General features: G+C 74.4%; 195 protein-coding genes, 1 tRNA gene and 5 pseudogenes (1 of these 201 cut by a window edge). 80 read left to right on the top strand and 121 right to left on the bottom strand.

Annotation, left to right across the window (positions count from 1 at the left end; translation table 11 throughout):
- Both ACHZ99_RS26145 and ACHZ99_RS26140 read left to right on the top strand, forming a co-directional pair.
- Positions 1-377: the end of an acetyl-CoA C-acetyltransferase gene (locus ACHZ99_RS26145; protein ID WP_420307199.1), read on the top strand. The gene continues 973 nt to the left of window position 1, outside the view; 377 of the gene's 1350 nt are visible here — the last part of the coding sequence; its start codon lies off the left edge, out of view; its stop codon occupies positions 375-377.
- Between the two features lie 27 nt (positions 378-404).
- Positions 405-2312, top strand: coding sequence for an AMP-dependent synthetase/ligase (locus ACHZ99_RS26140; RefSeq protein ID WP_420307198.1), 1908 nt, complete (start codon positions 405-407; stop codon positions 2310-2312).
- A gap of 360 nt (positions 2313-2672) precedes the next feature.
- Here the strand turns inward: ACHZ99_RS26140 and ACHZ99_RS26135 are convergent, their stop codons facing one another.
- Positions 2673-3815: a DUF2510 domain-containing protein gene (locus ACHZ99_RS26135; protein ID WP_420307197.1), complete on the bottom strand. Its 1143-nt coding sequence runs from the start codon at positions 3813-3815 to the stop codon at positions 2673-2675.
- A 165-nt stretch (positions 3816-3980) separates the two neighbouring features.
- Between ACHZ99_RS26135 and ACHZ99_RS26130 the strand changes: the two genes are divergently transcribed.
- Entirely contained in the window at positions 3981-6182 is a 2202-nt protein-coding gene (locus ACHZ99_RS26130; protein WP_420307196.1) for an ATP-binding SpoIIE family protein phosphatase, read from the top strand.
- Positions 6183-6219: 37 nt separating this feature from the next.
- Here the strand turns inward: ACHZ99_RS26130 and ACHZ99_RS26125 are convergent, their stop codons facing one another.
- Complete coding sequence (locus ACHZ99_RS26125; protein WP_420307195.1) at positions 6220-6405, bottom strand: hypothetical protein; 186 nt, start codon at positions 6403-6405, stop codon at positions 6220-6222.
- Entirely contained in the window at positions 6402-7046 is a 645-nt protein-coding gene (locus ACHZ99_RS26120) for a hypothetical protein (RefSeq protein WP_420307194.1), read from the bottom strand. Before ACHZ99_RS26120 ends, ACHZ99_RS26125 begins: the two co-directional genes overlap by 4 nt.
- A gap of 460 nt (positions 7047-7506) precedes the next feature.
- Here ACHZ99_RS26120 and ACHZ99_RS26115 point away from each other — a divergent pair, with 460 nt between their 5' ends.
- From ACHZ99_RS26115 to ACHZ99_RS26105, 3 genes are all read left to right on the top strand, one after another.
- A complete protein-coding gene (locus ACHZ99_RS26115) occupies positions 7507-9117 on the top strand; it encodes a prenyltransferase/squalene oxidase repeat-containing protein (protein ID WP_420307193.1) in 1611 nt (536 codons plus the stop codon).
- A 166-nt stretch (positions 9118-9283) separates the two neighbouring features.
- Positions 9284-9748: a hypothetical protein gene (locus ACHZ99_RS26110; protein WP_420307192.1), complete on the top strand. Its 465-nt coding sequence runs from the start codon at positions 9284-9286 to the stop codon at positions 9746-9748.
- Positions 9749-10014: 266 nt separating this feature from the next.
- Positions 10015-10881, top strand: coding sequence for an aromatic prenyltransferase (locus ACHZ99_RS26105; RefSeq protein WP_420307191.1), 867 nt, complete (start codon positions 10015-10017; stop codon positions 10879-10881).
- A 16-nt stretch (positions 10882-10897) separates the two neighbouring features.
- On the opposite strand, the gene ACHZ99_RS26100 is transcribed toward ACHZ99_RS26105, so the two are convergent.
- Positions 10898-11272, bottom strand: coding sequence for a winged helix-turn-helix transcriptional regulator (locus tag ACHZ99_RS26100; protein ID WP_420307190.1), 375 nt, complete (start codon positions 11270-11272; stop codon positions 10898-10900).
- A gap of 79 nt (positions 11273-11351) precedes the next feature.
- On the opposite strand from ACHZ99_RS26100, the gene ACHZ99_RS26095 reads away from it, so the two are divergent.
- Entirely contained in the window at positions 11352-11762 is a 411-nt protein-coding gene (locus ACHZ99_RS26095) for a RidA family protein (protein ID WP_420307188.1), read from the top strand.
- 67 nt (positions 11763-11829) lie between these two features.
- Positions 11830-11902 (top strand) — tRNA-Arg (locus ACHZ99_RS26090).
- A 50-nt stretch (positions 11903-11952) separates the two neighbouring features.
- Here the strand turns inward: ACHZ99_RS26090 and ACHZ99_RS26085 are convergent.
- The 10 genes from ACHZ99_RS26085 to ACHZ99_RS26040 all read right to left on the bottom strand — a co-directional run bounded on the left by ACHZ99_RS26085 (position 11953) and on the right by ACHZ99_RS26040 (position 21147).
- A complete protein-coding gene (locus tag ACHZ99_RS26085; protein ID WP_420307187.1) occupies positions 11953-13329 on the bottom strand; it encodes a dihydroorotase in 1377 nt (458 codons plus the stop codon).
- Positions 13326-14204: a dihydroorotate oxidase electron transfer subunit gene (locus tag ACHZ99_RS26080; protein WP_420307186.1), complete on the bottom strand. Its 879-nt coding sequence runs from the start codon at positions 14202-14204 to the stop codon at positions 13326-13328. Before ACHZ99_RS26080 ends, ACHZ99_RS26085 begins: the two co-directional genes overlap by 4 nt.
- Positions 14201-15499, bottom strand: coding sequence for a Zn-dependent hydrolase (locus tag ACHZ99_RS26075; protein ID WP_420307185.1), 1299 nt, complete (start codon positions 15497-15499; stop codon positions 14201-14203). The genes ACHZ99_RS26080 and ACHZ99_RS26075 overlap by 4 nt, the downstream gene beginning before the upstream one ends.
- Positions 15499-15978, bottom strand: a complete 480-nt coding sequence (locus ACHZ99_RS26070) for a hypothetical protein (RefSeq protein ID WP_420307184.1) — start codon at positions 15976-15978, stop codon at positions 15499-15501. The genes ACHZ99_RS26075 and ACHZ99_RS26070 overlap by 1 nt, the downstream gene beginning before the upstream one ends.
- On the bottom strand, positions 15975-16559 hold the full coding sequence (locus ACHZ99_RS26065) for a hypothetical protein (protein ID WP_420307183.1): 585 nt from the start codon (positions 16557-16559) through the stop codon (positions 15975-15977). The genes ACHZ99_RS26070 and ACHZ99_RS26065 overlap by 4 nt, the downstream gene beginning before the upstream one ends.
- A gap of 81 nt (positions 16560-16640) precedes the next feature.
- Positions 16641-17618, bottom strand: coding sequence for a dihydroorotate dehydrogenase (locus ACHZ99_RS26060; RefSeq protein WP_420307182.1), 978 nt, complete (start codon positions 17616-17618; stop codon positions 16641-16643).
- Positions 17619-17718: 100 nt separating this feature from the next.
- Complete coding sequence (locus tag ACHZ99_RS26055; RefSeq protein ID WP_420307181.1) at positions 17719-18513, bottom strand: ABC transporter permease; 795 nt, start codon at positions 18511-18513, stop codon at positions 17719-17721.
- Positions 18500-19528: an ABC transporter substrate-binding protein gene (locus ACHZ99_RS26050; protein WP_420307180.1), complete on the bottom strand. Its 1029-nt coding sequence runs from the start codon at positions 19526-19528 to the stop codon at positions 18500-18502. Before ACHZ99_RS26050 ends, ACHZ99_RS26055 begins: the two co-directional genes overlap by 14 nt.
- A gap of 33 nt (positions 19529-19561) precedes the next feature.
- Positions 19562-20401 carry an ABC transporter permease gene (locus ACHZ99_RS26045; protein ID WP_420307179.1) on the bottom strand — a complete coding sequence of 280 codons (840 nt, stop codon included), beginning with the start codon at positions 20399-20401 and terminating at the stop codon, positions 19562-19564.
- Entirely contained in the window at positions 20398-21147 is a 750-nt protein-coding gene (locus tag ACHZ99_RS26040; RefSeq protein ID WP_420307178.1) for an ABC transporter ATP-binding protein, read from the bottom strand. The genes ACHZ99_RS26045 and ACHZ99_RS26040 overlap by 4 nt, the downstream gene beginning before the upstream one ends.
- A gap of 414 nt (positions 21148-21561) precedes the next feature.
- On the opposite strand from ACHZ99_RS26040, the gene ACHZ99_RS26035 reads away from it, so the two are divergent.
- Both ACHZ99_RS26035 and ACHZ99_RS26030 read left to right on the top strand, forming a co-directional pair.
- Positions 21562-22371 (top strand): phosphorylase, encoded by an 810-nt coding sequence (locus ACHZ99_RS26035; protein WP_420307177.1) that lies wholly within the window; start codon positions 21562-21564, stop codon positions 22369-22371.
- Between the two features lie 142 nt (positions 22372-22513).
- A complete protein-coding gene (locus ACHZ99_RS26030; protein WP_420307176.1) occupies positions 22514-23251 on the top strand; it encodes an IclR family transcriptional regulator in 738 nt (245 codons plus the stop codon).
- Between the two features lie 215 nt (positions 23252-23466).
- Here the strand turns inward: ACHZ99_RS26030 and ACHZ99_RS26025 are convergent, their stop codons facing one another.
- Entirely contained in the window at positions 23467-23862 is a 396-nt protein-coding gene (locus ACHZ99_RS26025) for a VOC family protein (protein ID WP_420307175.1), read from the bottom strand.
- 129 nt (positions 23863-23991) lie between these two features.
- Here ACHZ99_RS26025 and ACHZ99_RS26020 point away from each other — a divergent pair, with 129 nt between their 5' ends.
- A complete protein-coding gene (locus tag ACHZ99_RS26020) occupies positions 23992-24966 on the top strand; it encodes a sigma-70 family RNA polymerase sigma factor (protein WP_420307174.1) in 975 nt (324 codons plus the stop codon).
- Positions 24967-24999: 33 nt separating this feature from the next.
- On the opposite strand, the gene ACHZ99_RS26015 is transcribed toward ACHZ99_RS26020, so the two are convergent.
- The 4 genes from ACHZ99_RS26015 to ACHZ99_RS26000 all read right to left on the bottom strand — a co-directional run bounded on the left by ACHZ99_RS26015 (position 25000) and on the right by ACHZ99_RS26000 (position 29329).
- Complete coding sequence (locus ACHZ99_RS26015; RefSeq protein ID WP_420307173.1) at positions 25000-25767, bottom strand: SDR family oxidoreductase; 768 nt, start codon at positions 25765-25767, stop codon at positions 25000-25002.
- Positions 25768-25822: 55 nt separating this feature from the next.
- Complete coding sequence (locus ACHZ99_RS26010) at positions 25823-27997, bottom strand: MMPL family transporter (RefSeq protein WP_420307172.1); 2175 nt, start codon at positions 27995-27997, stop codon at positions 25823-25825.
- Between the two features lie 208 nt (positions 27998-28205).
- Positions 28206-28574, bottom strand: a complete 369-nt coding sequence (locus ACHZ99_RS26005) for a VOC family protein (RefSeq protein ID WP_420307171.1) — start codon at positions 28572-28574, stop codon at positions 28206-28208.
- A gap of 173 nt (positions 28575-28747) precedes the next feature.
- Positions 28748-29329, bottom strand: coding sequence for a TetR/AcrR family transcriptional regulator (locus ACHZ99_RS26000; protein ID WP_420307170.1), 582 nt, complete (start codon positions 29327-29329; stop codon positions 28748-28750).
- Positions 29330-29605: 276 nt separating this feature from the next.
- Between ACHZ99_RS26000 and ACHZ99_RS25995 the strand changes: the two genes are divergently transcribed.
- Both ACHZ99_RS25995 and ACHZ99_RS25990 read left to right on the top strand, forming a co-directional pair.
- Positions 29606-30625: a helix-turn-helix domain-containing protein gene (locus ACHZ99_RS25995; protein WP_420307169.1), complete on the top strand. Its 1020-nt coding sequence runs from the start codon at positions 29606-29608 to the stop codon at positions 30623-30625.
- 29 nt (positions 30626-30654) lie between these two features.
- Positions 30655-31659 (top strand): oxidoreductase, encoded by a 1005-nt coding sequence (locus ACHZ99_RS25990; RefSeq protein WP_420307168.1) that lies wholly within the window; start codon positions 30655-30657, stop codon positions 31657-31659.
- Positions 31660-31788: 129 nt separating this feature from the next.
- Here the strand turns inward: ACHZ99_RS25990 and ACHZ99_RS25985 are convergent, their stop codons facing one another.
- The 5 genes from ACHZ99_RS25985 to ACHZ99_RS25965 form a co-directional block, all read right to left on the bottom strand.
- Positions 31789-32325, bottom strand: a complete 537-nt coding sequence (locus ACHZ99_RS25985; protein WP_420307167.1) for a hypothetical protein — start codon at positions 32323-32325, stop codon at positions 31789-31791.
- Between the two features lie 345 nt (positions 32326-32670).
- Positions 32671-33729 (bottom strand): hypothetical protein, encoded by a 1059-nt coding sequence (locus ACHZ99_RS25980; protein WP_420307166.1) that lies wholly within the window; start codon positions 33727-33729, stop codon positions 32671-32673.
- Positions 33726-35768, bottom strand: coding sequence for an ABC transporter substrate-binding protein (locus tag ACHZ99_RS25975; RefSeq protein ID WP_420307165.1), 2043 nt, complete (start codon positions 35766-35768; stop codon positions 33726-33728). Before ACHZ99_RS25975 ends, ACHZ99_RS25980 begins: the two co-directional genes overlap by 4 nt.
- Positions 35765-36553 (bottom strand): toll/interleukin-1 receptor domain-containing protein, encoded by a 789-nt coding sequence (locus ACHZ99_RS25970; RefSeq protein ID WP_420307164.1) that lies wholly within the window; start codon positions 36551-36553, stop codon positions 35765-35767. The genes ACHZ99_RS25975 and ACHZ99_RS25970 overlap by 4 nt, the downstream gene beginning before the upstream one ends.
- 51 nt (positions 36554-36604) lie before the next feature.
- The gene (locus ACHZ99_RS25965) at positions 36605-37990 is read right to left on the bottom strand and encodes a helix-turn-helix domain-containing protein (RefSeq protein ID WP_420307163.1); all 1386 of its coding nucleotides are present in this window, start codon (positions 37988-37990) and stop codon (positions 36605-36607) included.
- Between the two features lie 212 nt (positions 37991-38202).
- Here ACHZ99_RS25965 and ACHZ99_RS25960 point away from each other — a divergent pair, with 212 nt between their 5' ends.
- A complete protein-coding gene (locus tag ACHZ99_RS25960; RefSeq protein ID WP_420307162.1) occupies positions 38203-39753 on the top strand; it encodes an MFS transporter in 1551 nt (516 codons plus the stop codon).
- Positions 39754-39861: 108 nt separating this feature from the next.
- Positions 39862-40500 carry a TetR/AcrR family transcriptional regulator gene (locus tag ACHZ99_RS25955; RefSeq protein WP_420307161.1) on the top strand — a complete coding sequence of 213 codons (639 nt, stop codon included), beginning with the start codon at positions 39862-39864 and terminating at the stop codon, positions 40498-40500.
- A gap of 10 nt (positions 40501-40510) precedes the next feature.
- On the opposite strand, the gene ACHZ99_RS25950 is transcribed toward ACHZ99_RS25955, so the two are convergent.
- The 5 genes from ACHZ99_RS25950 to ACHZ99_RS25930 form a co-directional block, all read right to left on the bottom strand.
- The gene (locus ACHZ99_RS25950) at positions 40511-40924 is read right to left on the bottom strand and encodes a RidA family protein (RefSeq protein ID WP_420307160.1); all 414 of its coding nucleotides are present in this window, start codon (positions 40922-40924) and stop codon (positions 40511-40513) included.
- A 106-nt stretch (positions 40925-41030) separates the two neighbouring features.
- Positions 41031-41372, bottom strand: a complete 342-nt coding sequence (locus ACHZ99_RS25945; RefSeq protein ID WP_420307159.1) for a thioredoxin family protein — start codon at positions 41370-41372, stop codon at positions 41031-41033.
- The gene (locus ACHZ99_RS25940) at positions 41369-41797 is read right to left on the bottom strand and encodes a MerR family transcriptional regulator (protein WP_420307158.1); all 429 of its coding nucleotides are present in this window, start codon (positions 41795-41797) and stop codon (positions 41369-41371) included. Before ACHZ99_RS25940 ends, ACHZ99_RS25945 begins: the two co-directional genes overlap by 4 nt.
- Positions 41798-41846: 49 nt before the next feature.
- On the bottom strand, positions 41847-42506 hold the full coding sequence (locus tag ACHZ99_RS25935; protein WP_420307157.1) for a class I SAM-dependent methyltransferase: 660 nt from the start codon (positions 42504-42506) through the stop codon (positions 41847-41849).
- Between the two features lie 58 nt (positions 42507-42564).
- Positions 42565-43968: a radical SAM protein gene (locus tag ACHZ99_RS25930; protein ID WP_420307156.1), complete on the bottom strand. Its 1404-nt coding sequence runs from the start codon at positions 43966-43968 to the stop codon at positions 42565-42567.
- Between the two features lie 517 nt (positions 43969-44485).
- Between ACHZ99_RS25930 and ACHZ99_RS25925 the strand changes: the two genes are divergently transcribed.
- A complete protein-coding gene (locus tag ACHZ99_RS25925) occupies positions 44486-44758 on the top strand; it encodes a hypothetical protein (RefSeq protein ID WP_420307155.1) in 273 nt (90 codons plus the stop codon).
- 419 nt (positions 44759-45177) lie between these two features.
- Here the strand turns inward: ACHZ99_RS25925 and ACHZ99_RS25920 are convergent, their stop codons facing one another.
- The 4 genes and pseudogenes from ACHZ99_RS25920 to ACHZ99_RS25905 form a co-directional block, all read right to left on the bottom strand.
- Positions 45178-46485, bottom strand: a complete 1308-nt coding sequence (locus ACHZ99_RS25920; RefSeq protein ID WP_420307154.1) for a winged helix DNA-binding domain-containing protein — start codon at positions 46483-46485, stop codon at positions 45178-45180.
- A 393-nt stretch (positions 46486-46878) separates the two neighbouring features.
- Positions 46879-47016: pseudogene (locus ACHZ99_RS25915) on the bottom strand (RidA family protein); the annotation flags it as partial.
- 226 nt (positions 47017-47242) lie between these two features.
- The gene (locus ACHZ99_RS25910; protein ID WP_420307153.1) at positions 47243-49228 is read right to left on the bottom strand and encodes an MFS transporter; all 1986 of its coding nucleotides are present in this window, start codon (positions 49226-49228) and stop codon (positions 47243-47245) included.
- Positions 49229-49535: 307 nt separating this feature from the next.
- Positions 49536-53219 (bottom strand): D-alanyl-D-alanine carboxypeptidase, encoded by a 3684-nt coding sequence (locus ACHZ99_RS25905; protein WP_420307152.1) that lies wholly within the window; start codon positions 53217-53219, stop codon positions 49536-49538.
- A 203-nt stretch (positions 53220-53422) separates the two neighbouring features.
- Here ACHZ99_RS25905 and ACHZ99_RS25900 point away from each other — a divergent pair, with 203 nt between their 5' ends.
- The 3 genes from ACHZ99_RS25900 (at position 53423) to ACHZ99_RS25890 (ending at position 55804) form a co-directional block, all read left to right on the top strand.
- A complete protein-coding gene (locus ACHZ99_RS25900) occupies positions 53423-54172 on the top strand; it encodes a GOLPH3/VPS74 family protein (protein ID WP_420307151.1) in 750 nt (249 codons plus the stop codon).
- 341 nt (positions 54173-54513) lie between these two features.
- Positions 54514-55371, top strand: a complete 858-nt coding sequence (locus ACHZ99_RS25895; RefSeq protein WP_420307150.1) for a helix-turn-helix domain-containing protein — start codon at positions 54514-54516, stop codon at positions 55369-55371.
- Positions 55372-55594: 223 nt separating this feature from the next.
- Positions 55595-55804, top strand: a complete 210-nt coding sequence (locus tag ACHZ99_RS25890; RefSeq protein WP_420307149.1) for a DUF397 domain-containing protein — start codon at positions 55595-55597, stop codon at positions 55802-55804.
- A gap of 179 nt (positions 55805-55983) precedes the next feature.
- On the opposite strand, the gene ACHZ99_RS25885 is transcribed toward ACHZ99_RS25890, so the two are convergent.
- The 3 genes from ACHZ99_RS25885 to ACHZ99_RS25875 all read right to left on the bottom strand — a co-directional run bounded on the left by ACHZ99_RS25885 (position 55984) and on the right by ACHZ99_RS25875 (position 63508).
- Positions 55984-57045 (bottom strand): ADP-ribosylglycohydrolase family protein, encoded by a 1062-nt coding sequence (locus ACHZ99_RS25885; RefSeq protein WP_420307148.1) that lies wholly within the window; start codon positions 57043-57045, stop codon positions 55984-55986.
- A gap of 113 nt (positions 57046-57158) precedes the next feature.
- A complete protein-coding gene (locus ACHZ99_RS25880; protein WP_420307147.1) occupies positions 57159-60581 on the bottom strand; it encodes a tetratricopeptide repeat protein in 3423 nt (1140 codons plus the stop codon).
- 242 nt (positions 60582-60823) lie between these two features.
- Positions 60824-63508: a bifunctional FO biosynthesis protein CofGH gene (locus tag ACHZ99_RS25875; protein ID WP_420307146.1), complete on the bottom strand. Its 2685-nt coding sequence runs from the start codon at positions 63506-63508 to the stop codon at positions 60824-60826.
- 252 nt (positions 63509-63760) lie between these two features.
- On the opposite strand from ACHZ99_RS25875, the gene ACHZ99_RS25870 reads away from it, so the two are divergent.
- From ACHZ99_RS25870 to ACHZ99_RS25845, 6 genes are all read left to right on the top strand, one after another.
- Positions 63761-64243, top strand: a complete 483-nt coding sequence (locus ACHZ99_RS25870; RefSeq protein WP_420307145.1) for a hypothetical protein — start codon at positions 63761-63763, stop codon at positions 64241-64243.
- A gap of 180 nt (positions 64244-64423) precedes the next feature.
- Positions 64424-65923, top strand: coding sequence for a CehA/McbA family metallohydrolase (locus ACHZ99_RS25865; protein WP_420307312.1), 1500 nt, complete (start codon positions 64424-64426; stop codon positions 65921-65923).
- A 696-nt stretch (positions 65924-66619) separates the two neighbouring features.
- A complete protein-coding gene (locus ACHZ99_RS25860) occupies positions 66620-69535 on the top strand; it encodes an AfsR/SARP family transcriptional regulator (RefSeq protein ID WP_420307144.1) in 2916 nt (971 codons plus the stop codon).
- Between the two features lie 213 nt (positions 69536-69748).
- Entirely contained in the window at positions 69749-69916 is a 168-nt protein-coding gene (locus tag ACHZ99_RS25855) for a hypothetical protein (RefSeq protein WP_420307143.1), read from the top strand.
- 273 nt (positions 69917-70189) lie between these two features.
- A complete protein-coding gene (locus tag ACHZ99_RS25850) occupies positions 70190-73135 on the top strand; it encodes a BTAD domain-containing putative transcriptional regulator (protein WP_420307142.1) in 2946 nt (981 codons plus the stop codon).
- 93 nt (positions 73136-73228) lie between these two features.
- The gene (locus ACHZ99_RS25845) at positions 73229-76189 is read left to right on the top strand and encodes a BTAD domain-containing putative transcriptional regulator (RefSeq protein ID WP_420307141.1); all 2961 of its coding nucleotides are present in this window, start codon (positions 73229-73231) and stop codon (positions 76187-76189) included.
- A gap of 229 nt (positions 76190-76418) precedes the next feature.
- Here the strand turns inward: ACHZ99_RS25845 and ACHZ99_RS25840 are convergent, their stop codons facing one another.
- Positions 76419-79292 (bottom strand): BTAD domain-containing putative transcriptional regulator, encoded by a 2874-nt coding sequence (locus ACHZ99_RS25840; RefSeq protein WP_420307140.1) that lies wholly within the window; start codon positions 79290-79292, stop codon positions 76419-76421.
- A gap of 141 nt (positions 79293-79433) precedes the next feature.
- Between ACHZ99_RS25840 and ACHZ99_RS25835 the strand changes: the two genes are divergently transcribed.
- Positions 79434-79778, top strand: coding sequence for a hypothetical protein (locus tag ACHZ99_RS25835; protein ID WP_420307139.1), 345 nt, complete (start codon positions 79434-79436; stop codon positions 79776-79778).
- Between the two features lie 192 nt (positions 79779-79970).
- Here ACHZ99_RS25835 and ACHZ99_RS25830 read toward each other — a convergent pair whose 3' ends face one another.
- From ACHZ99_RS25830 to ACHZ99_RS25815, 4 genes are all read right to left on the bottom strand, one after another.
- Positions 79971-80183: a hypothetical protein gene (locus ACHZ99_RS25830; RefSeq protein ID WP_420307138.1), complete on the bottom strand. Its 213-nt coding sequence runs from the start codon at positions 80181-80183 to the stop codon at positions 79971-79973.
- 37 nt (positions 80184-80220) lie between these two features.
- Positions 80221-80541: a response regulator transcription factor gene (locus ACHZ99_RS25825; RefSeq protein ID WP_420307137.1), complete on the bottom strand. Its 321-nt coding sequence runs from the start codon at positions 80539-80541 to the stop codon at positions 80221-80223.
- Positions 80542-80934: 393 nt separating this feature from the next.
- Positions 80935-82107, bottom strand: coding sequence for a flavin-containing monooxygenase (locus ACHZ99_RS25820; RefSeq protein ID WP_420307136.1), 1173 nt, complete (start codon positions 82105-82107; stop codon positions 80935-80937).
- A gap of 90 nt (positions 82108-82197) precedes the next feature.
- Positions 82198-82851, bottom strand: a complete 654-nt coding sequence (locus tag ACHZ99_RS25815; RefSeq protein ID WP_420307135.1) for a TetR family transcriptional regulator — start codon at positions 82849-82851, stop codon at positions 82198-82200.
- Between the two features lie 223 nt (positions 82852-83074).
- Here ACHZ99_RS25815 and ACHZ99_RS25810 point away from each other — a divergent pair, with 223 nt between their 5' ends.
- Both ACHZ99_RS25810 and ACHZ99_RS25805 read left to right on the top strand, forming a co-directional pair.
- Entirely contained in the window at positions 83075-84094 is a 1020-nt protein-coding gene (locus tag ACHZ99_RS25810) for a VOC family protein (RefSeq protein ID WP_420307134.1), read from the top strand.
- A gap of 238 nt (positions 84095-84332) precedes the next feature.
- Positions 84333-87117: pseudogene (locus ACHZ99_RS25805) on the top strand (serine/threonine-protein kinase).
- Positions 87118-87936: 819 nt separating this feature from the next.
- On the opposite strand, the gene ACHZ99_RS25800 reads toward ACHZ99_RS25805, so the two are convergent.
- From ACHZ99_RS25800 to ACHZ99_RS25790, 3 genes are all read right to left on the bottom strand, one after another.
- Positions 87937-88359 (bottom strand): GntR family transcriptional regulator, encoded by a 423-nt coding sequence (locus tag ACHZ99_RS25800; RefSeq protein ID WP_420307133.1) that lies wholly within the window; start codon positions 88357-88359, stop codon positions 87937-87939.
- A 1-nt stretch (position 88360) separates the two neighbouring features.
- Positions 88361-89305: a DUF1648 domain-containing protein gene (locus tag ACHZ99_RS25795; protein WP_420307132.1), complete on the bottom strand. Its 945-nt coding sequence runs from the start codon at positions 89303-89305 to the stop codon at positions 88361-88363.
- 83 nt (positions 89306-89388) lie between these two features.
- On the bottom strand, positions 89389-90285 hold the full coding sequence (locus ACHZ99_RS25790; RefSeq protein ID WP_420307131.1) for an NAD(P)-binding domain-containing protein: 897 nt from the start codon (positions 90283-90285) through the stop codon (positions 89389-89391).
- A gap of 94 nt (positions 90286-90379) precedes the next feature.
- Between ACHZ99_RS25790 and ACHZ99_RS25785 the strand changes: the two genes are divergently transcribed.
- Complete coding sequence (locus ACHZ99_RS25785) at positions 90380-90799, top strand: winged helix-turn-helix transcriptional regulator (RefSeq protein ID WP_420307130.1); 420 nt, start codon at positions 90380-90382, stop codon at positions 90797-90799.
- Here the strand turns inward: ACHZ99_RS25785 and ACHZ99_RS25780 are convergent.
- Complete coding sequence (locus ACHZ99_RS25780; RefSeq protein ID WP_420307129.1) at positions 90729-91193, bottom strand: hypothetical protein; 465 nt, start codon at positions 91191-91193, stop codon at positions 90729-90731. The genes ACHZ99_RS25785 and ACHZ99_RS25780 overlap by 71 nt on opposite strands.
- Before the next feature lie 179 nt (positions 91194-91372).
- Between ACHZ99_RS25780 and ACHZ99_RS25775 the strand changes: the two genes are divergently transcribed.
- Positions 91373-92320, top strand: coding sequence for an RNA polymerase sigma-70 factor (locus tag ACHZ99_RS25775; protein ID WP_420307128.1), 948 nt, complete (start codon positions 91373-91375; stop codon positions 92318-92320).
- 229 nt (positions 92321-92549) lie between these two features.
- Here ACHZ99_RS25775 and ACHZ99_RS25770 read toward each other — a convergent pair whose 3' ends face one another.
- The gene (locus ACHZ99_RS25770) at positions 92550-93587 is read right to left on the bottom strand and encodes a helix-turn-helix transcriptional regulator (protein WP_420307127.1); all 1038 of its coding nucleotides are present in this window, start codon (positions 93585-93587) and stop codon (positions 92550-92552) included.
- Between the two features lie 61 nt (positions 93588-93648).
- Here ACHZ99_RS25770 and ACHZ99_RS25765 point away from each other — a divergent pair, with 61 nt between their 5' ends.
- Positions 93649-94044 (top strand): RidA family protein, encoded by a 396-nt coding sequence (locus tag ACHZ99_RS25765; protein WP_420307126.1) that lies wholly within the window; start codon positions 93649-93651, stop codon positions 94042-94044.
- Positions 94045-94146: 102 nt separating this feature from the next.
- Here ACHZ99_RS25765 and ACHZ99_RS25760 read toward each other — a convergent pair whose 3' ends face one another.
- Complete coding sequence (locus tag ACHZ99_RS25760; protein ID WP_420307125.1) at positions 94147-94677, bottom strand: DUF1062 domain-containing protein; 531 nt, start codon at positions 94675-94677, stop codon at positions 94147-94149.
- A gap of 291 nt (positions 94678-94968) precedes the next feature.
- On the opposite strand from ACHZ99_RS25760, the gene ACHZ99_RS25755 reads away from it, so the two are divergent.
- The gene (locus tag ACHZ99_RS25755) at positions 94969-95616 is read left to right on the top strand and encodes a GNAT family N-acetyltransferase (RefSeq protein ID WP_420307124.1); all 648 of its coding nucleotides are present in this window, start codon (positions 94969-94971) and stop codon (positions 95614-95616) included.
- 43 nt (positions 95617-95659) lie between these two features.
- Here the strand turns inward: ACHZ99_RS25755 and ACHZ99_RS25750 are convergent, their stop codons facing one another.
- The 3 genes and pseudogenes from ACHZ99_RS25750 to ACHZ99_RS25740 all read right to left on the bottom strand — a co-directional run bounded on the left by ACHZ99_RS25750 (position 95660) and on the right by ACHZ99_RS25740 (position 97371).
- A complete protein-coding gene (locus tag ACHZ99_RS25750; protein ID WP_420307123.1) occupies positions 95660-96247 on the bottom strand; it encodes a hypothetical protein in 588 nt (195 codons plus the stop codon).
- Between the two features lie 108 nt (positions 96248-96355).
- Positions 96356-96793: pseudogene (locus tag ACHZ99_RS25745) on the bottom strand (metal-dependent transcriptional regulator); the annotation flags it as partial.
- An 8-nt stretch (positions 96794-96801) separates the two neighbouring features.
- Entirely contained in the window at positions 96802-97371 is a 570-nt protein-coding gene (locus ACHZ99_RS25740; protein ID WP_420307122.1) for a YbhB/YbcL family Raf kinase inhibitor-like protein, read from the bottom strand.
- A 106-nt stretch (positions 97372-97477) separates the two neighbouring features.
- Between ACHZ99_RS25740 and ACHZ99_RS25735 the strand changes: the two genes are divergently transcribed.
- A complete protein-coding gene (locus ACHZ99_RS25735; RefSeq protein WP_420307311.1) occupies positions 97478-98140 on the top strand; it encodes a GntR family transcriptional regulator in 663 nt (220 codons plus the stop codon).
- Between the two features lie 158 nt (positions 98141-98298).
- Positions 98299-99594, top strand: a complete 1296-nt coding sequence (locus ACHZ99_RS25730; protein ID WP_420307121.1) for a glycosyltransferase family 4 protein — start codon at positions 98299-98301, stop codon at positions 99592-99594.
- On the opposite strand, the gene ACHZ99_RS25725 is transcribed toward ACHZ99_RS25730, so the two are convergent.
- A complete protein-coding gene (locus ACHZ99_RS25725; RefSeq protein ID WP_420307120.1) occupies positions 99575-99823 on the bottom strand; it encodes a DUF397 domain-containing protein in 249 nt (82 codons plus the stop codon). The genes ACHZ99_RS25730 and ACHZ99_RS25725 overlap by 20 nt on opposite strands.
- On the bottom strand, positions 99820-100656 hold the full coding sequence (locus tag ACHZ99_RS25720) for a helix-turn-helix domain-containing protein (RefSeq protein ID WP_420307119.1): 837 nt from the start codon (positions 100654-100656) through the stop codon (positions 99820-99822). Before ACHZ99_RS25720 ends, ACHZ99_RS25725 begins: the two co-directional genes overlap by 4 nt.
- A gap of 180 nt (positions 100657-100836) precedes the next feature.
- On the opposite strand from ACHZ99_RS25720, the gene ACHZ99_RS25715 reads away from it, so the two are divergent.
- Together ACHZ99_RS25715 and ACHZ99_RS25710 are read left to right on the top strand one after the other, a co-directional pair.
- Positions 100837-101241 (top strand): ATP-binding protein, encoded by a 405-nt coding sequence (locus ACHZ99_RS25715; protein WP_420307118.1) that lies wholly within the window; start codon positions 100837-100839, stop codon positions 101239-101241.
- 36 nt (positions 101242-101277) lie between these two features.
- Positions 101278-101586 (top strand): NIPSNAP family protein, encoded by a 309-nt coding sequence (locus ACHZ99_RS25710; protein WP_420307117.1) that lies wholly within the window; start codon positions 101278-101280, stop codon positions 101584-101586.
- A 539-nt stretch (positions 101587-102125) separates the two neighbouring features.
- Here ACHZ99_RS25710 and ACHZ99_RS25705 read toward each other — a convergent pair.
- The gene (locus ACHZ99_RS25705; protein ID WP_420307116.1) at positions 102126-103007 is read right to left on the bottom strand and encodes a LysR family transcriptional regulator; all 882 of its coding nucleotides are present in this window, start codon (positions 103005-103007) and stop codon (positions 102126-102128) included.
- A gap of 127 nt (positions 103008-103134) precedes the next feature.
- On the opposite strand from ACHZ99_RS25705, the gene ACHZ99_RS25700 reads away from it, so the two are divergent.
- Positions 103135-104553, top strand: coding sequence for an MFS transporter (locus ACHZ99_RS25700; protein WP_420307115.1), 1419 nt, complete (start codon positions 103135-103137; stop codon positions 104551-104553).
- A 24-nt stretch (positions 104554-104577) separates the two neighbouring features.
- Here the strand turns inward: ACHZ99_RS25700 and ACHZ99_RS25695 are convergent, their stop codons facing one another.
- The 4 genes from ACHZ99_RS25695 to ACHZ99_RS25680 form a co-directional block, all read right to left on the bottom strand.
- Complete coding sequence (locus ACHZ99_RS25695; protein WP_420307310.1) at positions 104578-105828, bottom strand: MFS transporter; 1251 nt, start codon at positions 105826-105828, stop codon at positions 104578-104580.
- A gap of 244 nt (positions 105829-106072) precedes the next feature.
- Positions 106073-107248 carry a methyltransferase domain-containing protein gene (locus tag ACHZ99_RS25690; protein ID WP_420307114.1) on the bottom strand — a complete coding sequence of 392 codons (1176 nt, stop codon included), beginning with the start codon at positions 107246-107248 and terminating at the stop codon, positions 106073-106075.
- The gene (gene tgmB / locus ACHZ99_RS25685; RefSeq protein WP_420307113.1) at positions 107248-108222 is read right to left on the bottom strand and encodes an ATP-grasp ribosomal peptide maturase; all 975 of its coding nucleotides are present in this window, start codon (positions 108220-108222) and stop codon (positions 107248-107250) included. Before tgmB ends, ACHZ99_RS25690 begins: the two co-directional genes overlap by 1 nt.
- On the bottom strand, positions 108222-108560 hold the full coding sequence (locus tag ACHZ99_RS25680) for a hypothetical protein (protein ID WP_420307112.1): 339 nt from the start codon (positions 108558-108560) through the stop codon (positions 108222-108224). Before ACHZ99_RS25680 ends, tgmB begins: the two co-directional genes overlap by 1 nt.
- Positions 108561-108692: 132 nt before the next feature.
- On the opposite strand from ACHZ99_RS25680, the gene ACHZ99_RS25675 reads away from it, so the two are divergent.
- Entirely contained in the window at positions 108693-109745 is a 1053-nt protein-coding gene (locus ACHZ99_RS25675; RefSeq protein WP_420307111.1) for a GlxA family transcriptional regulator, read from the top strand.
- An 89-nt stretch (positions 109746-109834) separates the two neighbouring features.
- On the opposite strand, the gene ACHZ99_RS25670 is transcribed toward ACHZ99_RS25675, so the two are convergent.
- From ACHZ99_RS25670 to ACHZ99_RS25660, 3 genes are all read right to left on the bottom strand, one after another.
- Positions 109835-110617, bottom strand: a complete 783-nt coding sequence (locus tag ACHZ99_RS25670; RefSeq protein ID WP_420307110.1) for an NAD(P)H-dependent oxidoreductase — start codon at positions 110615-110617, stop codon at positions 109835-109837.
- Between the two features lie 355 nt (positions 110618-110972).
- Positions 110973-111491 (bottom strand): ATP-binding protein, encoded by a 519-nt coding sequence (locus ACHZ99_RS25665; protein WP_420307109.1) that lies wholly within the window; start codon positions 111489-111491, stop codon positions 110973-110975.
- 417 nt (positions 111492-111908) lie between these two features.
- The gene (locus ACHZ99_RS25660; RefSeq protein WP_420307309.1) at positions 111909-112316 is read right to left on the bottom strand and encodes an STAS domain-containing protein; all 408 of its coding nucleotides are present in this window, start codon (positions 112314-112316) and stop codon (positions 111909-111911) included.
- Between the two features lie 334 nt (positions 112317-112650).
- Here ACHZ99_RS25660 and ACHZ99_RS25655 point away from each other — a divergent pair, with 334 nt between their 5' ends.
- Both ACHZ99_RS25655 and ACHZ99_RS25650 read left to right on the top strand, forming a co-directional pair.
- Positions 112651-113241, top strand: a complete 591-nt coding sequence (locus ACHZ99_RS25655; RefSeq protein ID WP_420307108.1) for a sigma-70 family RNA polymerase sigma factor — start codon at positions 112651-112653, stop codon at positions 113239-113241.
- Positions 113238-114419 carry a hypothetical protein gene (locus ACHZ99_RS25650; protein WP_420307107.1) on the top strand — a complete coding sequence of 394 codons (1182 nt, stop codon included), beginning with the start codon at positions 113238-113240 and terminating at the stop codon, positions 114417-114419. The genes ACHZ99_RS25655 and ACHZ99_RS25650 overlap by 4 nt, the downstream gene beginning before the upstream one ends.
- Positions 114420-114451: 32 nt before the next feature.
- On the opposite strand, the gene purU is transcribed toward ACHZ99_RS25650, so the two are convergent.
- The 4 genes from purU to ACHZ99_RS25630 are packed head-to-tail and all read right to left on the bottom strand — an operon-like array spanning position 114452 to position 118927.
- On the bottom strand, positions 114452-115300 hold the full coding sequence (purU, locus tag ACHZ99_RS25645; protein WP_420307106.1) for a formyltetrahydrofolate deformylase: 849 nt from the start codon (positions 115298-115300) through the stop codon (positions 114452-114454).
- Between the two features lie 22 nt (positions 115301-115322).
- A complete protein-coding gene (locus ACHZ99_RS25640; RefSeq protein ID WP_420307308.1) occupies positions 115323-115769 on the bottom strand; it encodes an SCO4402 family protein in 447 nt (148 codons plus the stop codon).
- Positions 115770-115807: 38 nt separating this feature from the next.
- A complete protein-coding gene (locus tag ACHZ99_RS25635) occupies positions 115808-117301 on the bottom strand; it encodes a hypothetical protein (RefSeq protein WP_420307105.1) in 1494 nt (497 codons plus the stop codon).
- Positions 117302-117340: 39 nt separating this feature from the next.
- A complete protein-coding gene (locus ACHZ99_RS25630; protein ID WP_420307104.1) occupies positions 117341-118927 on the bottom strand; it encodes a transcriptional regulator in 1587 nt (528 codons plus the stop codon).
- A 192-nt stretch (positions 118928-119119) separates the two neighbouring features.
- On the opposite strand from ACHZ99_RS25630, the gene ACHZ99_RS25625 reads away from it, so the two are divergent.
- A complete protein-coding gene (locus tag ACHZ99_RS25625) occupies positions 119120-119815 on the top strand; it encodes a bifunctional DNA primase/polymerase (RefSeq protein ID WP_420307103.1) in 696 nt (231 codons plus the stop codon).
- 36 nt (positions 119816-119851) lie between these two features.
- Here ACHZ99_RS25625 and ACHZ99_RS25620 read toward each other — a convergent pair whose 3' ends face one another.
- From ACHZ99_RS25620 to ACHZ99_RS25565, 12 genes are all read right to left on the bottom strand, one after another.
- Positions 119852-122890 carry a LysM peptidoglycan-binding domain-containing protein gene (locus ACHZ99_RS25620; protein ID WP_420307102.1) on the bottom strand — a complete coding sequence of 1013 codons (3039 nt, stop codon included), beginning with the start codon at positions 122888-122890 and terminating at the stop codon, positions 119852-119854.
- A 205-nt stretch (positions 122891-123095) separates the two neighbouring features.
- Positions 123096-123464 (bottom strand): SH3 domain-containing protein, encoded by a 369-nt coding sequence (locus ACHZ99_RS25615; RefSeq protein WP_420307101.1) that lies wholly within the window; start codon positions 123462-123464, stop codon positions 123096-123098.
- A gap of 153 nt (positions 123465-123617) precedes the next feature.
- A complete protein-coding gene (locus ACHZ99_RS25610) occupies positions 123618-123956 on the bottom strand; it encodes a hypothetical protein (protein WP_420307100.1) in 339 nt (112 codons plus the stop codon).
- 47 nt (positions 123957-124003) lie between these two features.
- On the bottom strand, positions 124004-124501 hold the full coding sequence (locus ACHZ99_RS25605; RefSeq protein ID WP_420307099.1) for a TadE/TadG family type IV pilus assembly protein: 498 nt from the start codon (positions 124499-124501) through the stop codon (positions 124004-124006).
- Positions 124498-124893, bottom strand: coding sequence for a TadE family protein (locus ACHZ99_RS25600; protein ID WP_420307307.1), 396 nt, complete (start codon positions 124891-124893; stop codon positions 124498-124500). The genes ACHZ99_RS25605 and ACHZ99_RS25600 overlap by 4 nt, the downstream gene beginning before the upstream one ends.
- Positions 124894-124991: 98 nt before the next feature.
- A complete protein-coding gene (locus ACHZ99_RS25595) occupies positions 124992-125507 on the bottom strand; it encodes a TadE family protein (RefSeq protein WP_420307098.1) in 516 nt (171 codons plus the stop codon).
- A 24-nt stretch (positions 125508-125531) separates the two neighbouring features.
- Positions 125532-125780 (bottom strand): hypothetical protein, encoded by a 249-nt coding sequence (locus ACHZ99_RS25590; RefSeq protein ID WP_420307097.1) that lies wholly within the window; start codon positions 125778-125780, stop codon positions 125532-125534.
- A 37-nt stretch (positions 125781-125817) separates the two neighbouring features.
- Positions 125818-126762 (bottom strand): type II secretion system F family protein, encoded by a 945-nt coding sequence (locus ACHZ99_RS25585; RefSeq protein WP_420307096.1) that lies wholly within the window; start codon positions 126760-126762, stop codon positions 125818-125820.
- Positions 126762-127685: a type II secretion system F family protein gene (locus ACHZ99_RS25580; protein ID WP_420307095.1), complete on the bottom strand. Its 924-nt coding sequence runs from the start codon at positions 127683-127685 to the stop codon at positions 126762-126764. Before ACHZ99_RS25580 ends, ACHZ99_RS25585 begins: the two co-directional genes overlap by 1 nt.
- Before the next feature lie 6 nt (positions 127686-127691).
- On the bottom strand, positions 127692-129008 hold the full coding sequence (locus ACHZ99_RS25575) for a CpaF family protein (RefSeq protein ID WP_420307094.1): 1317 nt from the start codon (positions 129006-129008) through the stop codon (positions 127692-127694).
- Positions 129005-130114 (bottom strand): hypothetical protein, encoded by a 1110-nt coding sequence (locus ACHZ99_RS25570; RefSeq protein ID WP_420307093.1) that lies wholly within the window; start codon positions 130112-130114, stop codon positions 129005-129007. Before ACHZ99_RS25570 ends, ACHZ99_RS25575 begins: the two co-directional genes overlap by 4 nt.
- Positions 130115-130166: 52 nt before the next feature.
- Positions 130167-130883 (bottom strand): hypothetical protein, encoded by a 717-nt coding sequence (locus tag ACHZ99_RS25565; protein WP_420307092.1) that lies wholly within the window; start codon positions 130881-130883, stop codon positions 130167-130169.
- Between the two features lie 561 nt (positions 130884-131444).
- Here ACHZ99_RS25565 and ACHZ99_RS25560 point away from each other — a divergent pair.
- Both ACHZ99_RS25560 and ACHZ99_RS25555 read left to right on the top strand, forming a co-directional pair.
- Positions 131445-133496, top strand: coding sequence for a hypothetical protein (locus ACHZ99_RS25560; RefSeq protein ID WP_420307091.1), 2052 nt, complete (start codon positions 131445-131447; stop codon positions 133494-133496).
- Positions 133483-134832: a hypothetical protein gene (locus ACHZ99_RS25555; RefSeq protein WP_420307090.1), complete on the top strand. Its 1350-nt coding sequence runs from the start codon at positions 133483-133485 to the stop codon at positions 134830-134832. Before ACHZ99_RS25560 ends, ACHZ99_RS25555 begins: the two co-directional genes overlap by 14 nt.
- 61 nt (positions 134833-134893) lie before the next feature.
- On the opposite strand, the gene ACHZ99_RS25550 is transcribed toward ACHZ99_RS25555, so the two are convergent.
- From ACHZ99_RS25550 to ACHZ99_RS25535, 4 genes are all read right to left on the bottom strand, one after another.
- Positions 134894-135523 (bottom strand): hypothetical protein, encoded by a 630-nt coding sequence (locus ACHZ99_RS25550; protein ID WP_420307089.1) that lies wholly within the window; start codon positions 135521-135523, stop codon positions 134894-134896.
- Positions 135524-135589: 66 nt separating this feature from the next.
- The gene (locus ACHZ99_RS25545; protein ID WP_420307088.1) at positions 135590-135922 is read right to left on the bottom strand and encodes a hypothetical protein; all 333 of its coding nucleotides are present in this window, start codon (positions 135920-135922) and stop codon (positions 135590-135592) included.
- A gap of 103 nt (positions 135923-136025) precedes the next feature.
- Positions 136026-136328 (bottom strand): WXG100 family type VII secretion target, encoded by a 303-nt coding sequence (locus ACHZ99_RS25540; RefSeq protein WP_420307087.1) that lies wholly within the window; start codon positions 136326-136328, stop codon positions 136026-136028.
- 184 nt (positions 136329-136512) lie between these two features.
- The gene (locus tag ACHZ99_RS25535) at positions 136513-140994 is read right to left on the bottom strand and encodes an FtsK/SpoIIIE domain-containing protein (RefSeq protein ID WP_420307086.1); all 4482 of its coding nucleotides are present in this window, start codon (positions 140992-140994) and stop codon (positions 136513-136515) included.
- Between the two features lie 662 nt (positions 140995-141656).
- Between ACHZ99_RS25535 and ACHZ99_RS25530 the strand changes: the two genes are divergently transcribed.
- Complete coding sequence (locus tag ACHZ99_RS25530; protein ID WP_420307085.1) at positions 141657-142301, top strand: hypothetical protein; 645 nt, start codon at positions 141657-141659, stop codon at positions 142299-142301.
- Between the two features lie 50 nt (positions 142302-142351).
- Here ACHZ99_RS25530 and ACHZ99_RS25525 read toward each other — a convergent pair whose 3' ends face one another.
- The 4 genes from ACHZ99_RS25525 to pdxH all read right to left on the bottom strand — a co-directional run bounded on the left by ACHZ99_RS25525 (position 142352) and on the right by pdxH (position 147379).
- A complete protein-coding gene (locus ACHZ99_RS25525; protein WP_420307084.1) occupies positions 142352-143302 on the bottom strand; it encodes an alpha/beta fold hydrolase in 951 nt (316 codons plus the stop codon).
- A gap of 447 nt (positions 143303-143749) precedes the next feature.
- Entirely contained in the window at positions 143750-144436 is a 687-nt protein-coding gene (locus tag ACHZ99_RS25520) for an iron dependent repressor, metal binding and dimerization domain protein (protein ID WP_420307083.1), read from the bottom strand.
- 191 nt (positions 144437-144627) lie between these two features.
- Positions 144628-146247 (bottom strand): PAS domain-containing protein, encoded by a 1620-nt coding sequence (locus ACHZ99_RS25515; protein WP_420307082.1) that lies wholly within the window; start codon positions 146245-146247, stop codon positions 144628-144630.
- A gap of 442 nt (positions 146248-146689) precedes the next feature.
- Positions 146690-147379 carry a pyridoxamine 5'-phosphate oxidase gene (gene pdxH, locus ACHZ99_RS25510; protein WP_420307081.1) on the bottom strand — a complete coding sequence of 230 codons (690 nt, stop codon included), beginning with the start codon at positions 147377-147379 and terminating at the stop codon, positions 146690-146692.
- Between the two features lie 338 nt (positions 147380-147717).
- Between pdxH and ACHZ99_RS25505 the strand changes: the two genes are divergently transcribed.
- On the top strand, positions 147718-148824 hold the full coding sequence (locus ACHZ99_RS25505) for a citrate synthase 2 (protein WP_420307080.1): 1107 nt from the start codon (positions 147718-147720) through the stop codon (positions 148822-148824).
- A gap of 195 nt (positions 148825-149019) precedes the next feature.
- On the opposite strand, the gene ACHZ99_RS25500 is transcribed toward ACHZ99_RS25505, so the two are convergent.
- Genes ACHZ99_RS25500 through ACHZ99_RS25470 form a run of 7 tightly spaced genes read right to left on the bottom strand, consistent with a single transcriptional unit; the run spans position 149020 to position 158038 of the window.
- Positions 149020-149763, bottom strand: coding sequence for a TetR/AcrR family transcriptional regulator (locus ACHZ99_RS25500; RefSeq protein WP_420307079.1), 744 nt, complete (start codon positions 149761-149763; stop codon positions 149020-149022).
- A complete protein-coding gene (locus ACHZ99_RS25495; protein ID WP_420307078.1) occupies positions 149751-150548 on the bottom strand; it encodes an enoyl-CoA hydratase family protein in 798 nt (265 codons plus the stop codon). Before ACHZ99_RS25495 ends, ACHZ99_RS25500 begins: the two co-directional genes overlap by 13 nt.
- A 42-nt stretch (positions 150549-150590) precedes the next feature.
- The gene (locus tag ACHZ99_RS25490) at positions 150591-151769 is read right to left on the bottom strand and encodes an acyl-CoA dehydrogenase family protein (protein WP_420307077.1); all 1179 of its coding nucleotides are present in this window, start codon (positions 151767-151769) and stop codon (positions 150591-150593) included.
- A complete protein-coding gene (locus ACHZ99_RS25485; protein WP_420307076.1) occupies positions 151766-153901 on the bottom strand; it encodes a biotin carboxylase N-terminal domain-containing protein in 2136 nt (711 codons plus the stop codon). Before ACHZ99_RS25485 ends, ACHZ99_RS25490 begins: the two co-directional genes overlap by 4 nt.
- A gap of 35 nt (positions 153902-153936) precedes the next feature.
- Positions 153937-155535 carry an acyl-CoA carboxylase subunit beta gene (locus ACHZ99_RS25480; RefSeq protein WP_420307075.1) on the bottom strand — a complete coding sequence of 533 codons (1599 nt, stop codon included), beginning with the start codon at positions 155533-155535 and terminating at the stop codon, positions 153937-153939.
- Entirely contained in the window at positions 155532-157211 is a 1680-nt protein-coding gene (locus tag ACHZ99_RS25475; RefSeq protein WP_420307074.1) for an acyclic terpene utilization AtuA family protein, read from the bottom strand. The genes ACHZ99_RS25480 and ACHZ99_RS25475 overlap by 4 nt, the downstream gene beginning before the upstream one ends.
- Positions 157208-158038 carry a TIGR03084 family metal-binding protein gene (locus tag ACHZ99_RS25470; protein ID WP_420307073.1) on the bottom strand — a complete coding sequence of 277 codons (831 nt, stop codon included), beginning with the start codon at positions 158036-158038 and terminating at the stop codon, positions 157208-157210. The genes ACHZ99_RS25475 and ACHZ99_RS25470 overlap by 4 nt, the downstream gene beginning before the upstream one ends.
- A gap of 169 nt (positions 158039-158207) precedes the next feature.
- On the opposite strand from ACHZ99_RS25470, the gene ACHZ99_RS25465 reads away from it, so the two are divergent.
- The gene (locus ACHZ99_RS25465) at positions 158208-158798 is read left to right on the top strand and encodes a Uma2 family endonuclease (protein WP_420307072.1); all 591 of its coding nucleotides are present in this window, start codon (positions 158208-158210) and stop codon (positions 158796-158798) included.
- Here ACHZ99_RS25465 and ACHZ99_RS25460 read toward each other — a convergent pair whose 3' ends face one another.
- The gene (locus ACHZ99_RS25460) at positions 158799-161741 is read right to left on the bottom strand and encodes an FAD-binding and (Fe-S)-binding domain-containing protein (protein WP_420307071.1); all 2943 of its coding nucleotides are present in this window, start codon (positions 161739-161741) and stop codon (positions 158799-158801) included.
- Between the two features lie 182 nt (positions 161742-161923).
- Between ACHZ99_RS25460 and ACHZ99_RS25455 the strand changes: the two genes are divergently transcribed.
- Positions 161924-163285: an endo-1,4-beta-xylanase gene (locus ACHZ99_RS25455; protein WP_420307070.1), complete on the top strand. Its 1362-nt coding sequence runs from the start codon at positions 161924-161926 to the stop codon at positions 163283-163285.
- Positions 163286-163865: 580 nt separating this feature from the next.
- On the top strand, positions 163866-164984 hold the full coding sequence (serC, locus tag ACHZ99_RS25450; protein WP_420307069.1) for a phosphoserine transaminase: 1119 nt from the start codon (positions 163866-163868) through the stop codon (positions 164982-164984).
- Positions 164985-165053: 69 nt separating this feature from the next.
- Here serC and ACHZ99_RS25445 read toward each other — a convergent pair whose 3' ends face one another.
- Complete coding sequence (locus ACHZ99_RS25445; protein WP_420307068.1) at positions 165054-165965, bottom strand: ABC transporter permease; 912 nt, start codon at positions 165963-165965, stop codon at positions 165054-165056.
- A complete protein-coding gene (locus tag ACHZ99_RS25440; protein WP_420307067.1) occupies positions 165962-166969 on the bottom strand; it encodes an ATP-binding cassette domain-containing protein in 1008 nt (335 codons plus the stop codon). Before ACHZ99_RS25440 ends, ACHZ99_RS25445 begins: the two co-directional genes overlap by 4 nt.
- A gap of 89 nt (positions 166970-167058) precedes the next feature.
- Here ACHZ99_RS25440 and ACHZ99_RS25435 point away from each other — a divergent pair, with 89 nt between their 5' ends.
- Positions 167059-167916, top strand: coding sequence for a TetR/AcrR family transcriptional regulator (locus tag ACHZ99_RS25435; RefSeq protein WP_420307066.1), 858 nt, complete (start codon positions 167059-167061; stop codon positions 167914-167916).
- 158 nt (positions 167917-168074) lie between these two features.
- Here the strand turns inward: ACHZ99_RS25435 and ACHZ99_RS25430 are convergent, their stop codons facing one another.
- On the bottom strand, positions 168075-169073 hold the full coding sequence (locus tag ACHZ99_RS25430) for a WD40 repeat domain-containing protein (protein WP_420307065.1): 999 nt from the start codon (positions 169071-169073) through the stop codon (positions 168075-168077).
- 96 nt (positions 169074-169169) lie between these two features.
- Here ACHZ99_RS25430 and ACHZ99_RS25425 point away from each other — a divergent pair, with 96 nt between their 5' ends.
- Both ACHZ99_RS25425 and ACHZ99_RS25420 read left to right on the top strand, forming a co-directional pair.
- The gene (locus ACHZ99_RS25425; RefSeq protein WP_420307064.1) at positions 169170-170153 is read left to right on the top strand and encodes an aldo/keto reductase; all 984 of its coding nucleotides are present in this window, start codon (positions 169170-169172) and stop codon (positions 170151-170153) included.
- Between the two features lie 248 nt (positions 170154-170401).
- Positions 170402-170962 carry a Uma2 family endonuclease gene (locus ACHZ99_RS25420; protein ID WP_420307063.1) on the top strand — a complete coding sequence of 187 codons (561 nt, stop codon included), beginning with the start codon at positions 170402-170404 and terminating at the stop codon, positions 170960-170962.
- 7 nt (positions 170963-170969) lie between these two features.
- Here the strand turns inward: ACHZ99_RS25420 and ACHZ99_RS25415 are convergent, their stop codons facing one another.
- Genes ACHZ99_RS25415 through ACHZ99_RS25405 form a run of 3 tightly spaced genes read right to left on the bottom strand, consistent with a single transcriptional unit; the run spans position 170970 to position 174376 of the window.
- Positions 170970-171581: a 2'-5' RNA ligase family protein gene (locus ACHZ99_RS25415; RefSeq protein WP_420307062.1), complete on the bottom strand. Its 612-nt coding sequence runs from the start codon at positions 171579-171581 to the stop codon at positions 170970-170972.
- A 10-nt stretch (positions 171582-171591) separates the two neighbouring features.
- Entirely contained in the window at positions 171592-174099 is a 2508-nt protein-coding gene (locus ACHZ99_RS25410) for an HAD-IC family P-type ATPase (RefSeq protein ID WP_420307061.1), read from the bottom strand.
- Between the two features lie 10 nt (positions 174100-174109).
- Positions 174110-174376 carry a DUF2530 domain-containing protein gene (locus ACHZ99_RS25405; protein WP_420307060.1) on the bottom strand — a complete coding sequence of 89 codons (267 nt, stop codon included), beginning with the start codon at positions 174374-174376 and terminating at the stop codon, positions 174110-174112.
- 112 nt (positions 174377-174488) lie between these two features.
- Between ACHZ99_RS25405 and ACHZ99_RS25400 the strand changes: the two genes are divergently transcribed.
- The gene (locus ACHZ99_RS25400) at positions 174489-175925 is read left to right on the top strand and encodes an NCS2 family permease (protein WP_420307059.1); all 1437 of its coding nucleotides are present in this window, start codon (positions 174489-174491) and stop codon (positions 175923-175925) included.
- A gap of 67 nt (positions 175926-175992) precedes the next feature.
- On the opposite strand, the gene ACHZ99_RS25395 is transcribed toward ACHZ99_RS25400, so the two are convergent.
- Entirely contained in the window at positions 175993-176226 is a 234-nt protein-coding gene (locus ACHZ99_RS25395) for a ribbon-helix-helix protein, CopG family (protein WP_420307058.1), read from the bottom strand.
- A 148-nt stretch (positions 176227-176374) separates the two neighbouring features.
- Here ACHZ99_RS25395 and ACHZ99_RS25390 point away from each other — a divergent pair, with 148 nt between their 5' ends.
- On the top strand, positions 176375-176866 hold the full coding sequence (locus ACHZ99_RS25390) for a MarR family winged helix-turn-helix transcriptional regulator (RefSeq protein ID WP_420307057.1): 492 nt from the start codon (positions 176375-176377) through the stop codon (positions 176864-176866).
- A gap of 15 nt (positions 176867-176881) precedes the next feature.
- Positions 176882-178213 (top strand): MFS transporter, encoded by a 1332-nt coding sequence (locus ACHZ99_RS25385; RefSeq protein ID WP_420307056.1) that lies wholly within the window; start codon positions 176882-176884, stop codon positions 178211-178213.
- Between the two features lie 153 nt (positions 178214-178366).
- Here the strand turns inward: ACHZ99_RS25385 and ACHZ99_RS25380 are convergent, their stop codons facing one another.
- Positions 178367-181663, bottom strand: a complete 3297-nt coding sequence (locus ACHZ99_RS25380) for a sacsin N-terminal ATP-binding-like domain-containing protein (RefSeq protein WP_420307055.1) — start codon at positions 181661-181663, stop codon at positions 178367-178369.
- A 170-nt stretch (positions 181664-181833) separates the two neighbouring features.
- Between ACHZ99_RS25380 and ACHZ99_RS25375 the strand changes: the two genes are divergently transcribed.
- The 3 genes from ACHZ99_RS25375 (at position 181834) to ACHZ99_RS25365 (ending at position 184895) form a co-directional block, all read left to right on the top strand.
- Entirely contained in the window at positions 181834-183099 is a 1266-nt protein-coding gene (locus ACHZ99_RS25375) for a hypothetical protein (RefSeq protein ID WP_420307054.1), read from the top strand.
- Positions 183100-183245: 146 nt separating this feature from the next.
- Positions 183246-184181, top strand: a complete 936-nt coding sequence (locus ACHZ99_RS25370; RefSeq protein WP_420307053.1) for a 2-oxoglutarate and iron-dependent oxygenase domain-containing protein — start codon at positions 183246-183248, stop codon at positions 184179-184181.
- Positions 184182-184211: 30 nt separating this feature from the next.
- On the top strand, positions 184212-184895 hold the full coding sequence (locus ACHZ99_RS25365) for an HAD family hydrolase (RefSeq protein WP_420307052.1): 684 nt from the start codon (positions 184212-184214) through the stop codon (positions 184893-184895).
- A gap of 55 nt (positions 184896-184950) precedes the next feature.
- On the opposite strand, the gene ACHZ99_RS25360 is transcribed toward ACHZ99_RS25365, so the two are convergent.
- Positions 184951-185196, bottom strand: coding sequence for a hypothetical protein (locus ACHZ99_RS25360; RefSeq protein WP_420307051.1), 246 nt, complete (start codon positions 185194-185196; stop codon positions 184951-184953).
- Positions 185197-185378: 182 nt separating this feature from the next.
- Between ACHZ99_RS25360 and ACHZ99_RS25355 the strand changes: the two genes are divergently transcribed.
- Positions 185379-185762 (top strand): cold-shock protein, encoded by a 384-nt coding sequence (locus ACHZ99_RS25355; protein ID WP_027755166.1) that lies wholly within the window; start codon positions 185379-185381, stop codon positions 185760-185762.
- 123 nt (positions 185763-185885) lie between these two features.
- Here the strand turns inward: ACHZ99_RS25355 and ACHZ99_RS25350 are convergent, their stop codons facing one another.
- The 4 genes and pseudogenes from ACHZ99_RS25350 to ACHZ99_RS25335 form a co-directional block, all read right to left on the bottom strand.
- The gene (locus tag ACHZ99_RS25350) at positions 185886-186761 is read right to left on the bottom strand and encodes a 1,4-dihydroxy-6-naphthoate synthase (protein ID WP_420307050.1); all 876 of its coding nucleotides are present in this window, start codon (positions 186759-186761) and stop codon (positions 185886-185888) included.
- 410 nt (positions 186762-187171) lie between these two features.
- A pseudogene (locus ACHZ99_RS25345) lies at positions 187172-187801 on the bottom strand (futalosine hydrolase); the annotation flags it as partial.
- A gap of 292 nt (positions 187802-188093) precedes the next feature.
- Positions 188094-188627, bottom strand: coding sequence for a hypothetical protein (locus ACHZ99_RS25340; protein ID WP_420307049.1), 534 nt, complete (start codon positions 188625-188627; stop codon positions 188094-188096).
- A gap of 26 nt (positions 188628-188653) precedes the next feature.
- Positions 188654-190018 carry an MFS transporter gene (locus ACHZ99_RS25335; protein WP_420307048.1) on the bottom strand — a complete coding sequence of 455 codons (1365 nt, stop codon included), beginning with the start codon at positions 190016-190018 and terminating at the stop codon, positions 188654-188656.
- A 351-nt stretch (positions 190019-190369) separates the two neighbouring features.
- Here ACHZ99_RS25335 and ACHZ99_RS25330 point away from each other — a divergent pair, with 351 nt between their 5' ends.
- A complete protein-coding gene (locus ACHZ99_RS25330) occupies positions 190370-191323 on the top strand; it encodes a DUF3027 domain-containing protein (protein WP_420307047.1) in 954 nt (317 codons plus the stop codon).
- A gap of 146 nt (positions 191324-191469) precedes the next feature.
- Positions 191470-194301, top strand: coding sequence for a helicase-associated domain-containing protein (locus ACHZ99_RS25325; protein ID WP_420307046.1), 2832 nt, complete (start codon positions 191470-191472; stop codon positions 194299-194301).
- Between the two features lie 92 nt (positions 194302-194393).
- Here the strand turns inward: ACHZ99_RS25325 and ACHZ99_RS25320 are convergent, their stop codons facing one another.
- Complete coding sequence (locus tag ACHZ99_RS25320) at positions 194394-194873, bottom strand: SRPBCC family protein (protein ID WP_420307045.1); 480 nt, start codon at positions 194871-194873, stop codon at positions 194394-194396.
- Between the two features lie 94 nt (positions 194874-194967).
- On the opposite strand from ACHZ99_RS25320, the gene ACHZ99_RS25315 reads away from it, so the two are divergent.
- Positions 194968-195444, top strand: coding sequence for an iron chaperone (locus ACHZ99_RS25315; RefSeq protein ID WP_420307044.1), 477 nt, complete (start codon positions 194968-194970; stop codon positions 195442-195444).
- Between the two features lie 123 nt (positions 195445-195567).
- Complete coding sequence (locus ACHZ99_RS25310) at positions 195568-197214, top strand: DNA repair helicase XPB (protein WP_420307043.1); 1647 nt, start codon at positions 195568-195570, stop codon at positions 197212-197214.
- A gap of 52 nt (positions 197215-197266) precedes the next feature.
- Here ACHZ99_RS25310 and ACHZ99_RS25305 read toward each other — a convergent pair whose 3' ends face one another.
- The 12 genes from ACHZ99_RS25305 to ACHZ99_RS25250 all read right to left on the bottom strand — a co-directional run bounded on the left by ACHZ99_RS25305 (position 197267) and on the right by ACHZ99_RS25250 (position 210807).
- On the bottom strand, positions 197267-197647 hold the full coding sequence (locus ACHZ99_RS25305; RefSeq protein WP_420307042.1) for a hypothetical protein: 381 nt from the start codon (positions 197645-197647) through the stop codon (positions 197267-197269).
- 162 nt (positions 197648-197809) lie between these two features.
- Positions 197810-198817, bottom strand: coding sequence for a Gfo/Idh/MocA family protein (locus ACHZ99_RS25300; protein ID WP_420307041.1), 1008 nt, complete (start codon positions 198815-198817; stop codon positions 197810-197812).
- A 39-nt stretch (positions 198818-198856) separates the two neighbouring features.
- Positions 198857-199810 carry a TIM barrel protein gene (locus ACHZ99_RS25295; protein ID WP_420307040.1) on the bottom strand — a complete coding sequence of 318 codons (954 nt, stop codon included), beginning with the start codon at positions 199808-199810 and terminating at the stop codon, positions 198857-198859.
- Positions 199811-199878: 68 nt separating this feature from the next.
- Complete coding sequence (locus tag ACHZ99_RS25290) at positions 199879-201381, bottom strand: CoA-acylating methylmalonate-semialdehyde dehydrogenase (RefSeq protein WP_420307039.1); 1503 nt, start codon at positions 201379-201381, stop codon at positions 199879-199881.
- Between the two features lie 47 nt (positions 201382-201428).
- The gene (gene iolD / locus ACHZ99_RS25285; RefSeq protein WP_420307038.1) at positions 201429-203330 is read right to left on the bottom strand and encodes a 3D-(3,5/4)-trihydroxycyclohexane-1,2-dione acylhydrolase (decyclizing); all 1902 of its coding nucleotides are present in this window, start codon (positions 203328-203330) and stop codon (positions 201429-201431) included.
- Positions 203327-204202: a 5-deoxy-glucuronate isomerase gene (iolB, locus tag ACHZ99_RS25280; RefSeq protein ID WP_420307037.1), complete on the bottom strand. Its 876-nt coding sequence runs from the start codon at positions 204200-204202 to the stop codon at positions 203327-203329. Before iolB ends, iolD begins: the two co-directional genes overlap by 4 nt.
- Entirely contained in the window at positions 204199-205101 is a 903-nt protein-coding gene (locus ACHZ99_RS25275; protein ID WP_420307036.1) for a Cgl0159 family (beta/alpha)8-fold protein, read from the bottom strand. The genes iolB and ACHZ99_RS25275 overlap by 4 nt, the downstream gene beginning before the upstream one ends.
- A gap of 400 nt (positions 205102-205501) precedes the next feature.
- Positions 205502-206491: a 5-dehydro-2-deoxygluconokinase gene (gene iolC, locus ACHZ99_RS25270; RefSeq protein ID WP_420307306.1), complete on the bottom strand. Its 990-nt coding sequence runs from the start codon at positions 206489-206491 to the stop codon at positions 205502-205504.
- Positions 206492-206505: 14 nt separating this feature from the next.
- On the bottom strand, positions 206506-207330 hold the full coding sequence (locus tag ACHZ99_RS25265; RefSeq protein ID WP_420307035.1) for a carbohydrate ABC transporter permease: 825 nt from the start codon (positions 207328-207330) through the stop codon (positions 206506-206508).
- Positions 207327-208229: a carbohydrate ABC transporter permease gene (locus tag ACHZ99_RS25260; RefSeq protein ID WP_420307034.1), complete on the bottom strand. Its 903-nt coding sequence runs from the start codon at positions 208227-208229 to the stop codon at positions 207327-207329. Before ACHZ99_RS25260 ends, ACHZ99_RS25265 begins: the two co-directional genes overlap by 4 nt.
- Positions 208229-209695, bottom strand: coding sequence for an ABC transporter substrate-binding protein (locus ACHZ99_RS25255; protein WP_420307033.1), 1467 nt, complete (start codon positions 209693-209695; stop codon positions 208229-208231). The genes ACHZ99_RS25260 and ACHZ99_RS25255 overlap by 1 nt, the downstream gene beginning before the upstream one ends.
- Before the next feature lie 11 nt (positions 209696-209706).
- Entirely contained in the window at positions 209707-210807 is a 1101-nt protein-coding gene (locus ACHZ99_RS25250) for a PfkB family carbohydrate kinase (protein ID WP_420307032.1), read from the bottom strand.
- A gap of 118 nt (positions 210808-210925) precedes the next feature.
- Between ACHZ99_RS25250 and ACHZ99_RS25245 the strand changes: the two genes are divergently transcribed.
- From ACHZ99_RS25245 to ACHZ99_RS25200, 10 genes are all read left to right on the top strand, one after another.
- On the top strand, positions 210926-211684 hold the full coding sequence (locus ACHZ99_RS25245; protein ID WP_420307031.1) for a DeoR/GlpR family DNA-binding transcription regulator: 759 nt from the start codon (positions 210926-210928) through the stop codon (positions 211682-211684).
- On the top strand, positions 211681-213012 hold the full coding sequence (locus tag ACHZ99_RS25240) for a 6-phospho-beta-glucosidase (RefSeq protein WP_420307030.1): 1332 nt from the start codon (positions 211681-211683) through the stop codon (positions 213010-213012). Before ACHZ99_RS25245 ends, ACHZ99_RS25240 begins: the two co-directional genes overlap by 4 nt.
- Before the next feature lie 138 nt (positions 213013-213150).
- Positions 213151-213372: a hypothetical protein gene (locus ACHZ99_RS25235; protein ID WP_420307029.1), complete on the top strand. Its 222-nt coding sequence runs from the start codon at positions 213151-213153 to the stop codon at positions 213370-213372.
- 124 nt (positions 213373-213496) lie between these two features.
- Positions 213497-214087, top strand: coding sequence for a Uma2 family endonuclease (locus ACHZ99_RS25230; RefSeq protein WP_420307028.1), 591 nt, complete (start codon positions 213497-213499; stop codon positions 214085-214087).
- Positions 214088-214169: 82 nt separating this feature from the next.
- Positions 214170-214556, top strand: coding sequence for a TIGR03618 family F420-dependent PPOX class oxidoreductase (locus ACHZ99_RS25225; RefSeq protein ID WP_420307027.1), 387 nt, complete (start codon positions 214170-214172; stop codon positions 214554-214556).
- Positions 214557-214952: 396 nt separating this feature from the next.
- The gene (locus ACHZ99_RS25220; RefSeq protein WP_420307026.1) at positions 214953-215063 is read left to right on the top strand and encodes a keywimysin-related RiPP; all 111 of its coding nucleotides are present in this window, start codon (positions 214953-214955) and stop codon (positions 215061-215063) included.
- A 26-nt stretch (positions 215064-215089) separates the two neighbouring features.
- The gene (locus ACHZ99_RS25215; RefSeq protein WP_420307025.1) at positions 215090-216946 is read left to right on the top strand and encodes a lasso peptide isopeptide bond-forming cyclase; all 1857 of its coding nucleotides are present in this window, start codon (positions 215090-215092) and stop codon (positions 216944-216946) included.
- A 44-nt stretch (positions 216947-216990) separates the two neighbouring features.
- Positions 216991-217245, top strand: coding sequence for a lasso peptide biosynthesis PqqD family chaperone (locus tag ACHZ99_RS25210; protein ID WP_420307024.1), 255 nt, complete (start codon positions 216991-216993; stop codon positions 217243-217245).
- The gene (locus ACHZ99_RS25205) at positions 217242-217676 is read left to right on the top strand and encodes a lasso peptide biosynthesis B2 protein (protein ID WP_420307023.1); all 435 of its coding nucleotides are present in this window, start codon (positions 217242-217244) and stop codon (positions 217674-217676) included. Before ACHZ99_RS25210 ends, ACHZ99_RS25205 begins: the two co-directional genes overlap by 4 nt.
- Positions 217673-219538, top strand: a complete 1866-nt coding sequence (locus tag ACHZ99_RS25200; RefSeq protein WP_420307022.1) for an ABC transporter ATP-binding protein — start codon at positions 217673-217675, stop codon at positions 219536-219538. The genes ACHZ99_RS25205 and ACHZ99_RS25200 overlap by 4 nt, the downstream gene beginning before the upstream one ends.
- Positions 219539-219579: 41 nt before the next feature.
- Here ACHZ99_RS25200 and ACHZ99_RS25195 read toward each other — a convergent pair whose 3' ends face one another.
- Positions 219580-220242 carry a TetR/AcrR family transcriptional regulator gene (locus ACHZ99_RS25195; RefSeq protein WP_420307021.1) on the bottom strand — a complete coding sequence of 221 codons (663 nt, stop codon included), beginning with the start codon at positions 220240-220242 and terminating at the stop codon, positions 219580-219582.
- Between the two features lie 125 nt (positions 220243-220367).
- Between ACHZ99_RS25195 and ACHZ99_RS25190 the strand changes: the two genes are divergently transcribed.
- The 8 genes and pseudogenes from ACHZ99_RS25190 (at position 220368) to ACHZ99_RS25155 (ending at position 226254) form a co-directional block, all read left to right on the top strand.
- A complete protein-coding gene (locus ACHZ99_RS25190; protein ID WP_420307305.1) occupies positions 220368-221012 on the top strand; it encodes an FMN-dependent NADH-azoreductase in 645 nt (214 codons plus the stop codon).
- A 187-nt stretch (positions 221013-221199) separates the two neighbouring features.
- Complete coding sequence (locus tag ACHZ99_RS25185) at positions 221200-222279, top strand: amidohydrolase family protein (RefSeq protein WP_420307020.1); 1080 nt, start codon at positions 221200-221202, stop codon at positions 222277-222279.
- Between the two features lie 48 nt (positions 222280-222327).
- A complete protein-coding gene (locus ACHZ99_RS25180; protein WP_420307019.1) occupies positions 222328-222771 on the top strand; it encodes a hypothetical protein in 444 nt (147 codons plus the stop codon).
- Positions 222772-222774: 3 nt separating this feature from the next.
- Positions 222775-223626, top strand: coding sequence for a hypothetical protein (locus ACHZ99_RS25175; RefSeq protein ID WP_420307018.1), 852 nt, complete (start codon positions 222775-222777; stop codon positions 223624-223626).
- A 337-nt stretch (positions 223627-223963) separates the two neighbouring features.
- Positions 223964-224392 (top strand): annotated as a pseudogene (locus ACHZ99_RS25170) (transposase); the annotation flags it as partial.
- A 352-nt stretch (positions 224393-224744) separates the two neighbouring features.
- The gene (locus ACHZ99_RS25165; protein WP_420307017.1) at positions 224745-225176 is read left to right on the top strand and encodes a hypothetical protein; all 432 of its coding nucleotides are present in this window, start codon (positions 224745-224747) and stop codon (positions 225174-225176) included.
- A 164-nt stretch (positions 225177-225340) separates the two neighbouring features.
- Positions 225341-225772: a DUF5959 family protein gene (locus ACHZ99_RS25160; RefSeq protein ID WP_420307016.1), complete on the top strand. Its 432-nt coding sequence runs from the start codon at positions 225341-225343 to the stop codon at positions 225770-225772.
- 32 nt (positions 225773-225804) lie between these two features.
- On the top strand, positions 225805-226254 hold the full coding sequence (locus ACHZ99_RS25155; protein ID WP_420307015.1) for an NUDIX hydrolase: 450 nt from the start codon (positions 225805-225807) through the stop codon (positions 226252-226254).
- 87 nt (positions 226255-226341) lie between these two features.
- On the opposite strand, the gene ACHZ99_RS25150 is transcribed toward ACHZ99_RS25155, so the two are convergent.
- Positions 226342-226545 carry a hypothetical protein gene (locus ACHZ99_RS25150; RefSeq protein WP_420307014.1) on the bottom strand — a complete coding sequence of 68 codons (204 nt, stop codon included), beginning with the start codon at positions 226543-226545 and terminating at the stop codon, positions 226342-226344.
- A gap of 93 nt (positions 226546-226638) precedes the next feature.
- Positions 226639-226966: ATP-binding protein (locus ACHZ99_RS25145; protein WP_420307013.1), on the bottom strand; the 328-nt coding region annotated here is incomplete at its 5' end.

Below are 226966 nucleotides of genomic sequence, written 5' to 3'. Positions count from 1 at the left end.
CGTACGTCGTGCCGCGGCTGCTGGCCGACGCCGGTCTCGGCCTGGCGGACCTCGACCTGTACGAGATCCACGAGGCGTTCGCCTCGCAGGTGCTCGCCACGCTGGCGGCCTGGGAGGACCCGGAGTTCGGCAAGGAGCGCCTGGGCCTGGCCGGGCCGCTGGGCACGGTCGACCGGGAGCGGCTCAACGTCGCCGGCTCCTCGCTCGCCGCCGGGCACCCCTTCGCCGCCACCGGCGGCCGGATCGTCGCGACGCTGGCGAAGCTGCTGCACGAGCGGGCGGCGGCGCGTACGGACGGCGCCCACGGGCCCGTACGCGGGCTGATCTCGGTCTGCGCCGCCGGCGGCCAGGGCGTCACGGCCCTGCTCGAAGCCTGACCCTCCGCATATCCAGAAGGAGCGAAAGTGGGCGTACGAAAGGACCTGAAGACCGCGAAGAAGCGCTCGGACCTCGCCGGGCGCGCCCCCGTGGAGGTGACGGCGGAGAACGGCGTCGTACGCCAGGCCGCCGCCCCGCGGCTCGCCGGGCCGCCGCCCGCCGGCGGCGGCGTCGCCGGCATCCCGTACACCAACGCCGCCGAGGACCCCGGCGCCCCGGTGATCCGCCGCAAGACCGGCGGCCGGTGGGTGCCGGTCACCGCCGCCGCATTCGCCGCCGAGGTCACGGCCGTCGCCAAGGGCCTCGTCGGCGCCGGGCTCGAACCCGGCGGCCGGGTCGCGATCATGTCCCGCACCCGCTACGAGTGGTGCGTGCTGGACTTCGCCGTGTGGGCCGCCGGCGGCCAGTCCGTGCCCGTCTACGCCACCTCCTCCGCCGACCAGGTCGAGTGGATCCTGCGCGACTCCGGCACCCGCTACGTCGTCGCCGAGACCGCCGCGAACGAGGAGACCGTCCGCGCCGCGTCCGCAGACGCGCGCGTGTGGCAGCTCGACGCCGGCGGGCTCGACGAGCTGAAGGCGCTCGGCCGGGACGTACCCGACGACGAGGTCGAGGCGCGGCGCGCCGCCCTCACCCCCGCGACCGTCGCCACCGTCTGCTACACCTCCGGCACCACCGGCCGCCCCAAGGGCTGCGTCCTCACCCACGGCAACCTGTACGCCGAGGCCGCCAACAGCGTCGAGCTGCTGCACCCGATCTTCCAGGAGGTCACCGGCAAGACCGCCTCCACGCTCCTCTTCCTGCCGCTGGCGCACATCCTCGGCCGGACGATCCAGATCGCCTGCCTGTCCGCGCGCATCGAGATCGGCCACTGGCCGTCGATCAAACCCGACGAGCTGCGCCCGGAGTTCAAGGTCTTCAAGCCGACGTTCCTCGTCGGCGTGCCCTATCTGTTCGAGAAGATCCACGACACCGGGCGGGAGATGGCCGAGAAACTCGGCCGCGGCTCGTCCTTCGACCGCGCCGACCGGATAGGGGTGCGCTTCGGCGAGGCGTCCCTGCAGAAGTTCCTCGGCACCGGCCGGGGCCCCGGCCTCGGCCTTTCACTGGCCTGGGGCCTGTACGAGCTGCTGGTCTACCGGCGCATCCGCCGAGAGCTGGGCGGACGGCTCAACTACGCCATCAGCGGCGGCTCCCCGCTGGACCGCAACCTCAACCTCTTCTTCTACGCCGCGGGCGTCGTCATCTACGAGGGCTACGGCCTCACCGAGACCACCGCCGCCGCCACCATCACCCCGCCGCTGCGGCCCCGCCCCGGCACGGTGGGCCGGCCGCTGCCGGGGACGGCGATCCGTATCGCCGCGGACGGGGAGGTGCTGATCAGGGGCGGCATCGTCTTCGACGGGTACTGGCGGAACCCGGAGGCGACCGGCGAGGTGCTGGCAGACGAGTGGTTCGCGACCGGCGACCTGGGCGCGCTGGACGAGGACGGCTACCTCACCATCACCGGGCGGAAGAAGGACCTCCTCATCACCACCGGCGGCAAGAACGTCTCGCCCGCGGTGCTGGAGGACCGGCTGCGCAGCCGGCCGCCGGTGGGGCAGGTGCTGGTGGTCGGCGACCGGCGGCCGTACGTGGCGGCGCTGGTGACGCTGGAGCGGGAGGCGCTGGCGCACTGGCTGGCGGTGCGCAAGCGGCCGAAGGACACGCCGGTCGCGGAGCTGCGCGACGACCCGGAGCTGCGGGCGGACGTGCAGCGGGCGGTGGACTACGCGAACGAGGCGGTGTCGCGGGCGGAGTCGATCCGGGGGTTCACGATCGTGGCCGGGGAGTTCACGGAGGAGAACGGGATGCTGACGCCGTCGCTGAAGGTGAAGCGGCAGGCGGTGGCGGAGGCGTACAAGGCGGAGATCGAGGAGCTGTACGGGGGGTGAGCGGCGGGGCGCCCGCGGCGGGGCGGCGGGGGTCGCTTCGGGGTGGGGCGGGCGGCGGGCACGGCACGGGGTCGGCGGGGGGGGTGCCTCTATGTCCTTCGTCAAGTGAGTCGGGGGCTTCTCGGCTCGTAGGGCGGACCGGCGCGGTGCCCGAGGGCGTACGCGTACCGTGCCGGGCGCGCGCCTCACGGCGGCGCGAGGGCGTCCGCCCTGCTTCGGCCGTCCGGGGACGCCGCCGGGGCGGCGGGGGGCGCTGCCGGGCGGCGTTGTCGGTACGGCGGCCTACCCTGGGGCGGGGGTGCGGGGTAGCCGCGGTGGGTCGACCGCGGCTCCCGCGGCGCCGTGCCGCGCCGCTGCCCGTCACCGCCGTGCGAAGCTCACCGGCTGGCCGCCGCCGCCCGGGAAGCCCGCGCCGCCCTCGGCCTCCTCGATGCCCTCGGTGATCTCCTCCAGCTCGCCGAGACCCGGCGCCTCGTCGCCGATGTCGAAGCCGGCGCGTACGAGGACCATCGTCTCGGAGTTCGCGGGGGACGGGAACGCGAGCGACTGCACGTAGCCGTCGTCACCCTCCTCCGTCACGACCTTCCAGCGCACCAGGTAGCCCTCCTCCCCCGCGACCGTGACCTCGCCGGACTCCACCTCGTCGTGCGAGGTGATGCCGCCGTACGCCTCGTCGCCGTAGGACGCCTCCGCGTTGGGCCCGATGTCCTTCTCCGCGACGGTCTTCGGGCTGGTCGCGTCCAGGCCGAGCGCGAGGGCGGGCGCGGAGTTGACCCCGCCGCGTACGCAGGTGTCCTCCGGGGAGGTGGGGCACTTGTACTCGCCGACCGACACCGAGGCGCCTATCTGCCCGGACTGCCCCTTCCAGCCGTCCGGCACGGGGATCTTGATGCCGCTGGCCAGGTCGGTGGCGAAGCCGTCCTCGGTGGGGATCTCCGTCGGCGGCTCGTCGCCTTCGTCCGGCAGGTCCGGGCCGCCGCCCGAGCCGCCGTCGGTCCCGCCGCCCCCGCCGGGGCCGTCGCCGGAGTCCGGTTCCCCGTCCTCGCCGTCCGGCCCGGCGGCCACCGGGCCGTTGTCGCCGGTCCCGTCGCCGTCGTCGCCGCCCCACAGCGCGTACCCGCCGGCGATGCCGCCGCCGACGAGCGCCGCGGCGGCCACGGCGGCGGCGATCCCCACGGCGAGCGGGCGGCGGCCCCGCCAGCCCCCCTTGCCGGGTGGGCCGGGCGGCGCGCCCGGCGGGCCGGGCGGCGGGCCGAAACCGAGCGGTGCGGCCCCGCCGGATATGACTTCCGTGGGGGCGTCGTCCAGGCCGCCGGGCGGGCCGCCGGGCGGCGCGTCCTGCGGGGCGGGCCCGGCGGGGCCCGCCGCCGGGGCGTCCGGGGCGACGGCGGCGGGCCTGACCTCGTCCGTCCAGGCCGAGCCGTCCCACCTCCGCTCCCTCGGCGACTCGTCGTCGCTGCGGTCCGGGTCGGGGTACCACCCTGCTGGCGCCATTCCAGTCATGTATGCAGGCTATCCATGCTCCCTGAAAACGGGATGAGAGCGGTCCGAGCCTTCTTGCCGTCCGGCCGCCGACAGGCGGACTCCGCCCGTGGTCCTTAGCATCGAGAGGGCCTGGGCTGGTCGGCAGCGCCTTCCGCGGCGCCGTATCCGGGAGAACCGCGAGTCGTGGACATCTCACAGGGAACCTCACCCGACGGGCCGGCGGGCCGGGACGACGAGCTGTCGGCCGCGCTGGTCGCCGTGCTGGCCGGGGAGTCGCTGGTGGGGCTGCACATGGTGGACAGCGAGCTGCGCGGCGTCAGCTTCCGGGCGGGCCGCGCCACCGGCCCGGGGCGGGAGTCCGCCCGGCGCCTGTGGCTCGCGCGGGGGCTGTCGGATCCGCGGGTGGAGCGCGTCCTGCGGGGCGTCGTGGCGTCGGGGCAGCCCGCGTACGACGTACGGTGCCCGCTGCATACGGACCCGGAGAACCCGGAGGACGAGGGGGAAGCGGAGAGCGCGGCGAACGACGGGAACGCCGACGGCCGGGCGGTGCCCTTCGGGCTGTCCGCGGCGCCGCTGCGGACCGGGACCGGGGGTGTGGCCGGGGTCGCGGTGGCCGTGGCGGACCGTACGGCCGACGAGCGGGCCGGCCGGCGGCTCCTGCTGGACCGGGCGCGGGCCGGGCTCGGCGACTCGCTCGACATCTTCCAGTCCGCGCAGGCCCTCGCCGAGGCCGCCGTGCCGGCGCTGGCGGACGCCGTCGCCGTGGACGTCCTGGACCCCGTCCTGCACGGTGACGCGCCCGCGCCGGGACCGCTCACGGAGCCCGCCACGGTCCGCCGGGCGGGGTTCGCCTTCGTGGACGGCCCCGGCACGGTGCCGCTGCCCCACGAGGTCGGCAGCGTCCGGTTGATGCACCACGGCACGCCGTACGCGTACGCCCTCGCCGACCTGACGCCGCGCGTCCTGCCCGTCGTCAGGGACGACGCCGGGTGGGTGGCGCGGACCCCGGAGCGCGCGGAGGTCTTCCGGCGGTTCGGGGTGCACTCCATGGTCGTCGTGCCGCTCACCGCCCGGGGGGTGGTGCTGGGGCTCGCGGCGTTCTACCGGAGGCGCGGCTCCGAGCCGTTCACCCCGCAGGACGCCGGGCTGGCCGCCGAGCTGGCGGCGCACGGGGCGCTCTGCCTGGACAACGCCCGCCTCTACACCCGGGAGCGCACGGTGGCCAGGATCGCCCAGCGGGAGCTGGTGCCCCTGCGGCTGCCGTCCTCCGTCGCGGTCGAGGCGGCCCACACCTATCTGCCCGCCGCGGCGGGCGGCTCCTGGTACGACGTCATCCGCCTGTCGGGCGCGCGGGCCGCCCTGGTCGCCGGGGAGGTACGGGACTCGGGGCTGCGGGCCGTCACCGCCATGGGGCAGCTCCGTACCGCCGTACACGCCTTCGCCGCCCTGGACCTCGACCCCGCGGAGCTGCTCGGCCGGCTCAACGAGCTGGCCGCCCGGCTGGCGGTCGAGCGGACCGGGCCCGACCCCGCTCCCGAGGCCACCGGGCCCCTCTCCGCCACCTGCCTGTACGTGGTCTACGACGCCGTGCACGGGCGCTGCGAGGCCGCCTCCGCCGCCCACCCCCCGCCCGTGCTGGCCCCGCCCGGAGCCGCGCCGCGCGTGCTGGACGTCGAGGCAGGCCCCGAACTGGGGCGGGGGGCGGGACCGTACCGGGTGGCGAAGCACGAGCTTCCGGCGGGCAGCCTGCTGGCCCTCTACAGCCAGGGCCTGCTCGGCGGCGGCGACAGCGACGGCCGTGACGGCGGCCGGGACGGCAGCCGAAACGGCGGCGGGGACGGCGGCCGGGAGCGGCTCGCCCGGCTGCTGGCCGGGCAGCACGGGCAGCCCCTGCGGGCGGCGTGCGACGACGTGGCCGGCGGGCTGCTGCCGCCGAGCCCGGCCGACGACGCCCTGCTGCTGCTCGCCCGCACCCGCGTCCTGACCCCCGGCCGGGAGGTCGTGGCCTGGTCCCTGCCCGACGATCCGCACAGCGTCGGGCTGGCCCGCCGCCTTGCGGTTGCGGCGCTGGACCGCTGGGGTCTCGGCGAACAGGCCCCGCCGGTGGAGCTGATCGTCAGCGAGCTGGTCACCAACGCGGTGCGGTACGGCTCCGGCGACATCACGCTGCGGCTGCTCCGCGCCGGCACGCTGATCTGCGAGGTGTCCGACGGCAACACCGCCGCGCCCCACCTGCGGATCGCCGAGGACACCGACGAGGGCGGCCGCGGCCTGTGCATCGTCGGGCTGACGGCACGCACCTGGGGCACGCGGCAGACCGGCCACGGCAAGACGATCTGGGCGGACGTGCCGCTGCCCGGCGGCCCGCCGGCACCGGAGGGGTGACGTTCCGTACGGCCCCTCTGCGCCGCCCGCGGCCGCCTCAGGGCTGCCGTTGCACGGCGAGCGCCGTCAGCTCCTCGATGTCGTACTGCGAGCGGCGGTTCGGCGCCCCGTACCGGGTCAGCTTCCCGCGGCTCACCCACTTGCGGATCGTCGCCTCCGACACCCCCATCGCCAGCGCGGCGACCTTCGTGGGAACGAGCCGGTGGCTCGGCGGTCTGCTCATGCCTCGCTCCCTCCGCCCTGCCGTGCCCGCACGGCCATCAGGTGCCGGAGCCGCAGCCACTCGTGCGCCTCCCACGCGTGCCCCGCCGAGCACGCGACGCTGCGCCCCGGCACGCTCTCGCCGGGGCGGAGCGCGGCGGTGATCGTCCCGCCGCAGCCGTCCTGGACGCACGCGTGGACGAACGTGAAGTGCTCGCCCCGGTCGGGGTCGATGATCTGCCGAAGCTCCCGGACCAGGGCCTCGATCTCGTCGGCGAACTCCGCCGCCGGAGGCTGCGCGGTCAGCCACCCCAGGTGCGCGGCGAGGAACCGCGCCAGGTCCGGAACCCGCCGCCGGGGCGCGGCGGCGCCCCGCTTCTCGACGACCACCTCGGACCACGACTCCAGCAGCGACAGGATGTGCAGCCGCGTGTCCAGCACCGAGATGTCCAGCGGGTCGAGGCTGCGGCTCGCCGAGACCTTCGTCGGGTTGGTCGGCCTGGCGGCCGTCGTCGGCGCCGCCTGGTGCAGGCACTCCCGGTGGAGGCCGGGCAGCTCCCGCAACTGGCGCTCCGCGCTTGTCAGGCAGCGCTCGCACAGCAGCGAGCCGGCAGCGGCGCTGCTCTCGTGCGCGTGGGCCCGCACGCAGGGACGAGACCCCATCGAAGCCCCCTCCCTCCGCCTTCAGTCCGGGGTCCGGCGTCCGGGGCCCGGGGTCCCGTGACGGTCGTGTCCAAGAGTGGCCTGCCTGTCTTGCCTGTGACTTGACGCTGGCTTGTCGCGGCGGCCTCCCGGGGGCCGCCGGCGGGTGCCGGGAGGCCGCCCGGGGCGGTATGTGCCCAGGTCGTCATCGACTCGCTGGCACGGAGCGCCGGAGCGTGTCACACTTTCCGGACGTCAGCCATGCCCAGTTTCGGCCATGCGGCCCCGCGGAGGGTGAGGTCTCCCCTCCTGTCCGGTACGCGCCCGGGCGCACATCCCGGCTGATCACAGCTCGCTGACCACCCCACGCCGAAGCCGGCGTCGTCCGGCGCAGGCCCGGTCCCTGAGGACCCGGGCCCCTTCGGCATGTCCGCGACCGCCTGTGGCGTCTCTCCGGCAACTCCGAAAGGAAAGAGAACTCATGAGTGATCGTCTGATCGGCCCCGCGGCCGACTCCGTTGCGCAGTCGGTGGCGGCGGGCGCGGACGGGCAGCGGCCCGGGGTGGCCGAGGTGCGGCGCCGGGTCGCGCGCCACCTCGCCGTACAGGTGGACGGCGAGGGTGCCCTGCGCGACCGGTGTGCCGGCCGGATCATCGAGTCCGCGCTGCTGCTGCTCCTGCTGCGCAAGGAGCGGGCACTGCCGCGGGTACAGAAGGAGTTGCAGGAGTACCTCCAGCGGGCCCGGCCGAAGGGCACGCTGGAGCGGGTCGTCGTGGACGCGCTGTCCGGCCGGCCCTGCGACGCCGACGGCCTGCTCGCCGGCCTGAACCGGGCCCGGCACGGGTCCGGGGCGCGCAAGCGGCTGCTGCTGGACACCATCCTCGGCCTGTGCGGGGTGCTGCCGGACGGCGCACGGCCGGACCCGCGGGAGATCGCGCCGCGGCCGCAGGCGGTGTGGACGGAGCTGACGCTGTGCGCGGCGACGATCCTGCACTCCCACGCCCACGCGGGCGCGGGCACGGCCGGGCAGCCGGGCCCGGCCGGGGACCCGGCGTCCGGGCAGGAGCTGCTGGACTACCAGGATCTGCTCGTACGGCGACTGTCCGCCTTCCCCGTCCGCCGGGTGTGGGAGGGCAACGCGCTGGCCCACCTGGTCGCGCTGCACGCGCTGCACACGTACCGGCCCGGCAGCGAGCTCATGCGGGACGGCATCGAGGCGCTGGCCCGGCTGCGCGGCCCGGACGGCGGCGTGCCGTTCATCGACGGGCAGGAGGTCTTCGTGACCTCCCTGGCCGCGCTGGCGCTCGCGCCCGCCCCGGGGCACGAGCCGCTCGCGGCGCGGATGGGCCAGTACCTCGCCTCCCGCCAGCACGCCGACGGCGGCTGGGGCTACAACGAGACCACCACCCAGACCGACGTCGACGACACCGCCCGCTGCGTGGAGCTGCTGCGGACGCTGGACGCCCACCGGTTCCGCCACGGCATCGCGGCCGGGGAGGAGTACCTGCGCGCCCGCGCCAACGACGCCGGCGGCTTCCCCACGTACCTGCGCGGCCACACCTCGGACCTGGACATGACGGCCGGCGCGGTCATCGCCCTGCCCTGGAGCCGCTACGGGGACCTGCTCGGCCCCGCGGTCGGCGTACTCCTCGACGCCCAGCAGCAGGACGGCAGCTTCGAACCCAGCTGGACGCTGAGCATGTCCAGCGCCATCCAGCGCATCCTGGACGCCCTCGCCTGCGTGCCCGCCACCGAGACCACCCTGCGGCGGCGCGCCGACCAGGCCGTGGCCAGGGCCGTGGCGTTCCTGGACGAGTCCCGGGGCACGGACGGCGGCTGGGGGCACGTACCGGGCCGGGACAGCGACGTGCTGTCCACCGCGCAGGCGCTGAGCGCGCTGGCCCGGCACGCGCCGCGGGTCGACCTCGGCAAGCCGCTGGCCTATCTGACGGACCAGCAGCACGAGGACGGCGGGTTCAGCTCGATCGCCGACCAGGCGGGCCCGCGGCCGCTGCCCTTCGACTTCCCCGTCCTGGCCGACGTGCACGTCCTCACGGCGCTCAACCGGCTGATCGGCCACGGCACCGCCTGACGGTCGGCACCGACCGACCGGCACCGGCCAACAAACCGGTGTCATAAGGCCGTTGGGACTGGATCAGGCAACGGTACGGAACTCCGCCGGTAGGCTCCGGACCGCCGGAGCTCCGTACCCGGATCTCCTCTCCCAAGCCGAGCAGCAGAGAGAAATGGGGACTTCGATGCACGAAACCTCTTCCGACGGCGCCGCGGCCGCCAGCCAGGGGGCGGGCAAGGCGGTCATTCCGGTACAGGTCGTGGCGGGCCGCGGGCCGCTCACGTTCCTGCGCGCCACGGCGGCTCTCTGTTTACTGCAGACCCTGATGCAGGGCCTGCTCGCCGGCATGTACATGGGCCGCGACGTCGACTCGATCGACGCACACGCCGCCAACGCCTTCGTCTACACGGCCCTGGTGATCGTCCAGCTCGTAGCCGCCGTGCTGGTGTGGCGGCAGAACCGCTGGCTGAAGTGGCCGCTCGCGGCGGGCGTCGGCATCCTGCTGACCACCTTCATCCAGGTCTTCCTGGGCGAGGAGGGCTCCACCGCCGCACACGTCACCATCGGCGTGCTGATGTGCGCGATGCAGACGACCCTCCTCCTGCGGTCCCTGATGCTCCGCGTGCAGGACGCGCCCGCGGCCGCCTGACGGACCCGACCGGCTCCCGGGGCTGGGCCTGCCGACCGGCGGGTCCAGCCCTCGCACGCGTCAGAACCGCCCCAACCGGGGCACACCGCTCCGCCTTGCAGCGGCAAGAGACACGATCTTGTCCCCCGCCGGGGGCCGGGGGTGCCGCGGTCGGCCGTCTATCTTCTACCTCCGAGGCTCTGCTGAAGCACAAGCAGAGAACAGGCCATTCCGCATCGCCTCATGGGGGAGTGATGACCGTAAATCCCGGAATCGAACGTTTGTGTGTGGCTGCGGAGGAAGCGGCGGCCCTGGTGGGCCTGGACTGCCCGCGCGAGAAGATGACGGCGTTGCTCACGGCGTTCCCGAACATCGTCACCGACTCCACGGTCGTGTTCAACATCGTGAACAAGGGCGGCCGGGTCGGGGACATGTCCTTCGACTTCACGGTGCCGCTGGCCGAGGGCGACCCGTACGAGCGCGCCCTGGAGCACGGCCTCGCCAAGGAGACGGACCACCCGGTCCGCGGCATGTTCGCGGACCTGCGGGCCACGCTCCCCGTCGACTGCTACGGCGTCGACTACGGCGTCAACGGCGGCTTCAACAAGGCGTACGCGGTCTTCCCCATGGGGCAGCTGCAAGAGCTGGGCCCCCTCGCCGCCGTGCCCGCGATGGCCGACACGCTGTCCAAGTGGATGGGCACCCTCGTCGACTACGGCCTGGACGGCAAGGTGTCGACGGTGGCGATCGACCACGCGAACCGCACCTGGAACGTGTACTTCAACGGCCTGTCCCCGCAGCACTTCGAACGCGCCACCGTCGAGGCGATGCTGCGCGACTTCGGCCTGCCGAAGCCGAGCGGGCAGCTGCTGGACTTCGCCGAGACCTCCTCGGCGCTGTACCCCACCTTCAGCTGGGACTCCCCCGAGATCGAACGGGTCAGCTTCTCCACCCGCACCACCGACCCGGCCGCGCTCCCGGCGCACATCGAGCCGAAGCTCGGCGTCCTCGCCGCCCGCGCCCCGTACACGTACGAGGGCGACCGCAAGCTGGTCTTCGCCGGCGCGCTGACGACGGGCGGGGAGTACTACAAGCTGGCGACCTACTACCAGATGGCCACGGCCGCCCACGACCGCGTACGCCGCGGCAGCTGACGAGCACGCACCACCGTCACCCGTCGCCGTCGTAGGCCGCGCGGGCGCGCCGGACGTCGGGCAGGGTGACGGTGGTCCAGCTCCACAGGGCGTCGATGAGGCCCTGGAGCGTCTTCCCCAGCGGCGCGACGCGGTACTCGACGGCCACGGGCCGGGTGCTCACCACAGCGCGCTCGACCATCCCGTTGCGCTCCAGCCGCCGCAGCGTCGCCGTCAGCGACTTCTGCGTCACGGCCGGGATGGCCCGGCGCAGCTCGTTGAAGCGCCGGGGCCGCTCGCACAGCTTGTCGAGCACGTGCAGCGACCACTTGTCCAGCACTTGGTCGAGCAGCTCGCGGTGCTCCTCCGTGAGCTGCGGCGGTTCGGGCGTGGGCTGAGAGGTCTCCGGCACGAAACCTAGTCTCGTTGAAGTTCCCTTCAGATACAAGGTAGACATGGGATACCTACCCGGACCAGCGAAGGGACCCCCCGTGGCCGTGCAGTACCTCACCCCCGACGGAATGTTCCAGCCCGTCCCGTACCACCACGTCTCGATCAGCACCGGCACCCGCCACGTCCACGTGGCCGGCCAGATCGCCCGCGACCCCGCCGGCAACCCGGTCGCCCCCGGCGACCTCACCGCCCAGGTCGCCCACACCCTGCGCAACACCGCCCGCGGCCTCTCCGGCGCCGGCGCCACCTTCGCCGACGTGGCCCGCCTCCGCTTCTACGTCACCGGCTGGACCCCCGACCAGTACGACACCTTCATGGCCGGCATCGACCAGGTCACCGAAGAACTCGCCATCCCCCGCCCCCTGCCCCCGCTCTCGGTCATCGGCGTCGACTACCTCTTCGAGCCCGACGTCCTGGTAGAGCTCGAAGCCTTCGCCCTCCTCGACTGACAACCGCCGACCCCCCGCCAGCCGCTACACTGTCGCAGGTGGATCAGGCGCCGAGCCCGACCACCACGCCTCCGTAGCTCAGGGGATAGAGCACCGCTCTCCTAAAGCGGGTGTCGCAGGTTCGAATCCTGCCGGGGGCACCCAGAACATGGGAGCGGAATCGGGTGCCAGCGCCCGATTGGGGCCCCGCTCAACCGGTGGGCCCCGGCAGCGGTGGGCTGTCGTTCGCGGCCGTGGGGACGGCCAGTCTGCGGTCGATGTCGGCGGTGACGTGGCCCTCGACCATGGTGGCGGCGACGCGATGGCGAAACGTCATGCCGTGGAACGGGGTGTTGTCCGACGCGCTGACCGACTCGGTCCGGTCCACCCGCCAGTCGGCCCGGGGGTCCACCAGGGTGAACGTCGCGGGCTCCCCCTCGGCCAACGGGCGGCCCGCCACGTCGGCGAGCCCCGCGATACGGGCGGGGCGTGTGGACATCACCGCGGCCACGAGGCCCCAGTCCGGGGCGCCCCCGGCGCCCAGGGCCTCCGCGACCACGGGGAGCGCGGTCTCCAGACCCAGCATGCCGAAGGGCGCCTCGCACCAGTGGTTGTCCTTGCTCGACGCGGTGTGCGGAGCGTGGTCGGTGGCGACGGCGTCGATGGTTCCGTCACGCAGGGCGGCGCGCAGCGCCGCCACGTCCTCGGCGCCGCGCAGGGGCGGGTTCACCTTGTGCAGGGGGTTGGCTTCGCGGGTCATGAGATCGGTGAGCAGCAGATGGTGGGGAGTCACTTCGGCTGTGACGGGCCAGCCGCGCGACTTGGCCCACCTGACGATGTCGACGGTCCCCGCTGTGGAGACGTGACAGATGTGCAAGCGTCCGCCGGTGGCCCCGGCGAGTACCACGTCACGCGCGACGATCGTTTCCTCGCCCGTCGCCGGCCACGGCGGCAGGGCTGTGGCCTGTGCCGCCGCGCCCGCGTTGATCTGGCCTCGCTGCACGAGACGGGGGCACTGGGCGTGTTGGGCGACGAGGGTCCCCGTGCGGCGGGCCGCCTCCAGCGCCCGCAGCAGGAGCCCGGGGTCGTCGACGCATACGCCGTCGTCGGAGAACATCAGGGCGCCGGCCGCCGCCATCGCGTCGAGGGGTGCGAGCCGGCGGCCGGCGAGCCCGTCGGTGACGGCTCCCACCGGGTGCACCCGGCAGGAGGCCGTTCGCGCCGCCCGCTCGATGATGTGCCGTATCCGCTCGGGGGTATCGGTCACGGGCACGCAGTTGGCCATGGCGAGCACGTCGGAGTACCCGCCGTGCGCTGCCGCCCTGGTGCCGCTGGCGATGGTCTCAGAGGCGGTGTCACCGGGCTCGCGCAGGTGGGTATGGAGGTCCACCAAGGCCGGCAGCATGATCAGCCCGTCGCAGTCGGCTGTCGTTACGTGCGCGGCGCCGGTGCCGTCCCCGTTCCCAGGGGGCGTCACGGCGGCGATCCGGCCGCCCCGTACGGTCACGTCCCGGGGTGCGCCGCCGAGGGGGCGGACCCCGCGCAGGACCGTCGTGCCCGCGGAGCCGGCGGGCCGGGGGCCGTTCACCTGTCCGTGTCCGGGTGGACGAGGCGGAAGACCGGTCCGTCCGCGCAGATCAGCGGGGACTCCTCGGGGCCGCTCCTGGTGCCGGTGGCGCAGCCGTGGCAGTAGCCGAGGCCGCAGGCCATGTGGGCTTCCAGCGATACCTGGACGTCGGCCGCCCAGCGTCGGCCGAGTTCCTCGCAGAGCCGGGCCAGCCGCTCAGAGCCGCACGTCATGATCTGCTGTGGAGGGGCCTGATCGAGGTCTGCGGTGAGCATGTCCCGGAGCCGGGTCACTTCGCTGCTGCCGGTGTCGTCGGTGACTTCGTGCAGCCGTGTCACACCGGCGGCCCGGTAGACGTCCGCTCCTACGACTCTGTCCGCGCTTCTGCCGCTGGCCACGGCGACGATCTCGACCTCGGTGCCCGCGCATTCCTGGGCGACGGTGGTCAGCGAACAGGTGCCGATGCCCCGTCCGACCAGAAGGACGCGCCGCGTGCCCCGGGTGATCCGGAATCCCTGGCCCAGCGGTCCTACCACCAGCATGCGCTCGCCCGGTCGGAAGGAGGCCAGGCGGCGGGTGCCGTCACCGACCACTCCGAGAAGGATGTCGAGGGTGCCGGCCCGCGGATTCCGGGCGTATACGGCCATGGGGCGGGGCAGGACGGGACCCGTGTCCTCGTCCCGGGCGGCGGTCAGCATCACGAACTGTCCTGCCTGGCACGTCCGGGCGATACTCGGTGCTTCCAGGCGCAGGAAGTGGTGGCCGCGTCCGTGCGGCTGGGAGGCGAGGACCTGGGCGCGGTGCCAGGTCGCGGCGGGCCGGCCGGCCCCGGAACCGGGCAGCGGTGTCACGCGGTCCGTGACCGGTATGTCGGCGTCCGTGTCGAGGGTGTTCATGCGGCTGGGGCCTCCTGTGCGGACAGCCGGGCATCGAGCCGCAGGAGGCCCGAAGCCAGGATGTCGGTGCCGACCGCGAGTTCGGCCGGGAAGGTCAGCTCCTCGGGACTGTGGCTGACCCCGCCGTTGTGACTGGGGACGAAGATCATGCCGGTGGGCACCACACGGTTGATCATTTGTGCGTCGTGGCTGGCCCCGCTGGGCATCACCCGGTGCGTGACCCCGGCCTCCGTCGCGGCCTCGGCGACGGTGTCGCGGAGCCATCTGGGGAGGATGACGGGAGAGGCGTCGGCCAGCAGCCGGGATTCGCACCCGATCCCACGCCGGGAGCAGATGTGCTGCGCGCTGTCGACGATCTCCGCCGCGGTCAGCCGCTGGCGGTCGTTGTCGACGTCCCGGACATCGACGTATACCTCGGTGCTCCCGGCGATCGTGGTGAGGGACCCGGGGGAGACGTCCATGCGTCCGACGGTCGCACGGGTGCCGTGATGACGGCTGTCGTTGGCAAGGGTCTCGATCATCAGGATGATCTCCGCCGCCGCGGCCATCGCGTCGGCCCTCATCCGCATCGGGGTTCCCCCGGTGTGCGAGGCCCGTCCGGTGAGATCGAGGCGCAGCCGGGTGCTGCCCGAGATCAGGTCGACGAGCCCGACGGGAACGGACTCGGACTCCAGCAGGGAGCCCTGCTCGATGTGCAGTTCCAGGAAGGCGGCCCAGTCCTCGCCGCGCCAGCGGGCCGTCTCGGTGGCCTCCGGGTCGAGGCCGACGGCCGTCATGGCCTGCGCCAGCGATACGCCCTCGGCGTCCCGCTTGGTCTTCAGGTCGGCCGGGCCGGTCAGTCCCGCGGCGATCCGGCTGCCCGTGCAGGCCTGTCCGAAGCGGGCTCCCTCCTCGGCGGCGAACGCCACGAAGCGGACGGGCCGGGTGAGCCGGATCCCGGCCGAGACGAACAGCCGTGCCACCTCCATCGCCGCGACCACACCGGCTATGCCGTCGTACGCGCCGGCGCCCGGCACGCTGTCGAGATGGGAGCCGGTGCCCAGACCCGGCAGTCCGGGGGTGGTTCCGGGCAGTTCGGCGAGCGTGTTGCCGGCCGTGTCCGTACGTACGTGCAGGCCGAGCGCACGCATGTGCGCCGCGAACACGTCGTGGGCCTGGCGCTCCAGCGGGGTGTAGGCCAGCCGGGTGATGCCCGGGCCCCCGCCGGGCTCCGACATTCCGGCGAAGGTGTCCAGGTGCGTGTGGAGCCGGTCCGCGTCGGCGTGACGGAGAGCGGCGGTCGTCGGTGCGGCCATCAGAGCCCGGCCGACGAGGCTTCCGCCTCGGAGAGCAGCGACACCACGGGTGGGGAATCCACGTCCGCGAGGGCCGGCGTGTGCAGGACGGCGGCCACCGCGGTCACGTCGGCGGCGGCGCCGCGCAGCAGGCCGAGCATCACCTGGAGGGGTTGCGGCTCCCAGGCCGTCGCCAGCGGTACGACCCGGTCGCCGGGGGTGATCGCCGGGGAGGCGGAGGTGATTCCGGACTCGTCGGTGACCCGCAGGACGGTCGCGTCCGTCGCCAGGGCCACGATGTGGGCGAGTACGGCTTCGTCGCTGCTCTCCCACACCGAGATGCGGTCCGGCTCCAGGTGCCGCACGGCGTCGGCGAGGGCGCGGCCGATGAGGTCGGTCGCGGCCGGGGACACCTGGGTGTTCAGGGTGAGCCCGTAGGCGTCGGTGGCCGCGCCGAGTTCACGGACACCGGAAAGGATCGCGGAGGTGCTTTCGGTCATCGGGGACCCTCCTCTTTCGTGTCGGTCGCGGACCTGGGCGGGGCCGGCGACGGGGTGGCGGGGAAGAGCGCATGGAACCGTACTCCGTAGCGCTCCAGGAGCGTGTCCACCACGCTGCTGTCACCGGGATCGAGCACGCTCAGTACGCAGGAGACCCGCATCCCTGCTTGCAGGGCGGCGTGCACCGGCAGCGCGGCGTCCCGCGCCGTGCCCGTCAGCGGCACGACGACGACGGTGTGTTCGCCCGCGTGGGCCTCGCCGGTCAGACGGGCCTCGTCCCCGGTACCGGTCACCGTCGCGAACGGCAGCCCTGTGTGCAGGGCCAGGGCGGTGGTGACGGCGATGCCCTGGGGGGTGGTGCACACCAAGCGGTCGGTCCCGTGCGGAAGCACCTCGGCCAGCAGCGCCGCGGTGCGGCGCAGGATGGACGGCCGGCACTGGACGGCTTCGATGTCGGCCCGGCCGTCGCGGAGGGGCGCCACCGCGAGGATGTCGGCGTACAGTTCGGCGCTTCGTTGCCGGGCGCTCTGGAAGGCGCGGGGGGTGTCAGGTGCGGTGTGGAGGACGTGCTCAAGGTTCATGTGGGCTCCGTGGATGGGACGGTCTGGGTGACCGTGCGAGGCCAGCGGTCGCCGGGGGTGTGGTCCGGCCGTGCGGGAGAGTCAGGTCCGCACCGTGCCGCGTTCGTCGGCGAGACGGGTGATGCCGAGTTCCCGGCACAGGGCCTCAAGGTCCCGCAGGACCTGGGTCATGGCGTACGGGCGGGTGAACGTCGCGGTACCCATCTGTACGGCGGTGGCTCCGGCCAGGACGAACTCCAGGACATCCCGCGCGGTGCTGATGCCGCCGCACCCGACGACGGGTATGGCGACGGCCGCGGCGGCCTGCCACACCAGGCGCAGCACCATGGGCCGGACCGCGGGTCCGGACAGTCCTCCCACCCCGTTGCCCAGCACCGCGCTCCGCCCGTTCAGGTCGATGGCCATGCCGGGGAAGGTGTTGGCGACCGTCACGGCGGTGGCACCCGCCTGTTCCGAGGCGCGCGCGATGTCCCCGATCGATGTCACGTTCGGGGTGAGTTTGACGATGACGGGCAGCGAGGTACGCGCCACGACGCCGGAGACGACACGTTCCACGGTCGACGCGTCCGTTCCGATGGTGAGCCCGCCGTGCTCAAGGTTCGGGCAGGAGACGTTCACCTCCAGTGCCTCGCAGGGAGCGTCGGCGAGTTCCTCGGTGATCCGCAGGTACTCCTCCGGGGCGAGGCCACCGACACTCACCACGACGGGTACCCCGAACGACCGGTAGCGGGGCAGCACCGTGCGGATGAACTCCGTCGAGCCGGGGCTGGGGATTCCCACGCTGTTCAGCATGCCCTGCGCGCTCTCGGTGAGCCGGTGCGAGGGGTTACCGGAACGCCGTTGCGAGAAGAGGGTCTTGGTGACCACGGCGCCCAGCTCGTGTACGGGCAGGAGAGCGGCGAGTTCGGGGCCGAAGCAACCCGACGCGGGCATCACGGGGTTGGCCAGACGCAGGGGGCCGAGCGAGACAGCGAGGTCGGTCCGGAACGCTGCGTGGTCCACGAAATGCCGGTCGCGGTCGTCGAACGTCGCGGGATCGTGGTCTTGGACCTCCGTCATGGTGCCTGCCTTCTGCGTCAGGGGATCGGGGGAGAGAGGGCGGAAGGGCGCCGCGCCGGCCGGCGTGCGGAACGGCGGAGCTGGGGCCGCGGGCCGGGTGTCAGCCGCCGAATCGCTCGGTGAGCACGCGCTCGACCCAGCCGATGAGGGCGTACATGGCCCATGCCATGAGGCAGAGCAGCCCGAGACAGATGATCACCAGCTTGATGTCGTCGTTGTCCTGGGCCTGCTTCTCCAGGTAGCCGAGCCCTGACTGTGCTCCGATGAACTCGCCGATGACCGCTGCTGTCACCGCCTGCAGCACCCCCAGGCGCAGGCCCACGGCGATGGCCGGCAGGCTGTACGGCAGGTCGATCTTGAGGGCTCGGGCGACCGGCCCGATGCGCAGCAGACGGGCCAGGTCGTCGACCCCCTTGGGTACGGACCGCAGCCGCGTCACCATGTTGATCATGACGGGGTAGAACGACACCAGGGCCACAAGGGCGATCTTGGAGCCGACACCGAGCCCCAGCCAGAGCACGATCAAGGGGGCGATCGAGATCTTCGGGGTCACCTGCGCCACGATGACGAGGGGCATCAGCAGTCGTTCGGCAAGCGGCAGGCGGGTGAAGAGGATCGCCAGGACGATCCCTGTGACCGCGCCGATCAGTACACCCTGTACCACCTCGGCCAGCGTCTGCTGGATGTGCACCGTGAGCACGTCGTCCCCGGCCAGTTGCCAGGCGTGACCGGCCACCGCGCCAGGGGTCGGCAGCTTGTAGGCCGGTATACCGAAAGCTGCCGTGACCAGCCACCAGAGCGCGACGCCGGCCAGCAGGGACAGCGTGCCGATCAGCACCGGCCGGACGGCGTCGGCCGTCCGGCCGGGGCGAGCGGCCGTCTCAGCCGAGGTCATTCGGCTTCACCACCAGATCACCCGCGTCGAAGGACTCGTCGAGGAGTTCGAACTGCTCCTGGGAGTCGATGGCCTGCTGCCAGCGCACGACGTCCGGGGAGCCCAGGCCGTTCTTCTCGGTGTTGTCCGACTGCCACAGGCTCTTGGCGAAGAGGTCCTCGACGATGGTGGTGATCTCGTCCTCCTGGCCCTTGAAGGACGAGGCGTACTTCTGCACCGACATGTCCACCGCGGCGCGGGGGTTCTTGACGGTGTACTCGATGCCGCTGTTCAGCGCCTTGTCGAACGCCTTGACCGTGTCCGGGTCGTTCTTCACCTTGTCCTCGCCGGCGATGACCACGTTGCCGAAGGAGGGCAGGTACTTGTCGCTCAGGATCTGGTTCACCTCGACCCCGGCGGACTGGAGCGCGTAGTAGCGCAGGCGCGAGAAGACGATCGCGTCGACCTGACCGTTCTTCAGCGCGTCCACGATGACGCCGGTGCCCAGGGTGCGGACCTTCACGTCGGACAGCTCCAGTCCGGCGTCCTCCAGCATCGCCTGGAGCTGGATGTAGTTCGGGCTGCCGAGGTCGGTGACGGCGACGGTCTTGCCCTTCAGGTCGGCCGGGGACTTGATGTTCGCCGAAGGCTGCGACAGCAGGGCGCCGATGCCCTCCTGGTACGTGGTGTGCACGACCTTGGTCTTGATGCCCTTGCCGTACGCGGTGACGACCGAGTCGCCGTTCGGGAAGCCGAAGTCGACGTTGCCCGATGCCACGTTCTTCACGATGTCGGAGCCCTGGCCGTAGGTGAACTCGACGTCCAGGCCCTCGTCGGCGAAGTAGCCCTGCTCTTTGGCCGCGTACAGCGGGGCGTAGTACGGCACGGCGGCGCCGTCGATCTGGATGGTGACCTTCTTGCTGCCGTCGGGCGACGTCTCCGACGCATCGGAGGAGCCGGGGCTACAGGCGGCGAGAAGAGATGCGGCGGCCACGACGGCGGGGATACCGGCCAGCTTCAGGGGCCTTCTGTTCATGATCTTTTCCTTAGGGCGAAGTGGGAGTGAAACTCAGCGGCGTCCGCGCAGGAGCCTGCGTTCGGCCAGGGAGACGAGGCCGAAACCGAGGAGTCCGACCGCTACCGTGATGAGGACCGCGGCGATCAGCAGGGGGGTGTCACTGGACGTGTTGCCGAGCACCATGAGGTAGCCCAGGCCGCGTTCGGAGGCGAGGTACTCCGCCAGGAACGCGCCGGTCATCGCGTCGATGATGGCGATCTTGGCACCGGCCAGCAGTGCGGGCAGCGCCGCGGGGAGCTGGATCTTCCGCAGGTACTGCCACCGGGACAGGTGCAGCAGCCGGCCCAGCGAGCTGATGTCCGCGGGCACATCCTTCAGCCCGAGCATCGTGGCCATGGCCATCGGGAAGAAGACCAGCAGCAGGATGAGCCCGTACTGCGACGTCGCGCTGAGCCCGAACCACAGCACCAGCAGCGGTGCGACGGCGATCTTGGGAGCCGCCTGGAGCAGCACCATGTAGGGCGCGAGGATCTCCCGGACGGTGCGGGAGGCCCACAGGACCCAGCCCAGGGCGATCCCGATCAGTGACCCGCCGGCAAAGCCCAGCACGATGTTGCGCAGGGTGTACGTGAGGTTGGGCCACAGCGTGCCGTCCCGTACCAGGTTCAGCCCCCCGTCCAGCACCTCGCCGGGAGCGGGCAGCAGATAGGACGGTACGTCGGCCAGCGTGACATAGGCGCTCCAGGCGGCCAGCACGGCTGCCACGTAGGCGAGCGGCGTCAGGACGCGTACGACCCTGTGGAGGGCGGCGCTGTCACGGAGGCCGGACGCGGCGGGACGCTTCACCGCTCGCTCGGGGCGGTCCCTACGGGTGAGTGTGTCCTTGCTCACACCAGCTCCCGACGGAGCATGCCGGCGAACTGCGCGAATTCGGGTAGCTGCCTCGTCTCGGGGCTGCGCTCACGCCCCAGAGGCACGGTGTGCACGGCCTTGATACGCCCCGGCCGCGCCGACATCACGGCCACGCGGTCGGCGAGGTAGGTGGCCTCCTCGACACTGTGGGTGACCAGGACGATGGTCTTGTAGGTCGATTCCCAGATACGCAGCAGGTCGTCGTGGAGCCGGTCCCTGGTGATCGCGTCCAGCGCCCCGAAGGGTTCGTCCATGAGGAGGATCCGGGGGTTGTAGGCCAATGCCCGGGCGATGGCGGTGCGCTGGCGCATGCCGCCGGACAGTTCCTTGGGGAACGACTCGGCGAAGTCGGTGAGACCGACCAGGTCGAGCAGCTCCGACACCCGATCGCGCCCCTGCTGCGAGGTGTCGCGCTGTGCCTCCAGCCCCAGGGAGACGTTGCGCCTCACGGTGCGCCATGGGAGCAGCGCGGGCTCCTGGAAGACGAAGCCGATGTCCTTGCCCGGACGCGGCTGAACGCTCCAGGACAGGTCTCCTTCGAAGTCCGTGTCCAGGCCGGCCATCATCCTGAGCAGTGTCGACTTGCCGCACCCTGAGGGGCCGATGAGCGCGACGATCTCGCCCTCGCCCACCTCCAGGTCGACATCCTCCAGAGCCACCACCTTCGAGCGCTTGGCAGCGGCGTAGGCCTTGTGGACGCCTTGCACCGACAGCAGGGGGTTCATGCGGACCTCACTCCCGAAGTCGCGCGTCCCGGGCCCGGGGCGCGCGCGCCACGGTGACGCCCGTGATCGGCGTGTATGGAGCGGTGTGGCATGAAGATCTCCTCAATAGTCACGGCGGCTCGGTGTCCGTACGGAGCTCAGCGGGGTCGTTCCGGACCACCGGCACGGCATCGCGCCCCAACTTCCGTATCTGGAAAATATGCCTCCAAGAATGTTGTTCAGAGGTTGGACTCTTTCTCGGCCACAGTCAAGCCCTGGATCCGGTCGGCAATTCGGTGTATACCGTGACGTGGACTCGATCTCTCGCGGCACGGACGGCCGCGCGAGCCGCAACCCGGACGGCGAAAAGTTACGCACTCGCCACTCGCTGCTTCCATATATGGAAACTTAGGACTCATACGGAGGTTGTCGCCGATGGCGAGAAGCGCGCAGGATCCCTGGCACAGGGGGGCGCCGCCCCATCTCCCGGTCAGCGCCGCGGAAGCCCTCCCACCGGTCTGTCTGCTCCCGGGAGACCCCGCGCGCGTTGACCTGGCCGCCGAGGTGCTCGACGACTTCCACGTCCTCGGCCAGAACCGGGAGTTCAGGATCGGTACCGGCCGCGCACCCGGCGGCCGGCGCATCGCGGTCTGCTCGACCGGCATCGGAGGCCCTTCCACCGAGATCGCCGTCGTCGAACTCGCCCGGCTCGGCGTCAGGAGCGTGCTGCGCACCGGCGGCATGGGCGCCCTGACCAGCCGTATAGCCCCCGGCACCGTCTGCTCGGCCACCCGGGCGGTGCCGGGCAGCGGCGCCGCCTCGTACTATCCCGCCGACGCGGCCGGGCCGGCGGCCCATCCGGCCGTCCTGGCCGCCCTCCGGCGCGCGGCACGTGACCTGGACGAGCCGCTCACCGAGATCACCCTCGCCACGGTCGACTCGTACTACCTCGGGCAGGGACGGCCGCTTCCCGGACACGAAGAACGCGCGGCCGCGAGGATGGACGTCCTGCGCGGACTGGGCGTCGACGGACTGGAGATGGAGACCGAGACGGTGCTGGCTGTGGCCGGGGCACTCGGCGTACGAGCAGGCGCCGTTCTGGTCGCGCACGCCAACCGCGCCACCGACGGCTGGCTGGAGGACTACCGTCCCGCCCAACTCGCCATGCTGCGGGTGGGGGTGCGCGCCGCGGCGCTGCTCTCGGACGACGGCCCTCCCCAGGCGGGCACCGCGGTCACGACGTGAACAGGTGGGCAGTGCATCAGTACGATCCCACTGTTCCCGCCCGGCAGTCCTTTGGCCTCAACGAACGGACAGACCGCTGAGTACCGACAGTTACACCAGAGCGCTGCGCGTCCTGCGAGTCGTCGCGGCCCACGTGCGCGGTATGTCGTTGCAACAGCTGCACGAAGAGCTGGGCATCCCGATAGGGAGCCTGCACCGGGTGATGGCCGCGCTCGTCGAAGAACGCTACGTCACCCGCTCCCCCAGCAACCGCCGCTACTTCCTCGGACCGGCCTTCACCGAGCTGTCCACGATGGCCATCGCCTCCCAGGGCATGGCGGTCAGCCCGCCGCGCCCCATGCAAGACGCCGCCAGGGAATGCGGCGAGACCGTGTTCCTCACCGAACTGACCGGCACCCGCCTGCTCTGCGTGGCCCTGGTCGAGGGCGTGCACCCGCTCCGCCTGTTCGTCCGGGTGGGTCAGGTCATGCCACCGCACGCGGCAGCCTCGGCACGCAGCATCCTCGCGTACCAGACACCCGAGACCGTGGCCATGGTGCTGCGCGCACAGGAGCTGACGGCCTACACCGCAGACACCCCGCACACGGAGGAGCAGGTGACCGCCCATCTCGCCCAGGTTCGGCTGCAGGGTTTCGACGTGTGCGAGAACGAACTGGACGACGACGTCTGGGCGGTGTCCGCCCCCGTGTTCAGGTCCACCGGCCAGGCCACGTCCAGCATCACCCTCGCTGCCGCGGGCCAGCGGATGCGGGACCCACTGGCCCGCACCCGCGCCACCGAGACCGCCCTGCGGGCCGCCCGCGCACTCTCGATGGAACAGGGCTACGCCGGCGCTGCCCTTCCCGCCCGAAGGCGCTCCTCACCCGAACCCGCCGAATAACACCGGCAACCACCCTTCCCGGCGGGGGCGGACCGTCCCCGGCAACCAACGGCTGCGTCCCCCAGCGGTATGACCGTGCCCATCTGCGTCGTGCCCTGCCGGGGGCACCACGCGGGTGGGCGTGCGGTCTGGGGGGCGTAGCCACCTGGTGTGTGGCTCGGGGGGCTGGCGGTCGGTTGGCTCGGGCGGTTGTTCCCGTGAGCGGGGTCGGGTGGTCAGGTGGCGGTGGTGGCCTTCCAGAGGTGGCCGTCGGGGTCGCTGAAATAGCCGTAGTATCCGCCCCAATCGGTGACGGTCGCCTCCTTGACCACGGTGCCGCCGGCGGCTGCCGCGGCGCGCAGGGCCTCGTCCACCGCCTCTCTGGAGTCGGTGATGAAGTGGAACGAGGCGCCGCGGAAGCCGGATCCTTCCGGGGAGACGCCGGCGTCCTGTGCCGCCGCGTCCCATTCGTAGAGCGCCAGCGGCGAGGATCCCTCGCCCAGGCTGAACCTGACGAAGCCGCCGAAGTCCTGGTCGATCTCGCAGCCCAGGCCGTCCGCGTAGAACCTCTTGGCGCGCGCCATGTCCGCGACGCCCAGCATGATGGTGCTCACCTGCAGTTTTGTGTCCATGGTGGTCACACTAGGCACGGACGGCCCTCGGCGCTTCTCGGATCCTGACCGGTCCGGTGGCCGGCCGTCACAACGGCCGCCTCCCGTACGTCAGCGTGATGACGACGTGCGACGGAGAGAGGACGCCCGATGAACGAGCAGGAGTTCCTGGCCCGGCGGTTCGAGGAGCATCGCCGGCACCTGCGTGCGGTCGCGTTCCGGGTGCTCGGTTCGGCGAGCGAGGCGGAGGACGCCGTGCAGGAGGCGTGGCTCCGGGCGAGCCGTGCGGGGGCGGGCGGTGTGGAGAACGTCGCCGGGTGGCTGACGACGATCGTCGGGCGCGTCTCGCTGAACATGCTCCGTGCGCGGGCGACGCGGAGCGAGGAGCCGCTGGGGCCGGTGGCCTCGGGTGGTACGAAGCGCGGGGTGGGCGGGCCGGACGGTTCCGGGCCCGAGGAGGAGGCGCTTCTGCAGGACTCGGTGGGGCTCGCGCTGCTCGTGGTGCTGGACACGCTTGCGCCGGCCGAGCGGCTGGCGTTCGTGCTGCACGACATGTTCGACGTCCCGTTCCCCGAGATCGCGCCGATCGTGGAGCGGTCGCCGACCGCGACCCGGCAGCTCGCCAGCCGTGCCCGGCGGCGCGTGCGCGACGCCGCGGAGGCGGACGGGGCGGGTGGGGGTGCCTGGGCGGGCGCCGTGGCCGGTGTGCACTCCGACGCCACGGGCGCGGGGGCCGCGGCGGGGGCTTCCGCGGCCGCGGGTGACAGCGCGCGCAGGTGGGAGATCGTCGACGCGTTCCTCGCCGCCTCGCGCGACGGGGACTTCGAGGCGCTGCTCGCCCTGCTCGACCCCGACGTGGTGCTCCGGGCCGACGCCGCCGCGGTGGCGACGGGTGCGGCGGGCGAGGTGCGCGGCGCGGCGGGGGTCGCCGGGACCTTCGCCGGCCGCGCCCGGGCGGCGCGGCCGGCGCTCGTGGACGGGACGCCCGCGCTGGTGTGGATGCGGCACGGGCAGCCGAAGATCGTCATCGGCTTCACGATCACGGGCGGGGTCATCGTCGGCATCGACCTGATCGGCGAGCCGGAGCGGCTCGGCGAGGTGGAGCTGACGCCGATGGACGGCTGAGGCGCCGCGCCGGGAGGCCGGCGCGGCCGGCGTTCAGTGCAGCTTCTCGGTCAGGAACTCCTCCCAGGTCTTGCGGCCGGTGACGGGGCCGGCGGGCAGCAGGTGGCCGGCTCTGACCTTGGCGAGCCCCGGCAGCCGTACCGGCAGCACCGGCTTCCGGCGGCGGCCGGCCCGCAGGTAGGCGCGGACCATGTCGGCCCAGGTGGACTCCTGCGGACCGCCCAGGTCCGCGACTCGGCCGGCCGGGTCGCCGAGGGCCAGTTCGACGAGCCGGGCCGCGACCTCGTCGGGGTCGATCGGCTGCACCCGGAAGCCCGCCGGGACCGGAACCACCGGCATCTTCGCCATGGACCGGGCGCCGGAGAATATGTAGTCGTAGAACTGGGTGAAACGCGCGATCGTCCAGGGCAGCTCGGAGTCGGTTACGGCCTGCTCGGAGCGGAGTTTGGCGCGGAAGTAGCCGAGCGACAGGGCCTCGACGCCCACGACCGACGGGTACACCAGGTGCGGTCGCGCCGCCTGGCGTGCGGCCACCTCCACGAGGTTGCCGGTCGCCGCCTCGTCGCCCTTCTTGCCGCTCGCGCAGTGCAGGACGACCGACACGCCCTTGACCGCGGCGTTGATTCCCTCGCCGGTCAGCAGGTCGCCCCGGACGAACTCGACGTCCCGCCCGTGCTCCTTCCCGTGGTCGTGGCCGCTCCGGCTGAGTACGCGGACGTCGCGGCCGGCGTCCCGCAGGCGCGGGACGAGGAAGCGTCCCAGTGTTCCGGTGCCCCCCGTGACCAGAATCGGTGATGTCATCGTTCTCTCTTCTCGTACGTACGTGGATCGGCGGGACGGCGGCGTCGTGGAGCGCTCAGCTTCCGACGGCCGTGAGGTGTGCGGACTTCTCCTCCGCCGGGGCGGGGGTGGCCTCGGGTCGGCCGGGGCGCCAGATGCCCGGGCCGATCTCCAGGGACAGCGCGGGAATCAGCAGGGTGCGGACCAGGAAGGTGTCCAGGAGCACGCCGATCGCGACGAGCAGGCCCTGCTGGAGGGACTGGACGGTCGGGATCGCCGCGAGCACGCAGAAGGTGGCCGCGAGCACGAGACCCGCGGAGGTGATGACCCCGCCGGTGACCGTCAGCCCGGTGAGGGTGCCCCGGCGGTGGCCGTACCGCTGGACCTCCTCCCTGATGCGCGTCATCAGGAAGATCGTGTAGTCGACGCCGAGCGCGACCAGGAACAGGAAGCCGAACAGCAGCAGTCCGCGGTCGATGCGGGGGTGGTCGACCGCGTGGAAGAGCAGGGACGCGGCTCCGACGGCGGACGCGTAGGAGAGCACCACCGACGCCAGCAGGACGAGCGGGGCGACGCGCGCCCGCAGCAGCAGGATCAGCATGACCAGCACGACGCCGAGGATGAGCGGGATGAGGAGCTTCTCCTCCTCGCTCTGGGCGTCGGAGGTGTCGAGCGCGACGGCGCTCTGACCGCCGACGACCGCCGACGCGCTCTCCCCCGGGCCCGCTTCGAGGGCCGTCCGGATGTCCGCGACGGTCTCCCTGGCGGCCGCGGTGTCCGGTGCGTCGCTGAGGACCGCGGTCAGGTGCGTCCAGCCTTCCTCGGAGGCCGCGGTGGACGCCGACTGCACGCCGGGAACGTCCTCGACCGCGCGCAGCGCGTCGGCCGCGCCGCCGTCCGGGACGTAGATGTCGGCGGGCGCGGCGGAGCCGGCAGGGAAGTGCGTGGCGAGCAGCTCCTGGCCGGCGACGGAGTCGACCTCGTTGGTGAACTGCTCCGCCTGGGTCTGCCCGGTCTCCACGGTGGTGGCGCCGAAGGCGAGAGCCGCCAGCACGGCGGCGGTGCCGATCCAGACGGTACGGGGCTTGCCCGCCACGGCCGACGCGATGCGCACCCAGACGCCGTGCTCCTTCTCGGCGCCGGCCTCGTACCCGGGCGTGTGGCGGGGGATGAACGGCCAGAACGGCCACCGGCCGAGGACGACCAGCAGCGCGGGGAGCAGGGAGGTCATGGCCAGGTAGACGACGGCGACCCCGATGGCCACGACGGGGCCGAGGCCGCGGGTGGAGTTCATGCTGCCGAACACCAGGCACAGGGTGGCGATGCCCACGGTGGCGGCGGAGGCGGTGATCGCCGGCAGCGAGCGGCGTACGGCGACGGCCATCGCCTCGTGGCGGTCCTCGTGGCGGTGCAGCTCCTCGCGGTAGCGGGCGATCAGCAGCAGGGCGTAGTCGGTGCCGACGCCGATCGCCAGGACGGTCAGGATGAAGGCGCTCTGCCCGTTGACCACGAGGCCCGCGTGCTTGGCGAGCAGATACACCACCGCGCCGGCCACCTGGCCGGCCAGGAACACCGTCAGCAGCGGCACCAGCCACAGGACGGGGCTGCGGTAGGTGAGCAGCAGGAGCACGGCGACGACGCCGAGTGCGGCCCCGAGCAGCGCGGCGTCCAGGCCGGAGTAGACGTCGATGTAGTCGGCGATGTTGCCGGCCTCACCGGCGATCCTGACCTCCAGGCCCTCCGGCACGCCGTCCCCGGTGAGCTCGTCGACCCGGTCCACCCCGTCGCCGAGCACGCTGTTGTCGCTCGGCGACGTCCGCAGGGGGACGCTGACGAACGCGGCCTTCCCGTCCTCGGACACGGCGGCTTCCGGAACGTCGCCCACGGCCACGCCCGACGCCAGGGCGTCGCGGTCGCCGCCGACCTTGTCCAGGTCGGCGGCGGTGAGTCCGCTGCCGCGGGCGTAGACGACCACGGCCGTGCTGCTGTCCTTGTCCGCGAAGTGCTCCTCGGCCAGCTCGACCGCCTGCGTCGACTGCGCGCTCGCGGGCAGCCAGGTCTCCGGGTCGTTGTCCTGTACGGAGCCGAGCTTGGCGGCCAGCGAGCCGCCGACGGCGATGAGAAGGATCCAGATCGCGCACACGGCCCACTTCGAGCGCCGGCCGGAGACCAGCCGGCTGTAGCGGTCGGCGGCCCCGGCCGCGGGAGACGGCTGCGCGGTGTCCGTACCGGCTGCGGGTGCGGTCCTCATGAGTGCTCCCGCGCGATCCGGAGCCTGTCCTCGACCATCCGTGTGTGCATGACCGCCGTCCTCCCGGGGGTTCGGGCGCAGGCGTCGCGCATGGCCGGTCGGTGGTGCCATGGCGCTCCGCTTGCGCGAGTGCCCCCCTGACACGGCCCGGCGCGGGAGTGTGACCGGCGGCCGGGAGGGAGTTTCCGCGGCCGGCGCGGTCAGTGCGCTATTTCGTGAAGAACGCGAGCCTGTTGCCGTCCGGGTCGAGAAGGAGAAACTCCCGGCGGCCGGTGGGTCCCTTGCCCGGCTCGGTGGACGGGCTGAAGCCGTGGGCGAGCACGGCGCCGTAGAAGTCGTCGAGGTCGTCGACCTTGAGGTACAGCGTGGGCCCCGGCTCGGCCCCGGCGCCCCCGTCCCCGTTCCCGCCGTCCGCGCCGTCATCGGCAAGGAAGGTCACCCAGAACCAATTGACGTAGCACGTAGCCGTGCGCTCGTCCCTCTTGCCCATGCGGAAGCCCAGCGTCTCGTAGAACTCCGTGGTTCTGTCGAGGTCCCGCACCCGGTAGACAACTCCGGAAATACTGCTGATCTTCATGTCCGGCCCCATTCTCGGTTCGGCGTTCGCGTTCCTGCGCTGACCGGCCACCGGCGTCCGGCGACCCGCCCAGCTGACACGCCGGGCGGGTCACGTGTGACGCGGGGCCGGGTACGGGGCGAAATGCGCGCGCCGAAGCGCGCGGCGGTGCCGGGCCCGGGCGCCGGTTCCGGTCACGTACGCGCGGGGTCCGGGGGGAGGAGCACCGCCGCGGCCTCGCGCGCGTACCGCGCCGGGGCGGTGCTGCGGGAGATGGCGGCGGCGGTGAGGGAGCCGGCGTAGAGGACGAGGAAGCGGTTGGCGACGGCGTCCGGGTCGCCGGTGCCCGTGGCCGCGACCAGGCCGTGGAGGTACGCCCCGACGGCACGCTGGTGGTCGTGGACCGCGGCGGCGGCGCGGGCGCTCTCCGCGCCGATCTCGTTGAAGGCGTTCGTGAACGGGCAGCCGCGGAAGCCCGGCTCGCCGGACCACCAGTGCAGCCAGTCGAAGACCGCCAGCGCGCGCTCCCGCGGGTCGCCGGTGGCCTCCTTCTCGACGAAGTCCGCCAGCGCCGCGCGCAGGCGGCGGTCGCGGTGGCGCAGGTAGGTCTCGACCAGCTCGTCCTTGGAGGCGTAGCAGCGGTAGAGGCGTTTGAGGGAGACGCCGGAGGCGTCGCGGATGCGGTCCATGCCGACGGCGCGGATGCCGTGGGCGTAGAAGAGCCGGTCGGCCGCTTCCAGCACGCGCTGCCCGGCGGCCTCGTTGTCCGCGTCCATGTCCTGCGCTCCCGTCGTCGCCCGCCGCTCACAACGTACCGGCGCTGTCCCGATCGGGTCCCGGCGGTGTCCGGCCGCTTGAGAACGGTCGTTCTCCACACTACTCTCCGTTGAGAACGGTCGTTCCCGGGCCGTTCCGCACCGCCGGCACCGGCGGGTCCGGCACGGGGGTCCGGGCCCGTCGGCGCCGGCGGCGAGGCCCCGGGACCGCGGAGCCGCGGGACCCGGGGACCGGGGGTCGTGCCCGGCGGACGGGGCACGGAACGGGGAGGGCTTGTGCTGCGCGTACATTTCACCGCGGCCGACCTGGCGCGTACGCGGGTCGCCGACGGACCGGATCCGCTCTGGGAGACCGTGCTCAGCGTCCACCAGCTCAGCGAGCAGGGCGGCGGCCCCGACCCCGCGCTGCGCGCCTGGCGTACGCGGGACTGCGCGGCCGGCCGCTCCGCGCTGCGGCTACTGCGCCCGGTGATGCCGCCGCGGGGCTACTTCCCCGACTTCCTCACCCCCGCCGCCTCCGCGGGCGGCGCCCTGGAGTCCGGCATCGACGCCGTACGGTCCACGCCCCGGCCGCGGCTCCGCGCCGAACTGGCCCGGCTCGCGGCCCGCCCCGCGCCGCCCGCGTGGCTGCGGCCGCTGGCGGACGGCGAGCCGGAGAGCCTGCGGCGCCTGGGGCGGGCGCTGCGCGCGTACCACGGGTCGGTGCTGCGGCCGGCGTGGCCGTGGATCAGCGCGCGTACGGAGCAGGACCGGCTGTGGCGGGCGCAGACGCAGACGGTCGCGGGTACGGACGCGATGCTGCGCACCTTCGGCCCGGCGCTGCGGTGGCTGCCGCCGGTGCTCACCGTCGACTACCCGGCCGACCGCGACCTCCACCTCGGCGGGCGCGGGCTGCTGCTCGTCCCGTCGTACTTCTGCCGGCGGCTGCCGGTCGCGCTGGCGGACTCCTCGCTGCCGCCGGTCCTCGTCTACCCGGCGCAGGCGCCCGCCGGGGCGGACACGGCCGGCGGTGCCGGGGATACGGGCCGTACCCCCGGGTCCCAGAGCCTCGCGCACCTCCTCGGGCACACCCGCGCCGCCGTCCTGCAGAGCCTCGGCGGCCCCTGCACCACCTCCGAACTCGCCCGCCGGGCCGGGGTGTCCGCCTCCTCCGCCAGCGAGCACGCCGCGGTGCTCCGCCGCGCCGGGCTGATCACCAGCACCCGCCTCCGCAACCGCGTCCACCACTCCCTCACCCCCCTCGGCACCGCCCTCCTCACCGGCGGCGCGACGGCCGCCGCGCCGGGTTTGCGCTAGAGAGTCCTCCAAGTCGTAGCGTCCGGGACATGACGCACACGACCACACCGCAGCAGCCCACCGGCTCCGGCTTCCACGCCCGGAGCACCACCGCCGACGTCCTGCGCGGCGTCGACCTCGGCGGCCGGCTCGCCGTCGTCACCGGCGGCTACGTCGGCCTCGGGCTGGAGACGACCCGCGCGTTCGTACGGGCCGGGGCCCGCGTCGTCGTACCGGCGCGGCGGCGCGACGTCGCCGAGAAGGCGCTGGCCGGGCTCGGCGGCGAGGGCGACGAGGGCGGCGGCGTCGAGGTCGAGGAGCTGGACCTCGCCGACCTCGGCAGCGTCCGCCGCTTCGCCGACCGCCTCCTCGGCTCGGACCGCTCCGTCGACCTCCTCGTCGCCAACGCCGGCGTCATGGCCAGCCCCGAGACCCGCGTCGGACCCGGCGGCTGGGAGGGGCAGTTCGCCGTCAACCACCTCGGCCACTACGCCCTCGCGGCCCACCTCCGGCCCGCGCTCGTACGGGACGGCGGCGCCCGCGTCGTCGCCCTGTCGTCCCGCGGCCACCACCTCTCCCCTATCCGCTGGGACGACCCGCACTTCCGCGCCGAGCCGTACGACAAGTGGGCGGCGTACGGCCAGTCGAAGACCGCGAACGCGCTCTTCGCCCGCCACCTCGACGCCCTCGGCCGGGACTCCGGCGTACGGGCCTTCAGCGTCCACCCCGGGATGATCCTCACCGACCTCGCGCGGCACGTACCGCACGAGGAGCAGGTGGCGCAGGGCTGGTTCGACGCGGACGGCAACCTCGTCGACGGCTTCAAGACCCCCGAGCAGGGCGCGGCCACCCAGGTGTGGGCGGCGACCGCGCCGCGGCTGACCGGCCTGGGCGGGGTGTACTGCGAGGACTGCGAGGTCGCCGAGCCCGCCGACGCGGGCGGCGGGCGGGAGATGCGGCCGGGCGTCGCGGCCCACGCCACCGACCCGGACGAGGCCGCGCGGCTGTGGGCGCTGTCGGCGGAGCTGACCGGCGTCGACGCCTTCGCCGCCTGAACGGCGCGCCTGCGCGGTGCCTGCGCGTGCTTCACCGGCACGTCGGCAGCGACCGCGCAGGGGGCGGCCGGTCCCGCCGGCGGGCCCGCGGCGCGGACGCGGACCCGCCTGCGTACGGGAGGAGCGCCGTCAGCAGCGCTTCTCGGACGCCGCCTGGGCCGGCAGCGGCACGCCCTCGGGGCGCAGCGTCCCGACGGCGGCCGTGCACTCGGCCGCCGTGTCGGTGCCCGTCGTCCAGAGCTCCTGGAGCTTGGTGTCGGAGATGGTGATCTCACCGAGCACCATGTCCCGGTCGTAGCTGAACACGCCGAGGTTCAGGTCGTACGGCTCCGCGCCGTTGCGGAAGCTGTCCCACACCCACAGGTAGCCGTAGTTCTCGTTGCACTCCTTCGAATAGAACTGCTTGACGGAGGCGATGGTCGCGCCGCCGCGCTTGATGTAGCCGGTGGCGCCGATCTGGTACGCGTCGTCGCAGACCCCGGCGGCGCGGGCGCGCTTGCTCTCGGGGTTGCCCTGGGCGGTCGGCGCGGTGGTCGCGGCCCGGTCGCTCTTGCCGGCGGGCTCGGGCGCCGGGCCGCTGCCCGCGTAGGCGGCTCCGGCGGGGGTGAGGACGAGCACGGTGGCGGCGGCGGCGAGGGCGAACTTCCTGAGTCGGGTGGAACGCATAGCTGTACTCCCTTTTCTGGACACAGAGGGATTTCAGAAGCATACGGTTCATGCCCCGGATACCCGGTAAGACCCGTGACGCGCCACGGGGGTTGTAGGAGCCTCCGGCGTGAATTCGGATGCGTTCGGGGACGGGGCGCGCGCCACCCGCGGACGCGCGCCGGTGCCGCGCGCCGTGTCACGCCGGCGCCGGATCCGCCGCGCCCCGGCGTCGGTTGACGAAGTCCGTGGGGACGAAGAAGTCGCCGCGGCCCTGGTTCCGGAGCCGCGGCGTGCCGAGTGCGCGGATGCCGGCGGGGATGCGCCCGTTGGCCGCCGGTGTCCCCCGGGCGGACGAGTTCCTTCTCAGCTCGCGGGCACGTGCGGGCCGTCCTCGCCGGGCGGAGGTCCGGGGTCGGCGAAGAGGCGGAGGAACTTGTCGGCTTCGTCCTTCCTGCCCGCGATCCGCACGCCCTCGGCCAGGCGCGCGGCGAGGAGGACCATCTCGGGGTCGTCGTTGAACCCGAGCCAGCGCATCATTTGTTCGGCCACCCACTCTTCGGGGGCCACGGCCGGGCCTTCGGACGCGTACTCCGGCCCGTACGCGGCCTCCGGCTCCGGGGGCGCGTCCGGCTCCGGCTCGTACACCAGGTCGCGGAACGGCGGCGCGACCTCGCTGTTGTTCGCCGCGGCCGACAGCCGCGCCAGCAGCCCGATGCGCTCGACCGCCTCTTCCACGTGCTCGTCGTTGCGCGCGAGCCACCAGACGACCGCGCTGCCGGGGTCCTTGAGCACGTCGTCGGAGAGGTACATGCGCTTGTTCCGCTCGTAGTTGCGCTCGTGCTCCCAGACGTCCTCGCCCTTGCGTACGTTCGACAGTGTGCTCAGCCGCTCCCGGTCGGAGTCGGAGAGGGTGAGGACGACGTCCTTCGCCATGGCGAGGACGCGGCCGGAGGAGTCCGGCTCCATGACGCTCAGGACGCCGTTCAGCTGGTGCTGGGCCATGGCGGGCGAGCGCGGCGACTGCCGGGCGGCGAACTCGCGGGCGCGCAGCAGGACGGCGTGCACGGCGAGGCCGCAGGGGTCGAAGTGCGGGCTCTCGCACTCCTGTGGGATCCAGCGGACGGTGGCGGAGAAGAGGAAGTCGTAGTCGGGCACGGCGCTGGGGAGCGCGATCCTCGTGACCCGGTGCTCCTGGCGCGGCGGGGGCGGGATGGGGAGGTCGGGCTCCAGGGTGTGTTCCACCGGGATCTGGGCGCCGCGCCGCCCGCCGGCCCGGAGGGCGGCGACGGCGCCGGCCAGCGCCACGGCGCCGAAGGCGGGCCAGAGGTGGCGGGGCCAGCCGGTGGCAAGGGCGGCGATCGTCAGGACGAGGAGGCAGATGACGGTGAGGAACACCGTGAGGGTGCGGTGGCCGGAACTCATCGGGGGGCCTCCGGTGGGTTGGGGGGCGGGGTGCCGGGGTGTGGGCCGTCCGGGGGCGGGGTCGGGGGCGGGCCGGGCTGGGCGCCGATGCCCTGGGCGGCGTCGAGTTCGCGGCGGTAGCGGTCCGCCGTCTCGCGGCGCCGCGCGCGGTCGTCGCCGGGCGCCCCTGCCCACGCCTGCGCGGCCATGAACGTCCGGCCGGCGGCCGCGGGGTACGGGGCCGCGGCGGCGGCCAGCGTCTTCAGCAGCACGTCGCGGTGGCCGCGGACGCCGTCCGCCCCGGCGGCGTCCAGCCAGGTGCGGACGTACGGCGTCCATTCCTCGTACGAGCCGTGCGCGAACACGGCGGCCCAGCAGTCGGCCAGCCGACCGCGGGCGGCGTGGCGGGTGCACAGGTCCGGCCGCCGGGCGACGGCGTCGGCGAGGGCGAGGAAGACGCGGGCCTCGGCCGGGCGGAAGCCGGTGGGGCCGATGCCGTGGGAGGTGAGGCGGGAGAGCAGCAGGGCGCAGAGGCGGGGTTCGCTCACGGCGAGGTCGAGGAGGGCGGCGAGCGCGGGGCGGCGTTCGCGGTCGTCTTCGAGGCGGGCGAGGTGGTGCAGGCGGACGAGGGCCTGGTCCGGGTGGCCGACGGCCATCACCCGGGAGCAGACCACCGTCAGCGCCAGCCGGTACACCCGCGGCAGGCCGCCTTTCTCCGCACGCAGTTCGGTGAGGATCTGCTGCCGTACGGTGCGGCCGTGCACGTCGTGGCGCAGCCCGGCCGCCAACGCCTGGGCGGCCTCCGGCACGAGCCCCTGCCTCCCGGCGACCGTCCAGTCGCGGGCGAGCTGCAGAAGCTCCTCGGGGTGGCCGGTGCGTAACGCCTGCTCTGCGAAGCGCTCGATGAGCCGGTCCCTCTCGGCGCGGTCCAGCCGCAGGTCCCGTACGCAGTACGCCGCCCACGTGCGGAACGACTTCCGCAGATCGGGGAAGTAGGACCAGAAGTGCGCGAGCACGGTCCGTTCCCGGCGAGCCTCCGTGAAGCGCACGTGGCCGCCCGGGCCCGGCGCGCACCCGAGGGTGCTCAGCTCGGTGTTGAGGTCGGCCCGGTCCAGCCGGGGACGTTCGTCCTCGGGGTGCTTCAGCTCCGCCAGCAGGGCCGTCACGGCGTGGTAGAGGGTGTCCGGCGTGGCGCCGTGGAGCATCGCGACGGTCAGGGCCAGGGCCCGTTGCCGGCCGTCGGTCATCGTGCTGACGAACGTGACTCCCTCCGGGTCGTCCTCCCTGAGCTGTGCCAGCTCCTCCGGCCACCAGTCGTCGAACGACCCGGTGGGCGCGGCGTCCCGGGCGCGGCGGATGCCGTCGGCGAGGCGGGCGACGTCGCGCATGGGGGCGTCGGCGAGGAAACCGGCCAGGGCGGGGGCCGCGAGCGCGGCCGGGGGCGGGGTGATCTGCGCGCGGCGCAGGTAGCGCATCAGGACGTCGTTCGCGCGCGGGCGCTCCAGGTGCACGGTCAGCCGGTGCAGCTCCGGGGTCAGGTAGGCGTCGAGGTGCGGCGACAGCACGAGAACCAGCCGGGCTCCGCGCTCCTCGACCACCGACCGGAAGGCGGACAGCTCCCCCTGGAGCCCGGACAGGCGGGTCGCCTCCCGGTCGGACAGGTCGAGCAGCAGGCTGTCGCCTTCGGCGACGGCCCGCCGGTCCAGCGTCACGCCTCCGTCCTCGCCGATCTCCGGGTCCACCTCATGAATGCCGGTGGCGGCGGTCGGTTCGTACAGAAGCATCTGCGCGGCGGTGTGCCGGCCGGAGCCGGGACTGCCGGAGATGACGGCGGTGCGGTGCTCGCTCAGCAGGCGGCGGGCCTCGCCGAGGCGGCGGGGCGGGACGAAGCGCTGGTACACGAAGGTGAGTTGCTCCTGGGCGAGGGTACGGGGGTCCTTGCCCCGGTTGCCGAGGCGCTGCGACGCCTCGGTCATCGCCGCGATGTAGATGTGCTGGTCGCCCGGGCCGGTGTGGACCGGCCCGTGGGCCCGGGAGACGAAGGTGCCGAGATCCGTCACCGGTCGTCCTCCCGGCGGCGGCGGCGCGCGGGGCCGAAGTTCTGGTTGATGCCGCCGTGGCCGCTGCCGCCGACGACGTTGCCGTCGCCGTTGACCTGGGTGCCGTCGATGTGGTCCCCGGAGCCGGTGTGGAACGGGGCGTTCGCCTCGCCGACGACGGTGCCGATGCGGCCGCTGATGTTCCCGATGCCGCCGTGCTGGCCGCTGCTGTGCATGCCGGGGCCGGGGTCGCGGGGCGTGCCGTCGTCGGGTGCCGGCCCGGCGGGCGGGTCGTCCGGGGCGGCGGGCTGGGAGCCGCGGTCGGCGGCGGCGAGTCCGGGGACCTGCTTGGCGAGCTGGTCACCGATGAGCGCGAGGTCGTGGCGCGCGGTTCGTAACGTGAAGCGCATGTACTGGCAGTCGGCCAGCCGGGCGATGCTGTCGGGGAGCCGGCGGGGGTCGAGCTGCTCGGTGTTGCGGCCGATGAGGACGGGGACCACCGCAACGCCGTGGGCGAACGCCTCCTCGATCTCGCGGCGCACCCAGTCGTCCTCGTGGTCGAGCGCCCGGATGCCCGGGCGCTCGGGGTGGACGGCGTCGGCCCAGCGGTGGCCGATCAGCGCCAGCAGCACGCTGCTGCGGCGTACCCCCTTGGTCAGGGCGTTGCTGTAGTCCTCGCCGGCGGGGATGGACTGGGCGGCGAGGAAGACCATGTGGTCGCCGAAGCGGCGGGTCAGCTCGTGATGGAGCGCGTAGGCGGCGTCCTTGCCGTCGCTCGTGCGGTAGTTGATGAAGATTTCGGGCATGGCGGGATGTCCTCTCGTGCGGTTACGGGTGGTCGGCCGGTTGCCGTGCGGTCAGTGGGCGCCGCGTGGAGCGGCGGTGGTCAGGGCGGCGGTGAGGTCGGGGCTCAGCTCCCGTACGGCGGCGTTGCGCGGGTGGCGGCCCAGGATGCGGGCCGTACGGGCGAGGTCGGCGCGGATGGTGGCGGAACGGACCAGGTCCACCTGGCCGAGGAGGGGGCGGAGGAGGTCGCAGGCGTGCTCCAGCTGGCCGGACGCGGCGTGCGCGAGAGCGAGCCGGACGCCGGCGCGGGTACGGGTGCGGAAGGCGTGGGGCGGTATCCGGGCGGTCTCCCGGGCGAGGTGGTCGGCGGCGCGCTGGGGGCGGCCGAGGTGGTGGAGGCACCAGCCGGTGTAGAGCGACACCACGTCCGGGACGTGGGAGGCGCCGATGACCGGCTCGGCGGGGTCCGGCCGGTCGAGGGCGAGGAGTTCGCGGGCCCGGTCGAGGCTGTGCATGCACGCGCTGTAGTTGCCGTCGAGCGCGTGGCCCTGGGCCTCGTGCTGTGCGGCCAGGCCGCGGATACGGGGTGGCGCGTCGCCGTCGCGGGCGTGCTCGGCGAGGTCGACGGCGCGCGCGACGTCGCCGCTGAGCAGGCTGACCAGGGCGCGCCGGACGAGGCCGTACGTCGCCAGGTGCCGGTCGCCGCCGGCCGCCGCCAGCTCCACGGCCCGGTCGGTCCACCACAGGGCGGCCTCGTCGTTGCCGGCTTCCTGGGCCATCCAGCCGGTGTACTCGGCGAACCGGGCCGCCAGCAGCAGCAGTTCGCGCCGCGTGCGGGGGCCGGAACGCAGCGCCAGCTGCTCCGTGGTGTGCGTCTGGGCGATCAGCGAGGGCAGGAGGAGTCCGGGGCCGGCGGTCTGGCCGAGCCGCCGGAACTGGGCGAACACGGCCCGGGACGCCTCCACGAGTGTCGTTCCGCCGGCGTCGGCGGCCGAGCGCAGGCCACCGGAGTCGAGCGCGAGGACGGCCCCGGTATCGGCCGCGGCGCGGGCGGCGGAGTCGGCGGCGGGGCCGGGGTGTGCGGCCGTCGCCTCGAACCGGCTCGATCCGTCCTTGTGCATGCGCAACGACCACACCTCACCGTCATGGCTCGCCGGAGAGCGCCGGGCGGACACGGCGCGCTCCGGCACGAGGGCGGCGAGCGCGCCGCCCGCGCCGAGCGCGGTGTCGCACCACCGGGCCAGCTCCGGCGTGGGGCTCTTCTGCCCGGTCTCGACCTTGCTCAGGTGGCTCTTGCTGTAGTGGACCAGCGCGGCGAGGTTGTCGAGCGTGAGCCCGGCTGCCAGCCGCCGCCTGCGGAGTTCGGGCCCGAAGGGCCCTCGGTCACCGTCTCCAGCCAGCGTGCGGTACCGGGCCGGGGCGGAACAAGGCGAAGGTGGTTGTTTCCCGTTTCCCATACGCAGAGTGAACGAACCGGTCGCCGGGGGTGTCGAGGGCGCCCCTGCGCCAATCGGCAGGGGGCGCGGTGATCACCGTCGACGGCCTCCCCGCCGGGGCCGTCCGCCCCGCCTGACCCCACCCTCTCCGTTCTCCCTCCGCAACAATTTGAACTAACCAACAATTAGAACTATCGTTCAAGAAAGGTCGCCGAACGCCGAGGGAGCCCCGCATGACCACGTCCGTCGCCCGCCGCGCCGGCCCCCGCGAGTGGGCGGGGCTCGCCGTCCTCGCCGTCCCCACCGCGCTGCTCGGCCTCGACGTCACCGTCCTCTACCTCGCGCTCCCCGCGCTCGCCGCCGAACTGCGCCCCAGCGGCACCCAATCCCTGTGGATCATGGACGCGTACGGCTTCCTCATCGCCGGCTTCCTCGTCACCATGGGCACCCTCGGCGACCGCCTCGGCCGCCGCCGGCTCCTGCTCGCCGGCGCCGCCGCCTTCGGCGTCGCCTCCGTGGCCGCCGCGTACGCGCCGAGCGCCGAGGCGCTGATCGCCGCGCGGGCCGCGCTCGGCGTCGCCGGGGCGACCCTCATGCCGTCGACGCTGGCGCTGATCAGCAACATGTTCGCCGACGCCCGGCAGCGGGCGCTCGCCATCGGCGTGTGGGCGACCATGTTCGCGCTGGGCATGGCCGCCGGGCCGCTCGTCGGCGGGGCGCTGCTGGAGCGCTTCTGGTGGGGCTCGGCGTTCCTCGTCGCGGTGCCGATGGTCGCGGTGGTGCTGGTCGCGGGGCCGCTGCTGCTGCCCGAGTACCGGGCGCGCCCGGACGGGCCGTTCGACCTCGCGAGCGTCGCGCTGTCCCTCGGCGCGATCCTGCCGGTGGTCTACGCGGTCAAGCACGTCGCCGCGGAGGGCGCCGGGGGCCTGGGCGGTGCCACGGCGGGGGCGCTGGCGGCGGGCGCGGCCTGCGGTGTGTGGTTCGTACGACGGCAGCGCACGCTCGCCGCGCCGCTCGTGGACCTGCGGCTGTTCGCCGAGCGGACGTTCGCGGTGGCGCTGGGGCTGCTGCTGGTCGGGCTGGTGGGCGTCGGCGGCGTGATGTATCTGGTCACGCAGCACCTCCAGCTGGTGACGGGCCTGTCGCCGGCGGCCGCGGGGGCGTGGATGGGGCCGCCGGCGCTGCTGATGTTCGTCGCGGCCATCGGCGCGCCGCTGCTGGCGCGCAGGTTCCGGCCGGGGTACGTCGTCGGGGCGACGCTCGGCGTGTCCACCCTCGGGTACGGGCTCCTCGCCACCGTCGACCGCACCGACGGCCCCGGCCCGGTCGTCACCGGCTTCGCGCTCGTCTACCTCGGGCTCGGCGCCCTCGCCGCGCTGGGCACGGACCTCGTCGTCGGGTCGGCGCCCCCGGCGCGGGCGGGGTCGGCGTCGGCGCTGTCGGAGACGGTGCAGGAGCTGGGCCTCGCGGTGGGGGTCGCGGTGCTGGGGAGCGTGGCGACGGTGGTGTACCGGGCGCGGATGGAGGGGTGGATTCCGGCCGGGCTGCCGGACGGGGCGCGGGCGGCGGCCGAAGACGGGCTCCCGGCCGCGGCGGGTGCGGCGGGGGAGTTGCCGGCGGGGGTGCTGCGGCGGTCGGAGGAGGCGTTCGTCGCGGGGCTGAACGTGGCCACGGGGGTCGCGGGGGCGGCGGTGGCGGTGCTCGCGGTGGTGGCGGCGGTCGCGCTGCGCGGGATCGGGCCGACGGCGGCGGAGGCAGCGAAGCCGGAGACGGCGGAGACGTAGACGGCGGGGGCCCGCCCCGCGCCGTCCCGGCGCCGGGCCGCGGGCCCCGCCCCGTACGGCCCCCTGGCTACTCTGGTCCCCACCGACCACCCCACCGGAGGCCGCATCGTGGAGCAGGGCGCGCCCCGCCGCCGGGCCGAAGCCGTCACCGACGGCCGCCGCGCCCGCGGCCTGCGCCGCCGCGCGGAGATCATCGAGGCCACGCTCCGCGTCGTCCAGCGCGACGGCGCCGGCGGCGTCACGCACCGCACCGTGGCGCGCGAGGCGGACGTACCCACCAGCCTCACCGCGTACTACTTCGCCACCCTCGACGACCTGCTGGTCGCGGCGCTGTCCACGGTGGCCGACGAGTACACCCGCCGGCTCCACGAGATCGTCGAGAGCGACGGCGACGACCTCGACGGCCTCGCCGCCCTCGTCGCCTCCGCGGGCGGCGACGGCCGCGGGCGCGCGCTCGCCGAGCGCGAGCTGTCCACCCTGGCCGCCCGCCGGCCCGCCCTCCGTCCGGTCGCCCGCCGCTGGCGGGACGCCGTGGCGCGGATCGGCGAGCGGCACACCTCCGACCCGCGCGCGGTCGACGCGCTCGTCGCCGCGACGGACGGCCTGTGCGCGGACATCCTGCTGACCGACGCCGGTCCGGACGTGCGCCGGATCCGCGCGGTGCTCGCCCACAGCCTGCGCCCGGTCGACGGGGATCGGCGGCCCGCGCGTCCCCGGGCCGGGGGGACCCGCCGACCGCCGGCGTGACCGCGGCCGTTCACTCCTCTTCCAGCACGGCGGCGACCGCCTCGATCTCTACCAGCTGGTCGTAGTAGCCGAGGACGGTGACGCCCATCAGCGTGCTGGGCACGTCGTGTGCGCCGAAGGCGTCCCGTACCACCTGCCACGCGGTCACCAGGTCCTCCTGGCGGGAGGAGGCGACGAGGACGCGGGTGCTGATCACGTCCGTGAGGGCGGCGCCGGCGTCGGCGAGGGCGGTCTTCAGGTTCTCGACGGACTTGGCCGCCTGGCCGGCGTAGTCCCCGACGGCGGCGGTGGAGCCGTCCTCGTTGAGCGGGCAGGCGCCGGCCAGGTGGACCATCCGGGCCCCGGCGGGGGCCGTGGCGGCGTAGGCGTATTCGGCGACGTCCGACAGGGACGCGGAACGGATCAGCGTGACGGCGGAAGGCACAGGCGCACTCCTTCTGAGCTGGGGTCGAACCGGTCGTACGCCCCCGAGCCTCGCAAGGATCAGCCCCGCTTCGCCAACGCGTTTCCCGCCCGCGGGCGGCGAGGCGTCAGAGGACGCCGTCGAGGTCCCGCAGCAGCCGGGTCCTGGAGCGGGCGCCGACGACCGAGCGCACGGGCTCGCCGTCCCGGAAGACGAGCAGCGTCGGCACCGCGAGGACGCCGTGGGCCACGGTCGTCCGCGGGTTGTGGTCGACGTCGAGGCGTACGGCCTTGATCCGGTCGCCCAGCTCGGCGGCGAGCGCGCCGAGGACGGGGGTGAGCTGCTTGCACGACGGGCACCAGGCGGCGGTGAACTGCACCAGCACCGGTACGCCGGCGCGCAGCACCTCCTCGGTGAACGTCTCGTCCGTGACGTACGGAACGTCCTGCGTCGTCTGTGGCGTCGTCATCTCGGCACTCCCTCCCGGCCGCCGCAAAGCGGCACGTCTCCCTCGGCTCCGCCGGCGCCGCACGGCGACGGCGTCGCCTCCGCGCGCGCCAGCTGCGCGGTCAGGTGGTCGCGCGCCGCCCGCAGGTCGGCCATCAGCCCGTCCAGCTCGGCGATCTTCCTGCGGTACACCGCGCGCGAATCGGGGCAGGCGTCGCCCGCCGGGTGGCCGGCGCGCAGGCACTCCACGAACGGCCGGGTGTCCTCCAGCTCGAAGCCGAAGTCCTGGAGCGTACGGATCTGCGCCACGAGCCGCAGGGCGTCGTCGCCGTACACGCGGTGGCCGTTGGCGCCGCGGTCGGCTGCGGGCAGCAGCCCGCGCGACTCGTAGTAGCGCAGGGTCCGCGTGCTGACCCCGGCTCTCTCGGCGAGTTCCCCGATGCGCATGCCGCCGACGTTAGACGTTGACGCCGACGTCAGGACAAGCGCGGCTCCGCTACGCCTCCGGGCGGCGGGCGAGGACGTACGCGCGCGTGGTCTGCGCCTCCTGGGGGTAGTGGGCGCGCTCCAGGGTCGCCTCCACGTCGAACCCGGCGCCCCGGAGCAGTTCGGCGACCGGCACCGGCTCCAGGAAGCGGAAGTCCACGTCCACCGGGTGCCCCCACCAGTCGTCCAGGTGCCGCACCTCGGTGCCGGCGTGGAACGCGACCAGCAGCCGCCCGCCCGGCCGCAGCACCCGCCACGCCTCGGCGAACGCGGGCGCCAGCTCGGCCGGTTCGAGGTGGATCACCGAGTACAGCGCGACCGCCGCGCCGAACTCGCCGTCCGCCGCCGGCAGCCGCAGCAGGTCGCCCTCGCGGAACTCCGCCTCCGGGTGGTCCCGCCGGGCCAGCGCGACCATGCCGGGCGACAGGTCGATGCCGACCGCGCGCGCCGCCCCGTGCGCCGCGAGCCACCCGGTGACGTGCCCGGGCCCGCAGCCGAGATCCGCGACGGGCGCGCCGGTCGCGGTCTGCTCCAGCAGCGCCACGAGCAGCGCCCGGTCCAGCGGCTTGTGCGTCAGCTCGCCGCCGATGGTGTCGAGGTACGCCTCCGCCACGGCGTCGTAGCTGTTCCTTACCGCCGCGCGCCGCCCGTGGTTCCCCGGATCCGTCATGGGGCTCAGGATCCCACGCGCGGCCCGCGGCGGGCGGCCGGGGCGGCGGCCCGGACGGTCAGCCGCGGGTGGCCGGGACGGCCGCCTCCGTCGCGTCGTCCGGCAGCGGCATCGAGTCCATGAAGGAACTCACCGAGAACACCGCGCGCCCCGCCCCCGGCGGCCCGTATCCGGGCGGGGACGACAGCCCGTGGGTGTCCAGCGCGTCCTGGTACGTCTCCAGCAGCCGGATGTGGTACTCCAGCGGCGCGCCCTCGGGGTTGGCCTTGCCCAGCGGCGTCGTCGGCTCCGGGCACCAGGTGGTGAACCGCGGCACGACCCCGTGCGACATGAAGAAGTCCAGCCCCTCGCGGGTGGACGCGATGGCCTCGTCGACCGTCGTGAAGCCGAACGGCTCGGCCATCTCCACGCCGGCGACGAAGTTGGGGATGACGTTCGCCGGGCCGAAGACGTCGGCGGAGTCGAGGATGCGGCGGTGCCACTCGTCGCGGCCGACGTAGCGCTCCTTGCCGGGGCAGTACAGCTCGAAGAGGCGGCGGTCCCACACCTCGAAGTTGGGGTGGTAGATCTGCGCGCCGTAGTCGCGGAAGCGCTGCACGTCGGCCTTCGGCAGTGCCTGGGCGACGACCTTGCCGATCCAGCGGCCGGGGAAGCGCTCCTCGATGGCCCGGGCGTACTGGCCGTAGAAGTCGGCCTCGTCCTTGCCGCCGATGTGGCGGGTGACGGCGCCGCCGGTGAGGGTGTACGCGGTGGAGGTCTTCGCGGTGTCGTACCGGTCGATGATCTCCAGCGCCTCCAGCACCTCCTCCACCGGTTTGACGCCCGTGTACGGGCGGCCGGCGGCCTTGTGCTGGCGCCAGTTGTGGTTGATGTCGCAGTACTGGCACTCCTCCTTGGCGCCGAAGTACTGGCAGACGCGGAAGACCGTGAGGTAGATGAGGTAGCCCCACTGGATCGTGGGCGCGACCTCCATGACGGACTTCCCGTTGGCGAGCGTGTGCCGGTAGTAGTCCGGCATCGGCGGCAGGCCGACGTCGGCGATGCGGACGCCGTCGAGGTAGAGGCCGAGGGCGCCGTCGTCGCCGGGCTTGACGCGGTACGGGGAGGAGGGGTTGACCCGTACGGAGACGACGGTGCGGCGCAGCCCGTACGGGCCGCCGGTGAGGACGACCTCCTCCGGCGGGCGGTTGAGGGCGGCGGCGCCGAGCTCGGGGAGCGTGCCGTGGTCGAAGGAGAAGATGAAGTACGACTTCGGCTTCACCTCGCCGGAGCCGTCCTCGCCCGCGCCGCTGAGCGCGGAGTCGTCGAAGGCCATCCCGCCCCGCAGCAGGTCCTCCTTGATCACGGCTTCCCGGGGCACGTGCGGGAATCGGGCCATCAGGCCCTCGACCAGGTCGGTCCGGCTGCCGCTCGCGGCGGTGCCTGGGGCGGCTGCGGTGGCTGCGCTGGCTGCGGTGTCCATGTGGTGCTGCTCCTTCCCGGCGCCCGTCGCGGAGCGACGCCGCACCCACCATTGAACACGTGCGGCCGTCCGCGGCGGGCGGCGGGGGCGCGGGGGGCCGGATTTTCCTTTCGGGTGAATTCGGACGCGGGTGTCCGAGGCGGCGGGGGCGCGGCCGGGGCCCACGGGGGGCTCACCGGAGCGCGGGGGCTCACGGGCGCGGTACGGGGCCGGTACGGGCGCGGCGCGGAGGCGTCGCCGGTACGGGGCGCGCGGGGCCGGGCGGGGGGCGGCGCCCGTCAGCCGTTCGGCGGAGCCGTGGATACGTACAGCAGACCGTCGGACATCGCGACTAAACACGCAAGTCGGTCGCTTGTCAGCACAGCTGACTTTAGCGGCACACACTCAAATGGCGGAGCAAATCCGGATACTCCGGCTACTGTTCTCCTCAAGTCGCAAGAGCTAGAGGGGAGTAGTGCGCATGGGGCCGTTGAGGAAAATCCCGGGACAGCGCAGTCCTGTGGAGTGTGCGCGCGCCTTGGACCAGGCACTTGAGGCCCAGCGGGCGCGGACCGCGCTCGTCCGGGCGATCAGGAGCGGGGAGGTGGACTGCGTGGAGGCGCTGGAGCGGGCGGCGCGGGACGCCCTGGCCGGGGACATGCTGGCCAAGGACTTCCTCCTGGCGCTGCCGGGGGTGGGACCGGCGCAGACGGCGAAGCTGATGGCCCGGCTGGGGCTGTCGGACGGCCGCCGGCTGCGCAGCCTCGCGCCGGGCCAGCGGGAGCTGATCGGCGCGGCGGTACGGAGCTGAGCCCGCCGGGGCGGGGCGGCCGTGCGGCCGCGCGTACGAGGGTGAGGGCGGGGGGCCGTGCGGCGCGAGGGCGCGGGCGTGGGTGAGGACGGGGGCGGCGCGGGGCGCGGAGAGTCGGGGCCGGCGGTGGCGCCCGGCCCGGGCCGAGCGCAGCGGCCGGGACGAGGGCGGGGGCGGGGGCGGGGCGTCGAGCGTCGGGGGGCCGGGCGCCGGGGGGCCGGGCGCCGGGTTGAGCGTCGGGGGCCGGGCGCCGGGGGGCCGGGGCATCGGGGGGCGGGCCGTCGGGGGCGAGCGGCCGGGGCTGACGGCTGACGCAAGCACCGTTCCCCGCACTCCCGCCCCAGGGTAGGCCGCCGCTCTGACAATCGCCGTGCCGCGGCTGTCGGGAGGCCCACGAAGCGGCCCGCCCCGAGCCGCCGTCACGCGTGCGGGCCCACCGTCACCGGGCCCACCGTCAGCTCCGCACGGCCCTCCATGATCTCGCCCAGTCGCGCCACCTCCCCCGCCAGCTCCCGCCCGCGCGCCGCCGGCAGCCGGTCGAGCGGCTCGACCGTCACGGCGATCCGGCGGCCCGAGCGGCGCTGGTGCCAGACGCCGGCGGCCTCGCCGTCGACCAGCAGCACCGGGAAGTTGCCTGCCTGGCCGCCGGCCAGGGCGCGCTCGTAGGCGCGCCCGGGGAAGAGCAGTTCGCGGGGGCGGCAGGCGATCGCGTACGCGTCGAAGTACGGCAGCAGCCGCACCCCGCGCGCCAGCTCGGCCGGCGCCTCCGGCACCCCGGTGTCCCCCGCCACCACCCACGACGCCACCCCCGCCAGCTCCACCGGCTCGATCTCGCCGGCCCGGGCCCGCGCGGCGAACAGGTCCCGGGCCCAGCCGGCGGGGGCCGCCAGCCAGCGGGCGAAGTCCTGCGGGGTGGCCGGGCCGTAGGCGTGCAGGTAGCGGCGTACGAGCACGGCGAGCGCCGCGTGCGGGGGCGCGGGGGCGAAGCCCGGCAGCCAGCGCTGCGGGCTCGTGTACGTGACCTTCCGGCCCCGGTTGGGGCCGAAGCACAGGGCGCCGCGGTGCGCGGCCAGCGCGGTGGCCGCCCGCCAGCGCGGCCACGTCGACTGGAACGCCTCCATCACCGGGTCCGCCGCCCACGGCCCGGCGCGCTCGGCGACGGCGTCGGTCAGCTCGTCGACCGTCAGCTCCGCGTCGGCGAGGGCGTCGGCCGCGGCGGCGACGACGGCGTCGGCCTGGTCGGGGGTGAGCAGGCCGAGGGTGCCGCCGCCGTTGCCGGAGCCGGCCGGGAGCGCGCCGAGGGCGCCGGTCCAGAGGGGGAGGTCGGCGGCGGGGAGGAGGTGGATGGTGCCGCGGGGGCCGAAGGTCTTGACGACGGTGCGGTCGTCCCACAGCGCCCGGCGGACGTCGGCGCGGGTGGCGCCGGGGATGCGCATGCCGACGGAGAGTTCGGCGGCGGAGAGCACCTGGGCCTGGGCGCCGCAGAGGGTGCGCAGGACGGCGGCGGGGGTGCCGGCGGGCAGGTCGCGGTCGACGGCGTGAGCGCCGGGCGCGGGTCCGGCGGCGGGCGCGGCGCCGGTGGCGGGCGCGGGGCCGGTGGCGGGCGCGGGGCCGGTGGCGGGCGCGGGGTCGGTGGCGGGGCCCGTACGCGCCTCCGGGGCCGCCAGCCCGCTGCGCGCCAGCCGTCGCGCGCTGGCCTGCCCCCACGTCATCGTCCGCGCGCCCATCCGCCGTCTCCCCTCACTCGCCAGCCGCCGGTCGGCCCGGTCGTCCGACCGTAGAGCCACTTCCGGTCAGAAGCGGTCCGCAAGGCACCCGCCCGCCGCCCTATACCACCGCCCCCACCCCCGCAACGCCATTTCCCACGGAATCGCCCCGGCCGCCCCCTCCCCGCACCACACTGGACCCACGGTCGGCGCACGGGCAGGGCGCGGGCCGAGGAGGTGTTCGCCGATGGCATGTGGCTGGTGGAACTCTCGCCGGTGTCGGACGCGCCGCTGCTGGCGCCCGCCGCCGCGCCGCGGCACGCCGACCCGCCCGGCCCGCCCTCCCGTACGCAACCGGAGGTGCCCGGCGACCCGCGGCCGGACCACCGGCTGCCCCTGAGCCGCGGCCCGGCGCTACTCCAGCACCGCCGTCGCCTCGACCTCCACCAGCAGGTCCGGCTCCCCCAGGGCCGCGACGCCCAGCAGGGTGGTCGGCTTGACCGGGTCGACGCCGAGGCGGGCCGCCGCCCGGTTCACGCCCTCGCCCAGCAGCGCTCCCGGCTGGTGTTCCTCGCGGGTCAGGTCGCCCGCGACGCCGACGGCCGGTACCTGGTCACCGCGGGACCGCTGCCGCATACGGCACCGGCCCACGGCGTACCCCTGCTGACGGCCCTGTTCACGGCCGCGGGCGACGAGCCGGGGCGGGTGCCGCGCCTCGGTCGCGCGCGGCTGGGCGGAGCCGGCCGGCGACGGCGCCGCCGCGCCGTAGGAGCCGCCGCTAGTCCGGGCAGTGCGTTCCGCGCGGCAGCTGGTACGGGGCCGAAATGCGGTACGTGCCGGCGCGCGGCGCGTGCAGCCGGGTCCACTCGCCGGCCTTCGTCACGCAGCCCTCCGGGTTCACGTACAGCTGCCCGCTCTCCGACCACTCCCGGACCCCGTCGACGTCCGTCTCCGAGCCGTCGTCCTCCAGCACCTGCGGCGGCTCGACGCCCTCGCCCTCCTCGTCGACCAGCCCGAGCCACGGCGAGAACGGCACCCGCACCAGCACGGGACCCGCGTACTTCACGTCGATGACCAGCTCGCCCTCGTCCGCCCGCCGTACCTCCGCGGGCGCCTCGACCAGCGGCGTGGGGTCGTTCACCCGGAACAGCCGCCAGTTGGAGTCCGCCCAGATCTCCGTCAGGTACGGCTGCCCCTTGGCGACGATCTTCGCCTCCTCGTGCGCCCCGGTGTCCGGCCGGTCCTCCACCGGGAGCACCACGTACCGCACCGCCCAGTGCTTCAGCCAGCCGTGGTACTTCTTCGGCGTCAGGCTGCCGTCGTAGAAGAGCGCGTGCCGCTCCAGGTCCGCCTGCCGGTTCCAGCCGCGGGCCAGGCTCACGTACGGCGACAGCGCGGACGCCTCCCGGTGGCTGCGCACCGGCACCACCTCGACCCGGCCCGCCTCCGCGTCCACCTGCTTCAGCTGGTCCACCAGCGGCGCCAGCTCGCGCGTCCAGGCCGCGTCCGGGCTGGTCAGCACCAGGTCGACGACCGGCTTGACGACCACCCACACGGTGACGGACAGGAACGCCAGATACACCGCCAGGACCGAGCGCAGCACCTTCGGCGCAGCCGGCCGCGGCCCCGACTGGGCGATGGCCAGCAGCACCGTGCCGCCGAAGATCAGCGCCAGCCGCTCGACGTTGCTGCCGATCGGCGAGGGGATGACCCAGCAGGCGAGTGTCCCGAAGAAGTAGACCGCGGCGCCGATACGGACCGTGCGCCACGACTCCGGCGCCATCAGCCAGATCAGCGCGGCGGTGATCATCGGCGCCACCGCGGAGATCCACGGCATCGGCTGCGTCCCCTGGAACGGGAACAGCCAGGTGGACAGCGCCACGACCACCGGCGGCGCCAGCCCGAGCAGATACGCCTCGGTGCGCCGCTTCTGGAGGAAGAGCACGCCGGCGACCAGCCCGACGAACAGCCCGGCCACCGGGCTGGCCGCGGTCGACAGCATGGTGGACATGACGATCGCCGTGCCCCGCCAGCCGCCGATGCGCCGCCGGCCCTTCCCGCCGCCCGCGGCGGCGCCGTCCTCGGCGTCGTCGCCATCCCCCGGGAACACCAGCGCGATCGCGACCAGCCCGAAGAGCAGTCCGAGCCCGAAGGTGACGCGGCCGGAGGCCGCGTTGCCCAGGAGCGCCAGGGTGCCCCACAGGGACGGCACCAGCGGGCGCGGCACCTGGCGGCAGCGGGCGAGGATCAGCGCGAGCACGCCGGCGGACAGCGTGCCGGCGAGGACCATCGTCGTACGGACGCCGAGGACGGCCATCAGGTACGGCGAGATGACGCTGTACGAGACGGGGTGCAGGCCGCCGTACCAGGCGAAGTTGTACGCCGTCGACGGGTGGCGGCCGGCGAACTCGGCCCAGGCGTCCTGCGCGGCCAGGTCGCCGCCCTCGTTGGCGAGGAACAGCAGCCACAGGATGTGCAGGACGCCGGCGAAGACGAGGGTGGTGAGCACGGGCCGCTGGGCGAGCCAGCGGAGCCGGTCGGACAGCCAGTCGGGCCGGCGGGAGCGCAGCCGGCCGGCGAGGGAGAGGCGGGGGGCGGCGGTGCCCGCGGCGGCCGTACGCACCGCCCCGCCGGCCGCGTCACCGTCGCCGCGCGCGCGGCCGGTGACGGCGACACCGCCACCGCCACCGGCGCCGTCACCTGCGCCGGCAGCGGCGTCCTCGCCGTCGAGCGTGGCGCCCGCGCCGTCGTCGTCCCGTCCCACGTCCGTATTGTCGCCGCCATCGGCGCCGGTGGCGCCTCCGCCCGCCGCGCGTTCCGCATCCGGTTCGCGGTCGGGGCCGAGGCTCTCCGCGGGGTCCGCGGACGCCGGAGCGGGCACGGCAGCGGCGGCTTCCGCGGCTCCGGCGGCGGCTGCCGATCGTGATCGGCTGCCGGCCGCCGCTTCACGGTCCGGCTGCACGGTGGTCACTGCGACGACTCTCCGTCTTCCCTCGGCTCCCCGTGTTCCCTACGACGTCCCCGGGGGCGGTGACAGCGACGCTAGCACGGGCGTACGACACCCCCCGGCGCTATCCGAGCCTGCTGAGCTTCGCCCCCGCCCCGGGCTCCGACAGGTCCTCCGCCAGCGCCACCGGCACCCGCACTTCCCCCTGGCCGGAGCCCATCGTCAACTCTCCGACCACGTCACCCTTCGCACCCTCGTGCGGCACCTCGCCGGAGCGGCCCGTGCCGAGTTCCAGCCCGACCTTCAGCCCGCCCCAGCCCGGTGCCACGACGTCCTTCGTCGCCACGACCGGCGTCGTGCCGCCGAGGCCGTCGTCGATCTCGCCGACGACGTCGCCCTTCTTCACGACGGTCATGTCGGTGAGCGCGTCCTCACCGGCCGCCATCAGCTGCCGGCCGAACTCCATGGCGGTCGGCAGCTGCGGCACCGCGTACTGCCCGAGGACCGCGCCGACGATCAGCTGCACCTCCCCCGCGACCTTCTTCTCGGTGGCGAAGAGAAAGTTGCCGCCGGCCTTGGTGGTCGAGCCGACCTTGATGCCGATGCCGTGCACCGGGACCATCTTGTTGCTGTTGGCGTGTTCGTCGCCCCGGCTGTCGGTGTAGGCGGGCATGGCGACGATCTGCTTGAACAGCGGGTCCTTCATGGCCGCCTTGCCCAGGATCACCTGGTCCTCGGCGGTGGAGACGGTGGTGTCCTTCAGACCGCTGGGGTCGGTGTACGTGGTGCCGTCCATGCCCAGCTCTTCGGCGGTCCGGTTCATCTCGTCCACGAACGCCTGCGCGTCGCCGTCCGAGTGCCAACGGGCGAGAAGGCGGGCGACGTTGTTGGCGGAGGCGATGAGGAGAGCCTGGAGGGCCTCCCGCTGACTGAGCCGGGAGCCCGGGTCCAGCTCGACGGTCGTCTCGCCCTCGGAGCTGAGACCGGCCTCCTCGACGGCGGTGTCGTCGACGGGGATGCTCGCGCCCTTGGCGTCGGGCTTCATCGGGTGGTCGCGCAGGATGACGTAGGCGGTCATGACCTTGGCGACGCTGCCGATCGGCACGGGCTTCTGCTTCCCGTACGAACCGAGGCTGCCGAGCCCGGCCACGTCTATGGACGCCTGGCCCTCGGTGGGCCAGGGCATCTCGGGGGCGCCGCCCTCGAACGTGTAGCCGGGGGCGGCGGTGAGGGTCAGGGTGGGGGCGGGCAGCGGGCGGAGCATCTGCACCGTGCCGAGGACGATCGCGAGCAGGATGACCAGCGGCGTCCAGATCTTCACGCGCCGCACGAGGGTACGGGCGAGGGTCTCGGGCGGCGGCGGGGTGTTGGTCAGCTCGGCGAGCAGGTCGAGCGGGCGCTTCTCCTCGTACGGGGGAAGCGGCTGCTGCTGGGTCCGCTCCCACCCGGGCGGCGCGGCGGGCCCGCCGCCGGGCGCGGCGGGCGCGGCTGGCGCGGCTGGCGCCGGGGGCGTGGCGGGGGGCGCCGGGGGTGCGGCGGGGGATGCCGGGGGCGCGGCGGGGGATGCCGGGGGCGCGGCGGGCTTGGCGGGCAGGTCGGAGTCGGGCTTGAGCGGCACGAAGGTGCTGCCGGCCGGTCCGGACAGCCGCCCGGCGGCGGGCGCGCCGGCGGAGGTCCCGTCGCGGCCGTCGCGGCCCTGGCGGTCGTCGTGGTCGTGGCGGTCGTCGCGCTTCTCGTCCTCCACGTCGGCGCTGTCCGGCACGGCGTCGGCGGGTTCGTCCTCGACGCCGCCGGGCGCGGCGGTGGCCGGCACGGCGTCGCTGGGTTCGTCGTCGACGGTACGGGCCGTGGAGCCGGAGCCGGTCACCCACGCGGCGACGGCGGCACGGAGCCGGTCGTCGCCGCCGGCCTTGGCGGCGTCGGCGTCGGCGACGAGGCGGAAGGAGGCGGTGGCGGAGTCCTTGGCGCCGGAGGCCGAGCCGCCGGAGCCGGAGCCGACAGCGGAGCCGTCAACGCCGGAGACGGAGCCACCGGCGGAGCCGCCGGATGTACGGGAACCGGGGTCGTCGGCCCCGTCCGAGGCACGGTCGCTCTCCTTGCCCGCCTCAGCAGCCTCAGAGACCCCGGCCCCACCCGGAGCCCCCCGGCCCCCACGAGCGGCGCCCTGAGCCCCTCCAGCGCCCTCCTGGCCCCTCGCACCGGCTGCCGCACCAGGCCGCGCCGGAGGCGCGTCCGTGGCCTCCGGCCGGAGCGCCGGCACGGCTGCCCCGCCGGTGTCCGGGGCGCCGGGCCTGGGGACGACCAGCGACGTGGTGTTCTCGTCGGTGGTGACGCCCGGCTCGGGCGCCGACCGGGCCTCCGGCCGTGGTGCGGGCGCGGGCGTGTCCGCGGTCTGCTCCCCGGGGGCCGCGCCCGTTCCGGCCGAACCACCCGCCTCCGGCCGGGACGAGGGCGCCGCCGCCCCACCGGTACCGGGGACGTCGGACGCGGGAACGGGCGCGTTGTCCGCGGCGGCTCGCGGCTTCCCCTCAGGCCGGGACGAGGGCGCCGCCGCCCCACCGGTACCGGGGACGTCGGACGCGAGAACGGGGGCGTCGTCCGCGGCGGCTCGCGGCTTCGCCTTCGGCCGCTGCGTCGGCTTCCCGCCGGAGCCCGCCGCCGGCGGGTCGGCCGCGGCCGACCCGTCCGCCTCGCTGCGCTCGCCGGCTGCTGCTGCTGCTGCCGGACCGTCGGCCTTCGGCCCTGGTGCGGTGTCCGGCCCGGGCGGCGCCGTCGTCGCGTCGTCGCCCTCGGCTTCGGCGCCCGCCTTCTCCGGGCCGCTCCGTGCCGCCTTGGGGGCGTCGTCGGCGGGCTTCTGCGCGGCCTTGGCCTTCGGCTCGGCTTCGGCCTTGGGCTTGGGCTCGGTCTTGGCCTTCGGCGCGGCCGTGGGCTTCGGCGCGGCCGTGGGCTTCGGCTCGGTCTCGGCCTTCGGCTCGGGCGACGCCTTCGCGCCGGGCCCGCCGCCGTCCGCCGCCGATCCGGCGGTCGTCTTCGCCGTGGCCGCGGGCGCCTTCTTCGAACCGGATGTCTTCTTCGCCCCGGAGCCGCCGCCGCGGGACGCCTCGCCCGCACCCGCGGGGTTCGGCCGGGAGCCGGTCCGCGCACCGGTGCCACCGGCCTCCGCCGGCTCACCCGCGTCCGCCGACCCGGGCCCACCCGCGTCCGCCGACCGGGACTGCTTGCCGCCGCCGGTCGCACCAGCTCCGCCCCCACCGGCGGTCCCGACGCCCGCTCGCGTGGGCTTGGCCTTCGGCCGGGACGCCTTCTGCGCCCCGTCCTTCGTCCCGGAGCCGCCCTTGGCCTTCGTCCTCGGCGTCTCAGGCGCGGCCGCCCCCTCAGGCCCGTCCGCGTCGGCGCCCGCTTCCGTACCGGCCGCCTCCGGGCCCTCCTCCGCAGCCGCCTTGCCGTCGCTCCCGCGCTCCGGCGCCTTCCCGGCTTTCGGGCGGGCCGCCGGCCGCTCCCCGGGCTCGCCGGCGCCCGCCGCCGGCGCACCGGCCTCGGCCGGGTCCGCCTCGGCCGGACCCGCCGCCGTCGGCTTGCGGTCTCCGCCCGCGTCGGCCGCGCTCTGCTCCGGCTTCTCCCGTTCTCCGCCCGCCGGTTCGGCCGCCTGCGGGGGAACCTCCGCCGGGGCGGAGGCGTTGTCGGTGGGGGACGCGAACGCCAGGCGTGGGTCGCGTTCGCCGCGCGAGTCACGCGGCTCGCGTTCGTCCACGGTCGCCGACCCCGACGGTTGCTGCTCCTCGGGCCTCCCGGGGGACTCGACCGCCACCGACTTCCTCCTCCTGCGTCACAACCGCACAACCGCGTCAACCAGGCGTGGCCACCCACCCTACGGGGGCGCGGCCGTCTCCCGCCCGCATCTGGGAGACGAGAACGACATACCTACAGGTTCCCGATCAAAGCGCCCACGCACTCTCGACAGACAGATGTGAGAGGCGTCACCCTGTCATTCATCCACGCGGGGAGGCATGGATGGGCAGGAGCCGCAGAACACTTCCGGAGGAGCTTCTGCTGCTGGCACTGGACCCGGCCACGGGTACCACGGCACAGCCGCAGTCGCTCGACCTCGGCCTGGCGGGAGCACAGCTCGTCGAGCTCGCTCTGGCCGGGCGAATAGCCCCGGACGGGGATCGTATCGCCGTGATACTTCCGCGTCCGACCGGGGACCCCACTTTGGACACGGCGCTGGAGTTGCTGCGCCGCCGGGGCAGTCCCGTGCGCGCAGTCAACTGGATAGGCGGGCCACGTCTGGGGTTGCGCCAGACGTATCTCGCCCATCTGGAGCGCTGCGGCATGGTGCATGCCGTGGAGAGCCAAATGTGCGGGGTACTCCCCACCACTCGATATCAGGCGACGGACAACGCCATCAGCCGGGAGATCCGTGCCCGGCTGGACAGCGCGATCCGCACCGGCGTCCCGCCGGATCCGCGGACCGCGGCGCTCGCCGCGCTGGCCCATGCGGTCGGTCTCGGCAAGCACCTCTACCCCGGGAACGAGGGGCGCTCCGCGCGCTCCCGGCTCCGGGATCTGATCAGGCACGACCCGATGGGCGGTCTGGTGGCGCACGCCGTGCTGGACGTGCAGAACGGCGTCACCGCTCAGCCGCGGCGCAGCCCCGGAGGGGGCCGTCCCGCGGCCCGTCCGCCGGCGGTCGCGCAGCCGGCCGGTGTTCCCGCGGGGTCCCGCCGCGCGGGGATGATCCGGACGGCCGCGGTGCGCTGAGCCCGCCCGGCGGCCGCGGGCGACACCCCGCCCGTACCGCACCTGTGCGCGTACGGGCGAGGAGTCGCGCCGCGGCGCGCCGGGACGGACCGGGAGCCGCAGTGCAGGGCCCTGTCCGGTCGAGTGGCCTCGACCGGCGGGGTCCTGCCGTGCGTTCCCGCGCGGCCACGGCCGGCCCCGGGTCACGCCCGGGTCACGCGCGGCGCACATTGTGGGCCAAATCCTTGCCCTCTGCGGCGAATTCGCGATGATCGCAGCGACGCACGCTCTGTCGGTGGCAGGCTGCACCCAGTAATGAGATACGTCCGTACGCGGATTACGCACCCGGAGGTGCAACTCCCTTGGCGTCCAACGTCAACCCCACCGTCCGGCGCCGCCGACTCGGCCAGGAACTGCGCAGACTGCGCGAGCAGAAGAACATGACCGCGGAACAGGTCGCCGACCGGCTGCTCGTGTCGCAGTCGAAGATCAGCCGGCTGGAGAACGGCCGGCGCAGCATCAGCCAGCGGGACGTACGCGATCTGTGCGGGGTGTACGAGGTGGAGGACGAGCGCATCGTCAACTCGCTGATGCAGATGGCGAAGGAATCGCGTCAGCAGGGCTGGTGGAACGCGTTCGGCGACGTCCCGTACAGCGTCTACATCGGCCTGGAGACCGCCGCCGCCTCGCTGCGGATCTACCAGTCGCTCATCGTTCCGGGGCTGCTTCAGACGCGCGCGTACGCGGCGGCCGTCATCGCCGGCAGTTCGCCGGAGGTGACCGCGGCGGACATCGAGAAACGGGTCAGCATCCGGATGCGGCGGCAGGACCGGATACGGGAGACGGAGCAGCCGCTGCGCCTGTGGGCCGTGTTCGACGAGGCCGCGCTGCGGCGCGTGGTGGGCGACAAGCAGATCATGCGGGAGCAGTTGGAGCACCTGCTGGAGGTGTCGGAGCTGCCGCACGTCACCGTGCAGGTGCTGCCGTTCGAGACGGGCGCGCACCCGGGGGTGACGGGGCAGTACGCGGTCCTGGAGTTCCCCGAGGAGTCCGACTCCAGCGTGATCTATCTGGAGGGCGTCACCAGCGATCTCTACCTGGAGAAGAGCGAGGACGTCCACAACTACAGCATGATGTACGAGCATCTGCGGGCACAGGCCCTCAATCCCGAGCAGACCCGGAAATTCATCGCAGACGCGGCGAAGACGTACGCCCGCTGATAATCGTGCGCTCCGCCGGGTATCCCGAAACGGGGGCACAGTACACCCGTACCGGGGCGCCCAGGAAGAGCAGCCGCCCTCTCACCATCCGGTTGAGTGAATGCCCCCTTACCGGTGCGCGGGCGGGCGGTAGCGTCTCGGCGTCGGGCCGGGGCGTCGGCACTCCCTCCGGCCTGGAACGGGGCAGGGAAGAAGTTGAGTCCTCCAGAAAACCGGAGAGAACATGGCAATTGAAATCGGCGCCACCGGCGCCTGGACCAAATCGTCGTACTCCGCCGGCAACGGCGAGTGCATCGAGGTGCGCTCGACCGCTCCCGGACAGGTATCGGTGCGGGACTCCAAGGTCCCCGACGGGCCTGTGCTGGACTTCGGCCCCGACTCGTGGGCCGCGTTCGTGGCCGGGGTGGCGGGCGGCGCCTTCCGCGCGGACTGAGTGAACGGGTGGCTGACCGGGTGACGTAACAGGGCACGAACCGCTCAGGCACCACCGCAAGCCCTCTCGACTGGCTCGCCGTCCCGGCCGAGAGGGCCCGGCCTTTTTCGGCGCGGGTTCCGGCACCGGCTTCGGCGCAGGCTCCGGCTTCGGCACAGGCACAGGCTCGGGCTCGGGCTTCAGCGCGGATAGCGCAGCAGCCACGCCTCATTGGGTGCCGCGTCGCCGTGGAGCGCGGGGCCGAGGGTCATCTCCAGCGCGAAGTCGTCCGCGAGTTGCAGGAGCGTGCCGCGCCCCTCGACCTCCGCCACCCACGCCGGCGGCAGCGCCGTCTCGCCGTGCTGTGCGCCGAGGAGGCCGCCGCAGAGGGAGCCGGTGACGTGCGGGTCGCCGTCGCCGCCGCCGGAGGCGTCGTCGCCGACGGCGAGCAGCAGGCCGTGGCGTACGTCGGTGGCCGCCAGCGCGCAGTGCAGGGCCACGGAGACCGCCCCCGCGGCCGTCTCCGGCGGGCCCCCCGGCCGGCGGGCGTCGAGCGTGGCGCGTACGGCCGCCGTCGTCTCCTCGTGGCCCGGGCGGCCGGCGAGGATCTCCAGCGCCCGCCCGGCGGCCGCCTCCGGGGCGTCCCCGCGGGCGAGGCCGTGGACCACGACCGCGTACGCGCCCGCCGCCAGATAGCCGGTGGGGTGGCCGTGCGTCTGCGTGGCGCACTCGGCGGCGAGCTGGAAGACCAGTTGCGGCTCCCAGCCGACCAGCAGCCCGAACGGCGCGGAACGCACCACGGCCCCCGGGTCCTTCGCCTCCGGGTTGCGGGGCTTCTGCAGCGTCCCCATGCGGTCGTCGGCCAGGCCGCGCAGGCAGGAGCGCGGCGCGCCGCGCGGCGCGTACAGCCACTCCTCGCGGGCGAGCCAGCCGTCCTCGGCCTTGCGCTCGTCGGGGCCCCAGTCCTTCTGGGTGGCGTACCAGCGGCGGTGCGCGGCGTGCACGTCGGTCGGCGGGTGCCACCGGCCGCCGTCGCGGCGCACCTGGGCGCGGATCAGGCCGTCGACGGTGAAGAGGGCCATCTGGGTGCCGGCGGTGACCGCGCCGCGGCGGCCGTAGGCGGGGGCGAAGTCGGCGTCGCCGCCCGCGCCCGCGCCGGCGCCGAGGGCGTCGCCTATCGCGCCGCCGAGCAGGCAGCCGCGCACCCGGCTGCGGAAGTCCTGCTGCTCGGCGCGGCCCCAGGTGCGGTGTGCGGTCGTCACTCGGCCACCTCAGTCCGGACGGGGTCGGTCGGGTCGTCGGTCGGGTCTCGCGTCACGTGTTCCGGCTCAGCACTGTAATCGGGGAAACCAAGAGGCCGGAGGGCGTATCCGCGTCAAGCGCGGGGCGGTTCGCGGAGCAGATCACCGATTACCCGCCGATATCCGTCGATACGGGCCCGGTCGGCCGCCGCCGTGTCCGGGGCGGCGGCGGCCAGCAGGCCCAGCGTGCCGTGTACCTCCGTGAGCAGCAGCCAGTACGTCTCCCCGGCCGCCAGCTCCGCGAGCGCCGCCTCGGCGGCGGCCCAGTCCCCGGCGCCGGTACGGCACAACAGCCGGGCCACCGCCCGGTCCACGCCGGTGACGCTGTCCGCCAGCATCGCCGCCTCCGTCGCCGCCCAGCGCTCGGCGGGCTGCGGGCCGCGGGTGAGCCGCGCCAGCAGGACGTCGTCGAGCTGGTTGAAGCCGTCGTCCGGGTCGGCGGCGAGGGCCGCCGCGACGTGCGGTGCCGCCTCCTCGTACCGGCCGAGGAGCATGAGCGTCGCGCTCCGGTGGTTGTGTGCCGACTCGTGGCCGGGATCGGACGCGAGCGCCCGGGCGAAGACCGCGAGCGCCTCCTCCCGCCGCTCCTCCAGGAAGAGCAGCTGGCCGCGCACGTCCAGCGCCTCGGCGTCGTCGGGGCTCTCGGCGAGGCACACGTCCACCTCGGCGTGGGCCTCCGCGATCCGCCCGGTCTGGCTGAGCGTGCGGGCCCGGCCGAGCCGCAGCCAGATGAGCGTGCCGTCGGTCTCCAGGGCGCGGTCGTAGTCCGCGAGCGAGTCGTCGAAGCGGTCGGCGATCCGGTACAGCCGGGCGCGCATCGACCGTACCCACAGCATCCGCGGGTCGATCTCCAGCGCCCGGGTGAAGGCGGCCAGCGCCTCGTCGACCCGCCGCTGCTCCACCAGGCACTGCCCCCGGCTGGCGATCGCCCAGGCGTAGTCGTCCTGGAGCTCCACCGCCCGGTCGAAGTCCGCGAGCGCCTGCCCGGTCCGGTCGGCGAGGCGGTGCAGCTCCCCGCGCTCCGCCCAGTACCACGCCCACCGCGGGTCGATCTCCAGCGCCCGCTCCAGATCCGCCAGCGCCTCCTCTGGCCGCCCCAGGAGCCGGTGGCAGTAGCCGCGGGCGGCGTACACCCAGTCCTCGGCCGGCGCCAGCGCCAGCGCGCGGTCGTAGTCCGCGACGGCCGCCGCGTACCGCTCGGCCTCCTGGTGCATCCGGCCGCGTTCGCCCCAGCACCACGCCCACTGCGGATCGATCTCCAGCGCCCGGTCCAGATCCGCCAGCGCCTCCTCGGGCCGGCCGAGCTTCGCGTGGCACTGGCCGCGGCTGGCCACGGCGTACGCGTAGTCGCCGTCCGTCATCTCGACGGCCCGGTCGAAGTCGGCGAGCGCCCGTTCCGGGGCCCCGGTGAGCCGGTACGCCTCGCCGCGCATGGCCCAGGTCAGCGGGGAGGGGTCCAGCTCGATCGCCTCGTTCAGGTCGGCCTTCGCGTCGTCGAAGCGCTCCAGGTTGAGCCGGGCCCGGCCGCGGTGGGTCAGCGACCAGGCGCGGTCGGGGTCGTGCTCGACGCAGTGCGTGAAGTCCGCCTCCGCCTCCTGGAGCCGGTTGAGATGGACGTACGCCTGGCCGCGGCCCGCGTACGCGCGCGTGAACCCCGGGTCGAGCGCCAGCGCCCGGTCGAAGTCCGCCACGCTCCGGTCGAACTCGTCGCGCTTGCGAAGCTCCCGGCCGCGCAGGGTGTACGCGAGGACCTGCTCCGGCTCCGTCAGCTCCGCCTCTCGCAGCAGGAACGTGCAGACCTCGGCCACGCCCCGCGCCCGCCCCCCGGGCGCCTCCTCCCCCAGCGCCCCCAGCAGCCGCCGGCCCCAGTCCCGTACCGCCTCGCTGTCCGCGTCCGCGCCCGCCTGCTCCAGCGTCCGGCCCCACCGCCGGACCTCCGCCGGGCCGACGTCGGCGGCCTGGAGGGCGTCGCGGCGGGCCCGCGGGAGAGCGCCCTGAGGGTCGGCGCACAGCAGGTGGTACGTCTCGTTGCGGCGGTGGCCGAACCAGCGCTCGTCCAGCCAGCGGTCCTCCGGATCGCTCCCGGGCGGCAGGCTCTCCGCCAGCTCCGCGCACCAGCCGGCGTGCGCCGCGGCCAGCGCGCGGTGCTGCTCGCGCCACCGCTGCGGCGACCGGGCGCGCTGCACCCGGAGCATCGCCGAACGCACCACGCCGTGATACTGCACCCGGCCGGCCTCGTCGCTGACGAACGGCAGCCCGCACAGCCACCCGTACAGCCCGGCGGCCGCCGGCCCCGCCGCCACCCGGAACACGTCCTCGTCCAGCGCCGGCGGCAGCGCGGCGGCCAGCGCCGCGGACCGCTGCACCGGGTCCGCCACCCACTTCAGGAACCGCTCCACGGCCGTGCCGCTGGGGTCGCCGCCGCCCGGGCCCGCGGCGGGCGGGGTCTCGGCGAGCATGGAGGTCAGCACCGGCAGCCGCCCGGACAGGTGCAGGATCTCGTCGACGACACCGGCGTCCGCGACCCCCTTGGCGGCGATGAGGGCGCGCGCCTCCTCCTCGGTGAAGAGCTCCAGCTCCAGCTCGGCGGCGAAGCCGCCGGCCGGCCAGCGGGCGGGGTCGAGGCGCTGCTGCCCGGCGCGGGTGACGACGACGTTGGCGGGGAGCGCACCGTAGCGGTCGCTGGTCATGACGTCGTACAGCCAGGCGTCGAGGACCGGGCCGGTGCGCTCGTACGTGTCGAAGAACAGCGCGATCCACGGCGCGGCGGTGGCGACGCCGCGCAGGTCGTCGAGGAAGGCGGGGGTGAGGGCCTGGAGGGGCGACAGGACGAGCTGGACGTCGTCGTGGCTGCGCAGCCGGGTGGAGAGCGCGGCGCGCCAGCGGTCGAGGCTCTGCGCGACCTGCTGCGGGTCCATGGCGCCGGCGACGGCGCCCAGTCCGGGGACGAGGCCGAGGCCGGCCAGGCCCGCCTGGGCGGCGATGCCGGCGGCGGGCGAGGGGGCGGGGGCCGCGGGCGCGGGGGTGGCGAGGGCGGGCGCGTCCGCCGGGGCGGCCGGGTGCGGCACGCCGGGCGGGGCGGCGGCGTGCGGGGCGGCCGGGTGCTGGGCCTGCGCCTGCTGGGCCTGCGCGCCGTCGAAGGCGGCGACGACGGAGTCCGCCTCGTGGCGCCGCTGACGGTAGCGCTGGAGCAGCCGGTCGAAGCTCTTCAGCGGGTGCCCCTGGCGGGCGAGTTGGGCGCTGACGGCCTCCATCGCCTCGGGCACGCTGCCCGCCGCCTCGTCCACCTGCGCCGTCAGCGCCCCCTCCTCCCCCGCGAGCGGCAGCAGGCGGCGCAGCAGCGACGTCTTGCCGACGCCGGCGACACCGTGGATGTGGAAGAGGAAGCGGTGCGCCGGATCCTCCGGAGGACAGCGGAAGTTGTCCCGGAACGCCGCGATCTCGCGCTGCCGGCCGACGAAGCCGGAGCGGCGGCGATCGCGGATCAAGTCCTGCATGGACGGACGCACTTCGGGCACGGTGCCACCTCCCCCGGGGCGAGCTTAGAGCGTGGGACGCGGCGCCGGGACGCGGGTGGGCGGGGCCCGAACGCTTCCGGCCGCGCCCCGGCCCGTACCGCCGGCACCGCCCGCACCACCGGCGCGTCCCGTACCACCGGCGCGTCCCGTACCACCGGCGCGTCCCGTACCACCGGCGCGTCCCGTACCACCGGCATCGCCGGCGCCGCCCGTAGCGCCCGCTACCGCCCCAGCACCGGCAGCAGCTCCGGCAGCCGCCCGTCCGCCGCCTCCGCCGCCCGCCGCCGCTCCTCCGGCACGTCCCCGTACGTCGTCGTCCGCGGCCGCGCCGGGCGGCCCGCGGCGGCGGCGATGGCGACGAGGTCCTTCACCGAGCGGTACGACCCGTACGACGAGCCGGCCATCCGCGAGATGGTCTCCTCCATCAGCGTGCCGCCCAGGTCGTTGGCGCCGGAGCGGAGCATCTGCGCCGCGCCCTCGGTGCCGAGCTTGACCCAGCTGGTCTGGATGTTGGTGAGGTGCGGGTGGAGCAGCAGCCGGGCCATGGCGGTGACCGCGCGGTTGTCGCGCATCGTCGGGCCCGGGCGGGCGATGCCCGCCAGGTAGACGGGCGCGTTGGTGTGGATGAACGGCAGCGTGACGAACTCCGTGAAGCCGCCGGTGCGCTGCTGGAGCTCCGCGAGCAGCCGCAGGTGGCCGAGCCAGTGCCGGGGCTGGTCCACGTGCCCGTACATCATCGTGGAGGAGGACTTCAGGCCCAGCTCGTGCGCCGTGGTGACGACCTCGATCCAGTCGGCCGCGGGCAGCTTGCCCTTCGTGAGGATCCAGCGCACCTCGTCGTCGAGGATCTCGGCGGCCGTGCCCGGGATGGAGCCGAGCCCGGCCTCCTTGGCGGCGGTCAGCCAGTCCCGTACGGACATGCCGGTGCGGGCGGCGCCGTTCATGACCTCCATCGGCGAGAAGGCGTGCACGTGGATGCCGGGCACGCGCGCGTGTACAGCGCGGGCGATGTCGAAGTACGCCGTGCCGGGGAGGTCGGGGTGGATGCCGCCCTGCATGCACACCTCGACGGCGCCGACGTCCCACGCCTGGGCGGCGCGGTCGGCGACCTGGTCGAGGGAGAGGGTGTAGGCGTCGGCGTCGGTGCGGCGCTGGGCGAAGGCGCAGAAGCGGCAGCCGGTGTAGCAGACGTTGGTGAAGTTGATGTTGCGGGTGACGATGTACGTGACGTCGTCGCCGACGGTGTCGCGGCGGAGGTCGTCGGCGATGCGGCAGAGGGCGTCGAGGGCGGGGCCGTCGGCGTTGAGGAGGGCGAGGGCCTGGGGGTCGGTGAGGCGGGTGGGGTCGTCGGCGGCGCGGGCGAGGGCGGCGCGGAGGTCGGGGTCGAGGCGGCCGGGGGCGGTGGCAGCGTCGGGGGCGGTGGCGTCGGGGGCGGCTGCGGGGGCGTCGGTTCCTTCGGCCTCGCCCCCGTCTTCTCCCCCGCCTCCGCCGTCTCCGGCCAGCTCCCGCGCCGTCTCCCGCAGCGCCTCCCAGTCGCCGTACACCGCGTCGAAGTCGGCGCGCCGGTCCCCCGTACGCCCCTCGGTGTCGATGGTGCGGTGCAGGTCCGTACGGCCGCTCGCGGCGAAGCCGCCGTCCGGCTCCTGCCAGGGCAGCCCCCGCGGGCGTACGTCCCGGGCGAGGCCGGTCTCCGGGTCGGCCAGCGCGGCGACGTGCGGCCGCACCCGCGGGTCCAGCCACGGCTCGCCGCGCAGCACGAACTCCGGGTAGACCGCGAGCCGTTCGCGCAGCTCGAACCCGGCCGCCGCCGACCGCTCCGCCAGCTCGTCCAGCCGCGGCCACGGCCGCTCCGGGTTGACGTGGTCCGGCGTCAGCGGCGACACCCCGCCCCAGTCGTCGATGCCGGCCGCGATGAGCTTCCCGTACTCCTCGTCCACGAGGTTCGGCGGCGCCTGCACCCCGATCGCCGGCCCCAGGATGAGGCGGGTGACGGCGACGGTGGCGGCGAGGTCGTCCAGCTCGGCGTCCGGCATGCCGCGCATCGCCGTGTCCGGCTTGGCGCGGAAGTTCTGCACGATGACCTCCTGGAGGCCCTGGTACGCGCGCTGCACGCGGCGCAGCGCGAACAGCGACTCGGCGCGCTCGGCCGGCGTCTCGCCGATGCCGATGAGCAGCCCGCTGGTGAACGGCACGGAGGAGCGCCCGGCGTCCTCCAGCACCCGCAGCCGTACCGCCGGCTCCTTGTCGGGCGAGCCGTGGTGCGGCCCGCCCGGCTCGCTCCACAGCCGCTCGGCGGTGGTCTCCAGCATCATCCCCATGGACGCGGACACCGGCTTGAGCCGCTGGAAGCCGGCCCAGGTCACGACGCCCGGGTTGAGGTGGGGCAGCAGCCCGGTCTCCTCCAGCACGCGGACGGCCATGGCGCGGACGTACGCCTGCGTGTCGTCGTACCCGTGCGCCTCCAGCCACTCCCGCGCCTCCGGCCACCGGTCCTCGGGCCGGTCGCCGAGGGTGAACAGGGCCTCCTTGCAGCCGAGGGCGGCACCGCGGCGGGCGACGTCCAGCACCTCGTCGGGGGACATGAAGAGGCCGTGCCCGTCGCGCCGGAGCTTGCCGGGGACGGTGACGAACGTGCAGTAGTGGCAGCGGTCGCGGCACAGCCGGGTCAGCGGGAGGAAGACGCTGCGGGAGTACGTGATGATGCCGGGCCGGCCGGCCGCCGCCAGCCCGGCGTCGCGCACGCGGGCGGCGGAGGCGGAGAGGTCGGTCAGGTCGTCGCCGCGGGCCCGGAGGAGGACGGCGGCCTCGGAGACGTCGAGGGCGACGCCGTCGCGGGCGCGCTTCAGGGCGCGGCGCATGGCGTTGGCGGTGGGGGCGGGCGGCGGAGTCGTCATCCTTCCGAGCATACGAGGCAGGTCGGACACGGGGACCGGTCGCCGTGCCGGGGCGCGGCGGGCGTACGACCCCGCGCGCGTGCCGGGCGAAACGGACGCGGGCGTCGGGTCCGCGGGGCCCGCGTCCCGCCGCGGGCGGAAGCCCGGACGGCGGCCCGTGCCGTGGCCGGAGGGCCTCGTCGCCCCGGTCGGCGTTCGAGTGGCCGCCGTACGCTGGAAGTGACCGCCGGTGGCGATTTCCCGCCCCGACCCGGGAGGTTCGTGATGCTCGTCCGCCGGCATCCGCTCGGGATGCCGCTGTTATGGCTGTCGTGCGCCGTCGCGTTGTGCGTGCTCCTGCTGCCGGGGGCCGCGGCGGCGCGGTCGTCCGGCGGCACCGTCGGCGGCGCGAGCAGCGCCGCCGGGCGCTACGTCGACCCGGGCATGAACGCGGGCTCGACGATGGGGGCGACGGCGGGGACGACGCTGGGGACGGGGACGACGACGTTCTCCGGATCCGGCAGCACGGGAACCACGGGCGGGGACGGCGACGGCGACATCGGCTGGGGGCCGCCGCTGCTGGTCGTCGGCGGCCTGTTCCTCGTCTGGATGCTGGGGATCCTGGCCGAAGAGCTGACCGGCACCGCCGCGGCCGCCGCGCGCCGCGTGCGCCGCCGCGGGCGCGATCGCGGGCGCGGCGGGCGTGGGCCTGGCGGGCGTGGGCGCGGCCGTGGCGGCGGGAAGCGCGGTGGCGGGCCCGGCCGCTGACGGCGGGCCCCGGCCGCACCGTCCACCGCTCTGACGACCCGCGCGTTCCGCACTGTTCCCTTCCGCGTCACCCGCCTATAGGACCCGTGTAGCACCGTCTCAGCGATGAACCCACGCGAAGGGACCCCACCCGTGGACAGACGCGACCTGCTGAAGCTCTCGGCGGCCACCGCCGGGGCCGTGACCCTCGCCCCCGTCAGCTTCGCGCACGCGGCGGACGGCGGAGCCGGCGACGAGACCGCCGACGGCGGCCGCGGCGAGGCCACCCGTACCGTCACCGGGCACCTGGAGCCGGGCGCGCCGGACTACGTCTACCTGCCCGTCGACGTCCCGCGCGGAGTGCGCGAGATCCACGTCTCGTACACCTACGACCGCCCCGACGTCCCCGCCGGCACGACGGGCAACGCCCTCGACATCGGCATCTTCGACGAGCGCGGCACGGGCGCCGGGGGCCGGGGCTTCCGCGGCTGGTCGGGCGGCTTCCGTACGGAGTTCGCGATCAGCGCGGACCGGGCGGCGACGACGCCCGCGTACCTGCCCGGGCCGGTGCGGGCGGGCCGCTGGCACGTGGTGCTCGGCCCGTACACCGTCGCCCCGCAGGGACTCGACTACGAGGTGACGATCACCCTGCGCTACGGCCCGGCGGGCGAGACCGCCCCGCCCCGCTTCCCGCCGGAGCGGGCGCGTGGGCGCGGCCGGGCGTGGTACCGCGGGGACTGCCACCTGCACACCGTCCACTCGGACGGCGCCCGTACGCCCGCGGAGGTCGCTGCGGCGGCCCGGGCGAGGAAGCTGGACTTCCTCACGACGACCGAGCACAACACCTCCTCCGGCCATGCCGCGTGGGAGGGGCTGTGGGGCGACGACCTGCTCATCCTGTGCGGCGAGGAGGTCACCACGCGCAACGGGCACTACCTGGCCGTCGGCACCGACCCGGGCATGTTCGTCGACTGGCGCTACCGGGCCCGGGACGACGCGTACGCGCGCTATGCGCGACGGATCCACGCGGCCGGAGGGCTGGTCGTACCGGCGCACCCCAACTGCCCCTTCGTCGGCTGCCAGTGGAAGTTCGGCTACGAGGGCGCGGACGCGGTCGAAGTGTGGAACGGGCCGTGGACGACGGACGACGAGCTGGCGGTGGCGGCGTGGGACAACGCGCTGCCGGCAGGCCGCGAAGGCGGGGGCCGCGGCGGATGGACCGACTGGCTGCCGGCGGTGGGCAACAGCGACGCCCACCGGGACGGCCAGGTCGTCGGCCTGCCGCAGACCGTGGTACTGGCCGACGACCTGTCCCGGCACGCGGTGCTGGCGGGCCTGCGGGCGGGCCGGAGCTGGCTGGCGGAGTCGGCGGACGTGGACGTCGACTTCACGGCGACGGGCCCGCGGGGCGAGCACGCGGGAATAGGCGAGCGGCTGCGGACGGCGCCGGACGCGCGGGTCACGGTACGGCTGAAGGTGACCGGCGGCCCGGCGAAGGCGCAGGTCCGCTTCATGACGGACGAGGGCCAGCTGTACGCGACGACGCTGGCGGACGGAGCGGGGACGGTGGAGTGGCGTACGACGCCGTCGTACGCGGCGTTCGTGCGCGCGGAGGTCCGGCATCCGGCGGCGGACGGCGGGGCGGGAGGGCTGCCGGGGGCGATGGCGGCGATGACGAACCCGATCTGGCTGGGCCACTGACGCAGCCCGCCGGGCACCGGTGTCGCCGCGTGCCCGGCGCGGCCGTGTGGCCGGCGTAGCCGCGTGGCCGGCGTAGCCGCGTGGCCGGTGTCGCTGGTGTCGCCGTGTCCGGGGGTCGCCACGTGCCCCGTGCCCCGTGCCCGCGTCCCCGCATGCCCGGTGTCGCCGTGTGCTCGTGTCCCCCGCACTCCCGCCCAAGGGTAGGCCGCCCCTCTGACAAGCCGCGTGGCCTGCGGTTTGTCAGAGGGGCGGGGAGTACGTCCCGGAGCGGGCGGCGAACCCCGGTGACCCCACTACACGACCCCCGGCCCCCCACACCCCCGTTTCGGACACCCCCGCCGCGGCCCCGCCCGAACAGGCAGTACAGCCAACGGACATACAAAATTCAGCCGATCTGCCGATGACGACATGTTTGGCCTCTATGGTCGGCCCCCGTGATCGTCTTCGCCAAGGTGTTCTGCGCGGGCTCACCACCGCCCCGTCCTGACACCGCGTCAGCTCACCCGGGGTGCGTATCCGGGGGCGCACAGCAAGGTTCACACACCGCGCCCCTGCGCTGGGTGTGCTCTCGAAGGCCGAAAAACGTCCACTTGCTGGGCCATTGGCCCGGCCAGAGCGCTTTCGCTGCTGACTAAAACACCCCCGGCAGGGCAGACTTGGCTATCTGGAATCACCGGGACCGGGGAGGGGGCGGCCATGGCCCACGAAGACGAGACGAGTGCGCTGCGCTTCGCCGTGCTCGGCCCCGTCCGCGCGTGGCGCGGCGAAGAGTCCCTTCCGGTCGGTACGCCCCAGCAGCGCGCGATGCTCGCGGCGCTGCTCCTGCGCGGCGGCCGTACCGCCACGGCCCAGGAGCTGGTCGACGGCATCTGGGGCGAGGACCCGCCCCCGCGTGCCCTGTCCGCGCTGCGGACGTACGCCTCCCGGCTCCGTAAGACCCTCGGCGCCGACGCCCTGGTCAGCGAGGCCGGCGGCTACGCGATCCGGGCCCACGGCACCGAGGTCGACATCGCGACGGCCGAGGAGCTGACACGCTCCGCCGAGGCCGCCGCCGCGGCGGGCGACTTCGCCCAGGCCCGCGAGTGCTACACGAACGCGGTGGCCCAGTTCACCGGCGAGCCGCTCGCCGGCGTGCCTGGCCCGTACGCGGACTGGCACCGCGACCGCCTCGAAGAGCTGCGCCTGTCCCTGCTGGAGCACCGCATCGAGCTGGACCTCGACGCCGCCCGGCACGCGGAGGCCGTATCGGAGCTGACCGCGCTCACGGCGGGCCACCCGCTGCGGGAACGGTTCCGCGAGCTACTGATGCTCGCGCTCTACCGCAGCGGCCGGCAGGCGGAGGCCCTGGCGGTGTACGCGGACACCCGCCGCCTCCTCCAGGACGAACTCGGCGTCGACCCCCGCCCCGAGCTGGCCGACCTCCAGCAGCGCATCCTCCAGGCCGACGAGGAACTGGCCGCGCCCAAGGCCGAGTCCCTCGCGGGCGACGCGCCCTTCCGTGTCGTACGCCCCGCGCAGCTGCCCGCGACGGTGTCGGACTTCACGGGCCGCGTCGGCGTCGTGGAGGAACTGGGCAAGGAGCTGGCGAACGCGCCGGACACGGTGATGGCGGTCTCGTCGGTGTCGGGCATCGGCGGCGTCGGCAAAACCACCCTCGCCGTCCACGTCGCCCACGCCGCCCGCGAGTCCTTCCCGGACGGCCAGCTCTACGCGGACCTCCAGGGCTCGGGCCCGTCCCCGGCGGAACCCGCCGCCGTCCTGGGCGCGTTCCTGCGCGCCTTGGGCACCCCCGACGCCGACATCCCCGAGCCGGTCGACGAACGCGCCGCCCTGTACCGCTCGGTCCTCGCCGGCCGCCGCATACTCACCCTCCTCGACAACGCCCGCGACGCCGCCCAGATCCGCCCCCTCCTCCCGGGCACGGAGGGCTGCGCGGCCCTGATCACGTCCCGCACGAGGATGACGGACCTCGCCGGCGCCCACCACGTCGACCTCGACGTCATGGCCCCGGACGAGGCGCTGCTGCTCTTCACCCGCATCGTCGGCGCGGAGCGCGTGGACCTCGAACGCGACGCGGCCATGGACGTCGTAGCCGCCTGCGGCTTCCTCCCCCTGGCCATCCGCATCGCGGCCTCCCGCCTGGCGGCCCGCCGTACGTGGACGGTGTCGGTGCTGGCACGGAAGCTGTCGGACGAACACCGCCGGCTGGACGAGCTGCGCGTGGGCGACCTGGCGGTGAAGGCCACCTTCGAACTGGGCTACGGCCAGCTGGAGCCGGAACAGGCCCGCGCGTTCCGCCTGCTGGGACTGGCGGACGGCCCGGACATCTCGGTCACGGCGGCGGCGGCGATCGTCGACCGGACGGCGGAGGACGCGGAGGAACTCCTGGAGGCCCTGGTGGACGCCAGCCTCGTGGAGTCCGCGGCCCCCGGACGCTATCGCTATCACGACCTGGTGCGGCTGTTCGCCCGCGACTGCGCGGAGCGCGAGGAGCCGCTGGCCGAGCGGGAAGCAGCGCTGTCCCGGCTGCTGGACTTCTACCTGGCGACGGCGGCACGGGTGTACGAACTGGGCCGCCCCGGCGACACGCTGACCAAGCATCTGAACCCGGTGGCACACCAGGGGTTGATGTTCGAAGACCGTGAGGCTGCGCAGGACTGGTTGTTCACCGAGGCCAGTTGCGTCCTCGCTGTAGTCCTTCAGCTCGCGGTCGGAGACACTTTGGCCCGAACCGCGGACACGTTGCTCGCCGCCAAGGATCTAGCCGAGTCCGGAGCGTACTCCGTGCAGTTCGTTCGTGCAGCCACGACGGCACTCAAGGCGGCACAGGAAGCCGACGACATCTCAAGTCAGGGTCGGGCCCACACGGCGCTCTCGTCCGCGCACATCTTCACCGGCCGGTTCGAGCGCGCCGACCAGCATGCGACGCACGCCATGCTGCTGGGCCAAGCGTGCGACGACGTATGGGTGCGCGGAGAGGCGGCGAACGACCGCGGCCTCCTCGCATCCTTCCTCGGGCGCACCGAAGAGGCCGGCGGCTACTTGGAGCAGGCGCTCGCCGCCTACCGTTCTGACGGCAACCTGGACGGCGCCGCCAGCGCGCTCAACAACCTCTCTCGCGGCCACACCGAGACAGGGGCCATGGCCACCGCAGTCAACCTGGCGGAGCAGGCTCTGGACATCTTCCGCAAGGCGAACGCCCCTCTCGGCATGGCCAGCAGCATGTACACGCTCGGCATCGCGCTGACCGGGGTCGGCCGTCACGAGGATGCCATCACTCAGCTCACGGAGGCTCTCGAGATCTTCCGTGCTCACCGGATGCGGCTCTGGGACGGTCTCACCCTGTTTCGGATCGCACAGGTCCACCTGGCTGCTGACGAAGTCCCCCAGGCCGCGACCCAGGCCGAGCAAGCTCTGGCGCGGCTGCAGGGCATCGGCGGCGACTGGCACCACGCCAACGCTCTCACCGTACTGGGCCGTGCCCTGCAGAAGCTCGGCCAGCCCGGTCGAGCCCATGTCTGCTGGACGGAAGCGCTGTCTCTTCACGAGAAGGCAGGATCCAACGAAGCTGCCGAGGTGCGGGAACTGATGACCGTCGCGGCTGCGTCATAATCGGCTGAACAGCGCCGTTCATCGAACGTTTATCACGACCCGTCATTCTCCTAGCCAACGGCTCGTTAGCTCGGGGGAGTAACGGGTCGACCTGCGGGCCGCAGTCCCAACACCGGAGCGGTGAGCGGCTACGCGGGGCCCGTCCGGCGATCCGCGGGGGAATCGCTGGGCGGGTAACCGCTCAACGCACGTCACCAAATTAGGGGGTTTACAGTGCCGGACGAGAAGGAGCCCGAGGTCACCGTTCTCGGCAACACCAAGCCGGCCCCGCCCGAGGACGACAAGCTCGCCCGCAACCCGGGGACGAAGGTCAACGATCCCGCCCTTGACGAGGACGACTCGTCGGGCGACTTCAAGCCGCTTGGCAACACCAAGCCCTGAGGCTTCACGACGGCCCGAGGGGGGGCCAGACGGCCCGGTCGCGGCAGCAAGATGGGGACTGCTGCGGCCGGGCCTTCCTTTGCTTCGGAACGAAACTCACGTGCCTCCAAGCCGCCCTCAGACGCGGAACTGCGTCTCGACCTCACCGGGTGAGCCCTTTGCCAGCCACTCCCTACCGTCAGTATCCGGCCGCACCACTGAGTGCTGAGGACACCGCACCGCGCTCCACGGCAGACTGTCGAACAGTGCTGCAAGGACCGGGAGGGGTCAGGCATGGCCGAGCGTCGCGGGGCACCGTCGACCCACAAGGCCTGCGAAACCAGCGAGTTGCTGTACTTCAGCCTGCTCGGCCCGGTTGCGGCCTGGCGGCGCACCACGCCGATCAACGTCGGCCCGCCCCAGCAGCGCACCGTCCTGGCCGCACTACTGCTCGCCTCCGGCCAGCACGCCACCACCAACGAACTGGTCGACGCCGTCTGGGGCGAGGACCCGCCGCGCGGTGCCATCGGGACGGTACGGACCTACGTCTCGCGGTTACGCAAGGCTCTCGGCCCGGACGCGGACCTCATCACCGGCCAGTCCGGCGGCTACGTACTGCGTCCGGGAGCCGGCGCCGTATCGGACGCCGTATCGGACACGGAGGTCGCCGAACAGGCCGTCGCCCTGGCCGACGCGGCGGCACGGCTAGGAGACACCGAGAGGACACGTTCGCTCCTCCGCGAGGCGCTGGGCCTCTGGGACGGCGAGCCGCTCGCCGGCCTGCCCGGGGCGTTCGCCGAAACGGAACGCGCGCGTCTCACGGAGTGGCGGCTGTCGCTACTGGAACGCCGGCTGACGCTCGACATCGAGGCGCACGACCACGCCGAGGCCATCTCGGAGCTCACCGCTCTGACGGCGGCGTACCCGCTGCGCGAACGGTTCCGCGAGCTGCTGATGCTCGCGCTGGCCCGCAGCGGCCGGCAGGCAGAAGCACTGGCCGTCTACACCGACAGCCGGCGGCTTCTGATCGATGAACTGGGCGTCGAGCCCGGTCCGAAGTTGGCGGAGCTGCAGCAGCGGATCCTCCGGGGAGGTGAGCAACCCGTGGCACCCGTAGCCACCACCACACGGCTGTCACCTGCCCAGCTCCCCGCACGGCTGTCCGACTTCACCGGGCGCGACGCCTTCGTCGACGAGCTGGGCAAGCAACTGGAGCAGGCCCCGGACATGGTGATGGCCGTCTCCTCCGTCTCAGGCATCGGCGGCGTCGGAAAGACCGCCCTGGCCGTACAGGTCGCCCATGCCGCCCGCGAAGCGTTCCCCGACGGGCAGTTGTACGCGGACCTGCAAGGCGCGGGCCCATCCCCGGCCGATCCGGCCGCCGTCCTCGGCTCGTTCCTGCGTTCCCTGGGCACCCCGGACTCGGAAATCCCCGAACCGGTGGAGGAACGAGCCGCGCTGTATCGCTCAGTGCTCGCCGGCCGCAGGGTCCTGGCCCTGCTCGACAACGCCCGCGACGCCGCCCAGATCCGCCCCCTCCTCCCGGGCACGGAGGGTTGCGCGGCGCTAATCACCTCCCGGGCGAGAATGGCGGACCTGGCCGGCGCCCACCATGTCGACCTCGACGTCATGGCCCCGGACGAAGCCCTCCTGCTCTTCACCCGCATCGTCGGCACCCGCCGCGTGGCCCCGGAACGCGACGCGGCCATGGATGTCGTCGCCGCCTGCGGCTTTCTCCCCCTGGCCATCCGCATCGCCGCCTCCCGCCTCGCCGCCCGCCGCACCTGGACGGTGTCCGTCCTGGCCCGCAAGCTGTCGGACGAACACCGCCGACTGGACGAACTCCGGGTGGGCGACCTGGCGGTGAAGGCAACCTTCGAACTGGGCTACAGCCAGCTGGAGCCCGAACAAGCCCGCGCCTTCCGCCTCCTCGGGCTGGTCGACGGACCCGACATCTCCCTCGACGCAGCTGCCGCCATCCTCGGCCATACAGAGGACGACGCCGAGGAACTGCTGGAAACCCTGGTCGACACCAGCCTCCTGGAATCCGCCGCCCCCGGCCGCTACCGCTACCACGACCTTCTCCGCCTCTTCGCCCGCACCTGCGCGGAACGCGAAGAATCCCAGACCGAACGCGAAGCCGTTCTCTCCCGTCTCCTCGACTTCTACCTCGCGACCGCCGCCAAGGCGTGTGCACTCATCCGCCCCGGCGACACGCTGACCAGCCATCTCTCGCCCGTCGAGCACAACGGGCTGCCACTTGGCGACCGTGAGGCAGCACGCAACTGGCTCTCGGCAGAGGCAGACTGTCTGCTGACCTCCGTCCAGCAGCTCGCCACCGGCGACACCCTGGCCCGCACAGTGGACCTTCTTCTGGTGGCCAAAGACCTGGCGGAGTCGGGTGCGTACTCACCGCAGTTCATCCGGTCGGCCACGACCGTGCTGAAGGCGGCCCAGGCCGCCGACCACACGCGTAGCCAGGGCAGGGCCGAACTGGTGCTGAGCTTTTCGCACATTTTCGCCGGCCGGTTCGAGCAGGCAGACGTGCACGCAACGCAGGCGGTGCTTCTCAGCCGGTCCGACGGGGACGTGTGGGTATGCGCTGAGGCGTCCAATCTCCGAGGGGTCCTCGCTGATCTACAAGGCCACTTCGCTCAGGGGAAGGGGCACCTGGAGCTGGCTCTCGACCACTACCGCGCGGACGGCAACGTCGAGGGCGAGTCCAGTGCGCTGAGCAACCTCTCACGTCTGCACTGCGCGACAGGACAGGTCGCGGCCGCTGTCGACCTTGCCGAGCAGGCAATCGCCGTCCACCAACGGCTCGGCACAGACTTCCGGATGGCCAACTGCATGTACGCACTGGGGATCGCCCTCACCGCGGCAGGTCGGCATGAGGACGCGCTGATCCAGCACACGCAGGCGCTCAGCATCTTCCGCGAGAATCGCATGCATCTCTGGGACGGCTTGACCCACTACCGCATGGCCGAGGCCGCCCTCGCCGCCGGACGCCCTGCCCAGGCCGCAACCCTCGCCGAACAAGCCCTCGCCCGACTCCACGGCATCGGCGGCGACTGGCACCGCGGCGTCGTCCTCACCCTCCTCGGCCGCACACTCCTGGCGATGGGCCAGCGGGGCCGCGCACGCGCCTGCTGGACCGAAGCCCTCGCCCTCCTCCAGAAGTCAGACGCCACCGAAGCCACCGAAGTCACCGCGCTCCTAGCCTCCATCGGACCCGGCTGAACGAGTCTGCTTATGGCTTGGTTTGGGTTGGTGGCGGGGGTTGTGGGGGGTGGGGCAGACTGGGGGTGCGGGGGTGGACCAGGGGGTTGGGCGATGTCCGAGGGTTTACCCGAGGGGCGGGTGTGGTTCGCGTTGTTGGGCCCGGTGCGGGTCCGGCGCGGTGGGGAGCTGTTGGGTGTGGGTTCTCCTCAGCAGCGGGCGGTGCTGGCTGTGCTTCTGCTGCGGGGTGGTCGGCATGTGGGGGTGGAGGAGCTTGTCGACGCGGTGTGGGGCGAGGACCCGCCGCGCGATGCGGTAGGCACCGTACGTACCTACGTCTCCCGCCTGCGCCGGGCTCTGGGCGCGGACGCCGGTCTGCTGCGGGGTGAGGCGGGCGGCTATGCCGTGGACCTTCGTGGGGGCGCCGAGTTGGACGTGGAGTCGGCGGGGCGTCTGGCGGCCGAGGCGGATGCGGCGGTGGGTGCGGGGGAGTCGGAGCGGGCGCGGGAGCTGCGGGTGCGCGCGCTGGAGTTGTGGGAGGGCGAGCCGCTGGCGGGGTTGCCGGGGCCGTTTGCGGAGCGGCAGCGGACGCGTCTGGCGGAGTGGCGGTTGTCGCTGCTGGAGGGTCGGCTGGAGCTGGATGTCGAGGTCGGGCGGCAGGCGGAGGCGATCTCGGAGCTGACGGCGCTGACGGCGGCGTATCCGCTGCGGGAACGATTCCGCGAGCTGCTGATGCTGGCCCTGTACCGCAGCGGCCGCCAGGCCGAAGCACTGGCGGTGTACACCGACACCCGCCGCCAGCTCACCGACGAACTCGGCGTCGAACCCGGCCCGCAACTCGCCGCCCTCCAGCAGCGCATCCTGCGCGGAGGTGAGCAACCCGCGCCACCGGCGGACACGACGGCGACGCTGCTCTCGCCCGCCCAGCTCCCGGCGCGGTTGGCCGACTTCACCGGGCGGGGCGCCTTCGTCGAGGAGTTGGGCAAGCAGTTGGAGCAGGCCCCGCACATGGTGATGGCCGTCTCCTCGGTCTCGGGCATCGGCGGGGTAGGCAAGACCGCCCTGGCCGTGCAGGTCGCCCACGCGGCGCGGGAGTCGTTCCCCGACGGGCAGCTCTACGTCGACCTGCAAGGCGCGGGCTCGTCCCCGGCCGATCCGGCCGCCGTCCTCGGCTCGTTCCTACGGTCCCTGGGCACCCCCGACGCGGAGATCCCCGAACCGGTGGAGGAACGTGCGGCCCTTTACCGCACGGTCCTGGCTGGTCGCCGGGTCCTGGCCCTGCTCGACAACGCCCGCGACGCCGCCCAGATCCGCCCCCTCCTCCCGGGCACGGAGGGTTGCGCGGCGCTGATCACCTCCCGGGCGCGGATGACCGACCTGGCCGGCACGCATTACGTGGACCTCGACGTGATGGACCCCGACGAAGCCCTCCTGCTCTTCACCCGGATCGTCGGCACCCGCCGCGTGACCCCGGAACGCGACGCGGCCATGGACGTCGTCGCCGCCTGCGGCTTCCTCCCCCTGGCCATCCGCATCGCCGCCTCCCGCCTCGCAGCCCGCCGCACCTGGACGGTCTCGGTCCTGGCCCGCAAACTCTCCGACGAACACCGCCGCCTGGACGAACTCCAAGTCGGCGACCTCGCGGTCAAAGCCACCTTCGAACTCGGCTACGGCCAACTGGAGCCCGAACAAGCCCGCGCCTTCCGCCTCCTCGGCCTCGTACACGGGCCCGACCTCTCCCTCACAGCCGCAGCAGCGATCATCGACCGCTCAGTGGAGGACACCGAGGAGCTGCTGGAAACCCTGGTCGACACCAGCCTCCTGGAATCCGCCGCCCCCGGCCGCTACCGCTACCACGACCTCCTCCGCCTCTTCGCCCGCACCTGCACCGAACGCGAAGAGCCGGCGGGCGAGTGCGAGGAAGCCCTGTCGCAGTTGCTGGACTTCTACCTCGCCACCGCCGCCCGGGTGTACGAACTGGACCGGCCCGGCGACAACCTCACTACCCACCTCGCCCCCGTGACCCGCCAGGGCCTGCACTTCGCCGACCGCCACAGCGCACAGGACTGGCGCCTGAGCGAGGCGGACTGCCTGCTGGCCGCCGCACGCCAACTCGCAGCCGGGGGCACGCTCGCTCGCGCCGTCGACCTGCTGATGGTGACCGTCGACCTGGCCGAGTCCGGCACGTACTCCCACCAGTTCGCACAGATCGCCGCGCACCTTCTGGAGGTCGCACAGCGCTTGGGCGACGCCCGCAGCGAGGGCCGGGCGCACGATGTGATGTCCGCTTCACACATCGACTCCGGCCGCTTCGAGCAGGCTGAAAAGCACGCTGCGGCGGCCATGCGGCTGGCTAGCGCAAGTGACGATCCGATCGTCCGCGCCCATGCCGCCTCCGACCGGGGAATCATCGCCGACATCCAGGGACGCTCCACCGATGCCGCGACCCACCTCGAGAACGCTCTCGACGTCTACCGGGCCGACGGGAACCTGTTGGGCGAGGCCAGTGCCCTGGCGAACCTGTCACGTATGCACGGCGACGCCGGCCGGACCACGCTCGGGGCAGAACTCGCTGAGCAGGCTCTGACGATCCACCACAGGCTGGGCTCCGGCTTCCGGATGGCCAACGGCATGTACGCCCTCGGCATCATCCTCACCCTGGATGGCCGACCAGACGACGCGCTCAAGCAACTCGACGGAGCGCTGAAACTCTTCCGCGAGAACCGCATGCACGTCTGGGACGGCATGACCCACTTCCGCATGGCCGAAGCCGCCTTCGCCGCCGAACGCCCCGCCCAGGCCGCGACCCTCGCCGAACAAGCCCTCGCCCGCCTCCAAGGCATCGGCGGCGACTGGCACCGCGGCGTCGTCCTCACCTTCCTCGGCCGCACACTTCTGGCGATGGGCCAGCGAGGCCGCGCACGCGCGTGCTGGACCGAAGCCCTCACCCTTTTCCAGAGGTCAGACTCCACCGAAGCCGTCGAAGTGACCGCACTGCTGGCCACCATCACGGCCGGCTGCCCCCCGGAGGAGGGGGCGAGCAGGTCTGGAGCGTGTCCCCGCGGGGTGGTGTAGACGGCACCGGCGGGGTCGGCCCGGCCGGTGACGACGCCGGGTACGGCTCCGACCGGCCTGCGGGCACCCGTTGCTGGTCAGAACTCCGCCTCGATGGGCGATTTGCCCTTGTTCGGGAAGCGGGTTACCGCACGTTGTGACCACTTGAGGGCACGTCCCCTCCGGGAGCGACCCCGCCGGTGCCGGGCACCCCACCCCCGCGGGACACGCTCCAGTCCCGCGGCGCCCCTCATCCCTGCGGCGCCTTCGTCGATCCCGTCTCCTGGAGTTCGCGGGCCTCGGAGAGGCACGCCCGCGCCCGGTCCGGCTGGCCGAGTTCGCCGAGGGCCTCGCCGAGGACGGTCAGCGCACTGCCGCGGTGCCAGTCGCCGCCGATGCCCCGGAAGCGGGACAGCGCCTTCTCCGCGTACGAAGCCGCCTGGGCCGGCTCGTCCATGGCGAGGTGGACCTGCGCGAAACGGAAGTGGGCCAGCCCTTCCCACAGGTCCATGCGGTTCCCTCGGAAGATCGCGACTGCCAGGCCCAGCTGGTCAAGCGCGTCCGCGTGCCTGTCGGCACAGCTGAGCGCGATGGCCAGGGCGTATCTGCTGCATGCCAGGCGGAGCGGTGCGTTTGCCTTTCGGTCGAGTTCGACGGTCTGTTCCGCCATCTCGATCGCGGTGGGAATCGAGCCCAGGTCGATGTGGATGCGGGCAAGATTGCTCAGCGCGCAGGACTCGCCGTCAATGTTCCCGTCCTCCCGGTACGCCGCCAAAGCCTCGTCCAGGTACTGCCTGGCCTCGTCGTAGAGTTCCAGAATCGAGGCCACCAGCCCACCTTCGTTCGCGGCCTCGCCGCGCACCCAGATGTCGCCGTAGGTACCGGCGAGGCGGTAGGCGTGACTCGCATGCTCGTAAGCCGATTCGAACCGTCCCGTGAACACCCGGGCCGCCGTCAGGACCATGTGGGCGCGTGCCTCGCTGCGGACGTCACCGGCCTCTTCTGCGGCTTCCAGCAGCGCTGCGGCGAGCCCGACGAACCGGGGAGAGTAGAGGCCGGACTCCGCGAGGTCCTTCGCCGCGAGGAGCAGGTCGACGGTGCGGGGGAGGGAGGCGCCGTGTGCGAACTGGCGGGCGGCGGCCAGCAGGCACTCCACCTCGCTGAAGAGCCAGTCGCGTGCGGTGTGGTGGTCGTCGAAGTCCAGGCCGCGGCGGCTGACCGGGGTGAGGTGGGTGATCAGGGTGTCGCCGGGGCGGCCCAGTTCGTACACCCGGGCGGCGGTGGCGAGGTAGAAGTCGAGGAGCCGTGACAGGGCTTCCTCGCGTTCGGCCGCGGGCTCTTCGCGTTCGGTGCAGGTGCGGGCGAAGAGGCGGAGGAGGTCGTGGTAGCGGTAGCGGCCGGGGGCTGCGGATTCGAGGAGGCTGGTGTCGACCAGGTCTTCCAGGAGTTCTTCGGTGTCGTCTTCTGTTCGGTCGATGATTGCCGCTGCTGCGTCGAGGGAGATGTCGGGGCTGTCGACGAGGCCGAGGAGTCGGAAGGCGCGGGCTTGTTCGGGCTCCAGCTGGCCGTAGCCGAGTTCGAAGGTGGCTTTGACCGCGAGGTCGCCGACTTGGAGTTCGTCCAGGCGGCGGTGTTCGTCGGAGAGTTTGCGCGCCAGGACGGCGACGGTCCAGGTGCGGCGGGCGGCCAGGCGGGAGGCGGCGATGCGGATGGCCAGGGGGAGGAAGCCGCAGGCGGCGACGACGTCCATGGCCTGTGCCCGGTACGGGGCGACTCGTTCTGTGCCGACGATGCGGGTGAACAGCAGCAGCGCCTCGTCGGGGTCCATGACGTCGAGGTCGACGTGGTGGGCGCCGACGAGGTGGGCCATACGGGCCCGGGAGGTGATCAGCGCCGCGCAGCCTTCGGTGCCGGGCAGGAGGGGGCGGATCTGGGCGGCGTCGCGGGCGTTGTCGAGGAGGGTCAGGACGCGGCGGCCGGCGAGGACCGAGCGGTAGAGGGCGGCGCGTTCGGTGAGGGTTTCGGGGATGTCGGAGTCCGGGACGTTCAGGGCGCGCAGGAACGCGCCCAGCACCCCGGCGGGGTCGGCGGGGGACGCGCCGGCGCCCTGGAGGTCGACGTAGAGCTGGCCGTCGGGGAACGCCTCGCGCGCGGCGTGGGCGACGTGCACGGCCAGGGTGGTCTTGCCGACGCCGCCGATGCCCGAGACCGAGGAGACGGCCATCACCATGTGCGGGGCCTGCACCAGCTGCTTGCCCAGCTCCTCCACCACCGCGGCGCGGCCGGTGAAGTCCGTCAGCGTCGCCGGGAGCTGGGCCGGGGCCACGGCGGTGGCCGGGGCGGGTGCGGACGGGGGCGGCTGGTCGCTGCTGCGCAGGATGCGCTGCTGGAGGGCGGCGAGTTGCGGGCCGGGTTCGACGCCGAGTTCGTCGGTGAGCTGGCGGCGGGTGTCGGTGTACACCGCCAGTGCTTCGGCCTGGCGGCCGCTGCGGTACAGGGCCAGCATCAGCAGCTCGCGGAATCGTTCCCGCAGCGGATACGCCGCCGTCAGCGCCGTCAGCTCCGAGATCGCCTCCGCCTGCCGCCCGACCTCGACATCCAGCTCCAGCCGACCCTCCAGCAGCGACAACCGCCACTCCGCCAGACGCGTCCGCTGCCGCTCCGCAAACGGCCCCGGCAACCCCGCCAGCGGCTCGCCCTCCCACAACTCCAGCGCGCGCACCCGCAGCTCCCGCGCCCGCTCCGACTCCCCCGCACCCACCGCCGCATCCGCCTCGGCCGCCAGACGCCCCGCCGACTCCACGTCCAACTCGGCGCCCCCACGAAGGTCCACGGCATAGCCGCCCGCCTCACCCCGCAGCAGACCGGCGTCCGCGCCCAGAGCCCGGCGCAGGCGGGAGACGTAGGTACGTACGGTGCCTACCGCATCGCGCGGCGGGTCCTCGCCCCACACCGCGTCGACAAGCTCCTCCACCCCCACATGCCGACCACCCCGCAGCAGAAGCACAGCCAGCACCGCCCGCTGCTGAGGAGAACCCACACCCAACAGCTCCCCACCGCGCCGGACCCGCACCGGGCCCAACAACGCGAACCACACCCGCCCCTCGGGTAAACCCTCGGACATCGCCCAACCCCCTGGTCCACCCCCGCACCCCCAGTCTGCCCCACCCCCCACAACCCCCGCCACCGGCCGATTGACAACGCATTGACGGCCTTCGACGCACCGTCCACGGGGTGTCCATGGCCCTCGGTTTCGCTGGACGCCATGAGCGACACGACTCCCCGGAAAGACGCACTCGCGCACGGTCTCCGTCTCGTCGTCGACGCACCTCCGGCGGACGAGCGGTCCCCCCACCGGTCCGTACGGTGGCTGCCCGAGCCCCCGCCGCCGCACCTGGTACTCGTGCTGGCCGAACTCTCCCGCGGCACACCCGACACAGTCGCCTGCCGCAACCTGCACATGTCGCCGCGCACCTACAGCAGGCGGGTGGCGGAGCTGCTGGACCACCTCGGCGCGCAGAGCCGCTTCCAGGGCGGGGCGCAGGCGGTGCGGCGGGGGTGGCTGGTGGGGGCGTGCCTCGGCGGGGCGGCGGAGGGCGGGCGGCGCTGAGCCGGGTAACGGCCGCGGCGGCGGGGCGGATTACGGCGGGTCGGGCCGCCCGCGGCGCGGGTCACCCCGGCCGCCGCCGCACCCTCGTCGTCCCGGCCGCGCGGCGCGCGCCACCCCACCCGCGGCACGGGCCCACCCCGGCCGCGCGGCGCGCCTCACCGCCTGCGGCGCGCCCCGCCGCCGCGCCCCGCCTCACCCCGGGCGGCAGCGCGGGCAGCGGCACGGCGGCCAGCTCGCCGTCGGCTCCGGCGGCGGCAGCGGTTCGGTTTCGGCGGGCCGGTAGGTCGTACGGCTCGCGCGGCCGCGGTGGCCGGTCCGCGAGACGCGGTAGACGGTGATCGTCAGGCCCGGGTGGCCCGACGGTGCGTCGGCCGCGTGCGGCGGACGCACGGGCTCTGCTGCCATCGGTACGCCCCTCAGCGCTGGCCGTCGCAGGGGCCGGTCACCGGGCGGCGTCCGCGACGACCGGCGGCGCGGGGTGGTCGGGGTGGTCGGGGAGGGTCAGGTAGGCGTAGGCGAAGACCGCCGCCTCCACGCGCGAACGGACTCCGATCTTCCGTACGGCGTTGCTGAGGTGCGCCCGCACCGTCCGTTCCGAGATTCCCAGCCGGCGGGCGATGAGACGGTTTCCCGCGCCCGTGCCGACGAGGAAGAGCGTCTGCCGCTCGCGATCGGTCAGAAGCGGTATTCCGTCCGGATCCCCGGGGGCCCGTAAGCTCCCTCCCGTGGCGGTCTCCCACGGATTCGACTCCCTCTGGTCCACGACCGATAGTCCTCCCAGCCCCCCGCGCGCAGTGCTCCGGACAGCCGCGAAAGTATGCGGGCGGGTGGAGGCGGGTCAAGGAATCCGGACGTCCCCGCGCAATGCTGGCGATTACTCGCCAATCTTTCCTGCGGTGCCGGGGCGCTCCCGCCGCGGCGCCGCGGACGCCGCCGGCCTCCCGTCACCGGTGAACGACGGGTTGACGCCGACGTTGACCAAACGTTGACCGGTGCCTGCCATTCTCTTTTCAGGCCCGCTTCTAGGGGGAAACCGGGCCGAGCGGTCGGCCGCTATCTACACCGGTCAGGTGAAGCGGCCCACACGGTGCCCGTCCGATGACCATCAGGGGAAGTCGTCGGACGGGCACCGTCCTCGTTCTCCCGCCCCCGGCCCTCAGCCGGCGTTCTTCGCCAGCTGCCGCGCCTCCGCCCCGATCTCCCGCAGGCTCCCGCTCACCGGCGCCGCGTACCCCACGAAGTGCAGCCCCGCCGCCCCCTCCGGCGACCGCCACCCCCGCGCCCGCGGCAGGCCGCGGTCGTCCAGCACGTCCAGGTCGCCGACCACGTCCTCCAGCCCGCGCCGCCATCCCGTCGCCGCGATGACCACCTCCGGCTCCGCCCGTTCGCCGTCCGCGAGGAGGACGCCGTCCGCGTCCAGCCCCGCCACCGCCGGTACGGGGACGACCCGCCGTTCCCGTACGGCCGCGATGAGGCCGTCGTCCACGATCGGGGCCGCTCCCGCCCGCGCGCGCGTGTACAGCCCGCTCGCCGGCCGTGGCAGGCCGTACGCGCCGAGGTCCGGCACCGCCGCCCGGCTCACCCGCGCCGCCAGCCGGTCCACCGTCCGGGCGGGGAGCGGCCCGCCGAGGGCGCGGGCGGCCGCCGCGCCGCGGGCGGCCAGCGGCCGGCGCACGAGGTGCGGCAGGGTCCGTACGGCCAGCCGCACCCGCTTCGCGCCGCCGTCGGCCAGGTCCACGGCTATCTCGGCGCCGGTGTTGCCCGCGCCGACGACGAGGACGTCCTTGCCCTCGTACGGGGCGGGGTTGCGGTAGTGCGCGGCGTGCAGCAGTTCGCCGCGGTACGACTCGCGGCCGGGCCAGTCCGGTACGTACGGGGTGTGGCAGTAGCCCGTGGCGACGACGACGCGGCGCGCGTCGAGGACGCGGCCGCCGGTCGCCGCCACCTTCCAGCCGGGGTCGTCGCCGACGGCGGGGGCGATGCCCGCCACCTCCACGTTGTGCACGATCTCCAGGTCGTAGTGGTCCGCGTACGCCTCCAGGTAGGCCGCCATCGCGTCGCGCCCCACCCACCGCCCGTACCGGCGCGGGATCGGCATCCCCGGCAGGCCCGAGATCCCGCGCGGGGTGTGCAGCCGCAGCCTGTCGTAGTGGCGGCGCCACGAGTCGCCGACGCGGGCGCCGCGCTCCAGGACCACGGCGCGGGTCCCTGTGGCGCGCAGCGCGGCGGCCGTCGCGAGGCCCGCCGGGCCGGCGCCGACGACGAGGACCGGGCGGCCGTCGCCCGCGGGCCGGGCCCGTCGCTCTGAAGGGACACTGTCATGTGGCATGCGGGCGAGCGTAGTAGGGCGGCCGTCGCCGCCCGGCGGGTTCCGGAGCCCGTAGCACTAACGATTCAGCAGCGGCTAAGCTGCGCGCGCTCACGTCGGCTTCGGCGGCTTCCGCCCGGTCACCCCGAGGTGCAGCAGCAGCGCCAGCGACGGCTTCAGGTCCGCCTGCCGCACGCCCCACGTCTGGAACGCCTTCTGGTGCGCCGCCGCGCCCGCGAGCATCACCACCAGCGACCCGGCCACCGCCGCCGGGTGCACGGCCGCGTCGACCCTGCCCTTCGCCTGCAACTCCTTGATCGACTCGGTCAGGGACTTGGTGACGGAGTTGAGGATCTTCATCCGGATCTTGTAGAACCGCTTGTCGCCCTCCGCCGCCCCGAGGTCGACGACCCGCAGGATCGACTCGTTGCGCCGCCAGAACCCGAGGAATCCCTCGACGAGTTCCTCCGCGGCCTGCGCCCCCTGCTTGCCGGCCCACGAGCGGCCGGACACCAGCTCCGTCAGACCGGCGCCCTCCCGGGCCATCTGCTCCGCGAGCTCCAGGACCGCGCCCTCGACGTCCGGGAAGTACTGGTAGAACGTGGCGGGTGAGGTGCCCGCGCGGCGGGCCACGTCGATCACCTTCACGTCCCGGTACGGCGAGGCGTCGAGCATCTCGCCGAGGCACTCCAGCAACTTGCTACGGGTCGCCTGCCCGCGCCGGCCGGCGACACGGCCGTCGACCGTCCGAACTTGACCTGTCATGTCGTCAGCTTACCGACGCGTGATCGGGCCGCGATCCGGTGGGTGCAAACGAGGGCAACCGGGGGCAAACGAGGAGGCCGCACAAACCGATGTGCGCCCATTGCCCTCCTCGAACAGAATTGACCCGACGTTCGGGGTATTTTCACCACAGCCGATGTCCGCCGCCGACATACTGGCGCTACCTTGGCGAATGCCGGTCTCACGTGGAAGGACGACGACGGCCATGGACGAATTCGCCGAGGGCGCCCCCTGCTGGGCCGACGCCGCGCTGCCCGACCTGCGGGCGGGCGAGCGCTTCTACGGTGAGCTGTTCGGCTGGACGTTCGCCCGGGGCGGTACGGACACGGCCGCCGGGGACGCCTTCCCCCGGCACTCCCGCGCGCTGCTCGACGGCAAGCCCGTCGGCGCGCTCGTCGCCAAGCGGGACGGCCGGATGCCGACCACCTGGGGCGTGCACCTGGCCACCCCCGACCTCCTCGGCACCGTCGAGAAGATCCGCCGGGCCGGCGGCACGGTGCTCACCGGCCCGTCGGGGGTCGGTTCGTACGGCCGCTCGGCGCTGGCCGCGGACCCGGAGGGCGCGGTGTTCGCCGTCTGGCAGGGCGGTACGCGCCCGGGGTTCGGGGCGACGGACGTGCCGGGCGCCTTCTGCTGGACCGAGGTGTACGTACGGAACGCGGAGGCCGCCGACGCCTTCTACCCGGCCGTCTTCGGCTACGCGTTGCAGGATCCCCCGTTCGACGCCGGCGACTTCAAGACGTGGGCGCTGCCGGGGTCGGGCCGGGAGGTCGCGGGCCGGGCGATCGTCGGGGACGTGGTGCCGGCGGGGATGCCGCCGCACTTCCTCCTCTACTTCCGGGTGGCGGACGTCGGCGAGTCCCTCGCGACGGTGCGGCGCGCGGGCGGGCGGGTGCTGGTGGAGCGGCAGGAGATCCCGGGGGCGACGTTCGCGGTGGTGGTGGACAACCAGGGGGCGGCGTTCGCGATGATGGACGGCGAGTCCGGCGGGGACGGCGGGTCCCGGGAGTCCGGCGCGTCCCAGGAGCCCGGCGCGTCCGGCGCGTCCGACGGGGACGCCGCGGCGCGGCCCGGCGAGGCCGCCGGTGAAGGCGGCGCCGGCTCCGCCGCGGGCGGCCCCGGCGCCGGCCCGGCCGCCGCCGCCGGCGGGCCCGGCCGCGGCACCGCCGCCGCCCCCGATGCGGAGCCCCCCTCCGCCCCCGCCACCAGCGCCGACGGGGCCTGACGCCGTGCCGTCCCCCGCCCCGGCCCCCGCCCCCCGCGCGCCGCGCCCCGCGGGGTTCCGGCGGACCCGGAGGTTCCAGGGCCGGCGGTGTCCCGAGCCGCCCCCCGGGTTAGCCCCGGCGCGCTCCGGAGTGGAGAATCGGCAGGCGTACTTTCGGGACTGACGGCCGTACGCCTGCGGTGAGAGGCTGCAGGGGGGCCCGGTTCCGGGAGCCCCCGACGGGGAGGTGGATGGTTACGTGGTCGAGCAGCTGGCGCAGCACGACCCGAGGCGGATCGGTCCTTTCGAGGTGCTCGGCAGGCTGGGCGCCGGCGGTATGGGGCTCGTCTACCTCGCGCGGTCGGCCTCCGGCCGCCGCGTGGCGATCAAGACGGTCCGCACCGAGCTGGCCGAGGACCAGCTCTTCCGCGTGCGCTTCACCCGCGAGGTCGAGGCCGCCCGCGCCGTCAGCGGCTTCTACACCGCGCCCGTCGTCGACGCCGACCCGCGCGCCGCCGTGCCGTGGCTCGCCACCGCGTACATGCCCGCGCCCTCGCTGGAGGAGATCGTCGGCGACTGCGGCCCGCTGCCGCCGCAGGCCGTCCGGTGGGTGGCCGCCGGGGTCGCGGAGGCGCTCCAGTCCATCCACGGCGCCGGGCTCGTCCACCGCGACCTCAAGCCCTCCAACGTGCTGGTCCTGGAGGACGGGCCGCGCGTGATCGACTTCGGGATCGCCTCCGGGGTCTCCAACACCCGGCTGACGATGACCAACGTCGCCGTCGGCACACCCGCGTACATGTCGCCCGAGCAGGCGCGCGACTCGCGCAGCGTGACCGGCGCCAGCGACGTCTTCTCGCTCGGCTCGACCCTCGTCTTCGCCGCCACCGGGCACGCGCCGTTCCACGGCGCCAACCCCGTCGAGACCGTCTTCATGCTGCTGCGCGAGGGCCCCGACCTGGAGGGGCTCCCGCCCGAGCTGCGCCCGCTCATCGAGTCGTGCATGCAGATGACGGCCGAGCACCGGCCCACCCCGGAGGCGCTCCAGGCCGACCTGGGCCCGCACCTCTTCGGCGCCGCGGGCGACGACAGCGGTACGGCGTCGGCGTGGCTGCCGCGTACCGCGATCACGATGATCGAAGCGCGCCGCGGGGCCGCGGCGACGGTCGGCGGGGCCGCCGGGGCGGCCGGTTCGACGGGGCGGAGCGGGGGCGCGCGGGGGTCCTCCGCGGCGCGCCGGTCGATGCCGCCGCGGCCGGCGCACCCGCCGGGTCCGCCGCCCGGGGCACCGCCGTCGGCGGGCCCGGGGGCGGCGCCGGGAGCGGGGCCGGGGGGCGGGTCCGTACCGCAGTCACCGCCGCGGTCCGTGCCGCACTCGGCGGCGCCCTCCGCGCCCGCGGCGCCCCCGTCCGCCCCCTCCGCCCCGCACTCCGCGCCGTCCGCGCCCCACTCGGCGCCCTCCGCACCGCACGCCGCGCCGCACTCCGCCCCCGGCCGGCACGCCGGCCCGCCCGGGCCCGGCTCGCCCCACGACCCCGGCGGTCCGGGGCCCGCCCATGCCGCGCCCGGCGGCGCCCCGGCCGCACCCCCCGCGGCGCCGCCGGAGCGCTCGGCGCCCGCGGCGCCGGTGCCGGCCGGCGCGTCCGCCGCCGCGCCCCATGCCGGGCCGCACGCCGGCGCCGAGGTGCAGCTCGCCGGCGCCCCCGTGCCCATCGGTCCCGGCCCCCGCGTCGTGGACGCCCGCGCCGCGCGCGCCCGCGGCGCCGCGGACGGCGGCCTCGACCTCGGCTGGGCCCGCCCCCGCGGCGGCGCCGCCGCCCGCACTCCGGGCCGCACGCCGGCGCCCCGCCCCCGGCCCGCACTCCGCCGGCGGTCCCGCCCCCGCGCCGGACACGGCCGGCGCGCCGGCGGAGCCGGCGCGGTGGCGGCCGTGGCGGTTCCGGATGTCGAACGACGTGTGGGGCAAGCCCGTCGTCTCCGGCAACCTGCTCTACGTCACCTCCTTCGAGGTCCACGCGCTCGACGTGACCAGCGGCCGGCGGCAGTTCAAGACCCGCGAGGTCGCCTGGTCCATGGCCCTGTCCGAGGGCCTCATCCACGCCTCCGACGGCCCCAGCCTCTACGCCCTCGACGCCGCCGACGGCCGCGAGCGCTGGCGCCAGGGCACCGGCGGCTGGGTCTACTCGCTCCAGGTCACCGACGGCACCGTCGTCACCGGCACCCGCGGCGGCGGCCTCCAGGCCCGGCACGCGGCCACCGGCGAGCCGCTGTGGGAGCTGAGCGGGGCGCAGACGGAGTTCGAGACGCAGGAGGCCGGGCCGCTGGCCCACGACGGCACCGTCTACGTCTGGGGCGACGGCCGGCTGCGCGCCCTGGACACCCGCTCCGGCGCCGAGCGCTGGTCGTACCCGGTCGGCGACGCCGCCGCCTGCGGCGGCGTCCCGGTGCGGCTGCTCCCGGCGGACGCCGCCGCCGGGCCCACGCTCTTCGCGGCGGCGGGCAAGCGGGTGCTCGCCCTCGACGCGGCGTACGGCACGCTGCGCTGGACGTTCGAGGCCCCCGCGGTGATCCTGAGCCCGCCCGCGTACGCCCCGGGCGCGGCCCTGAGCGGCGGCGGCGTCTTCGTCGCCGACCACCTCGGCACGGTCTACGCCCTCGACGCCGCCGACGGCCGTGAGCGCTGGCGCATCGCCACCGAGGCCCGGCAGTCCATCGAGCCCGTCCTCGTCGCGGACGGCCACGTCCACGTCGGCAGCGGCTCCGCCCTCTACACCCTCGACGCCGTCGCCGGCACCCCGATGTGGCGCTTCGCCACCCGCGGCGAGCTGATAGGCGCCCCGGTCGCGGCGGACGGCCGCGTCCACTTCGGCTCCGCGGACCACTGCATCTATGCGGTCGACGCGGTCGGCGGCCAGCTCCGCTGGAAGCTGGCGACGGACGGCGAGATCACCGGCTCCCCGGTGGTCGCCAACGGCGTCGTGTACGCGTGCAGCAAGGACCGCTGCGTGTACGCGCTGGACGCCGAAAAGGGCACCGCCCGCCGCTGAACGCAAACCCGATGAATTATCGGGGACTTTACCAGGAGGATTCCCGTCGACCTTGACCCCGCGTTAGTCGACTGCCTACGTTGCCGGCCACTACCCGATCCATCGGCACTGCCTCACACGGGGCCGAAGGGAGTATTGGCCATGAGCCACATGAGCGGAAGCCCACCGTCGGCACGTGCGAACGACGACCTGCCCGTCCCGGGAAACCCAGAAGGCCGCGGTCTTTTCCTTCGCCAACCGGCAGCTTCTCTCACTCCGCCGGCATCCGCCACATAGCGAAATGCCTCATCAGGCACAGCACCAAAGGGCAACAAAGCCCATATCGCTACCGCGGCAGCCGCGGCCGTCCTCGTCGGTGGCATTGCGACAGCGGCCCAGGCATCTTCCTCCGACACCCCGACCACCGTCTCACCCGCTACGTCCCTTGCCGACGCCCGCGCCGACGTCGGCAGATGCCCTTCCTCTACTTTCAGGCATGCGTGGCCAAGCTCCCGCACGCGGAATGGGCCGACGGCACGGGCATGTGGTACTGGGGCAACAGCCTGGCGTTCGGCGCTCCAGGCTGGCTGGAGACCCCCTTGGATCCGGTACTTGCCCATCCCCTCGGCGTCGCCGCCCTGACCTGGACCCCACTGTTCATCGAAATCTCGCTGGCCGCCGTCCTGCTCATGCCGCAGCGCCCGCGCTATGTCCTACTCGCCGCCGGCTGCACCTTCCACCTCGCGACCGCCCTGATGATGGGCTGTGGAGCTTTGCGCTGGCCATGGGGGCGGGCCTGGTTCTGCTCTGTCTGCCACTGGGGGCGACACTTCACCGCCGTCAGCCTTCATCCGCCGGCGCCGCCGCTTCGTACCCCGGTGCGGCGGAAGGTGACGGGGACTCCGCGGTCATCGGGGAGCCCCAGGAGGCGCGGACGAGGGCGACCGCGCCCTCCTCCGACAGTCCGGACTCACGAGCGGCGGCCACCAGTTGATCCACCGCCTCGTGGAGGCGGGTCTGCGCGGGCGTGGCGATGACCACCGCTCCCCGTCCCCGACGCAGATCAATCAGCCGTTGCTCGCGCAGTTGCCCGTATCCCCGCAGCACCGTGTGCACGTTGATGCCGAGCGCCCCCGCCACCTCACGGGCGGGCGGCAACCTGTCGCCGGGACGCAGCGAACCCGCCGCCAGCGCCCGGCGTACCGAGGCGGCCACCTGCTCGGACAGGGGGACGCCGGAGCCGGGATCGATGCGGATCAGCACGTCAGCCGTCCGTTCCCGGACGCCGGGCGATCAGATCGCCGAGCAGGCCGACGGCGCTCTCCGCGTCGTCCACGACGACGACGAACTGCTCTCCGCCCGTCAGTTCCAGCCACACCCCTTCTCCGGACCGCAGCGCCAGGCCGTGCCTGCCCTCAACGATCCGGTACCCCCAGCCGCCCAGGTCCGGCAGAGGCCACACCTGATCCACCCACACCCGCTCGATCCGCTCCATCGGCACCCGCTTCCACGACAGGCCCAGCCACGGCGACTTGATGGCCAGCCCTCGCGGATCGATGCTCACCCGCATCCCTGCAATCGCAGCCACCACCACCCCGGCCGGACTCAGCCAGAACCCCCCGGTCCAGCCCAGCATCCCGGCGACCAGCAATGCCACCGTCCCCAGGAGTCCGGCGGCCACCAGCCATCGCGGGCCGACGACGCGCATCCAGACCGCCCGCTCCCCGGCACGCAGCCCGACGGACTCCGCCCGCCCGGGGCCACCACGTACGCCCTGCAAAGGCAGCACCCGGGTCCCGGCCCAGGCTACGGCCGCCAGCGCCGCGGCGACGGCCAGATGCCACAGGGGCATCCGCGCTTCGCGGGCGTCGCCGGCGCCCGCGTTCGCCCGTATGAGCACGACGAAGGCGTAGCCGAGGAAGGCGGTGAGCGTCGACGCGCAGGTCACGACCGACCGCAGCGCGACCGTCCCCCGCACCGCGACGTGGGTGAAGGCGAGCCACTCGCAGAGGAACAGCAGAATGCACAGCGTCAGCAACTGGCCCGGGGACGCGAAACTATCGGCCTGTCCGTCCGCGCCGAACTGCACCGCCACGGGATCCGGCAGCCGCGACCACGACGCGGCACACACCACCCCTACCACCGCGCCGCCCACCAGACACGGCAGCCCGGCCAGCCACGGCAGTAAGCCCCGGTTCGCGTCACCCATCTCTCTGCCCCAGACCTCGGCAATTGTTTGCATAAGGCTAGAACAACTAGACACGTTGCGGCCAGGGCCCGACGCGGAGATCCTCAGCGCCGCAGGAGGTCGACCATCCCTCTCGGCTCGCCCGGACCGCTGTGCTCGGCCAGGGCGCGGCGCATCAGCTCGAAGTACGGGGTGAGGAGTTCGGGGCTCACGCCCTGGTGGCGGGCGGTGTCCAGGAACGTGGGCGTGCCGGCCACCTGCATGGCGAGGCTGGAGACGTCCTCCGGCGGCTCCTCCCGCGACCCCTCGTCTCCGGCGCCGGGTTCGGCGGCGATCCCGTGCGCCGCCGGGGCCATCGCCGTCAGCCAGTCGACCAGCAGCCCCGCGAACGCCGCCGGGTCCACGTCCTCCCCCCGTACCAGGGCGAAGGCGTGCGTGACGCCGGCGAACATCCCGTACATGGCGCTCAGCAGCGCCACGTCGTGCAGCGCCGCGAAGCCGGGGTCCGCGCCGGCGTACGTGGTGCCCGCCGGGACGGCCAGGACCTCCCGGTGCCGGTCGAACAGCTCCCGCGGGCCGCTGTAGAACACGTAGCCGCCGGACTCCGGCACGCCGATCATCGGCGGTACGGCCATGATCCCGCCGTCCAGGTAGCGGGCGCCGCGCTCGCGCGCCCACGCGGCGCGGGCGCGGGCCTGGGCGGGGGTGCACGTCGTCAGGTTGACGACGTCCTTGCCGGCGAGGTCGGCGTCGGCCAGCGCCTCGCCGACGGAGGCGTCGTCGAGGAGGCAGAGCACGACGAGCGGCCCCGCCGCGACCGCCGCGGCGGCGCTGCCGGCGGCGCGGGCGCCCGCGGCGGCGAGCGCGTCGGCGCGGGCGGGGGTGCGGTTCCAGACGGTCGTCGGGTGGCCGGCGGCGAGCCAGGCGCGGGCCAGCGCGGTGCCCATCGCGCCGAGGCCGAGGAGGGTCACGGGAGTCTTGTCATTCGTGTGCGGTGTCATGACGACCAGGCTGGTCACGGCCCTGTGGATGATCAAGTACGCACTTCGGAGTGGGCGGTTACCCTGAGGTGAGCGAGCAGGTGGAGGGCAGAGCATGACCACGCTGAACCGGCCCGGCGCGCCGGACGGCCACGTCTGCGGCATCGACGCGGCGATGGAGGTCATCGGCGGCAAGTGGAAGGTGCTGATCCTCTGGGCGCTGGACGAGCACCCGCCCCGCCGGTTCGGCGAGCTGCGCCGGCTGCTGCCGGGGGTGACGGAGAAGGTGCTCGCGTCGCACCTGCGGGAGCTGGAGGCGGACGGGATCGTCCGGCGGGTGTCGTACGAGGAGGTGCCGCCCCGCGTGGAGTACTCGCTGACGGACGACGGCACCCGCCTCAACGCCGCGCTCGCGCCGCTGGCCGCGTGGGGCGGCGAGCGGTCGGAGCGGCGGACCCCGGCGCCTACCCCGCCGCCGGCGGGGTCTGCGGCGCGGCCGGCTGCGAGGCCGCCGGCGCCGCCGGGGGCGCGGTGAGCGATGTGAAGACCCGCAGGACGAACGCCGTCTCCATCGCGCACAGCGCCACGCCGAGGGTGACGTGCGCGGCGAGCGAGCCCTCCAGCCCCAGCCCGACCTGGGCGAACGTGGCCGCCAGAAGGCCGGTGGCGCCCCACAGCGGCCAGGTCAGCCCGCGGTTGCGGCGCCACAGCAGCACACCGGACACCACCTGGAGGAACACCAGGAGCTCGAAGAAGTAGGCGTTGAGGCCGTGCGGATCGACCGAATCGACGTCGCCGTTCAGCAGCATCCCGGCCAGCAGCCCCTGTACCAGGGTCTCCAGACAGGCTAGCACGGACACGGTCCGCAGGAGCAGCACCGCGCCGCGCCCTTCCACCACCCGGGCACCTGCGGCAGAGGTGTCGTGCATCGAAGTCCCCACTCCTCTCGGGTCACGCCATCGGTTGCGTACACAAGACGGTGGAGCCCGGCCGCCCGTAACGGCCGCGAGCCTGTGACCAGGGTCACCGGCCGGCGGTGTTACGGACCGGCGGCGCACGACGTCTGGTGTGCGGGGGGAGAGCACGGAACGAACGGCAGGGAGTCGGTGTGAGCGAGAGCGGCGAACGAACCACCAGAACCGCGGAGCCGCCTGACCACGCCGGGCGGGGGACCTCCGTGGACTCGGCCACCGGCGTGTTCGTCGCCCATCGCAACCTGCTGTTCACCGTCGCCTACGAGATGCTCGGCTCGGCCGCCGACGCCGAGGACGTCCTCCAGGAGACCTGGCTGCGCTGGGTCGGCGTCGACCCGGCGGGCGTACGGGACGAACGGGCCTACCTGGTACGGATCGTCACCCGGCAGGCGCTGGACCGGATACGCGTCCTCGGCCGGCGCAAGGAGTCCTACGTCGGGCCGTGGCTGCCCGAGCCGCTGCTGACCGCGCCGGACGTGGCGGAGGACGTCGAGCTGGCGGACAGCATCTCCCTGGCCATGCTGCTGGTCCTGGAGACGCTCGCGCCGGTCGAGCGGGCGGTGTTCGTCCTGCGCGAGGTGTTCGACCTGCCCTACGGCGAGATCGCCGAAGCCGTCGGCAAGAGCCCGGCGGCCGTCCGCCAGCTCGCCTACCGGGCGCGGTCCCACGTGGCCGAGCGCCGCCCGCGCGGCCCCGTCTCCCCCGCCCAGACCCGGGCCGCGCTCCGCGCCTTCCAGCGCGCGGTCGAAACCGGCGAGTTGCAGGGTCTCCTCGACGTCCTCGCGCCGGACGTCGTAGCCCTGAGCGACGGCGGCGGGATCGTCCACGCCCTGCCGCGGCCCGCCGTCGGCACGGACGAGGTGGCCCGGCTGCTGGCATCGGGCTGGTGGCAGCGCGGGGGCACGAGGTCGGTCGAGCCGGTGCAGATCAACGGCGGGCCGGGGCTGCTCGTACGGATCGGCGGGAAGATCGACGGAGTCGTGGCGGTGCAGGTCGAGGACGGCTACGTCACGGGCGCGTACCACGTCCGCAACCCCGAGAAGCTGGCGCGGCTGGAGCGGGAGACGGCGGTCAGCCGCTGAGCCGGGCGCTGCTGGGGGGTCCGGCGGCGGCTGCGGGGTCCGGCGGCGGCCGCGGGTCCGGTGTCAGTCGCGGGGCCCGGCGCCAGCTGCGGGTCCGGTGTCAGCCACGGGTCCGGCGCCAGCCGACCGGTTCGGTGTCGGCCGCGGGGCCCGGTGTCAGTCGCGAGGTCCGGCGCCAGCCACGGGTCCGGTGTCAGTCGCGGGTCCGGCGCTGCCGCAGGGTCCGCCGTCAGCCGCCGGGGCCGCCGTCAGCCGACCGGTCCGGCGCGCCTGCCGCCGGGTCCGGTGGCGGTGCGTAGCGGGCGGCGATTGCCGCGGCCCGCTCCCCCAGCGCCGCCCGCAGCCACCCCGGCGCCAGCACCTCCGCGTCCGCCCCCAGCTGCCACACCGCCCACTCCGCGTGCCGCGCGTCCTGGAACGCCGCCTCCAGCCGCAACCACCCCTCCGTGCCCGCCCCCGGCTCGGCCTCCTCCGCCAGCACCGCCAGCGCCGTCGCCACCAGCTCCTCCCGCCGCGCCGCCCGCACCCGTACCTCCGTCGCGACCTGCTCCCCGCCCCTGCGGAACCGTTCGCTCCGCTCCCTCCACACCCGGTCCAGGTCCACCCGCTCCGGGCGCGCCGCGGCCTCCGCCAGCTCCTCGGCGGCGCGCACCCGCGACAGCCGGTACGTGCGGTCGGCGCCGCCTCTGGTGGCGAGCAGGTAGCCCTTGTCCCGTACGGTGACGAGCCCGATCGGGTCCACCGTCCGCCACGCCGCCGCCCGCCCCTCGGGCGCGTAGCGGATACGCAGCCGCCGCCCGCCGAACACCGCGCCGCGGATCGCCGCCAGCACGTCGTCCGGTACGTCGTCGGCGGTGAGCGGTCGCGCGAGGAGGTCGGCCTCCGGGTCGACGAGGAGCCGTTCGGCGACGTCGGCGGCGGTGTCCCGGTAGCCGGCGGGCAGCGCGTCGACCACCTTGAGCATCGCCGACGCCAGCGCCGACCCGAGCCCGAACGCCTGCGCCCCGCGCCGCGACCCGGCGATGAGCAGCGCCAGCGCCTCGTCGTGGCTCAGCCCGGTCAGCTCCGTACGGAACCCGGGCAGCAGCGCGAACCCGCCGTGCCGCCCCCGCTCGGCGTGCACCGGGACGCCGGCCGCGGAGAGCGCGTCGATGTCGCGCAGCACCGTGCGGGTGGAGACCTCCAGTTCGCGGGCGAGCGTGGCCGCGGACAGCCGGCCGCGCTGGCGCAGCAGCAGGACCAGCGAGACCAGACGATCGGCGCGCATACGAAAAAATCTAGCAAGATATACGACACAGGATGTCGTGTTTCGCTGCGAGGCTGACGCCATGGAACGTACCGCGATCAACCCGGTGACCTGGTCTCAGGACATGGGCTTCCACCAGGGCGAACTCGTCTCCGGCCACACCCGGACCCTCTACCTCTCCGGCCAGACCGCCATGAGCCCCGACGGCCGTCCGCTGCACGACGGCGACATGGCCGCGCAGCTCGCGCTCAGCGCCGACAACCTCGAAGCCGTCCTCGCCGACGCCGACATGTCCCTGGCGAACCTCGTACGCCTCAACGTCTACACCACCGACGTCGACCTGCTCCTCCGGCACTACGGCACCCTGGCCGGCCGCCTGGCCGCCGCCCAGGCGGCACCGACGAGCACGATGCTCGGCGTCACCCGGCTGGCGATCCCCTCCCTGCTGGTCGAACTCGAAGGCACCGCCGTCGCCTAGCGCGGGCCGCCGAGCCCGCCGAGCCCGCCGAGCAGCCCGTCGAGCCCGGGGCCCGTCCGGCGCCTGCCGCCGGCCGGGCCCCGGGCTTACCGCGCGCGGGGTTCAGCGCTTGAGGGTGAACGTGAAGTCGCCGGCGAGCCTGCCGGTCAGGCGCACGGCCGACACCAGCCGCCCCTCCTCGGCCAGCCGCTCCACCTCGGCCCGCGCCAGCCCGCACCCCTCGGCGACCAGCCGCACCGGCCGGACCGGGATCCGCGCCGTGAACCGCACGGCCACGTCGACGACCTCGCGGTCCAGGTGGTCCGTGCCGCCGGTGTCGAGGCGCCAGGCGCCGGTCCAGTCGAGCGCGACGCGGTTGCGGCGCTGGACGGCCGGGTCCTGGAGGAGGGCGGCGGCGAGGCCGATGTCGTTGTGGTGCAGCCGGTCGAGGGTCCCGGGGGGTACGGAGCGGACGTTGACCCGCTCCAGCACGGTGAGCTTCGCCGTCCGGCCGCAGTCCGTGCAGAGGGCGAGGAGCCAGGCGTCGAGGAGCTTGTGGTGGGCGTTGACACGGAACTTGCCGGTCGCCCGGAACCGCCGCCCGGTCGCGCACGCGTGACAGCGGCGGCGGACGAGGGGCAGACGGGTGGGCATGACAAACCAGTCTGTGAGCACAGAAGTACACCGGAATCTGTGTGAGAAAACCGCAGCAAAAAGCAGCACGGCGTACGCGCACGAAGCGGCGTACGACGCGCGACCGATCAGCGCTCGGGAGGTCTCACACGGTGTACAACGGCACGCCCTTGCCTCGACGACTGGAGCCGCCCGCACGGTAGCGGCACGTGCGAGCCCCGCTCCACCGGTTTTCGCCCTCGCCCGCCCGGGACGGCGAACAAGGTAATAAGCTCAGAGCCATAAGACCTATTACTTCCCGGGGAGGATCCGATGGTCGCGGACATCGTCAGGACATGGGTGGCGGGCTGGGCCGTGTCACGGCGGACTCCCCCGCCGGTCGAGAAGCCCTGGGGCTTCTACGTCGAGGTGACCGGCAGCCCCGTCGAGACGGGCCGCCATGTCCTGCCGGTGGCCGACGAGTCCCTGGTCCACCGCGCCGCCGAGTCGGTCGACGTGCCGCGGACCTGGCTGAAGATGCCCGCGGAGCCGGCGGAGGCAGCCCCCTGGCTGCCGGAAGGATGGGCGATGCCCCGGGAGAACACCGATCACCTGATGGCCGTGGACCTCGCCCCCTCGGCCGCGGTGTACCCCCCGGTCGCACCCGGGGGGTACACCGCGGCCGTGGAGACCGACGGCGCCGTCGTCCACGTCCGCGTACGGGACGCGGCGGGCGAGCAGGCGGCCCAGGGGCAGATGGCGCTCCTCGGGGAGGCCGCCGTGATGGACCGGGTACAGACCTGGGAGGCCCACCGGCGGCGTGGGCTGGGCGGCTTCGTCATGCGTACGCTCGCCGGCCACGCCAGGGAGCGGGGCGCGGCCCTCGGCGTACTCAGCGCAACCGACGCCGGACGCGCGCTCTACGAGACGCTGGGCTGGAAGAAGCACGCGACGATCGCGGGGTGCGTCTACCGGGCCTGAGGCCCACCGGAGGGGGTGCCCCGTCCCGCAGGAGCCCGGCGCGCTAGGCGGCGCGGGGCGGCTCCTGGGGGCGGTCGGAGGGAGGCTCCACCTCGCCCTGTCCGCGCTGCCCGCCCTGCCGTGGCCCGCCGGTGGCGGAGACGGAACGGAGGCGGGTCCCGGACGTGGTCTCCTCCGCGGGCGGGGTGAGCGGGTGGCGGTGCTGCTTGCCCCAGACCACCGCGCCGATCAGCATCAGCGCGGAGCCGATGACGGCGTTGGCGGCCCCGATGTCCAGACCGGTGCCCTGGGTGTTGATCTCCAGGCCGCCGACCAGCTGGCTCTGCCGGAGCATCCACAGCGCGGTGATGCCCAGCGCCAGCACGCCCGCGAGGAGGACGAAGCCGCGCGAGCGCGTCAGCGTCCCGTAGAGGGCCAGCAGCGCGGCCACCGCCATGGGCAGGAAGAGCGACCCGAAGAACTGGGCCCGGGTGCCCGAGATGCCGTCGAAGACGTCGCTCAGCTGGTAGTGCCGCCCCTCGCGGCCGTTGTACCAGGGCAGCCAGGCACTGGAGACCACAGCCGCCGCGCCGATCAGCACGAGGACGGATCCGGCGACGTAGCGCTTGTTGCCCGCGGTTCTCTGCAGCATCTTCGTCTCGCCTCCGATGCCGTAGTCCCCCACTCGACGCTACGCCCGGACGACCCCGTTCGCGACCGGTGGCCGCGCGCCGGGCAGCCGGTCGGCGGCGCGGTCGGCTGGGTCGGCGGGGTCGGGTCCGCCGAGTTCCTCCAGGCCGGGGATCGGGTCGCCGGAGGGCGAGTGCGTCGGGTGCCGGAGCAGGGTGAGGAGGCGGCGTTCGACGGCCTCGCTCATCACGTGCTCCCAGCGGCGGGCCTCGGCGTGGACCCGCTCCCGCTCCAGCCCGATCACGTCGACGAGCAGGCATGCGGCGAGCCGGTTCTTGCGTACCACCCGCGTGGCGAGCCGCCGGCCCTCCGGCGTCAGCACCAGGTGCCGGTCGCCGGCGACGCGCAGCAGACCGGCGCGCTCCAGCCGGGCGACGGTCTGGCTGACGGTGGGGCCGCTCTGGCGCAGCCGCTCGGCGATGCGGGCGCGCAGCGGGACCACGCCCTCCTCTTCGAGCTCCAGGACGGTGCGCAGGTACATCTGCGTGGTGTCGATGAGCCGGGACATGCGGTGGGTCACCCGCCGGTTTCCGCGGTGGCGGTGTCGGCAGGGGCCGTCTCCGCGGTGGCCGTCAGGACCGCCCGGGCGAGGGTGTGACCCGCCATGGTGAACCCGAGGACGGCCGGGGTGGCGTCGGCCGGGACGCCGATGGAGTCGACGTCGAGGGCGTGCACCACGGTGAAGTAGCGGTGCGGGCCGTGCCCCGGGGGCGGCGCGGCGCCGAGGTAGCGGGCCGCGCGGGCGTCGTTGGGCAGTTGGAAGGCGCCCTCGGGCAGGCCCGCGCCGGCGTCGTCCCCGGCCCCGGCGGGGAGTTCGGTCACGGTGGCGGGTATGTCGGCGACCGCCCAGTGCCAGAACCCGGACCCGGTGGGGGCGTCGGGGTCGTAGACGGTGACGGCGTAGCTCCGGGTGCCCTCCGGGGCGCCGCTCCAGGACAGCTGCGGGGAGACGTCCTTCCCGCCGGGCACGCCCGAGATGCCGGAGAGCTGCTCGGGCGGCCAGGCGGCGCCGTCGGCGACGGAGGCGCTGGTGACGGCGAAGGAGGGCGCCTCGGGGAGGCGGGCGAAGGGGTCGTTGGCGCACATGGTCGTTCCTTTCCGGCCGCCGCGCGGGCGGCCCGTCTCTTATCTGAATCGACCATAACACAGATAATCGATTATCTGCCGAGCCGTCTACGATGGCGCCATGGCGATGCTCTCCGAACAGGTCTACGCACAGCTGCGCGACGCGATCATGCGCGGCGACCACGCCCCCGGCACCCCCCTCAAACCGCACGACCTCGCCAGGGAACACGGCGTCAGCCTCGCCGTCGTCCGCGAAGCCCTGGTCCGGGTGGTCGGCGACGGCCTCGCCGACCGCCTCCCCAACCGCGGCTTCGCCGTCCCGGCCCTCTCCGACCGCCGCTGGCAGGAGATCCAGGAGGCCCGCCGGGCGGTGGAGCCGGTCGTGCTGCGCATGTCCGTCGAACGCGGCGACATCGACTGGGAGGCGCGCGTACGAGCCGCCCACCACCGCCTGGCCCGTACGGAGCCGTACGCGCCCGGGGAGGGCCCGTACTACACCGAGGACTGGGCGGAAGCCCACCGCGTCTTCCACCGCACCCTGCTGGAGGGCTGCGGCAACCCCGTACTCCTGGAGACCTTCGACCGGATGTGGACCGCCAGCGAACTGGCCCGCCGCTTCTCGGCGCACCACGGCCCCGCCCGCGACGGCATCGCCGAGCACCGCCGGCTGGAGGAGGCGGCCCTGGCCCGCGACGCCGACACCGCCGCCGCCACCCTGGCCCGCCACCTCACCGACACCGCCGCCGCCCTCACCCCGGACCAGGACTCCGCCGCCCACGCGGAGCCCTGACGGGGGCGCCGGGGCGGATCACGGGCGAGGAGGGGAGCGGACGGGGGCCAGCCCGGTTCGCACCGTCTGAACCGAAACGGCGCGTACGGCGAAGAGCCAATGGGAGGGACGGGGCGACAGCGGCCCGTTCGACTGGAACTGGGGGGCACGGACCGCGCATGCGCATTTCATTCCTGCTGCACAACACGTACGGCATCGGGGGCACCATCCGTACGACCTTCAACCTCGCCGAGGCCCTCGCGGAACGGCACGACGTCGAACTCGTCTCCGTCTTCCGGCACCGCGACGAACCCCTCATGGGGCGACCGGCCGGCGTCACCATCCGCAGCCTCGTCGACCTGCGCAAGCGCAGCCCGGACTTCGCCGGCGACCTGCCAGACCACCGCCGACCCGCCCGGATCTTCCCCCGCGGCGACGGCCGGTACGGGCAGTACAGCAGGCTCACCGACGACCGCATAGGCGCCCACCTGCGCACCGTGGACGCCGACGTCGTCGTCGGCACCCGCCCCGGGCTCAACGTCCACATCGCCCGCCAGACCCGCCGCGGCCCCGTCCGCATCGCCCAGGAGCACCTGACACTCGACGGCCACCGCCACCGCCTCAGCAGCGAACTCGGTTTCCGCTACCGCCTCCTGGACGCCGTCACCACCGTCACCGAAGCCGACGCCCGCGCCTACCGCACACGGCTCCGGCTCCCCGGCGTCCGCATCGAGGCCGTCCCCAACAGCGTCCCCAAGCCGGACATCGCCCCCGCCGACGGAAGCGGAAAGGTCGTCGTCGCGGCGGGCAGGCTGACCCGGGTCAAGCGCTACGACCTACTGGTCGAAGCCTTCGCCAAGGTCGTCGCCGCCCGCCCCGACTGGAGCCTGCGGATCTACGGCAGCGGCGACCGCACGGGCAACGAGCGCGGCGCGCTCACCGAACTCATCGCGGACCGGCAGCTGGAGAAGCACGTCTACCTCATGGGCAACGCGCACCCCCTGGAACCGGAGTGGGTCAAGGGCTCCATCGCCGCCGTCACATCCGACAAGGAATCCTTCGGCATGACGATCGTCGAGGCGATGCGCTGCGGGCTGCCGACCGTCGCAACCGACTGCCCGCACGGCCCGGGCGAGATCATCAAGGACGGCGTGGACGGCCGCCTGGTCCCGGTCGGCGACGCCGACGCCGTCGCCGACGCCCTCCTGGAGCTGATCGAGGACGACGACCTGCGCCGCCGCACCGGAGCCGCCGCCCTCACCGCGTCCGCCCGCTTCGACCCGGCCCGCATCGCCGCCCGCCACGAGGCGCTCTTCACCGAACTCGTCGAACGCGCCGCGGCCGACGGCCCACGCGGTCGAGTACGAGACCTGGCGCTGCGCTGCCGCGGCACGGCCCACGGCAGCGCCTACGCCGCCCGCGACCTGGCGGCCGCCGTGGCACGCCGGGTGCGGGCTACCGGGTCGAGGCGGTAGCGGCGAAGGCGGTGAACGCCTGCCAGGCGTCGGCGGAGAAGGTGAGGGTGGGGCCGTCGGGGTCCTTGGAGTCGCGGACGTGGATGGCGGTGGGGGTGGCGGCGACCTCGACACACTGGCCGCCGTCAGGGCCGCTGTAGGACGACTTGCGCCAGTCGAGGGCGACCTCAATGCATTGCCCGCCGTCGCTGCCGCTGTAGCTGCTCTTGAACCAAGCCAGCGTGCTCATAGCTCTCCCAGGATCTTCTCGACGAGTTCGAGCGATTCGCGAGGCGTCAGCGCCTGCGCCCGGATGATGCCATACCGCCCCTCGATCTCGCGGACCGTTTTCCGCTCCACGATCAGTTGGCTGGTGCCCTGCACCTCCACGTACGCAATCCTGCGCTGGTCCTCCGTCTCAAGCAAGGCCAACGGCCCTGCCAGCCCCGCGTGTTCCTCACGGTCCGTCGGCATCACCTGGATCTCGACGTTCGGTCGTCGCCCGACCAGAAGGAGGTGCTCCAACTGGCCGCGGAGCACACCCTTTCCACCGATCGGCCGTCGCAGCACGGTCTCTTCCAACACGAAGCTCAGCATCGGCGGGGGCTTCCGGTCGAAGACCGCCTGCCGGTCCAGCCGGGCCGCCACCCGCCGCTGGATGGTGTCCTCATGGACCGGCGGACGCTGCTCGCCCAGGACCGCGCGGGCGTACTCCTCAATCTGCAGCAGACCGTTGATCACCTGCGAGTCGTACACCTGCAACTCCACCGCATCCTTCTCCAGGGCCGCGAAGTCCTCGAAGAACGCCGGGTACCGCGCCCGCGCCACCTCCTCCTTCATCGCCTTCAGTAACCCACCCGCCTCCAGCGCCACATCCACCTGGTCGATGTACTCCGGCCGCGGGATCCGCCGCCCCTGCTCCACCGCCGCGACCAGGTCGAAGCCGTAGCCGATCCGTTCGGCGAGTTGCCTCTGCGTGATCCCGAGTCGCTCCCGCAGGATCTTCTGCTGCCTGCCGAAGGTTCTGAGGATCCCCGCCCCCTCGTCCGCTACCGGTCGACTCGGACGCTCAGATTCCGCCATACTGACCTACCTCCCCATTGGCGCCACGTGACACGTACAGCACTCTCCGTAGTTGCCGTACGCCTGGCCAGGCTATTCGCATCAGCGGCACCGTGGGGCCGTATGGAGCCCCCAACGATTGCACGAGAAGCGGAATGCGCCCCCAGCGCGCAACCGACCGCGCTCGCCCGGACGTTCGCCATGCAGTTCACCTCCAGCCGCCGTGGCGCCCGCCTCGCCCGGCTGCTCGCCGTCCGGCGGCTGGAGACGTGGGGGTATCCCCCGGGCCGCGCGGTGTCGCTGACCGTCGAGACGGTCGTCGCGGAGTTGTGCGCGAACGCCGTACTCCACGGCCGGGTCGCCGGGCGGGACTTCCACCTCGCGGTGCGGCTCCGCGTCGACGGGCTGATCCGTGTCGAGGTGGCCGACGCGCGGCGGGAGCGGGTGCCGGTGCTGGGGCGTGCGGACGCCGGGGATGCCGAGTCGGGGCGGGGGCTGCTGCTGGTGGAGGCACTGGCGGAGCGGTGGGGGGTGGCGGAGCGCAGAGGCGTGGGAAAGATCGTGTGGTGCGAGATCAGTACGGAGCCCGCGCGCCGGGGCACGTAGGCTGCGGTCCGGGAGCGACGACTCGGGAGGACTCGGATGCCCAGGACCACCCAACTACGCACCTACACCGTCCGAGAGGGCCTGCTCGATGAGTGGGTAGAGCGGTGGCGTACGGAGATCGTGCCGCTGCGCCGGGAGTTGGGTTTCAGTATCGGCGGCGCTTGGGTGGACCGGGAGCGTAGCCAGTTCGTCTGGCTCATCTCGTACGACGGCCCGGAGTCGTTCGCCGAGCGGAACGCCCTTTACTGGGCCTCGCCGCGGCGCAAGGCAATGGATCTCGATCCGGACGAGTACCTGGTGCGTACCGAGGACCGCACGGTCGAGCCGGTCGACCTGTCGTCCTGATCACGGGTTCGGCAGCATGTGGTGGCGTCTCTCGTCGGCGCTGAGAACGCGGAAGACCCGGCCGCGCGCCTCCGTTGCCACAGCACCACTCGCCCCCGCGCCGCCGCCACCGGGTACCGGGCATCGGGCACGACACCCTTCGCACCTCATCTGCGGCGGGCGACGCGATCTCAACCACCCCCCGGAAACACCGTCGCGGTGCTCCCTGCCCCCTGCATCTGGTCCTCCACCCCTGCCTGACTCACCACCCGCGACGGAATACGCCCCCAGCGCGCAACCGACCGCGCTCGCCCGGACGTTCGCCATGCAGTTCACCTCCAGCCGCCGTGGCACCCGCCTGGCCCGGCAGCTCGCCCCCCGCACGCACGTACGCCCACCCCGGTGCCGCCCACCCCCGCACCGGGTGCCGCCCCACCCGCGCCCCGGCGCCGACGGGGAGTCCGCTGCCGCGACCAGCACCGGGTTACCCACCGGCCTCCCCCACGTCCGTGATCCCCCCACCGGACCCGTCCGGCGGCGGCCTGCGCCGCCTCGCCGGGTCACGCCTGGGAGACGGCGTACAGGAGGGTGCGTACCGGCTCCTCCGTGCCGCGGGGCTTCCGCCAGACCAGCCGCAGGTGCAGCGGCGGCGTCGCCACGTCGAGGGCCACCAGCCGGCCGCGGTCGAGGTCGTCGCGGACGGCGAAGTCGGGCAGGACGGCGACGCCGCGGCCGGCCGCGACCCACTCGCGGACCTGCGCGAGGCCGCCGGCCGCCGTGAGGTCGACGTCGGGGCCGAGCCAGCGGCGCGTCGCCATCCAGAAGGAGCAGCGGGACTCCCGCCCGACCAGGGACGTGCCGTGGCGGATGTCGGTCTGGGTGACCGGTCGGCCGGCGAGGGGGTGGCCCGGGCGGGCGACCGTCGTCATCGGGACCTCGCGGAGGTCGAGGTGGTCCAGTGCGGCGGCCGGGACGGGGTAGCCCAGGTCGCCCACGTCCGGGCCGGTGTCGAGGAGGACGGCCGCGTCGAGTTCGTCGCGTTCGAGGGCGGTGAGGAGCCGGGTGCGGTCGGGTTCGGGCCTGAGGGTCGCGTGGAGGTGCGGGTTCCGGTCGGTGAGGCGTACGAGGACGGCGGGCAGGAGGGTGTCCGCTACGGAGGACTGCGCGCCGACGGTGACGGTTGTCGGTGGTTCGGTCAGGCGGTGGGCGGCGGCGTCGAGGGCGGCCACGGCGGCTTCGGCGGCGGCGAGGTAGGCGCGGCCCGCGGGGGTGGGGTGCATGCCGCGGCGGTCGCGGGTGAACAGGCGGGCGCCGAGGTCGTGCTCCAGGCGGCGTACGCGGTCGGAGACCGAGGACGGCGCCAGGCCCTCGGCGGCGGCGGTCCGGTTGACGGTGCCGTGGCGGAGGAGCGCGACGGCCGTCCGCACGTGGTCGAGGTTCACATCACGCGAGCGTACCGCCGGGTGTTCGGGTTTCCCGAACGGCGCGTGCGGGGGAGCCGGTCGAGCCTCCCGGCCGGGGCCGGCGACTCTGGCCCCCCGCCCCCTTCGCTACCGCTCTGGAGTCCTCGTGGCCACTGCCCCGGCTTCCGTACGTCCCGCACGCGGCACCCGCGCCGCCCTGGCCGGCGTCTCGCTCGCGTACTTCATGGTGCTCCTCGACACCACCGTCCTGGCCGTGGCCGAGCCGGACCTGATGGCCTCCCTGCACACCGGCGTGATCGGGGTCGGCTGGGCCACGACGACGTACACGATGGCGCTCGCCTCCGCCCTCGTCCTCGGCGGCGGGCTGGCGGACCGCTTCGGCGCCGGCCGGGTCTTCGGCGCCTGCTGCGCGGGGTTCGGGGTCGTCTCGCTGGGCTGCGCGCTCGCGCCCGGGCTGGGGGCGCTGCTGGTGTGCCGTACGGTGCTGGGGCTGCTGGCGGCGGGGGTCGTCCCGGCGTCGATGGCGGTGATCGCCGCGCTGTTCCCCGAGCCGGGGGCGCGGACGCGCGCGATCGGGGTGTGGGCGTCGGTGAGCGGGGCCGCGATGGCCGCGGGGCCGGTGCTCGGCGGGTGGCTGGTGGAGCTGTCCGGCTGGCGGGCCGTCTTCGTCGTCAACCTGCCCGTCGCCGCGGTCGTGCTGTTCCTGTGCCGGGGCCGGCTGCCCGTCGCCCCGCATCGCCGGCCGCTGGACCCCGTACCGCACCTGGGGCTCATGGCGGCGCTGGCGGCCCTGACGCTGGCGGTGACGGAGGCCGGGCACGGGCGCTGGGGGACGTGCCTGCTGTCGGCGGCCGGGGCGGTCGCGTGCGCGGTCGTCACCGTCCGGGTCGACGGGCGGTCGCGCGCCCCGCTCGTCCCGGGACCGCTGCGCCGGAACCGGCCCGTGTGGGCGGCGTTCGGCTGGGGAGCGATCGTCAACTACGGGCTGACCACCGTCCTGTTCGCCGTCCCCCTGGCCCTGCACGAGGACGCCCTGGGCACCGGGCTCACGCTCCTTCCGATGACCCTGCCCATCGCTCTCAACCCGCTGGTGACGGCGCGGCTGGCCGCCCGCTTCGGGGCGCTGGTCCCGATCCGGCTCGGGCTGGGGGCGCTGGCGCTCGGGCTGGCGGGGACCGGTGCCGCGCTGGCGGGCGGGCAGCAGCGCGGCGTGCTGGGGTGCGGGCTGTTCGCGTGCGGGCTCGGGGTCTCGTGGTGCCTGCCGGCGCTCGTCGGCTACGCGGTCGGGCACGCCCCGGCGCGTACGGCGGGGTCGGTGGGCGGCATCCTCAACGCCACCCGCCAGGTCGGCGCGACCCTCGGCGCGGCGGTCGCGGGCGCGGCCCTGGCGGTACGGGCCGGGAGCGCGGCGGAGGGCGCGGCCGGGGGCGCCTGGGTGGCGGCGCCCTTCGCGGGCGCCTGCGCGCTGTGCGCGGCCGGGCTCGCCGGCGCGCTCGCGCGCCGGGGCGGGGGCAGCGGGCGGGACCGGACCCGGGATCGTGAGCGGGACCGTACGGCCCCGTGAGCGACCCGGCAGCGCACGGCGCGCTCAGGCCGCCGGCACCGGCCGGTCCTCCTCCGCCCGTCCGTGCCGCAGCACCAGCGACATCATCGCCGCCAGCGCGCACAGCCCGCCCGACGCCAGCCACACCATGTCGTACGTGCCCGTCACGTCCCGTGCCACGCCGCCCAGCCAGGCCACCAGCGCCGCGCCGATCTGGTGGGAGGCGAGGACCCAGCCGAAGACGATCGCGCTGTCCTCGCCGTAGTGCTCCCGGCACAGCGCGAGCGTGGGCGGGACGGTGGCGACCCAGTCGAGGCCGTAGAAGACGATGAAGAAGATCATCGGCGGGTGGATGGACGGGCCCAGGAGCAGCGGGAGGAACATCAGGCTGAGGCCGCGGAGCCCGTAGTAGACGGCCAGCAGGCGGCGGGCGTCGTAGCGGTCGGTGAGCCAGCCGCTCGCGATGGTGCCGATGACGTCGAAGACGCCGACGACCGCCAGGAGCGAGGCCGCCACGGTGATGGCCATGCCGTGATCGTGGGCGGAGGGCACGAAGTGGGTGCGGATGATGCCGTTCGTGGACGCGCCGCAGATCGCGAACGTGCCGCAGAGCAGCCAGAACGTACCGCTGCGGGAGGCGTCGCGCAGGACGCGCAGCGCGCGGGCGGCGGCGCCGTGCTGGGGCGGGGGCTTGGGGACGAACTCCGCGGCGCCGTACGGGGCGAGGCCGACGTCGGCGGGGTGGTCGCGCAGGAGGAGCCAGACGAAGGGCACGGCGGCGGCGGAGACCAGCGCGACCGTGACCGTGGCCGGGCGCCAGCCGTGGGACTCGACGATCCACGACAGCAGCGGCAGGAAGACCAGCTGGCCGGAGGCGGTGGCGGCGGTGAGGATGCCGGTGACGAGGCCGCGGTGCTTGACGAACCAGCGGTTGGTGACGGTGGCGGAGAAGGCGAGGGCCATGGAGCCGGTGCCGAGGCCGATGAGCAGGCCCCAGTAGAGGATCAGCTGCCAGCTGGCGGTCATCCAGTGGCTGAGGAGGGCCCCGGTGGCGATCATCACGAGCGCCGCGGCCACCACGCGGCGGATGCCGAAGCGGTCCATGAGCGCGGCGGCGAAGGGGGCGGTGACGCCGTAGAGGGTGAGGTTGACGGAGGCGGCGAGGCCGATCGTGCCGCGGGACCAGCCGAACTCGTCGTGAAGGGGGCCGATCAGCAGGCCGGGGAGGGCGACGAAGGAGGCGGCGGCCACGACGGTCGCGAAGGTGACGGCGGCGACGAACCAGGCGCGGTGCACGCGGACACGGGCTTTCCGGACGGGCGGGTTCGTCGCGGACGCGGTCGTCGCGGACGCGGTCGTCGCGGGCGCGTCCGTCGCGGTCGTCGGTGTCCCGGTCTCGGGTTCGGGCGCGGCTGAGGGCGGCGGTGGCTGCGTCACCCGTCGAGCATCGCCCGGGGGCCACGGGCGGACGAGTGGCCCGAGGGCCAAGGTGTGCAAGGATCGGGCCAAGCGGGCCAAGCCCGACAGCGGCCGTTGTCTGCTACGAGATCCAGCGGTGGACCCGCCCGCCGGGGGCGGTGTAACTCACGGTCTGCTCGTGCGCGGTGGCCTCGATCGTGAACCACTCGCGGCGCGGCCGGTTGAGTTCCCGCCACAGCCTGTGGGCGGCTTCGACCGGTTCCCACAGGTCGCGCGGTCCGCGGGTGGCGACCCTCGGCGGCGCGTCGGGCATGTCGTCGACGCGGGTGGCGGAGCCGTCTGCGGGGTCGTACAGCGTGGTGGTGTGGAGCCCGCCGTCGTTCTGCCCGTAGGCGCGGACGACGCCCGCGGGCAGGTGGAGCTGGGCGAAGAAGGAGAACGTCCAGTCGTCGAGCACGCGGGCCGAGAGCCCGGAGTCCCTCGCGGGGCGGTGACCCGGATCCGGGACGGAAGGCAGTTGCTCGGCGGCCTCCGGGCCGCTGCGGAGCGGCATGAACGCGGCGGGCGTGTGCAGGACGTGCCCGACTGCTGCGCCGCCGGCGACCTTCGTCAGACGGGCCACCATCCCCCCGGCGAGCGCCCCCCTGACCGGTACGACCAGGACACCGCCGGGCCGCAACCGCGCCAGCCACGCCGGCGGGATACGGCGTACGGAAGCCGTGGCGATGACCCGGTCGAACGACGGGCCGCCGGGAAGCTCCCCCGCACCGTCGCCGCGAACGACGAGCGGGGCGAACCCGGCCGCGCCGAGCCGGCTGCGGGCCTTGCCGGTGAGGGCTGCGCTGCGGTCGACGGTGGTGACGTGCTTGTCCCCGGCGAGGAAGCACAGGATCCCGGCGTTGTAGCCCGTCCCCGTCCCGGCTTCGAGGACGTCGTGCCCCTCGTCCACGTCGAGGGCTTCGAGCATGTCCGCCATCAGGCTCGGTGCGGTCGAGGACGACGTCGGGGCCCCGGTGAGCCCGTCGGGCGTCGCGTCCTCGGCATGGACACCGTCCACTTCGGTGATGAGGGAGTCATCCGCGTAGACCGCGTCGAGCCACACGTCCGGATCGCCGTCCGCGAGGCGCCATGGAAGGAACCGCTCACCGTCGCGGCGGTAGAAGGCAGGCACGAAGGAATGCCGCGGAACGTTGAGGAAGGCACCCGCCACGCGCGAGGACAGCACCACGCCGCCGCGGTCGATCTGCCGCGTGAGAGCGACGCGCGCAGCGAGGGCACGCTGTTCGTCGATGACCATCACCCGCCGGTTCCCTCCAGGTAATCGCAGATGGCGCCCGTGATCGGCAGTCCGGTCGCCTGCTCGATGAATCCGTACTGTCCGCTCGGGTTCACTTCGAGGAATCGCCATTCCCCCTCTGGAGTTACCACGAAGTCGAAGGCGCCGTACGGCAGTCCGAGGCGGTCGAGCATGGCCAGGACCCCGGCCGCCACGTCGGGCGGCGGCTCGCAGATCCGGTAGGTGTGGCTGTCGTAGTCGCTGCGCCAGTCGATGCGGCCGGCTGCGGATGCGGCGTGGATCTCGGCGGCGAAGATCCTTCCGCCGACGGCGGTCAGCCGGACCTCGTGGGCCTTGGGCACCCACTCCTGGAAGAGGTGGGCGGTGGTCGCGATGTCCGGGTGCGGAAGGTCCTGGGGCTGGACGAGGCTGGTGTACACGGCGACGGTCTGCCCACGTCCGGGCACGGTGCCGCGCACGGGAAAGAACGGCTTGTACACGACGGATCCGCCGATCCGGTCGGCGAAGTCGCGCGCGGCCTGGGGGTCGTTGGTGATGAGGGTCCGGGGGACGTCCAGTCCGGCTTCCGCGGCGACACGCAATTGGAGCGGCTTGTACTCCGCGTCGGCCGCGCTTCCCGGCGGGGAGAGCCATCGGCAGGGCAGGGCCGCCAGCAAGCCGCCGAAGCCCCGGCGGGCTTCGGTTTCGGCGATGCTGCGCGCCTCCGGGGACATCTCCTCAGGAAACTTCGGGCGGGCGGGACGCCGATAGTAGACGGAACGGACCGAGGCCAGGTCGAGGGTGCGACGCGCGTTGGCCAGCGTGCCGTCCCAACGGTCCCCACTGAGGTTCGCGGCGAGCGTGAGCCTCAGCGGGAACTCGGCCATGTCCGCCCGGAAGACGGGCACGGCACGCCGGTTCAGCTCCTCGACCACCAGATCACACGTCGGGTCGAAGCGACCCGCCAGGACGAGAACCTGTCCGGCGCCTGTCATCAGTCGTCGCTCGGCCCTGGGTCGTCCGGGGCGTCCATCTGCCCCGAAGGCTGCGTGGGACCGTAGGTCTTCGGTGGGTTCCTGGTCATGTAGACGCCGGGTGGCAGACCCTCGTATGTGCCGGTCTGCGTGTCCTCGTCGTACGCGACATCGGCCGGCAGGATCCCGCCGTTCGTGTGGACCGGGACAAGGAACCGGAACGCGAACGGCGAGGGGCCGTCGCCCACCGGCAACTGCGGCAGGGCCGCGGCGCCGTCGGTGCTCAGCGGCAACCGCGTTTCCGGTATGTCGAGCGCCACGCCGGCGGGGCGGCGCTCCTCCATCCTGGTGGTGGACATCGTCTCTCCTTCGCTGTGGGACGGGAAGCACTGACGCAACTTTAAGTAGCCGCTAATCCACTGTCGGTTAACACGACAAGGGTGCCTGTGGGACGAAATGGCCTGGTGGCGGCGGTGTGCAAGGATCGGGCCATGAGTGGTGTGCAACGTCGCGCCGTCGAGGCCGCTGGCGGTGCCGCGGGCGGGGGCGTTTTCCGGCATCCGGAGCGGCATCCCGTCGCGCTGTTCGTACGGCACGGGATGCTCCCCATGGAGATGGGCATCGTGCACCGCCTCTTCGGGCGCGCGTACAGCCCGGCGGGGGAACCGCTCTACGAGGTCGTGACCTGCACGGTCACGCCGGGCGAGGTGCGTACGGACGCGGACTTGACCGTCAACGTACGGCACGGGCCGGAGGCGCTGACCCAGGCCCGTACGGTGATTGTCCCCGCGTCGCACGAGGCGGACGAGACGTACACGCACGGGCGGCTGCCCGCGGAGCTGGCGGCGGCGCTGGGGCACGTGCGGCCGGGGACGCGGATCGCGTCGATCTGCACCGGGGCGTTCGTGCTCGCCTCGGCCGGGCTGCTCGACGGGCGGCCGGCGACGACGCACTGGCGGTCGGGCGACCGGTTCCGGGCGCTGTTCCCGCGGGTGCGCTTCGACGCGGACGTGCTGTACGTGGACGACGGGGACGTGCTGACGTCCGCGGGGGTGGCCTCCGGGGTCGACCTGTGCCTGCACATGGTCCGGCGCGACCACGGCTCCGCCGTGGCCAACGACGTGGCGCGGCGCACCGTGGTGCCGCCGCACCGGGACGGCGGGCAGGCGCAGTTCATCCGGCGGCCGGTGCCGGAGCCGGCGGTGTCGACGACGGCGAAGGCACGGGCGTGGGCGCTGGGGCGGCTGCACGAGCCGCTGGCGCTGCGGGACTTGGCGGCGTGCGAGTCGATGTCTGTACGGACGTTCACGCGGCGGTTCCGGGAGGAGGTGGGGATGAGTCCGGGGCAGTGGCTGACGGTGCAGCGGGTGGAGCGGGCGCGGGCGCTGCTGGAGGACACGGATCTGGCGGTGGACCGGATCGCGGCGGACGCGGGGTTCGGGACGGCGGCGTCGCTGCGGCAGCACATGCAGGCGGCGCTGGGGGTGTCACCGAGCGCGTACCGGAGGACGTTCCGGGCGGACGCGGGCGGCGCGGCAGCCTGAGGCGGGGCGTATCCCGTGGGTGGGTGGGCTTGTCGGTGGGGCGGCCTACCCTGGGGCGGGAGTGCGGGGAAGCGGGAAACGGGGTGGGGCTACTCGCTGTGGACTGCCAAGCCCGTGCCGCCCGCCGCCAGTTCCGGGCGCAGCACCAGCCGCTCGTCGTAGTCCCCGCCCCGCTCCGTCCGGTACGGCAGCGGGGCCGTCGTCCCCAGCGTGCGCAGCCGCTCCCGCAGGGCCGCGGCCACCGGGGGGTAGTCGGCGGGCGTGAGGCGGTCGGCGCCGTAGACGACGAAGGGCGGCAGGGGCGCCATGCCGGTGTAGAAGAACGTGCCGTGGTGCAGCGGCCACAGCACCTCGTCGATGTGTCCGTGGATCCCCCGCGGGCCGAAGCTCGCCTCCCGGGCGCCGACCGACGTGACGACGATCGCCCGCTTCCCGGCCAGGCCCCCGTCCCCGTACCGCCGCGTCCTGCCGTCCTCGTCCTTGACCTTCGACGCGAGCCCCTGCACCAGGACGCGGTCGAACCAGCCCTTGAGGATCGCCGGGGGCCCGAACCACCACAGCGGGAAGTGCACGACCAGGGCGTCCGCCCACGCCAGCTTCTCGTGCTCGGCGGCGATGTCGGGGCTGACGGACCCGGCCCGCCAGGCGTCCTCCTGGGCGTCGCCGACCAGGAGGCGACCGTCGTCGGCGGCCGGGTCCACGCCCCGGGGCGGGTAGTCGTCCGCGTCCAGTACGGCCTTGAACCCCATGCCGTACAGATCGGACTGGCGGACCTCGTGCCCCGCGTCGCGCAGCGCGCGGACGCCGTCGTCGCGTAGGGCGGCGTTGAGGGAGCGGTGGTCGGGGTGGGCGAAGAGCCAGAGGATGTTCATGCTTTGAGCCTCGCGCCCCGCGCGGTCCGGGACGAGAGCCGTATCGCCATCATTCGCAAGAATCGCGCCACGCGGCCACGCGGCCACGCGCTACCCGTCACCCGGCACGCGCCACGCGCCGGCCGGGCCGCGTCGTCCGCGGGTCAGGTGGCGGTGCGCCCGTGCAGCCCCGAGCCCTGCACGACGAACCGCCACCCGGCATCGGCGGATGGGGACTGGCGCCGGATGCGCGACCCGCCTTCGCCAAGGGCGGCCGACCGGCCGGCAGCCCTCGGCGTCCCCTCACGACGAATCGCTGCCCATAAGGGTGATCAGGCCCGTACGGCTCGTCAACACCTGGTCCGGTCCAGAGGGGTCACGTGCTGTTCGTGCCGGCGCGTGCGTGTTCGTGTGCGCCCGCGAGCGGCCCGTCGTGCGCGTTGTCCGCGCCGTGCGCGCCGCCCGTGCGCTCCCCGGGCGGCGGGGTGAAGGCGCACGCGCGGTCGATCTCGCACCAAATGACCTTGCCGAATCCTTCCGCCTGCCACCCCCACCGGTCGGCGATGGCGTCGACCAGCTCCAGCCCCCGCCCGTGCGTCTCGTACTCCTGCGCGCGCCGCTGCCGGGGCGGGGCGGCGCAGGTGTCGGCGACCTCCAGCCGGTACGGGCCGCAGTCGGCCGGCGACGCGGGGAGGAAGAGGCGGAGGCGGGCGGGCCGGTCGGTGTGGACGACGGCGTTGGTGACCAGCTCCGAGACGAGCATCACCAGCGATTCGGCGTACGGCTCGTCGGCCGTCACCCCGGTCCACGCCAGCCGCTCCCGTGTCCACCGCCGGGCCCGGCCGACCTCGACGGGGTCGGGCCACAGCTTGAGCTGCACCTGAAGGGTCTGCACCGCTCACACCATCCTCGGGATCACGCTGCGTGATCTCTCCGCTGTCCAGGATGATTGACGTAGCGTCACGACAACAAGCGCTTCGGGCATATCCCAGCGCGAAAGAGTGCGCGTGCGGCATACTGTGCGACGCTCGCGCCCGAGGGTCGAACGCCGGTCCGGCATCGCCCCTTCATGCTGCTGTGACCCTGTACGAGTCCGGCACGTCCGCACCGCCGCGGCCGCCGATTCGGGGGCCGCGGGTCCGTGTCGCCACAGGACAACTCGCACCCGATGAAGGGTAGTGGAGTGCGGGCCGACTTCGTTGCGTAACGGAAGAGTTCGCCCATGCGTGTTGGGGCTCACCCCAGTTTCGCCACTCTCCGTAGTCGAATCGCGGCCTACGGGCCCGGCTCCCGGGCTCAACTCCCCGGCCGGCTACGCCGACAGCGGCTCCGCCGTGCCGCCCGTCGCGTCGTCCACGTCCGCGTACACCGCGAACAGCCGCCGCACGCCGAGCGCCGCGAGCACCCGGTTCACGTGCGCCCCGCTGGCGGCGGCGCTCCCCGTCGAGTACGCGCGCGTGGAACCGCTGCCGCCGTCCGGCAGGATCAGGCGGAACTCGCCGCCGCAGGAGCTCAGCAGCCGGCGCGCGGCGATGAGCACGCCGACGCCGCTGGAGTCGCAGAAGCGGACCGCGGAGAGGTCGAGGACGAGTTGGCGGCGGCCCTCGGCGACCGCGTCGTGCACGTGCTGCCGTACCCGGGGCGAGGTGACCAGGTCGAGCTCGCCGGAGACCCACAGGACGTACCAGTCGCCTCGGTTGTCGGTGGTCACCTGCAGCAAAGACACCCGGTCGCTGTCCTTCCCTCGCCTGTCGGCCTGTCGCGCCCGCTCGCCCGTCCGTTCCGTTCCTCCGCCGGCCGTCGTCGGCCGTCCGCCGTGTTGTTACGTGTCACCTGCTGTGCCCGCGGCACACAAGATGAAACACCGACCCTATGCGCAATCACCTCATGGGGTCGCCGCATTCCGGTCAGCACCGGATAACCGTTGGCAATTCGTTGTCTTGTGCCGCACGCGATGCGGTACAGATAACGCTCCGAGGGCGTACGTCCCCACCCCCCGGCGCTACATTCGTTGACACCGGTAACGCGGGAGCGGCCGACGGATTGGGGGGCGCATGGCGCACGGGACCGGACCGCAGGGCACCGGACCGCAGGGCACCGGGCAGGGCGCCGTCCCGCCCCGCTGGAACCGCAAGATGCAGCAGCGCCTCGCCCGCGGCGAAGCCGCCGCCCTCGGCGAGCTGTACGACCGCTTCGCGCCCCTCGTCTACGGCCTCGCGGTGCGGGTGCTGGAGAACGAGGAGGAGGCCGGCGGCGTGCTCTCCGAGGTGTTCTCGTACGTCTGGCAGCACCCGGACGCGTACGACCCCAAGCGCGGCCAACTCCGCTCCTTCCTCGCCGGCCTCGCGCACAAGCACGCCGTACGCCGGCTGCGCTGGGCCGTGATCCAGGCCGGTGCGGCCGGGGAGATCGAGGACTGCGAGGAGCGCATCCGCGCCGTCTCCACCGCCGCCCGCGCCGACTACATCGTCACGTCCATGCCCGAACCGCTGCGCGCCGCGCTGGAGCTGGCGTACTTCAAGCGCCGCGACTACCGCGAGACCGCCGCCGAACTCGGCGTCTCCGCCGAGGAGGCCCGCCGGCGGCTGCGCCTCGGACTGCAGCTGCTCGCCACCGCGCACACCGAGGCCGGGCGGCCCTCATGATCATGGGCCCCTACGACCACCGCCGGCTGAAGTCCCTGCTCGGCGCGTGGGCGCTGGCGGCCTGCGCGCCGGAGGAGACCGCGGCCGTCGAGTTGCACCTGACCGACTGCGCGGACTGCGCCGACGAGGCGCTGCGGCTGCGCGACGCCGTGCGGCTGCTGCACCCCCAGGACAACCTCGACCTGGACGCCTCCCTCCGCGGCCGGGTGCTGGAGCTGTGCCTGACGCGGCGGATGCCCGGCATCCCGATGCCGGGCTGGTCGGTGCCGTACGACGCCGAGACCGCCCGGCTGGACGCGCTGCTGCACGACATGGGCGAGTCGGAGTGGGGCGCTCCGGTGACTCTCACGTGGTACGACGACGACCGGCCGGCGACGCGCGAGACGTCGGTGGCGGGCGTCATCGGGCACCTGCTGGCCGTCGACGGGCTGCTGGCCCTCGCGCTCGGCCTGCCCGACCCGCTGGCCGCGGACGCGCCCGCCGGCGAGGCGCACCCGCGATCGGTCGCCTCCCCCGCCGAGCGCACCGAGGCGCTGTGGCGGGAGGCGGGCTCGTCGCACGCGGAACAGCAGTCGCTCGCCCCGGAGTTCCGGCGCAAGCACGCGGGGACGATGCGCGGCCACTGGCGGGACCAGACGTACGCGCTGATACGGACCGCGGGGTTCGCCGGCGGCGGCGTGGCCGACCTGCCCGTACGGTACGGCGCCGGGGCGACGCTGCCGCTGAGCGACGCCTTCCTGGACCGGGCCTTCGAGTGCTGGATGCACGCCTGGGACGTCGCGGAGGCGGTGGACTACCCGTACAGCCCGCCGACGCCCGACCATCTGCACCTCATGATCGACCTGGCGGCGCGGCTGCTGCCCGAAACGCTCGCGGAACGGCGCCGCTCGGGGCGCGCGGCGCCGCCGCGGACGCTGGTCGCGGCGGGGGCGCCGGGGCGGACGCTGCACCTGGAGGTGCAGGGCAAGGGCGGCGGGGACTGGTACATCCCGCTGGACTCGCCCGCGGCGGTCGCGGGGCCGGAGCGGGCGGTGGCGCATGTGGCGCTGGAGGGCCTGGAGTTCTGCCGGCTGGTGGCGGGGCACGTGTCGCCGGAGGAAGCGGCGGCGGGGCGCGACGGTGAGCGGGAGGCGGTGGACGACTTCCTGTACGCGGCGGTGTCGCTGTCGCGGCTGTAGCCGCCGGTGTCGGTGTCGGTGTGGCTGAAGGGCTACGTGAAGACCACCGTGCGCGTGCCGTTCAGCAGCACCCGGTGCTCGCTGTGCCACTTCACCGCGCGCGCCAGCGCCTGGCACTCCACGTCCCGCCCGACCGCCACCAGCCGCTCCGGCGTCACCTCGTGACCGACGCGCTCGACCTCCTGCTCGATGATCGGGCCCTCGTCGAGGTCCGCGGTCACGTAGTGCGCGGTGGCGCCGATCAGCTTGACCCCGCGCGCGTGCGCCTGGTGGTACGGCTTCGCGCCCTTGAAGCTCGGCAGGAAGGAGTGGTGGATGTTGATGATCCGCCCCTCCAGCTGCTTGCACAGGTCGTCGGAGAGCACCTGCATGTAGCGGGCGAGCACCACCAGCTCCACGTCCTCGGCCCGGACCAGCTCCAGCAGCCGCTGCTCCGCCGCCGCCTTGGTGTCCTTCGTGACCGGCAGGTGGTGGAACGGAACGCCGTACGAGCCGACCAGCTCGGCGAAGTCGGTGTGGTTCGACACGACCGCCGCGATCTCCACCGGCAGTGCGCCGGTGCGGGCGCGGAACAGCAGGTCGTTCAGGCAGTGCCCGAACTTGCTGACCATGAGCAGCACCCGCATCCGGGTGCCCTGCTCGTGGATCTGCCAGTCCATCGCCCACGACTCCGCCACCGCCGCGAAGCTGGCGCGCAGCTTGCCGACGCTCGCCTGCGACTCGGCGGAGAAGTGCACCCGCATGAAGAACAGGCCGGTGGTGGGGTCGCCGTACTGCTGACTGTCCTCGATGTTGCAGTCGGTCATGAAGAGATAACTGGAGACCGCGTGCACGATGCCCTTTTTGTCCGGACAGGACAGCGTCAGTACGTACTCGCTCATGCGCCCTACGATCCCATACCGGTCAGGCGGTGCCCGTCATGATCGCCAGCACTTCGAGGGAGCGCGGCGGGGTGTCGGGGTCCTCGCCGTCGTTCTCCGCGAGCCGTACGTGCGCCTCGCGCGCCGCCCGCACGGCCTCGGGCCAGGCGTGGTTCTCCAGGTACGCGGAGACCGGGGAGTCGGCGCCGACCTGGTGCATGATGCGCAGCACGCGCAGCACGGCGACGTCCACGAGCGCGGCCTCGCGGGAGTCGCGGAAGATCGTCCCGACGTACTTCTCCGCCGACCAGTTGTCCAGCCAGGTGTCCTCGACGAGGCGGTAGACGGCGTCCGTGACGTCGCCGTACCCCGCCGTCCCCGCCGCCCAGTACTCCCGCTGGAAGTCGGGGTCGGAGATCATGTGCAGCGCGGAGCGCACGTTCGCGCGCCAGCGCCACCACGGCATGTCGTTGATGGGCATGGGCACCATGGTGCGGTAAGCGCGGTCGCGGCGGGAAGCCCTTTCACTCACAGCTGCGTCGCCTGGCGCCGCGACAGGCCGTACTCGTCGGCGATCGGGTTCCAGAGGCCGGCGGCCTGCTCCTTGGCGGCGGTGGCCTCGCCGCTGGCGCGGTTTCCGGCCGACAGGTGGGCGCCGCCGCCGCGGCAGCGCTTGCCGCGCTTGGACGCGTCCGCCCACTTCGCGTAGTGGTCGTCGGCGGAGGCGCTGGCGTTCCAGGCGTCGGTGAGCGAGCGGGTCAGCTGCCCGTGGGACGGCAGCTGGTCGACGGAGAGGTCCGAGAGCCGGTTGACCAGGTCGCGGCGCTGGCCGGCCGCGTCGCGCAGGTCCTTGGCGGCCTTGCCGAGGGCCTTGCACTCGCGGATGTTCTGCACCGAGCTGATCACCGCTTCGCGGCTGTCGTTGCTCTCGTCGAGCAGCGCGTCCAGCTCCTCGGCCTGCTCCTGTGCCCGGTCGTCCTTGACCGGCTTCTCGCCGTCGCCGTCGCCGTCCCCGTCGCCCTTGCCGCCCGGGTCCGGCTCGGCGCTGGCGCTGGGGGTGGCGCCGCTGGCGGTCTCGCCGCCGCCGTCGCCGCTGCTGAGGAGCCAGCCGGCGGTGATGCCGACGGCGGCGCAGGCGGCGGTGCCGATGGCGATGGCGGCCCAGCGGGGGATGGAGCCGCGGCGGTCGTCGTCGCCGTCGTAGTAGCGGCCGGGGGGCGGGGCGCCGGGGCCGTGGCCGTGCGCCTGGGCCTGGGCGTAGGGCTGGGGCTGGGCGTGCGGCTGGGGCTGGGCGTACGGGCCGGGGGGCGGGCCGCCGGGGCGGGCACCGGGGGCGGGGGCGCCCTCGGGGCGTACCGGGGGGAGCTTCTGGGTGGCGCCCGGGTCACCGGCGGGGGCGGCGTCCCGGAAGAGGCCCTCGAACTGCTCGTGCACCGGTACCGCGTGCCGGGCGGAGCGCGGGGAGTCCTCTTCGTGGTCGTACGCCGGCGGGGCGAAGGGCGGCTGTCCCGGGTTCTGGGCGGGCGGGGCGCCGGGCGGGGGGTTCTCGTACGGGCCGGGGAACGACGGGATCATCTCGGTGGCGTCGGCGTCGCCCCCGGGTCTGTGCTGCGGGGCGGCGCCGACCGGCGGTATGAGCTGGGTCGACGCCCCGTCGTCCGCCGGGCCCGGCGGCGGGCCGGCGGGCGGCTGCTGCGGGGGGCCGCCGTACGGGGGCGGCGCGGCGGCGGCGCTCTCCGGGGTGGCCGGGAGCGGCCAGGGCTGCGGGCCGGCCGGGCCGCCGGCCTGCGGGGCGGGCGGCGGGTACTGCGGCGCGTGCCCCGGCGGCCGCGGGTGCTCCGGGCGGTTGCCGAGGTGCCGTATCTGCTGCGTCGACTCGTCCTCCGCCGGCTCCGCGGCGGCCGCGGCCGGGGACGGGTCCTGGGCCCACCACGGCTCGCCGCCCGGGGGCGTCCCGGCGCCGTCCGACGCGGGGGGCACCGCCCCCGCGTGCTCCTCGCTGCCGTGTCCGTCGTGGGTCAACGGGACTCCTCATGGGTACGGACTCTGACCGTCCGGACACTACCTGTTCCGGGCGGCGGTGAGCCAAGGGCCCAGCCCATGACACCGGGCGGCGAACTCCCGCACCGCCGGCTCCGCCCCGTACGGCTCCAGGCTCCGTACCAGCCGGGCCAGTTCGGCCGCCGCCCGGCCCGAGGCGAGCCCGTCGAGCAGCCGCAGCGCACGCGCGCCCGTGCGGCACGCGAGGGCCGGCTCGCGCCGCCCGGCCTGCGCCCGCCCGAGCGCGGCGAGCGCGAGGCAGCGCAGCCGCGCCGCCGACTCCGGGAGCCCGGCCAGCGCCTCCTCGGCGCGCCGCTGCGCGGCCTCGTAGCGGCCCAGCTCCAGCAGGGCGCAGGCCAGCTCGTAGGCGAGGTCGGGGCGGCCGAAGCGGGCGAGCCAGGCGGGCTCGCGGGGGCGCGCGGGGGCGCGGCCCGGGTCCCGCCCCGGATCGCGTACGCCACCGGCCGTGCCGCCACGGCCCGCCCCGCCCGTACCGCCGGTCCCGCCCGTACCGCCGGTCCCGCCCGTACCGCCCGGCACGCCCGTCCCGTTCCGCGCGCCCGGCACGCCCGGCCCGCCCGGCACGGCCGCCTCCGCTTCCGCCTCCGCCCGCTCCAGCGCCGCCCGCGCCCGCGACGCCGACTCCCGGAACGCCGCCTCATCCCCCAGCCCAGCGGCCCCGCGCGCCTCCGCGGCGCTGAACAGCGCCTCCGCGCGCGGCGGCACCCGGTCCCGGGTGCCCTCGCGGGCCGTACGGGCCAGCTGGACGACCTCGCGGTGGTTGCCCAGCTCGGCGGCCAGCCGGCTCATGCCGGCGGCCAGGACGTAGCCGCCGAAGCCGCGGTCGCCGGCGGCGTCGGCGAGGCGGAGGGCCTGGACGTAGTAGCGCTGGGCGACGCCCGGCAGGCCGGTGTCGACGGCCATGCCGCCGGCCAGCTCGGTCATCCGGGCCGCGGCGGCGAGCAGTTCGCGGCCGACGGCGTCGTCGTAGCGGCCGGCGAGCAGGCCGGAGACGACGGAGTTGAGGTAGTGCACGGTCACCGGCCGGTAGTGGCCGCTGCCGTACCGGCGGTCGAGGGCGGCGAGGGTGGCGGTGGTCTCCCGTACCGCGGTCACGTCGGTACGGGTCACGGGCCGCCCCGAGGTGCGGGCGAGCGGCGGCCCGGGCGCGCTGATCAGCCAGTCGCGGCTGGGCTCGACGAGCGCGGAGGCCACGGGGGTCGCGCGGGTCAGCACCTCGCGCCGGCCCACGTCGGCGCGCCACAGTTCGCAGACCTGCTCGACGGCGCCGGTGACGGTGGGCGCGTAGACGAGGCCCAGCGCGGTGCCGGAGTGCCGGGAGTCGGCCATGCCGACCTCGTCCAGGGTGACCGCGCGGCCGAGCTTGCGGCCCAGCGCCTCGGCGATCATCGCCGGCGCCTGGCCGCGGGGGCGCTGGCCGCGCAGCCAGCGGGCCACGGAGGTCTTGTCGTAGCGCAGGTCGAGGCCGTGCTCGCGGCCGCACATGTTGACGCGGCGGGCCAGTCCCGCGTTGGAGCAGCCGGCCTCTTCGATCACCACCTGAAGTCGTACGTTCGGCGTGCGTGCCTCGATTGGCCTGGCGGCCATGGGTAGTCCTCCCTCAGGGGGCCGTGCTCGGCCGGTTCCTGCCGGAACCGCCAGGACGATCATTTCCCGTGACAAAACCGGAAAACGCCGCGCCCCCTCCCGCGCATCCGTGCGCCCCGCTGCCGGAACGTTGCTGCGGCCGAAGGCGCCACGGGCCCGTAACCCCTGCTCACGGCTGGAGTTGAGCCGTTCGTGAACGAGACCCCGGGAGCAGAGGCGACGTACGTACCCCGGCAGGAGAGCCCGCGCGGGCAGGGCGAGGAACTGCTGTCCGCGGCCCTGCGGTACGCGGGGGAACGGCACTGGGACGTCGTCCCGGGCACCTGGCTGGAGACCGGCGGACGGACCGGCGCACCGCGGTGCTCCTGCGGGGACGCGGAGTGCCACGCGCCGGGCGCACACCCCGCGCGGCGCGACTGGAAGGCAGCCGCAACGGCCAGCGCCACCGTCGTGCGCCGCCTGTGGGCGACGCACCCGCGGGCGGCCGTACTGCTGCCCACCGGGCGGACGTTCGACGTGGTGGACGTCCCGGAGACCGCCGGGTGCCTGGCGCTGGCGCGGCTGGAGCGGGACGGCCGGGCACCGGGGCCGGTGGCGGCGACGCCGGACCGGCGGATGTACTTCTTCGTGCTCCCGGGCGCCACGGCCAAGGCGATCGACGGGCTGCACGCCCTGGGGTACGCGTCATCGGCCGCCCTGGACCTGGCCGTACGCGGCGAGGGCGACTGGGCGGCGGCGCCGCCGACGCGGTTCGGGCGGAGCGGGCGGGCGCAGTGGGTGCGGCGGCCGACCGCGGCCCGCGCGTGGCTGCCGGACGTGGCCGACCTGATCGGCACGCTGGCGTACGCGTGCGGCCGCGAACGGCTCACGGCACGCCGCCGGCCGTAGCCCGGGGCGCCGGCCGTGGGCGCCGGCTTGTCGGCCCTAGCCCGCCGCCCCCGCCGCGCCCGCCTGGGCGCGCCAGCCCGGCAGCAGCTCGTCCAGCAGCGCCTCCGTGCGCGGCGGCAGGCCGCGGGCGCCGTGGAGGGCCGCGGCGCGGCCGAGGAGGTCGGAGGCGGTGGCCTCCAGGCGGGCGGTGTCGCCGGTGGCGTGCACCGCGCGCAGCAGCTCGTTCCACAGCCGCTCGTCCGCCGGGGCGACGACCAGCGCCGACTGCACCGCGCCCACCGCGCCCTCCGCCTGCCCCGCCTCCCGGCGCAGCGCGGCCAGCGCCAGCCCCGCGTCGGCGACGAGCAGCGGCAGCTGGGCCTCCACGATCTCGTTGGACAGCCAGCCGTACCGCCCCTGCGGCCGGTCCGCGAGCAGCGGGCCCGCAGCGAGCGCCAGCGCGTCGTTGAGGAGCCGCTCCCGTACCTGCGGGCTGGTCTGCCGGTCGGGGTCGGTCGCTTCGAGGTGCAGGGTGCGCAGCACGTCCCAGTCGGAGACGACCGAGGTGGACAGCGCCAGCCGCCCGTCCGCGTCCGGCGCGAGCCGCGCCGAGCCCGAGGGGTCGCGGCCGAGCCAGCCGACGAGCCGTTCGATGAAGGCGTCCCGCACGTCGTCCGTCACGCCCCGCGGCCACAGCGCCGCGGCGAGCACCTGCGGGTGCACGCCCTCGCGGTGGATCAGCAGCAGCGCCAGCGCCTCCCGCAGCAGCGGGCTGCGCTCGCCGTCCGGCTCGGCCAGGCCCATGATCTCGTACGAGCCGAGCAGCCGCGCGTACACGGCGGGCCGGCCCTGCTCGGACAGGTCCACGGTGAAGCCGACGTCGCCCGCCGCCCGGGTGACGGAGATGCCGCGGCCGTCGGTCCCGCTGGTCGCCGGGCCCTCGAAGCCCACCTGGGAGAACAGCTCCACCAGCGCGTCGTGCTGCTCCTGCGGCAGCCGCTGCGCGGCCAGCTCCAGGCCCAGCAGCGGGGCGCGCAGCCGCCCGTCGCGGGTGATCTCGAACTCCCAGGACGCGCCGGCGAGTTCCTCCTGGCCGGTGCCGACGAGGTAGCCGATGCCGAGCCGGGAGGAGCCGCCGGCGAGGTGCGCGAGCCGCTCGGCCTCGGCGGCGGTCGGCTCGGTGGCGACGAGGACGAGGTGCGGCGCCCAGTGCGTACGGCCCGTCTGCCCGGCGCGGCCGGTGAGGACGCTGTCGTGGCCGGCGTTGCCGAGGGCGTTGGCGCGCTGCGCGGACTCGGCCTCCATGACCTCCAGGAGCGCCGGCACGTCCTCCAGGTGGCGCACCCGCGTCGGCGCCAGCTCCGTCAGCCGCTCGCCGAAGCCGACGACGGTCACCGACATCCGGTCCGACCAGCCGTTGGTGGCCAGCTCCGCGGCGATCGACGACAGCACCGCGAGCCGGTCCGCGGGGGCGCCCTTGACGGCGGCGATGCCGGGGACGGCCTCCAGGTTGAGCAGCAGCCGGGCCTCCTCGCGGGTGCCGAGGCTGGCCAGTCCGGGGTACGGGGCCGCGGCGGCGCCCTCCTCGGGCTGCGGGTAGCTCTCGACGTCCGCGCGGTCGATGCGCCAGAACGTCTGGTCCTGGCCGGTACGCCACGGGGCCGGCGGCTCGCCCGCCACCCCGGCCAGTTGCAGGTAGAGGTCGCTGTCGGTCAGCCAGGCGGCGTAGATCGTGGGCAGCGGGCGGGCGGACTCGGTGAGCGCGGCGGACAGGCCGCGCAGCGCCCGGTCGAGGAAGCCAACGCCGCCGGGGTCGGCGCCCACCAGCAGCGCGTCGCGGGCCAGCGCGGCGCGGCCCTCCGGCTCCGCGCCCGTACGGCCCGCGCCGCCGGTGTGGAACGCCGCCTGCCACAGCGCCTGCCGGCGCCGCCGGCTCAGCGCGCCGAGCACGCCGGCGGCCAGCAGCGGCGCGGCGATCAGCACCTCGGGCAGCCCGATGCCGCCGCCGTCGCTGTGCACCTCGGGGGCGGCCCGGTCGCCGGCGCCGCGCTCGGCGGCGCCGCCGTCCTCGCGTACGGGGACCTGCTGGACGTCCGTCCGGTCGTCGGAGCCGCGGTCGACGGCCGGGGTGTCGGGCACGAGGCGGTCGCCGCGGCCGGAGGTCGCCTGCCGGTCGTCGCCGCCCCCGCCGCCCCCGCCGCGCTCGTCGAGGGTGGGGCTGGACTTGTCGTAGTCGCGGATCTGCTCGGCCTCGGACTTGGAGACCTCGTTGCGCTCGTCGGGCATCTCGACCAGGTCGCCGCCGTGCGCGTCGGCGGGCATCTCCATGATCCAGCCGGGGCGGATCAGGCTGGCCTGGCTGAGCTTGGAGCCGTCGGGCTGCACGCGGTCCTTGTTCAGCTGGTAGATCTCGCCGTAGCGGCGCCCGTCGCCCAGGTGGCGTTCGGCGATCTCCCACAGTGAGTCGTGATGGCGGCCCTCGGGCGGCTGGATGCGGTAGAACTTCGTGTCCCGCTCGGCCTGTTCCCGGGTGTCCTTGCGGACCTCGCCGCCGCCCGCCTCGCCCCGGGGGGTCTCGACGTCCACGGCCGGGCGGGCGGTGTCGACCTGCTGGCCCGGGGTCTGCTGCGCGGCGGCGACCGGCGGCGGCTTGTTCTGGTCGAGCTGCTGGCCCAGCTGGGAGAGGCCGGGCGCGAAGCTGGCGGCGCCGGCGGTGAGCAGCAGCAGCGCGGCGACGAGCTGCCGGGCGAGCGCCTGGCTGGCGCCGGAGCCCGGCACCCGGCCGGGCATGCCCATCCCGGAGACGGCGGCCTTGGCCTCGACGAGCACGCAGGCGGCGAACTGCGCCCAGGCCAGCCAGACGACGACCGCGAAGACCTTGACGAAGACGTCGGTGGTGACGTCCTCGTTGAGCATGCTGAGGGAGGGCGTCTCGCTGGGCAGCGGCCAGCCGACGAAGTAGGCGAGGGCTCCGGGCACGCCGACGACGAGCACCACCAGCGCGAGGAAGGCGAAGAACGCCCTGACGACGTCGCCGAAGGTCCGGCGCCGGATGCGTACCGGTACCGGAGTCCTGCTTGCACTGCTGCGTGCCATCGCTGGTCCTGAGCCCTCCCGGTCGGCGCGGCGCGGACCGCGGCCCCCATTTTCGCGCGCCGCGCGCGCAGGCCGCTGGGCGGCGTCCCCGTAGTTGCCCACCCGACGTTACCGAAGCCCGTTTTGGGGGTCGAGCCCAGGCGGGTGACCACCTCGTCACGACCTCGTCACCGTGGCCGTCCCGGGGTGTCCGGCCGGCGCGCGGTCAGCAGTACGGGATGTGGTCCACGTTCTTGACCCAGCGGGCGGCGAGGTAGCCGTTGTGGGAGCTGAGCTTGTACCAGATGCCGTTGCCCCAGACGTCCTGGCCGTCGACCTTGCAGTCGATCCAGACGATCTCACCGCGGGGGATGAAGCCCATCTTGTGGGAGGCGGTGGTGGGCTGCGAACGGATCAGGATCCCCGGCTTGGCGATCACCACGCCGCGCTGCGAGTGGTTCCAGTCGTTCCAGGTCTTCGCGGCGGGCGCGGCCGCGCCCGCCGTGGTGGTGGCCGCAACGGGTGCCGCGCCCAGCAGCCCCAGCGCCATGGCTCCCGCGGTGAGCGCGACTGCGGTCTTCGTTCTCTTCAGCACAGATGCCCCTTGACAGTCGATCGGAGTGAGGCGGTCGCCTCGGTCCGGTTTGTATGACTATCTGACCGATGTCCGGGGTCTGCTCACCGACGACGGCGCATTTCGCCCGATCGGCAGCGCAGCCTCCCGCGTACGGCCCAGGGACGCGGCCGTTCAGGTGCCGCCCGCGCTCTCGACGAGGTGCAGAAGGAACGCGGCAGCCGTTTTGACCTCCTTGGTCGCTCCGGGCTGCACCTCGGTGCCGACGTGGTTGCCCCAGCCGGGCGCCGCGTTGTACTTGGTGCCGTTCACCGTCAGCGACACGGTCTGGCCGCGCGTGAAGCGGACCATGGAGCCGCTGACGGCGGCCAGCGGGGCGCTGTCGATGACCTGCCCGTTCGAGTCGTACAGGCTCAGCGTGCCGCCGTCGACGGTGATCGTGCCGTGCTGGGCGAGGGGCCGCAGGCCCTTGCCTATCTGGACCTGGTCGAAAACGTACTCGGGCTGGTTCACGCGTGCTCTCCTCAGGTTTCACGGGTGGTCGATCCGGAAGCGACCGTTCACTCGGGTTCGCCGACCTCCGTGCGGGGCTCGGCGCGGGCATTGCCGGTAGCCTCCAGAGGGCCGTCCAGGGCCAGGCCCGTCAGCAGCGGGCGGTAGCTGAGGACCACCTCGACCTCGACGTAGCGTTCGTGCTCCGCCGTGCACTCCGCGGACTTGACCTCGCCGTTGTGGACCGTCACGTGGGACATGAACTCCTGGACCCGGCTGTCGCAGTTCTCGTGCCGGATCGGGGCCTCGAACTCGGTCTGCCCCTCGTACAGCGCGTCCTTGTCGGTGTCCTGCGCCGCGTACCGGGCCGCCTGCTCGGCGATGTCCGCGGCCCGCTCGCGCTGCGAGATCGCCAGGCCGCCGTCGACCACGAACGCGGCCAGCGCCATGAACAGGAACGCGAAGATGATGACCGCGCCGGCTCCCGAACCCCGGTCGTCCAGCCGCTCCGCCCGGGCCGCCAGCGCGCCGCGCACCCGCGCGGACAGCACACGTACGCGCCTCATCCCGCCCTCCGGTACGGGTCGAGCGGCGCGGACGACGAGCCCGTCATCCGCGGGTCGATGTCCAGACCCAGCATCCCCAGGCCCTTCACCTCGCAGGTCACCTCGACGGTGATGATGCTGCTGGCCTCCCCCGGCTCCGGCGGCGCGAAGTCCCCCGACAGGTCCACGTCCACCGGCCCCGTGCACACGTCGCCCGCCAGCTGCGACTCCGCCGCCTCCTGCGCCGCCGACTGCGCCGCCCCCACGGTCCGCTGCAACGACGCCGCACGCACCGCGTCGCGCGCCGCGCCGTCGACCCCGCCGCGGCCGTCGACCAGCTGGCCGAACGCGACGAGGACGAGGATGAACAGGAACATCACCGGGGCGAGGATCACCACCTCGATGGTCGTCACCCCCCGGTCGGACCGGAGGTCCCGGCGCTCCCCCGGCGGGCCCTGCTCCCCCCGCCCGCCGTGCTCCTCGCTCCCAGCCATCGGTCTTCAGTCCCCCGTCATCCCAGGTCCGGTACGAACCGCTCGATCGGCCCCTCGGACTCCGCCCGCGCCGTGAGGTCGATGAACGGGAAGACGTTGACCACGCCGCCCTCCACCTCCACCCCGACCCGGTCGTCGGCGCCCTCGTACACCCGGATGTCCGGGCTGGTGAGCAGCTTCGGCCCGACCGTGTTCAGCCGCTCCTGCGCCGCCTGCCGGGCCAGGCCCTGCCAGCCGCCCGGGTTCGACTCGGCGGTCCGGCGCGCCTCGCGCGCCCCGTGCTGCGCGGTCGCCTGCGCGACGTGGTCCGCGAAGAAGTACAGCCCGAACTGCACGGTGGCGAAGATCATGAAATACAGCACGGGGGTGAGCAGCACGAACTCGATCGCGGACATGCCGCGGTCGCCCCCGCCCACGCCGCGCCGCCCGCCGCCCGCCCCCGCGGGCGCGTACGGGTCACCGCCGCCGCCGTCGCCGCGGCAGGCGTCGAGCCTGCGCCGCAGCCACGCCGGTGCCCGTGCCGTCGTCCTCATGATCGTCAGTCCACCTCCGGCGGCTCAGCAGCCGTCCGCGCCGGCGTCGCTGATGCAGTCCTTGACGTCGTTCGCGCCGTCGGACAGCGCCTGGTTGATGATGACCGCGACCGCGCTGACGATCGCCACCACGATCGCGGAGATGATCACCCACTCCACGGCCGAGGCGCCGCGGTCCAGCTCACCCGAGCGGGCGCGCTCCACGCGGCCGCGCAGGAAGGTGACCAGGAAGTCGATGGCTGGGTTGCCGGTGCTGGTGAAGCGGTTCTTCATGACGTCGTACGTCCTCTCTGCGTAGTGGGGGGATGACTCAGACCTGCAACACGCGGATCGCCGCGGGATAGACCAGGAAGACCAGGAACCCGGCGCACAGCAGCAGCTGCGCGACGAGCATGGACTGGGACTTCTCGCCTGCCGCCCCCTCGATTTCGGCAAGCTCCCGGTGCCTCATGGTCTCCGCCCTGGCCGCCAGCGACTCGCGCACCTTCGCGCCGTCGTCGGAGACCAGCGCCAGCGACGCCGACAGGTCCTTCAGCTCTTCGATCCCCAGCTCGTCGCCGAGATTGCCGAGCGCCTGCCACTGGCTGGTGCCGGTGATGCGGGCGTCGGCAAGGGTGTTCCTGACCCTGCGCAGCGCCCAGCCGTCGCTGATGTCGGCCGCCGCCATCAGGGCCTCGGGCAGGCCGCGTCCGCCCGCCAGGTTCATCGCCACCAGGTCCAGGTACGCGCCCACGACGCGGCGCAGATCCTTGCGCTTGTCGGCGGCGTCGCGGCGTACCTCCAGGTCCGGCAGGAGGAAGAAGAGCAGCGCGAAGACCAGCGCAAGCCAGACGGGGATCACCGGGTTCAGGCCGAAGCCCGCCACCGAGATCAGCGCGAACGCCGCGGGGCCGAAGACCAGCCCCACCGCGGACAGCATCACCTTCGTCGCCAGGAAGCTCTCCCAGGACCGGTCCAGCACCGCCAGGTCGGAACGCAGCGAACGCTGCTCCCAGCCCTGCCGCAGGTAGAACTCCGCGGCCCGCTGCCCGATGTGCGCGCGCAGCCCCCCGAAGCGCCCCTCCTCCTGCTGCTGCGCCGAGGAGGTCGTCGTCCGGCCGGCGCCGCGGGCGCGCATCGCGTCGACCCGCGCGACCGTCGCGACCGCGCCGCGGCGGCCGGGGGCCAGGGCCCGTACGAGCAGATAGACGCCCAGGCCCAGGACGGCGCCGATGAGGACGGAGTACGTCAGCATGTCCGCACCCTGGAACTCCATCAGGAGACCTCCTCACGCGGCCGGACGAACGCGACCTGCTGCGGCTGCTGCTTCGCACCCGCCAGGAAGCGCTCCGGCGTCTCGATCGTCGACAGCTTGCGCAGCCACCAGAAGCCGGCCGCGAACAGGCCGCAGACGCACGCCAGGACGGCCTGGCCGGTCGGCGAGCCGTAGGGCTCGACGAAGCTGCGGTTGAAGACGGACAGGCCGAGCACGAACGCCACCGAGACGCTGACGACGATCTGCACGCTGCGCCGCGTCGAGGCGCGCTGCGCCATCACCCGCTGGCGCATGTCCACTTCCTCGCGCGCCGACTTCGCCAGCGCGCCCAGCACCTCGCGCAGGCCGGGGCCGCGCAGCCGGGCGTTGAGGACGAGGGCCGCGATGATCAGGTCGGCGGAGGCGTCGTCGAGGTCGTCGGCGAGGTGCTGGAGGGCGTCCGGCAGCGGCGTACGGGACCGCAGCCGGTCCACCATCGCGTCCAGGTGCGGGCGCAGCGCGGGCGCGGCGGCGCGGGCGGAGGCCGGGATGGCCTGCTCCAGGCCGACCGCGCCGGCGATCGTGTCGCGCAGCGACTCCGTCCACTGGGCCAGCGCCTCGACCCGCTTCATCGCCGTCCGCTCGGCGGCGGCGCCGCCGAACAGCTTGTCCCAGAACGCCACCAGCACGCCGGTGGCCAGGCCCGCGACCGGCCAGCGGGTGAGCAGCAGCACCAGCAGTCCGGCGACCCCCGCGAGCGTCGCGCGCTGGCTGGCGAACCGGACCAGCTCCGCGGCCCGCTCGCCCTGCTGCGCCTTCTCGTGGTCCGGCTTCGCGGGCAGCCCGCGGAGCGCGACGACGAGCAGCGCGATACCGCCGCCGACCATCGCGCCGGCGAGCAGCCCGTAGCCGATCGTGACGGAGAAGAGCTGTTGGTTGCCCATGCGCCGCTACCTCCATTCCCCGCTGGGCTGGTAACCGAACGGCATGAGTTCGTCGATGCAGTTGATCGGCGCGTGCGGGTGCAGCCGGCCGTCCGGGCCCTCCTTGAAGACCTCGGACGACATGACGCGGCCGTCCACGCCGTTGACCTCGCGTACGGACGTGACCATGCGCTGCAGGCCGCCGCCCTGGTGGTAGAGGTTCCGCCGCTCGATGAAGACGACGAAGTCGATGGCGCCGGCGACGAGCATCTGGCTGGCCTCCACCGGCAGCCGCTCGCTGGCCTGGAGCGCGTACGTCGAGATGCGGTTGAAGACCTCGGAGGAGCTGTTGGCGTGGATCGTGGACAGCGAGCCGTCGTTGCCCTGCGACATCGCGTTGAGCATGGTGACGATCTCGTCGCCGAGGACCTCGCCGACGATGACGCGGGACGGGTTCATACGCAGCGATCTGCGCACCAGCTCGGCCATCGTGATGGCGCCGTGGCCCTCGGAGTTGGGCAGCCGCTCCTCGAACGCGACCACGTTGGGGTGCAGTTCGGGGAACTGGTCCAGGCCCAGCTCCAGCGCGCGCTCGACGGTGACCAGGCGCTCGACGGCCGGGATCTCGTTGGCCAGCGCGCGCAGCAGCGTCGTCTTCCCGGCGTTGGTGGCGCCCGCGATCATGATGTTCTTACGCGCCCGGACCGCGCAGGTCAGGAAGGAGCCCAGCTCCGGGGAGATGGTGGAGTTGCCGATCAGGTCGGGCAGGAACACCTTGCCGAGGCGGGCGCGGCGGATGGACAGCGCCGGGCGGCGGGTGACGTCCATGACCGCGGAGAGCCGGGAGCCGTCCGGCAGCCGCAGGTCGAGCTGCGGGTTGGCGGTGTCGAAGGGGCGGGAGGAGAGGCCGGAGTAGGCGCCGAGTATCTGGATCAGCTCGACGAGCTCCTCGTCGCTCTCGGCGACCGGGTCGACCTTGGCCTCGCGGCCGTCGGCGTAGCCGACGAAGACCTGGTCGAAGCCGTTGATGTCGATGTTCTCGACCTCGGGGTCGTCCAGGAGGGGCTGGAGCCGGCCGACGCCGAAGAGGGCGGCGTGCACCGCCGCGGCGTACGCCTCCTCGGTCTCGGCATCGAGGGGCGTGCGGCCGTAGTTGATCTCGGCGCGGGCGTAGTCCTCCAGGATCTGCGCGATGACGGCGCGGGCGAAGTGCCGCTCGTCCTCGGCGGACATGGGGGTGACGCCGGCGAGCTGGTCCTCGTGGCGCTGCCGGGCTATGCGGTCGCCGGCTTCCTGGCGGAAGCGTTTGACGAGGCCGTGGTCCACTGCGGGTCCGCTGGTCATCGGGCGGCTCCATGGCGGGGGCCGGGGCCCGGGGGGTTGCCCGGGCCGGGGCCGGGGGTGGCGCCGGGGGCGCCGTAGGCGGGGTGCTGGCCCGGGGCGGCGGGCTGACCGGGCTGGGCCGGCTGACCGGGCTGACCGGGGGGCGGGGGCTGCTGGCCGTGCGGCTGGGGCTGGCCCGGCTGGCCGGGCTGGGGCGGCTGCCCGGGCTGGCCCGGCTGGCCCGGCTGCTGCGCGCCGCCGCCGTACGGCGCCGGCGGCACCCCGCCCCCGTACGGCGGCTGCGGGGTGCCCGGGGTCGCTGGCTCGGCGAACAGCGAGCCGAAGTTCTGGTGCATGTCGCTGGCGACCTTGCGGATGGAGCGTACGAGCATCGACTTCTCCGGGCGCCCGCGCCGCCGCCCCGCCATCTGCTCGGCCCCCGCGAGGTCGTCCGCGATCACGCCGAGCACCCGGGCGCCCGACTGCGACGCCGTGAGCATGTCGTTGACCTGCCCGGCGACCTTCGCGGCGCCGGACGGCTCGGTGACCAGCAGCACGCCGATCAGCGGCGTGCCCAGCGCCGCGGCGCCGCGCTGGGTGCCGTGCAGCCGCGCGGACAGCGACGACGCCCGGTCCCGTACCCGCGCGATCTGCTCCGGCAGCGCCCGGGCCACCAGCAGCACCAGCGCGGCGTGCGAGAACAGCTCCAGGGTCCCGGACTCCGCGCCGACGCGGCCGCAGTCCGCGATCACGTCCGCGCCGCCGTGCGGCGACTCGGCGAGCGCGGCGAACGCCCGGCCCAGCGTGGGCCAGAGCCGGGTGAGCCCGGCGGACTGGTCGGAGTTGCCGAGGCCGACGATGACGTCGAGCCCGCCGGACATCGGCTGGGCGTGGTCCCACAGCTGCTCGGCCGCGATGCCGCGGCGGGCCGTGGCGGCGAGCGACAGCATGCCCGTGTTCGGGTCGAGGGCGTTGCCGTTCTGCCCGACCGAGCGGTAGACGAGGTCGCCGCCCGCCGGGTCCGCCTCGGCGAGCAGCACGCGCCGGGGCCAGACGGCGGCCAGCGCGACGGAGGTCGTCGTCACGCCGGGCGCGCCCTTGTCGGCCGCGACTGCGATCAGCGCCATGGTGAGTTCCCTCGCTCCCGTGAAGACCCGTTGACCGTTCCCCGTGACGATGTCAGCCGTTGCTGGATACGAGAGTCAGGCCGACTTCCTTCTCGGACGCCGCCGTGACGATGGGGCCCGCCTGTGTCTTGTCGACGAGGAGATTGACGGTGACGGTTCCACTGGTGACCGTGCCGTCGTCGCCCCTGACGATGCTCTGCACCTTGACGCCCTCGGCGAGCACCTCGCCGGGCGCGACGGTGCCGGCGGTGCCGGTGTCGTCGTCGCTGGTGCTCGGGCTGTCGCCGACGAAGTAGGCGTCGACGCGGGCGCCGCTCTCCAGCCTGCCGGGCATCTGGCCGGACTCCATGGTCACGCCGACCACGGTCTGGCCCGCCTCCAAACCCTTGCCCTCCTGGATCATCTCGGAGACCAGGACGCTGCCGGGGACGAGGTCGGTGGTGGCGTAGAAGTCGTCGAGACCGCCCCGCTGGTTCCAGCGGATGTACGGGATGTCGCTGTCCTCCGGCATCATCACCTGCTCGATGTGCTCCTCGGTGATGCCCTCGCCGGCGGGGACGCGCTCGGAGATCTGCACGGCGGCGACCTGGTTGCCGGCGCGCAGCACGAGCACGGCCGTGCCCAGCGCGCCCGCGAGGATGAGCAGCACGGCCAGCGCCGCCAACGCGGGTTTGCGTTCGCGAGGGGCAAACGGCAGCCGGTCGCCGGACTGCGGAGCGGGGGCGGCCGACCTGCCGCCCGCGGCTGCCGTGCGTTCCCTGGTCTTCACGGAATCACCCCGTAACTCGCCGTTTCCTGGCCGAAATTCCCCTACCTGGTCGGCCGAGAACGCCGCAACAGGTTGTCAAGCCATCGAACCGTAGCAGTAGCCTAAACCCCCCTCAACCCGCGCCGGGCAACGAGAGCGTCACAGCACATCGACAGTTCCGACAGCTGAGACGGCCACGTTGCGAAGGGGCGAATCACCAGCTTGCCGGGGGCGCGAGCGGTCCGCCGCGGCGGGCGGCCGGCGGGCGCGCGCCCGCCGGGAGCGGGGCCCGGACGGGGCCGGCGGGGCGCTCCGTGACAGCGGCGCGGACGGCGTATTGGCGAATCCGGATATGTGCAGTCGCCAACTCGTCAATAAGATGGAATTCCGCGGGCGCCCGGGGCGGGATTAGCGATGTCGGTGGTCGTCACTACGATCCGGTGGGAAAGGGGGATACCCATGCGGCGGCCGGTGCGGCGGCGGGTGTCCGGCGGGCCTGCGCGGCGCGGGGGGATGGTGAAGTCGGTGGGTGGTGTGGCGGTGCCGGCGCCGGGGCGGGTCCGGGCGGCGGTGGCTCTCGGGTTGCTGGTTCTCCTGGCGCTCCTGCCCGGGACCGGCGCGGCCGCGGCGGGCCGGGCGGCGGGGGACTCCGGCGGGCAGGCGGCGTATCTGGCGGCGCAGTTGCGCGAGGACCCGGTGTACGTCACGGACCAGGCTCCGCGCGAGATCCCGCGCTCCGCCGCCCCGGAGTTCGCGGCGGTCGCGAAGCGGACGGGCGTCCCGACGTACGTCGTGCTGCTGCCCGAGCGCGGGGCGTTCGACGAGCGGCTGCTCGGGGCCGTGCACGACCGGCTGCGCCGGGACGGGCTGTACGTGCTGCTGGACAGCAGCGGCATCGGCGTCACCGCCGTGCCGTTCGGCGTCGACGTGCCCGCGTCGGCGGCGGCGACGGTCGCGCTGTACGAACTGCCCTACGACGCCGGGCCGGTGCTGACGTTCCAGCGCTTCGTCGAGGCGCTGACCGACGACGACCCGGCGGGGCGCGCGGAGGCGGCGCGGCAGAAGTACGGCGGCGACGCGGACAGCGGCCCGCGCGAGGAGCCGGACAAGCTGCACATCACGCGCACCGACCGCGAGAACCAGTCCTTTCTGACCGGCATCGCGCTGGCCGGGGTGCCGCTGCTGACGCTGACGCTCACGGTGTACGTGCTGCGGATACGGACCCGGGCGCGGCAGGACCGGGCGGCGCGGGCCGGTGGGAAGCCGGCCGCGGCGCCGTTCGCCGGGGTGGGCGGCCGGGGGCTGCTCGCGGCGTGCGCGGCGGCGGCCGTGCTGGCCGGGGGCATCGCGCTGGGCGCGGCGGCGCGGTACGACGACACGACGTCCGACCCCGGCCCGCTGCCGACCCGGGCGGACATGACGGCCCGCCTGGACCGCGTGGCCGCGGGCCTCGCGGAGCACCCGGTGTACCTGGACCCGGAGTCGCCGGCGCAGATCGACGCCGCGGAGCTGAAGGAGCTCCGCGGGCGGATCGGCGCGCTGGACGTGCCGGTGTACGTCGTCTCGGTGCCGATGGCGCCGGAGGACGAGTCCGGCGGGCAGGCGGACACGTTCCTCAAGACCCTCGCCGAGACCTCCGGCAAGGACGGCGTCTACGTCCTGGCCGACCCGCGCAGCGGCTACGTCGACGCCGCGGACCTCGGCGTCGGGCTCGACATCGAGCTGTACCTGCTGCCGGAGGAGATCGGCTACCCGCCGCGCGAGAACGACGACCTGCGGCTCGGCGAGCGCGTGGGCGCGCTGCTGGACGAGCTGGCCGGCGCGCGGCGCGGCGGCGGCGACGGCGCGGGCACGGTGCCGTCGCCGCTGGACCCGCCGGACCCGGTGTCGGAGGACGCGCTGCCGTCGGTGTTCGCGGCGGACTTCGTCCCGGGGCTGGTCGTGGGGGCGCTGGGGTCGGCGGTGGCGTTCGGCGTGGTCGCGGGGTCGGTGGGGATCCTCCGCCGGGCGCGGGCCGCCGTCGCCGCGGCCGGGGCCGTCGCCGGCGCCGCCGGGCCGGAGGGCGGCGCGGCACCGGGGTACGAGGCGCCGCCGGACCCCTCGGAGGCGTACCTGCGGCGCACGGCGCACGCGGAGCTGGCGGCGCTGGCCCGGGAGTTCGACGCGGCCGACCCGGACGGCGCGGTGCGCACGCGCGTGTGGGACTGCCTGGACGCGGCGCAGCTGCTGGTCGACGCGCAGGAGGACGGCCGCATCGACGCGGACGCGCCGCCGGAGGCGCTGGCGGCGGCGATCGCCCTGGCCCGCGCGGGCCGCGCGACGCTGGCCCGCCCGGACGCCGCCCCGCCCCGCGGCCTGTGCACGCTCAACCCCCTCCACGGCCCCGCCCACGCCCGGTCGCGCACCCGCCTCGCCCCGGGCGCACCGGCGCGGACGGTCCCCCTCTGCGCGGCCTGCCGCGCGGCGGCGTCGGCGGGCCCGGACACGGCGCGGGCGCGGCGCCTCACGCTCCCGTCGCCGCGCGGGAAGGCCCGTATCCCGTACGACGAGGCCCCCGGCGCGCTGGCCGCGGCCGGCGAGGGGATACCCCGACTGATCCGCGAGGCACAGGAGTCCGCAGGTGTCCACGACTGAACGCGGCCCCCGGCCCGCGCACGGCGCGCCCCGCGCGCGGAGCGCGGGCGCGGCGGCCGGCGTGCTGGCCGCGCTCCTCTGCCTCCTGCTGCCCGCCCCCGCCGCCCGGGCGGCGCCCAGCCCCGGGGAGGAGATCGCGAACCACCTGCGCGACTCCCCCGTCTACGTGCACGACGCCTACGCCGGGGCCGTCGACGAGGCGCGGCAGCGCGACCTCGCCGCGCGGATCGAGGCGACCGGGCTGCCGATCAGGGTGGTGCTCGTCCCGCTCGCGAAGGGCGACGACTTCGCCGGGGACCCCGGGACCCTCGCGGAGGTGGTGCGGGGGCGGCTCGGCGGCGGCGAGCTGATCCTCGTCACGACCGGCGAACAGGCCGAATGGCTGGAGGGCTACGAGTGGCCCGGCGACGAGCACCAGGCGCAGGACGCGGTGCGGGCCATCGGGCACCTGGACGAGATGCGCGACGCCGGGCTCGCCGCCCGGGTGGAGAAGGCCGTCGAGCTGATCGACGCGGGCAACGGCACCGAGGTCTACGACGAGGCCGTCGCCGACCTCGGCGCCGGCCCGTCCCCGGCCGCGCCGGGCGCGGAGGAGGCGAAGGGGGCGGCGGACGGGGGCGGTCCGGCGCTGCCCCTGGTGCTGGGCGGCATCGCCCTGGCCGTCGTCCTGGCCGCCGGGGCGCTGTTCTACGTCCGCCGGCGCACCGGTTCCCGCGCGGCCGCCGCGCCGTTCGCCACCCCGCAGGCGGTGTTCGCCGCGGCCCGCGCGGCGGACGAGACGGAGCTGCGGCGCCGCGCGGAGGACGAGGTCGTGGCGCTGGGCGAGGCGGTACGGGAGGTGGAGGCCGACGCCGCCGCCCCCGACGGCCGGGCGGCGCACCTGCACGCGGCGCTGGACGCGTACGCCTCGGCCGGCACCGTCCTCGACGGCGCCCGGGGCCGCGCCGACCTGGCCGGCGTGCTGGCCCTGGTCGCGGAGGGCCGCGACGCGATCGACGCCGCCCGCCGCACCCGCCCCCGCCCCCGCCGCACCGGCACGCCGCTTCCCCTGTGCTTCTTCAACCCCCTCCACGGCCGCGCCACCCACCGCACCCGCTGGCGCCCCCTGGGCCGCCGCCGCCAGCTCCACGTCGCCGCCTGCGCCGGCTGCACCACCGCCCTGCGCGAGCGCCGCGCCCCGGAGGTGCTGACGGACACGGTGGACGGCCGCGACGTCCCGTACTTCGAGGCGCCCGCGGAGGACAGCGTGTGGGCCGCCACGGGCTACGGCTCCCTCACCCGGGAACCCCTGGCCCCCCGGATAGCCCGGGGCGACTTCACCCGCGCCCGCGGCTGACGCGACGCGGCGGCTGGCTCACCGGCCTCGGGCTGACGGCGGCGGCGTCACGGCGGCGGGCTTATGGCGGCGGGCTTGCGGCGGCGTCGGGCGGCCACGTGACGCCCGCCCGCTCCAGCATCCCGCGGTACCTGCCGTGCCGCCTGCGCATGATCGCCGCCGCCAGCCACAGGTACCCCCACCACAGCGCCGCGCCCCCGCCCGCCACCGCCAGCGGCACCGGCCGCAGGGCCCCGCCCACCGCGAGGGCGAGCAGCGCCCCCAGCGGCACCGCCACCGCCAGCAGCCGGAGCCGCCCGCGGCTCGACGGGCCGTACAGGTCCAGCATGATGCGCGCGTGCAGCAGCTCCACCTCCGCGCGCGCCTCGGGCAGCGGCACCGGCCCGCGGCCGGGGGCCAGACCCGGGAGCGGGCCGCCGAGGGGGGCGTCCGGGTAGCGGGAGCGGGTGCGGGCCGCGCGCTCCGCCGCGTCCGGGAGGCGGTGGAAGGCGAAGACGGGGTGGCCGCGGCTCGGGGCGTGGTCCGCGGAGAGGCCGCCGTAGCGGTAGCCGTACTGCTCGGCCAGGTAGGCGAAGGCGGCGAAGGTGCGCCGGGAGTTCCACGGGTTGATCGTCGTGTACGTTCCGGCGCCCCGCTCGCCCGCCTTCAGCAACGCCCGGAGCTGGGACCGGAGCCGGGGCCGCACTGCCATGGCCGTCCTTCGTCTGGAACCGTACGCACCGGCGCGGGCCCGGCCGCGGAGAGCGGACGCGGGCGGCTACGCGCCGCCGCCCACCTGGCTCTCCTCCTTCTTCGTGCCCTTTTTGAGTTCCTTCTCCAGGTCCACGTCCACCTTGTGCGCCTCGCGCACCACGGTGTCGGACATCTCCGCCAGGCTCGTCAACTGCTCGTCGATGTCGCCGCGGCCGTCCTCCCAGCCCGACTCGAAGTCCTCCAGCTTGTCGACCACGCCGCTGTCCCCGATGTCGTCGCGGTACGACTCGAAGGTCTTCTTCGTGCGGTTCATCCGGTTCTTGATGCTGCGCAGCCGCCCGCCGAAGCCGTCGAGTTCGCTGAGCGGAATCGCCAGCCTGTCGCCGTCGTCTCCCATGGGCCTCTCCCCCAGTCACTACGGAAGCGGGGCGCCGCCGCACCGGAACAACGATGCCACGGCGCCCCGTCCGAGCGAAACGAGCCGAACCGAACCGCGGAGGTCAGCCCTTGAGGCCCTTCTCCAGCTCGGAGTCCAGGTTCTCGAAGGCGTCGGCGGCGGACTTCAGGAAGTCGCCCATTCCCTCAAGGCCCTCGATGGTCTTCTTCGCACCGGTGGTGAACTCGTCGAAGGACTGGTCGAACTGCTTCGAGGACCGACCGGTCACGTAGCCGTCGCTCACCAGGCCCTGGATGAACTTGCGCAGGTCATCCAGCTTGCGGTCGATGTCCTGCCGCTCGTCCTTGAGTCGCTTGGCGGCATCCCGCATGTCCTGATATGTAACATCGACATCGGCCTTGCCCATGGCAGCTACCCTCCCGTTTTTCTCATCGTCGCGAGGGCCGTCCCCGAGACGTCAGTCATGCATCGTTCGTATCCTGCAACCGTAGACGCAGTCTCCCGCCCCCACGGTTGCAGGGTCGTACCGACCGGCGTACTGCCGGTTGCGGCAATGCCGGTCGCGACGACCGCGCTCCCGGCACCCCCGCTCACGCCAGCGGCGTCGTCACCGCGAACGGCTCGCCGTCGCCCAGGTGCAGCAGGCCCTTGCCCGGCTGCACCTGGTCGCCGACCGAACCGCGGTTCAGCCGGATGCCGATGAGGTCGCCCGCCGACGGGTCCTGCGGCGACAGGGCGACCCCGCGGCGCGCCTTCTTCGCCTCCACCTGCCAGCCGGAGAAGCCGGAGGCGACCTCCTCCTCGTCGCCCGCGAGCACCAGCGCCCAGCCGCGCTCCGCGCCGCGCCGGGCGATGGCCTTGAACTCGTCGCCCGCGTCGCAGTTCGTCAGCATCTCCGCGTCGTCCACGAGCACCGCGATCGGCTCGTCCGGCGACGCCTGCTTGAGCAGGTCGTGCACCTCGTCCTCGTCGATGTCGTCCTCGGTGAAGACCTGGAGCACGCCCTCGCGGTCCGCCAGATCGCGCATCGGGGAGGGCCGCGGCGCGGCGATGACGAGCCGCACGCCCTGCTGGAGGTACGTCAGCGCCATCGACTTCAGCACCGTGCTGCGGCCGGACTTGGCCGGGCCGCCGATGATGAACGCCGGGATGCCGTCGGCCAGGTTCGGGCCGAAGCCCATCAGCTCGTCGCCGCCGACGCCGACGAGCGCCCACAGCTTGGAGCCCTGCTGCGCCTGGACGTCGCGCATCTCCCACGCCTCCTCGAAGCCGAGGCGGCTGGGCAGCACGTCGACGCGGAACGGGCGCAGCGAGCGCGGCACCGCCGCGTCCCGCTCCGTCGCCGCCTCGCCGATGGCGGCGACGGCGGCGGCCTGCGCGGCGCCGGAGAGGTCGTCGGACAGGACCGCGATCTGGGTCTCCAGGCCGCTCTCGGCGCGGAACATCCGGCCGGGCTCGATGTCCTCGGGGATGTTGCGGGCGTTGAGGCTGATCATGGAGAAGTCGGAGCGGTCCGGCAGCCGGAAGGCGAACTTGTCCTCCGTCAGCGTGCTGATCCGGCCGGTGAGCACGCTGCGGTCACCGGTGATGATCATGTGGATGCCGACGCTCGCGCCCTCCCGCAGCAGCCCGTAGATCTCGTCGGTCAGGTCGCCGTGGTTGATCTCGCCGAGGGTGGGCAGCCAGCCCTCCCAGCGGTCGAGGAGCACCACGACGTACGGAAGCTTCTGCTCCGGGTCGGCCGCCGCGGCCCGCTGCTCGGCGATGTCGGCGAAGCCGTCCGCGGCCAGCAGCTCCTGGCGGCGGCCCAGCTCCTGCTTGAGCCGGCCGACGAGGCGCACCGCGCGCTCGGTCTGGTTGCGGCTGACGACGGCGCCGCAGTGCGGCAGCCGGGTCAGCGCGTTGAGCGCGCCGTTGCCGCAGTCGATGCCGTACAGGTGCAGGTCGGCGATCGAGTGCGTACGGGCGAGGGAGCCGGCGATCGTCCGGAGCATCTGCGAACGGCCGCTGCGCGGGGCGCCGCCGACGATGAGGTGCCCGAAGTCCGCGAAGTCGATGGCGACGGTGCGCCGCGCCTGCTGCGCGGGCAGGTCCTCGATGCCGTACGGCGCCGGGGGCAGCGGCCCGGTCGCCTGCGGCGCGTCCAGCTCGTCGAGCTGGACGCTGTCGGGCAGGGCGGGCAGCCACGGGCTGTGCTGCTCGGGGATGCCCAGGCGGTCGTTGGCCTCGTTGACCGCGTCGACGAGCACCTTCAGGTCGGTGATCTCGTCCTCCTCCTGCTGCGCGCCCGCGGGCCGCTTGAGCGCGCCGCGGCCCAGCTCGGCCCAGCCGAGGCGGCCGGCCCAGGGCTGGGCGGTCGCCGGGTCGGCGGCGCCGGGGCGCCGGCCGCCGACGCGGCCGGACTGGAAGGGGACGAGGGAGGCGTGGCCCAGGCGGACGTACGCGCGGCCGGGCATGGACTTGGCGATGTAGCCGGCGTCCGGGGCGTCGATGACGTCCGCGGACTCGCCGCCGTCGGTGACGCGCAGCGCGATCCGCAGGTTGGTGTTCGCGCGGATCTCCGGGGAGACGACGCCGCTGGGGCGCTGGGTGGCGAGCATCAGGTGGATGCCGAGGGAGCGGCCCCGGGCGGCGATGTCGACCAGACCGGTGACGAAGTCGGGCAGCTCGCGGACCATGGCGGCGAACTCGTCGATGACGAGCAGCAGCCGGGGCAGCGGCGCGTACCGCCCGGGCTCGCGGCGCAGCAGGTCCTGGAAGTCCTCGATGTCCTTGGCCTCGGCGCCGGCGAGGATGTGCTCGCGGCGGTGCAGCTCGGCGCGGAGCGACTCCAGGGCGCGGGTGACGAGGTGGTTGTCGAGGTCGGTGACCATGCCGACGGTGTGCGGCAGCTTGACGCAGTCCTTGAAGGCGGACCCGCCCTTGTAGTCGATGAGGACGAAGGTCATGTTCTCCGGGGTGTTCGACACCGCGAGCGCCGCGACGATCGTCTGGAGCAGCTCGGACTTGCCGGAGCCGGTGGTGCCGGCGATGAGGCCGTGCGGGCCGTCCTTGCGGATGTCGATGGCGAACGGGCCGTCGTACGACTCTCCGATGACCGCGGTCGTCGACTGCCCGCCGAGCTGCCAGCGGGCGGCGATGGCGTCCCCGGTCGGCGGCTCCAGCTCGACGACGTCGAGCAGCCGGCTGGACGACGGGATGGCGGCGTCCTCCGCCTCGCCGCTGATGTCCCGCACCGGCGACAGCCCGCGCGCCACCAGCGCGCACCACGCGGGCGAGACGAAGTCCGGGCGCACCCCGCGGCGCCGCTCGGAGCCGGCCTGCTCGACGCGCAGCCGGATCGGGCCGGTGCCGTCGGCCGCGGCGGCGCGCTGGGCGGCGTCCTGCGACGGGCCGGTGCCCCAGGCGCCGACGCGGAACGGCGGGAAGCCGCCGGTGCCGCCGGGCCCGCCGACGCCGGGCACCTGCTGCATGGGGATGCCGCCCTGGGCGGCGGCCCGCGGGTCCTGCTCCTCCGGCTTGGGCTCGGCGACGACGATCGCCTGGCACTCGCCGGGCAGGAAGCGGTCCTCGGAGTCGAGGCAGATCGCGAACATCGACACCGCGGGGCCCTCGCGTAGCAGCCGCACCACGCCGGGCAGCGAGCGCAGCCGGCGCGAGCCGTCGAAGACGACGACGATGTCGGGGTCCTTGAAGGACGTCGGCCCGCTGGCGCGCTGGTCCTTGGCGGCCTTCTGGCGGGCTTCGAGCAGCTGGGTCAGCTCGGCGATGCGGGCGGCGACGGTCTCGGTGTCGGTGCCGACGAGCGCGTTGGTGTCGTACTCCCCGGGCGGGCGTGCGTGCGGCAGCCAGCGCATCCAGTCCCAGCCGCCCTGCCCGCCGGGCTCGGTCAGCACGTAGAACTGGACGTCCAGCGGGCTGTGCAGGACGGCGGCCTGCGCGACGGCCCAGCGGCCGAGGGCGCGCGGGGTGTCGCCGGCGCCGGCGATGCCGAGGACGCCGACCTGCCGCAGCGGCACGGTGACGGGCGCGTCCTGGATCTTCCACAGCACCTGGCGGCGGTGCTCGTCCTGCTCGGGGTCCTCCAGCAGGACCTCGGAGTCGAGTTCGGCGGTGCCGAAGCGGAGCAGCAGGTGGTCGGCGTCGGTACGGCGGCGCTCCCACAGCCGGGTGCGCGGGCCGGTGGAGGTGGACAGCAGGAGCGCGGGGTCCGGGCCGCCCAGCCGGCGCTCGTTGCGCTCGGCGACGAGGGCGTCGCGGGCGTCCTTCTCGATCCGGGCCTTGTGTTCCTTGTATTCGGCGACGGCCTGCACGTGGGACTTGCGGCCGTGCTTCTTGTCCATGAAGTAGTTGCCGATCATGATGATCGGGCTCATGAACGCCATCAGCAGGTAGTACCAGCGGCCCATGACCAGGCACATGGTCACGCCCATGACGGCCGGCATCAGCGCCATCAGCCACGGCAGCGGGCGGGCCTGGCCCTCCTTGGGCGGCGCCGGGAGCTTGAAGCGGGTCTCGCGGTCGGGCGGCAGGAGGCGCGGCGGGCGGTTGTAGTCGAGCCCGGCGCCGTCCTCGGAGACGGCGACGGCGGCGTCCGGCGGGCCGTAGCGCACGAGCTCGAACAGCGAGTTGCCCACGGCGACCTGGGCGCCGTACGGCCAGGCGTCCTTGCTCCGCGGCGGCTCCTGCGGCGGCGGGGGCGCCGCGGGGGCGCCCCCGCGGCGGACGCGCCGGGCCTCCCGGCGGGCCTCGCGGCGGCGGCGCCGGCGGGAGCGGCGGCTCTCGTCCTCGTCGGAGCTCTCCTGGGGCTTGGCCAGCTCGGCGAACGTCGTGCCGTCGAGGGTGGCCTTCTCCTGGTCCCCGTGGACGTGGACCTTGCAGGTGCCGTCGGCGGAGACGGTGAGGCTGAAGGCGCGCTCGGGCAGTTCGGGGTCGGTGACCCGGATGTGGGTCGCGTCGCCGCTGCCGACGTCGACGCGGCCGAGGCCCAGGCGGTGCACCGCGCCGGCCATCGGGCCGCCGACGACGCGCAGCTCGACCAGGCCGGTGACCTCGCGGGGCGGGCAGCCCACCGGGTCGTACAGGCTGACGACCGTGCCCTCGCGCAGCGGCGACTGGGCGACGGGCAGGCCGGGGTCGACGGCGAAGCCGTCGACGAAGAGGGCGGCGGCGCGGGCGCCGCGCCGCCGGGCTGCGGCGGCGCGCCGGGCGGGGCGGGGCGCCGAACGGGGCGGCCGCCGGAGGCGCGCCCGGCTGGCCCGGCGGCGGGCCGCCGGCGGCCCAGCCGGCGGGCGCCGGGGCCGCGGCGGCCTGGGCGTGGGCGTGCTGGGCCTGCTGCGCGTGCTGCGCCGGCACCGGGACGGCCTGCGGCGCCGCCTGCGGGCCCCCCGGCGGCGGCATCGAGTCGAGCTGGCCGGCCAGGACCCGGGCGACATCGCCCACGGACGACTCCGCCTCGGCGTCGAGGACGACGTCGGCACGGTCGCCCCCGAGCGGATCGACGACGGTCAGGGTGAGGCGCACGCTGATCCTCCTCGAACGTCCCCGGCTGTTCCCCGGCTTTCCCCCCGAAGAAATGCGTTCAGCTCGGACACTAGGGTCTACGAAACGATATCCGCACGGGCCTTCGCGGGAACAGCGCGTATCGGGGATTGTGGATAACTGCGCCGCCGCGGCCCGCCCGCGGCGCGCCGGAGACGGCCGGGCGTGCGACACGTGCGACGGAGGGGGCAGCATGAGCCGCTGGATGGAGGCGCTCACGATCGAGCGCGGGGGCTTCCGGATCCGGGTGCCGGAGTCCTGGTGGGAGTTCGACGTACGACCCGAGTCCCGCGACGGCGCCATCCGGGAGATGGTCAACGACCGGGTCCGCCGCAACCCCGAACTCGCCGAGCAGCGCGGCGTGCTGGAGGCGTTCCTGCGCAAGGCCGCGAAGGACGCCTGGGCGTCCGGCGCCCTGTACTGCGGCTGCATGGCGGAGAGCTTCGGCGGCGAGGTGCCGGTGACCGGCTCGATCACCGTCTCCCTCATCGGCGCCCGCACCGAGAGCGGCGAACTGCTGCCCACCGACCCGGCGCTGATCGTGGAGCAGATCAAGCAGATCCGGCCGAAGAAGGAGGGCGACGCCTGGCGGAAGGTCTCGACGGTCGAGATCGAGGGCATCGGCAACGCGGCCCGCACGCAGGGCGTCGAGGACATCAAGATCCCCGGCGACGACCGCACGGTCCGGGCCGTGCTGATGCAGACCTTCATCCCGGTCCCGGGCCAGCAGGGCAAGGTGGCGCTGGTCGCGGGCAGCAGTCAGGTGCTGGACCTGGCGGACTCGTTCTTCGACGTGTTCGACGCGATCACGTCGACGTTCCGGTTCGTCGGCGAGTAACGCGGGCCGCTTCCGGCCCCGTACGCCGCCCGGGGCGCCCCGCGCCGCCGTCACTTCGGCGTGAGCACGTCCTTGAGGAACGGCTCGATGGCGCGGTGGAACGCCTCGGTGTCCTCCAGGTGCAGCAGGTGCCCGGCGTCCAGCTCGGCGTAGCCGCCGTGCGGCAGGACGCGGACCATCTCCTGCGCCTCGGCCCGGCCCAGCTCGCCGTCGATGCCGCGGATCACCAGCGCCGGGCAGCGCACGAGGGCCAGCTCCTCCCAGTGCGCGTCGTGCACCCACGTCTCGCGGGCCCGCAGCATCTGGCGGCGCGAGAACACCGGCCGCCAGCCGTCGGCGCGCTCGGCCATCACCTCGGCGTAGAACTCGCCGCGGGCGGGGCGCGGGCGCTCCAGCACGGGGTCGTCCTCGCCGAACCACCTGCGGACGTCGGCGAGCGTGGCGAACGGGACCGGCCAGGAGCGGAACCACTCCTCCCACTCGCGCTGCGAGGCCGCGCCCAGCGCGGAGGCCCGCATGTCGCAGATGACCAGCCCGCGCACCAGGTCGGGGCGGCGGGCGGCGAGCTGCCAGGCGGTGAGCGCGCCCATCGAGTGCCCCACGAGGACGACGGGGGCGAGGTCCAGCTGCTCGATGGCGGCCTCGGCGTCCGCGACGTAGGCGTCGCGGTCGAACGGGCCGTCCGCCGGCTTGTCGCTGCGCCCGTGCCCGCGCTGGTCGAGCGCGATGGCGCGGGAGCGGGCGGAGAGCCAGCGGGCGGTGGTCGCCCAGTGCGACGCGCGGCCCATCAGGCCGTGCAATAACAGCACGCCGGGACGATTCTGCAGGCCACCGCCCGGCGGCTCACCGGCCGGGGCGGGCCCGCCGGCCCGGGCCGGCCCGGCGGCGGACGGCCGCGGGCGCGGCCCGAGGCCGTCGGCACCGCGCTTCGGCGGGTCCCCGAACTCCCAGGCGGCCAGGCGCAGCCCGCCCGCCCCCGTCACGTTGATACGACGCACCATCTGTACCGACACCCCCAATCCGTTCGGCGAAGCTCACACTATCGAATATCCGTTCGAACACCGAGGCGCTGACCCCGACACCCCTCGTTCGAGTGACCGGGCCGCGGGGTTGGCCGCGGCCTTCGCGGGGAGACAGAGACCGGGAGGCGGGCCCGCAGCGGGGACGGCGGGTCCGATGGGGGAGACGACCCTGGGAGCTCGGGGCTCCGGGTCGGTACGGGGAGGCGGGGCCCCGGCGAGCCAGGCGCCGGGGCCCTCGCCACGGCCCCCGCCGGGCGCGCGGGGGCCCGGGTATGTCACCGGCATGACCCACCCCTCCCTGATGCCGTCAGCGACAGCGTGGCACGCGGTGCGACCGCGCGCTGCCCTTCGGACAGGAATCCCGCCGTCCGCTCGACGCCGCGGCGGCAACGGCGCAAACCCGCCACCGCCGGGGCCCGAACGGCCCTACCGCTTGGCCACGAAGACGTGCGAGGCGACCTCGGAGTCCAGCTCGGCGGCCTCGCCGCCGCTGCCGACGAGCACGCCGCCGGCCGAGTCCGTCACGCTCACCACCGCGCCCGGCTGCACACCGGCCCGCCGCAGCGAGGACATCAGCTGTGAGTCCTTCTGGATCGGCTCCCCGATCCGGCGGATGATCACCGTCCCGGCGTCCGGCCCCAGCGCGCCCAGGCTCACCATGCCCTCGTCCAGGAACGGGTCCACCCCGGCCTCCTCGCCCAGCTCCTCCAGGCCCGGGATGGGGTTCCCGTACGGCGACTCCGTCGGGTGCCGCAGCAGCTCCAGCACGCGGCGCTCGACGGCCTCGCTCATCACGTGCTCCCAGCGGCACGCCTCCGCGTGCACGTGCTCCCACTCCAGGCCGATCACGTCGACCAGCAGGCACTCCGCCAGGCGGTGCTTGCGCATCACCCGCGTCGCGAGCATGCGGCCCTCTTCGGTCAGCTCCAGATGCCTGTCCCCGGCGACGCGCACCAGACCGTCCCGCTCCATGCGGGCGACGGTCTGGCTCACCGTGGGGCCGCTCTGGTCGAGCCGCTCCGCGATTCTCGCGCGCATGGGGACGACGCCCTCCTCTTCGAGTTCGAGGATGGTGCGGAGATACATCTCCGTGGTGTCGATCAGTCCGGACATGCGTGCCCCTAGATTTCTCGTGCGGTGGCCCTGCACTAATTCTGACTCATCCCGGTGACAACCGGACCCGGCGCGTTCCTTTCGCCTGACTTTCGCCGCCCATCCGCGGGGATCTGCGGGAAAAAGACGATCCGCGCCGGCTCCCGGGAGCCCGGCCACCGGGCCCCGCACCGGACAGGTTCGTATCGGCCCTAACCGAGCAGCTCGGCCAGGTCCAGCGAGGCCGCCACCCGTACGGCCACGTCCTCCGCGTACGCCGCGTCCTGCCGGGTGAAGCCGCGCCGCCCGCCGCCGCGCAGGAACGTCACCACCCCCAGCGTCCGGCCCCGGCTGCGCAGCACCGCACACAGCGCGTGCATCGTGCCCGGCGGCCACTTCCGGGCCACCGACCAGCCCTCCGCGACCTCCGGGTCCACCCCGCCGCAGCCCGCGCGCACCGTGCCGCCGCGCTCCACCGCCTGAAGCGCGGGGTGCCCGGCCGGGTAGCGGACGGGGAAGCCGTGCGGCCCGGCCGGCAGGCACGGGCCGGGGCCCTCGGCCGGCGTCGCCGCGGCCCGGGTCAGCTGCGCACGACCGGGCGGCGAACCCGGGTCGTGCGGGCCGCCGGGACCGGGCGGCGCGGTGCCGGGCTCCGCGGGGGCGGCGGCCAGGTCGACCAGCGCGTGGTCGGCGAAGCCGGCGAGCGCGAAGTCCAGGTAGACGGTCGCGGCCTCCATCGGGTCCTCGCACTCGGCCGCCGCGCGCGAGGCGCGGTGCAGCTGGTGATCGCGGAAGCGCAGCACCGAGGCGGCGTCCTCGGCGAGCTTGGCCTCGGTGACGTCCTGGAAGAGCCAGCCGACGCCGAGCGGCACCGGGTGCTCGGCGAGCGGCGAGGCGAGCCGGACGAAGGCGCCGCGCAGACACCTGCGCCGGGCCGCCGGATCGCCGCCGGTCTCGCCGCGCACCGTGACCCACACGTCGGCGGGGACGGCGGTGCTGCCCTGCGCCAGCACGTGCCGCAGCGCGCTCTCGACCTCCTCCACGCCCTGCTCCAGCAGCTCCCCGAAGGGGCGCCCGAGCACCCCCGAGCGCCGGGCGCGCAGGACGCGCGCCGCCTGGCCGTTGGCCAGCGCGGGGCGCAGGTCGGCGTCGACGAGGAGGACGCCCCAGGCGGCGTCCTCGCAGAGGGCCTCGCTGAAGGCGATGGAGCGCTCCAGGTCCAGCTGCGCGTGCACCTCGCTGAACGCGCAGTAGACGCCGACGGCGGCGCCGGCGGCGGCCGGGCCGCCGTCCGGGTCGACGTCCGGGTCGGCGTCCGGATCGCCGGTGGCGGGGTCCGCGGCGGCGGAGTCCGCGGCGCCCGCGGTGGCGCTGCCCGTACGTACCGCGGAGGTCTGGGTGCGTACGAGCACCCGGCCGCCGTCCTTGCGCAGCAGCGCGAACTCCTGCACCTGCCGCCCCGGCGCGTCCATCGCCCCCAGCAGCCGCGCCTCCACGTCGGCGGCGTCCTCCGCGCGGGCCGCCCAGCCCGCCAGCCCGCGGCGGCCGACCGCCTCCGCGGCGGTCCAGCCGAGCAGCTGCTCGGCCTCGCGGTTCCAGTGGGTGACGACGCCGTCGGCGTCGAAGGCGCACAGGGCGGCGTCCATGCCGTCGAGCAGCGCCGCCAGCAGGTCGGGGGCCGCGGCGCGGACGGGCGGCGGCGCGTCCCCGGCCGTCGCGTCCGCCGCCGCGGGTGGGGACCCGGCGGCGGTTTCTCCCGTGTCCGGAGCGTCCGCGGCCTGCTCGCCGGAGGCGTTCCTGCGGTCCCGGTTGGTACGCCGGGTCGCGCTCATCAGGCACCCCCTGCTCGCCGCGGCGTCGTGTGCGTGGTGTGGTGCACCCGGATCATTCAACTCGAACGTGACGCAGCACACACCCGTTCCGCCGAAATCGTTGCGAGGCAGAAATCAGTTGAGGGGCGCCAGGGGCGTGCCTAGTGTGTGAGGTACACGAGAAGGGAGGTGGTTCGGCAGATGATGAAGTACCGGACGCGTGAGGTGACTGCGGGCTAGTGGTCCGCCGTCGCGCTTGAGCGCAATGCCGGACCAGGGCGCCTAGGACGCGCCCAGCCGGCCCTTATCCCAAGCAGTTCACCCGACCCGCGGTCCGCCGGTACGTCCGACCGGCTCCCCTGAAGGGGAATGGGCCGCGGGTCGCCTGCTGTCCGGGCCCGGTCCCGCCACCGGCCCGTACGGCCACGAGGCCAGGCGGCCACGGGGCCAGGCGGCCACGGGGCTACGGGCAGAGCCGCTCGACAGTCCAGCCGGCGGCCGCGCCGCCCTCGGCGCGTACGTACCGCAGCCGGTCGTGGAGGCGGTTCTCGCGGCCCTGCCAGAACTCCACCGTCCGCGGCCGGACCCGGAAGCCGCCCCACTCCGGCGGCACCGGCACCTGCTCGCCCTCCGGATAGCGGTCCGCCAGCTCCGCGTACATCCGGTCCAGCTCCGCCCGCGACGCCACCGCCGACGACTGCTCGCTCGCCCACGCGCCCAGCTGCGAGCCGTGCGGCCGGGTGCGGAAGTACGCGACGGTCTCGTCGCGCCCCGTACGCTCCGCCGCCCCCGCGACGATCACCTGGCGGGCGACGGGATGCCAGGGGAAGAGCAGCGACACGTGCGGATTGGCCGCCAGCTCCCGGCCCTTGCGCGAACCGTAGTTGGTGAAGAAGACGAACCCCCGCTCGTCCACGTGCTTCAGCAGCACGGTGCGGGAGCTGGGCCGCCCCTCGGCGTCGGCGGTGGAGACGACCATCGCGTTGGGCTCGTGCAGTCCGCTCTCGGCCGCCTCCCGGAACCAGCGGCCGAACTGCTCGAAGGGATCGGCGGCGAGGGAGTCCTCCGGCAGTCCCGCGGCGCGGTAGTGCGCGCGCATGGCGGCCGGGTCGAGGGAACCTTCGGTGTCTACGTCAACGTGGCGCACCCGCATATCTTGCAGTATGAGCGGTGGCCGCGGGGCGGGAGTTTGCCCGCTCGACGCCCCTGGTAACCCTCCGGACCGGGATCCGTGGAGTGTGCCCCATCTCACGCCCGGCCGCACGTGCGTAACCCGACAGAATCGGCCGCTGCACCACTGTGGAAAGCCCACACCCCCGGCTATGGTGGCCGGAATGCACGGCCCCGGACCGCGAGCGATGGCGCCGCGGAGCCTCGCCGGCGTACACCCCCCACACACCACGTCGCGCACCACACCACGCCCCCGGGGCCGACCCGTCCGCCGCTGCACACCCACCGCAGCGCACCGCAACACACTGAGGGAGCCGCCTGATGTCCGACTTCGTACCCGGGCTTGAGGGAGTAGTCGCCTTCGAGACGGAGATCGCCGAACCCGACAAGGAGGGCGGCGCGCTCCGCTATCGCGGTGTGGACATCGAGGACCTGGTGGGTCACGTCTCCTTCGGCAACGTCTGGGGTCTGCTGGTCGACGGCGCGTTCAAACCGGGGCTGCCGCCCGCGGAGCCCTTCCCCATCCCCGTGCACTCCGGCGACATCCGCGTCGACGTGCAGTCCGCGCTGGCGATGCTCGCGCCGGTCTGGGGGCTGCGCCCGCTGCTCGACATCGACGAGGCGCGCGCCCGCGAGGACCTGGCGCGGGCGGCCGTCATGGCGCTGTCGTACGTCGCGCAGTCCGCGCGCGGACAGGGGCTTCCGATGGTGCCGCAGCGGGAGATCGACAAGGCCCGTTCGGTCGTCGAACGGTTCATGATCCGCTGGCGCGGCGAGCCCGACCCCAAGCACGTCGCCGCCGTCGACGCCTATTGGACCTCCGCCGCCGAACACGGCATGAACGCCTCCACCTTCACCGCCCGCGTCATCGCCTCGACCGGCGCCGACGTCGCCGCGGCGCTGTCCGGCGCGGTCGGCGCGATGTCCGGCCCGCTGCACGGGGGCGCGCCGTCGCGGGTGCTGGGGATGATCGAGGAGATCGAGCGCACCGGCGACGCCGAGGGGTACGTGAAGCGCGCGCTGGACGGCGGCGAGCGGCTGATGGGCTTCGGCCACCGGGTGTACCGCGCGGAGGACCCGCGGGCCCGGGTGCTGCGGCGGACGGCGAAGCAGCTGGGCGCGCCGCGGTACGAGGTCGCGGCGGCGCTGGAGAAGGCGGCGCTGGCGGAGCTGCGCGCGCGGCGCCCGGACCGGGTGCTGGAGACGAACGTCGAGTTCTGGGCGGCGATCGTGCTGGACTTCGCGGAGGTGCCGGCGCACATGTTCACGTCGATGTTCACGTGCGCGCGGACGGCGGGGTGGTCGGCGCACGTGCTGGAGCAGAAGCGGACGGGGCGGCTGGTGCGGCCGTCGGCGCGGTACGTGGGGCCGAGGGCGCGGTCGCCGCGGGAGATCGAGGGGTACGCGGAGGCCGGCGGGGTCGGCTGAGGTCCGGGGGCGGCGGCCGGGCGGCCGGGCGGCCCGGCGGCCCGGCGGGCGGCGCCCGGCGGGGCGGCGGCTGGGCCCGCGGTGCGGCGTGGGCTCTGGAGCTGTGGGGGGTACGGCTCCCGGGGGGCCTGCGGGGGGCTCCGGGGGATTCGTCGGTGTCCCGTGTCTGCGGACGGTCGATGTCGGTGGGGCGGCCTACCCTTGGGCGGGTGTGCGGGGTTCGGGGGTTGCGTCGGGGGTTGTCAGCGCCGTTGTCAGCAGGTGCGCCCACTGCTCCACCACGCGGTCGCGGCGGGCGCTGTCGTCCGTGAGCAGGGTCGCGAGCCCCAGGCCCCGGGCCATGTCGAGAAACCCCTGCACCGTCTCCCGTACGCCCGGCACCGACTCGTCGGCGCCGAGCAGCGCCACCGTCATGCGGTGCGCCTCTCGGCCCACGCGGGCCTCCAGCGCGGCGACGCGGGGGCGCAGCTGCTCCTCGTTGGCGGCGGCGACCCAGAGCTGGAGCGCCGCGCGGAAGAGCGGGCCGGTGTAGAGGTCGACGACGCCGCGTACGACGGCGGCGGTCGTCTCTCCAACGGCGGTCGCCTCCCCGGCGGCGGTCGCCTCCCCGGCGGTGGTGTCTCCGGGCCGTACGGGATCCGCCGCCCGTCCCCGTACGCCCGCCGGCGGCGGCAGCGCGCGCAGCGCCGCCGAGCGCTCCGCCGCCACGTGCTCCACCGCCGCCGTGAACAGGTCCTCCCGGGTCGGGAAGTGGTGCTGCGCCGCGCCGCGCGAGACGCCCGCCCGCTCGGCGACCACGCTGACCGTGCTCCCGCTCCAGCCCAGCTCCGCCAGGCACGCGACCGCCGCCTCCAGCAGCCGCTGCCGCGTCGCCCGGCTCCGGTCCTGCCGCGGGTCCCGCCCCCGCGGCTGCCGGGGTGCGTCCGTCAGCGGAACCACTTCGGCTCCCGGCGCTCCAGGAACGCCGTCATGCCCTCGCGGGCCTCGGGGGACGCGAACAGCGACGCCGACAGCTCCGCGAACGGCTCCGTGTCGCGGTCGAAGACGCGCAGCACCTCGCCCGTCAGCAGCTGCTTCGACGCCGCGAGGCCCTGCGGCGACGCCGCCCGCAGCCCGTCGAGCACCGGCGTGAGCAGCGCGTCGACGTCGTCGCCGGCCAGCGTGACCAGTCCGATACGGGCCGCCTCCTCCGGGCCGAAGCGCTCGCCGGTGAGGTAGTAGCGGGCCGCGGCGCGGGCGTCGAGGCGCGGCAGCAGCGGCATCGAGATCACCGCGGGCGCGAGGCCGAGGCGCGCCTCGGTGAAGGCGAACGTCGCGCCCGTGCCCGCCGCCGCGATGTCGCAGGCGCCGAGGAGCCCCAGGCCCCCGGCCCGTACGTGCCCGGTGACCCGGGCCACGACGGGCTTCGGGCACTCCACGACCGCCCGCAGCAGCCGCGCCAGCGCCAGCGGGCCGTCCGTGGCGGCGGCCGCCTCGGTGGCCTCGCCGAGGTCGGCGCCGGCGCAGAAGGTGTTGCCGGTGTGGGTGAGCACGACCGCCCGGACGTCGTCGTCCGCCGCGGCGGCGGCGAGGCCGTCGTGGAGTTCGGCCATGAGGCGGGTGGACAGGGCGTTGCGGTTGTGGGGCGAGTCGAGGGTGAGGGTGCTGACGGCGCCGCGGTCGTCGCGCGCGATCCGGACGAGGGGCGCGTCGGCGGCGGCCGGGCCGGCGGGTGCGTCGGTCATGGCGTCGGGGTGCTCCTTCGGTGCGTGTGCACGTCTGCGTTCTCAGTACGACTTGGGCAGGCCCAGCGTCTGGTGCGACACGTAGTTGAGGATCATCTCCCGGCTGACCGGGGCGATCCTGGCCACGCGGGACGCGGTGAGCATCTGCGCAAGACCGTACTCCGTACTGAGGCCGTTGCCGCCCAGCGTGTGCACGGCCTGGTCGACGGCCCCCGCCGCCGCCTCCGCCGCCGCGTACTTCGCCATGTTCGCCGCCTCCCCCGCACCCGCGTCGTCACCGGCGTCGTACAGCGCCGCGGCCTTCCGGGTCATCAGCCGCGCCAGCTCCAGCTCGATGTGCGCCTGCGCCAGCGGATGCGCGATGGCCTGGTGCACGCCGATGGGACCGCCCTTCCACACCTGCCGCGTACGCGCGTACTCGACGGCCCGCGCCACCGCCTGCCGCCCGAGCCCCTGCGCGAACGCGGCGGTCATGATGCGCTCGGGGTTGAGGCCCGCGAAGAGCTGGAGCAGCCCGGCGTCCTCGTCGCCGACGAGGGCGTCGGCGGGCAGCCGCACGTCGTCGAGGACCAGCTCGAACTGCTTCTCCGGGGCGTGCAGCTCCATGGGGATCTGCGCGCGCTGGAAGCCCTCGGCGTCCCGGGGGACGATGAACAGGCAGGGCTTCAGCTTGCCGGTGCGGGCGTCCTCCGTACGGCCGACGATGAGCGTGGCGTCGGCGATGTCGACACCCGAGATGAACACCTTGCGGCCGCTGAGCACCCAGTCGTCGCCGTCGCGGCGGGCGGTGGTGGTGATGCGGTGGGAGTTGGAGCCGGCGTCCGGCTCGGTGATGCCGAAGGCCATCTTGCGGGTGCCGTCGGCGAGCCCGGGGAGCCACGTCTCCTTCTGCCGCTCGGTGCCGAAGCGGGCGATGACCGTGCCGCAGATGGCGGGCGACACGACGAGCATGAGCAGCGGGCAGCCGGCCGCCCCCAGCTCCTCCAGCACGATCGACAGCTCCGTGATGCCGCCGCCCCCGCCGCCGTACGCCTCGGGCAGGTTGACGCCGAGGTAGCCGGCCTTGCCGGCCTCGGCCCACAGCTCGTCGGTGTGCCGGCCGTCGCGGACGACGGCGCTGAAGTAGTCGGGGCCGAAGCGGGCGCCGAGGGCGGCCACGGCGGCGCGGAGGTCGCGGTGCTCCTGGGGTTCGAGGAGGGGGCTGGCACTGGCGCTGGTCATGGCCGGGGGCCTTCCTGGTCGGCGGGCGGGGCTTCCTCTGCTTCTTCGGCTGCTTCTTCTTCGACTGCTTCTTCTTCGACTACGGCAAGCAGCGCGCCGACCTCCACCTGGCGGCCGGGGGCGGCGTGCAGGGCGGTGAGAACGCCGCCGGCGGGGGCGGTGACCTCGTGCTCCATCTTCATCGCCTCCAGCCAGAGGAGGGGCTGACCCCGCCGTACGGGGCGGCCGGGCGCCGCGCCGTCCGCGAGGCGGACGACGGTGCCGGGCATGGGGGCGAGGAGGGATCCGGCGGGGGTGTCGGCGCGGGGGTCGGGGAAGCGCGGGAGGGGGTGGAGGGTGTACGAGCCGTGGGGGGTGTCGACGTGGACGGGGCGGTCGCCGGCGGGGCCGGGGGCGTAGACGGCGACGTCGTAGGCGCGGGTGACGCCGGCGGCTTCGAGCACCACGCGCGCGGGGGCGGCGGAGAGCACGCGCACGCCGGGCAGGTCGTCGGCGCTGAGGCCGTCGCGGGTGCGGCGGTAGCGGACCTCGACCTCGGCGCCGCCGGGGTCGGCGCGGTACGCCTTGGTCTGCGGCTGCGACGGCACGTTGCGCCAGCCCCCGAAGCGGGCGGGCAGGACGGCGCCGGGCGCCTGGCGGCGGGCGGCGGCGTCGGCGAGGGCCGCGGCGAGGGCGGCGAGGTGGAGGGGCGTGGGGTCGGTGGGCTCGTCGCCGGGCGGGCGGGTCAGCTCCGGCAGGTGGCGGTCGTAGAACGACGTGGTCATCTCGGCGCGTACGAACTCGTCGTGCCCGAGGGAGCGTACGAGCAGGGCGCGGTTGGTCGTGGGGCCGTGGACGCGGGCGCCGCGGAGTGCGGCGGCGAGCCGGCGGACGGCCTCCGCGCGGGTGGGGGCGTGGACGACGACCTTGGCGAGGAGGGCGTCGTAGTAGGGGGTGACGGTGTCGCCGGCGGCGTAGCCGGCGTCGAGGCGGAGGGTGGGGGGTTCTACAGTCCCTCTCCCTACGCCCTGGAGAGCGTGGGCGGTACCCCCACTTCCCGGAACCGCGGCTCCGCCCCCGACCCCGGCGGGGCCGCCGCCCTCGCCGCCCGGCAGCGTCAGCCGGTGCACCACGCCCGTCTGCGGCGCGTAGCCCGCCGCCGGGTCCTCCGCGTACAGCCGCGCCTCCACCGCGTGCCCCCGCGGCCGCGGCGCCTCCGGCGGCAGCGGCGCGCCCTCGGCCACCCGCAGTTGCAGCGCGACGAGGTCCACCCCGTACACCGCCTCCGTCACCGGGTGCTCCACTTGCAGCCGCGTGTTCATCTCCAGGAACTGCGCCCGCCCGTCCGGCGCCAGCAGGAACTCGACCGTCCCCGCCCCCACGTACCCGATCGACCGCGCCGCCCGTACCGCCGTCTCCTCCAGTTCGGCCGCCGCGCCCGCCGGCAGCCCCGGCGCCGGGGCCTCCTCGATCACCTTCTGGTGCCGCCGTTGCAGCGAGCAGTCGCGCGTGCCCAGCGCCCACACGCCCCCGTGCGCGTCCGCGAGCACCTGCACCTCGACGTGCCGCCCGCCCTCGACGTACGGCTCGACGAACACCTCGCCGTCGCCGAACGCCGCCTCGGCCTCCGCCGCGGCCGACGCCAGTTCGGCGTCCAGCGCCGCCAGCTCCCGTACGACCCGCATGCCGCGCCCGCCGCCTCCCGCCGCCGCCTTGACCAGCAGCGGCAGGTCGTCCGCCACCGCCTTCGCCGGGTCGAAGGGCGCGAGGCCCATCAGCTCCTTCGCGCGCGTCTTGGACGCCATCGCCTCGATCGCCTCCGGCGGCGGCCCGACCCACGTCAGCCCGGCCGCGGCGACCGCGCGCGCGAAGTCCGCGCTCTCGGAGAGGAACCCGTAGCCGGGGTGCACGGCGTCCGCGCCCGCCGCGCGCGCCGCCGCGACCAGCAGGTCGGCGCGCAGGTACGTGTCCGCCGGCGCGTTCCCCGGCAGCCGCACCGCCGCGCCGCCGGCCGCCAGCGCTTCGCGTACGTGCAGCGCGTCCGCGTCGGCGTCGGAGTGCACGGCGACGGGCGTGATGCCCAGCGCGCCGCAGGTGCGGAAGACGCGGCAGGCGATCTCGCCGCGGTTGGCGACGAGGAGGGTGCTTATCACGGGAGTCGGGTCCTTTGTCGTCGACGATGAAGGGCTCACAGGCGGAACACCCCGTATCCGTCGTGCACCCCCGCGTACGGCGCCGTGTGGATCGCCGACAGGCACATGCCCAGCACCGTCCGGGTGTCCCGCGGGTCGATCACCCCGTCGTCGTACAGCCGCCCCGACAGGAACGCCGGCAGCGACTCCGCCTCGATCTGCTGCTCCACCATCGCGCGCAGCGCCGCGTCGCCGTCCTCGTCGTACGGCGTGCCCTTCGCCTCCGCCGACGCCCGCGCGACGATCGACAGCACGCCCGCGAGCTGCTGCGGCCCCATGACGGCCGACTTGGCGCTGGGCCAGGCGAAGAGGAACCGCGGGTCGTACGCGCGGCCGCACATGCCGTAGTGGCCGGCGCCGTAGCTGGCGCCCATGAGCACCGACAGGTGCGGGACGCGGGAGTTGGAGACGGCGTTGATCATCTGGGCGCCGTGCTTGATGATGCCGCCCTGCTCGTAGTCCTTGCCGACCATGTAGCCGGTGGTGTTGTGGAGGAACACCAGCGGGATGTCGCGCTGGTTGGCGAGCTGGATGAACTGCGCGGCCTTCTGCGACTCCGCGCTGAACAGCACCCCGCGCGCGTTGGCGAGGATCCCGACGGGGTAGCCGTGCAGCCGCGCCCAGCCGGTCGCCAGGCTCGTCCCGTACAGCGGCTTGAACTCGTCGAAGTCCGACCCGTCCACGACCCGCGCGATCACCTCGCGCGGGTCGAACGGCACCTTCAGGTCGCCCGGCACGACGCCCAGCAGCTCGTCCTCCGGGTACGCGGGCGGGGCGGCCGGCGGCGGGTCGGGGTGCGCCTTGCGCCAGTCGAGGCGGGCGACGACGCGGCGGGCGGTGCGCAGGGCGTCCGGCTCGTCGACGGCGAAGTAGTCGGCGAGGCCGGAGGTGCGGGCGTGCATGTCGGCGCCGCCCAGGGACTCGTCGTCGCTCTCCTCGCCGGTGGCCATCTTCACCAGCGGCGGGCCGCCGAGGAACACCTTCGCGCGCTCCTTGACCATGATCACGTGGTCGCTCATGCCGGGCACGTACGCACCGCCGGCCGTCGAGTTGCCGAAGACGACGGCGACCGTGGGGATGCCGGCGGCGGAGGAGCGGGTCAGGTGCTTGAACAGGGCCCCGCCCGGAATGAAGATCTCTTTCTGAGAAGGCAGATCGGCGCCGCCGGACTCCACCAGATGTATCGACGGCAGCCGGTTGGCGAGGCTGATCTCGTGCGCGCGGAACGCCTTCTTCAGCGTCCAGGGGTTGGACGCGCCGCCGCGGACGGTCGGGTCGTTGGCGGTGATCAGGCACTCGACGCCGGAGACGACGCCGATGCCGGTGACGAGCGACGCGCCCACGGCGTAGTCCGAGCCCCACCCGGCCAGCGGGCTCAGCTCCAGAAACGGGGTGTCGGGGTCGAGCAGCAGCTCGACGCGCTCGCGGACGAGCAGCTTGCCGCGGGCCCGGTGCCGCGCGGTGTACTTCTCGCCGCCGCCCGCCACCGCCTTGGCGTGCTCGGCGTCGAGGGCGGCGAGCTTGTCGAGCATCGCGGTGCGGCGGGCGGCGTACTCGGCGCCCGCGGTGTCCAGCGACGAGGCCAGGACGGTCACGGCAGCAGCTCCTCGGGTATGTCGACGTGCCGGGCGCGCAGCCACTCGCCGAGCGCCTTGGCCTGCGGGTCGAAGCGGGCCTGCGCGGCGACGCCCGCGCCGAGGATCCCGTCGACGGTGAAGTTGAGCGCGCGGAGGTTCGGCAGGACGTGCCGTACGACGGCGAAGCCGGCGGTCTCCGGGAGGAGTTCGCGGACGCGGCCGGCGGTGAGGGTGTGGGCGAGCCAGGGCCACGCGGCGTCGTCGCGGGCCCAGACGCCGACGTTGGCGCTGCCGCCCTTGTCGCCGCTGCGGGCCCCCGCGACGGCGCCGAGGGGGGCGCGGCGGGTCGGGCCGCCGGGCGGCGGGGGCGGCGGCAGCGGCGGTTCGGGTACGGGCGCGAGGGCCCGGGTGCGCGGCGGCGGGGCGACGGGCACGCGGGTGCCGTCGGGCAGCACTGCGGTGTGCGGGACGTCGGCGGCGGGGACGTAGGCGGCCTCGAAGACGCCGTACGGCTGCGCCCGTCCGGGCGGGGCGGTGAGGTGGAAGCCGGGGACGCTGGCGAGGGCCAGTTCGACGGCGGCGCCGGTGACGGCGCGGCCCACGGCGGCCTCGTCGGGGTCCCGGACGGCGAGGCGGAGCAGCGCGGACGCCTCCTCCTGCACGTCGGCGTCGGGGCGGTCGGTGCGGGCGAGGGTCCAGCGCACGTCGGCGACGCCGGCGAGGGCGGGGGCCAGCTGGGCGCGTACGAGGGCGGCCTTGGCCTCGATGTCGAGGCCGGTGAGGACGAAGACGACCTCGTTGCGGAAGCCGCCGAGGCGGTTCAGGCCGACCTTGAGGTCGGGCGGCGGCGGCTCGCCGCGGACGCCGCTGACGCGGACGCGGTCGGGGCCGTCCGGGGCGAGGCGTACGGAGTCGAGGCGGGCGGTGACGTCGGGGCCGGCGTAGCGGGGGCCGGCGGTCTCGTAGAGGAGCTGGGCGGTGACGGTCCCGACGGTGACGGCGCCGCCGGTGCCGGGGTGCTTGGTGATGACGGCGCTGCCGTCCGGCTCGATCTCGGCGAGGGGGAAGCCGGGGTGGCGGACGTCGTGCTCGGTGAAGAAGGCGTAGTTGCCGCCGGTGGCCTGGGTGCCGCACTCCAGCACGTGCCCGGCGACGACCGCGCCGGCGAGGGCGTCGGCGTCCTCCGCGGCCCAGCCGTGGTGCGCCTGGGCGGCGCCGGTGACGAGCGCGGCGTCGGTGACGCGGCCGGTGACCACGACGTCGGCGCCGGCGCGCAGGCAGGCGGCGATGCCGGCGCCGCCGAGGTAGGCGTGGGCGGCGAGGGCGCCGTCCCACGTGCCGCGGGCGGTGAGGTCGTCGCCCTCGACGTGCGCGACGCGGGCGGGGACGCCGACGCGCGCGGCGAGGTCGCGGACGGCGGCGGCGAGGCCGGCGGGGTTGAGCCCGCCGGCGTTGACGACGAGGGCGACGCCGCGGTCGCGGGCCAGGCCGAGGCCGTCTTCGAGCTGGCGCAGGAACGTCTTCGCGTAGCCGGCGGCCGGGTCCTTGAGGCGGTCGCGGGCGAGGATGAGCATGGTCAGCTCGGCGAGGTAGTCGCCGGTGAGCACGTCGAGTTCGCCGCCGGTGAGCATCTCGCGGACGGCGGCGAAGCGGTCGCCGTAGAAGCCGGAGGCGTTGCCGATACGGAGCGTCACGGGCGGCCGTCCGCCGCGCCGTCCCCGGCGGCGCCCCCGGCCCGTTCCCGCCCGCCGCCCGGCGGGCCCGCGAACGCCTGGGCGATGCCGAGCCAGCGCTCCGCCTCCGCGCCCTCGGCGACGAGCGCCGTGTCGGCGCGGTGGACGCGCTGGGTGGCCAGCAGGCAGAAGTCGAGCGCGGGCCCGGTGACGCGCTCGGCGGCGTCCTCCGGCCCGTACGCCCAGACCGGGCCGCCGCCCGGCGGGGCCAGCTCGACGCGGAACGCGGCGGCGGGCGGCGTCAGCCCGTTGACGACGTACGCGAAGTCCCGCGTGCGCACGCCGATACGGGCCACGTGCCGCAGCCGCGCCGTGGGCGCGCGCCGTACCCCCAGGGCGTCGGCGACGTCCTGCCCGTGCGCCCAGGTCTCCATCAGCCGCCCCGACGCCACACCCCCGACGCTCATCGCCGGCCCGAACCACGGCATCCGCACCCCCGCCGGCTGCGCCAGCAGCACGCGCCGCAGCTCCTCGCGCCCCTGCCGCCAGCGGTCGAGCAGCGTCGCGGGCGGCTGCGCGGCGCCGCGCGCGGCGCCCTCGTCGACGAACCCGTACGGCGCCTCCTGCGCGCGCGCCAGCATCCGCTGGAACTCCTCGGGCTCGACGGCGGCGGCGAGCGCGGCGCGGTCGGTCCAGGCGAGGTGGGCGATCTGGTGCGCGACGGTCCACCCGGCGGCGGGGGTGCCGAGCGCCCACCGCTCGGGCGGCAGCCCGGCGACGAGCGCGTCCAGCGCGGCGCTCTCGTCGCGGAGGTCGTCGAGCAGGGAGGTGATCTCCGGGCCCGCCATGGTGCGCTCCCCTCGTGGCTACTGCGCAGTAGGGTGGCAGCGGGGAGTAAAACAAGCAAGCGTGCTTGCCGGATTATTCGACCGGTGACTCCCCGTGACCAAGTGGCTGCGCGTATCGTTTGAAGGGCGGCAGCATGCCACCCACGGAGCTGCGGGGAGGAGAGCCGGAATGACCCTCGTCGACGACAGGATCGAGATGGCCGACACCGACGACAAGGCGACCTTGGACGAGCTGTTCGAGGTGTTTGAGCGGACCCCCGCCTTCGAGGGCTATCGCATCGAGGTCGTCGAAGGGTCCATTTTCATGACGCCGCAGCGTGATGCGCACTGGGAGATCATCCTTGAGATCTCCATGGCGCTGAAGATCGAACTCGGCGGGAGCGCCAAGGTGCTCTCCGACGTGCGCATCGATTTCCCCGGCAAGAAGAACGCCCTCTGCCCCGACGTGCTCAAGATCCGAGAGGGCGCGAAGCCGGGCAAGAAGGGACGCTGGGCGTACGAGGACATCGACTTCGTCGCCGAGGTGATCTCCCCGGGAACGGGAAGGAACGACTACGGCCCCAAGAAGACCGCCTACGCCCTCGCGGGCGTGCCCGTCTACCTGATCGCCGATCCGTACCAGCGCAAGTGCCACGTCTACACCGAGCCCAAGGACGGCGACTACGCCAAGGAGGTCATCGTCGCCTTCGGCACCGAGTTGGACCTCAAGGAGACCCCCCTCGGGCTCACCCTCCCCACCGACAGGTTCCCCTCCGACTGATCACCCCTCCTCCAGCCCGTCCGCCAGCAGCTCCGCCAGGTGGCGGGCGCGGACGCCGGCGAGCTGGTCGAGCTGCGTGCGGCAGGAGTAGCCGTCGGCCGCGACCGCCGCGCCGTCCGGCGCGTTCCGTACCGCCGGGAGCAGCTGGTCCTCCGCGCAGGCCGCCGAGACCTCGTAGTGGCCGCGCTCGAAGCCGAAGTTGCCCGCCAGGCCGCAGCAGCCGGCCGCGAGGTCCCCCTCAAGCCCGGCCTTCGTCCTCAGGCGGCGCTCGGCGGCGTCGCCGAGGATCGCGTGCTGGTGGCAGTGCGTCTGGCCGGTGACCGGGCGGTCGAGGCGGGGCGGGGTCCAGTCGGGGGCGGCGGTTTCGAGGGCCTCGGCGAAGGTGCGGACGCGGGCGGCGAGGCGGGGGGCGCGGGGGTCGTCGGGCAGCAGCTCGACGAGGTCGGTCCTCAGGGCGGCGGCGCAGGGCGGTTCGAGGACGACGAGCGGCAGGCCGGCCCCGTCCCCCGTACCGCCGTCCCCGTCCCCGGAGGGCGTTGCCGGCTCCAGCGCGTCCAGCGTCCGCCGCATCACCGCACGGGCCTGGTCCAGCTGCCCCGTGGAGACGTACGTCAGCCCGCAGCACACCTTCCCCGCCCCCCGCGGCAGCCCGACCCTGAGCCCCGCCGCCCGCAGCACCCGCACCGCCGCCGTGCCCGCCTCCGGCGACAGGTAGTTGGTGAACGTGTCCGGCCACAGCAGCACCTCCGCCCCCGCGTCCGCCGTCAGCGACCGCGTCAGCGGCACCGGCGCGAGCGGCGGGATCGGCCGCTCCGCCGCGATCCCCGCCAGCCGCTTCGCCACGGCCGCCAGCGGCGCCACGCCCGCCAGCGCGTTCGCCGCCCGCCCCGCGCGCAGCGCCGCCGTCAGCCGCAGCCACCGCGGCAGCCGCCCCATCGCGTAGTGCGCCATGGGCCGCCGCCGCCCGGCGTAGTGGTGGTACAGGAACTCCGCCTTGTACGTGGCCATGTCCACGTCCACCGGGCAGTCGCTGCGGCACCCCTTGCACGACAGGCACAGGTCCAGCGCCTCGCGCACCTCCTCCGAGCGCCACCCGTCCGTGATGACCTCGCCGGCGAGCATCTCGTGCAGCAGCCGCGCCCGCCCGCGGGTGGAGTGCCGCTCCTCGCCGGTGGCACGGTACGACGGGCACATCACCCCCGCGCTCCCCGCCGGGTTCCGGCACTTGGCCACCCCCACGCACCGCCGCACCGCCGCCGCGAAGTCCCCGCCCTCCGGCCCGTCGTGCGGGTAGCCGAACGCCACCGGCACCGGCGCCCGCCCGCGCGGCAGCGGCGCGAAGCGCAGGTCGGCGTCGAGGGGCGCGGGGCGGGCGATCACGCCGGGGTTGAGCGCGCCGTCGGGGTCCCACAGGTCCTTGAAGCCGCGGAACAGCCCGGCGAGTTCGTCCCCGTACATCGCCGGCAGCAGCTCCGACCGCGCCCGCCCGTCCCCGTGCTCCCCGGACAGCGAGCCGCCGTGCGCGACGACGAGGCCCGCCAGCTCCCCCGAGAACTCCCGGAAGCGGGCGATGCCCGGCGCGGTCAGCAGGTCGAAGTCGATGCGCACGTGGATGCAGCCGTCCCCGAAGTGCCCGTACGGCAGCCCGCGCAGCCCGTGCGCGGCGAGCAGCGCGCGGAACTCGCGCAGGTACGCGCCCAGCCGCGCGGGCGGCACCGCGCAGTCCTCCCAGCCGGGCCACGCCTCGCTGCCGTCCGGCATCCGGGTGGCGGTGCCGGAGGCGTCCTCGCGTACCCGCCACAGGGCGCGCTGCGCGCCCGCGTCGGAGACGACGGCGTGGTCGACGGCGTCGGCGGCGCGGCACACCTCCTCGGCGGCGGCCCGCGCGGCGGCGGGGGTGTCGCCGCCGGTCTCGACGAACAGCCAGGCGCCGCCGCGGGGCAGCGCGTGTGTGTCGGGGCCGCCACCGACAAGGTCGGCGGCCATGCCCTCGACGGTCAGCGGACGCAGCGGCAGCAGCCCCGCGGCCGCCTCGGCGGCGGCGGACTCGTCGGCGTAGCCGAGGACGGCGAGGGCGCGGGCGGGCGGCGACTCGACGAGGCGGACGGTGGCCTCGGTGAGAACGGCGAGGGTGCCCTCGCTGCCGGTGAAGGCGCGGGCGAGGTCGGCGCCGCGCTCGGGGAGGAGGGCGTCGAGGGCGTAGCCGGAGATGCGGCGGGGGAGGTCGGGCCAGCCGGGCAGCGGGGTGTCCGGGCCGTCCGACGCGGCGTCCCCGCGCCCGCCCGTACGCAACGTGGCCAGGTGCCCCGCGACGAACTCCGGCAGCCCCGGCAGCACCTCCAGCCCGCCCGGCTCCAGCCGCACCGCCCGCCCCCGGTACGTCACCACGTCCAGCGCCCGCACGTTGTCGGCCGTCGTCCCCCACGCGACGCTGTGCGAGCCGCAGGAGTTGTTGCCGACCATGCCGCCGATCGTGCACCGGCTGTGCGTCGACGGGTCGGGCCCGAACGTCAGCCCGTGCGGCGCCGCCGCCCCGCGCAGCCGGTCGAGCACCAGCCCCGGCTGCACGACGGCGGTGCGCGCGGCGGGGTCGACGTCGACGATCCGGTTCAGGTGCCGGGTGAAGTCGAGGACGACGCCCGCGCCCACCGCGTTGCCCGCGATGGACGTACCGCCGCCGCGGGCGACGACGGGCGCGCCGAACTCCCGGCACACGGCGAGCGCGGCGGCCACGTCGTCCGCGTCGCGCGGGGCGACGACGCCGAGGGGGACGCGGCGGTAGTTGGAGGCGTCCATGGTGACCAGGGCCCGGTCCCCGGTGCCGAACCCCACCTCGCCGCCTACCGCGTCCCGCAGGCGCCGCTCCAGCGCGACGGCGTCCACGCCCGTACCCGTCTCCGCGCCCGCACCGGTCGCCGCGCCCGTCCCCGTATCCGTATCCATGCCCCCCAGCGTGCCGGACGCCCCCGCTCCGCCGCGCGTATTGACGTGCCCCGGTCCCACCTCTAACGTCCGGTGCCAGAAATATTCGAAGCAAGTATCGAATGTTTCGGTCCCGCCTCATCCGGATCCGGCGCCACCACTCCACCACCGCCCGCGCCCACCCGCGGGGGAAGAAGGGGAACATGCGAAGACTCCGCAGCAGGCCCAGGGCCCTGCTCGCCGCACTCGCCGGCGCCCTCTGCCTGTACGGCCTCGGCACCGCCACCCCCGCGTACGCGGCCGACTCGCTCAACCAGCTCGCCCAGGCACACGGCAAGTTCATCGGCTCCGCCGCCGCGACCTCCCACTTCTCCGACAGCCAGTACACCGAGATCCTGGGCCGCGAGTTCGGCCAGATCACGGCGGAGAACGAGATGAAGTGGGACACCACGGAGCCGAGCCGCGGCCAGTTCAACTTCGGCCCCGGCGACCAAATCCGCGACTTCGCGCAGCAGAACGGCCAGTCGATCCGCGGCCACACCCTCGTCTGGCACAGCCAGCTCCCCGACTGGGTCTCCAACCTGCCGAGCGGCGAGGTGCGCGACGCGATGGAGAACCACGTCACCGAGGTCGCCGGGCACTACGCGGGCGACATCTACGCCTGGGACGTGGTCAACGAACCCTTCAACGAGGACGGCACGTTCCGCACCAGCCCGCTCTACAACGCCATGGGCGAGGACTTCGTCGCACACGCCCTGCGCGCCGCCAAGGCCGCCGACCCGAACGCGAAACTCTGCATCAACGACTACAACATCGAGGGCATCAACGCGAAGAGCACCGCGATGTACAACCTGGTGCGCGACCTGAAGGCACAGGGCGTGCCCATCGACTGCGTCGGCATCCAGGGCCACCTCGCGATCCAGTACGGCTTCCCGAGCGACATGCAGCAGAACATGCAGCGCTTCGCCGACCTCGGCGTCGACGTGGCCGTCACCGAGCTGGACGTACGGATGCAGCTGCCCGCCGACTCGCAGAAGGAAGCCACCCAGTCCCAGTACTACGCCAACGTCATCGACGCCTGCCTGGCCGTCGACCGCTGCGTCGGCGTCACGGTGTGGGGCTTCCCGGACAAGTACTCCTGGGTCCCGGACGTCTTCGACGGCGAGGGCTCGGCAACCCTCTGGAACGACAGCTACCAGCCGAAACCCGCCTACGACGCGGTCGTCGAAGCCCTCGGCGGCGACCCCGGCCCCGGACCGGGCCCGGGCGACGGCTGCGCCGCGAGCTACGCCGTACCGAACGAGTGGAACGGCGGCTTCACCGCGGCGGTCACGGTCAGCTGCGACGGCGACTCGCTGTCCGGCTGGTCGGTCTCCTGGGACTACGCGCCGGGCCAGCAGATCACCAACGCCTGGAACGCCACGTGCCGCCAGTCCGGCACGCAGGTGACCTGCACCAACGCCCCGTACAACGGCAACGTGCCGGACGGCGGCTCGGTCACCTTCGGCTTCAACGGCACCTACACGAACGGCAACCCGGCCCCGGCCACCCTGACCCTGGGCTGACCCCCCGCCCGCCGGGACCGCAGAGGAGGGGCGGACCCGGCGGGCGACGGGCCGGCGCGGGCTCGATCTGGACGGAGACCCACCCCAGGTGACCCGGTGCCGGGGTGGGACGCCCCTCTCAGGGTCGCCCGGTGGCTCCGGACCGCGTCGTGGGCTCCGGGGGCACGGGCGTGAAACTCGGTGGGGGCGGCTCCTCTTCCGTCGGCGTTCCGTACGGGACGACCTCCGCTCCCTCCGGGATCGCGACCCGGCACAGGTGGATTCCGTAGCGGCACGATCGGCACCAGAGGAACCCGTTCCCGATGCCGTCCGGCGTCCGCTCCCGGAACCGCAGCGACAGCGCACGCGCGCCGCAGCCCGCCGGGCACGGCAGGCGTAGCGGGGGTGCCGGGGCGCGGTAGGCGCGGGTGTAGGTGCGGAGCCAGTCGTTCCAGGTGTTCGCCATGGTGGGTCGTCGATTCGTCCGGTCGCTGCCGCTCCCCTCACGTCAGCCCCCGGCGGGCTGCTCAGTACGTGGGTTTCTCGTCTCAGAGCGTGGACGGAGCGTCGTCGCCGGGCGGTCGGGCCGTAGGCTTCGGGGGTGGCTGAGATCGAGATTCCCGCTGACATCAAGCCCGCCGACGGTCGCTTCGGGTCGGGTCCGTCCAAGGTGCGTACCGAGGCGCTCCAGGCCCTCGCCGCCACCGGGTCCTCCCTTCTCGGGACCTCCCACCGGCAGGCTCCCGTGCGGGACCTCGTCGGGCGGGTGCGTGAGGGTGTGCGTGAGCTGTTCGCGCTGCCCGAGGGGTACGAAGTGGTCCTCGGCAACGGCGGGTCGACCGCGTTCTGGGACATCGCCACGCACGGGCTGATCGAGCGCAGGTCGCAGCACCTGTCGTTCGGCGAGTTCTCGTCGAAGTTCGCGAAGGCCGCCAAGGCCGCCCCGTGGCTGGAGGAGCCGGCCGTCGTGACGTCCGAGCCCGGTACGCACCCGGAGGCGCGGGCCGAGGCCGGGGTCGACGTGTACGCGCTGACGCACAACGAGACCTCCACCGGCGTCGCCATGCCGCTGCGCCGGGTCGCGGGGGCCGACGACGGGGCGCTCGTGGTCGTCGACGCGACGTCCGGGGCCGGCGGGCTGCCGGTGGACGTGGCCGAGACGGACGTGTACTACTTCGCGCCGCAGAAGTCCTTCGCCTCCGACGGCGGGCTGTGGGTCGCGGCGTTCTCGCCGGCCGCGCTGGAGCGGGCCGCGCGGGTGCACGCCTCCGGGCGGCACGTGCCGGAGTTCTTCTCGCTGCCCACCGCGATCGACAACTCCCGCAAGAACCAGACGTACAACACCCCGGCCCTCACCACCCTCTTCCTCCTGGCCGACCAGCTGGAGTGGCTGAACGGGCAGGGCGGGCTGGACTGGGCGGTACGCCGCACGGCCACGTCGGCCCGTACGCTCTACAACTGGGCCGAGGAGTCGAAGGCCGCCACGCCGTTCGTCGCCGACCCGGCGCAGCGCTCGCAGGTCGTCGGCACGATCGACTTCTCCGACGACGTGGACGCCGCCGCCGTCGCCAAGGTCCTGCGCGCCAACGGCGTCGTGGACACCGAGCCGTACCGCAAGCTCGGTCGCAACCAGCTGCGCGTCGCCATGTACCCCGCCATCGACCCCGCCGACGTCGAGGCGCTCACCCGGTGCGTCGACTTCGTGCTGGAGCGGATCTGACGCCGCTTCCCTCCGTACGGAACGGGCCCCGCGGCCTCGCCGCGGGGCCCGTCGCCGTATCGCGCCCGCTCAGTGCGACAGCCGCTGGTACTTGCGCACGGCCAGCGGCAGGAACACCGCCGTGATCACCACCGGCCACACCACCGCCATCAGCATGGCGTGCTGCTCGATCCACGAGTCGCCCAGCCGCCCCGGGTTGCCGAACAGCTCGCGCACGGCGTTGGCGGTGGACGACACCGGGTTCCACATCGCGACCGCGCCCAGCCAGTCCGGCATGTCCGCGGGCGACGCGAAGACGCTGGAGACCATGCCGAAGGGGAACGCGACCGCGAAGAGGTTGCCCGCCGCCTCCTGGTTGGGCACCAGCAGGCCGAGCACCACCCCGACCCAGATCAGCGCGAAGCGCAGCCACAGCAGCAGCGCGAAGGCGGCCGCGGTCTCCAGCGCCGTGCCGTCCGAGCGCCAGCCGATGATCAGCGCGATCGCCGCCATCACCATCAGGTCGAGCGTGGCGCCGATGAGGTCGGAGACGCCGCGGCCGCTGACGACGGCGGAGGGGGACATCGGCATGGAGCGGAAGCGGTCGGTGATGCCGTGCTCCTTGTCGATGGTGATCAGCATGGCGGTGTTCATGAACCCGAAGGCCATGGTCATCGCGAACATGCCGGGCATCGCGTACGACTTGTACGCGTCCGCGCCGCCCTCCATCGCGCTGCCGAAGACGTACACGAACAGCAGCACGGAGACGACCGGGAAGCCGAGCTGCCAGGCGATGTTCGACGGCTGCCGGCGGTAGTGCAGCAGGCCGCGCCGTACGATGGTCCAGCAGTCGGCGAACGCCCACTTCAGCGCCCCGCCGGGGGCCTGCTCGCGGACCGGCGGGCGGGTGGCCTTGGGCGCCTCCCCCGCGCGCCCTCCCGGGGTCCCGCCCGGGTTCTCTCCCCGGTTCTCCCCCGCCGTGGACTCGGTGGCGGTGCTCATACGACCTTGGCCTCCTCTTTCTCGTCGGGCTTCGGCTCCGTCTCCGCCGCGCTGTCCGCCGCGGTGTGGCCCGTCAGGCTCAGGAACACGTCGTCGAGCGTCGGCCGCCGCAGCGCGATGTCGTCCACCGCCACCCCCTCGTCCTGCAACGTGCGCGCGACCTCCGTCAGCGCCGCCACCCGGTCGGCGACCGGGCCGTGCACGCGCAACTCCTCCAGCTCGATGGCCGGTTCGGCGCCGGAGACGCGGGCCACGGCCTTGACCGCGTCCGGGATCTCCTCCGCCGAGCCGACGACGACCTCGATACGGTCGCCGCCGACCGTGTTCTTCAGCGCGGCCGGGGTGTCGTCGGCGATCGTCCGGCCGCCGTCGATGACGGCGATGCGGTCGGCGAGCTTGTCGGCCTCGTCGAGGTACTGCGTCGTCAGCAGGACCGTCGTGCCGCCGGCCACCAGGTCCCGTACCGCCTCCCACACCTCGCCGCGGCTGCGCGGGTCCAGGCCGGTCGTCGGCTCGTCCATGAAAAGCACGTCCGGGGCGAGGATCATGCTCGACGCCAGGTCGAGCCGGCGCCGCATGCCGCCGCTGTACTCCTTCGCGCCCTTGTCCGCCGCCTCCGTCAGGCCGAACTGCTCCAGCAGCTCCACCGCGCGCTCGCGGGCGCGGCGGGAGCCGAGGTGGAACAGCCGGGCGAACATCTCCAGGTTCTGCCGGCCCGTCAGCACCTCGTCCACGGCGGCGTACTGCCCGGCCAGGCCGATCCGCCGGCGCACCTTGACCGGGTCCTTCATCACGTCGTGCCCGCCGACCCGGGCCTGTCCGCCGTCGAGGCGGATGAGGGTGGACAGGATCCGTACCGCGGTGGTCTTGCCCGCGCCGTTCGGGCCGAGCAGGCCGTAGACGGTGCCGTACGGCACGGTCAGGTCGAATCCGGCGAGGGCCCGCTTCTCTCCGTAGCGCTTCTGCACGCCGTCCGCCACGACGGCGTCGGCCGAGCTTGCCATCACGCTCTTCCTCCCCTATCTGAGTACGCTGTACCCATTTACGCATACGGTGTACGCAGAAGGCAAGTCCGCAGCTAGACTGCGGTCCCATGGCGGCAAGGGAACACAGCGGCAGCGGCGACCTCAGCCGCAGCATGGCCCTGCTCTGGGGCATGGAGGAGCGCGCCAAGCGCGGCCCGAAACCCGGCATCTCGGTGGCGCGGATCGTCGACACGGCCATCGGCATCGCCGACACCGAGGGGCTGGAGGCGGTCTCGATGCGCAAGATCGCCGGGAGCCTGGGCGTGGGCACCATGTCGCTGTACCGGTACGTGCCCGGCAAGGCGGAGCTGCTCGACCTGATGCTCGACGCCGTCGGCTCGGTCGAGCCGGAGGACGTCGAACGCTTCGAGAGCTTGACGACCTGGCGGGAGCGGCTGCGGAGCCTCGCCCACTCGATGTGGGAGCACTACCTGGAGCACCCGTGGCTGCTCCAGGTCGACCAGGGCCGGCCCGTGCTCGGCCCGAACGGGCTGGAGGCCTTCGAGCTGGCCCTCGGCGGCTTCGAGGGGCTGCTGCTCACCGACCAGGAGAAGGTCGGCTTCGTCACCTCGATCGACGCCACCGCGTCCGGCCTCGCCCGGGTGCACGTCAACGCCACGCAGGCGGAGGCCCGCACCGGGATCAGCGACCAGGAGTTCTGGGAGGCTCAGTCGCCGGCGCTGGAGTCGGCGATGGCGTCCGGGCGCTATCCGAGGATCGCCAAGCTGGCCGAGGACTCCTTCTCGGCGCTGGACGAAGAGACGTTCATGTTCGCCATCGACCGGATGCTGGACGGCCTGGGGGCCCTGCTCGACCGCCGGCGGGCGGAGGGGTGGACCGTACCGCCGGTCCATCCGGAGTGCCACGACGAAGGAAAGGGAGAAGGAAAGGGAGAAGGAAAGCAAGCGGGAGTGAAGAGCGACTGAGAAGCGGAACCGCGGACCCCTTCCCCGCACTCCCGCCCCAGGGTAGGCCGCCCCGCCGACAACCGGGTTCTACGCCCCGGGCGCACCCGCCGCCGGACCCCCGCGCCTCAGCCCTGGATCACGTCTCACCCCCGGCCCACGCACCCGGCCCCCGCGCCTCAGCCCCGGCGCGGGCGGCGCGCCACCGCGCGGCGCAGCAGCAGCACCGCGCCGATCCCGGCGCCCACCATCAGCACCGCCGTCACCGGTTTGCGGTCCCCGTCCCCGCCGCTCGCGCCGTCCGCCGAGCCGCCGCTCCCGGACCCGTCGGCGCCCGCGTCACCCGACTCCCCGTCCGAGCCCCCCTCGGCCTCCCGCCACACCAGGTCGCTCTGCTCCCCCTCGCTGCCGAACACGATCGCCGACCCGTCCGCCGTGTACGTCATCGACTCGCCCTGCGACTGCAACGGCACGTCCAGCCGCCCGTCCTCCTCCGGCCTGCCGTCCGCGAAGCGGTACATCCGCCCGCCGACGTACGAGCGGAGCGCCATCCTGGTGCCGTCCGGCGAGAACGCCCCGTCCGTCACCCACAGGTTGATCGGCGCGACCCGCCGGAAGATGTTCATCGACCCCGTCGACAGCTTCTCCGGCGCCACGTACATCGCCGCGCCCCCGTCCTCCTTCTTGCTCACGACGTACACCCGCCCCGTCTTCGGGTGCACCATCAGCGCCTCCGCGTCGCGCGGCCCGTCCTCGTACTGCATCTCGTACTGCACGGCGTCCACGGTCGCGTCCTTGAGCCGCTTCGGCTCCGGGAAGCGGTAGACCCACACGTACGACCACGAGCCGCCCATGTTGTCGCCGATGTCGCCGACGTAGAGCTGGTTGCCGGGGCCGAGCGAGATGGCCTCGACGTCGCGCGGCTCGCCTATGCCGCGCAGCGTGATCGTGGCCAGCGTCTCGCCGGTCTCGCCGTCGACGGCGTAGACGTACGGGCCGTCCTCGGAGTCGTTGTGCGTCCAGTACACGCCGTCGTGCTGGCGGCTGGCGGCCAGGCCGCTGGATTCGGTGATCCGGGGGTCGGTGAGGATCACGTCGTCCTGCGCCGCGGCGGGCGCGGCGCACACGAGGAGGGCCAGCAGGGCGGCGGCGATCGGCAGGCGGAGGGCGGCGCGCATGGCGCCAAGCCTGCCATGCGGATGTCCGTACGCGTGTCCGTACGCTCCCCGGATGCCCTTGCTTCGAGCGCGCTCGAAGGAGTTGGCTTGATCCTCATGAGGTATACGCAGCTGGGACGTACGGGGCTCAAGGTGAGCCGGCTCGTGCTCGGGACCATGAACTTCGGGCCGCACGCCGACGAGGCCGAGAGCCACGCCATGATGGACACCGCCCTCGACGCCGGGATCAACTTCTTCGACACCGCCAACGTCTACGGGTGGGGCGAGAACAAGGGCCGCACCGAGGAGATCGTCGGCACCTGGCTCGCGCAGGGCGGCGGGCGGCGGGACAAGGTCGTGCTCGCCACCAAGGTCTACGGCTCGATGAGCGCGGACCGCGACGACACCTGGCCCAACCACGACCGGCTCTCCGCGCTCAACATCCGCCGCGCGGTCGACGCCAGCCTCAAGCGGCTGCGGACGGACCACATCGACCTCTACCAGTTCCACCACGTCGACCGGCGCACGCCGTGGGACGAGATCTGGCAGGCCGTCGACGTCCTCGTGCAGCAGGGCAAGATCCTCTACGCCGGTTCCTCCAACCACGCCGGCTGGCACATCGCGCAGGCCAACGAGGCGGCGCGGCGCCGCGGCTCGCTGGGGCTGGTGAGCGAGCAGTGCCTGTACAACCTGCGCGAGCGGCGCGCCGAGATGGAGGTCCTCCCGGCCGCCGAGAGCTACGGCCTCGGCGTCATCCCGTGGTCCCCGCTGGGCGGCGGGCTGCTGGGCGGCGCGCTGCGCAAGGAGCGCGAGGGCGGCGGCGCGCGGTCGGCGGGGGCGCTGCGGGACGACGCGGTGCGCGCGCAGGTGGGCGCGTACGAGGACCTCGTCGCCGCGCACGGCCTGGACCCGGCGGAGGTGGCCCTGGCGTGGCTGCTGACCCGCCCGGGCATCACGGGCCCGATCGTGGGCCCGCGCACGGGTGAGCAGCTGACGTCGGCGCTGCCGGCGCTGGAGCTGACGCTGTCACCGGAGCTGCTGGCGTCGCTCGACGAGGTCTTCCCGGGGCCGGGTCCGTCCCCGGAGGCGTTCGCCTGGTGACGTAGCGGCCGTGGCTCGCTCAGCCGCCGAAGGCGGCGGCGACGGCGACGACGGCGAAGATCAGCACGAGCGTGGCGCTGACGACGCGGATGCGGGTCTTGGCGTTCACGCGTACGAGCTTACGGGCCCGCCGCCCCGCGCGGGGCGGCGGGCCCGCGACGGCGATGGCGGGGCGTGACGACTCGCCGTGAGTATCGTTGTACTGCCCGGTTGCATGCGATCAAGCAGCAGCGGGGAGGAGCGCCACGATGGCCGACGAGAGCGACGAGCTCACCCTCGACAAGATGTTCGAGTGGCTGGAGCGGATGCCGGTCCCCGGGGGATACAGGGTTGAGATCGTCGAGGGGGTCATTTGCATGTCACCGCAGCGGGACACGCTATGGGACACGATCTACGACATTCTGGATCAATTGCGCGCCCGGTACTCCCGGCGAAGGCTGAAGTCGGACGTACGGATCGACTACCCCGGCCATCTCAACGGCTTCGCCTCGGACGTCGTCGCCCTCGGCGAGAATGCCGCCAAGAACGACGAGGGACGATGGCGCTCTCAGGACGTGGAGTTCGTGGGCGAGGTGATCTCCAAGGGCACCGCCGCCAACGACTACGGACCGAAGAGGGCCGTGTACGCCGCTGCCGAAGTGCCCGTCTACCTGATCGTCGATCCGTACACCGCCAAGTGCCGCGTACACCTGAAGCCCAAGGACGGGAAGTACCGCGTCCAGAGCACCCTCGCCTTCGGCGTGGACATCGACCTCACCGACACCCCTGTCGGGCTCAAGCTCGCGACCGGCGAGTTCCCCCGCGACTGAGCCCCGGTTACGCCCCGCCCAGGGGCCAGGAGGCCACCGGCTCGTAGTGCGGCTGGGCGCCCGCCACACCCCGGAGCGGGAGGTGGCTGCGGATCAGGGTGAGGGCGGGCACCTCGCGTCGCGGGGTGGTGAAGTCGCGTAGGGCGTCCGTGTACGGGGCCAGGTCCGCGCCGCCGCCGTGGCGCTGGCGGGCCAGCGTCAGGTGGGGGCGGTAGCGGCGTTCGCCCCCGGGTCCGCGGGCCCCGGCACCGGACCCCGCGCCCTCGCCCACCCCCCGTGTCCGCCGCCCCGCCGCCTCCGCGCCCGCCGCCAGGCGGCCCAGCTCCTCGACGTCCCCCGTCGCCGCCGTCCACAGCACGGTGTCCGAGAACCGGCCGCCCCCCGCCAGCCCCAGCGACAGCGGCCCCCGCCGCCGCGCGGCGGCCCGCGCCAGCCGGTCGCCCAGCTCCGCGACGGCGCCGGCCGGCACCTCCCCGTAGAACGCCACCGTGACGTGCCAGCCCTCCGGCCGGGTCCAGCGCAGCCGTCCCGCGTCCGGCCTCCCGCGGAGCCGCGCGACCGCGGCGGCCAGCGGCTCCAGCACCTCCACCGGCGGGACGACCGCGGCGAACAGCCTCACGCCGGGCCCTTCAGTCCGTGTCCGGGAACCGCCGCGTCACCCACCGCCACGCGAACTCCAGCAGCACCGACGCGGCCACCGCGACCCCCACCGCCGTCCACGGCATCTGCGTGCCGACCAGCTTCAGCGCGAAGAAGTCCTGTAGCCACGGCGTGACCAGCACGATCACGAAGCCCAGCGCCATCGTCGCGACCAGCCCCACCCGCCACCAGGTGTACGGCCGCGCGATGATCGCCAGCACCCACATGGCGATGAGGAACAGCGTCAGCGTCGCCGCCGACGTCTCCGCGTCCAGCGCCCCGTCCCCGGTGTAGTGCCGCCGCGCCAGCATGTACGTCAGGAACGTCGCCGTTCCCGCGATCAGCCCGGCGGGGATCGCGTACCGCATCACCCGGCGTACGAAGTGGGGCCGCGCCCGCTCCTTGTTCGGCGCCAGCGCCAGGAAGAACGCCGGCACGCCGATCGTCAGCGTCGACAGGAGCGTGAGGTGCCGCGGCAGGAAGGGGTACGGGACCTGGGTGGCGACGACGAGCAGCGCCATCAGGACCGAGTAGACGGTCTTGGTGAGGAAGAGGTTCGCGACCCGCTCGATGTTGCCGATGACGCGGCGGCCCTCGGCGACCACCGAGGGGAGGGTGGAGAAGCTGTTGTTCAGCAGGACGATCTGCGCGACGGCCTTCGATGCCTCCGAGCCCGAGCCCATGGACACGCCGATGTCGGCGTCCTTCAGCGCGAGCACGTCGTTGACGCCGTCGCCCGTCATGGCCACGTCGTGCCCGCGGGACTTCAGGGCGGCGACCATGTCGCGCTTCTGCTGCGGGTTGACGCGGCCGAAGACGGCGTTGTCGTCGAGGACGGCGGCCATCTCGTCCAGGTCGGCGGGCAGCGTGCGCGCGTCGACCGTACGGTCCGCGCCCGCCATGTCCAGCTTCGCGGCCACCGCGCCGACGGACACCGCGTTGTCGCCCGAGATGATCTTCGTCTCGACCCGCTCCTCCGCGAAGTAGCGGAGGGTGTCGGCGGCGTCGGGCCGGAGCCGCTGCTCCAGGACGACCAGCGCGGCCGGCTCGACGCCGCGCGCGACCTCCGGGTCGTCCAGCTCCCGGGTGGCGCGGGCGAGGAGCAGGACGCGCAGCCCCTGGGCGTTCAGCTCGTCGATCTCGGTCAGAGCCGGGTCGGCGGGCGGCAGCAGCACGTCGGGCGCGCCCAGCAGCCACGTGCCCGCGCCGGCGGCGAAGCCGCCCGCGTCGGCCGCGTCGCCCGCGCCGCTCGCGTCGGCCGCGTCGCTGAAGGCCGCCCCGCTGTACTTGCGCGCCGAGGAGAACGGCAGCGACTCCGTGCACCGCAGCTCCCCGGTGTCCGGGTACGCCTCGACGATGGCCTGGAGGCTGGCGTTCGGCCGCGGGTCGGACGAGCCGAGCGCGCCGAGCACCCGCCGGACGTCGGCCTCGGCGGCGCCGCCGAGCGGCCGCAGCTGGGTGACGTCCATGCCGCCCTCGGTGAGGGTGCCGGTCTTGTCGAGGGCGACGACGTCGACGCGCGCGAGTCCTTCGATCGCGGGGAGTTCCTGGACGAGGCACTGCTTGCGGCCGAGCCGGATGACGCCTATCGCGAACGCCATGGAGGTGAGCAGCACCAGGCCCTCGGGCACCATCGGCACGATCCCGCCGACCATGCGGCGGATGGCGTCCTTGGTGTCCTCGTTCTCGACGACGAGCTGGCTGATGACCAGGCCGATGGCGGCCGGGACCATCATGTACGTCACGTACTTGAGGATCTCGCTGATGCCGCTGCGCAGCTCGGAGTGGACGAGCGTGAAGCGCGACGCCTCCTCGGCCAGCTGCACGGCGTACGCCTCGCGCCCCACCTTCGTCGCCGTGAACGCGCCGCCGCCGGCGACGACGAAGCTGCCGGAGAGCACCTTGTCGCCGGGTTGCTTGACGACGGGGTCGGCCTCGCCGGTGAGGAGGGACTCGTCGATCTCCAGGCCGTCGGACTCCAGCACCTCGCCGTCGACGACGGCCTTGTCGCCGGGGCCCAGCTCGACGAGGTCGCCGAGGACGATCCCGGCGGTGGGGATCTCCCGGGTGCGGCCGTCGCGGCGCACCTGGGGCTTGGCCTCGCCGATGACGGCGAGGCTGTCGAGGGTCTTCTTGGCGCGCAGCTCCTGGACGATGCCGATGCCGGTGTTCGCGAGGATCACGAAGCCGAACAGGCTGTCCTGGATGGGCGCGACGGCCAGCATGACGACCCACAGGACGCCGATGATGGCGTTGAAGCGGGTGAAGACGTTGGCGCGGACGATGTCGGCGGTGGAGCGGGAGGAGCGTACGGGAACGTCGTTGACCTCGCCGCGGGCGACGCGCTCGGCGACCTCGGCGGCGGTGAGTCCGTCGTGCCGGCGCGCGGCGGCGGACTCGGCGGTGGCGTCGGCGGCGGTGGGCTCGGCGGCGGTGGTGGCGGCGCCCGGCTCCGGCCCCTCGCCGCCCTCGGGGGCGGTCTCGACCCGCTGCGTCATGCGTACGACGTTACGTGTTCGGCGCGGCGGCTGCGCGGGCGCCCCGGGCGAGAGCGGCGGCCCGGCGGCGTACGTACAGGATGCCGAGGAGTCCGAGACCCGCGCCCGCGAGACAGGTCCACAGCCACCACATGCGGTCGTGGTCGTCGAGCCAGCCGGTGAACGGCAGCTGGACGAGGAAGAGCACGAACCACAGCACGGTGCCGCCGACCGTCACCGCCATGATGTCGCCCTCGAACGGCTCCGGCGCGGGATGACTGTACGCCTTCTTGCCCATGTCACCAGGGTACGGGCCGCGGGCCGGCCGCATACTGGGTGGGCGCCGGAGTCCGGCCACCGCCGGGCCCCGCCCGGCACGGCTCCGGCACCGCTCAGCACGAAGGTCGCGCATGCCCCCCAACGCGAAGACCGGCAGCAACTCGCCCCTCGACGCCTACTTCCGCATCTCGCGGCGCGGCTCGTCCGTCACCCAGGAGCTGCGGGGCGGGCTGGCGACCTTCTTCGCCATGGCGTACATCATCGTGCTCAACCCGATCATCCTGGGTTCGGCGACGGACAAGTTTGGCCAGAAACTCGACCATGGCGAGCTGGTCACCGCCACGGTGCTGGTCGCCGCGGTCACCACGCTCCTCATGGGCGTCATCGGCAACGTCCCCGTCGCCTGCGCCGCCGGCCTCGGCATCAACGCGGTGGTGTCGCTCCAGCTCGCGCCGGAGATGGCGTGGGCGGACGCGATGGGGATGGTGGTGCTGGCGGGGCTCGTCATCATGCTGCTGGTGGCCACCGGGCTGCGGGAGCGGGTGATGTCCGCGATCCCGGACGGCCTGCGCAAGGCCATCGCGATCGGCATCGGCCTGTTCATCGCCCTCGTCGGCCTGGTCGACGCGGGCTTCGTCACCCGCAACCCGGACTCCGCGCACACCACCGTACCGCTCGGCCTGGGCACCGCCGGTCACCTGGACGGCTGGCCGGTGCTGGTCTTCGTGCTGGGGCTGGGGCTGACCTTCGTGCTGCTGGCGCGCCGCTTCCGCGGCGCGATCCTCGTCAGCATCGTGACGATGACGCTGGTCGCGATGGTCATCCACGCGACCGCCGACCTCCCGGAGGAGGCGTGGGGCCTGACCGCCCCGGTGGTCCCGGACAGCGTCGTGGAGGCCCCGGACTTCGGCCTGCTGGGCGAGGCGAGCCTCTTCGGCGGCTTCCGCGAGGCAGGCATCCTGACCGGCTGCCTCTTCGTCTTCACCGTGCTGCTGTCCGGCTTCTTCGACGCGATGGGCACGATCCTCGGCGTCACGGAGGAGGCCCGCCTCCTCGACGAGCACGGCCGCCTCCCCGAGATGAACCGGGTCCTGATGGCCGACGGCGCCGCGGTCGCCCTCGGCGGCGCGGCCTCCGCCTCGGCGAGCACGGCCTTCGCCGAGTCGACCGCGGGGGTCGGCGAGGGGGCCCGTACCGGGCTGGCGAACGTGGTGACGGGCGGGATGTTCTGCCTGGCGCTGGTCTGCACGCCGCTGGTGACGATCGTCCCGGCGCAGGCGGCGACGCCGGCGCTGGTGGTGGTGGGCTTCCTGATCCTGTCGTCGAACATCGGCAGCATCGACTGGTCCGACCCGACGATCGCGATCCCGGCCTTCCTGACGATCACGCTGATGCCGTTCACGTACAGCATCACGGCCGGCATCGGCATGGGCTTCCTCGCCCACGTGCTGCTCCGCGCGGCGGTGGGGCGCCCGTGGAGCGTACGCCCGGCGCTGTGGGTGACGTCGGCGGTGTTCGTGGTCTACTTCGCCCTCGACCCGATCGAACGCTGGCTGGGCCTCGACTGACCGCCGCGCGCGGCGCGCTGGGCGGCGCCACGCCCGGGCCCGCCGGGGCCGGGTCAGCGGGGCCGGGTCAGCGGGGGCGGCCGGTGGCTCCGAGGCGGTGGGAGGCCGGGGTGGGGCTCGTCGGCCAGTGGGTGAGGCGTTCGGTCTCCTCGACCGCCGTCCGGAAGCGTTCGTCGAAGTCGTTGCGCCGCAGCAGGCGCACCACGTAGTCCTGCACCGCCATGTCCCGCCGCGCCGCGTGGGTGCGGAGGCGGTCGAGGAGTTCGCCGTCTATTCGCAGGCTGAGCACGTCTGTCCCCATGCCGTCAGGGTCGCCGCTCGCGGAGGGCGGGCGCGGGCGTTCCCGTACGCGGTCATCCTTTCGGGCGACGTGGGCAGCCTGCCCGTAACCTCCTCAGTCTCGGCTTCCACATTTTACTTAGACAAAGTAATGAGGTACGCTAATGACCATGCCTGACCTGTCCCGGGACGAGAACGCCGCCGCGGTGAACTCGCTCCGCTCCGCGATCATGCGCCTGACCCGCCGGCTGCGGCACCAGCGCGTGGACGAGTCGCTGAGCCCGACCGAGATGTCGGTGCTCGGCACGCTCTTCCGCTGCGGCCCCCTCGGCCCCGGTGAGCTGGCGCGCAAGGAGCACGTCCAGCCGCCGTCGATGACCCGCATCGTCGCCATGCTGGAGACCAAGGGGCTGGTCCGGCTGGAGCCGCACCCGGAGGACCGGCGGCAGAAGGTCGTCAGCCAGACCGAGCAGGCCGAGGCGATGCTGGAGGAGAGCCGCCGCAAGCGCAACGCCTGGCTGGCCGAGCTGGCCGGCGGGCTGTCCGAGCAGGAGTGGGCCACGCTGCGCGCCGCCGCGCCGGTGCTCGAAAAGCTCGCGCACCTGCCCGTGCCGGACGCGCGCGCCGCGCCGCCGCAGGACACCGCAGAAACAGGACGCTGACAGGAGGGGACACTTTTGAGTACGGGACCCGGAGCAGACTCCGCCCCCGCACCCACATCCGACGACCGCGGCACCTTCAGCTCGCTGAAGATCCGCAACTACCGGCTCTTCGCCGGCGGCCAGGTGGTCTCCAACACCGGTACCTGGATGCAGCGCATCGCCCAGGACTGGCTGGTGCTCAGCCTCACCGGCTCCGCCACCGCCGTCGGCATCACGACCGCGCTGCAGTTCCTGCCCATGCTGCTGTTCGGCCTCTACGGCGGCGTGCTCGCCGACCGGCTCCCCAAGCGCAAGCTGCTGCTCTTCACCCAGACCGCCATGGGCCTCATCGGACTCGCGCTCGCGGCGCTCACGCTGAGCGGGGCGGTGACGGTCTGGCACGTGTACCTGATGGCGTTCCTGCTCGGCCTCGCCACCGTCGTCGACAACCCGGCGCGGCAGGTGTTCGTCGCCGAGCTGGTCGGCAAGGAGCAGATGCAGAACGCCGTCAGCCTCAACGCCGCCAACTTCCAGACCGCACGGCTCCTCGGCCCCGCCGTCGCCGGCATCCTCATCACCGCCGTGGGCAGCGGGTGGGCCTTCCTGCTCAACGGCCTGTCGTTCCTCGCCCCCATCACCGGGCTGCTGCTCATGCGCACCGCGGAGCTGCACCGCGTCGAGCGCGCGCCGCGCGGCAAGGGGCAGCTGCGCGAGGGCCTTACGTACGTCGCCGGGCGGCCGGAGCTGCTGTGGCCGATCGTGCTGGTCGGCTTCATCGGCACGTTCGGCTACAACTTCCCCATCTGGCTCACGGCGTACGTGGACGAGGTCTTCCACGGCGACGCCGGCACGTACGGCCTGCTCAACTCGCTGATGGCCGCCGGCTCGCTGGGCGGCGCGCTGTTCGCGGCCCGGCGCGGGGTGAGCCGGATGCGGCTGACGGTGCTCGCGGCGCTGGCGTTCGGAGTGCTGGAGATCGTGGCGGCGGTGTCGCCGGCGTTCTGGCTGTTCGCGGCGCTGCTGGTGCCGGTGGGCGCGTTCGGGCTGCTGTTCAACACGACGGCGAACGCGAACGTCCAGCTGGCCACGGACGAGGCCATGCGGGGGCGGGTGATGAGCCTGTTCGTGATGGTGTTCGTCGGCGGCACGCCGATCGGCGGGCCGGTCGTGGGCTGGGCGACGGACACGTTCGGCGCCCGGATCGGGTTCCTGACGTGCGGCGTGATCTCGGCGGTGGCGGCGGTCACGGTGGGCCTGGTGCTGGCCCGGGTCGGGGGGCTGCGGCTGCGGATCGACCTGCGGCGGGGGCGGAAGCACGTCGCGTTCGTGCCGTCGCGGCGGGCGGAGGAGCTGGCGCCGGCGGCGTAGCGGCGGCGGTGGGGCCCGGGCGGCTGCCGCGCACCCGGCCCGCTTGCGCGCCGTACGGCCACCGCGACCGCCGCCCCTGCGTCCCGGCGCCCCGGCGCCCTCCAGCGTCCTCCGCGCCCTCCGGCGTCCGGCGTCCTCGCCCGCGTACGGGCCTCAGTCGAACCAGCGGGCCTCCCCCAGCTCCCGCGTCCGCGACGGGTCCTCCAGCAGCGCCGCCGCCTCGAACCGCCGCGCCCACTGCCCCGTCGACCACGCCAGTCCCGCCGCCAGCCCCTCCATCGTCGCCGCGTGGACGGTGCCGTCCGGGGTGCGGCGCCAGTCGAGTTCGGCGCCGCCGGCCGTGAGCCGCTCGTGCTCCTCGTACGTCTCCGGGGTGTCCGGGCCCAGCAGGTCCCGTACGGGCCGCGGGACCTCCCGGGTTTCGCCCGCCGCGGCCACCCCCGCCTCGTACGCCTCCGTCAGCCGCCGCACCTGGAGCAGCTCCGCCAGCGCCGCCGCCCGCCGCGGGTCGACCGGCAGCAGCGGGCGGGCCGCCGCCAGCGGCACCAGGTCGGGGGCGTCCGCGACCAGGGCCTCGCCGGCCGGCACTACCTCCGTGGCGCCGTCGCGGACCGCGCGGAGGTCGTCCGGGAGGGTGACGGCGGCGGGGTCGAGGTCGGCGAGGAGGGTGTAGAGGGCGTGGAGCTGGGGCGGGGTGACCTCGTCGGCGGCGGGGTCGGCGAGGCGGGCGAGGAGTTCCGCGGCGCCGCCCGGCTCGTCGAGGAGCGCGGCGGCGGAGGTGCGTACGCCCAGGGCGCGGAGGACCTGCTCGTCGCCGACCGCGGAGGCGTCGGCCGGCTCGTACAGCCCGGCGAGCAGCGGGTCGCCGCCCGCGGCGCGCAGGCCGGCGGGCGGGCGGCCGTCGAGCACGGGGTTGCCGCGCAGCCACCAGGCGGTGTACGGGCGTACGAGCCGCGCCTCGCCGTCCGGCAGCAGCACGCGCGCGGGACGCGTCAGGGCCTCGCGCAGCGGCGGGCGGGAGAGCAGCGCGAGCGCCTGCGGCCAGCGCACCTCGTCGACGAGGTCCAGGTCCCGTACGCCCACCAGTTCGGTGAGCACCGGCGGCACGGGCGTGTCCGGCAGCTGGTCGAGGACGTCCTCGCACCACACGTCGACGGCGTCGAGGAGCCCGGCGTCGTCGGGTTCGGGGTAGTCGGCGTCGCGCGGCTCCAGCTCGTCGGGGTCGAGGACGACGTCCCCGGCCCGTACGAGCGCGAAGTGGGCCTGCACCCCGACAGCCGTCAACGGCTCCTCCCCCCACCGCTCGACCAGGCCGGGGTCGCACAGCGCGAGTTCACCCGGTCGGATGACGCCGGCGAACGGGCTGCCGGGGTAGACGAGTTCTCCGGCGGGGGCCGGCTCGCCGTCCTCGTCGGGCAGCGCGAGGGCGCCGAGCCACGGTTCGTCGCCGGGCGCGAGGCGGGCGTCGCGGACCAGCCCGAGGACGATGTCCGCCAGCTCCTCCGGCCCCGGCGCGCCCTGTTCGGGCCCCTCGTCGAACCACACCTCCCCCGCGTCCAGCGACCCGGCGACCGCCGCCCGTACCTGCGGGGTCGTCAGCACGGCGCGGGGGGTGGCGGGGACGGCGCCGAGCTGCTCCAGCACGGGGTGGGCGGCGACGGGGTCGGCGACGCGGAGGCCGAGGCGGGCGAGGCGCGCGGGGCGGCTGTCGTCGGGGGCGCCGGGCTCGCCGCCGTCGGCCGTGGGGAGGAGGACCTGGCGCGGGCCCACGACCACGCGGCCGTCGGCGAGCGGCACGGGCAGCCCGGCCAGCTCCTCGGGGTCGGTGCCGGCGAGGGAGTCGTAGAGGCCGTGCCACCAGGCGGCCGGTCGCTCCACGCCGCTGAGCCGCTCGACGAGTTCGCCGAGCGGCACGCGCGCGACGCCGAGGGTGCGCAGTTCGCCGCGGCGCTCCAGCCCGGCGGGGAGCAGGTGCGGGAAGACGTCGCCGAGCCGGCGCACGGTCTCCGCGCCGGCGCCCTCGGCGACGAGCGCGTCGCGGGGGCGCAGGGGCCGCGGCCCGTCGCCCTCCCCGGGCGCGTCGGACGGCGGCGTGGCGGGGGGCAGGAACGCCACGTCGGGGAGGAGCCGGAGGATGCCGGCGCGCAGGGCGCCGTCCAGCTCGCCGCGCCCGAGGGGGCCGGGGACGAGGTCGACGGTGCCGGGGGAGAGGGGGGCCCAGTCGGCGAGGAGCGCGGCGTAGGCGTCGGCGGCGCGGTCGACGAGGAAGTCGGTGAGCGGGCCGGGGGCGAGGTGGCGGCGGGTGGGTTCGAGGGGGAAGGAGGCGATGAGGAGCGCGGGGACGCCGAGGGGTTCGTCGGTGGGGGTGGGGGCGTGGAGCACGGGGGCGGTGGCGGGCGCGGCGGGGGCGCCGTCGGGGCCCACGGGGACGGCCCAGGTGACGGTCCAGGTGGGGCGGAGGCGTTCCTCGACGGGGCGGTCGGCGAGGAGGCCGGGGTCGAGCCGCCCGGCGGCGGTGCGGGTGCGGTAGCGGGTGGCGGCGGGCGGGGCGGCGGCCCCGGGTTCGGCGGCGGCGGGCTCGGCGGCGGGTTGGGCGGCCGGTCCGCGGGCCGGTGTGCTCGTACGGCCGCTGTCCTCGATGACCGTGTACGGGCCGTCCGTGCGGCGGCGCAGGGTGCGTACGCCCTCGGGGGTCTCCACCACGACCTCGGCCAGGCCGGGGAGCGCGAGGAGGAGCGCGTCGTCGACGGCGTCGAGGAGGCGGCGGGCGAGGGCGGCGGCCGCCGGGTCGCGCAGGGGGAGGCGGACGGCGGTGTCGTAGCCGCCGGGCACGGCGGGGGCGCCGGTGTCCGCGAGGGGCAGGGGGAGGCGGAGCAGGGGGACGTGGCCGGCGCGGCGGGCGGCCTCCTCGGCGAGCGCCGGGTTGCGCTCGCCGGCCGTACGGACCAGCTCCCGCGCCTCCGCCAGCGACCACCGCGCCCCCGCGCCGCCCCGGGAGACGACCTCCGGCGCGTCGCTGACCGCCAGCACGGCGGAGAACCCGACCCCGAACCGCCCCACGGCCTCGCCGGTGTCCTCCCCGCGCTTGGCGGAGGCCCGCAGCGTGGCCAGCGACTCGACGCCGGCGGCGTCGAGGGGAGCCCCGGTGTTGGCAACGGTCAGCACCCCGGCACCGCCTCCGGCGGACGGCTCCCCGGCCCCGCCGGCGGCGTCCAGCGTCAACCGCAGCCGGCCCGCCTCCCCCGCGCGGGCGGCCGCGTCCGCCGCGTTCTGGGCCAGCTCGACCACCAGGCGGTCGCGGTAGCCGCCGAGGGCGAGGTCCTCCTCCGCGTTGGCGTCCTCGCGGAAGCGGGCGGCCGACGCCGCCCAGGCGTCGAGGGCCGCGGCGCGCAGCCGGGCGGTGGGGTCGGCCACGGCGGCCGGGGGGTCCACGGGATCCACGGGGTCCACGAAGGCTCCTTGTCGCGGGAGGTGCCGGTCCGCCGCAGCGTATTCGGTCGCCCGCGGCGTACGCGCGGCGCACTCGCCCGCGGGCGCCGGGGCCGCGTGCGGGGGGCGAGGGGGCGGCCGTGCGCGCGGTACCGTCGAGAAGTCAACAGCGCACGGCCGTAGGGGATTCGGTGGGCATCGAGAGCGACCAGCTCGTATACGACTACCTGAGCCGCGTCGGCGACATCGCACAGCAGCGCGCCCTGCCCTCCGGGCAGCGCATGCGGCTGGTCAACGAGCTGCGGACCGGCATCGACAAGGTGCGCGCCGCCGAGGGCGCGCACAGCGTGGCCGCGGTGAAGCAGGTGCTCGCCCGGTTCGGCAGCCCCGGGGACATCGTCGAGGCCGCCAAGCGGGACCCCGCGTCCGCCGTGCCGGAGGTCGCGGTGCGGCCCGGGGAGCCGCCGCCGGCCGGGGGCGGCGGGCTGGCATCGCGGCTGCCGCGGCCGCGGGCGGGCGGGTCGGAGAAGTGGCTGGGCCGGCTGCCCCGGCCGCGTACCGGCTCCGACTCCGGTCCCGGCTCCAACTCCGGCCGCCGCGGCGGAGGCGGGCCCGAGTTCCCCGTACCCCGGCCGGCGCCCGCGCCCGACGACTTCACACCCCCCGCCGAGCCGCCCCCCACCGCCGCCTCCCCGCCCCACCTCGCCGGCGAGGACGAACTCGACCGCTCCCACGCCGACCCCGACTGGTGGCACGTCGAACCCACGCCGTTCGCCGGCCCGGTGCCCGGACCCCCGCGCGGCGCCGACAAGGTGCCCGGCTTCACCGGCGGCGTCGAGCTGCCGGAGCTGTTCCGGCACCCGGAGGACCAGGACGCCGACGACGGCGCGGACGGCGCCCCGGACGGCGCTGGTCCGCGGCAGCCCGGCCCGAAGGGCGCCGTGGGCCGCGCCGCCCGCGCCGCCAAGGCCGCGAACGCGGCCCGGTCCGCCCGGGCCGCCAAGGCGAAGCAGGCCCGCCGGGAGGAGGCGGAGGCCGAGGCCGAGGAGGAGTACGAGGACGACGAGCCGGCGCCCCCGCCCCGCCGCCACGGCGCCGCCACCCGCGAACTGCTGCGCAGCGCCGGCCTGATGGAGGTGCTGGCGATGGGCGCGCTGCTGGGGGGCGCGGCGCTCAGCCAGTGGATGGCGTCGGTCGTCGGCTGGGCGCTGGTGTACACGTCGCGGCGGCTGTCGATGAGGGAGAAGAAGTGGGCCGCGCTCGGGGTGCCGGGCACGGTGGCGGCCGGCGGGCTGGTGTGGCTGTGGGGACGTCACGAAGGGCGGTGGGGCGAACAGCTGAAGGAGGGGACGCTGGGGCAGGCGTACCAGGACATGTTCCTCGACCTCGTCCGGCTCGCGGCCGTCGCCTCGGTGCTCTTCCTGCTCTGGCGGGCGCGGCGGCGGCTGCGCAAGTAGCGCCCGCCGCCCGGGACCACACCGGTGGGACGGCGCCGCGGGTGCCGCCCGGGGCCCGGCGCAGGCGCGCCGGGCCGCTGTACGGGGCCGTCCGCCGCGGCCCACAATGAGGCCACCACGGCAGCGTCCCGGAGAGAGGCACCCGCATGAGCATCTCCCTTGTCGACCTCGCGTCCTGGCGGTCCGGCGACCCGGACGAACGGCGGCGGGTCCTCGCCCGGCTCGACGAGTCGCTGCGGGCGACCGGGTTCGTGATGGTCACCGGTCACGGCGTGGACCCCGCCCTGCGCGCGGCCGTCAGGGCGGCCGCCCGTACGGCCTTCGACCTGCCCCCCGACGTCAAGGACGGCTACCGCAACCGGGGCGACGGCGGCTGGACCGGCCCCGGCGGCATCGCCGCGGCGGCGATCAAGGACGGGGCGAGCCCGCCGGACCTCGTCGAGCTGTGGAGCCTCTATCCGCACCACCCCGGCGTCTGGCCGGCCGAGGTGCCCGGCCTGCGCGAGCCGGTCGAGGAGTACGCGCGCCAGATGCGGCGCCTCTCGCTCGACCTGCTGGAGCTGCTCGCCGCCGCCCTCGGGGAGCCGGCCGACTTCCTCACCCGCTACGACACGGACGCGGCCTGGACGTGCAATGTCAACTGGTACGGGAGCAGGCGGCGGACCGGCGCGCCGCGCCCCGGCCAGTACCGGCTCGGGGCGCACCAGGACTGGGACCTCATGGCCGTCCTGGACCGCCAGCACGGCCTGGGCTGCCTCCAGGTGCGCAACGGCCCGGCCGACGCCGAGGACGACGAGGACAACTGGCGGGACGCCCCGTACCACCCCGAGGTGGACGCGCTGACCGTCAACCTCGGCGAGCTGGGCGCGATGTGGAGCGGGGGACGGTGGCAGGCGGGGTGGCACCGGGTGCTGCCGCCGCCGGTGGACGCGCCGGCGGAGGAGCTGATGTCGCTGGTCTGGTTCTACAACCCGGGCCCGGCCACGCCCATGCCGGCGGGGGGCGCCGGCGGGGCGGAGGAGCGGCCCGCGACGGTGGGCGAGTTCCTGGACGAGCGGCTTCAGGCCATCCTCCTGACCTGACCGGATCGGGCGGCGGGCAGAATTGGCCGAATGCGTACCCCCTCCCCGCCGCCCGCCCCGTCCCGGCCGCCGGCCCCGTCCCGGCCGCCGGCCTTCACTGTCGGCTTCGACCTGGACATGACCCTCATCGACTCCCGGCCGGGGATCAAGGCGGTGTACGAGGCGCTCGTCGCGGAGACGGGCGTGTACGTCGACACCGACCTCGTGACGTCGCGCCTCGGCCCGCCGGTGGAGTCGGAGCTGGCGAACTGGTTCCCCGCGGACCGCGTGGCCGCCCTCGGCGACCGCTACCGCGCCCTCTACCCCGACCACGGCATCACCCCCACCACCGCCCTGCCCGGCGCCGCCGCGGCGCTCACGGCGGTGCGGGCGGCCGGCGGGCGGGCCCTGGTGGTCACGGCGAAGAGCCGGCCGCTGGCGGAGCTGCACCTCGACCACCTGGGCCTGGCCCCGGGTGCGGTCGTGGGTGGGCTGTGGGCGGACGCGAAGGCGACGGCGCTGACGGAGTACGAGGCGTCGGCGTACGTCGGCGACCACGTGGGGGACGTCGCGGGGGCGCGGGCGGCGCGGGTGCTGTCGGTGGCCGTGGCGACGGGGCCGTGCCCGCCGGCGGAGCTGCGGGCGGCCGGGGCGGACGTCGTACTGCCGGACCTGCGGGCGTTCCCGGAGTGGCTGTCGGGGTGGCTGTCGGGGGCCGGGGCGCCGGGGCCGTAGAGGCGCGGCGGCCCCCGGGGTGGCCTTGGGGGCGCGCAGGCGTGCGCGTCGTACGCTACGGCGCCGGCGCCGCCTGCCGCGCCTCGCGCCGGGACGCCGCCGCGGAGCGGAACAGCCCGGCCAGCGCCAGCCCGAAGCCGACACCCATCAGCATCGAGACGAGATACGCGACCGTCGGCAGCGGGTCCGCCCCGATGAAGAACGGGACGAAAGTGACAAACGTACCGAGCGCGCCGACGAGGAAGACGATCGCCCCGGCGCGTACGAGCAGGTCCCCGGGGCGGGAGGTTCCGGTGTTCACACCACCAGCGTAGGCGGGCCGGAATGTGCGCGCGGGATACGCGGGATATGCGCTGAGGAAGCACCCGGCGACATCTTGTCACCACGCGGGGGACCATTAGCCTTGAGGTGGCGGGTCACGTGACCCGCTCTCCTGCTCTTTCGGGGGCGGCGAGCACGAAAACGAAGACAGGGCGACGACACGTGCCTACCGGCAAAGTCAAGTGGTTCAACAGCGAGAAGGGCTTCGGCTTCCTCTCCCGCGACGACGGCGGTGACGTCTTCGTGCACTCGTCGGTGCTGCCGGACGGAGTGGAGACGCTCCGGCCCGGGCAGCGCGTCGAGTTCGGCGTGGTGGCCGGACAGCGCGGCGACCAGGCGCTGTCCGTGACGCTGCTGGACCCCACCCCGTCGGTCGCGGCCGCGCAGCGGCGCAAGCCGGACGAGCTGGCGTCGATCGTGCAGGATCTGACGACGCTGCTGGAGAGCGTGACGCAGCAGCTCGAACGCGGCCGGTACCCGGACAAGACGCACGGCCGGAAGATCGCCGGGATGCTGCGGGCCGTCGCCGATCAGCTGGACGTCTGAGGGGGCTGTCGTACCCGTACCGGGTGGGAGGGAAGCGCCGGAGCCCGGGGCGCGGGGGTGTTTCCGTCTCCCCTGTCCCGCGTCCCTTGTCCCCTGTCGCCTGTCCCCGCTCGCCGGTCTCCGCTACGGGAACGCCAGCGCGCCCGGGGCGAGCGGCGGCACCAGCCCCTCGGCCGCGGCGCGGGTGAGCAGCCCGCGCACCGCGGCGTAGCCGTCCTCGCCGAGGTCGGCGGTGAACTCGTTGACGTACAGCCCGATGTGCTGCTCGGCCACCGCGGGATCCATCTCCTGCGCGTGCTCCGCCACGTACGCGCGCGAAGCCTCCGGGTCCGCCCACGCCATCCGCACCGAGGCACGGGCGGCGTCGGCGAGCGCGTGCAGGGTCTCGGCGCCGAGGGCGCGGCGGGCGACGATGGCGCCGAGGGGGATGGGCAGCCCGGTGACCGCCTCCCAGTGCTCGCCCATGTCGGCGACGCAGTGCAGGCCGTAGCCCTGGTAGGTGAAGCGGGCCTCGTGGATGACGAGCCCGGCGTCGACCTTGCCGTCGCGGACGGCGGGCATGATCTCGTGGAACGGCATGACGACGACCTCGCCCACGCCGCCCGGGACTTCGGTGGCGGCCCAGAGCCGGAAGAGCAGGTACGCGGTCGAGCGCTCGCTGGGCACCGCGACGGTGCGCCCGGCGAGGTCCACGGGGTTCTGCGCGGCGGCGGTCAGCACCAGCGGGCCGCAGGCGCGGCCGAGGGCGCCGCCGCAGGGGAGGAGGGCGTAGCGGTCGAGGACGTAGGGGAGGACGGCGTAGGAGACCTTGAGCACGTCCAGCTCGCCGCGCTCGGCCATGCCGTTGGTGAGGTGGATGTCGGCGAGGGTGACGTCGAGGGGCGGGGCGCCGGGGACGAGGCCGTGGGCCCAGGCGTGGAAGACGAAGGTGTCGTTGGGGCAGGGGGAGTAGGCGATGCGGAGCGCCTGCGACGGCGACGGGCTCGGGGGCGGGGTCATGGGTGCTCCTTCCCCTCCGGTGGGGCGGCGGTGGCGGCGGGTCCTCCGGTCGGGCGGCCGGGGGTAGGGCGGTCGACGGCGGGGCGGCCGGGGGTGGTGCGGTCGACGGCGGGGCGGCCGTCGGCGGGACGGTCGTCGCCGGGACGATCGACGGCGAGGCGGTCGTCGGCGGGGCGGTCGTCGGCGGGGCGGTCGTCGCCGGGACGGTCGTCGCCGGGACGGTCGAGGGCCAGGCGGCCGGGGGCGGGACGGTCGACGGCGGGGCGGGGCGAGGAGTCGTCGGGCGGTGGTGCTGGCGGGGCGTTGTCGGAGGGGCGGCCTACCCTGGGGCGGGAGTGCGGGGAAGGTGGGGCGGGTGCGGCGGCGGGGAGGTCGCCGGTGCCGGTGTCACGGGCGATGGCCAGGTCGGGGAGGCGCGCGAAGGCGGTCGTCAGGGCCTTCAGGGCGGCAGGGATGCGCCAGGCGGCGCGGTCGCGGGGGCCCACCGCGTTGGACACCGCGCGGATCTCCAGCACCGGCACCCCGTGCCGGGCCGCGGCCTCGGCGACGCCGAAGCCCTCCATCGCCTCCGCCGCGGCCCGCGGATGGCGACGCAGCAGGGCGGCGGCGCGCTCGGCGGAGCCCGTGACGGTGGACACGGTCAGCACCGCACCCAGCACCGCGCCGGCCGCCTCCGCCGCGGCCCGCGCCGCCTCCGGCGGCGGGCGGTGGGACACGGCGCCGAAGCCCAACTCGGTGACGGGCACGAACCCCTCGGGCGTCTCCGCACCCAGGTCCGCGGCCACGATCTCGTCCGCCACGACCACCCCGCCCACGGGCGCCGCGCCCGCGAAGCCGCCGCCGATCCCGGCCGCGACGACGACGTCGTACGGAACGACCGCCCCGGCCAGCGCGGTGGCGGTGGCCGCCGCGGCGGCCGCGGGACCCACCCCGCCGACCACGACGTCGTAACCCCGCCCGGCCCGCCCGACCGCCTCCGCCTCCGCGGCAACGGCCGTGACCACCAGCACCCGGCCCGCGGACGCCCGGCTCCCGCGCATACGCCCCGGGGTGGGCCGCGCCGCCGGCAGTCCCCGCTCGCCGCCGGGCGCCACCGCCCCGCCGCCGGGCATCAGCTCCGCCGCCCCGCCGCGCGGCCCGTCAGCCGCCCGGCAGTGCGCAGACCAGTGCACAGACCCACAGTGCGCAGACCCGCCGAACCCGGCCCCGCAGAGCACAGACCCGCCGAGCCCTGACCCGCAGTGCGCAGACCCGCGGAGCCCGGTCCTCCCGGGCCCCGTCGCGCGGCGCGCGGCACGCGCCGTCCCGTCGCGCACACCGTCCGGCGTCCCGTCAGGACTCCTTGCGCTTCAGGTCGAAGCTCCACGCGCCCTTGTAGTTGCCGTCGTCGTCGATCTCCACGATGCCGACCTTCGCCTCGTCGTCCTGCACCGGCTGGCCCGTCTCCGACCGCGTGTTGAAGAACTGGTCCCCGCTGTACGTCACATACGTGTGCTTGCTCGGCCGCGGCACCACCGGCCGGCCGTCCACCCACAGCGTCCACCCGGTGTCCGCGATGTCCGGGTCCACCCCGATCCGGACCCGGTCGCCCGCGTCCACGGTGATCGACGCGTCCGCGCTCTCCTCGACGCACGCGGTCAGCTGCACGCCGGTGATGTTCTTCTCCTCCTCGTAGCACTGCGCCTCCGTGCTCGCCGTCCGGTCCCCCACCGTGATCTGGGCCAGCGGCGTCGGCTTCTCGCACCCGGCGAGGGCGACGACCGAGAGGGCGGCGACGCCCAGAGCCGCCCCGGAACGACCGGCGCGAAGGGCGGCGCGGCGGCCGCGGGCGTGGGAGAACGCGGTGGTGGCGGGCGCAGTGGTCATGCGGGCAGGCTACCTGCCGCCCCCGGTCAGGCCACGCGCGGGTGCGGCGTGCCGCGGCGGGCGGCGGTGAGCAGCCCCCGCACGGTCGCCAGCAGCCCCGCGGCGACGACCGCCGCCCCCGCCGCCATGCCGCCCACGCCGTTGAGCGGCAGCAGGATGCCGATCGCGCCGCCCGCGACCCACGACAGCTGGATGACCGTCTCGGAGCGGGCGAACGCCGACGTGCGCACGTACTCCGGTACGTCCCGCTGGATCAGCGCGTCCATCGACAGCTTCGCGAGCGACTGCGCGAACCCCGCCATGGCCGCCACGCAGATGACCGCCGGCAGCGAGTAGAAGACCGCCGCCAGCACCGCCGTCGCCAGCGCCAGCGAGAGCAGCACGGCGATCAGCTTCTCCGGCCCGCGGGCGCGCAGCCAGGAGCCGATGACCGAGCCGAGCGCGTTGCCGGTGCCGGCGGCGACCGCCGCCATGCCGAGCGTCAGCTCCGGCCGCAGCCCGCCCGGCGGGTTGTCGCGCAGCAGGAACGCCAGGAACAGCGTCATCAGCCCCGACAGCACGCGCAGCGAGGAGTTGGCTTGCAGCGCGTACAGCACCGAGGGGCCGACGGAGCGCAGCCCCGGCTTCGGCGGGGTCCGCAGCCGGCCCTCCCCGCCCGCCGCCAGCCGCGCCTTGCCCTCTCCGCGCGCGGAGTCGACGGCCGGGGGCATACGGAACGACAGCAGCACCCCGAAGCCGAAGATGACCATCGCCCCGTAGAGCGGGAAGCCGGGCCCGATGACGTGCAGCAGCCCGCCGACCGGCGCGGCGATCCCGGTGGCGAGCAGCCCGGCGAGCGTCACCCGGCTGTTGGCCTTCACCAGCGACGTGTTGCGCGGCAGCAGCCGCGGCACGACGGCGGAGCGCACCACCCCGTACGACTTCGAGCACACCAGCACGCCGAGCGCCGCCGGATACAGGCTCAGGTCCCCGGACTTCACCGCCCCCGACAGCACCAGCGCCAGCAGCAGGCGCGCCAGCATCGTGCCGGCCATCGCGGCGCGGCGGCCGTGCGGGACGCGGTCGAGCAGCGGGCCGACGACCGGGGCGAGCAGGGCGAACGGGGCCATGGTGATGGCGAGGTAGAGCGCGACCCGGCCGCGGGCCTCGTCGGTCGGTACGGAGAAGAAGACGGTCGACGCCAGCGCGATGGTGATCATCATGTCCCCGGCGGCGTTGACCATGTGCAGCTCGATGAGCCGCCCCAGGCCCGACTCCCCCGCGCCCTGCGCGTGCGTGGCCCGGCGGATCCGCCGGCCCGCGCCGACGACCGGCCGGCGCACGGCACGCCCGACCGCCCGGCCCGCCTGGTGCAGCGGGCCGGTCGCGGGAGCCGCCCGGTCCTCGACCACCTCGCCATAGTGCCCGCACGCGGGAGGGTAGGGCGAGAACCGCGCGGGCGCATACGGTCATCCGGCGGTCAGCCGGTGGACAGGCGGCGGGGTCCCGGTACGCGCCCCGCGGTCATCGGGGGACCGGCGGGTGGTCCGTACGGGGCACGCGGCGGCCCGCCCGGGGGGTGCGGCGGGGGCGGCGGGGCGCCGGGGCGGGTGGTGGGCGTACGGTCCCGGCGCGGCGCCAGGTAGGGTGAAAGACGCGCCTCTGAGTGTGTCGTGAGGAATCGAGCGTTGACGCGGCCCCCCGGTCCGCTCCCTCGGCTTCCGCGCCCGCTCGGCCGTCCGTACCGAAAGACTGTGAGCCAGATGAGCCCTGCGAACAGCCCCGCCGAGACGCCGCCCGCGGTGCGCGGCACGCGCGCGCGCAGCCGCGTCGCCCCCGACCAGCAGTGCGCCGACGCCGTCGGCCTCGCCCGCGAGGCGGCCGAGGAGTCGGCCGGCGCGGACCGGGTCGGCGAGCACCTCGGCGTCATCGCCGACGACACGCGGGTGGTGACCCACCTCTTCGAGTGCCGGCTGCCGGGGTACCGCGGCTGGCGGTGGGCGGTGACGGTCGCGCGCGCGTCCCGCGCGCGGGCGGTGACGCTGGACGAGACGGTGCTGCTCCCCGGCCCGGAGGCGCTGCTGGCGCCGGAGTGGGTGCCGTGGAACGAACGGCTGCGCCCCGGGGACCTCGGGCCCGGCGACCTGCTGCCCACGGAGGACCAGGACCTGCGGCTGGAGCCGGGGCTGGCGGTGGGCGAGGAGGAGCTGGAGGAGGACGTCGCGGACGTCGGGGGCGCCGCGGCCCGGGCGGCGCGGTCCGTCGACGCCGTTGAGGCCGAAGCCGCGGAAAGCGAGGCCGCGGAGGGCGAGGCGGCCGAGGGCGCCGGGGCCGCGGAGGGCGCCGCGCCGCCCGGGGGCGTACCGCGGCGGGCGGAGATCGCGGCGATCGCCGACGAGCTGGGCATGACCCGGCACCGCGTGCTCTCCCGCTACGGTCTGCACACCGCCGCGGACCGCTGGGAGGACGAGTACGGCCCGAAGACGCCGATGGCGCAGGCGGCGCCGGCGTCCTGCGTGAGCTGCGGGTTCCTCATGCCGCTCGCGGGCTCGCTGCGGCGCGCCTTCGGCGTCTGCGCCAACGAGTACTCGCCGGCGGACGGACACGTCGTCTCGCTCGCGTACGGCTGCGGCGGGCACTCGGAGGCGGCGGTGATGCCGAAGCCGGTGGAGCCCGCGCCGCCGGTGCTGGACACCCTGGGCGCGGACCCGACGTAGCCGCCGCCGGGCGGGCCGTACCGCAGAGCCGCCGGAAGGCGCGTACGGGACGGGCCGGGCCGACGGCGGCGCAGCCCTGAGGGCCGGGCCGTTTCCGCACGGCTCGGTCCGGTAGCGCCCCGCCGGCGAGGACTACTGTGGAGCGGATGACGACCGGCAACCCCGCCCGGACCCTCGCCGAGGAGCTCCGCGCCCGCCCGGACACCGCGCTGGCCGAGCTGCTCCGCGCCCGGCCCGACCTGCTCACCCCCGTACCGGGCGACCTCACCCAGCTGGCCACCCGCGCCGGCACCCGCGCCTCCGTCGTCCGCGCGCTCGAACGGCTCGACCTGTTCACGCAGCAGACCGCCCAGGCGCTCGCCGTCGCGCCGGACCCGTGCCCGTACGACGTGCTGGCCGGGCTGATGGGCGACGAGCCCGACACCGTGGCCGCGCTGCCGCGCGCCGTCGCGGAGCTGCGCGCGCAGGCGCTGGTGTGGGGGGACGAGCGGCGGCTGCGGCTGGTGCGTACGGCGCGGGAGCTGCTGGCGCCGCAGGCGTCCGGGTCCCCGACCGGGCTGGGGCCGGGCGCCGCCGAGGCGGCGACGGGGATGTCGCCGGGGCGGTTGCAGCAGGTGCTCGCGCACGCGGGGCTGCCGGCGACGCACGACCCGGTGTCCGCGGTGGAGTCGCTGACCGCGCTGTTCTCCGACCCGAAGCGGATGGCGGACCTGCTGGACCAGGCGCCGCCGGACGCGGTGACGGTGCTGGGGCGGCTGACCTGGGGGCCGCCGTACGGGACGGTGTCGGCGCAGCCGCCGGCGCACGTGCGGTGGCTGCTGGACCGGGGGCTGCTGCTGCCGACGGCGCCGGGGAACGTGCTGCTGCCGCGCGAGGTGGCGCTGCACCTGCGCGACGGCCGCGCGCACCGGCGGGTGGCGGCGGTGCCGCCGGAGCCGGTGGCGGCGGGCACGTACGGGACGCGGGTGGTGGACGCGACGGCCGCGGGGCAGGCGGCGGTGGCGGTGGAGACGGTCGAGGAACTGCTCGGGGAGTGGGCGACGGCGAGCCCGTCGGTGCTGCGGGCGGGCGGCCTGGCCGTACGGGACCTGAAGCGGACGGCGGCGGCGCTGGACGTCACGGAGCCGCGGGCGGCGTTCTGGGTGGAGCTGGCGTACGGGGCCGGGCTGCTGGCCTCGGACGGCGGGGCGGACGAGCGGTACGCGCCGACGCCCGCGTACGACGCGTGGCTGGAGCTGCCGGCGGCCGAGCGGTGGGCCGAGCTGACGGCGGCGTGGCTGGCGGCGACGCGGACGCCGGGACTGGTCGGCGGCCGCGACGGCAAGGGCCGGGCGCTGGCGGCGCTCGGCGAGGGACTGGACCGGGGCGCGGCGCCGGAGGTGCGGCGCGGGGTGCTGGCGCTGCTCGCGGGGCTGCCGGAGGGCACGGCGGCGACGGCGGACTCGGTGGTGGAGCGGCTCCGCTGGGAACGCCCCCCGCGGGGCGGCGGCCCGGCGGAGGGCGAGGAGGACGACCTGCGGGCGCGGCTGGCCCGGTGGACGCTGGAGGAGGCGGAGCTGCTGGGCGTCACGGGCCGCGGCGCGCTGGCGGCCCACGGCCGCGCGCTGCTGACGACGCCGGAGGCCACGGATGCACCCTCCGACCCGACCGCGGCACCGCCCGCCGACCCGACCGCGCAGCCGACCGCTCCCCCGACCGCGGCACCAACCGACGCCGCCACCCCCACCCGTCCCCCGCACTCCCGCCCCAGGGTAGGCGGCCCCGCTGACAAACAGCCCGGCCGACCGCCCGCGACCGGCACCGACGCCGAAGCAGCCGCCGAAGCCGAAGCAGCCGCCGACGCAGCCGACGCCCCGCCCCCCGCCGAAGCCCTCCCCGCCGACGCCCCCACCCCCGTCACCGGCGCCGACACCCTCGCCGCCCGCCTCCGCACCCCCGCCGCCCCGGCGCGCACCGCCCCCGCCACCCCCGCCGAGGCGCACGCCGCCGCCGTCCGCGCCGCCGGCGCGCTCGCGCCGCACCTCCCCCCGCCCGTCGACCACGTGCTCCTCCAGGCCGACCTCACCGCCATCGCCCCCGGCCCCCTCCAGCGCGAACTCGCCGCCGTGCTCGGCGTCCTCGCCGAGGTCGAGTCCAAAGGCGGGGCCACCGTCTACCGCTTCACCCAGGAGTCCGTACGCCGCGCCCTCGACGCCGGCCGGTCGGCCGCCGAGCTGCACGACTTCCTCGCCGTCCACTCCCGCACCCCCGTGCCGCAGCCGCTCAGCTACCTCATCGACGATGTCGCCCGCAAGCACGGCCGCCTGCGCATCGGCGCCGCCGGCGCGTACCTCCGCTGCGACGACGACGCGCTCCTCGCGGAGATCGTCGCCGACCGCCGCTCCGCCGAGCTGCGGCTACGGCACCTCGCGCCCACCGTCCTCGTCTCCCCCACCCCGCCGGACGTGCTGCTCGACCGGCTCCGCGCGATGGGCTACGCCCCCGCCGCCGAGTCGCCGGACGGCGCCGTCCTCGTCGCCCGCGCCGCCGCCCACCGCACCCCGCCCCGGACGCCGCCCGCGCCCGTCCCCGACGGCCCGCCCGTGCCGGACGGGACCCTCCTCGCCGCCGCCGTCCGCGCCGTACGGGCCGGAGACCGCGCCGCCACCGCCCCCGTCCGCCCCGCCCCCGCCGGATCCGGCACCGGCACCCCCGGTGCCGAAGCCGCCGCGCCGGCCCCCGGCGCCGCCCGACCCGGCGGTCTCCCCCGCACCACCTCCGCCGAGACCCTCGCCGTCCTCCAGGCCGCCGTCCTCAGCGACGCCGCCGTCTGGATCGGCTACGTCAACGCCGACGGCGCCGCCAGCCAGCGCGTCATCGCCCCCGTCCGCGTCGAGGGCGGCTACGTCACCGCGTACGACCACACCGCCGACGAGGTCCGCACCTACCCCCTGCACCGCATCACCGGCGCCGCCGAACTCGCCGACGACACCCCCTGAACACCTGCCCGGCCACGGGCTGCACCACCGGCTCGGCACCCGCCCGCGCGCCCCTCACGCCATCGGACAGTCGTTCCAGGAGCCGGAGCCGGTCACCCCGTCCTGACCCCGCCGCCGCCCACCCGGCCCCCGGCCGCCCGGTACTCCCGTACCGCGATGCGCGCCAGCTTCGTCAGCATCATCCCGTTGCGCACCGCGACCAGGTAGTCCACCGGCAGCCCGTGCATCCGTGTCCCCGGCCCGCGCAGCGGGTGCCAGTCCAGGAAGAACAGCGTGTTCTCCCCCCACGGCTCCAGCCGCATCGCGATCCGGGCCGCCCCGAACGGGTCGGCCTTGGCCTCCAGCTCCAGCCGCCGCCCCGGCTCGCACACCCGGACGACGCAGGTGTCGTCCAGCGCCACCGGCCCGGCGCCGACGCGCACCCGCAGCCGCGCGCCGACGCCGGGCCAGTGCGGGTCGGCGTCGAGGACCTGGCGGGTGCCGGTGACCCAGTCGCCGTAGCGGTAGCCGTCGCTCAGCAGGTCCCACACCTTCTCGGGCGGGGTCAGGATCAGTCGGCGGCTGCGTGCCACTGCGGACCTCCCGGTCAGTTTTGAAGAAGTCTTCGCCGGTCCGTTCTTCGTAATCTGGGACCCGTACCCGGTCAGACCCCAGAAAGGTACTGCGATGACGGACGCGAAGAAGGCAGCCACGGCCGAGGACGGCGAATCCTACGAAGGCTTCACCGAAGCAGAGATCGCGGCCATGAAGGAGCGCGCGAAGGAGATCAAGAAGGCCAAGCGCGGTGTCAAGTCCGACCCGCTGGCGGACCTCCTGGAGAAGATCGTCGAGATGCCGGAGCCCGACCGGAGCATCGCCGGACGGCTGCACTCCCTCATCACGGAGGCGGCGCCGTCGCTGTCGCCGCGGCTCTGGTATGGGATGCCGGCCTACGCCGTGGGCGCGAAGAACGGCAAGGGCGGGGAGATCGTCTGCTTCGTACAGACCGCGGACAAGTTCAAGTCGCGGTATCTGACCCTCGGCTTCAACGACGCCGCGCGCCTCGACGAGGGCACCATGTGGCCGACCTCCTTCGCCATCACCGAGCTGACACCCGCCCACGAGAAGACGGTCACCGAACTGGTGAAGAAGGCGATGGGCTGACCCCGCCCGCCCGCGCGCCGCGCGGCCCCGCCGTGTCGGGGTAGAATTTCCTGTTCCCGAGTTTCCCGGCAGGGGGGCACCAGGGGGAGCAGCGGTGAGCGAGGGTGTGGGAGGAGGTCCGGCATGTCGTGCCTGATCGTGCAGTCGGACAAGACGCTCCTGCTGGAGGTGGACCACGAGCTGGCGGAGGAGTGCCGGCGCGCCATCGCGCCCTTCGCCGAGCTGGAGCGCGCCCCCGAGCACATCCACACGTACCGCGTCACGCCGCTGGGCCTGTGGAACGCGCGGGCCGCCGGGCACGACGCCGAGCAGGTCGTCGACGCGCTCGTGACCTACTCGCGCTATCCCGTGCCGCACGCGCTGCTCGTGGACGTCGCCGAGACCATGGCGCGGTACGGGCGGCTGACGCTCACCAAGGACCCCGCGCACGGCCTCGTGCTCACCACCACCGACCGGCCGGTGCTGGAGGAGATCCTGCGGTCCAAGCGGATCCGGCCGCTGGTCGGGGCGCGGCTCGGCGAGGACGCCGTCGCCGTGCACCCGTCGGAGCGCGGGCAGATCAAGCAGGCGCTGCTGAAGCTCGGCTGGCCCGCCGAGGACCTCGCGGGGTACGTGGACGGGGAGGCGCACCCGGTCTCGCTGGTGGAGGACGGCTGGGCGCTGCGGCCGTACCAGAAGCAGGCCGTCGAGGGCTTCTGGCACGGCGGGTCCGGCGTCGTCGTGCTGCCGTGCGGGGCGGGCAAGACGCTCGTCGGCGCGGGGGCGATGGCCGAGGCGAAGGCGACGACGCTGATCCTGGTGACGAACACGGTCGCGGCCCGGCAGTGGAAGAGCGAGCTGCTGCGCCGCACGTCGCTGACCGAGGACGAGATCGGCGAGTACAGCGGCGCCCGCAAGGAGATCCGCCCGGTCACCATCGCCACGTACCAGGTGCTGACGACGCGCCGTAAGGGCGTCTATCCGCATCTGGAGCTGTTCGACTCCCGCGACTGGGGGCTGATCGTCTACGACGAGGTGCACCTGCTGCCGGCGCCCGTCTTCAAGTTCACCGCCGACCTCCAGGCGCGCCGCCGGCTCGGGCTGACGGCCACGCTCGTACGGGAGGACGGCCGCGAGTCCGACGTGTTCTCGCTGATCGGGCCCAAGCGCTTCGACGCCCCGTGGAAGGAGATCGAGGCGCAGGGCTACATCGCGCCCGCGGACTGCGTCGAGGTGCGGGTGAACCTCACCGACGCGGAGCGGCTCGCGTACGCCACGGCGGAGACGGAGGAGAAGTACCGCTACTGCGCCACGACCGACACCAAGCGCCGGGTCGCCGAGACCCTGGTCGCCCGGCACGCGGGGCAGCAGACGCTCGTCATCGGCCAGTACATCGACCAGCTCGACGAGCTGGGCGAGCACCTCGACGCGCCCGTCATCAAGGGCGAGACGACCAACGCCCGCCGCGAGAAGCTGTTCGACGCCTTCCGCAGCGGCGAAGTCAGTGTTCTGGTGGTGTCGAAGGTCGCGAACTTCTCGGTCGACCTGCCGGAGGCGACGGTCGCCATCCAGGTCTCCGGCACGTTCGGGTCGCGGCAGGAGGAGGCGCAGCGGCTCGGGCGGGTGCTGCGGCCGAAGGAGGACGGGCACGAGGCCCGGTTCTACTCGCTCGTCGCCCGCGACACCGTCGACCAGGACTTCGCCGCGCACCGGCAGCGGTTCCTCGCCGAGCAGGGGTACGCGTACCGGATCGTGGACGCGGACGACGTCCTCGCCGGCGACGACGTCTGAGCGGCGGTCGCCGCGGCCGTACCGGTCGCCGCGGCCGGACCGGCCGCGGCTGCTACGCCGGCGTGTACGCGTACACCAATATCGCGTACGCCACCGCCGGCACCGCCAGCGGCCCGAACACCAGCGCCAGCCCGGGCCCCTTCCGCGCCGCCGCCGCCCGCCGCGCGCCGGCGGACTGCGCGACGGCGCCGGCCGCCAGCAGCGCGAGCACGCCCAGGAACAGCAGGGCGGCGAGGGTATCGCTCATCTCATGGATGTGGTCGCACGGGCCCGGCTCGCCGGGCGAGCAGTCCCCGGCGCCGCGGTACATCGGGACGAACATCGCCAGCAGCGCCGGCGGCAGGGCCGCCAGCACGTACACGCTCCGGCCGAGCGCCGTGGTCACCTTGACCCACGTCGGGCGGCGCCGCGCCTGCGGCTCCGTCAGCGACATCCCTACCCCCTGTGACCTGCCTGTCGGTGGGGGAGACGCACCGGAGCGGGTGCGGGGTTCCCGCGGTCCGGCCCCTCCCCCCGCGGTAGGGGCCGGGCCGCGGAAGCACTGCGGGCGGGCCGGGCGGTGGCCCGGGGGCTCTGAGGGCCCGGCCCGCCCGGCTCAGGCGTAGAACGCGGGCCGCGGTACGAGGTCCACGTCCACCACCGCGCCGGTGCGCTGCGCCTCGACCGTCGCCGCCGCGACCGCCGTGGCGGCGTAGCCGTCCCAGGCGCTCGGGCCGGTGGCCGCGCCCGCGGCCACCGAGTCGACCCAGGTCTGCACCTCCGCGTCGAACGCCGCGGCGAAGCGGCCGCCCCACTCCTGGTCGATCTCCGTGCCGGCCCGCGCCGCCGCGCGGACCTCGGCGCGCGCCGGGTCGGGCAGCCGGACGAGGCCCGTCTCGCCGACGGTCTCGCACCGGATGTCGTAGCCGTACTGGCAGTTGACGAAGACCTCCAGGTCGATGCGGACGCCGCCGGCCGTCTCGAAGAGCATGAACTGCGGGTCCTTCAGGTGCGGGAAGCGGCGCTCGGTGGCGCGGGGCATGATGACCTGCGCGGAGACGATCTCGTCGTCGAGGAGCCAGCGGGCGGCGTCGATCTCGTGCACGCCGGTGTCCTGCGCGGCCATCTCGGTGGTGTAGCGCTCGCTCTGGGTCGGGTTGCGGTGGGCGCAGTGCATCATCAGCGGGCGGCCGATGCCGCCGCCGGCGATGACGCGCTTCAGCTCCCGGTACCCCGGGTCGTACCGGCGCATGAACCCGACCTGCACCAGCCGCCGCCCGTGCGCCTCCTCCGCCGCCAGCACCCGCAGCGCGTCCTCCGCGGTGGTGGCCAGCGGCTTCTCGCAGAGCACCGGCTTGCCCGCGGCGATCGCGGCGAGCACGTGCTCGGCGTGGGCGGCGTGCCAGGACGAGACGAGCACGGCGTCCACGTCGTCGGCCGTGATCAGATCCGCCACGTCCGCGGCGACCCGGGCGCCGCCGGCCTCCGCCGCGGCCTTCTCGGCGGCGGCGGGGTCGATGTCGGCGACGGCGGTGACGCGGGCGCCGGCGACGGTGCGGGTGAGGCGCTCGACGTGTTCGCGGCCGATGGCGCCGGTGCCGACGACTCCGATGCGTACGGTCATGTCTGGGTGCTCCTCAGTAATCGTTTTCAGCGAGCCGCTTCAGCGGGGGCGGCGGGTGCCGCTGAGGCCCACGCCCGCCAGGTAGTCGCGGGTGCGGACCGCGATCGGCAGCGGCACGTCCGGCTCGCACGGCCACAGGTCCTGCTCGACGACCACGAACAGCTCCGCGTCCAGCCCGGACAGCGCCTCGACGACGTCCGCCGGGTTCGGCACCCCGGCCGGGGGCTCGACGGCCACGCCGCGGCTGACGGCCTCGCTGAACGACAGGTTCTCGGCCCGGACCTGCTCGATGATCACCGGGTCCATCTGCTTGATGTGGACGTAGCCGATGCGCTCGGCGTAGCGGCGGATGAGGTCGAGGTTGTCGCCGCCGCCGTAGGCGACGTGGCCGGTGTCCAGGCAGAGGTTGGCGTAGCGGGAGTCGGTGGCGTTCAGGAAGCGCTCGATCTCCGGCTGCGTCTGGATGTGGCTGTCGGCGTGCGGATGGACGACGAGCCGGACGTCGTAGTCGTCGAGGAGGATCCGGCCGAGGTCGTCGGCGGCCTTGCCGAGGGCCGTCCACTGGCCGGCGGTCAGCTCCGGCGGCTCGGTGAAGTCGCCGGTCTTCTCGTCGCGGTACAGCGGCGGGATGAGCACGAGGTGGTGCGCGCCCGCGGCGGCGGTCAGCTCGGCGACCCGGCGGACGGCGGCCAGCGTCGCGTCCCACTCGGCGGGGCGGTGCAGGGCGCCGAAGATCGTGCCGCCGGAGACCTGGAGGCCGCGGTCGGCGAGTTCGCCGGCGAGGCGCTGCGGGTCGGTGGGGAGGTAGCCGTACGGGCCCAGCTCCAGCCACTTGTAGCCGGTCTCGGCCAGCTCGTCGAGGAAGCGGGTGTACGGGACCTGGTGCTCCTCCTCGGGGAACCACACCCCCCAGGAGCAGGGGGCGGAGCCCAGGCACAGGTTGCCCGCGGCGGGGCGCGGGGCGGCGGGTGCGTCCGGTGCGTTCGTCGTCATGAGGGTGCGGCCTCTCGGTGGTCGGGGCCCCGTCGCGGGGGGCCTTGACGTAGTGCTGGCGGGAGGGCTCAGTTGGCGGTCGGGAACGCGAACGCCGCGCTCCGGGCCGCCGGGTTGCCGCCGTCCGGCCAGCGGGAGGTGACGACCTTCGGGCGGGTGTAGAAGCGCACGCCCTCCTCGCCGTGCACGGGGCTGTCGCCGATGAGGGAGTCCTTCCAGCCGCCGAAGGAGTACGCGGCCATCGGCACCGGCACCGGCACGTTGATGCCGACCATCCCGACGTGCACCCCGCGCTGGAAGCGGCGGGCGGCGGCGCCGTCGCCGGTGAAGAGCGCGGTGCCGTTGCCGTACGGGTTGGCGTTGATGAACGCGATCGCCTCGTCGAGGGTCTTCACGCGGACGATCGCGAGCACCGGGCCGAAGATCTCCGTACGGTACGCGTCCATCGCCGCGGTGACGTGGTCCAGCAGCGTCGGCCCGGTGAAGAAGCCCTCCTCGTGGCCCGCGACCGTCAGGTCCCGCCCGTCGACGACGACCGTGGCGCCCTGCTCCGCCGCCGAGGCGACCGCCCCGCCGACGCGCTCCTGCGCGGCGCGGGTGACGAGCGGGCCCATCTCGCTGGCCGGGTCGTCGCCGGGTCCGACGCGCACCGCGCGCGCCTTCCGCTCCAGCGCCTCGACCAGCGGGCCCGCCGCGTCCCCGACCGCGACGGCGACGGAGATCGCCATGCAGCGCTCGCCCGCTGAGCCGTAGGCGGCGGCGACGAGCTGGTCGGAGGCGTAGTCGAGGTCGGCGTCCGGGAGGACGACGGCGTGGTTCTTGGCGCCGCCGAGCGCCTGGACGCGCTTGCCGGCGGCGGTGGCGCGCTCGTGCACGTGCGTCGCGACGGGCGTGGAGCCGACGAAGGAGACGGCGGCGACGCCGGGGTGGTCGAGGATCGCGTCGACGGCGGTCCGGTCGCCGTGGACGACGTTGAACACGCCGTCGGGCAGCCCGGCGTCCGCGTACAGCTGCGCGACGAGGTTGGAGGCGGACGGGTCGCGCTCGCTCGGCTTGAGCACGAAGGTGTTGCCGGTGGCGATGGCGAGGGGGTGCATCCACAGCGGCACCATCGCGGGGAAGTTGAACGGCGTGATGCCCGCGCACACGCCCAGCGGCTCGCGGAAGGAGTGCACGTCGACGCCGCGCGAGTACTGGTCGGAGTAGCCGCCCTTGAGGGCGTCGGCTATCCCGCAGGCGTACTCGACGACCTCCCGGCCGCGGACGACCTCGCCGCGCGCGTCGGAGACGACCTTGCCGTGCTGCGCGGAGATGAGGCGGGCCAGCTCGTCCTCGTGCCGGGCGAGCAGCTCGCGGAAGGCGAACATCACGCGCATCCGCTGGGACAGCGAGCTGTCGCGCCAGCCGTCGTACGCCTTGGCGGCGGCGCTCACGGCGGCGTCGACGTCGGCGGTCTCGGCGAGCAGGACGCGGGCCTGCTCGCGGCCGGTGGCGGGGTCGTAGACGGGGGCGGTGCGGGTGGAGGAGGCGGCGGTGAGGCCGCCGGCGATCCAGTGCTCGATCGTGTGCATGAGGGTCTCGCTTAGCTTGCGGGGTTGTTCTCGGGGTCGTTCGGGGCTCAGAGGTACGGGCGCTGGGCGCGCTTGGCGTCGCGGTACTCCTCGTACGCCTTGCGCGTGGAGTCCAGCTCCGCGACCTCGCTCACGGGCACGTCCCACCACGCCGAGGACGGAGGGTTGGGCCCGGTCAGGTCGGTGACGACGTGCACCACGGTGGTGCGCTCCGCCGCCTTCGCCCGGGCGAAGGCGGTCCGGAACTCCGCGACCGTCGCCGCCGGCAGCACGTTCGCGCCGAGGCTGGCGGCGTTCGCGGCCAGGTCCACGGGCAGCGGCCCGCCGTCGAGTTCGCCGGTGTCGGGGTTGCGGCCGGCGTAGCGGGTGCCGAAGCGCTGCGAGCCGAGCGACTCGGACAGCGCGCCGATGGACGCGAAGCCGCCGTTGTCGACGAGGACGACGACGATCTTCAGGCCCTCGGCGACCGCGGTGACGATCTCCTGGGAGAGCATCAGGTACGAGCCGTCCCCGACGAGGACGACGACCTCGCGGTCGGGGGCGGCCATCTTCACGCCGAGCCCCGCGGCGATCTCGTAGCCCATGGTGCTGTACGCGTACTCGACGTGGTACGCCTTCGGGTCGCGGGCCCGCCAGAGGGCCTGGAGGTCGCCGGGCATGGACCCGGCGGCGTTGATGACGACGTCGCGGTCGTCGGTCAGGTCGTTGACGGCGCCGAGGATCTCGGTCTGCGCCGGGGGCGGGCCGTGGCCGCGGTCGGGGTGGTACACGGCGTCGGTGGTGCGGCGCCAGCCGTCGGCGAGTTCGCGTACACGCGCGCGGTAGTCGTCGTCGACCTGCCAGTCGGCCAGTTCGGCGTCGAGCGCTTCGAGGCCCGCGCGGGCGTCGGCGACCAGCGGCTCGGCGGCGTGCTTGATGGCGTCGAGGCGGGCGACGTTGAGGTTGACGAACGCCACGTCGGGGCGGGCGAAGACGGTGCGGCTGGCGGTGGTGAAGTCGCTGTAGCGGGTGCCGACGCCGAGGACGACGTCGGCCTCGGCGGCCAGCGCGTTGGCGGCGGCGGTGCCGGTGGAGCCGAGCGCGCCGACGGCGCACGGGTGGTCCCAGGGCACGGCGCCCTTGCCGGCGTGCGTGTCCGCGACCGGGATGCCGGTGCGCAGCGCGAACGCCCGCAGCTCCGCCCACGCCTCGGAGTACACCGCGCCGCCGCCGGCGACGAGCAGCGGCCGGCGGGCGCCGCGCAGCAGCGCGACGGCGCGGGCGAGCGCGGCGGGCTCGGGCGCGGGGCGGGGCACGTGCCAGACGCGGCGGCGCAGGAACGCCACGGGCCAGTCGTACGCCTCCGCCTGCACGTCCTGCGGCAGCGCGAGGGTGACGGCGCCGGTCTCGGCGGGGTCGGTGAGCACCCGCATCGCGGCGAGCGCGGCGGGGATGAGCTGCTCGGGGCGGTCGACGCGGTCGAAGTACGCGGAGACGGGCCGGAGCGCGTCGTTGACGGACACGTCGCCGTTGCGGGGGTCTTCGAGCTGCTGGAGCACCGGGTCGGCGGCGCGGGTGGCGAACACGTCGCCGGGCAGCAGGAGGACGGGCAGCCGGTTGGTGGTGGCGAGGGCGGCGCCGGTGACCATGTTGGTGGCGCCGGGGCCGATGGAGGAGGTGCAGGCGTAGGTCTGGAGCCGGCCCGCGGTCTTGGCGTAGGCGGTGGCGGAGTGGACCATGGCCTGCTCGTTGCGCGCCAGGTGGTACGGGAGGTCCGCCTCGCCGGTACGGACCGCCTGGAGCAGCGCCTGGCCGACGCCGGCGACGTTGCCGTGGCCGAAGATGCCCCACATGCCGGGGATCAGGCGGCGCTCGACGCCGTCGCGCTCGCTGTACTGGGCCGCCAGGAAGCGCACCAGCGCCTGCGCGGTGGTGAGCCTGACGGTGTCCTTGCCGGGTACCTCGCTCATCGCGTCCCTCCTCCGAACGGCAGCCTCGGGTCGGTCTCCTGCTCGTCCCAGGTGCCACGGATCCAGCCGTGCGCCGGGTCGTCGCAGATCAGCCAGGCCCGCTCGGCGCCGGGGCCGGCCATGACGTTGAGGTAGTACAGGTCGTAGCCCGGCACGGCCATCGACGGGCCGTGCCAGCCGTGCGGGATGAGCACGGTGTCGCCGCTGCGCACCTCGGCGAGCACGTCCAGCGGGCGGTCGGCGGTGCCGTAGACGCGCTGATAGGCCATTCCCGGTCCCTGCGGCCCGTCGGCGACCTCGAAGTAGTAGATCTCCTCCAGCTCGCTCTCCGCGCCGGGGCGGTGCTCGTCGTGCTTGTGCGGCGGGTAGGAGGACCAGTTGCCGCCGGGGGTGAGCACCTCGCAGACCAGCAGCCGGTCGGCGTCGAAGGTCTGCGGCAGGCAGTAGTTGTGCACCTCGCGGCTGCACGTGCCGGCGCCGCGCAGCTCCACGGGCACGTCTTCCGCGGGCCCGTAGCGCACCGGCAGCCGGCGCTCGCAGCGCGCCGAGGGCAGCGCGAAGCGGCCGCCGCCGGGGCTGGCGACGCGGACCTCGGCGTCGCGCGGCACGTACGCGAAGTCGGTGGGCGCGCCGAAGACGCCGGGGCGGCCGGCGAGGGTGAGGCGCTCGCCGTCGGCCTCGACGGTGCAGCCGCCGGCGAGGGGGAGCACGAGGTGCTCGGCGTCGCCGGTGGCGAGCGTGCGGCTCTCGCCGGGGGCGAGTTCGAGGATGCGCAGGCCGGAGTAGCCCCAGCCGGCGGAGCGGGGGGTGACGACCGTACGGTACGGGCCGGCGGCCGACTCCCCGCTCTTCAGGAACAACTTGTCGCTCACAGCAAGCTCACCGCCCGGTCCACTGCCCCGCTCACGTCGCCGTCCGCCGGATACAGCAGCGAACGGCCCACCACCAGACCCTGTACCCCCGGCAGCCGCAGCGCGCCGCGCCAGGCGTCGAACACCGCCCGCTGGGCGTCCGCGCCGCCGCCGGTGTCGCCGCCGAGGAGCAGCACGGGCAGCGTGGTGGCGGCGACGACGCGCTCCATCTCCGGGACGACGGGCAGCTTCAGCCAGGTGTAGGCGCTGCGGCGGCCGAGCCCGGAGGCGATGGAGACGGACGTGACGACGGCGTCGGGGGAGAGGTCGTTGCGTACCCGGCCGTCCTGCCAGCGGGACAGGAACGGCTCGACCATCGCGACGAGGCGGCGGTCGGCGAGGGCGTCGACGGCGCGGGCGCTGGACTCCAGGGTGGCGGCGGTGGCGGGGTCGTCGAGGGCGATGCGGGTGAGCATCTTGCCGCCGTCGAAGCCCATGGCGTCGATGGTCTCGGCGTCGTAGCCGGTGAAGCGGTCGTCTATCTCGAACGCGGCGCCGGCGAGGCCGCCGCGGTTCATGGAGCCGAAGACGGCCTTGCCGTCGAGGACGCCGAGGAGGAGCAGGTCTTCGAGGATGTCGGCGGTGGCCAGCACGCCGGTGACGCCGGGGCGCTCCAGGGCGAGGCAGAGCCGTTCGAGCAGCTCGCCGCGGTCGGCCATGGCGTGCGCGTCGGCGCCGACGGCGTTGGCGCCGCGGGCGGGGTGGTCGGCGGCGATGATCAGCGCCCGGCCGGTGTCGCCGTCGGCGCCGCCGCCCCCGAGGGGCGAGGCCGCGGGGCGGCGGGCGGCGGCCGCGACGGCGACGGCCTCGGGGCTGTGGACGCGGGCGGCGGTGAGGTCGCCGATCTTCTCAACGGTCATGCGTGGGTCTCCGGGGAGTGGGCGCGGACGCGGGTGGGGGCAGCGGTCGCGGTGGTTGCGGTGCGTACCTCGATCGTCGCACCGCCCGGCCGCGTACGCTCCGTACGCGTCGTGTCACCGGCGCGGCCTACCCTGGGGCGGGTGTGCGGGGGACGGGGGGCGGACGAAGCGGAGCCGCTCACACCGCTCGTGCCCGGGCCCGCGGGCCCGCCCGCGCACGGGCCCGCCGACCCGCGCGCGCTCCCACCCGCCGGCCCGCACACCCGCCGGCTCCGCGCCGCGCGCGTGGCCGGGTCCCCCGCGCCACGCGCGCCGCCCGCGCCACGCACGCCACCCGGGTCACCCGGGCCACGCGCACCCGGGCACCGCGGCCCGGGTCCGCGCCCGGTGGTCGCCCGGGTCACGACCCCGCCTCCGCCGCGCGCAGGCGCTCCTCCACCTGAGCCGCCGTCGGCATCGCGTCGGAGCACGCGAGTTCCCCCGCCACGTGCGCCCCCGCCGCGTTCGCGAACGCGATCGTCCGGTTCAGCTCCCAGCCCTCCAGCATCCCGTGGATCAGCGCCCCGCCGAAGGCGTCCCCCGCGCCAAGGCCGTTGACGACCTCCACCGGCACCGGCGGCACCTCCGCCTCCGCGCCGTCGCGGTGCACGGCCAGCACCCCCCGCGGGCCCTGCTTGACGACGGCCAGTTCCACCCCCGTCGCCAGCAGGGCCCGCGCCGCGGCGCGCGGTTCCCGCTCCCCCGTCGCGACCGCGCACTCCTCCAGGTTGCCGACGGCGACCGTCGCGTGGGCCAGCGCCTCGCGGTACAGCCCGCGCGCGGGACCGTCCGCCGGCCCGGCCGTCGACAAGGCAGCCCCCTCCGGCCAGAACATCGGCCGCCAGTCCAGGTCGAAGACCGTGTGCGCCGCCCGCCCCCGCGCCGCGAGCGCCGCGAGCGTCGCCGACCGCGAGGGCTCCTCGCACAGCCCGGTGCCGGTCATCCAGAACACCCGCGCCGCGCGAACCGCCTCCAGGTCCACCTCGGCCGCCGTCAGGTCCAGGTCCGGGGCCTTGGGGTAGCGGTAGAAGTAGAGCGGGAAGTCGTCCGGCGGGAAGATCTCGCAGAACGTCACGGGCGTGGGCAGCGCCGGTGAGGTGCCGACGAAGTCGGTGCCGACCCCGTATCCGCGCAGCGCGTCGCGGACGAAGGTGCCGAAGGGGTCGGCGCCCGTCTTCGTGACCACCGCCGCGCCGTGCCCGTAGCGGGCGGCGGCGACGGCGACGTTGGTGGGGCTCCCGCCGAGGTATTTGCCGAACGTGCTGACCTCGGCGAGGCCGACGCCGGTCTGGAGCGGGTAGATGTCCACCCCGACCCGCCCCATGGTCACCACGTCGTACGGCCCCTGCATCGGCACTGCCACTCCTACTCCTTCACCGCTCCGGTGAGCATTCCCTCGATGAACCGCCGCTGGAGCGCGATGTACACGACCACCACCGGCAGCGCGATCAGCACCGCCGCCGCGGCCAGCAGCGAGGTGTCCGAGGTCTGCTGGCCCTGGAAGAACGCCAGCCCCAGCGGCACCGTCCGCAGCCCCTCCTCGCTGATCATCACCAGCGCCATCAGGAACTCGTTCCACGTCCACATGAAGGTGATGACGATCATCGTGGTGATCGCCGGCCGCCCCATGGGCACGAGGATCCGCCACAGCGTCGTGAAGCTGTTCGCCCCGTCGACCCGGGCCGCCTCCATCACCGACTGCGCGCTGTTGCGGAAGTACGTCCGCATCCAGAACACGCCGAACGCGAGCGACTGCGCGGTCTGCGGCAGGATCAGCGCCCAGTACGTGTCGGTGATCTCGTAGTGCCGCAGGTCGAAGTAGAGCGGCACGACCAGCGCCTCCTGCGGCAGCGTCAGGCCGATGACGAACACGTAGAACAGGATGTTCGAGCCCGGGAAGCGCATCACGCCGAAGGCGTACGCGGCCAGGATCGACAGCACCGTCGCGACGGTGACCACCACGACCGCCACCAGGATCGAGTTGCCGAGGTACGTGCCGAAGTGGCCCTGGCTCCAGGCGTCGGAGAAGTTGCCCCAGTTCAGCCCGTCCTCCGGCAGCGAGAACCCGGTCTTGAGCGAGCCCTGCTCGCCGAACGCCGTCGACAGGATGCCGATGACCGGCGTCAGCGAGATGACGGCGAAGATCGAGAGGATGCCGTACGTGAAGGTGCGTTCGATCCGGGAGCTCATGAGCGCCGCCCTTCGACGAGCCGGGAGACCGTGACGGTCAGGGTGAAGATCAGCACGGTGAGCGCGACGCCCACGGCCGCGGCGGAACCGACCTGGTTCAGCTCGAAGGCGCGGTGGTAGACCTCGTACGCCGGCACGGAGGTGGCCTCGCCGGGGCCGCCGCTCGTCATGACGTAGATCAGGTCGAAGTTGCGCAGCCCGGCGACGATCGTCAGGGTCAGCGCCACGGCGATCTCGGCGCGCAGCGCCGGCAGCGTGACGGCGAAGAACTCGCGGAACGCGCCCGCGCCGTCCAGCCGCGCGGCCTCGTACAGCTCCTTGGGGATGCGCTGGGCGCCCGCCAGGAACAGCACGAGACACAGACCGGTCATGACCCACGTGCCGACGATGCCGACGGCGGGCAGCGCCCAGTCGTAGTCGCCGAGCCAGGGGCGGGCCAGGGAGTCCAGGCCCACGGCGCGCAGCACGTCGTTCAGCAGCCCGTCGGGGGCGAGGATCGACTGCCACGCGACGCCGACGACGACCATCGCGAGGACCTGCGGCAGGAACAGCACGGTGCGGAAGAACGTCAGGCCCCGCACCCGGATCCGCGACATGGCCGCCGCGAGCAGCAGGCCGATGCAGACGGGGAGCGCCGAGTAGAAGATCAGCAGCACCAGCGCGTGCCCGAAGGGGGCGCGCAGCGACGGGTCGGTGAAGATGTCGGCGTAGTTGTCGAAGCCCGCGGAGGTGGCCCGGGTCAGGCCGTCCCAGTGCAGGAACGACAGCCACACCGACTGCCCGAACGGGACGAGCAGGAACAGCGCGTAGATGACCAGCGCGGGCAGGACGTACAGGTATCCGACCGCCCGGGGTTCGCCGGGCGCGCGGCGGCCGTAGCCGGCGGTGAGGGACTTCATCACGACCCCGCAGGCTCGGAGCCGGCGCCGTCGCCGCGCTGCTTCTCCATGAACGGCCCGTAGTCGTCCTGCAGCTTCTGCGCGAACTCCTCGGGCGAGATCTTGCCGGCGATGAGGTCCTGCAACCCGGCGGAGGCGGTGTCGTAGAACGTGGGCGTGGCGTAGTCCAGGTACGGGACCAGGCCGTCGTCCTCGTTGAGCCGCTTCCAGGCCGCGATCATCTGGCCGTCGGCGCTGTCCGGGTCGACCTCGTCGGCGGCCTTGCCGGGTACGGCGGGCAGCACGCCGTGCTTGGTCATGACGTCGGCGGCGTGCTCGTCGGTGATGAAGTCCAGGTACGCGGCGGCCACCTCGGGGTGCGCGGACTTGGAGGTGACGGACCAGGACAGGCCCTGGCCGCCGGTGGTGACGGGGTTGCCGCCCGCGGTCGCGGGCAGCGGCGCCATGACGCCGAGCTTGTCGCCCATGGGCTTCTTCAGGTCGGCCTGCAGCCAGGTCCCGGCGATCAGGTACGCGCCGTCGCCGCCGGCGAACTTCTTGTAGGCGGCGTCGTAGCCGAGGCCGTTGGCGTCCTTCGGCAGGTAGCCCTTGTCGATCCAGTCGACGAGCAGCGCGGCGGCGTCCTTGGTGTGCGCGTTGTCGAAGCCGTCGCCGCGGCCGAGGACGGTGTCGCGGCTCTCGGCGGCGTTGAAGTGGTCCTGGAGCACACCGAAGTTGTGGATGGCGGGCCACTGGTCGAGGTTGCCGAACTGGATGGGCAGCTCGCCCTCGTCCTTGAGCGTCTGAAGGCCGTCGGTGAACTCCTTCCAGGTCTTCGGCGGCTCCAGGCCGGCGTCGGCGAGCTTCTCCTTGTTGTAGTAGAGCCCGATGAACTCGCCGGTCTGGGAGATCCCGTAGAGCCTGCCGGTGCCGAACTGCTTGCCTCCCCCAGAGCCTTCGGCCTGGGCGGTACCCCCAGCCGAGACCCGGTTGAGGTTCAGCAGGGTGCTGGGATAGCGCGTGTTCCAGTCGTAGATGCCCGCGTAGTTGTCGAGCGGCATGAGCAGCCCGGCCTGCACGAACGCCACCATGTCGGGGTAGCCCTGGTTGGCCTGGACGACGTCCGGCGGGTTGTTGCCGGAGAGCGCGAGCTTCAGCGTCGTCTTCAGGTCGTCGAAGCTCCGGGAGACCCGCTTGATCTTGACGTTCGGGTACTTCTCCTGGAATTCCTTGTTGAGCTGCTCGATCTCCGCGTGCTGGCCCCCGCGGACCTCCTGGTCCCAGACGGTCAGCGTCACGTTCCCCGCCTTCGACGGGTCCGGTACGCCGCCCGTACCGCCGGCGCCCCCGCCCTCGACGGCGCCGGAGCCGTCGGTGCCGGGCACGCAGCCGGCCGCTATGACGGCGAGCCCGGCGGCGAGCGCGGCGGGCACGAGGGTACGTGTCCTGGTCCGCTGTCTACCGCCGCCCTTGTTGCGCAATCCCATCAGAACTCCTTCTACTCGTCCCGGAAGCCGATGGTCGGAATCGCCCGCCGGCGCGGACGGCTCCGCACCAGGGCCGGGACCAGGCCGTCCAGGAAGTCGTACCGCCGGGCCACCTCGGCGGCGTCCACGTCGCCGGCCTTGGCGCGGGCGGCGGCCTCGATCCACCACGCGGCCACCTCCGTCCAGTCGGGCGCGGACAGGGAGCCGCCGAAGTGCTGTACGGACAGCGCGGCGGTGAGGTTGGCGAAGGCGAGCCGGTCGGCGAGCGGCCAGCCCGCCAGGGTCCCGGTCATGAAGCCGGCGACGAACACGTCGCCGGCGCCGGTCGGGTCGAGTGCGTCCACCAGCAGCCCGGGGACGTCGGCGCTCTCGCCGGTGATCCCGTCCACGGCGACGGCGCCGTCGGGGCCCTTGGTCACCACCGCGATCGGCACCAGCTCGGCGAGGGCGCGTACGGCCTGCTCCGGGGAGTCGGTGCGGGTGTACTGCTGCGCCTCGGCGGCGTTGGGCAGGAAGGCGTGGCTGTAGCGCAGGCCGGTCAGCGCGGCCAGGTCCCAGCGGCCGGTCTCGTCCCAGCCGACGTCGGAGAAGACCTGCGAGCCCTTGTCGTGCGCGTGCCGCACCCACTCCTCGTCCCGGCCGGGCTCCAGGGAGGCCACCACGGAGCGGGCGCGCGGGAGGTCGGCGCAGACGGGGGCGGGCGCGGGGTGCTCGTGCGTCACCATGGTCCGCTCGCCCTCGTACGCCATGGAGACCGTGACCGGCGAGTGCCAGCCGGCCAGCCGCCGCGACGGCGAGAGGTCGACGCCCTCGTTCTCCGCCAGGCTCTCCCAGATGTAGTCGCCGTAGAGGTCGGCGCCGAAGCTCGCGCAGAGCGTGGTGCGCAGCCCGAGGCGGGCGAGCGCGGTGGCCATGTTCGCGATGCCGCCCGGGCTGGAGCCCATGCCGCGGGCCCAGTTCTCACTGCCGCGTACGGGCGCGCCTTCGAGGCCGGTGAAGACGATGTCCATGAACACGGTGCCGGTCAGGAGAACGTCGTGCTCCGGATCGCCGGCAGCCCGTGTGCCCGCCAGCGGATCGATCGCTGTGCGGACCGCCGAGGGAGTGGTCAACGGCGTGTCCTTCCTGCTCGTGGTTCACATTGAGCGACACCTTGCACCGCCGCGACAGATTTTGCAAGAGGTCACTCACACTCGCGCAAACTCGCTCAGGTGGAGTACATTGCGGTCCATGCTGCGAGAGACGCGCCACGAGAAGCTGCTGAGCATCCTCGGCGACGAGGGCGTGCTGCCCGTCCGGGAGATCGCCACGCGGCTCGGCGTCAGCGAGGCCACGGCCCGCCGCGACCTCACCGAGCTGGGCCGCGCCGGCCGCCTCACCCGGGTCTACGGCGGCGCCGTCGCCGCCCGCGCGGACGACGAGCGGCCCTTCGCGGAGGTCGCCGTCGACGACCCGGGCGGCCGCGACGCGGTCGCCACCCGCGCCGCGGAGCTGGTCGAGGACGGCGACGTGGTGCTGCTCGACATCGGCACCACCACGCTGGCGCTGGCCCAGCGGCTGCGGGGCCGCCCTGTGACGATCGTCACCAGCAACCTCGCGGTCTACGAGGAGCTGCGCGACGACCCCGCGGTCACCCTGATCCTCCTCGGCGGCGAGGTCCGGCGGAACTACCGCTCGGTCGTCGGCGTGCTCACCGAGTCCAACCTCCGTGAGCTGTACGTCGGCCGCCTCTTCCTCGGCGCCAGCGGCATCCTCCCCGACGGCAGCGTGCTGGACAGCACGCACGTCGAGGTGCCCGTCAAGCGGGCCATGATCAGAGCGTCCCGGCAGGTGGTGCTGCTGGCCAGCGCCGGCAAGTTCCCCGGCGACTCGGGGCTCGTGCGCATCTGCGGCCCCGAGGACGTGCAGATGCTCATCACGAACACGTCATCGGACCCGGCGACCCTCGCGACCTTCGGCGAGGCCGGTGTGGAGGTAATCACGGTATGAGGCTGACAGTGCTGGGCGGCGGCGGGTTCCGCGTGCCGCTGGTGTACCGGGCCCTGCTCGAAGACAGCGGCGAGGAGTCGGGGCGGTGCACCGAGCTCGTCCTGTACGACACGGAGCCGCGGCGCCTTACGGCCATCGGCGCCGTCCTCGCGCAGCACGCCGCCGACGCGGCGGCCCGCGGCGCCCGGCCACCCGCGGTCCGTACCACCACCGACCTCGACGACGCCCTGCGCGACACCGACTTCGTCTTCTCCGCCATCCGCGCCGGCGGCCTCGAAGGCCGCAGCCTCGACGAGCGCGCCGCGCTCTCGGAGGACCTGCTCGGCCAGGAGACCGTCGGCGCCGGCGGCGTCCTGTACGGGCTGCGCTCCGTACCCGCCGCCATGCACATCGCCGAACGGGTCGCGGCCGTCGCCCCGCACGCCTGGGTCATCAACTTCACCAACCCGGCCGGCATGGTCACCGAGGCCATGCAGCGCCTCCTCGGCGACCGCGTCATCGGCATCTGCGACTCCCCGGTCGGCATGGCCCGCCGCGCCGCCCGCGCGCTGGGCGTGGACCCGGAGCGCACGGAGCTGGACTACGTGGGCCTCAACCACCTCGGCTGGCTGCGCCGCATCCTCGTCGACGGCGAGGACCGCCTGCCCGCCCTGCTCGCCGACACCGCGGCGCTGGAGTCCTTCGAGGAGGGCAAGCTCTTCGGCGCCGAGTGGCTTCAGGCGCTGGGCTCGCTGCCCAACGAGTACCTGCACTACTACTACTTCAACCGCGAGGCGATCAGCGCCCTGCGCGACGCCCCGGCGACCCGCGGCGAGTTCCTGCGCGAGCAGCAGGCGGCGTTCTACGCCGCCGCGGCGGCCGACCCCGGCGAGGCGGCGGCGGTGTGGGAGCGCACGCGCAAGGAGCGCGAGGCGACGTACATGGCGGAGAGCCGCGAGAGCACCGGCGGCTGGCAGCGCGACACCTGCGACCTGGACGGCGGCGGCTACGACCGGGTCGCCCTGGCCCTGATGCGCGCCATCGCCCGCGACGAGCACGCCACCCTGATCCTCAACGTCCCCAACCGCACGACGGTCCCCGGCCTGGACGCGGACGCCGTCATCGAGGTCCCCTGCCGCGTGGACGCCCGCGGCGCGCACCCGATCCCGACGCCGCCGGCGGCGGCCGACCAGTTGGGGCTGATGCTGACGCTGAAGGACGTGGAGCGCTCGACGATCGCCGCGGCGGACACCGGCAGCCGCGCGAAAGCGCTGCGCGCGATGGCGCTGCACCCCCTGGTGGACTCGGTGAACGCGGCGAACCGCATCCTGACGGCCCGGGGTATCTGAGCCGGGCCCGGCGGCGGCTCGCGGGCACCCGCATGCCGGGCGCCGCTTTCGGGCACCGCCGAATGTCGGAGACTTCCCGCCCCCCGTGTCCCTACGCTCCGGCGGTCAGAGGGAAACCGGGAGACGGGGGGCTCCGGCATGATAGGTCCAGCGGACGACAACGAAGACCCGCCGCGGTCGGGGGTGCCGCGGTCCGTCGCCGTGGCGGTGGCGCTTCTCGCCGGCCTCCTGCTGGCGTGGTTCGCGCACGAGGAGGGGATCGACTGCGAGCGCAGGGGCAACATCACGATCTGCGAGGGCACCACGCCGCCCGCTGAGGACTCGCCCGACCGCGAGCCCTACGGCGCGGGCGGCCCGTAGCGACGCCCCGGGCGCGGCGCGTCAAGGCAGCGAAGACCGGCCACTCGTTCGAGCGGCAAGATCGTCGTTCCGGGTGGGTACGCTGGTCGTACGGGCGAGGATCCGTCGTATGGGAGCACCTGCTATGAGCGTGGCACCGAAGAAGCCGGAGCACACGACCCCTGCGTGGCCGACGCCGCCACCCGGCGGCTACACAGCCGACGACCTGGACACGCTCCCCGACCTGCCTCCGCACACGGAGCTGATCGACGGGAGCCTTGTTTTCGTGTCGCCGCAGAGTTCGTTTCACGACAACACCATGTTCCTGCTGCGGCTGGGGCTGCTGCGCACGGTGCCGGACGGTCTCGCGGTCAAGGGCGAAATGACGATCGTCATCAACGACCAGCAGCGACCTGAGCCGGACCTGATCGTGCTGCGGGCCGAGGCCCTGGGCAACGGGGACGAGACGAGGTACGACGCGGCGGACGTGCTGCTCGCCGTCGAGGTCGTCTCGCCCGAGTCCCGGGCGCGAGACCGCGAGACCAAACCGCTGAAGTACGCGAAGGCAGGCATCCAGCACTACTGGCGCGTCGAGAAGGAGGACGGCAAGCCGGTCGTCTTCGTCTTCGAGCTGGATGCGGAGACCGGGGCCTACACCCTGACGGGAACCTACCGCGACCAGCTCAAGCTCAGCGCTCCATTCGACATCGACATCGACCTCACGCTCGCCTACTGAGCGGTCTTAGGACGTTCGTCTGATCCACCGCCCGATGCGCCGGGGGCGGCCCGGCTGGTCGGATGGTGCCATGGATGCTCTCATGGACCTTCCGGACACCGTGCGGACGCGGCTTGCCGAGGAGTGGAACGCCTGGCTGTGCACCGTCCGGCCCGACGGGTCCGCGCACGTCACGCCCGTGTGGTTCGTGTACGAGGACGGGACCTGGTGGGTGGGCACGGACGCGGGCGCGGTGAAGGTCCGGAACCTGCGCGGCGAGCCGCGCGTCTCCCTCGCCCTGGAGAACGGCACGCACCCGGTCGTCGCCGAGGGCACCGCATCGATCACGGACGACTTCCCCGCCCCGGTCGTCGCCGCGTTCGCGGCGAAGTACGGCTGGGACGTCACCGCCCCCACCCGCCCCGGCACGGGTCGCGTGCTGCTGCGGATTCCGGTGCGCCGCTGGCTGCTGGCGGGCACGGCGCAGTAGCCGGGCCCGTTCGGGCAGGGGGAGCGGGGAAGGGGCGCGGCGGCAGGAGCGGCGCGCTCCCCCGGCGGCTCCGTACGGCGCGCGTGGGCGAGCCCTCCTCGGCGCCACTGCCGTACGCCTCCCCCGGCCCGGAACGCGCGTGCGCGCTCCGCGCTGACCTGGGGCGTCAAGCACTCGGCACCGGCGGGCCGCTCCTCCGCCCCCTCTTGTCGTTTCCCTGCGGCACACCTCATGCGCCACGGTAATGCTCCCTGACCACAGGGGAAATTTGCCTATGATCACACCTTTTTCGGGGCATCTTGTCGCGCCCTCGCCCCGTGAGTATCCCTGGCGTACACCCCGCTTTCCTGGCCAGCCAGGAGGGGCGACCGAGACACCCGTACGTGAGGACAAACGATGAAGAAGGCATACGAGGCACCGACGCTGATCCGGCTCGGGGCGTTCCGGAAGAAGACCGGGTTCCTGCTGCGCGCCGGCAACGACCGGCTCATCCTGAGCAAGAACTGACGAGCGACGGTTCCCGAACCGACGTCATGAGTGAACAGCACGAGAGTGCGGGGACGGGCCCCGGCGACGCCCACTTCACGGTCTTCACCGACCGGGAGGAGGCGGCGGCCGTGGCCCGCTCCCTCACCCGCCCCGGCACGCGCGTCCTGCGGCACGCCTCGGGCCGGCCCTGGCTGGTGGGCCAGTGGCACGACCAGGACCTCGTCACCGCGCGCGCCGGCCGCGCGGCGCTCGCCGTCGTCGGCTGCTGCCCGGTCGGCGCCGCGGAGCTGGAGCGGCACGCCGGGCGGCTGCGCGACCTCGCCGAACTCGACGCGCTGGCCCGCTCCCTGCCGGGGAGCTGCCACCTCGTCGCCGCGCTCGACGGGCGGCTCCGGGTGCAGGGCACCGCCTCCGGGCTCCGGCTGGTCTTCCACGCCCCCGTCGCCGGCACGCAGGTGGCCGCCAGCGGCGCCGACGTGCTCGCCGCCGCGCTCGGCGGCGAGCCGGACGCGGAGCAGCTGGCCGTCCGGCTGCTGTGGCCGGTCCCCCATCCGCTCGCCGAGGCACCGATGTGGCGCGGCATCACCGCCGTCGCCCCCGAGGACGCGCTGATCGTCGCGCCGGACGGCCGGACCGTACGCCACACGCGCTGGTGGACGCCGCCGGAACCGGTACGCACCCTCGCCGACGGCGCCCCCCTCGTCCGGGAGGCCCTGGCCGCGGCGGTCGACGCCCGCACCCGGCAGGGCGGCGTGGTCAGCTGCGACCTCTCGGGCGGACTGGACTCCACCTCCGTCTGCTTCCTCGCGGACAGCTCGCCGGCCGCGGTGGTGGCCGGCACCTGGCCGGGGCGCGACCCCGCCGACACCGACCTGCACTGGGCGGAACAGGCCGCCCGGTCGATGCCCGACGTCGACCACGTGGTCTGGGACGCCGACGCCTCCCCGCTGGTCTACACCGACCTGCTCACCATCGACGACCTGCTGGACGAACCGACCATCGGCGTCATGGACCGCTCAAGGGTCCTGCACCACCTGCCCGCCCTGGCGGAGCGGGGCAGCCGGCTGCACCTGACCGGCATCGGCGGCGACCACGTGACCTGGTGCTCCGAGGCGTACTACCACCGGCTGCTGCGCATCCGCCCGGTGTTCGCCCTGCGCCAGGTGCGCGGCTTCCGGGCCCTGTGGCAGTGGCCGCTGGGCGGCACGGTGCGTGCGCTGGCCGACTCGCGGCCGTACGGGAAGTGGCTGGCCGACGCCGGCGACCGGCTGCGGGCCCCGCTTCCCCCCACCGTCAGCGCCGGCCTGGGCTGGGGCATGGTCCCGCGCCTCTTCGACTGGGTCACCCCCGACGCCGAGCGGATGGCCCGGCGGGCGCTGCGCGGGGCCGCCGCGACCGCCGTACCGCTGCACCCGGACCGCGGCCTGCACGCCGACCTCGAACAGATCCGCTCCTGCACCCGCATCGTCCGCCAGTGGGACCGGATGGCCGCCCGGGCCGGCGTGCCGATGGCGTCGCCGTTCCTCGACGACCGCGTCATCGAGGCATGCCTCGCCGTGCGCCCGGGCGAGCGCGTCACGCCCTGGCGGTACAAACCCCTCCTGACCACCGCCATGAGCGGGATCGTGCCCGACGCGTGCCTGCGCCGCACCGACAAGGCCGCCGCCTCCATGGACGCGTCCGACGGGCTGCGCGCGCACCGCGGCGACCTGCGGGCGCTCTGGGAGGACTCCCGGCTGGAGCGGCTCGGCCTGGTCGACGGCGCGGCCCTGCGCCGGCTCGCCGAGCGGCCGGGCAGCCCCGAACTGCAGGACCCGATCCTCTACTCGACCATCGCCGCCGAGGTGTGGCTGCGCGGCCTGGGCCGGACCGCCCGGACCGCGGCCCCGGCCTCCACATGACCGCACCGCCCCGCACCGCACCGCCCCAGCAGAAAGGCACACGTATGCCACTGAAGTTCGGCGCCGATGTCTCCACCGCCGAGACGGACTACGGCACGGTCCTCCTGGACGCCCGCGCCGGGGAGTACTGGGAGCTGAACCCCACCGGCACCCTGGTGGTCAGCACGCTGATGGCGGGCGGCGACGAGGCCGCCGCGGTCGCCGCGCTCGTCGACGAGTTCGACATCGACCCCGCCCGGGCGCAGCAGGACGTCGACGCCCTCGTCCGGCAGCTGCGGGCCTCGGGGCTGGCCGAATGACGACGCCCAGCGCCCTGGAACGGCCCACCGGTGTGCCCTTCCCCAGACGCCTGGCCGCCCGTCTCGTCCTGCTCCCCGCCCTCGCGCTCTCCCTCCTGCCGCCCCGCCGGCTCCGCGCCGTGCTCCACCTCGCCCGTCGCGGGGCCACGGCGGCCACCGCCGTACAGGCCGGGGACGCGCGGGACGCGATGTGCGCGGTGAGCCTGCGCTGCGCCGGGCCGAAAGGCTGCCTCCCCCGCTCCCTGGGTGCCGCGCTGCTGTGCCGGCTGTCCGGGACCTGGCCGACGTGGTGCGCCGGGGTGCGCGTGGTGCCGCCCTTCACGGCGCACGCCTGGATCGAGGCGGACGGCCGCCCCGTGGCCGAGGACGTACCCGACGACTACTTCGCCCGGCTCCTCACGGTCGCGCCCGGGAGCCGGTCGCGCCGATGACCGGCGGCCCGGCGGATCAGGCACGGCCCGCGGCCGGGGGCGACCACTCCACCCGGGTCGCGGTCGCCACCACGTACCGGCTGACCGCCGGGCACCGGACCCCGGCCCTCGTCGCCACCGTGCTCACGCTGGCCGGCTCCGCCCTGGGGCTGGCACAGCCGCTCGTCGCCAAACAGATCGTGGACGCGAGCGGACGGGACCAGGTGCTGTGGCCCCTGCTGCTGCTCCTGGCCGCGCTGTTCCTCGCCGAGGCGGCCACGGGCGCGGTGGGCCGCTTCGTCCTGGAGCGCATGGGCGAAGGCATCGTACGGGGGCTCCGCCACGGTCTGGTGGCGCGGCTCCTCCGGCTGGAGATGCGGGAGTACGACCGGCACCGCAGCGGCGACCTGATCTCCCGGGTCACCGCCGACGCCACCCTGCTCAGGGAAGTCGTCTCCCAGGCGCTGGTCGATCTGGTGACGGGCGCCCTCGTCGCCGCGGGCGCGGTCGTCCTGATGCTGTGGATCGACCCGCTCCTGCTGCTCCTGGTCGCCGTCACCGTGACCGCCGCCGCCGTGATCGTCGCCTCGCTCCTCCGGGGCATCCGGGCCGCCTCGGAACGTATGCAGACCTCCGTCGGCGCGATCGCCGCCGACCTCGAACGCGCCCTCGGCGCCCTGCCGATGGTGCGGGTCCACCGCGCCGAGGAGCGGGAGGCGGCCCGTATCGGAGAACGGGTCGAGACGGCCCACAGCGCCGGCGTACGGACCGCGAAACTCGCCTCCCTGATGAGCCCCGCGGTCGAACTCGCCGTGCAGGGCTCCTTCCTGATCGTGCTGGTCATCGGCGGCCTGCGGGTGAACGGCGACGCCAACTCCCTCGGCGACCTGGTCGCCTTCCTGCTGTACGCCTCCTACCTGGTCCTTCCGCTGTCCTCGGTCTTCCGGGCGGTCGGCCTGATCCAGCGCGGCATGGGGGCCTACCAGCGCATCGAACAGGCGCTGGCCCTGCCGGCGGAGCCCTCCGGGGACCCGCCGACCGCCGTCCGGGCGTTCCCGCGCGCACCGGCCCGGCCGGCGGCCGCGGACCGGGAGCCCGCCCTCGCCCTGCGGAATCTCCGCTTCGGCTATGACCCGGACCGGCCGGTGCTGCGCGGCGTCTCGTTCACCGTCCCCCACCGGCAGCAGACCGCCCTGGTCGGCCGGTCGGGGGCGGGAAAGAGCACGATCTTCGCCCTCGTCGCCCGGTTCTACGAACCGGACTCCGGAACCCTGCTGTTCGACGGCCTGCCCGCCACCGCGCTGAGCCGCGCCGCATGCCGCGGACGCCTCGCCGCCGTCGACCAGAACACCCACGTCGTCCACGGCACCCTGGCGGACAACATCACCTATGCCGCGCCCGGCGCCACCGACGCCGAACTCCGGCGCGTCATCGAACTCGCCCAGCTGGAGGGAGTCGTGCGGCGGCTGCCGGGCGGCCTGTCGGGCATGCTGGGCGAGCGCGGCGGCACGCTGTCGGCGGGCGAGCGCCAGCGCGTGGCCCTGGCCCGCGCCCTGCTCACCCGCCCCGCGATCCTCCTGCTCGACGAGCCCACCTCCCACCTCGACACCCTCAACGAGACCGCGCTCACCGCGGTGATGAAGGACGTCGCCCGGGAATGCGCCCTGCTGGTCATCGCGCACCGGCTCTCCACGGTCCAGCACGCCGACCAGATCGTCGTCCTGGACGGCGGCTGCACCGTCGCCCGCGGACGTCACGAGGAACTGCTCACCAGCAGCCCCCTCTACCGCAGGCTGGCCGCCGGGCAGATGCTCCGCCCGGCCGGGGCCCGGACCTCGTCCGACGCGGCCGTCCCCGCCCACCCGCCCACGCCGCCGCCGTGAACCCGGGCGGAGCGTGACGGGCGGGGGAGGGGTCGGGTCCCCTACGGTGTGCTCCCGCAGACCCGTGTGACGAGGACCTCCCACCCCTCGGCCAGCGCCTCCAGATGCCCGGTCCAGGCGGGCTGCTCCTCCGTCTCTTGTGTCTCCGGCGCCTCCAGCGCCTCCGCGGGCGTGGCGAGGTAGAGCAGGACCGGGCCCTCCAGGGCGGCGGTGAGCTGGAGGGTCAGGGCGTCGAGGTGCCGCCCGCCCAGACCGGCCTGTCCGAGCAGGTAGCGGACGTGCGGCCGGGTCAGTCCCGGGCCGCCGGCCGGTATGGGCTGGTTGCGGTCGAGCGCCGCGCGGGCGACGGCCTGGTGCTCCAGCAGGAAGCAGATACGGCCCTGGCCGTACGCGATCAACCGGTCCACCGGGTCGCCGCCCGGGCCCAGCGGCGGCGGGCCGGACAGCACGCGCTGCTGGAAGGCGCGTTCGCCCTCGTCGAGGAGGGCGGCGAAGATCCCCGCGCGGGTACGGAAGCGGCGGTAGACCGTGCCCTTGCCCACACCGGCCCGCTCCGCGAGGTCGTCCATAGTCACGTTCCCGACGCCGTCCTCGGCGATCATCCGGCGCGCCGCGTCCAGGAGCAGCCTTCGGTTTCGCGCCGCGTCGGCCCGCTCCGGGCGGGGTTTCCCCAGGGGGATCAGGTCACCGTCCACGGTCGCCACCGTATCGCCGGGAATAGAAGCGGGGTAAAGTCCGCTTAGGCTGAATGTGGACGTACGAGCCGTCCGCCGCGCCGGGCGCCCTGCCCCCGCGTACCCCCGTATCCGACAACCGGAGACCCGCGCACATGAACCTCTTCCGCATCGACGCCAGCATCCTCCCGGGCAGCTCGGCCTCCGCCGAGCTGGCCGACGCGGTCCAGGCCGAGTGGGCCCTGACGCACCCCGACGCCCCGGTGGAGCGCCGCCACCTCGGCACCCGGCCCCTCCCCGCCGACGCCTGGGCCCTCGCCACCACCGCCGGCTTCACCCCCGCCCCCGAACGCACGCCCGAGCAGACCGAGGCCATGGCGCTGGCGGCGGAACTGGCCGGAGAACTGGACCGCGCCGACGCCGTACTGCTGGCCGTGCCGCTCTACAACTACGGGGTGTCCCAGCACTTCAAGGTCTGGACGGACCTGGTCATCAACGCCGCCGGCCCCACCACCCCCGTCCTCAAGGAGAAGCCGACGGTGCTCGTCGCCACCAAGGGCGGCGGCTACCGGCCCGGCGCGCCGCGGGAGGGGTGGGACCACTCGACGCCGTACCTGCGGCGGGTGCTGGTCGACATGTGGCAGGCCGACCTCACGGTCATCGAACGCGAGCTGACCCTGGCCGCCACCACCCCGAGCATGGAGGACCTCCGGGAGGAGGCGGCGCGGCTCCACAGGGACGCGCTCGACGCGGCCCGGGAGGCCGGTCGGACGCTGGGGAAGGCGGTGGCCCGGGTGTGAGGGCGTGACGGCCGCCCCGCCGCGCGGCGGGCAGCGCGCTGCCCGCCGCCGTGGTCCGTAGCCCGTTGCGGTTGTCTGCGGATCTTCGCGGCGGGGCACCGCCGCACCCCCTCCCGTTTGATCACACAATCCCTTCGTCGCACTCCACCCGCTCCACCGCCGAAGGGGTTCCGCGTTGCCGTACGTGATGAGTCGCAAGGCCGCCGTCACCGCCACCACCTGGCTCGCCGCCGCCGTCGTCCTCGGACCCGCCGCCGGGTCCGCGGCGTCCGCGACCGGGCAGGACTGCTACGACCGCCGCACCGAGCCGTACACCTCGGTCGTCGACGCGCACCTGCACTTCCGGCCGTTCGGCGGCGAGGCCGTCCCGTTCCGCGAGCTGGTCGGCTACCTCAAGCGCACGGGCGTACGGCACGCGGGCGTCTTCGGCATCGGCCAGAGACTCCCGGTGGACTCCCCCTGCACGTACTACCTCGACTGCCCCGGCACGCCCGTGCTCCCCAGCCTGAAGAACGACTTCGTCAACGCCGAGAACGTCGTGGAGCACAAACAGGACGACGTCGACCTGGCGCTGTCCATGACGTACCCCGACCTCGCCGAACCGGAGACCGTCATGGACGGGATGCGGCTGCTCGACAAGGAATTCCCCGGGATGTTTCAGTGGATGGGCGAGGTCAACCTCATCAAGCAGGCCCTCCTCCCCAACCACCACGAGCCGGCCGACGAGGAGGACATCGAGGACTGGGAACCGTTCATGGAGAAGCTGCGCCGGCGCGGGATGCCCCTCACCATCCACTCCGACCTCGGCAACGACCGCGAGCCGACGCGCTACCTGCACCTCATGGAGCGCGTCCTGGAGCTGTATCCGCACAACAAGATCATCTGGGCGCACATGGGGCTCTCCAAGGAACTGTCCACCATGGACCCCGACGCGCACATCGCCATCCTCGAACGGCTCCTCGACCGCTACCCGAACCTCACCCTCGACCTCAGCTGGCGGGTGCTGGAGGACATGTACTTCAGCAAGCCCGGGGTGCGGGAGAAGTACGCGGCGCTGCTCGACGCGTATCCGGAGCAGGCGGTCCCGGGCACGGACTTCGTCGCGTCGCGGAAGAAGGACTTCGGGGTCTACAAGGAGGAGCTGGAAGTGACCAGCCGGATCAACAAGGCGCTGGGCGACGAGGCGTTCCGGCGGATCGCGCTGGGGCAGAACTACTTCGACCTGCTGGGGATCAAGAAGCGGGCGCCGGAGGTCTGCGAGGTGTGACACGTACGCCGGGAGGGGGCCCGAGCGGGCACGGTTAGGCTCCCGCCCATGGTGCATGTGAGTCTTCCCGAAATCGGCCTGGAAGGTGAATGGCCGGTCAGCGAGGCGGAACGGACCGTGGCCGCAGGGCTGCTGGCCGCACTCCCGGCCCTGCCGGACCCGGGGGCCGACCTGGCGGCGCGAGGGCGGTTCGTGGAAGTCACGCTGCGCACGGTGACGGAAGTGATCCGGGAGAACGGGACGTTGCTCTTCGGCGGCCGGACGGGCGGGGTTCCGGAGGTGCCGGGCAGGGTCCACATGATCGGAATGCCGTTCGCCATCGCCAGTACGTTGACGCACGTGAGCAAGACCCGGCGGCTGATGCTGGCGAACCGGGGCGCGGAGGCGGCGAACGCGTATCTGGTGGAGAGCCTGGCGCGGCTGGAGCCGGAGGTGGTGGAGCTGCGGCGGCTGCTGGCGGAGGCGGCGGAGCCGGAAGCGGGGGGTGCGTAGGAGGTGGCGTTCGAGCACAAGAACGGCGGCCCGACGCTGAGTCTGGCGGAGCCGGCGGAGTGGGCGGAGCCGGAGGAGCGGGCGGAGCCGGCCGGTGGCCCGGGACGTGGCGCCACGCCGCAACCGGAACAGGACAAGCCCCTCGCCCCCTCCCACTCCGCCGCCTCCACCGTCGGCCAGCTCACGCACGGCCTCCGGCGGCTGTGGCCGCTGGTGCAGCCCCTCAGCGCCGAGGCCGTCATCGGCTGTCACGACCGGGAAACCACCTATCCGGAGACGGGCGTCAGCCCGCCGCGCCCGCACTGGTTCATCCACGACCGCACGGCGGCCGAGCCCACGCACGACCAGGCGCTCGACGTCGTCGACCCCTGGTACATCGACCCGGTCGTCGAGCCGGTGCAGCGGTTGTCGGTCGAAACCGTCAGATCATGGCTGGAACGCGCCCAGGCCCAGCCCGCCCCCGACCCGGACACGTACGAGGTCGGCTGGACGGAACTGTGGTTCAACGCCACCCGCGTCCGTGTCCCCCACCCGTGCGCACCGGACGTCCCCGCGAACGTCGCACTGGAGGCCGCGGAGGTCCGCTGGGTCGCCACCGTGCCGTGCGCGCGGCGGGAGGGCGCCGCGTGGGTCGCCGGGCCGACGCGCGAGATGCGCCGCATCGGCATCCGCGCGCCGATGACGCTGCACGCGTCCAACTACGGCCAGGTGGAGATCTCGGTCTCCGCGAACTGGTCGATTTGGAGCGCGGAAGGGACGCCGGGCCGCGCGGCGTTGGTCGACGCGGCCCGAAGCCTGGTGGCCGACGGGTGGAGTGTGAGGTACGGCGCGGAGTTCTTTCACGAACTTGCGTAGTGGGGGGGTGGGCCGGTTCGGCGGCGGGGTGCGACGCGGTGGGGCGACCGAGGCCGGTCGGGGAGGCGCAGCGCGGCGCGGCCACCGAGGCGGGCGGGGAGGCGCGGCGCGGAGCGGCCACCCCGGCCCGGCGGGAGACGCAACGCGACCCAGCCACCCAGACCGGCCGGGGAGACGCAGGATCACGTCCCGCGGAGTGGTGTAGGCGGTTGGGGTTGTGAATGGGTGGGTGTCTGCCGGGGGCGTGCACCCGTTGCGGGTGAATGCTCCCTGAACAAGGGGCAGGCCATCGCGCAGTCTCCCTGGTGAACGGCCAGTTCAACCGGAGGAGCACACGATGGCCTTGTCCCAGTCTGACCTGATGCGGCTGCTGGAGTCACTACGCACGGCCGACGGAGTTGAAGCGATCAGGATGCTGGTGGAGCGCATCCTGCAGGAGCTTATCGAGGCCGAGGCCACCGAGGCCATCGGCGCCGGGCCGGGCGAGCACGCCGGGACGCGCAAGACCTGGCGCAACGGGCACCGGGAGCGGCTGCTGACCACCCAGGCCGGCGATGTGGACCTGAGGATCCCGAAGGTGCGGACCGGGTCGTTCTTCCCCTCGTTGCTGGAGCGGCGCCGGCGGATCGACCGGGCCTTGTTCGCCGTGGTGATGGAGGCGTACGTACGCGGCGTGTCCACCCGCAGCGTGGACGACCTGGTCAAGGCCCCCGGCGCGGACTCGGGCATCTCCAAATCTGAGGTCTCGCGCATCTGCGGCGAACTCTTCACCGACAAGCCGACCAACCCCAAGCAACAGATCCCTCCCCAAACCGAACCCAACCAGCCCTCCGACTGACTACACCACTCGGCGGGACACGCTCCTCGTCCTCACAGCGGTTTTCCATCCGCTGTCGAGCAGGCTGAGCGCCGTCTCCCGCCGCATCTACAGGATCAAGCCGGTTGACGTGCACGTGGAAACAGATCCGTCAATCAGCTGGGCGGGATTGCCGAACTGGATCCCCGCGTACGTCTGGCTCCCCGGCCGACCCACTGGTGCGCCGCCGGACCATCCCACTGACTGGCGGGCGTGGGCGATAGCACGAGGTGGGGCGGAGGCGGACCAGTCGGTCCTCAAGGTGACCGTTACGGCTCGTGAATCCGCGTCCGTCGTGATCGACTGCCCCAAACTGCGCCACAGTTCAGAACCCCTGGAGGAGCCCCCGAGAGGAATCGTCGCCTGCTGTCCGGCCGGCGGCGCGGCCGTTACGCCGAGGCGGCTTCAGGTCGATCTGGGGTCCGGAACGACCACGTGGGTCGAGGAAGACGGCTCTCCCATCCCGCCGCTCACCCTCCTCCTCGCGCCAGGGGAGACTGAGCAGTTCCTCATCTTCGTACGTGCCCACTCCGGGCGCACCGAGTGGCACTTGGAGCTGCCGGTTCTGGTCAACGGAAAACGGCAGTTGATTCCCGTCACGGATGGAGGCAAACGCTTCATCACCTACGGGCGGGAAGGCTACGACGAGTACCGCTGGTCCGACGGCGGGTGGGAGCAACACGCCTCGGCCTGACACCGGCCGGTTCCCCCTCGCACCGCCGGGTGCCGTCGGCCGCCCACCCCCCGCTCCCCCGGCCCGCCCGCACCGCCCATGTGCCCGCCAACCTGCCCGCGCCGCAGGCGTGTCAGTGGCGCCCGCTACCGTTCGGGCACGACGTACGAGCCGGGAGGGCACTGGTGGCTGGTGGGCCGATCGATCTGATTCAACTGCCGGGCGAGGGAGGTAGCGTCATCCTCCGGATCACCGGGATGAAGCACCTGAAAGAGTCGGGTCCGGTCGGTGTGCTGGAGGGGGAGATCCTCGTCGACACGGCCTTCGTGCAGGGGCGGACCCCGATCACGGTGTCTCCGGAGGACCTGCGGGAGTGGCAGGAGGCCCTGGACGCGCTCGACGCGGGCCACGACATCGCGTGGCGCGAGCACCTGCGCGGGCCGGAGGTGTTCATCGAGCGTGACGCCGAGGACGCGTCCGCGCAGGTCACGGTGAGGGACCGCGCGGAGTCCCCGACGTCGGTGACGGTCACCGTCCCGCTGTTCGACGCCTGGTTCGATGACGCCTATCGCCGTCTGGACCTGACGTGGCGCACCTGGCCGATAGCCGAGGACTGACAACGCGCCACCGTCTCCCCGGGAGGTCCCAGGTGTACATCGTCAACGTCTGCGTCGCACTCCGGCGCGGCGAGCAGTGGTTGCTGATCGTCCGCCACCCCGATCTGGGCCACGCCGGCGGAACGCTCGCGGTGCCCGGCGGCAAGGTGGAGGTCAGGGCCGGCGAGCCCGGTGACGACGTCCTCGAAGAGACCGCCCGGCGGGAGGTGGCCGAGGAGGTCGGTGTCGACCTCACGGGCGTTCCGCTGCACTACGCGGAGAGCACGTTCTTCGTCACCGACACCGGCGGCCCCGTCGTGAACGTCGTGTTCGCAGCCCGGATACCGGAGGACGCGAAGCCGTACCCGGCGGCTCCCGCCGAGGTGTCCGAGGTGCTGTGGCGTACGCGGCAGGAGGTCGAGGCCGCGGCCGACTGTCCTCCGTGGACGGTACGGAACGTCCGCCGGGCGGCAGAAGCGCTGGAGCGCGCCGAGCCCGTCTGAGACCTGAGCCCGGGGCTCCGGTCGCACCTACCAACGATCCGGAACATTCCGGTCGTACGGTGACGAATCAGCGACGGTCCGTGTCCGTCAGCGGTCCGCGTACTCCCCCAGGACGACCACCGAGACCACCGCTCCGCCGAAGGCGGCCACCGCCCGCCACGCCGTATGGAGGCGGTGCCGTGTCGCGCGGGCGGCGACGGTTGAGATGGGCGGGCTGTCGGGGCGCGGGGCTTCGGCGGCCCGCGGGCTGTCTGCCGCCCCGCGCGGCGGGGCGAGGGAAGCGCTGCTCATGCTTCCAGCGTGCCGCAGGCCACCTGCGGAAACGTCGGCCGCGGGGCGGAACCGCGCGGACCCGGATCTACGACCTCGGGGCCACCCGCACCCCTACGGAAGTCTCAGGGTCTCCCCGACGTCCCCGTCCCCCGCCGACCGGGGCACCGGCGGCGACATCGGCGGCGACGTCCGCGCCGGAGCCAGCGTCGCCCGTACGGTCTTACCGACGAACTCGCGCGGAAACCACGACAGCTCCGCCCCCAGCCCCCGCGCCAGGAACAACCCCCTCCCCCGCTCCTCCTCCGGCCCCGGCGGCGCCTGGTCCGGCACCCGCGGCGGCAGCGCCGCCTGCGGGTCCGACACGTCGATCACCAGCGCCCCGTCCTCCCGCACGGCCAGCCGCACCCACACCCGCCGGCCGATCCGCCGCCCGTACTGA

The organism is Streptomyces sp. MAR4 CNX-425 (genome assembly GCF_048656465.1).
Taxonomy (GTDB): domain Bacteria; phylum Actinomycetota; class Actinomycetes; order Streptomycetales; family Streptomycetaceae; genus Streptomyces.
The sequence above is the reverse complement of the archived record's forward strand: the minus strand, read 5'-3'. Positions and strand labels throughout refer to the sequence as shown.

Bases quoted from the DNA above. Each gene is read 5' to 3' on its own strand.
- ACHZ99_RS26135 (WP_420307197.1), bottom strand. From the start codon at position 3,815: ATGACTGGAATGGCGCCAGCAGGGTGGTACCCCGACCCGGACCGCAGC.
- ACHZ99_RS26125 (WP_420307195.1), bottom strand. From the start codon at position 6,405: ATGAGCAGACCGCCGAGCCACCGGCTCGTTCCCACGAAGGTCGCCGCG.
- ACHZ99_RS26120 (WP_420307194.1), bottom strand. From the start codon at position 7,046: ATGGGGTCTCGTCCCTGCGTGCGGGCCCACGCGCACGAGAGCAGCGCC.
- ACHZ99_RS26115 (WP_420307193.1), top strand. From the start codon at position 7,507: ATGAGTGATCGTCTGATCGGCCCCGCGGCCGACTCCGTTGCGCAGTCG.
- ACHZ99_RS26110 (WP_420307192.1), top strand. From the start codon at position 9,284: ATGCACGAAACCTCTTCCGACGGCGCCGCGGCCGCCAGCCAGGGGGCG.
- ACHZ99_RS26080 (WP_420307186.1), bottom strand. From the start codon at position 14,204: ATGAACACCCTCGACACGGACGCCGACATACCGGTCACGGACCGCGTG.
- ACHZ99_RS26075 (WP_420307185.1), bottom strand. From the start codon at position 15,499: ATGGCCGCACCGACGACCGCCGCTCTCCGTCACGCCGACGCGGACCGG.
- ACHZ99_RS26070 (WP_420307184.1), bottom strand. From the start codon at position 15,978: ATGACCGAAAGCACCTCCGCGATCCTTTCCGGTGTCCGTGAACTCGGC.
- ACHZ99_RS26065 (WP_420307183.1), bottom strand. From the start codon at position 16,559: ATGAACCTTGAGCACGTCCTCCACACCGCACCTGACACCCCCCGCGCC.
- ACHZ99_RS26060 (WP_420307182.1), bottom strand. From the start codon at position 17,618: ATGACGGAGGTCCAAGACCACGATCCCGCGACGTTCGACGACCGCGAC.
- ACHZ99_RS26055 (WP_420307181.1), bottom strand. From the start codon at position 18,513: ATGACCTCGGCTGAGACGGCCGCTCGCCCCGGCCGGACGGCCGACGCC.
- ACHZ99_RS26050 (WP_420307180.1), bottom strand. From the start codon at position 19,528: ATGAACAGAAGGCCCCTGAAGCTGGCCGGTATCCCCGCCGTCGTGGCC.
- ACHZ99_RS26040 (WP_420307178.1), bottom strand. From the start codon at position 21,147: ATGAACCCCCTGCTGTCGGTGCAAGGCGTCCACAAGGCCTACGCCGCT.
- ACHZ99_RS26035 (WP_420307177.1), top strand. From the start codon at position 21,562: ATGGCGAGAAGCGCGCAGGATCCCTGGCACAGGGGGGCGCCGCCCCAT.
- ACHZ99_RS26030 (WP_420307176.1), top strand. From the start codon at position 22,514: ATGTCGTTGCAACAGCTGCACGAAGAGCTGGGCATCCCGATAGGGAGC.
- ACHZ99_RS26025 (WP_420307175.1), bottom strand. From the start codon at position 23,862: ATGGACACAAAACTGCAGGTGAGCACCATCATGCTGGGCGTCGCGGAC.
- ACHZ99_RS26020 (WP_420307174.1), top strand. From the start codon at position 23,992: ATGAACGAGCAGGAGTTCCTGGCCCGGCGGTTCGAGGAGCATCGCCGG.
- ACHZ99_RS26015 (WP_420307173.1), bottom strand. From the start codon at position 25,767: ATGACATCACCGATTCTGGTCACGGGGGGCACCGGAACACTGGGACGC.
- ACHZ99_RS26010 (WP_420307172.1), bottom strand. From the start codon at position 27,997: ATGAGGACCGCACCCGCAGCCGGTACGGACACCGCGCAGCCGTCTCCC.
- ACHZ99_RS26005 (WP_420307171.1), bottom strand. From the start codon at position 28,574: ATGAAGATCAGCAGTATTTCCGGAGTTGTCTACCGGGTGCGGGACCTC.
- ACHZ99_RS26000 (WP_420307170.1), bottom strand. From the start codon at position 29,329: ATGGACGCGGACAACGAGGCCGCCGGGCAGCGCGTGCTGGAAGCGGCC.
- ACHZ99_RS25990 (WP_420307168.1), top strand. From the start codon at position 30,655: ATGACGCACACGACCACACCGCAGCAGCCCACCGGCTCCGGCTTCCAC.
- ACHZ99_RS25985 (WP_420307167.1), bottom strand. From the start codon at position 32,325: ATGCGTTCCACCCGACTCAGGAAGTTCGCCCTCGCCGCCGCCGCCACC.
- ACHZ99_RS25980 (WP_420307166.1), bottom strand. From the start codon at position 33,729: ATGAGTTCCGGCCACCGCACCCTCACGGTGTTCCTCACCGTCATCTGC.
- ACHZ99_RS25970 (WP_420307164.1), bottom strand. From the start codon at position 36,553: ATGCCCGAAATCTTCATCAACTACCGCACGAGCGACGGCAAGGACGCC.
- ACHZ99_RS25965 (WP_420307163.1), bottom strand. From the start codon at position 37,990: ATGGGAAACGGGAAACAACCACCTTCGCCTTGTTCCGCCCCGGCCCGG.
- ACHZ99_RS25960 (WP_420307162.1), top strand. From the start codon at position 38,203: ATGACCACGTCCGTCGCCCGCCGCGCCGGCCCCCGCGAGTGGGCGGGG.
- ACHZ99_RS25945 (WP_420307159.1), bottom strand. From the start codon at position 41,372: ATGACGACGCCACAGACGACGCAGGACGTTCCGTACGTCACGGACGAG.
- ACHZ99_RS25940 (WP_420307158.1), bottom strand. From the start codon at position 41,797: ATGCGCATCGGGGAACTCGCCGAGAGAGCCGGGGTCAGCACGCGGACC.
- ACHZ99_RS25935 (WP_420307157.1), bottom strand. From the start codon at position 42,506: ATGACGGATCCGGGGAACCACGGGCGGCGCGCGGCGGTAAGGAACAGC.
- ACHZ99_RS25930 (WP_420307156.1), bottom strand. From the start codon at position 43,968: ATGGACACCGCAGCCAGCGCAGCCACCGCAGCCGCCCCAGGCACCGCC.
- ACHZ99_RS25920 (WP_420307154.1), bottom strand. From the start codon at position 46,485: ATGGGCGCGCGGACGATGACGTGGGGGCAGGCCAGCGCGCGACGGCTG.
- ACHZ99_RS25900 (WP_420307151.1), top strand. From the start codon at position 53,423: ATGGGCAGGAGCCGCAGAACACTTCCGGAGGAGCTTCTGCTGCTGGCA.
- ACHZ99_RS25890 (WP_420307149.1), top strand. From the start codon at position 55,595: ATGGCAATTGAAATCGGCGCCACCGGCGCCTGGACCAAATCGTCGTAC.
- ACHZ99_RS25880 (WP_420307147.1), bottom strand. From the start codon at position 60,581: ATGCAGGACTTGATCCGCGATCGCCGCCGCTCCGGCTTCGTCGGCCGG.
- ACHZ99_RS25875 (WP_420307146.1), bottom strand. From the start codon at position 63,508: ATGCTCGGAAGGATGACGACTCCGCCGCCCGCCCCCACCGCCAACGCC.
- ACHZ99_RS25870 (WP_420307145.1), top strand. From the start codon at position 63,761: ATGCTCGTCCGCCGGCATCCGCTCGGGATGCCGCTGTTATGGCTGTCG.
- ACHZ99_RS25860 (WP_420307144.1), top strand. From the start codon at position 66,620: ATGGCCCACGAAGACGAGACGAGTGCGCTGCGCTTCGCCGTGCTCGGC.
- ACHZ99_RS25850 (WP_420307142.1), top strand. From the start codon at position 70,190: ATGGCCGAGCGTCGCGGGGCACCGTCGACCCACAAGGCCTGCGAAACC.
- ACHZ99_RS25845 (WP_420307141.1), top strand. From the start codon at position 73,229: ATGTCCGAGGGTTTACCCGAGGGGCGGGTGTGGTTCGCGTTGTTGGGC.
- ACHZ99_RS25840 (WP_420307140.1), bottom strand. From the start codon at position 79,292: ATGTCCGAGGGTTTACCCGAGGGGCGGGTGTGGTTCGCGTTGTTGGGC.
- ACHZ99_RS25835 (WP_420307139.1), top strand. From the start codon at position 79,434: ATGAGCGACACGACTCCCCGGAAAGACGCACTCGCGCACGGTCTCCGT.
- ACHZ99_RS25830 (WP_420307138.1), bottom strand. From the start codon at position 80,183: ATGGCAGCAGAGCCCGTGCGTCCGCCGCACGCGGCCGACGCACCGTCG.
- ACHZ99_RS25820 (WP_420307136.1), bottom strand. From the start codon at position 82,107: ATGCCACATGACAGTGTCCCTTCAGAGCGACGGGCCCGGCCCGCGGGC.
- ACHZ99_RS25815 (WP_420307135.1), bottom strand. From the start codon at position 82,851: ATGACAGGTCAAGTTCGGACGGTCGACGGCCGTGTCGCCGGCCGGCGC.
- ACHZ99_RS25810 (WP_420307134.1), top strand. From the start codon at position 83,075: ATGGACGAATTCGCCGAGGGCGCCCCCTGCTGGGCCGACGCCGCGCTG.
- ACHZ99_RS25795 (WP_420307132.1), bottom strand. From the start codon at position 89,305: ATGGGTGACGCGAACCGGGGCTTACTGCCGTGGCTGGCCGGGCTGCCG.
- ACHZ99_RS25790 (WP_420307131.1), bottom strand. From the start codon at position 90,285: ATGACACCGCACACGAATGACAAGACTCCCGTGACCCTCCTCGGCCTC.
- ACHZ99_RS25785 (WP_420307130.1), top strand. From the start codon at position 90,380: ATGACCACGCTGAACCGGCCCGGCGCGCCGGACGGCCACGTCTGCGGC.
- ACHZ99_RS25780 (WP_420307129.1), bottom strand. From the start codon at position 91,193: ATGCACGACACCTCTGCCGCAGGTGCCCGGGTGGTGGAAGGGCGCGGC.
- ACHZ99_RS25770 (WP_420307127.1), bottom strand. From the start codon at position 93,587: ATGCGCGCCGATCGTCTGGTCTCGCTGGTCCTGCTGCTGCGCCAGCGC.
- ACHZ99_RS25765 (WP_420307126.1), top strand. From the start codon at position 93,649: ATGGAACGTACCGCGATCAACCCGGTGACCTGGTCTCAGGACATGGGC.
- ACHZ99_RS25760 (WP_420307125.1), bottom strand. From the start codon at position 94,677: ATGCCCACCCGTCTGCCCCTCGTCCGCCGCCGCTGTCACGCGTGCGCG.
- ACHZ99_RS25755 (WP_420307124.1), top strand. From the start codon at position 94,969: ATGGTCGCGGACATCGTCAGGACATGGGTGGCGGGCTGGGCCGTGTCA.
- ACHZ99_RS25750 (WP_420307123.1), bottom strand. From the start codon at position 96,247: ATGCTGCAGAGAACCGCGGGCAACAAGCGCTACGTCGCCGGATCCGTC.
- ACHZ99_RS25740 (WP_420307122.1), bottom strand. From the start codon at position 97,371: ATGTGCGCCAACGACCCCTTCGCCCGCCTCCCCGAGGCGCCCTCCTTC.
- ACHZ99_RS25735 (WP_420307311.1), top strand. From the start codon at position 97,478: ATGCTCTCCGAACAGGTCTACGCACAGCTGCGCGACGCGATCATGCGC.
- ACHZ99_RS25730 (WP_420307121.1), top strand. From the start codon at position 98,299: ATGCGCATTTCATTCCTGCTGCACAACACGTACGGCATCGGGGGCACC.
- ACHZ99_RS25725 (WP_420307120.1), bottom strand. From the start codon at position 99,823: ATGAGCACGCTGGCTTGGTTCAAGAGCAGCTACAGCGGCAGCGACGGC.
- ACHZ99_RS25720 (WP_420307119.1), bottom strand. From the start codon at position 100,656: ATGGCGGAATCTGAGCGTCCGAGTCGACCGGTAGCGGACGAGGGGGCG.
- ACHZ99_RS25715 (WP_420307118.1), top strand. From the start codon at position 100,837: ATGCAGTTCACCTCCAGCCGCCGTGGCGCCCGCCTCGCCCGGCTGCTC.
- ACHZ99_RS25710 (WP_420307117.1), top strand. From the start codon at position 101,278: ATGCCCAGGACCACCCAACTACGCACCTACACCGTCCGAGAGGGCCTG.
- ACHZ99_RS25690 (WP_420307114.1), bottom strand. From the start codon at position 107,248: ATGGTCATCGACGAACAGCGTGCCCTCGCTGCGCGCGTCGCTCTCACG.
- tgmB (WP_420307113.1), bottom strand. From the start codon at position 108,222: ATGACAGGCGCCGGACAGGTTCTCGTCCTGGCGGGTCGCTTCGACCCG.
- ACHZ99_RS25680 (WP_420307112.1), bottom strand. From the start codon at position 108,560: ATGTCCACCACCAGGATGGAGGAGCGCCGCCCCGCCGGCGTGGCGCTC.
- ACHZ99_RS25675 (WP_420307111.1), top strand. From the start codon at position 108,693: ATGAGTGGTGTGCAACGTCGCGCCGTCGAGGCCGCTGGCGGTGCCGCG.
- ACHZ99_RS25670 (WP_420307110.1), bottom strand. From the start codon at position 110,617: ATGAACATCCTCTGGCTCTTCGCCCACCCCGACCACCGCTCCCTCAAC.
- ACHZ99_RS25655 (WP_420307108.1), top strand. From the start codon at position 112,651: ATGGCGCACGGGACCGGACCGCAGGGCACCGGACCGCAGGGCACCGGG.
- ACHZ99_RS25650 (WP_420307107.1), top strand. From the start codon at position 113,238: ATGATCATGGGCCCCTACGACCACCGCCGGCTGAAGTCCCTGCTCGGC.
- purU (WP_420307106.1), bottom strand. From the start codon at position 115,300: ATGAGCGAGTACGTACTGACGCTGTCCTGTCCGGACAAAAAGGGCATC.
- ACHZ99_RS25640 (WP_420307308.1), bottom strand. From the start codon at position 115,769: ATGGTGCCCATGCCCATCAACGACATGCCGTGGTGGCGCTGGCGCGCG.
- ACHZ99_RS25630 (WP_420307104.1), bottom strand. From the start codon at position 118,927: ATGGCCGCCAGGCCAATCGAGGCACGCACGCCGAACGTACGACTTCAG.
- ACHZ99_RS25620 (WP_420307102.1), bottom strand. From the start codon at position 122,890: ATGGCACGCAGCAGTGCAAGCAGGACTCCGGTACCGGTACGCATCCGG.
- ACHZ99_RS25605 (WP_420307099.1), bottom strand. From the start codon at position 124,501: ATGAGGCGCGTACGTGTGCTGTCCGCGCGGGTGCGCGGCGCGCTGGCG.
- ACHZ99_RS25595 (WP_420307098.1), bottom strand. From the start codon at position 125,507: ATGAGGACGACGGCACGGGCACCGGCGTGGCTGCGGCGCAGGCTCGAC.
- ACHZ99_RS25590 (WP_420307097.1), bottom strand. From the start codon at position 125,780: ATGAAGAACCGCTTCACCAGCACCGGCAACCCAGCCATCGACTTCCTG.
- ACHZ99_RS25585 (WP_420307096.1), bottom strand. From the start codon at position 126,762: ATGGAGTTCCAGGGTGCGGACATGCTGACGTACTCCGTCCTCATCGGC.
- ACHZ99_RS25580 (WP_420307095.1), bottom strand. From the start codon at position 127,685: ATGGGCAACCAACAGCTCTTCTCCGTCACGATCGGCTACGGGCTGCTC.
- ACHZ99_RS25575 (WP_420307094.1), bottom strand. From the start codon at position 129,008: ATGACCAGCGGACCCGCAGTGGACCACGGCCTCGTCAAACGCTTCCGC.
- ACHZ99_RS25570 (WP_420307093.1), bottom strand. From the start codon at position 130,114: ATGGCGCTGATCGCAGTCGCGGCCGACAAGGGCGCGCCCGGCGTGACG.
- ACHZ99_RS25550 (WP_420307089.1), bottom strand. From the start codon at position 135,523: ATGGCAGTGCGGCCCCGGCTCCGGTCCCAGCTCCGGGCGTTGCTGAAG.
- ACHZ99_RS25545 (WP_420307088.1), bottom strand. From the start codon at position 135,922: ATGGGAGACGACGGCGACAGGCTGGCGATTCCGCTCAGCGAACTCGAC.
- ACHZ99_RS25540 (WP_420307087.1), bottom strand. From the start codon at position 136,328: ATGGGCAAGGCCGATGTCGATGTTACATATCAGGACATGCGGGATGCC.
- ACHZ99_RS25530 (WP_420307085.1), top strand. From the start codon at position 141,657: ATGAGCCGCTGGATGGAGGCGCTCACGATCGAGCGCGGGGGCTTCCGG.
- ACHZ99_RS25525 (WP_420307084.1), bottom strand. From the start codon at position 143,302: ATGGTGCGTCGTATCAACGTGACGGGGGCGGGCGGGCTGCGCCTGGCC.
- ACHZ99_RS25520 (WP_420307083.1), bottom strand. From the start codon at position 144,436: ATGTCCGGACTGATCGACACCACGGAGATGTATCTCCGCACCATCCTC.
- ACHZ99_RS25515 (WP_420307082.1), bottom strand. From the start codon at position 146,247: ATGAGCGCGACCCGGCGTACCAACCGGGACCGCAGGAACGCCTCCGGC.
- pdxH (WP_420307081.1), bottom strand. From the start codon at position 147,379: ATGCGGGTGCGCCACGTTGACGTAGACACCGAAGGTTCCCTCGACCCG.
- ACHZ99_RS25505 (WP_420307080.1), top strand. From the start codon at position 147,718: ATGTCCGACTTCGTACCCGGGCTTGAGGGAGTAGTCGCCTTCGAGACG.
- ACHZ99_RS25495 (WP_420307078.1), bottom strand. From the start codon at position 150,548: ATGACCGACGCACCCGCCGGCCCGGCCGCCGCCGACGCGCCCCTCGTC.
- ACHZ99_RS25490 (WP_420307077.1), bottom strand. From the start codon at position 151,769: ATGACCAGCGCCAGTGCCAGCCCCCTCCTCGAACCCCAGGAGCACCGC.
- ACHZ99_RS25470 (WP_420307073.1), bottom strand. From the start codon at position 158,038: ATGGCGGGCCCGGAGATCACCTCCCTGCTCGACGACCTCCGCGACGAG.
- ACHZ99_RS25465 (WP_420307072.1), top strand. From the start codon at position 158,208: ATGACCCTCGTCGACGACAGGATCGAGATGGCCGACACCGACGACAAG.
- ACHZ99_RS25460 (WP_420307071.1), bottom strand. From the start codon at position 161,741: ATGGATACGGATACGGGGACGGGCGCGGCGACCGGTGCGGGCGCGGAG.
- ACHZ99_RS25455 (WP_420307070.1), top strand. From the start codon at position 161,924: ATGCGAAGACTCCGCAGCAGGCCCAGGGCCCTGCTCGCCGCACTCGCC.
- ACHZ99_RS25445 (WP_420307068.1), bottom strand. From the start codon at position 165,965: ATGAGCACCGCCACCGAGTCCACGGCGGGGGAGAACCGGGGAGAGAAC.
- ACHZ99_RS25440 (WP_420307067.1), bottom strand. From the start codon at position 166,969: ATGGCAAGCTCGGCCGACGCCGTCGTGGCGGACGGCGTGCAGAAGCGC.
- ACHZ99_RS25435 (WP_420307066.1), top strand. From the start codon at position 167,059: ATGGCGGCAAGGGAACACAGCGGCAGCGGCGACCTCAGCCGCAGCATG.
- ACHZ99_RS25430 (WP_420307065.1), bottom strand. From the start codon at position 169,073: ATGCGCGCCGCCCTCCGCCTGCCGATCGCCGCCGCCCTGCTGGCCCTC.
- ACHZ99_RS25425 (WP_420307064.1), top strand. From the start codon at position 169,170: ATGAGGTATACGCAGCTGGGACGTACGGGGCTCAAGGTGAGCCGGCTC.
- ACHZ99_RS25420 (WP_420307063.1), top strand. From the start codon at position 170,402: ATGGCCGACGAGAGCGACGAGCTCACCCTCGACAAGATGTTCGAGTGG.
- ACHZ99_RS25410 (WP_420307061.1), bottom strand. From the start codon at position 174,099: ATGACGCAGCGGGTCGAGACCGCCCCCGAGGGCGGCGAGGGGCCGGAG.
- ACHZ99_RS25405 (WP_420307060.1), bottom strand. From the start codon at position 174,376: ATGGGCAAGAAGGCGTACAGTCATCCCGCGCCGGAGCCGTTCGAGGGC.
- ACHZ99_RS25400 (WP_420307059.1), top strand. From the start codon at position 174,489: ATGCCCCCCAACGCGAAGACCGGCAGCAACTCGCCCCTCGACGCCTAC.
- ACHZ99_RS25395 (WP_420307058.1), bottom strand. From the start codon at position 176,226: ATGGGGACAGACGTGCTCAGCCTGCGAATAGACGGCGAACTCCTCGAC.
- ACHZ99_RS25390 (WP_420307057.1), top strand. From the start codon at position 176,375: ATGCCTGACCTGTCCCGGGACGAGAACGCCGCCGCGGTGAACTCGCTC.
- ACHZ99_RS25370 (WP_420307053.1), top strand. From the start codon at position 183,246: ATGAGCATCTCCCTTGTCGACCTCGCGTCCTGGCGGTCCGGCGACCCG.
- ACHZ99_RS25365 (WP_420307052.1), top strand. From the start codon at position 184,212: ATGCGTACCCCCTCCCCGCCGCCCGCCCCGTCCCGGCCGCCGGCCCCG.
- ACHZ99_RS25350 (WP_420307050.1), bottom strand. From the start codon at position 186,761: ATGACCCCGCCCCCGAGCCCGTCGCCGTCGCAGGCGCTCCGCATCGCC.
- ACHZ99_RS25340 (WP_420307049.1), bottom strand. From the start codon at position 188,627: ATGACCACTGCGCCCGCCACCACCGCGTTCTCCCACGCCCGCGGCCGC.
- ACHZ99_RS25330 (WP_420307047.1), top strand. From the start codon at position 190,370: ATGAGCCCTGCGAACAGCCCCGCCGAGACGCCGCCCGCGGTGCGCGGC.
- ACHZ99_RS25325 (WP_420307046.1), top strand. From the start codon at position 191,470: ATGACGACCGGCAACCCCGCCCGGACCCTCGCCGAGGAGCTCCGCGCC.
- ACHZ99_RS25315 (WP_420307044.1), top strand. From the start codon at position 194,968: ATGACGGACGCGAAGAAGGCAGCCACGGCCGAGGACGGCGAATCCTAC.
- ACHZ99_RS25310 (WP_420307043.1), top strand. From the start codon at position 195,568: ATGTCGTGCCTGATCGTGCAGTCGGACAAGACGCTCCTGCTGGAGGTG.
- ACHZ99_RS25305 (WP_420307042.1), bottom strand. From the start codon at position 197,647: ATGTCGCTGACGGAGCCGCAGGCGCGGCGCCGCCCGACGTGGGTCAAG.
- ACHZ99_RS25300 (WP_420307041.1), bottom strand. From the start codon at position 198,817: ATGACCGTACGCATCGGAGTCGTCGGCACCGGCGCCATCGGCCGCGAA.
- ACHZ99_RS25295 (WP_420307040.1), bottom strand. From the start codon at position 199,810: ATGACGACGAACGCACCGGACGCACCCGCCGCCCCGCGCCCCGCCGCG.
- ACHZ99_RS25290 (WP_420307039.1), bottom strand. From the start codon at position 201,381: ATGCACACGATCGAGCACTGGATCGCCGGCGGCCTCACCGCCGCCTCC.
- iolD (WP_420307038.1), bottom strand. From the start codon at position 203,330: ATGAGCGAGGTACCCGGCAAGGACACCGTCAGGCTCACCACCGCGCAG.
- ACHZ99_RS25275 (WP_420307036.1), bottom strand. From the start codon at position 205,101: ATGACCGTTGAGAAGATCGGCGACCTCACCGCCGCCCGCGTCCACAGC.
- iolC (WP_420307306.1), bottom strand. From the start codon at position 206,491: ATGCAGGGGCCGTACGACGTGGTGACCATGGGGCGGGTCGGGGTGGAC.
- ACHZ99_RS25265 (WP_420307035.1), bottom strand. From the start codon at position 207,330: ATGAGCTCCCGGATCGAACGCACCTTCACGTACGGCATCCTCTCGATC.
- ACHZ99_RS25260 (WP_420307034.1), bottom strand. From the start codon at position 208,229: ATGAAGTCCCTCACCGCCGGCTACGGCCGCCGCGCGCCCGGCGAACCC.
- ACHZ99_RS25255 (WP_420307033.1), bottom strand. From the start codon at position 209,695: ATGGGATTGCGCAACAAGGGCGGCGGTAGACAGCGGACCAGGACACGT.
- ACHZ99_RS25245 (WP_420307031.1), top strand. From the start codon at position 210,926: ATGCTGCGAGAGACGCGCCACGAGAAGCTGCTGAGCATCCTCGGCGAC.
- ACHZ99_RS25240 (WP_420307030.1), top strand. From the start codon at position 211,681: ATGAGGCTGACAGTGCTGGGCGGCGGCGGGTTCCGCGTGCCGCTGGTG.
- ACHZ99_RS25235 (WP_420307029.1), top strand. From the start codon at position 213,151: ATGATAGGTCCAGCGGACGACAACGAAGACCCGCCGCGGTCGGGGGTG.
- ACHZ99_RS25230 (WP_420307028.1), top strand. From the start codon at position 213,497: ATGAGCGTGGCACCGAAGAAGCCGGAGCACACGACCCCTGCGTGGCCG.
- ACHZ99_RS25225 (WP_420307027.1), top strand. From the start codon at position 214,170: ATGGACCTTCCGGACACCGTGCGGACGCGGCTTGCCGAGGAGTGGAAC.
- ACHZ99_RS25220 (WP_420307026.1), top strand. From the start codon at position 214,953: ATGAAGAAGGCATACGAGGCACCGACGCTGATCCGGCTCGGGGCGTTC.
- ACHZ99_RS25215 (WP_420307025.1), top strand. From the start codon at position 215,090: ATGAGTGAACAGCACGAGAGTGCGGGGACGGGCCCCGGCGACGCCCAC.
- ACHZ99_RS25210 (WP_420307024.1), top strand. From the start codon at position 216,991: ATGCCACTGAAGTTCGGCGCCGATGTCTCCACCGCCGAGACGGACTAC.
- ACHZ99_RS25205 (WP_420307023.1), top strand. From the start codon at position 217,242: ATGACGACGCCCAGCGCCCTGGAACGGCCCACCGGTGTGCCCTTCCCC.
- ACHZ99_RS25200 (WP_420307022.1), top strand. From the start codon at position 217,673: ATGACCGGCGGCCCGGCGGATCAGGCACGGCCCGCGGCCGGGGGCGAC.
- ACHZ99_RS25190 (WP_420307305.1), top strand. From the start codon at position 220,368: ATGAACCTCTTCCGCATCGACGCCAGCATCCTCCCGGGCAGCTCGGCC.
- ACHZ99_RS25185 (WP_420307020.1), top strand. From the start codon at position 221,200: ATGAGTCGCAAGGCCGCCGTCACCGCCACCACCTGGCTCGCCGCCGCC.
- ACHZ99_RS25180 (WP_420307019.1), top strand. From the start codon at position 222,328: ATGGTGCATGTGAGTCTTCCCGAAATCGGCCTGGAAGGTGAATGGCCG.
- ACHZ99_RS25150 (WP_420307014.1), bottom strand. From the start codon at position 226,545: ATGAGCAGCGCTTCCCTCGCCCCGCCGCGCGGGGCGGCAGACAGCCCG.